Origin of the sequence: Pseudomonas asgharzadehiana, from assembly GCF_019139815.1 — a bacterium.
GTDB classification, from domain to species: domain Bacteria; phylum Pseudomonadota; class Gammaproteobacteria; order Pseudomonadales; family Pseudomonadaceae; genus Aquipseudomonas; species Aquipseudomonas asgharzadehiana.
Genome location: NZ_CP077079.1, coordinates 5271053 through 5501738, shown reverse-complemented (window position 1 = coordinate 5501738; position 230686 = coordinate 5271053). Strand labels below are relative to the sequence as shown.

Here is a 230686-nt window from a genome sequence, read left to right as displayed (position 1 = left end):
CTGCCTGGGGTGTCTTCTAGTCCCTTGTGGTTGCTCGTCAGAATCCCCTCCTCGAATACTTCCCGGTTTAGGTTCCAGCAGTGCCCCAGATAAAACGGTAGCTCGCAGATTCGACGGCCTGCTGCTTGCTGTACGTTCCTCGGCAGGAGTTGCTGTCCCGTGAAGCCCGCTTTCCCCGCTCGAGCTAGCCCACCCCTTACCTGGCTATCCAGTGCAGGAATCAGCCCGGTGATGAGAAGCAGGGCTTTCATGGGATAAGTGATGCTGGTGTTGTTGAAAAACAGCACATCCGCCAGCGTATTCAGGATCCCCAGAATTTCCTGGTCGAAGGCTCCAACATCATTGAGTGGTGCATCGCTGTTCAGGAGACGATGCTCCTGCAGATTGAGGCTGAATGCCGCAAGGCTTTGCTGGCTCAGTTTGAGTAGGCGCTCATGAAGCCGCTTGTCCTTCAGAGCACTTACGATTTGCGGGACGGGGCGAAGAATTGGGCTTCTCCGTCTGCAAGCGCCCCAGTTGCGTAACGCTATCGATAACGCCTGGGCGAGTAGTGCTGCATTTGCGCGGCCCGACGGCGCATTGAGATATCGATATGCAAACGATTGCACGTTTGAGAAGTCCTGGTGGTAGGACAGCCTGAAGTCGTTGATGGCTGATGTGATATCGAGGGAGCTGCCAACCAGTCGAAGCATGTTTTCCATCACAGCAGAAGGGGGAGCCACGAGTGTGTAATTTGCCCTGCAGCAGGTCAAGCTGGAACCCGAGATGCCAGTCCTACTGACGGGCACATGACAATGGCTTGACCGCCTTGGAATCCCATTACGGCGTCATCAAAATCGGGGTGAGGGTCAGCCTTGATGCTAACTGGATGGAAGGGCAGCTTCCGACGCTCCCGAAAGATGTGGGTGGCATTACGTTCACCTGCACCCCCTACAGCTAGGAATTGAACATCTTCGGGCACTGGGCTGTAGTCGTGTTGCATGCTCCAGGCGCCTGCGTGTGAGGTCTCGCAGTGTCACCAGCGCTGGTATTCAGCTCGATAGTCGTCAGCTTCCTGGTGGGTGGTTTTATTCTTAACTAATTGATCTATATGGATTTATTTTAGTCCCCCTATAGGCCTTTGTGGTTAGTCTTCAGAATCGCATCCAGACAGACGCCATCTCGCATGGCCTGTCCGGTGAAAGCTGTGGGGGCACATTTCACCGTCCAATTGCGCAGGGATGTGCAGCTGCGGTTCACCGCTTGGACGGTAGGGTTCTGAGCGACCCACACCGTTCGCCTTCCCCGTGGGTTTGGGGAAGCCCCGGAAGGAGTTCCGGCGTCGGCCTGGAGGCCACTGCGTTCGAAGTGTCGTCCTTGGATGACAGCGATCCTGTACATGGCAGCGACGGTTGTGCAGGGTGAACGCCGAGTAAACGGTGAGCAGAATGAAGAACTTCATTCGATCTGTTTGGCGTCTGGTGGTTGATGTATCTCGAGTGCTCCGAGCGGGCCTTGCGGTACTAGACTATTACGACCGTCACAATCCTTAACCAGCCACCCGCCTGAGGCAACTCAGGCGGGTTCTTTTCCTGCGTTTTACTGCTCGACACTGCCGAAGGTCGCTTCGAAAAGCGCAAGCTTTTTCTCAATGAGCTCCAGATCTTGGGTATCAAGAATTTTTATGAATGACTGATTGATCGTGTTGCTCAAATGTACGCGGCCCTTGAACACATCTCCTTGGCCAAGCATGGCGTAGGAGAAGTAATCAACTCGTCCTGTCCAATAGCGATGGGATCCCTCGGGAGTATCAAGGTTCCAATGCTCAAACCGAACAGCTTTCAGATATTCTTGCAGCCCCCCAGAAATATTGCCCCTCCCATACCAGTAGGGCTTGTAAGGGATGCTCTTCTGAAGTTCGGACAACACCAAAGCCATAGCTCCGAGGGCCAAGGCCATGCTGATGTCTTTCTTGAATTCAGCGAAGTTGAGAACTTTGCAAAGCTTACCAAATAGCGGTAGGGCTTTTTCGAATATGTCGTTATCGATCTCTCGGTCTAGAAGGTTGGAATAGAACCACTTGAACTTATCTGCGTTGTCTCTGAACTGAGATTCACAGGTTTCTGCATCGATCAACATATGCTGAGGTGTGGAGAGTGGAAGCTTTATGTAGTGTGCCAACTCAGCAATCAAGCACCGTGCTTCGCCAAAAGGAGGCTCGTGCTCTGTAATTTTATTGAGGAGCTGTAGATTGCCTTCTGTGTGATGGTCAAGCTCCATCCTGATCAAGTAGGTATATAGCTGTTCATCTATTGGCAGCCGAACGGGCTCTTGATCCTCGACATGCAGTACACCCTGTATACGGGTTGCCAAGTGGTTGATGACGTGCATGAACCGCTGCAAATTTCCTCCACACTCCAAACTGGCTTCCTGAGAAAGCTTCCAGTCTACGTTGTCCAGCAGGCCTCGCATCCTCCCATACGTGTCGTTAATGGAGGCAATTCGCTCACGCGGTATCTCGAAACTAGCATGGCTTTTGAGGTCGGATATTAGCAAAACTTCTTCCGTGGCACCTTCGATTCCATAGCAGTCACGTATTTCATAAGACGGCTTCTTACTGATTCTTGGAGGTGCTAGAAGAGTGAAGATCTTGTTATGCTCGGTCTGGAATCGGTACAGCGTCTTAAGCACTTTGAGTGTTTTTGTCTTGTCCTCCGAGAAGAACTCGGAAAAACTTCTGCCGAGGATAGGCAAGGCCATTGACTTTATTTTTTTTAGCCTGTCGTGGGCCTCGATCTTGCTTTCGCTACGGATTTCATCTTCAAGTGCCTTGTAAGTTTGGATACTCTCGGGAAGCTGCTTGAAATTCCCAAGGTCAAAAGCTCCGGGAAATATTATTTCTCTTTCTTTATCAGTTATCAGGTCGTTAACAATAACGTATAGCTGGCTTACGCTCTCAGGGCGGCCTCCCAGCATTCTCCCGTCCACCCGAAGCTCTCGAAATTTGCGGTGGTGAACGTATTCATACGAAGCAAATGAGGCGTCATCACCGAATTTGGCTTTAACTTCATCTTCAAACATGTGACGGAAAAGTTCCTTATCCACATCTCACTCCATTAAGTATCGACAGATTCACGAGATGGCATAATGCCATATTTTTTGAGTTTGAGCTGCAGCCCACCTGTCCGGCCCGATGGGCACATTGGGCACTATGACTAGGGGTAATTCGATAGTGAAGACGCTCTGCCTTTGGTATTGGTTGGCTTGCAGTAATCTCCAAGGAGGGTGCTAGACCTGAGGAGCAGTGTGATAAGGGAGAGCCGTCGTCGTCCGATCCTTTGCTCATGGAGGGCGGCTACAATGACATGCGTTGGTTTGGAGCGGCCTTGGCCAGGCTAAGGCGCTCTGTTAGGATGGCACTATGAAATCACTGACAAGGACGAGAGTATGGCTTCTTTCATCGTTTATAATATTCAGTTGCTGCCTGCTAACACCAAAAGCACTAAAGAGGTTGGTGTTGAAGGGTATAAGAAGCTTTTTGAAGCTTTGCATGAAAGAACCGTACAGGCATTTAAAAAGAAAAAGCTTACAGATATGTCCTATGTCTTAGCGTCGGATACGTACTTCGCGCCACGGAGCACTATATGTGATGATGTGATTGCGTATGGTGAATGGATCAAGTATCACAAAAGCGATTCGGTAGAGGATTTGTATTCCAATACGACCCTTTTCCAAGCCGCCAAAGGAACGTTCCCTGTCGCCAATCGGGTTTCATTCGACTATGTATTTGACTACGAAAGTCACAGGATGGCAATTTCAGAGTCGGGTGGACGCCTACCTAAGCCTTCAGTCTGCAACGAAGCGCTAGAGGAAATCTTTTCAAAATTTGCTCTTGAAGTTTTCCCTAGGCACGTCCTGAAAATAAACTTGGTGTCCGATCCGACAGAGCTTGAGAGCGTTCTGAGGAACGCGGAGGGCTTCAAGGCTGTTAGTACGACCCTAACCTTCCCTAATGGTCACCGTCTAGGTAAGCAACTTCAAGAGCTGAAAAATAAAAACGTACATCACCTAAGGGTCGAAGCATCAACTGAATCTAAAGACTCTGCAATGCCTTCGTTGCCAGACTTCTTGAAGGAAATGGTAGAGGCTTCGGTGCATTACGGTAAAACATCCTTGTCCTATATTTTGGAGGCTGGGGGGCGGCTGCATCGATATACATCATCCAAGTATCCTTTAAAGATTCAGGTGAGAGCGAAGAAGAATGAGCAGCCTGCCCAAATTAGATTGCGGATAATGCAGGCTTTGCGTCAGCTAGGCCGGGCTGCTGAAGGAGAAGGGGATGATATATAGATTCCTAGTCAAGATACCTGTAGTCGGCGTGGTCATTAAGATAATGAACGCGTACGCCTTTCATGGCGATTTTGACGCAGATAACCGGTTCGCAAGTGTTTGGGCTTGGCTCAAGGCATATTTTGCGGGTGTACTTGTCTCGGTTGTGTTGACCGCATTCCTAACGCCGAGTATTCCTAACATGTTCCTGTCACACTGTATACGACTTGACTATACGGTTACCGTGATGCCAGGTGATCTTGCGACGGGTATCCTTCCGAATCTTCTGGGTTTTGGTATCGGTGTGTATGCATTAGTTTTTGCACTAGACAGGTCGTTGGTTAAGGATCTGCAAGCAACATTTCAGGGCTCCGGGAAGCCTAGTATTCCAGGGTCGGTATTGCTGTTAAATGCTGAAATGGCGCTGCCACTGATTATGCTGATTGCTGCAATTGTCGTCGGCGTTATGCAGAAGGTATTCCCAAATGGTGTTTTGCTCATTGCCGGGTCTTGGTTTACTTTCTGGTTATCAATATATTTCATATTAGGATTGGTACACTCCCTATTTATGATGGTGGATGTCCATCTATCTCAACGCCTTAAAGATAATTAACAATCACGCCTAGGAGTGAGACCTGGATGGTAGAGCGGGAGTAACTGGTTGGCGCGAAATCTGCGGTTTTCAACCGCTCACCACAGGGACGAGCAGCTATCGGGCACGACCGCAAGCGTAGCGCGCCGGCCCACGGAGGGCGAGCGGCTTGAGGATGGAAGCCCGCAGGGCCAAAGACAGGCGCAGCTGGGGTTTGGTTCACGAGAGCCGTCCCCCCCCCCCGGAGGGAGCAAGCCAAGAATCGCATGGCCTAACGGCTCATCAATCCAAGTGGGGAGTACCAGGTAAATCGCTGGGTCAGGAGGACGGAGTGAGCTTGCGCGCAATCTCAAAGTCCTCATCTCTCAAGCGCTTCAGCTCCAGCAGCTCTGCCTCATATTCCTCAACGGTCAAATCAGTTTTTAACCGCTGTACAAGTTGCTCCTGTTTACGATCAAACAGCTCCATGGCACTTGTGAGATGCACCGAAGTAACCGTTGCGGAATAACCTGCAATCTCCTTGAAGGCAAGATGAATGTAGCGCTCTACTGACTCCGGCGATTTATGTCCTGTCCACATCATGACTTCCGCGATAAAGCCTTTGACATCGAGAAGCGCTCGCCGGAATTCATCGGAGTTTGACATCTCATGTTCTTTGATCATTCTCACGAATTTCTTAGTGATGAATGCGTGCCTGAACATATGCGGAGATATCTTCTCTTTAATTCCTGCTGCTATTTTGAGAGCTGTGACCTCAGAGGTGATTGTATCCGGCAGTAGCCCTTCACCTGTTGTTTCGCCTATAAACAAGAAGCCATCGTTTTTACCTTTCTTGAATTTTTTGGCAACCTTCCTGCGATGCAGATCGATGAAGGGAATGATATCGCTGAGGATCATCTTATGAATCGGAATCAACCGTTCGCTTGAAGCTCCTTGTTTCCAAGTCTCCAAGCGAAGCATTGGCTTGTCCGAATTAAGTGCATTCAGGATATCCTCGACCCGGATTCTGGAAATTTCCCCTCGCCGTGCCCCCGTGTGCTCTAAGAGCAGAAGCATAATCTTCCGCCTCATGTTAACGAATCGAGAACTGGGCAATATGTCAACAGCATCGGTCAGTTTCTTGATGTTGGCATCAGTAATGGGGAAGACGCTTCGGGTACGCCCCCCAAGGCTAAGGGAATGATGGTGGATATAGCTCTTCTTAATGCTTCGACCATTTCGGGATGTAATGGTGAAAGTCTCATGGGTTATTCGAATCGTACCACCCTTGGACACAAACTCCGGGTTGCCATTGAGTCGCCCTACAAACTCCAAGAAGTCCAAGCAAAGGCGGCCAATCGCTAGAATGGTAGGTTCAGACTTTTTCTTGGCGGTTGGGTAGATAGGGGACTTCTCGTCTCTCAATGAATCAATGAAAGTCGTGAAGGTCGAATCTGTTAGGTGAATGAGGTCTATGTTTTTGTAATAGCAATAGCGGATCAACTGTCCTATTTTAGAAGCGTATTCTCCAAGTGAACCTCCCTTAGAGCCTCGAGTAGATAGGCCACGGTTACCACCACGACCTGCACGCTCAAGAAGAGACAGTATGAAGAGATTCGCTGGGATACATGGCGATCCGTCTGGCCATGTTATAAATGGGATGCTGTTAAAAGTATTGGTTTCAATTCTACCCAGCGCCATATGGGAGAAAAGCGTTAACTCATCAACGAGCGAGTAAAGCTGATGAGAGGTGTCCTTCTTCATCATCGATACTCGTCAAGGTTGATGACGGCCTTCTCATCTGGATTTGTAAGCCTGTTAAATGGCGGGGCATTGAGCGACGTGATTGCTGACAGCGCCTTGATCGCCTCTGTCGCACGTAGCGCCCTAACGCCTGCGGAGGAGGCGTCTCGAACACTCTTTATGTCATCAAGGGAACGATTAAGGGCCTGCAACAACACCATGCTTGTCCTTTGCAGCGCAGAGAGCTTGTGCTCAAGCTCCTCAACGCGCAGGGTGAGTCCTACCTTAGTCCGCTTATTGGAACGCTCCGCCCTACGCTGGGCAGCTTCCACTGCCTCCAGAGCTGAAACACGAAGCCTGTTAAATCCATCGAACCCTGTCGGGATGTGCCGCTCGGCGTAAGTCTTGAGCGTATTTAAGCTCATGGGCGCTGTCGTCTTTGCTGCCTCTCCTGCCTGGAAGCTGATTTCCAGGCCCGCCGTCGCCACTTGGCTTTTGAGGGCCTGGATCAGTTCTTTATTGTCCTTGAAACTATCGGGTGACTTATGGACTTGATGAAGGAACTCCATAAGTGTATTAAATGCCAAGGTGTTTCGCTCTACGCGAGAATCAATCTTCTTCATGCGTCAACCCCAATTACTTTTGCGATTACTTTAAAGCGTTGGCCATCGCCGTCTTCGAAAAATTCGGGCTCGATGGTAATTGCACCTTCTTCCATCAGATCTGCGAGGTAGTCTTCCAGTTCGTTTGTATCAGCGAGCGTGAAATTCTCAGTGCCATAACGAGCGGTCACTAATGCAGCTAGGCTCTCGTAGCTTTCAATATCGCCACTGTGCAAGGCTTCAGCCACATACTGGGCTTTGGCGCCTGCAAGAGTCGCTCCGTCCATTGCTTCGGTAATGTAATGCCAAACATGTTGGACGTCAGTGTGCCCAAGCATCCACTGCAACGTTTCGAGGCCGCCGAAACTGCTGGAGTAGAAGAATAGCATCGCGAAGAAGCGCCTGAGTTGATGTTGGCGAATATAGTAGCGATTGCCATCTTCATTTGTTTCGGTTTCAAAGTAATCGCAGAAGAAGTTAAGATTCTGGTTGTAGTTGTGTGCGTTCGCTCTCGCGAGAGTTAATACGCCATTAATAGATGGGCTGCTGAAGATTTCCATTAGCTCATCAATGTAACCTAAGCGTTTAAGGATTTTTTGCATTCGAACTAGGTTTTTAATCATTTGAACCGCAATGGGCTCAATCGGCCTGACCTCGACCTGACGAATTCCGAAGAGATTCTGAGTGCTTTTCCGATTTCGGAATACAAGCCATTGCTCAGAAACATCTAGGCAATTGGATGCGTGAAGATCCTGAAGCTCTCCGACTCGACGAGCCATTAGGGCTCCGACAACGACCTGGGTGCTCCCAATATACACTCTGATAAGTTCAAGTAGACCTTTATTGGCTCGGAGGTCTAAGTAATACTCAGAGACTGACTTCTTGACACGGTAACCGTAGCCGCTGCCTACTGCACGCCGAGACAGCCCAAGGTGCTTAATCCCGAATTCGCGAAGATCCTCACCAATAATGCGACATACTGAGCGATCTTCAAGCTCGCTAGTTTGTATGCCATTTAGTTTGCAGTGAAGTGCGATTTTGCATAAGCCATTAATGAGCGTTTTGCCATGTTTTATATGAAATTCAATCGCATTCCTAACAGCGCTGAATACCACCCGTGAAGGTATAGTCCTAAACCGACCTGGCTTACCAGTCTCAACCATAAATCTCTTCACGGCGGCTAGGTCATCTACAGACGGTGCAAGTAATCCCACTTCATGAAGGTTGCCAAGGCTATAAAGAACCCTCCTGTACCCGTAGAAGTCGGAATCACATATTGTTTCTGCGTTGCCAGTCTTTACTGGTATTGGGAATAGTTCTCGGCTAAAGTATTCATGCTCTTTGATGTTAAGAATTTCGGTGGTCGGCTTTAATTCATGGCGGCCTTTCAAGGTGTCGCGGTAGATGATTTTAGAGATTTTTACAGAGTTGGCGTAGTAGCCTTTCTCAGAGTGTCCATACATTCCGTTCAAATACAAGGCTGCACGAACGCGCGGGATCATCTCCAGCGGAATCTCAAGCGTATTGTTCTCAGCTTGGTCTGGCGTGATGTTACTTAGCTGAGGGAGCTCTTTGAGCGCGTGGGTAATTTGGCTCGCGTCGGTCTGGAGGGTGAGATTTAAGCAGAAAAGCGATAGCCTCTTACTCCAGCCATATACTGCCTCCGCTGCGAATGTGCTTGAGCAAACTTCAGATAGAATAATCTTAAGTGCATCCCTGCCCAGGCCGGCAAGACCATGCTTCGCCAATTGGAAATTTTTAGCGTTGAGTAACAGAAAATCCATAATGTGTAAGGCATGATTGAACTCGCTAGCCCTTGTTGCAGCTGAACCGGTGCCGGAGCCAGACTGATCGAGAGAATAAGTAGAACCTGAAAGGAAGTATTTGAATCCGTCTAAGAGTTCTCTGTTTTTACGGGCAGTAAGGCGGCTGCCATCGTCAAGCAGGACGTTCCAATCAATACCTTTCGGCTTTACGAAGCCAAAGCTATACTCCCAAAAATTGTCATCAAACTCACTAAGTAACCAATCTGCTTGCCTTAGTGCAATCCTTGGCTCAACGAAAAAAGGTTCCAGGAAGTCGAGTTCAGGCGGCAGTTGCATAAATGACCTTTTTCATTCGGTTTGGATTATAATGAATTTTTGCGGTATTCAAGTGCTCTTTTAGTAAGCTGTCATGACCACGCTCGATCTCTTCGCTTACGGATTTTGAGACTTCGGCCCAATACCTAGCTCTACCGCAAACGTTTTGTGTTTGGTCGGCAGTTTCAACGGCGGCCTCTAACGAAAGAAGAGCCGTCATGATCCCTACATCAATCGATATGTAGACGCGGCTATTTTGTGATGCGGCCTTTTCAGCGCTTGGCTTGTTCTCTGGGTTTCTCAGGTGATGAGGTATATCCTTAAGTGCATGGTTTTTTAGGAAAGAATGCAACTCATCCATGCTTTCAAAACTTGTAGCGTCCAACAGGTATGGACTATCTTTCATGGCTTCACAAATGATGCTGCGTTGGAAAATTCTGATCCACCTGGTTTGGAAGAAGGATAGGATGGCTTCAGGAAGGTATCTTCTCAATAGGCTTGTTTTATAACTAGCATGGCCCAGCGCTTTTGCCATTTCCGTAACACTTTTCGTACGAAGGTACACCTCAACACCGCATGAGGATCTCAGAGATGAGAGGGAAACCTTTTCTAAGAAAAGTAGTGTCTCGCAGGGCATCATTTTTTCATATGAGGCGAATTGATCAATTAAGCTTTCACGTAAGTAGTTATTCGTCTTAAATCTAGCCCGACCCCATAGAGGCAGCTTGGAACTTGATGGAGAAGCAAATCCTTGGCCGCAGGTGATGAAAAGTTCCTTCCAGACAGGGTTTCCCTCTTCACGAAGAACGTTTCTGAGCGGTGCTGTGATTTCAATGATCTCCTCAATCCATCGCTGGGAGTTTTCAGTGAGATCAATGACCTGTTCACTCAGTTTCTTGCCTTTTCGATCTTTATAACCTACTAGCTTTGCGCCGTTGTCCGACTTGACGTAGCCTATGTAGTCTCCGTTGTCATGTTGAAGCTGAAGTTTTTTAAGAAATCCTGGTGTGATTTCCGGGTGCTCGCTCACTAGGAGGAACATGTAAGGATGAAGACTGTTAGCTGTTGGCAGTCCCAATAAGTCGGCAATTTTTCTGACGCCATCTTTTCCGAAACGCGTTTGCAGATAATCGTCGCCTCGTTGGAAACCATCTTTTTCAAATGTGGCGCAAATATTCTCTGGGCCGATTTCAGCTATGGTTCTTTCTGACATGCCGGAGTCAATTGGCGTGCCTGTTTCTGCGATCTTTCTTCGCATGCGAGCGCTGCTAATTAGTTTTGAGCTCTGTTCAAGAGCCCAGCTTTTTATAATTGAAATATCTGTCTGAATCCTGCTGAACAAAATTTCAATTGCTTCCTCATCTGTAAGGTATAGAGGGATAGGCGTGATTAGTTTTTCATGCACGATAACGCCGTCCTCCCCCATTTTTTTCCTGCTGTTATGGCCGAAGTCAGGCCTCGGCTTTGGTTTAGGCAAGCCACCTTGATAGGGAGTCGCCCACTTACCTGTCTCTATGAAAATTTCTTCACAGGTCGATATGAAAGTAGCCCAATACGAAATCTGAGGATTAATTTTCAGTCCACGACTATGTACATCCATAAAGAAATCTTTCATGAAAGCAAGGAAAAATGCTTTTATCATTTGAGGATGCTGGAATGTTACAGCAGGCCAGTCTTCACAGTTGGCTGAAAGGAACTCTGCCAGTTTGTTGACTAAGGTGCATGCAGGCCGTGCGAGTTTTTTAAAATGTTGTTGCCACTGAAGGAAATAATCCTCGGTGAAACTTTGACCATGGCTTGTCCAGATACCTGCAAGGGCGAGGTAATAAGATTGGCCTTTAGAGCTTTCTGCAATCCACCCATTCCAGTATTGCATGCGTACTGGGCACAGCTTGGAACGATGCTCCTGCCAGATGCCATCGCATAGCTCCATGCTCACACGGTCGTGTTCCACCCGCTCCATTGCAGGGATCTCTTCGCAAAGAGCCTGATGAACAACAGCCATGAGGCGAGCAGTGGGGCGGCGCGAGGAGGTGTGCATTTCAACAAAGTCATCACTCATCACGGCACCCATGAACCCCCTGACCAAATCCAGGTATTTTGGGCTGGAGAGATCAAGGTAGGTGACCTGGGCGTTATGCAGGTCACAATAGCACTCGAGTAGCTTAAGGGCGGTGCTGTGGCTAGCGGTGCTGCTAACCCTCTTAGCTGTCCTTTCCAGCAGTTCTACTACTTCCGGTGCTAGGGCCTTGAAAGGGTAGTTCACCAACGATGCGGTTCTTTTGATGATTGTCAATTTCTGGCTGCTCGTACAATATCGCTTATGACGCTCTATTTAGGGCGTTTTTGGTATTTTGACAGGATGGTGCAATCGGTCAACTTTGCCAACGCAGCCTCGACGCCGACCTGGCGCTGGCCCTGAGCCTGAACGGCCGCGAGCTGTTTCGCGATGAACAACCGCTGAAAATCCTGCTGATGTCCGCCACCCTCGAAGGCGAGCGCCTGGCCAGCCTGCTGGATGACGCACCGATCCTGCGCAGCGAAGGGCGTATGTTCCCGGTGCAGATGCGCTGGGGCCGGCCGTACCAGCCGGGCGAATTCATTGAGCCTCGGGTGGTGCAGACCCTCCTCGAAGCCTTGCAAGACCAGACCGGCAGCGTGCTGGTGTTTTTGCCGGGGCAGGCCGAGATCCGCCGCGTCCATCAGCAACTGGCCGACGCGCTGGGTGATCGCCAGGATGTGCTGCTGTGCCCGCTGCACGGTGAACTGGACCTCAACGCCCAACGCGCCGCCATCGACCCGGCGCCGGCCGGCAAGCGCAAAGTGGTGCTCGCCACCAACATCGCCGAGACCAGCCTGACCATCAACGGCGTGCGCGTGGTGATCGACGCCGGGCTGGCGCGGGTACCGCGTTTCGACCCCGGCAGCGGCATGACCCGCCTCGACACCCAACGCATCTCCCGCGCCAGCGCCACCCAGCGTGCCGGCCGGGCAGGGCGTTTGGAGCCGGGGGTGTGTTATCGCTTGTGGTCCGAGGACCAGCACGAAGGGCTCGCCGCCTATGGCAGTGCCGAAATCCTCGCCGCCGACCTCGCAGGCCTGGCCTTGCAACTGGCGCGCTGGGGCGTCACGCCCGCGCAACTGGTGTGGCTGGATGTGCCGCCGGCCGCCGCGTATGCCCAGGCCCAGGATCTGCTGGTGCGCCTTGGCGCGTTGAATGAGGAAAAACTCACCGCCCATGGGCACAAAATGGCCGAACTGCCGGCGCACCCGCGTATCGCGCATCTACTGCTGCGCGGGCAGGCTTTGGGGCTGGCGGCAACGGCCTGTGACGTCGCCGCGTTGTTGGGCGAGCGCGATATTTTGCGCGGTGGCGGTGCGGATTTGCACAGCCGTCTGGCGCTGTTGTCTGGCGAAGAACGCGCACGCGGCACTCAAGGTGGCGTGCAACGGGCCAAGCAACTGGCGCGGCAATATCGCGGTTATTTGCGGGGCCAGGCCGTGCAGCCCGTGGCCGATCCTGACCACCCACGCTGGCTGGGCGCCTTGCTGGCACTGGCCTACCCGGACCGCGTCGCCCAGCAACGTCGTCCCGGTGGCGCCGAATATCGCTTGGCCAACGGCCGCGCGGCGCTGTTCGCCGAAGCCGACAGCCTGATGAAACAATCCTGGCTGGTGATCGCCGACCTCGGCAGCCGCCAGGGCCAGCGCGAAGAACGCATCTACCTCGCGGCGGACTTTGACCCGGCGTTGTTTGATACGGTACTCGCCGAGCAAGTGCGCAACGTCGATCAGCTCGATTGGGATGAGCGTGAAGGCGTGCTGCGCGCCGAGCGCCAGCGCAAAGTCGGCGAACTGGTACTCAGCCGCGAACCCCTTACCGGCCTCGACGAAAACGCCCGCAGCCAGGCGCTGGTCAACCTGATGCGCCGCAAAGGCCTGGAACTGCTGCCCTGGACCCCCGAACTGCGCCAATGGCAGGCCCGGGTGATGCTGCTGCGCCAATTGGACGCGGGTAAAACCAGCGAATGGCCGGACGTCAGCGACAAGGCGTTGCTCGCCGGCCTGGAGCATTGGCTGATGCCCTACCTGGGCAAAGTCTCGCGCCTGAGCCATTTCGCCCACCTGGATATTTCCAGCTACTTGCACAACCTGCTGCCCTGGCCGCTGCCCCAGCGCCTGGACGAACTGGCGCCGCAGCATGTGAAAGTGCCGTCGGGGTCATCGGTGCGGGTGGATTACAGCGAACAGCCGCCGATCCTGGCGGTGCGCCTACAGGAACTGTTCGGGCTGGCGGATACCCCGCGCATTGCCGGTGGGCGCCAGGTGGTGAAGCTGCACCTGCTGTCGCCGGCGCGGCGGCCGGTGCAGGTTACCCAGGATCTGGCGAACTTCTGGCGCAGTACCTACGCCGAAGTGAAGAAGGATCTGAAGGGGCGGTACCCGAAACATTATTGGCCGGATGATCCGCTGATCGCAGAGCCGACTGCCAGGATCAAACCCCGAAAGCCGTAACGCCAAAGATCCAAAAATGGGAGGGGGCTTGCTCCCAATAGCGGTGTATCAGTCACTGCATTGTTGACTGAACCATTGCTATCGGGAGCAGGCCCCCTCACTTTTGGTTGTGTGTTGTTTGCTATTGCGCGGCGGGCAACAGGAACCGGGCAATCACCGGCAGATGGTTGGAGATACGCAAGGTATCCTCCTGCCGCACCTTGGTGTCCACCCGTTTGATCCGCGGGCTGTAGAACAGGTAATCCAAGGTGCGATCCGGGCCATCCAGGCTTGGGTCATTGGGGAAGTGCGTCAGCCATTTTTCGCGATCGATACCGCTGGACTGGCTGTTGCTCGGGATCATCGGGTATTTATCCCACAGCAGGTGCAGCTCGCTGTCCGGCGAATACTGCCCGCGTTTGCTGGCGTCCAACCGCAGGAATTGGCCCAGGGGCAGCAGGTTGAAATCGCCGCCGATCAGCCAGGGCGTACCGCGGCCTTCGAATTTATCCAGCAGCTTGACCGTGGTTTTCACCTGTTCCTGCACCGCGCTGCGCCCCGGCGCGCCAGCGTCCAAACGGGTGTTGAGCACCGCCAGTTGGCCGCCGTCGCTCAGCGGCAGGTAGGTCAGCAGCAAGGCCGGCTTGGGTTGGAATTGGCGGCTGATCAGGTTGGCCTCCGGTGCCGGCAATTGCAGGCGCTCGGCGTGTTCGATCTGGTAACGGCTCAGGGTCGCGAGTTTGCGTCCGACGCTGCCGAAGATATGCAGGTCGGGCACAAAATCGGCCTTCCAGTCGAACGCCTGGGCGCTGCAGGGGTAGAGGTCGACCAGGCGCTCTTGCAACAGGGCAAGCTGGTCCTGGTAGTGGGAGGGCTTGGCGTTTTCGTCGAGTTCCTGCAACAGCAGAATGTCGGGCTGTTCGTCGCGGATCACCCGTGCCACTTCGTCCAGGCTCACGGCCATGTCTTCCACGGTGGGGCGATCATCGGGGCCGCTGCCGTCGGCGGTGTCGTACCAAAACACATAGTTCTTGCCGGCCAGATATTGCACGTTCCACGTCATCACCTTGAGCGCCTGCCCCGGCAGCAGGGTCGGCGCACGCGGCGCGACGCAGCTTACCGGCAAGGTCTCCTTGGCGGCGGGGCGCCAGGTCAGGCTGTAGATAAGGGCGGTGAGCAGGCCTGCGATGATCAACAGGCCCAGCAAGGTGATGCGCAATAAACGGGTCATCGGCTCGGCTTATGGCGTTTCAGGAATGGCACGGAGCATATCACCGTGCGTCGGCATCGCCACCGATCAACATGAATAAACGGAACAACACCACACTGGTAAACAATTGCAGGAAGCTGTGGGCGCTATCCATCAACAGGCCCAGCCATGGCGCCGGGTTGGGATAGGCCGCGACGCTGGCGCCCTTGAGCAGCCACAGCGGGGTCATCACGCACAGCAGGCACACCAGGATTCGCCAGAAATGCCCGCGTGTCAGGCGAAAGCTTTCCTTCATCGCCTCCAGCGCCGACAGGCCGCGCAGCACCAGTAAATACTCGGCAAACGCCAGCACCACCATCAGCCACAGGCCCGGCAGCAAATACATCGACAAGCCCAGCAGGATCAGCAGGGTGCTCATGGCCGTCAACACCGCAAAACGCGGCCACAGCGTGAGCGCCATGGCCCATACGTCTTTGGTACGCGGCGACTCGCCACGGGTGCGCGCGTCGAGGAACAGGATCAAGGCGCCGGTGTACAGCGGGTACACCAATAACCCCACCACCACGCTGTAACCCGGGAAGGCATCCGGGCCGAGCGTGTGGTCGAGTACCTGTTGCAACAGGGCCTCGAGGATCACCAGCGGCAGGCACAACTGCACGATGGCGCCCAGGTTATGCCGGGTAAAACGGAAGGAGTCGCGCAATACATCTAACGGATTCATCGGGTTCATCGCTGGCTTAAAAGCAAGGGCGACACTTTAACCGATCAGGGTCTGTAGGGCGCAAACGTAAACCTTGCGTAAAGACCATTGAAACAACTCGTAACACCCCCATAACTAGAGCGCACCTGGCCTGATCACAGGCAGGACCACGATTTTTACCGGCAATCTAACGAGGTCGCCATGAACAGCGAAGAGCAAACCCTGATCGATGGACTGTTTTCACGGTTGCAGCAAGCCGAAACGGACTCAGCCCCCCGCGACGCCCAGGCCGAAGCGCGGATCAAGGAGCACATGACTCGCCAACCCGCCGCCGGGTACTACATGACCCAGTCGATCCTGGTGCAGGAACACGCACTCAAAAGCCTCGACGCGCAGAACAAGCAACAGGCGCAACAGATCGAGCAATTGCAGCAGGAGCTGCAGCGCGCCAGATCCCCGCAGGCGGCCGCGCCAAGCGGTGGCGGTTTTTTGTCGAGCATCTTTGGCGGTGGCTCGCGAGAGGCGCAACCTGCGCCGAGCAACGCGGGAGGTGGCTGGCGTGAACCGGCGCGGCCGGCATTCAGCCAACCCGCACCGCAGCAGAACTATCAGCAACCGCCGCAACAACCGGCCGCCGCCGCGCCCGTGGGCAGCGGTTTCCTCGGCGGTGCGATGAAAACCGCCGCCGGTGTGGCCGGCGGTGTGTTGCTGGCCGAAGGCATCAGCAGCCTGTTCCATCACAACCAGCAGCCGCAGGTGGTGGAAGAAATCATCGAACAACCGGCACCGGCCAGCGACCAGGGTGGCTGGGGCAATGACGACCAGAAGTTCGCCGGTAATGACAGCTGGGGCGCCAACAACTCGGACAGCTTCGCCGACAGCGACTATTCCGACGACTCATCCTCCTTTGGCGACGACGATTCCTTCGTCTGACCCTCCCCACGCCCGGTGCGCTTCGTCGCGCCGGGCTGATTTTTCCCGGAAACCTTCTCGCGGCTGGCATACTGGCACCCTTTCCGGGCGCTGGCGCCTGGCTGTCATGGGGAAGTGCGGTGAAAAAAATTGCAGTGTTCGCCGATGTGCAAAACCTCTATTACACCGTGCGCCAGGCCTATGGCTGCCACTTCAATTACGCGGCCCTGTGGGCTGACATCAGCGCACGCGGGCAAATCGTCGAGGCGTACGCCTATGCCATCGACCGAGGCGACAGCAAGCAGCAGCAATTCCAGCAGATCCTGCGCAACCTGGGCTTTACGGTAAAACTCAAACCGTATATCCAGCGTGCCGACGGCTCGGCCAAGGGCGACTGGGACGTGGGCATCACGCTTGACATCATGGACGCCGCCGACCATGTCGACGAAGTGGTGCTGGCCTCCGGCGACGGTGATTTCGACATGCTGCTCGAACGCATCATCCAAAAGCATGGCGTACACGCCGTGGCCTACGGCGTGCCGGGGCTCACGGCCAATTCATTGATACGCGCCGCCAGCCGCTACGTGCCGATCGAAGGCGCGCTGCTGCTCAAGTAAGCGCTGCGGCTCAATCAATCGTTAACGGAGTTGAAACAGGTTTGGAACGTATAGCGGTCATCGACTTTGAAACCACCGGCATCACCCCGAGCAGCCACTGCCGGGCCACGGAAATTGGCGTGGTCATCCTTGAGCGCGGGCAAATCGTTGATCGCTACCAGAGCCTCATGAATGCCGGCGTACGCGTGCCGGGCTTTATCGAACAACTCACCGGCATCAGCAACGCCATGCTGCGCAGCGCGCCGTCGGCCGAGCGGGTGATGAACGAGGTCAACGAATTCGTCGGCACCACGCCGCTGATGGCGCATAACGCCGCGTTCGACCAGAAGTTCTGGGACTTTGAGCTGGGCCTGATCCGCCGCACCCGCCTGCAAAAATTCGCCTGCTCGCTGCTGCTGGCCCGGCGCCTCATGCCGGCGGCACCGAACCACAAACTCGGCACTCTCAACACCTACGCCAAACTGCCCCACACCGGCCAGGCTCACCGGGCGCTGGCGGATGCGGAAATGGCCGCCAACCTCACCGCGCACCTGGCCCGGGAACTGCGCCAGACCCACGGCCTGCGCGAGCTGTCCCACGATTTGCTATGCACCTTGCAGAAAGTGCCGGCGGCGAAGATCAATGAGCATTTGAAGAAACATCGCGGGTTCTAAGCCAGCCACGACCTCAAGAACACTGGAGGTCCAAATGTGGGAGGGGGCTTGCTCCCGATAGCAGTGTGTCAGGCAATGTATTTGTCACTGACCCACCGCCATCGGGAGCAAGCCCCCTCCCACATTAAGTTATGCGGCGCCTATCGAGGCTGCGCACAGCCCAAGGCTTGGTCCACCACGCCTTTGGCCATCTCCACCAAATGCATCACCGCCCGCTGCGGCGCCTTCATCACTTCACCCGAGGCATGCGCCGCTTCCACCGCGCAATGCAGCAAATCCGCCGCATGGGCGAGGGCGTCTTCCAGGCTCAGGTTGTCATTCAGGATGAAGGTCGGCGCATCCGGGGCGCACGCTTTGCGGTAATAGTCGATGGCACGGCGATGGAGCAGGGCGTCTTCGCTGGGGAAGTTGGCGTTGGGCTTGGGTGGATCGGGGGTGATTTTGACCATGGTGAAACTTCTCCGTCAGTTAAGAAGCTGCAACCGTTCGCTTGCACACGAATTAGGGTGGCAGCAGTACGCGGGTGTGCAAGACCGAGACGGAGTCCGGTAGATCCGAAGACCTCCCGCGTACAGCTGCCATGACACTTAGCGCCTGAGATAAACCCAGGCGTAGAGAGTTAAGGCTATGCGTATTACCGTCGTCGGACTTGCACGTCCGATCACCGAAAACTCGATGACGGAGCGAGACTAGCTACCGAATCCGACGGAAACAAGGCCGTGGAATTCTCTCGGAAACGTCCCGCAAATGAAAGGGATTGGTCTTGCTGGCCATCGAAACACTGCGCGGTGGATGGCTTTTTTATGTGTCGTCAGAACAGTCAGTAGGTTAAGTCCTGCACTGCTATCGGAGCCTTCCGTTTTTTTAATCGAGGGCGATTTCAACAGACCTTTTGAAGGAGTTCACAAGTGTGGGAGGGGGCTTGCTCCCGATCGCGATCGCTCAGCCACCACTTTTCCCATTGCCCTCCAACTGCCCCAACGGCACGCGCCGTTCTATCGCGCTCGACAAAATAATCGAAGTTTTGCTGAAGCCGAACTTGGCTATCCGGTTGATCAAATTCTCAAGCTCAGGCATCGAGCCCACCGCGGCTTGCATGATCACGCACGGGTCGCCGGTTACCCGGTGGCATTCGGTCAGTTCGGGGATTTCGGCGAGGGCGTCGTAGACCTTTTGGCTGCCATGATTGGTCAGCCGCAGTTCAATCACGCATTGAATCGGCAACCCCACTTTGGATAAGTCCACCTTGGCCTGGTACCCGGTGATCACCCCACTGGCCTCCAGCTTGGCCACGCGCTCGGCCACGGCGGGGGCGGAGAGGTTTACCGTGCGGGCCAGTTGCGCATAGGAGGCGCGGCCGTCTTCGAGCAGGGCGCTGAGGAGCATACGATCGTATTTGTCCATAATAAGGCTCCAATTGCGCGTGGCTTTCGAAAGCACGGGTTATAGCCTTCATAACCATGCTTTGAAAAGTGTATGGGCGGTTTAAACAGGTTTTGTAACTTATGTTTATTCTCCTTCGTTTCTAGAATAAGCCTCCCACTCCTGCCATAGAGCCGCCCAATGCCTGGCCCACGTCGCTTTCCCTTACCGTTGATCGCCGCCTTTTTTGCGCTGTATGTGATCTGGGGTTCCACCTACCTGGTGATTCGCATCGGCGTGGAATACTGGCCGCCGCTGTTGCTAGCGGGTATCCGGTTCTGCACGGCGGGTGCGTTGATGTATGGCTATCTCAGATGGCGCGGCGTGCCGGCGCCGACCTGGGCGCAATGGAAGGCTGCCGCGATGATCGGCATCTTGCTGCTCACCTTCGGTAATGGCGCGGTCAGCGTGGCCGAACACACGGGCGTGTCATCCGGGGTGGCCGCGCTAGCGGTGGCGACGGTGCCGCTGTTCACCTTGCTGTGCGGGTACTTCTGGGGCGCGCGTAATACGCGCCTGGAATGGGCCGGGGTGATCCTGGGCATTGTCGGCATTGCCATGCTCAACATGGGCAGCACCTTGCAATCGAGCCCGATGGGCGCCGCGTTGCTGTTGTTCGCGGCGGCCTCCTGGGCGTTCGGCTCGGTATGGAGCCGGCATTTGCCGCTGCCCCAGGGCGCCATGGCCAGCGCGGCGGAGATGCTGGTGGCCGGTGTGGCACTGTTGATCGGCAGCGCGGTGTCCGGTGAACACCTGCAGGCCATGCCGCCGCTGGAAGGCTGGCTGGCGCTGGCCTACTTGACGGTGTTCGGTTCGATCATCGCCTTCAACGCCTATATGTACCTGCTCAAGCACGTGCGCCCGGCGGCGGCGACCAGCTATGCCTATGTGAACCCGGCGGTGGCAGTGTTGCTGGGGATCGTGTTCGTGGGCGAAACCATCGGCGTGGAAGAAGCCCTGGCGATGCTGGTGATCATCAGCGCGGTGCTGCTGATCAGCCTGCCGCAGTGGCGCAAGCCGAAGCCGGAAATAAGGTAAACTGCGGCGCAATTGCGACCTTGCGCTGAATTTTCCTACGGTAACTACATGACTTTCGCCACCCTTGGCCTGATCGAACCCTTGCTGCGCGCCCTTGAGACGCTTGGCTACCAGACCCCGACGCCGGTGCAGGCGCAAGCCATTCCGGCGGTGCTGGCCGGTCGCGACCTGATGGCCGCGGCCCAGACCGGCACCGGCAAGACCGCCGGTTTCGCCTTGCCGCTGCTGCAACTGCTGACCATGGAAGGGCCGAAAGTCGCCGCTAACTCGGCGCGCGCGTTAATCCTCTGCCCCACCCGGGAGCTGGCCGAGCAAGTACACGCCAGCGTCGCCGAATACGCGCAACACCTGCCGCTGACCACCTACGCGGTGTACGGCGGCGTGAGCATCAACCCGCAGATGATGAAGCTGCGCAAGGGCGTCGACATTTTGGTCGCCACGCCTGGCCGCCTGATCGACCTGTTCCGCCAGAACGCGCTGAAACTCAACCAGCTGCAAACCCTGGTGCTGGATGAAGCCGACCGCATGCTCGACCTGGGCTTTTCCGAAGAGCTGGCGAACATCTATCGCATGCTGCCGAAAAAGCGCCAGACCCTGCTGTTCTCCGCGACCTTCTCCGACGACATCCGCCTGTTGGCCGGGCAGATGCTCAACGACCCGCTGAGCATCGAAGTCAGCCCGCGCAACGTCGCCGCCAACACCGTGAAGCAATGGGTGGTGCCGGTGGACAAGAAGCGCAAGCCGGAGTTGTTCGTCCACCTGATGCGCAAAGGTCGCTGGAAGCAGGTGCTGGTGTTCGCCAAGACCCGCAACGGCGTGGATGCGCTGGTGGACAAGTTACAGGGCTTGGGCATCAACGCCGACGGCATCCATGGCGACAAACCCCAGGCGACCCGCCAGCGTGCCCTGGACCGTTTCAAGGCCAGCGAAGTGCAGATCCTGGTAGCCACCGACGTAGCCGCCCGTGGCCTGGATATCGAAGACCTGCCGCTGGTGGTCAATTTCGACCTGCCGATCGTCGCCGAAGACTACATCCACCGCATCGGCCGTACCGGTCGTGCGGGCAACACCGGTGAGGCGATTTCCCTGGTGTGCGCTGATGAAGTGAACATGCTGTCGGCCATCGAGATGCTCACTCGTCAGACCCTGACCCGCAAAATGGAAGCCGACTTCGAACCGGAACACCGCGTGCCGGACACCGATGCCAGCGGGCAAGTGGTGAAGAAGCCGAAAAAACCGAAGAAGCCTAAAACCTCCGGTGGCGGCGGTAAGCGCAACCTGGGCAAGTGGGTGGACAGTGGGGACGCCGCGCCGGTGGAGCCGTCGATCAAGCCGGTGCGCAAGGTGCCAGTGTTTAATACCGGGCCGCGTAAGAAGAAGTGATTTTGCGGTGTGGCTGATGGCTTCATCGGGGGCAAGTCGAACCGTCGCACCGCCCCCGATGTCGGACTTGAGTTCACCGAAGTCTCAAGGGTTCAACCACTCCAACATCCCCCGTCCAGCCGCCCGCCCGCTGGCAAAGCACCCCGTCAGCAAATACCCCCCAGTCGGCGCCTCCCAATCCAGCATCTCCCCCGCACAAAACACCCCCGGCAATTGCTTGAGCATCAACCGCTCATCCAGCGCCTCAAACGGCACGCCACCGGCGGTACTGATCGCCTCATCTATCGGCCGCGTCTTCACCAGCCTCAACGGCAACGCCTTGATATCCACCGCCAACTGCGCCGGATCGTTGAAGTGCTCAGCCGGCGTCAGTTCGCGCAACAACGCGGCCTTGACCCCATCCAACCCCAACTGGCTGTGCAAATGCTTGCTCATCGACCGCGAGCCACGCGGCTTGGCCAGGGCGGCCCGGACCTTGTCCAACGGTTTGCTCGGCAACAAATCGATATGCACCGTCGCCGAACCGTCGCGGTTGATCGTCTCGCGAATCGGCGCCGACAGCGCATAGATCAGGCTGCCTTCGATGCCCGTGGCGGTGATGACACACTCGCCCAGTCGAGGCGCGTCGTCCCTCAGGCCGATGGCGACGTTTTTCAACGGCGCGCCGGCGAATTTGCTGACCATCAGTTCGCTCCAGGCCGACACGTCGAAGCCGCAATTGCTCGGCTGCAGGCGAACATAGGGCACGCCTTTGCCCTCCAGCAGGTTAAGCCACGCCCCGTCGGAGCCCAGGCGCGACCAGCTGCCACCGCCCAACGCCAACAGCACGGCAGCGCTGTGGACAACTTTTTCGCCGTCCGGGCTGTGGATAAGTAAACCGCCCTCGGCATTCCAGCCCACCCAGCGATGCCGGGTGTGGATAACCACGCCCTGGTCGCGCAGGCGTTTGAGCCAGGCACGCAACAGCGGGGCGGCTTTCATATCGGTAGGAAATACGCGGCCGGAAGTGCCGACAAAGGTTTGGATGCCCAGACCATGGATCCATTCGCACAATGCCTGGGCACCAAACCCACGCAGCAACGGCGCCATCTGCGGTGCGCGTTCGGCGTAGCGCGACACAAAGGCCGGGTAGGCTTCGGAGTGGGTGATGTTCATGCCGCCCACGCCGGCCAGCAGGAACTTGCGCCCCACCGAAGGCATGCCGTCGTACAGGTCCACGCGCACCCCGGCCTGGCTCAAGACTTCGGCGGCCATCAGCCCGGCTGGGCCGCCGCCGATAATAGTGACGTGTGGAGGTGCGGTGTGAGGCATGGGCAAGGCTACACGGGCTGTGAATAAGCCGAGCATTCTACCGGACGGAGCGGCGGCTGCCTGATCAAAAAATGTACGCTTTCCTACAAGCCTTATGGCAGCTCGCTCTCAGCCGCTTACGCTCAAGTTATCCACAGGCCGTTCCACAGCCATTGTGGGTAACGCTCACAGCTCAATGACAACCTGATGACGTCCACACCCGTTGCGCGCTGTGGTGCAGGATGCCGTGGCGGCGCGCCAGGGCGGGGCGGTCCTTGCTGTAGCCGCCGCCGATCACGCCCATCACCGGAATGTCGCGGCCCAGGCAATGGCGCATCACGCTTTCATCGCGGGCGGCCACGCCGGCGTCTGTCAGTTTGAGGTAGCCCAGGGCGTCGTCTTTATGCACATCCACACCGGCGTCGTACAGCACCAGGTCGGGCTGGTAGAGCGGCAGCAGGTAGTTGAGGGCATCGTCGACCACCTTGAGGTAGTCGGCGTCGCCCATGCCCATGGGCAACGGGATGTCCCAGTCGCTGTGGGCCTTGCGTGCCGGGAAGTTCTTTTCGCAGTGCAGCGACACGGTAATCGCCTCCGGCGTGTCGTGCAGGATGCGTGCGGTGCCGTCCCCTTGATGCACGTCGCAGTCGAAGATCAGCACGCGGTTGACCCGGCCGCTGGCCAGCAGGTAGCGGCTGATCACCGCGAGGTCATTGAAGATGCAAAAGCCCGCCGGGTAATCGTAATGCGCGTGATGGGTACCGCCCGCCAGGTGACAGGCCAGGCCGTGTTCCAGCGCCTGCTCGGCGGCCAGTATCGAACCGCCCACCGCCCGTACGGTGCGCCGGGCCAGGGCTTCGCTCCAGGGCAGGCCGAGGCGGCGCTGGTCTTCGCGGGACAACTCGCCGCTCATGTAGCGCTCGATATACCCAGGTTCATGGGCCAGGGCCAGAATGTCCGCCGGGCATAGCGGCGGGCGCAGCAGTTGGCTGTCCTGGGTCAGGCCGCTGTCCACCAGGTGGTCGCGCAACAGGCGAAATTTGTCCATGGGGAACCGGTGGTCCGGCGGGAACTCGGGGCTGTAGTCGTCGTGGTAGATCAATGGCAAAGGCATGGGATTTTCTGACGGGAAACTGCGAAGGATCTTACCAGCGCTGTACACTCACGCACATGGCAAGGGGAGGGGACCCATGGAGCCGATACTCGAATTGGAAAGCGCGCGTCTGGTGCTGCGCCCATGGCGCGACACCGACTTGCCGGAGTTTGCGCGCATGTGCGCCGACCCGCAGGTGATGCGCTATTTCCCGGCCAAGCTCAGCCACCTGGAAAGCGCTGCGCTGATAGGGCGGATCCGCGGCCACTTCGCCGAATACGGCTTTGGCTTTTGGGCGTTGCAGCGTAAGGACACGGGTGAGTTCATCGGCCTGACCGGTTTGCAGAACGTCAACTTTGAAGCCGGCTTTACCCCGGCAGTGGAAATTGGCTGGCGCCTGGCTCGCGAGCATTGGGGCCTGGGTTACGCCAGTGAGGCGGCCTGGACCGCACTGCGCTGTGGTTTCGACCGTTTGCAGTTGGATGAAATTGTCGCCTTTACCACGGAGGCCAATCAGCCCTCACAAAAAGTCATGCAGGCCATCGGTATGCATTACGATCCGCAGGCAGATTTTGCACACCCCAAGGTCGCAGCCGATGACCCGCTGCGCCCGCATGTTTTGTACCGCATCACCCGCGCCCAATGGTTGGACACGCTGCACGGATAAGCAGCCCGGAATGCCCCATAGATTGTAGGAGTTGCTCTATGAGCCAAGTATTGGAAGATCTGGTGGACTTGCTGACCCTGGAGCCGATCGAGGAAAACCTCTTTCGCGGCCGCAGCCAGGACCTGGGTTTTCGTCAACTGTTCGGCGGCCAGGTGCTCGGCCAGTCGTTGTCGGCGGCCAGCCAGACCGTCGAAGAAGCACGCCACGTGCATTCGTTGCACGGTTATTTCCTGCGCCCCGGCGATGCGGCGTTGCCGGTGGTGTACTCGGTGGACCGCGTGCGCGATGGCGGCAGTTTCAGCACGCGCCGCGTCACGGCGATCCAGAAGGGCCACCCGATCTTCACCTGCAGCGCATCGTTCCAGTACGACGAAAAAGGCTTTGAGCATCAAACCACCATGCCCGTGGTGGTCGGCCCGGAAAACCTGCCGTCGGAGCTTGAGCTGACCCAGCAGCGCGCGCACCTGATCCCCGAGCACATGCGCGAAAAGCTGCTGTGCCCCAAGCCGATCGAAGTGCGCCCGGTCACCGAAAAAGACCCGTTCAACCCGCAGCCGTCCGACCCGGTCAAATACGTGTGGTTTCGCGCCGACGGTGCGCTGGCCGACACGCCGGCGCTGCATAAATACCTGTTGGCGTACGCCTCGGACTTCGGCCTGTTGACCACCTCGCTACTGCCGCATGGCAAGACCGTGTGGCAAAAAGACATGCAGGTCGCCAGCCTCGACCATGCGCTGTGGTTCCACGCCGACCTGCGCGCCGATGACTGGTTGCTGTATGCCATGGACAGCCCGTGGGCCGGCAATTCCCGCGGATTCTCGCGTGGCAGTGTGTACAACCGCGCCGGCCAACTGGTGGCATCGGTGACCCAGGAAGGGTTGATTCGCCATCGCAAGGATTGGGCATGAGCCTGAGCGACGTTAAGCACTGGGTATTTGATATGGACGGCACCCTCACGGTGGCCGTGCATGACTTTGCGGCCATCCGCGTGGCGCTGGAGATACCGCCCGAGGACGACATCCTCACCCATCTGGCCGCATTGCCCGCCGATGTTGCGGCGGCCAAGCATGCCTGGTTGCTGGAGCATGAGCGTGAGTTGGCGCTGGGCTCGGTGGCGGCCACTGGCGCGGTGGAGTTGGTGCGCGAATTGGCCAGTCGTGGGTATCGCCTGGGGATTCTGACGCGCAATGCGCAGGCATTGGCGCATGTGACGCTGGAAGCGATTGGCCTGGCAGAGTGTTTTGCCATCGACGACATACTCGGCAGAGAGGATGCGCCGCCCAAGCCCGACCCGGGTGGGTTGTTGAAACTGGCGGCCGCGTGGGACGTGGCGCCGAGTGAGTTGGTGATGGTCGGCGATTACCGTTTTGACCTGGATTGCGGTCGGGCGGCGGGCGCCCGCACGGTGCTGGTCAACCTGCCGGACAACCCCTGGCCGGAGTTGGCGGATTGGCATGCACCAGACTGCACGGTACTGCGCCGAATGATTTAGCCCAGTCAATAAAGATCAAATGTGGGAGGGGGCAAGCCCCCTCCCACATTTTGAGCCGGTTTCTTCAGGGGTTATTGGGGAACAGCGCCTTTTGCCCCTCCGGCGAGGTAAACATCCTATCCCCGTCATGCCCCACCCCCGGCACTTCCACCAGCTTCTGGCGCAGTTGCGGATGGCGCAGCGTGAGATAGTCAAAGTAGTGGTGTCCGCGAATCAATCGATACGCGCCCTGGGTCTCGGCTTCGCAGCCTTTGTCCAGCGCCGGGTGGTTGGGGTTGGTGTCTTGCTGGCCCAGCAGGTAGGTGATGTCCCGTGACACATAGACCTGTTCCAGATGTTGCGGGCTCTGGCCATGGGCGTAGGCGGGCAGGTGCTGCATGCCGTACTTCCAGTCGTTGAAATCCGGGCACAGGGTTGCGTCGAACTGGACCGGGCGTTGCGGGCTGAAGTAGGCGTAGGACGAAGGGTTGGCCACCACATAGCGCAGGCGGATGCCTTCGGCTTGCAGAGTCGGGTGGTCGTGACCGGTGAGGGCGAAGCGCTGGACGACTTGCCCGCCGCCGGAATGCCCGGCCACTACGATTTCCTTGAGCGCCGGGAACAGTGTGCGGTTGCCCAGGTGCTTGATGAGTTGGTCCAGCACGCCGTAAGAACTGAGTTGGCCAGGGCCGACCGACGGCTCGCCAGCCATCCAGCTGTTGCCGTTCCAGCGCAATACCTGTTGACCCAACGCGTGGCGCCTCACATCGGCGTTGTTGAGAAACTGCGGTGCAATCACCAGGGTCGCGGCGCCAACCCCCGCGTGTTCAGCGGCCTCCTTGCCGCTTTGCAGGTAGGTCTGCGCATTGCGCAAGCGGCCATGCACGATGATCAACGCGCGGGTCACGCGGGGCAGCGGCTGGCGCCAGTCCTGGCTCAGGCCCAGGCTGAGGTCGCCGGCCTGCAGGTGGAACCGCTCGGGGCTGACCACCGCGACGCCATGCTCGGCGGCCAGGGTTGAACACGAGACCAGAACCCCCAGCAGCACACCCCATGGTTTATTCATTTAAAGGCTCTTGGCGGCAAACGTATCGCATTGAGTGATCTGGCCCTGGGCGAAGCCGGTCTTGAACCAGCGCACCCGCTGCGCCGAAGTGCCGTGGGTAAACGAGTCCGGCACCACGCGGCCCTGACCCTGCTGTTGCAAATGGTCATCGCCAATGGCGTTGGCCGCGTTCAGGGCTTCTTCGATGTCGCCGGGCTCCAGCCAGTTCAAGCGTTTTTGCGCGCGGTTGGCCCACACGCCGGCAAAGCAGTCGGCTTGCAGTTCCTGGCGTACCAATAGGCCGCCGTCGCCTTGCATCTGTCGGCCTTGCTGGCGCGCGGCCTGGATCTTGGACGAGATGCCCAGCAGGGTCTGCACGTGGTGCCCCACTTCGTGAGCGATCACGTAAGCCTGGGCAAAGTCGCCGGCGGCCTGGAAGCGTTGCGACATTTCCCGGAAGAAGTCCAGGTCCAGGTACACCTGTTGATCCGCCGGGCAATAAAACGGGCCAGTGGCCGAGGTGGCGCCACCGCAGGCGGAATTGACCCGGCCACGGAACAGGATCAGTTTCGGGTTCTTGTAGGCCAGGCCGTTTTCCTGGAACACCTGGGCCCAGGTGTCTTCAGTGTCGCCCAGCACCGCACGCACGAAATCGGCCTGCTCATCGTTGGCCGGCGGCGCCTGGCGCGTCTGTGTGCTGACCGACGGCGCCTGTTCCATCTGGCCGGTCAATTGGCCGAGGATCTGCAGCGGGTCCTGGCCGGTCAGCCAGCCGATGCCGACGATCAGCACAATCGCCGTGAGGCTCAGGCCCTTGCCGCCACCAAAGCGCATGCCGCCACCACCGCCGCCACTGTCATCCCGCGCATCCACCACGTTGTCGCTGCGTCGGCCTTTTTTCCATAGCATGGGGCAATCCTCTTGATGAACGGTCCTACAAAGTTATGGGTGGAGTATGGCCGTTATTAGCGGCAATACCCTTCACCGGTGTTCACGATCAAACAGTCTTTTTTATCGGCCAGCCACTTCAGGCCGGTGGCTTCGCCGTCGCCGGCCCGCAGCAGTTGTGGGCCGTCCGGGCGTACGAAGGCGATGCCCTCTTCATTGGCTTCACCCTTGAAGGTGCCGCTGTCGGTGGCGTCGAGGCCGTATTGCATGGTGAGCCGATAATGGCCACGGCCGATGGCGTCGTCCTTGGCGATGGTCAGGTTCAGGCCTTCGACGCCAACCCATTGGCCGACCCACTTATCGGTGGGCGGGTGTTCCGGTACCAGGGTGGCTTGTACCGACGCCGGCGCGGGTTTTGGCGCGTCCTTGGCTTGCTCGTTACAGGCGGTAAGCAGGGCAAGGGCAGACACAACAAAGAAGATTTTTTTCATAGCAAAGCCTTGGTTGAAAAGTGTGCAGCGCGGGGGCGGGCGTGCAGGGTTGGACTCGAATCCGCTGATTTAGTGCGCTGTTCGCCCGGTGTTTGGTTATGCTCTTGGGGCAGACTCCGGCCCGGCTGCTAGATTACCGGGTTAGCGCTACCTCGTTCAGTGCTCAGTGTTCCGCTCGCCACGCAAGAGAATTCCATGACTGTCAGTACCCCACTTTCCGGCGTCAACCACCCCTTTAAAGGCATCCTGCTGATTGTGCTGGCGACGTTCCTGTTTTCCAGCCACGACGCCTTGTCCAAATACCTGGCCGGGTTCTACCCGATCGTGATGGTGGTGTGGGCGCGGTATGTGGTGCACACCTTGCTGATGGCCGGCATCTTCCTGCCGCAATCGGGCCTGCGCGTGCTGCGCAGCAAACGGCCCGGTATGCAGGTGGTGCGGGCGTTGTGCCTGTTGGGCACCAGTCTGTTTTTTACCAGCGCCTTGCATTACATCCCCCTGGCGGAAGCCACGGCGGTGAACTTCCTCGCACCGATCCTGGTGACGGCTCTCTCGGTGCCGCTGCTGGGCGAACACGTCACGCGCGGCCAATGGCTGGCGGTGATCTGCGGGTTTGTCGGCGTGCTGGTGATCATCCATCCCGGCGGCGAGCTGTTCACCCCGGCGGTGCTGCTGCCATTGTGTTCGGCGATGTTCTTCTGCTTTTACCAGTTGCTCACACGCATCCTCAGCCAATACGACACGCCCACTACCAGCAACTTCTTTGCCGGGCTGTGCAATACCCTGGTGATGAGTGCGATGGTGCCGTTCTTCTGGCAGGTGCCGACGCTGTGGCACGGCGTGTTGATGCTGGCGCTGGGCACGTGCGGGATGACCGCGCACTTGATGCTGACCCAGGCGTTCCGCTTTGCGGCGCCGGCCTTGCTGGCGCCGTTCGGCTATTGCCAGATCGTGTTTGCGGGGTTGTTGGGCTGGCTGGTATTCAGCCATACCCCCGACATGACCACGGTGGCCGGTATCGGGGTGATCTGCATGAGCGGGTTGGCCGCTGCCTGGCAGCAGCGGCGTCGTTGAATTACACGTCTACCGTAGGAATCTTGCGCGGCGCCATGAAGTACATCCACGTCAGCGCAATGAAGTACATCGCCGGAATCAGGGTGAACAACACGGTGTAGTTGTTGTTGGTCACGGTGAGGATATGGCCGACGATCTGGGTCATGAACATGCCGCCGATGGCCGCGCACATGCCGCCGAAGCCGAACACCGTGCTCATCATGTGCTTGGGCGTGTAGTCCATCACCAGGCTCCAGATGTTGGCCGTCCAGGCCTGATGCGCGCCGATGGCCAGGGAGATCGCAAATACCGCGACCCACAGTTGGCTGGAACCGGCCGCCATGATCACGCCCACGATGCAGCAGGCAAACAGCAGCATCGATAGCAGCCGCGCCTTGATTGGGTTCATCCCGCGGCCGATCAGGAATGACGACAGGATGCCACCGCCCACACTGCCGAAGTCGGCGGTCAGGTAGATGATGATCAGCGGGATGCCCATTTGGGTCACGTTGATGCCCAGGTTGTATTGCTGGTTCAGGAACGGCGGCAGCCAATACAGGTAGAACCAGAACACCGGCGCGGTCAGCGCATAGGCGATGGCGAACGCCCAGGTGCCGCGCATGCGCAGGATGCGGCTGAACGGGACGCCGGGTTGTTCCGGCTCGGCGTGCTGTTGCACGTAGTCCAGTTCCGATTGTTTGACGGTTGGGTGCTCTTCCGGGTTGTAGTATTTCAGCCCCCAGAACACCAGCCAGATCGCGCCGAGCGATGCCATGCACAAGAACGCCGCCTGCCAGCCCCACACATGCAGGATCAACGGCAGCAGCATCGGCGTCATCATCGCGCCGACGTTGGTGCCGGCGTTGAAGATACCGGTGGCCACCGCGCGCTCACCCGCCGGGAACCACAGGCGTGTGGTCTTGACGCAGGCCGGGTAGTTGGCGGCCTCGGTCAGCCCGAGGATAAAGCGGCACACCATAAAGCCGACGGCCGAGGTGGCCAGGCCGTGGGCGCCGGTGGCCAGGCTCCACAGCAGCACCGCGCAAAAGAACACGCGTTTCACGCCGACGCGGTCGATCAAGCGGCCTTGCAGCACAAAGCCGATCGCATAACCCACCTGGAACCAGAAGTTGATGTTGGCGTAGTCCATCGCCGTCCAGCTCATTTCTTTGGCGAGGATAGGTTGCATCACGCCCAACGCGGCGCGGTCGATGTAGTTGAGGGTGGTGGCGAAAAACACCAGGGCCAGCATGCCCCAGCGGGTTTTGCCTACGGCCATGGCGCCGCGGATCTTGTCGCCGATGCCGGCGTGCGGGGTGCCGGGGCGCGAGGCCAGGGCGGAGTTTTGCAGAGGCATGTGGTTGTACCCGTTTTTTGAAATTTTTATGGTGTGTTCTGGGTCTTTTTCTTACAGGTAGAAGCGAAGTCGATGGTGCGCAGTGGCTAAAAAATCGTCAATTCGCTATGGGGCATTGTGTTCGATAATCGCACTGAAAACTAACCGGTTCGTACATTTTAATTGCTGCGCGTAGGCTGGCGGCGAATAATTTGCCACAAACAACAATTGCCGGGAGTCGCCCATGCAACGTTCCATCGCCACTGTGTCCTTGAGCGGCACCCTGCCGGAAAAGCTCGAAGCCATTGCCGCCGCCGGGTTTGATGGGGTCGAGATCTTTGAAAACGACTTGTTGTATTACGACGGCAGCCCGCGCGAAGTTAAGCAAATGTGCGCCGACCTGGGTATCGCTATCACGCTGTTCCAGCCGTTCCGCGACTTTGAAGGCTGCCGACGCGACCGCCTGGCGCGCAACCTGGAGCGCGCCGAGCGCAAGTTCGACCTGATGCAGGAACTGGGCACCGACCTGGTGCTGGTGTGCAGCAACGCCGCGGCGGATTCGGTGGGCGATGAACGTATTCTGCTCGACGACCTCAGCCTGTTGGCCGAACATGCCGGCCGCCGAGGTTTGCGCATCGGCTATGAAGCGCTGGCCTGGGGCAGGCATGTGAACACCTGGCAGCAGGTGTGGAACCTGGTGCGTCAGGTCGATCACCCCAGCCTGGGCGTGTTGCTCGACAGTTTCCACACCTTGTCGCTCAAGGGCGACCCGAGTGCCATCGCCCAGATCCCCGGCGATAAGATCTTCTTCGTGCAAATGGCCGACGCGCCGATCCTAGCCATGGACGTGCTGGAGTGGAGCCGGCATTTTCGCTGCTTCCCTGGCCAGGGTGAATTTGACCTGGCGGGCTTCCTCGCGCCGATCATCAAGAGTGGCTACACCGGGCCGTTGTCCCTGGAAATTTTCAACGATGGCTTCCGCGCCGCGCCGACCCGCGCGAATGCCGCCGATGGCCTGCGATCGCTGCTGTACCTGGAAGAGAAAACCCGCGAACGGCTGGCCGAGGAGCAGCCCGCCGCGCCGCTGGATATCCTCTTCGAAACCCCGGCGGCCAGCGAGTACGACGGCATTGAGTTTCTTGAGTTCGCCGTGGATGAAAACCTTGGCGCCAAGCTGACCCATTGGCTGGAGCGTCTGGGTTTCGTCAAGGCCGGGCAGCACCGTTCCAAGAGCGTGAGCCTGTTGCGCCAGGGCGATATCAACTTGATCCTCAATTGCGAGCCCTATTCCTTCGCGCATAATTTTTTCGAAGCCCATGGGCCGTCGTTGTGCGCCACCGCCATCCGGGTCAAGGACAGTGCCAAGGCCCTGGAACGAGCGGTGGCCTACAAGGGCCAGCCCTATCGTGGCCTGGTCGGGCCCAACGAACTGGAACTTGCGGCCGTGCGCGCGCCGGATGGCAGCCTGATTTACCTGGTAGACCAAGGCGAAGGCGGGCTGTACGACACCGATTTCAACCTGCAACCGGCCGCGACCGATGGCGGTGGCCTGCTGCGCATCGACCATATGGCCATGGCCTTGCCGGCCGACAGCCTCGACAGTTGGGTGCTGTTCTACAAGAGCCTGCTGGATTTCGAAGCCGATGACGAAGTGGTGCTGCCCGACCCGTATGGCCTGGTTAAAAGCCGCGCATTGCGTAGCCGCTGCAGCTCGATTCGCCTGCCCCTGAACATCTCCGAGAACCGCAACACCGCCATTTCCCACGCGCTGTCGAGCTATCGCGGCTCTGGCGTGCACCATATTGCCTTCGACTGTGCGGATATTTTCGCCGAGGTGCGCCGCGCCAAAGAGGCCGGCGTACCGCTGCTGGACATCCCGCTCAACTACTACGACGACCTGGCGGCGCGTTTCGACTTTGACGATGAGTTCCTCAGCGAACTGGCGTACTACAACGTGTTGTACGACCGTGACGCCCAGGGCGGTGAGTTATTTCACGTGTACACCGAACCGTTCGAAGGGCGGTTTTTCTTCGAAATCATCCAGCGCAAGCACGGCTATGCCGGCTACGGAGCGGCCAACGTGGCCGTGCGTCTGGCGGCGATGGCCAAATCGCGCAGCGGTGCCTTGCGCCAGGCGCGTTTATAACGGCGAGTCGAGCGCTTCCTTCGGCAGGCGCCGCGGCCCATAATCAGCGCCTGCACAACAATGGCCGTGAGCGCACCATGACCTCGAGTCCCGAACTCCCTGCGGTGTCAGACGCACCGCGCAAGAGTCGTAAGAACAACCCGGAAAAGACCCGCGAAAACATACTCCAGGAGGCTATTGCGGAGTTTGTCCAGCAGGGCCTTTCCGGGGCTCGGGTGGACGCCATCGCCGAGCGCATTCACACCTCCAAGCGCATGATCTATTACTACTTCGGTAGCAAGGAGCAGCTGTACGTCGAGGTGCTGGAGAAGCTCTACGGCGATATCCGCAATACCGAAACGCGCATGAACCTCACCGCGCTTGAACCGCGTGAGGCGATCCGGCGGTTGGTGGAATTCACCTTTGATCACCATGACCAGAACGTGGATTTTGTGCGGATCGTCAGCATCGAAAATATCCACAATGCCGAGTACGTGAAGCGCACCGACACGATCAAGGCGATGAACAGCAAGATCCTGGAAGGGCTGGGGGAGACCTTGCGCCGCGGGGCTGAAATGGGCGTATTCCGGGAAGGGCTGGAGCCGTTGGATGTGCACTTGCTGATCAACTCATTCAGCTTTTACCGGGTGTCCAACCGCCACACGTTCAGTGAGATCTTTCAGATCGAGCTGTCGGATGAGGCGGTTAAACAACGGCATCGCGAGATGATCTGTGAGTCGGTGTTGCGGTACCTGCAGGCCTGAATTCACCGCAGAACCTCATGTGAAAACTGGCTCAAAATGTGGGAGGGAGCAAGCCCCCTCCCACATTTGGATTTGGTTTCTACAGTCAGGTATTCATGCTCTTGAAGTGCGCCAACATCCGTTGCGCATCCGCCACCTCGCCACTGAACAACTCAAACGCCTTCACCGCCTGGAACACCGCCATGTTGCCGCCATCCAGCGTGCGGCAACCCAGGGCGCGGGCGTTGCGCAGCAGTTCGGTTTCGAGTGGGAAATACACGATTTCCGCAACCCACAATTGCGCCCGCAAGAAGGCTGCCGGCACCGGCATACCGGGCAGTTTGGCCATGCCCATTGGCGTGGTGTTGACCAGGCCATCCGCCTCGGCCAGGGCGTTTTCCAAATCCTGACCCACTTGCGCGCGGCCGCTGCCGAAACGCTGGGCGAGGTTATCCACAAGCTCGCGGGCACGCTGGGCATCCACGTCAAAAATACTCAAGTGCTCCACGCCTTCGGCCAGCAGTGCATGGGCCACCGCCGCGCCCGCGCCACCGGCGCCCATCTGCACCACGCGCCGGCGCGGCGCATCACTCAGGTTGCGTCGAAACCCTTCAGCAAACCCCAGGCAATCGGTGTTGTGGCCGATGCGTTTGCCGTCTTTGAACACCACCGTATTCACCGCGCCAATGCCCCTGGCTTCGTCGGACAGTTCATCGAGCAACGGCAGGATCGCCTGTTTGCACGGGTAGGTAATGTTCAGCCCGGTAAAGTGCATCTGCTCGGCGGCGCGTAGGAGGTCGGGCAGGGCGTTGATGTCCAGGCCCAGGGGCTCAAGGTCGATGAGACGGTACAGGTAACGCAAGCCTTGGGCGTCGCCTTCCTGTTCATGCAGGGCTGGGGTGCGGGAGGCTTGGATACCGGCGCCGATCAGGCCGGCGAGGATGCGCGATTTCATTGAGCTGAACCCTTGAGCAACCGGCTGAAATGTTCCAGGGCCAGGTGGTAACCATGGCTGCCAAAGCCTGCGAGCACTGCCTTGGCGATGGGCGACACGAACGAGTGATGACGAAACGCCTCACGTGCATGCACGTTGGATAAATGCACTTCGATCACCGGCACTTCACTGGCCACCAGCGCATCGCGGATCGCTACCGAGGTGTGGGTCCAGGCCGCCGGGTTGATCACGATGCCGGCGCAACGTTCGCGGGCGCCGTGGATCCAGTCGAGCAATTCACCTTCGTGGTTGGTCTGGCGAAATTCGATCTTCAGCCCGAGTTTCTCGGCGCTGCGCCCGCACAGGGCGGCGACGTCGGCCAGGGTTTCGTGGCCATAGGTGGCGGGCTCGCGGGTGCCGAGCAGGTTGAGGTTGGGGCCGTTGAGCACCAGCACGATAGGCGGCATCAGATGTATCTCCACAGGTCTTGTTCGTTGTGGGGATAAAATGTACTGAATGGTTAATTTGGTCAATTAAAGGCGGCGGATGTGTTCGATTATCGAACCTTTAATCAGCCGCCGGAACAGCGCCGCTCTCACATGTCGGGCGGCGGTGTGCGTCGGGTTTATCGCCGGGTCAGCAACACCCCGGATTCCATATGGTGCGTCCATGGGAACTGGTCAAACAGCGCACAGCGGGTAATGCGGTGCGTGTCATGCAGTTGCGCGACGTTCGCCGCCAAGGTTTGCGGGTTGCAGGAGATGTACAGGATGTTGTCGAAGCGTCGGGTCAGTTCGCAGGTGTCCGGGTCCATGCCGGCGCGTGGCGGGTCGACGAATACGCTACCGAACTCGTAACTCTTCAGGTCGATGCCGTGCAAGCGCCGGAAGGGGCGCACGTCGTTGAGCGCTTCGGTGAGTTCTTCGGCGGAGAGGCGCACCAGGTTGACGTTACCCACCGCGTTTTCATCAAGGTTGCTCAAGGCTGCGTTGACCGAAGTCTTGCTGATTTCGGTGGCCAGCACTTTGCGTACGCGGGTCGCCAGCGGCAGGGTGAAGTTGCCGTTGCCGCAATACAGCTCCAGCAAGTCATCCGGGCGCTCGCCCAACGCTTCGTAGGCCCAGTTGAGCATCTTCTGGTTTACCGTGCCGTTGGGCTGGGTGAACGCGCCTTCAGGTTGGCGGTAGCTGAAGGTGCGCCCGCCAACCTCGAGTTTTTCCACCACGTAGTCGTGGCCGATCACATCGCGCTTGCCCTTGGAGCGGCCGATGATGCTCACGTTCAGGTCGGCCGCGAGTTTGTTCGCCGCCGTGTGCCAATGCTCATCCAGCGGGCGGTGATAGCACAGGGTGATCATTGCGTCGCCCGCCAGTGTGGTGAGGAACTCCACCTGGAACAGCTTGTGGCTCAGGGCGGCGCTGGCCTGCCAGGCGGCCTTGAGCTGCGGCATCAATTGGTTGATGCGCTGGCTGGCGATGGGGAACTCTTCGATCAGGATCGGCGTGCGCTTGTCGTCCTGGGAAAACATCGCGTAGTGGCGCTCGCCGGCTTCGCGCCACAGGCGGAACTCCGCCCGCAGGCGAAAGTGCTGCAGGGGCGAGTCGAATACCTGCGGTTCGGGCGCGTCGAACGGTGCCAGCAGGTCACGCAGGCGCGTGACCTTGTCTTGCAGTTGCGCGGTGTAGTGTGCGGCGTCAAAAGTCATGCGTTGAACCAGCCCAGCTTGATCACAAACAGAATCGACAGAATCACCAGCGCCGGGTTCAGCTCACGGTAGCGGCCCGAAAGCAGCTTGATGGCGGTCCAGGCGATGAAACCGAAGGCGATGCCGTTGGCGATGGAGTAAGTGAAGGGCATCGCCAGGGCGGTGATCACCACCGGCGCGGCCACAGTAATGTCATCCCAGTCGATTTCGGCCAGGCCCTGGGTCATCAGCACCGCCACGAACAGCAGCGCCGGCGCGGTGGCGAAGGCCGGTACGCTGGCGGCCAGCGGCGAGAAGAACAACGCCAGCAGGAACAGGATCGCGACCACGATGGCCGTCAGGCCGGTTCGGCCACCGGCACTCACGCCCGCGGCGGATTCGATGTAACTGGTGGTGGTCGAGGTGCCCAGCAGCGAGCCGGCCATGGCGGCGGTGCTGTCGGCGATCAGCGCACGGCCCATTTTCGGCATGTGGCCGTCCTTGCTCATCAGGCCGGCGCGCTTGGCGACGCCGATCAGGGTGCCGGAGTTGTCGAACAGATCGACGAACAGGAAGGCGAAGATCACGCTGACCAGGCCGATATCCAGCGCGCCCTTGATATCCAGCTGCAGGAAGGTCGGGGCCAGGGAGGGTGGCATCGAGGTCACGCCGCCGAACGGGGTCACGCCCAATACGATGGAGGCGATGGTGACCGCGAGAATACCGATCAACACCGCACCGCGCACGGCCAGGGCTTCCAGTGCGACGATCAGCACGAAACCGAGGGTGGCGAGGATGGGGGCGGCTTTTGTCAGGTCGCCCAGGCCAACCATGGTGGCCGGGTTGCTGACCACGATCTGCGCGTTGTGCAGTGCGATCAACGCGAGGAACAGGCCGATACCGGCGGCAATCGCCGAGCGCAGGGGCAGGGGGATGGCGTTGATGATCCACTCACGGATACGGAAGATCGACAGCAGGAAGAACAGCACCGCCGAAATAAAGACCGCCCCCAACGCCACCTGCCAGGTGTGGCCCATGTGCAGCACCACGGTGTAGGTAAAGAAGGCGTTGAGGCCCATGCCCGGCGCGAGCGCAATCGGGTAGTTGGCGATCAGGCCCATCACGGTGGAACCGATGGCGGCCGCCAGGCAAGTCGCGACGAACACCGCGCCCTTGTCCATGCCGGTTTCGCCGAGGATGCTCGGGTTCACGAACAGGATGTAGGCCATGGCCAGGAATGTCGTGATACCCGCGAGGATCTCGGTGCGCACGTTGGTGTTGTGTGCCTTGAGTTGAAACAGCTTTTCCAGCATGCCGGCTCCCTGTGACGCTATTTTGCGTCGTGATTTGTTGACCTCTAAGTCAAAGCACAAACTGCGCCAAGCGCCTGTGGTTTCAGAGAGGATCGGAAAAAGCGGCGCATCATACCAGCAGCCGAGGCTGTGTGGCGCATGGCCTTGAGGCATACTGCGCCGACGTTCAACAGCGGGTCATCGACAGCATGAAAAAAGCCAACGCGTGGAGTCTAGCCCTGATCCCTTGTCTCGGCCTGTGGCTGGGCGCGGCACCAGCGTGGAGCGCGACTGCACCGGCCTTGAGCGAGGTGCGCGTGTTCAAGGTCGAATCGGCGCGGTGCACGGAAACCATCCCGGAGCGCGCCGGCAGCACCCAGATGTGCACCCACCGTGGGCCTACCAAGGTGTCGGTGATGGAGGTGGGCCTGGGCAACAACCCGGTCGGCCTGTTCAACGGCGCGGTACTCAACGGCCAGCGCACGGCGGTGTGCCAGGTCGGTAACATCAGCCAGGCCTGCAATGGCGCGGGCACCTTGATGGGCTACATCTATGTGTTTGACCTGGACGTCGAGGCCCAGGGCTGGTTCGAATACAGCAACTCCTCGATCAACCCCCCGCGCAACACCCTGAAAACCCAGCTCAATATCCACTGATCAATCAGCTTGAACGCTCAAAACCCCGGGAAGTCGTACCCCTTGAGACGGCGGTTTCCCTGAACGCCGCGGACGTACACCAACCGTGAGGTGTTTATGAGCGCGACCCCCAATGGCGCGGCGGCCCAACCGTTCGTCGCCCACTCGATACGCTTGAGCTTGAATGGCCAGGATCGCCAATTGGACGTCCTGCCCTGGACCACCTTGCTCGACCTGCTGCGCGAACAACTCGACCTGGTCGGCAGTAAAAAGGGCTGCGATCACGGCCAATGTGGCGCCTGCACCGTGTTGCGCGACGGCAAGCGCATCAATGCCTGCCTGACCCTGGCGGTGATGTGCGATGGCGCCGAGCTGACCACCATCGAAGGCCTGGCCAACGGCGACCAACTGCACCCGATGCAGCAAGCCTTCATCAAGCATGACGCCTTCCAATGTGGCTACTGCACCCCCGGCCAGATCTGCTCCGCCGTCGGCCTGGCCAATGAAGGCCGTGCCCACGACACGGCGCAAATCCAGGAATTGATGAGTGGCAACCTGTGCCGCTGCGGCGCCTATTCCAATATCCGCGATGCCATTGAAGATGCCCTGGGAGGTGAGCGATGAATCCCTTCCATTACAGCAAGCCCGTTAATGTGCAGGAAGCTGTGCACCTGAGCAGCGGTGTGTCGCGCTTCATCGCCGGCGGCACCAACCTGCTGGACCTGATGAAAGAGAACATCAGCCACCCTGAGCACCTGATCGACATCACTGGCCTGCCGCTGCATGACATCCAGCAAACCGCCGACGGCGGCCTGCGCATCGGCGCGCTGGTGAGCAATGCCGACCTGGCCTGGCACCCCTTGATCGAACAGCGTTACCCCTTGCTGTCCCAGGCCATCCTGGCCGGGGCGTCGCCGCAACTGCGCAATATGGCCAGTACCGGTGGCAACCTGTTGCAACGCACCCGTTGCTATTACTTCTATGACGCCACGGTGCCCTGCAATAAGCGCGAGCCCGGCAGCGGCTGCCCGGCGCGCAGCGGTTTGAACCGCATCCATGCGATCCTCGGTGCCAGCGAGCAGTGTGTGGCCACTCACCCATCGGACATGTGCGTGGCCCTGGCGGCGCTGGAGGCGCGAGTGCATGTCGAAGGCCGCGCCGGCGCCAGGGTGATCGAGTTCGCCGACTTCCACCGCTTGCCCGGCGATGCACCGCAACGCGACAACCAATTGGCCGACGATGAACTGATCACCGCCATTGAACTGCCCGCCGATCAGTTGGCGCGGCACAGCCATTACCTCAAGGTCCGCGATCGCGCCTCCTATGCCTTCGCCTTGGTTTCCGTCGCCGCCGCGCTTGAACTGAACGGCGATGTGATCACCGATGCGCGCCTGGCCCTCGGCGGCGTGGCCCACAAACCCTGGCGTGACCGCGCAGTGGAAACCGCGTTGATCGGCCAGGCCGTCAGCCGCGAAACCTTCAGCAACGCCGCTGATGCCTTATTGCAAGACGCCGAGCCGCTGGAACACAACGGCTTCAAGATCAAGCTGGCGCGCCGCGCAATCATTCGCGCCTTGAGCGACGCCGCCGTCGCAGGAGAACAGCCATGAGTGCCATCGGCAAACCCCTGGACCGTGTCGACGGTGTGCTCAAGGTCACGGGCCAGGCGCGTTATGCAGCGGAATTTCCCGAAGACGGCCTGCTGCATGGCAGCGTGGTGTCCAGCAGCATTGCCAAAGGCCGGGTAACCCGTATCGATGCTTCAAAAGCCCTGGCACTGCCGGGTGTGGTGGACGTTATCCATCACCTCAACCGGCCGACAATCGCCAGCTACGACGACGCTTTTGCCGACGCCGATGCCGCCGATGGCTCGCCGTTTCGCCCGCTCTACAACGACCGCGTGCTCTACAGCGGGCAGCCGTTGGCCCTGGTGGTGGCAGACAACCTGGAACTGGCCCGGCATGCGGGCTCCCTGGTCGAAATCGAGTACGACCGCGACGCCTTCGAGACGGACCTGCTCACCCAGCAGGAGCGGGCCCACCCCTCACCGCAAACGCCGCCCGCGCCGCGCGGCAACTTCCAGGCCGAGTGGGCCGGCGCGGCCATCAGCCTCGATCTGCACTACAGCACGCCCATCGAACACCACAACCCCATGGAACCCCATGCCAGTACCGTGCTGTATCAGCCGGACGGCACGTTGCATATCCATGAAAAAACCCAGGGGCCGCAGAACTGCCAGGCCTATGTGCAAAAAGTCTTCGGCCTGGATAAAAGCCAGGTGCGCGTCTTCGCCGCGTTTGTCGGCGGTGCGTTCGGCTCGGGCCTGCGCCCGCAGTACCAACTGCCGCTGGCGGTGATGGCCGCGCTGGCGCTCAAGCGTTCGGTGCGTGTCACCCTCACGCGCCAGCAGATGTTCACCTTCGGCTACCGCCCACGCACCTTGCAGCGCCTGCAAATGGGCGCGGCGGCCAACGGTCGGTTGCTGGCGCTGGGGCACACGGCGATTGGCCAGACCTCGCGCTTCGAAGACTTCAGCGAGCACGTGGTGGAGTGGAGCGGCATGCTCTACCACTGCGACAACGTGCAACTGACCTACAAACTGGTGCCGCTGGACGTGTTCACGCCGCTGGACATGCGCGCACCCGGCGCCGCCCTGGGGTTGATCGGCCTGGAATGCGCCATGGATGAACTGGCCTGCGCCCTGGCCATCGACCCGGTGCAACTGCGGCTGATCAACTATGCAGAGCGCAACGGCAACGAAGACAAACCCTGGTCGAGCAAAGCCCTGCGCGAATGCTACCGCGAGGGCGCCGAGCGGTTCGGCTGGAAGCAGCGCAACCCGGAACCGCGCAGCATGCGCGATGGCCGCCAGTTGATCGGCTGGGGCATGGCCGGCGGCGTGTGGGAGGCCATGCAAATGAAGGCCAGCGCCAAGGCGCGTATCGACACTGAAGGCAAACTGACGGTCAGCAGCGCGACCACGGATATCGGCACCGGTACCTACACGGTGATGACCCAGATTGCGGCGCAAGCCAGCGGTGTGGCCATGGGTGATGTGAGCTTCCTGCTCGGCGATTCCTCACTGCCCACCGCGCCGCTGCAGGGCGGCTCGTTTACCGTGTCGTCGGTGGGCACCGCCGTGCAGCAAGCCTGCGAAGCGTTGACGGCCAAACTGCTGGGCATCGCTCGGCAGACGTACCCGGTATTTAAGGAGGCCGAATCTGTGCGCTTTGAAGACGGCCAACTGCATACCGGTGATGTGAGTGTGTCGCTGGCGCAACTGGTCAAGGACAGTGGTCAAGCGACGCTGGAGGCACAGGTGGACAGCCAGCCCGACAAAAAACGCGAGGGCTATGCCACCGCCACTCATTCGGCGGTTTTTGTGGAAGTTCGCGTCGACGAAGACCTGGGCACTATCAAGGTCAGCCGGGTGGTCAGCGCGATTGCCGCCGGGCGGGTGGTCAATCCGAAAATGGCGCGCAGCCAGATCCTCGGCGGCGTGGTGTGGGGCATCGGCATGGCGTTGCATGAAGAAACCCAGGTCGACCACCGTTTGGGGCGCTACATGAACCACAGCCTGGCCGAGTATCACATCCCGGTGAATGCCGATATCGGCGAGATTGACGTGGTGTTTGTTCAAGAGCACGACGAGATCGTCAACGCCCTGGGGTCCAAGGGCGTGGGGGAGATCGGCATTGTCGGCGTGGCGGCGGCGGTGGCGAATGCGATCTACCACGCCACCGGCAAGCGGGTGCGGGAGTTTCCGATCACGTTGGATAAGGTGCTCTGAAAACACCGCACAACCCTTGTGGGAGGGGGCTTATTACCCAATAAGGTCGCGTGGTGACGCTCAGACTTTGGCTTCTTCCACCGGCACATGCATCCGGTCCCGATTCGCCAGCGTCGGAAACAGTTTGATCCACACCCCGGTCACCACCAGCGTACCGATGCCGCCCATCACCACCGCCGGCACGGTGCCGAACCAGTGCGCGGTGATGCCGGATTCGAACTCGCCCAATTGATTGGAGGCGCCGATAAACAGGCCGTTGACCGCACTGACCCGCCCGCGCATTTCGTCCGGTGTTTCCAGTTGCACGAACGACGCACGGATAACCATGCTGATCATGTCCGCCGCGCCCAGCACCACCAGCACCGCGAGGGAAAACCAGAACGAGGTGGACAGGCCGAAGGCAATGGTCGCCACGCCGAACACGCCGACGGCGGTGAACATCACGCGGCCCACCTGGCGGTCGACCGAGAAGCGCGCCAGCCACAATGACATCAACAACGCGCCCACCGCCGGTGCCGAACGCAACAGGCCCAGGCCCCAGGCGCCGGTCAGCAGGATGTCTTTGGCGAACACCGGCAGCAGCGCGGTGGCGCCGCCCAGCAGCACGGCGAACAGGTCGAGGGAAATCGCCCCGAGGATGTCGGGGCGGCTGCGGATAAAACGGATGCCGGCCAGCAGCGAATCCAGGGTCGCCTTGCCTTTGTTCAGCGGGGTCTGGCGGGCGGGCAGGTTGAGGGTCAGCAGGCAGGCGATGAGGTACAGCGCCACCGTGGGGCCATACACCCAGACGCTGCCGAACGCATAAAGCAAACCGCCGAGGGCCGGGGCCACGATGGTTGCCAGTTGCTGGGCTGATTGCGACGAAGCCACGGCCCTGGGGAACAGCGCGCTGGGCACAATGCTCGGCAGCAGCGCCTGGGTGGTGGGCATTTCGAACGAGCGTGCGGCGCCGAGCACGAAGGCCAGGATAAAAATCATCTCGCGGGTCACATTGCCGGTCAGGCCGCCGATGGCCAGGGACAGCGCGATCAACGCCTGCACGGTCTGGCAGATGGCCGCGACTTTGCGTCGCTCATAGCGATCGGCCACATGCCCGGTGTGCAGCATGAACAACACGCGGGGCACAAATTCCACCAGGCCGACCAAGCCTAGGTCCAGCACGTTGCCGGTCAGTTGGTAAAGGTTCCAGCCGATGGCCACGGTTAGCATCTGGAAGCCGCTGGCGGTGAAGATCCGCGCCAGCCAGAACGCGATGAAAGGGCGGTGGTGACGCAACAGCAACGCGGGTTCACTAGGCATCGGGAGTTCAGGTCAAGGCGGGAGGGAATGGCCAGATTAGCATCAAGCTGTAACAAATAGTTGCAAAGACTGATTCGATGAAAGCCCCCATGAGGCAAGCTGTCACGCGGCAAAAGACCACATAACTGCACACACAAAATGGGACTACTCTTTGAGCAATGCTTGATCCAGATCAAAACCTTCAGAGGAACTGATCGGGCGGCCGCAAGGCCAGAATCCCTACGTGGCTGGTTTAAAAAAGAAACGAATTGAAATTCGCCACACTCCATATCCGTGGGGGCAGTGGGTGCAGGCTCCCGCCAGCAGCCGGTATTACCTGACAGAGGAAAACTTATGTTCGGTTTGGAGGCGCTAGATCTCGCCCGAATTCAATTTGCGTTCACCATCTCGTTTCACATCCTGTTCCCGGCGATCACTATCGGCCTGGCCAGTTACCTCGCGGTGCTGGAAGGGTTGTGGCTCAAGACCCGCAACGACACCTACCGTGACCTCTACCATTTCTGGTCGAAGATATTTGCCGTCAACTTTGGCATGGGCGTGGTCTCGGGCCTGGTCATGGCCTATCAGTTCGGCACCAACTGGAGTCGCTTCTCGGACTTTGCCGGCGCTGTCACGGGGCCACTACTTACCTATGAAGTGCTGACGGCCTTCTTCCTCGAGGCCGGTTTCCTTGGCGTGATGCTGTTCGGCTGGAACAAGGTGGGGCGCAAGCTGCACTTCTTCTCCACTGTGATGGTGGCTGTCGGTACGTTGATTTCCACGTTCTGGATCCTCGCGTCCAACAGCTGGATGCAGACGCCGCAAGGTTTCGAAATCATCGACGGCCGGGTGATTCCTACCGATTGGCTGGCGGTGATCTTCAACCCGTCGTTCCCCTACCGCCTGATGCACATGGCCACGGCCGCTTTTGTGGCCACCGCGTTCTTTGTCGGTTCCTCGGCGGCCTGGCACTTGCTGCGCGGCAAGGACAACCCGGCGATCCGCAAAATGCTCTCGATGGCGATGTGGATGGCCCTGATCGTGGCGCCTATCCAGGCCGTGATCGGTGACTTCCACGGCCTCAATACCCTTGAGCACCAGCCGGCGAAAATCGCGGCGATTGAAGGTCACTGGGAAAACAAAGGCAATGAGCCCACGCCGCTGATCCTGTTCGGCTGGCCGGACATGCAGGCCGAAAAAACCAAATACGCGGTGGAAATCCCGTACCTGGGCAGCCTGATCCTGACCCACTCGCTGGACAAACAGGTGCCGGCGCTCAAGGAGTTCCCGCCTGAGGATCGCCCGAATTCGACCGTTGTGTTCTGGTCGTTCCGGGTCATGGTCGGCCTGGGCTTGCTGATGATCTTCACCGGGCTGTTCAGCTTGTGGCTGCGTCGGGGCGACAAGATGTACACGTCCAAACCGTTCCTGTACCTGGCGTTGTGGATGGGGCCGTCCGGCCTGATCGCGATTCTTGCCGGTTGGTTCACCACCGAAATCGGCCGCCAGCCGTGGGTGGTCTACGGGCTGATGCGCACAGCGGATGCGTCCTCCGGGCATAGCCTGGCGCAGATGACCATCACCCTGGTGTTGTTCGTGGTGGTGTACTTCGCGCTGTTCGGCGCCGGCTTGGGCTACATGATGCGCCTGGTGCGCAAAGGCCCGGTGATTCACGAAGGCAGCGAGTCGACCCACGGTGGCCCTGGCCAGAAACGCACACCGGCGCGTCCGTTGTCGGCTGCCGACGATGGCACCGACCAAGACCACGACCACATCCAGCACAAGGGGCATTGAGATGGGTATTGATCTTCCGCTGATCTGGGCTGTGATCATCATCTTCGGGATCATGATGTACGTGGTCATGGACGGCTTCGACCTGGGCATCGGCATCCTGTTTCCATTCGTGAAGGGCAAGACCGACCGCGACGTGATGATGAACACCGTGGCGCCCGTATGGGACGGCAACGAAACCTGGCTGGTATTGGGCGGCGCGGGGTTGTTCGGCGCGTTCCCGCTGGCCTACTCGGTGGTGTTGTCGGCGCTGTACCTGCCGTTGATCCTGATGTTGATCGGGCTGATCTTCCGGGGTGTGGCGTTCGAGTTCCGCTTCAAGGCCAAGGACCACAAGCGGCACCTGTGGGACAAGGCGTTTATCGGCGGCTCGATTGCCGCCACCTTCTTCCAGGGCGTGGCGCTGGGGGCGTTCATTGACGGCTTCCCGGTGGTCAACCGGCAGTTCGCCGGCGGCTCGCTGGACTGGTTCACACCGTTCACGATGTTCTGCGGCGTGGCGCTGATCGTGGCGTATGCCTTGCTCGGCTGCACCTGGCTGATCATGAAGACCGAAGGCAAGTTGCAAGAGCAGATGCACAACCTGGCGCGGCCGTTGGCCTTCGTGGTGTTGGCGGTGATCGGCATCGTCAGTATCTGGACCCCGTTGTCGCACCCGGAAATCGCTTCGCGCTGGTTCACCCTGCCGAACCTGTTCTGGTTCCTGCCGGTGCCGCTCCTGGTGCTGGTGACCATGTACGGGCTGGTTCGCGCCGTGGCGCGCAATGCGCACTACACGCCGTTCCTGCTGACGCTGGTGCTGATCTTCCTCGGCTACAGCGGGCTGGGCATCAGCCTGTGGCCGAACATCATTCCGCCTTCAGTGTCGATCTGGGACGCCGCCGCGCCGCCGCAAAGCCAGGGCTTCATGCTGGTGGGCACCTTGTTCATCATCCCGTTCATCCTGGGCTACACCTTCTGGAGCTACTACGTGTTCCGCGGCAAGGTCACCCATGAAGACGGTTATCACTAGGAGGGTCGTCGCATGTCCGGCAAACCTACGTTGCACGATATCGAACAGGCCGAGAAACAGCCGTTGTGGCGGCGCCTTGGGTGGCTCGCGATGATCTGGACCGGCAGTGTGCTGGCCCTGTTTATGGTCGCCAGCCTGATGCGCATGTTTATGAATGCGGCCGGCCTGACCACGCATTGACATCCCGATCCGGGCCTCGCGGCCCGGTTTTCCAACCCTGCCGTTCGCGAGATCGGCAGGGTTTTTTTATTTGCGTGCCTTGAGGATGACGAATTTCGGCGTCGCGGCCACCTGCTCGACACCCCGGAACAGGCGCGCCAGCTTGCTGTGATAACCCAGGTGACGGTTGCCGACGATATACAGCGCGCCTCCGACCACCAGCGCTTCGCGGGCTTGCTGGAACATGCGCCAGGCAAGGAAGTCACCCACTACCTGCTGCTGGTGGAACGGTGGGTTGCACAGCACCACGTCCAGGGACTGCGGTTCCTGGCCGGCCAGGCCATCGCCGGCGCGGACCGTCACCGCGCGGTCGCCCAGCGCGGCCTGCCAGTTCTCGGCGGCGGACTGCACGGCCATATACGACTCGTCCAGCAAGGTGTACTGCGCGTCGGGGTTGTACAGCGCGCTGGCAATCGCCAACACGCCGTTGCCGCAGCCCAGGTCCGCCACGCGCGCGTTGCCCAGGCCCTTGGGCAGGTGCGGCAGGAATGCGCGGGTGCCGATGTCCAGGCCTTCGCGGCAGAACACGTTGGCGTGGTTGAGCAGTTCGATGGCGGGGGTTTCCAGGGTATAGCGCGTCGGGTAGGGCGAGACCGCCGCCGGCCGATCCGCAAGGGTCGCGATCAGCAGTCGTGCTTTCTTCACGGCCAATGAAGCATGCATCGGCCCGATATAGCGCTCCAGCAATTCACCGGCCGCCCGTGGCAGATGCTTGACCATTGCCCCGGCAATCACTTCGGCGCCCGGTGCCAGTTGGCCTTGCAGGCGGATCAGTTGCTCCTCCAACAACGCCAGGGTCTTGGGCACGCGGACCAGCACGCGGTCGAAAGGGCCGGTGGGGGTTTGGCTGGCAGGTACGAACGTCACGGCATCAAACGTCTTGCCGTTGCGTACCAGGTTTTTCTCCAGCCCTTGCGCGGCGAGGAATGAGTCGCCACTGGACGTCACCTGCACCCGGCCTGCCAGGCTGGCGGCCAGGGCGCCGAAGCTGTCGTTGAGCACCAGCACGCGGGTTGCCGCATCAGGCTGTTGTTCGGCCAAGTGGCTGAGCAAGTACTCATCGGCGGCATCGAAGGCTTGCAGCGGATCGTTATGCTGTTCGGGCTGGCGGATCAGATCGAGCTGGGCGAAGGGGCTTTCGAGCAGGGGCATGGCGGGGGAAACTCTGGGTAATCGAACCATCCGGGGGAACGGCGGCGCGAGATTGCTAACTGCGTCATCACCCGGAACTGGTCGAGAATGTTACGTTTTTTCCGCAAGGATTACATGAGGTCGTTAAAGAAACCGGCTTTGGCGGCCTTCATGATGGCTGCGATTTTATTATTGACCCCCAGTTTTCTCATTGAACTGCAGTTATGAAAGCCGACGGTACGTTCAGACAGGCACAGAATCTTGGCGATCTCACCTGCAGTCTTGCCCAGGGCTGACCAGCGCAGAACTTCCAGCTCGCGCGGCGTCAAGTTGTTACAGGGCACGGCATCCGGTTCGTTCGCGTACTTGTGCGACACAACGGTATGCATGGCGTGGCAGAGCCACAGGGCATTGCCGGCTTTTTCGTAAAGCTCCTCCGGGGTGATCTCACGTTTACTTCGGCCCAGCGTCAGCATACTGAACACGCCCCTTGGCCCGTGCAGCGGTTGGGTCCACCCCAAGTGCACACCATGGGTCTTGGCCAATGCCCACAGATTAGGAGCGCCGTTGAAAGAGGTTTCGTGCCAGACGAAAGGCAGTACGGAGCGCTGGCAGTGGGCTACAACCGGGTCGTCGTCAGAGAAGGCTGCTTGTTTATAAAGGTGGTTCCACTCATCTGGATAGTTGTTTTTTTCAAACAGATTTTTTGGGTGCGTAAGTTGATGGGTACTCATCTTAAAGGAACAGAATTGGAAGCCGAGCGCGAATGTCTCGTTGATAACCATTTCAAAAACATCGGTGATCTGGTCTTCCTCTTCCTGTCTTGGGAGCCGTGTGTTGCGCCAGTTGACCATCTATAACTCTCCATGAATGTCTGTGTGACTTGGGTACGTCCTGAATCCCAACGAAGCACGGAAATGATTGTAGGATAACGGCTACTTGTTGGTGGGAAAAAAGTTTATCTCCCCGCAGTATTTAAAAAATCTGATTTTGTACAAGGTGTTTTGTTTTGTATAAGAGGGTTTAGGCATCAGTAAAAATTTTATTTAATTTAAGGCGTTGTAAGTGATGCCAAATTGATAGCTAGTTAAAGCATTTACGTCATCTGGCGGTATAGGCCGGCCCATTAATAGCGAAATGATTAGTTGATTTTAAACAAGGTTTTTGCGGTGAATTCCCGCAAAAAAATAAAGGTTTTTACAACGTATCAGCGCGTAAAAGATGCGGGGCCGCAATACCGCACAAATCACCGGTGTTAGCCGGTGCGACTTTGAGGGACACTAGGGCTCTGTGCAAAACGGAGTTCCCCATGACGGCCAGTGCTGAAAAATTCACCCGCCAGACATTGCTCGATGTGCAATCGCTGACCCCCAGCCTGTTTACCCTGCGTACCACCCGCGATCCGGGTTTTCGGTTTACCGCCGGCCAGTTCGTGCGCCTGGGTGTGACCAAGGCCGACGGCACTACGGTGTGGCGCGCCTATTCCGTGGTGTCTTCACCCTTTGATGAACATTTGGATTTCTTCTCGATTGTGGTTCCAGGAGGCGAGTTCACCAGTGAGCTGAGTCGCCTGCGGGTAGGCGACACGCTGATGGTGGAACGCCAGGCCACGGGCTTCCTGACCCTGAACCGCTTCGTGGACGGCCGCGACTTGTGGCTGCTGGGCACCGGCACCGGGGTAGCGCCATTTCTTTCGATCCTGCAGGACTTCGAGGCCTGGGAAAAATTCGAGCGCATCATTCTGGTGTACAGCGCCCGGGAAGCCAAAGAACTGGCCTATCAATCGTTGATCAACGAGCTGGGGCAGCGTGAGTACCTGGCCGAGTACGCACATAAGTTGACCTACATACCGATTGTCACCCGTGAACAGCATCCGGGCGCGCTGAATGGGCGCATTACCGCGTTGATTGAAAATGGCGAACTGGAACGCGCAGCCGGCGTTGAACTGACCCCTGAGCATTCCCGCGTGCTGATTTGCGGTAACCCGCAAATGGTCGATGACACCCGCCAGTTGCTCAAACAACGTGACCTGCAACTGAGCCTGAGCCGCCGCCCAGGGCAAGTGGCGGTGGAAAACTACTGGTAATAAAAAAGGCGCCTGCAAACAGGCGCCTTTTTTGCTAGCTCAGGCGGATTAAAGCGGTTTGTCGTTCTGTGCCTTGAGCAGGTCGCGAATCTCGCCCAGCAGCACCTCTTCCTTGCTCGGCGTCGGCGGCAGGCTTGGCGCCACGGCTTCTTCGCGCTTGAGGCGGTTGATGGCCTTCACGCCCATAAAGATCGCAAACGCGACAATCACGAAGTCGATCACGCTCTGGATAAACTTGCCGTACGCCAGCACCACGGCGGGCGCATCGCCCTGGGCCGCTTTGAGCGTCACCGCCAGGTCACCGAAATCCACGCCGCCGATCAACAGGCCAATCGGGGGCATCACCACGTCGCCTACGAACGAGGAAACAATTTTGCCGAAGGCGGCGCCGATGATGATACCGACGGCCATGTCGACCACATTACCTTTGACCGCGAAGGCCTTGAACTCACTGATCACGCCCATAGGTTATTCCTTGTTACAGATGAGAAGGGTGGAGCCCAGTGTAAGTCAGACGTAGCAGGCTTGCCCGACACAACTGTTAACACTGTTAGTTTTTATCGACACATTAAATCGCAAATAGTTTGCAAAGTGCCATCAATCGCGCGCGGAATACCCGTCATTTCAGTGGGTTACTACACTATTTTCTCAATCGCCCTGGTGGGCTATTTCTATTTATCTTCTGACTCGCGGGTCACTAGCCTCTGGCAAGCACAACTGAATGTGCATTAAAAAAACCAGAGGAAACCTCGATGAACAAGTCAATGAGCCGCGGGCCGTTGCTGGCGCGTCACGTAGTGGCGCTGGCGACCGCCAGCCTGCTTTCCCTGTCGGTGCAGGCCGCCAACCTGACCCGCGATAACGGCGCCGCGGTAGGCGACAACCAGAACTCGCAAACCGCCGGCGCCAACGGCCCGGTGCTGCTGCAAGACGTGCAGTTGATCCAGAAACTGCAGCGCTTTGACCGCGAGCGTATCCCGGAGCGCGTGGTGCACGCACGTGGCACCGGTGCCCACGGTACCTTCACCGTCACCGATAACCTCAGCGACCTGACCAAGGCCAAAGTCTTTGCCGCCGGCGAAGCGACCCCGGTATTCGTGCGCTTCTCGGCCGTGGTGCATGGCAACCACTCGCCGGAAACACTGCGTGATCCACGCGGCTTCGCCACCAAGTTCTACACCGCCGAGGGTAATTGGGACTTAGTGGGTAATAACTTCCCGACGTTCTTTATCCGCGACGCCATCAAGTTCCCGGACATGGTCCACGCCTTTAAACCGGACCCCCGCACTAACCTGGATGACGACTCCCGCCGTTTTGACTTCTTCTCCCATGTTCCCGAGTCCACGCGTACGCTCACCGAGTTGTATTCCGATGCCGGCACGCCTGCCAGTTATCGGGAAATGGACGGCAACGGCGTACATGCCTACAAGTTGATTAACGCCAAGGGCGAAGTGCACTACGTCAAGTTCCATTGGAAGAGCCTGCAGGGCATCAAGAACCTTGACCCAAAACAAGTCACCGAGGTACAGGGCCGTGACTACAGCCATATGACTAACGACTTGGTCACGCACATCAACAAGGGCGACTTCCCCAAGTGGGATCTGTATGTGCAAGTGCTCAAACCTGAAGACTTGGCCAAGTTCGACTTCGACCCGCTGGACGCGACCAAGATCTGGCCGAATGTGCCCGAGCGCAAAGTCGGGCAAATGGTGCTGAACCGCAACCCGGCGAATGTGTTCCAGGAAACCGAGCAAGTAGCCATGGCCCCCGCCAACCTGGTGCCGGGTATCGAGCCGTCGGAAGACCGCCTGCTGCAAGGCCGGGTGTTCTCCTACGCCGACACGCAGATGTACCGCCTGGGTGCCAATGCGTTGCAATTGCCGATCAACGCCCCACGGGCCACCGTCAACAATGGTAACCAGGATGGCGCGATGAACGTCGGCAAAACCACCACGGGTGTGAATTACCAGCCAAGCCGCCTGATGCCGCGCGAAGAGCCGCAAGCCGCGCGATACAGCCAGTCGGCGCTGGTGGGCAGTACCCAGCAGGCGAAGATCCAGCGCGAGCAGAACTTCAAGCAGGCCGGTGACCTGTACCGCTCCTACAACCAGAAGGAGCGCCAGGACTTGATCGACAACTTCGGCGGCTCCCTGGCCACCACCGATGACGAGAGCAAGCACATCATCCTGTCGTTCCTCTACAAGGCAGACCCGGAGTACGGCACGGGCGTGACCAAGGTTGCCAAGGGTGACCTGGCGCGCGTGAAGGCGCTGGCTGAAAAACTGACGGACTGACCCGTTGGTTCCGGTCGACGCCCAAGGGGGCGTCGACCTCTGACAGGAGAACCCTATGCGTATTTCTATCGGTTTATTGATGGCCATGCTGGCCTTTGTCGCCCATGCCGAGCCGCCCGAACCTGCGGCACTCAAGGCACAGCTGCAGGATTATTACTTCGACGCCGCCCGCCGTGGCGACGTCGACATGCTCAATACCTTTATCGAGGCCGGCTACAGCCTCAACGCCCAGGACGACAAGGGTTATACCGCCCTGATCCTCGCCGCGTACCACGGTGAAGGCGCCTATGTGGACCGCCTGCTCGCCGCCGGCGCCGATGCCTGCGTGCAGGACAATCGCGGCAATACGGCGTTGATGGGCGCAATCTTCAAGGGCGAGCTGAAAATCGCCCAGCGCCTGCTGGCCACTGACTGCAACCCCGACCAACGCAACGGTGCCGGGCAGACGGCAGCCATGTACGCCGGCTTGTTCAAGCGCGTGGAGTTGCTCGACGCCTTGAAAGCCAAGGGCGCTGACCTGAATGCCGAAGACCCGGTCGGCAACAGTGCTTCACGATTGGCCGGCGGTGAAATCCGGACCCCGGCGTCGCGCTGAGCTATCATCGCGGTTTTTCGGTTGGAGGTTCTCAAATGGCAAAGGCCAAGCGCATGTACGGCTGCACCGAGTGCGGCGCGACCTTTCCCAAGTGGGCCGGCCAGTGCGGCGAGTGTGGGGCCTGGAACACGCTCACCGAAACCATGATCGAGAGCGGCGGCGCGGCAGCCCCTACCGGCCGTGCCGGCTGGACCGGGCAACAGGCGCAGATCAAGACCCTGGCCGAAGTCAGCGTCGAAGAGATCCCAAGGTTTTCCACCGCCTCCGGCGAGCTGGACCGGGTGTTGGGCGGTGGCCTGGTGGACGGTTCGGTGGTACTGATCGGCGGCGACCCCGGTATCGGCAAATCCACCATCCTGCTGCAAACCCTGTGCAGCATCGCCAGCCGCATGCCGGCGCTGTACGTCACCGGCGAAGAGTCCCAGCAGCAAGTGGCCATGCGCGCGCGCCGCCTGGGCTTGCCCCAGGATCAACTGCGGGTCATGACCGAAACCTGCATCGAAAGCATCATCGCCACGGCCCGCATCGAAAAACCCAAGGTCATGGTGATCGACTCGATCCAGACGATTTTCACCGAGCAACTGCAATCGGCGCCCGGCGGCGTGTCCCAGGTGCGCGAGAGTGCGGCGCTGCTGGTGCGTTATGCCAAGCAGAGCGGCACGGCGATCTTCCTCGTCGGCCATGTGACCAAGGAAGGCGCGTTGGCCGGGCCACGGGTGTTGGAGCATATGGTCGATACCGTGCTGTATTTCGAAGGCGAATCCGACGGCCGCTTGCGCTTGCTGCGGGCGGTGAAGAACCGCTTCGGCGCCGTGAACGAGTTGGGCGTATTCGCCATGACCGACCGGGGGCTGAAAGAAGTCTCCAACCCGTCGGCGATTTTTCTGACCCGTGCCCAGGAAGAAGTTCCGGGGAGCGTGGTGATGGCAACGTGGGAAGGTACCCGGCCGATGCTGGTGGAAGTGCAGGCGCTGGTGGATGACAGTCACCTGGCCAACCCTCGCCGGGTAACGCTTGGCCTGGATCAGAACCGACTGGCAATGTTGCTGGCGGTATTGCACCGGCACGGCGGCATTCCTACCCACGACCAGGATGTATTCCTCAACGTGGTGGGCGGGGTCAAAGTGCTGGAAACCGCTTCCGACCTGGCCTTGATGGCAGCGGTGATGTCCAGCCTGCGTAACCGGCCGTTGCCCCACGACTTGCTGGTGTTTGGCGAGGTTGGCCTGTCCGGCGAAGTACGCCCGGTACCCAGCGGCCAGGAACGCCTCAAGGAGGCCGCCAAGCACGGCTTCAAGCGCGCCATCGTGCCCAAGGGCAATGCGCCGAAGGAGGCGCCGGCGGGCTTGCAGATTATTGCGGTAACACGCCTGGAGCAGGCATTGGATGCACTTTTCGAATGAATCAGGAAGGCACGCTATGCAACGTTTGAACTACCGGGCAATCGCTGCCCTGTGTGTCGCCCTGGCCGTATCGCCGGCCATGGCGTGGGCGGCTGAACTGCCCGCGGGTTATCGCCTGGCGCAAAAACTGTCGATGGAAGATGGCAGCGCGTTGCAAGTGCTGGAAGACCAGCGCATCAGCGCGCAGATGCATAAAGACAGCTGGGGCAGCGGGCTGGATGCGGACTCGTTCGACGACACCGCCGATCTGCTGGAGAACCCGCTGCTTGAGGCGCAAGTACGCCTGGTATCGCCTGCCGGTGATGTGATCGCACACCAGAACCTGGGCTATCCGTTGGCCAAGGTCAAGAAAGCGCCGCTTAAAGGGCAGCCTGAACCTGTGTATTTTCTGACCATCGACCAGACCGCGCCGATGGGCAGTTACAGCGGGCCTGCCACCCAATTGCTGCTGCCGGCCAAACAGCAACTCAAACCGGTGAATTACACCGGCGCCGACGGCAAGGTCGAGCCCTTGACCCTGGCGCGTACCGGCAAGGCCGAGTGGAAGGTCGTGAGCGCCAGCGGCGGCGCGGATGAACTGTTGCAGGTGTCGTCCTTCATGGACGGCGAGGGCGAGGACGATTTTGCCACCCGATACGAGACCTATCGTTTTGTCGATGGGCAATGGCGGGGCGTGTCCAGCCAGAAAAAAGGCTATTGGGACACGGAAAGCGAGTTTCCCGCGCGTAAGGCGTTTCCCTGAGCCATCACACGTGCAGCAACGCGCCGAGTTCCCGCTCTAGTTCTTGCTGATCACCCAGGTTCAACTCGACCAGCCGCCGCAGGTGGCTGATCGAGTCCAGATCGATTTCCTTGCACTCAAAGCCTAATTGGCCGTGGTCGTCGTGGGTCAGTTTTACCCGCATCTTTATATGCGCCTTCGGGTCCAGGCGGATGTCGACTTCGAAGGGGAGTGCGTTATTGCCTTTCCAGGACTCGGGCCGTTTTATCGCCAAGCCTTTCAGCGACAGATCCAGCAATTTAACCGGCCATTCCTGGCCGTTTTGTCGAACTTCGGTCTTGGCGTCAATCGCAATCCGGCGGAAACAGCGGCGGTCGGACGGGTGATCGGTCATGGTGAAACCCTCGATGGATAGAAGCAGTGTAGCCCTGCGCCATCACTTAGCCTTTATTTCGGCTTTTTTTGCCGTTGCAAGGCTCTAGACCAACGTAGGGGGGTGGCCTTTAAAGCCAACAGCGCTAAACTCCGGATGCTGTCCTTTCTGTCCACCCTGGCTGGAATATAAAAATGAAAAATAATAATAGCCTGCTACGCCACCTACCCTGGCTGGTGCTGGCAATCGTAGGAGCGTGCGCCCTTGGCGTAGTGGCATTGCGCCGCGGCGAGGCGATCAACGCCTTGTGGATTGTGGTTGCCGCAGTGGCCATCTACCTGGTTGCTTATCGCTACTACAGCCTGTTCATCGCGAATAACGTGATGCAACTCGACCCACGGCGGGCCACCCCCGCAGTGATCAATAACGACGGTCTGGACTATGTGCCGACCAACAAACACATTCTGTTCGGTCACCACTTTGCGGCGATTGCCGGCGCAGGCCCGTTGGTCGGCCCGGTACTGGCGGCGCAAATGGGCTACCTGCCCGGCACGCTCTGGCTGATCGCCGGCGTGGTGCTGGCCGGTGCGGTGCAGGACTTCATGATCCTGTTCCTGTCCACCCGTCGCAACGGCCGTTCCCTGGGGGACATGGTTCGCGAAGAGATGGGCCGCATTCCGGGCACCATCGCGCTGTTTGGCTGCTTCCTGATCATGATCATCATCCTCGCGGTGCTGGCGCTGATCGTGGTCAAGGCCCTGGCCGAGAGCCCATGGGGCATTTTCACGGTGATGGCGACCATCCCGATCGCGATGTTCATGGGCATTTACATGCGCTACATCCGCCCGGGCCGCATCGGTGAAATTTCGGTCATCGGCGTGGCGTTGCTGCTGGGTTCGATCTGGCTGGGCGGGCAGATTGCCGCTGACCCGGTCTGGGCCAAGGCGTTCAGCTTCACCGGGATCCAGATCACCTGGATGCTGATCGGCTACGGTTTCGTCGCGGCAGTGCTGCCGGTCTGGCTGATTCTGGCACCGCGTGACTACCTCTCCACGTTCCTGAAAATCGGCACCATCATTGCCCTGGCAATCGGCATCCTGGTGACCATGCCCGACCTGAAAATGCCGGCGCTGACCCAGTTCATCGATGGCACTGGCCCGGTGTGGAAGGGCGGCCTGTTCCCATTCCTGTTCATCACCATCGCCTGCGGCGCGGTCTCGGGCTTCCACGCGCTGATCTCCTCGGGCACCACGCCCAAGTTGCTGGCCAGTGAAAGCCATGCCCGCTATATCGGTTATGGCGGCATGTTGATGGAGTCGTTCGTCGCCATCATGGCGATGGTTGCCGCGTCGGTGATCGAGCCTGGCGTGTACTTCGCCATGAACAGCCCTGCGGCGATTGTCGGGACCGACGTGGTGACCGTGGCGCAGACCGTCAGCAACTGGGGCTTTGCAATTACCCCTGAGGCGTTGTCGGCCGTGGCCCATGACATCGGTGAAACCACCATCCTGGCACGTGCCGGCGGTGCGCCGACATTGGCCGTGGGTATCGCGCAGATCCTGCACAGTGTGCTGCCGGGTGAAAACACCATGGCGTTCTGGTACCACTTTGCGATCCTGTTCGAAGCGCTGTTCATCCTGACCGCCGTTGACGCCGGCACCCGTGCCGGTCGCTTCATGTTGCAGGACCTGCTGGGTTCCTTCGTGCCGGCGCTCAAGCGCACCGAATCCTGGACCGCCAACCTGATCGCAACGGCCGGTTGCGTGGCGATGTGGGGCTACCTGCTGTACCAAGGCGTGATCGACCCACTGGGCGGCATCAACACCTTGTGGCCGCTGTTCGGTATCTCCAACCAGATGCTGGCGGGTATCGCGCTGATGCTGGCGACCGTTGTGCTGATCAAAATGAAGCGCCAACGCTACATCTGGGTGACCATGCTGCCGGCGGTCTGGCTGCTGATCTGCACCACCACGGCGGGCTTCATCAAGCTGTTCGACGCTAACCCGGCGATCGGCTTCCTGTCGCTGGCCAAGAAGTACAGCGATGCCCTGGCAGGCGGCCAGATCCTGGCTCCGGCCAAGAGCATCGACCAGATGCAGCACGTGATCTGGAACGCCTACACCAACGCAACGCTGACGGCGCTGTTCCTGTTCGTGGTATTCAGCATCCTGTTCTATGCGCTCAAGGTCGGTGTCGCCGCCTGGGGCAACAAAGAACGCACGGATAAAGAAGCCCCGTTCCAGGCCGTACCGGACGCTTGATCGAGGATTGCAGCCATGTTCAATGACATCAGTCGCCTCGGTAAATACCTCGGTCAGGCCGCGCGCCTGATGGTCGGCATGCCCGACTACGACACTTACGTCGAGCATATGCAAACCAAACACCCGGACAAACCGGTGATGGACTACAAGGCGTTCTTCCGGGAACGCCAGGAAGCCCGTTACGGTGGCAAGGGTGGGCCCAAGTGCTGCTGACCCGATAGTTCGGGCCAGTGGTGATCTATTGTGGGAGGGGGCTTGCTCCCGATAGCGGTGTGTCAGTGACAGATAACTGCCTGACACACTGCTATCGGGAGCAGGCCCTCTCCCACATTTGTTTTGTGTTTCTTCAGTCATAAGGAGAACTGTCTTTGTCCTCTCCCATCCCCGTCACCGTCCTCAGTGGCTTCCTCGGCGCCGGCAAGACCACCTTGCTGCGCCACCTGCTCAAAGCCGAGCACGGCCTTAAAATCGCCGTGATCGAAAACGAATTCAGCGACGCCGGCATCGACACCCAACTGTTGGGCGCAGAACCGGTGCAAGTCATGACCCTGTCCAACGGTTGCGTGTGCTGCACCATCCACACCGACCTGACCAAAGCCCTTTACCTGCTGCTGGAGCGCCTGGACAGCGGTGAAATTGCCTTCGACCGCCTGGTCATCGAATGCACCGGCCTGGCTGACCCCGCTCCCGTGGCCCAGACCTTTTTCATCGATGAAGACCTGCGCGAGCGTTACATCCTCGACGGCATCATCACCCTGGTCGATGCGGCCCACGCCGAGCATCACCTGACCCAAACCATCGCCCAGGCGCAGATCGGTTTCGCCGACCGCCTGCTGGTCAGCAAACGTGATCTGGTAGACGACGCGACCTTCGACGCCCTCAGCGAACGCCTGACGCGTATCAACCGTCGCGCGCCGATCCGTGTGGTAAACCACGGCAACATCGACCTCGCCGAGTTGCTCGATGTGCGCGGCTTCAACCTCAACGCCGGCATGAGCCTGCGCCCGGTGAGCAAGGCGCCGTCCATCGACCGTATCTCCAGCCTGGTGCTGCGCACCAACCAACCGCTGGATATCGACCGCCTCAGTGAATTCATGAACGAGTTGTTGGAAGGCCACGGCAAGCAACTGCTGCGCTACAAGGGCGTGCTGAACATTGCCGGGGAGGATCGGCGCATGGTGTTCCAGGGGGTGTTGAAGCTCTATGGCTTCGACTGGGATACCGAATGGGCCGAAGGCGAGACGCGGGAAAGTGTGATTGTGTTTATTGCCGATGAATTACCGGAAGACAAGATTCGCCAAGGCTTTGCCAAGGTCTACCAGTCCTGATTTGGGGATTGCATTTCAAACGGGCATAAATAAAAAAGCCCGGCTCAAGAGCCGGGCTTCTTATTCAGGCAGCTACTATCAAGCGCCGTACACCGGCAGCTTTTTGCAAATGGCCTTGACCTTCTCACGGACCGCGTCGATCACGGCTTCGTTGTTCAGGTCTGCCAGGATGTCGCAGATCCAGCCGGCCAGTTCCTTGCACTCTGCTTCCTTGAAGCCACGAGTGGTCACGGCCGGGGTGCCGAAGCGCAGGCCCGAGGTGACGAACGGCGAGCGTGGGTCGTTTGGCACGGAGTTCTTGTTCACGGTGATGAAGGCTTTGCCCAGGGCAGCGTCCGCATCTTTACCGGAAATGTCCTGCTTGATCAGCGACAGCAGGAACAGGTGGTTCTCGGTACCGCCGGACACGACATCAAAGCCGCGCTCGATAAACACGCCGGCCATGGCCTTGGCGTTCTTCACCACTTGTTGCTGGTAGGTCTTGAACTCAGGCTGCAGGGCTTCCTTGAAGCAGATCGCTTTAGCGGCGATCACGTGCTCCAGCGGGCCACCCTGGGCGCCAGGGAATACGGCGGAGTTCAGCTTCTTCTCGATCTCGGCGTTGGCGCGCGCCAGGATCAGGCCGCCACGTGGACCGCGCAGGGTCTTGTGCGTGGTGGTGGTGACCACGTCAGCGAAAGGCACCGGGTTCGGGTAGACGCCAGCGGCGACCAGACCGGCCACGTGGGCCATGTCGACGAACAGGTAGGCGCCGACTTTGTCGGCGATTGCGCGAAAGCGCGGGAAATCCAGGATCTGCGAGTAGGCCGAGAAACCGGCCACGATCATTTTTGGCTTGTGCTCGACCGCCAGGCGCTCGACTTCGTCGTAGTCGATCAGGCCGTTGGCATCGATACCGTATTGAACGGCGTTGTACAGCTTGCCGGAGGATGAAACGCTGGCGCCGTGGGTCAGGTGACCGCCGTGGGCCAGGCTCATGCCCAGGATGGTGTCGCCGCCTTGCAGCAGGGCCAGGTACACCGCGCTGTTGGCTTGGGAGCCGGCGTGCGGCTGGACGTTGGCATAATCGGCGCCGAACAGCTCTTTTGCACGGTCGATGGCCAACTGCTCAACCACGTCGACGTACTCGCAACCGCCGTAGTAGCGCTTGCCTGGGTAGCCTTCGGCGTACTTGTTGGTCAGAACCGAACCTTGAGCCTCCATGACCGCAGGGCTGGTGTAGTTTTCCGAAGCGATCAGCTCGATGTGCTCTTCCTGGCGCACGGCTTCTTGCTCCATGGCGGCGAAGAGATCGGCGTCGTACTTGGCAATGGTCAAATCACGGCTGAACATGGCGGTCCTCAAGGATCGGGGGCAGAAAAGGAGGGCATTCTAACCCAATGGGTTTTAGATGGCATATGAAAGGACATCATGTCGCGGACAAGTGGGGCTCATCTGGGGGTGGGCGGTGTCTGTGCCGGCCTCATCGGGAGCAAGCCCCACCACAGCAGCATGTCAGTCGAACATGAACAGCGCGTCATTGCTGAACTGCGCCTCGAACCGATTCGCCGGCATCGGTCGCCCAAACAGGTAGCCCTGTACTTCATCGCAGCCATGCTCGCGCAGGAAGTCCAGTTGTTCATGGGTTTCCACACCCTCGGCGATCACCGCCAGGTTCAGGCTGTGGGCCATGGCGATAATCGCGCGGGCGATCTGCGCGTCCTGCTCGCCGGACGGCAGGCCGTCGACGAAGGTACGGTCGATCTTCAAGACGTCGATAGGGAACTGCTTGAGGTAGTTGAGCGAGGAATAACCGGTGCCGAAGTCGTCCACCGCGATGCTCAGGCCCAGGTTTTTCAGGCTGTCGAGGATGTGCATGGCTTCGTTGACTTCGCGCATCAGGATGCTTTCGGTCAGCTCCAGTTCCAGGCACGCCGGCGGCAGGCCGGTGTCTTTGAGGATAGTGGCGATGCGCGTGCCCAGTTGCCCGTCGGAGAACTGCCGCGCCGAGATGTTCACCGACACTTTCGGCACGCGGACCTTGTTCTGATGCCAGGTCTTGAGCTGGCGACAGGCTTCGCTGATCACCCAGTCGCCGACATCCACGACCAGGCCCAATTCTTCCAGCACCGGGATAAAGTCCCCCGGCGGCACCAGCCCGCGCCGTGGATGGCGCCAGCGCAGCAAAGCCTCGGCGCCGGTGAGGCGTTTGCCGTCGCCGCTGAACTGCGGTTGGTAATAAAGCACGAATTCGTTCTGGTCCAGGGCGTGGCGCAGGTCGCTTTCCAGCTCCAGGCGTTCCAGGGCGCTGGCGTTCATGTCGGCCTGGTAGAACTGGAAGTTGTTCTTGCCGCGCTCCTTGGCGTGATACATCGCGGTGTCGGCGTTTTTCATCAGTTGGCTCAGCTCGTTGCCGTCCTGGGGGCTGAGGGCGATGCCGATACTGGCGGTCACGAAGAATTCGCGGCCTTCGAGCACGAAGGGTTTTACCAGGCTGGCGAGGATCTGCTCGGCCACGTGAATCGCACGGTTCAGCGCCATCTCGCGGCTCAGGCGCGGTTGCAGCAGCAAGGTAAACTCGTCACCCCCCATGCGCGCCACCGTATCGTCTTCGGCCACGCAGCCGAGCAGGCGGGTGGCCATTTCCTTGAGCATGCGGTCGCCGGCGGCGTGGCCCAGGGAGTCGTTGATCGGCTTGAAACGGTCGAGGTCGAGGAACATCAGCACCACCCACGACTTCTGCCGCTCCGCCGACTGCAACGCGGTGTGCAGGCGGTCCTGGAACAGTGTGCGGTTGGGCAGGTGGGTCAGGGCGTCGTAATACGCCAGGCGGTGGATGCGTTGTTCGCTGGCCTTGCGCTCGCTGATATCACTGAAAAAGCACACGTAGCTGGCCAAATCGCCTTCATCGTCGAACACGGCGGTAATGCCGACCCAGGCAGGGTAGTGCTCGCCATTGCGGCGCTTGAGCCACACTTCGCCTTCCCAGGTGCTGTGCTGGTGCAGTTGTTTGAGCACGTAGCGCAAGTGCGCTTCCTGTTGCTCGTCAACGGTGAGCATGTTCGGCAATTGGTCGAGTACGTCACTCACCTCATAGCCGCTGACCCGGCTGAACGCCTCGTTGGCCTGCACGATATAGCCCGCCGGGTCGGTGATCAGGATCGCCGACGTGGAGTGCTCGAATACCGTGGCCGCCATGCGCAGGTCTTTTTCGGCCCGGCGTTGCTGGCTGATGTCGCGGCCTACCCCCAGGATGCCCTCGAAGGCGCCGTGTTCATCCCACACCAGCACCAGGCGCAACTCGATCGGTACTTTACGACCGTCGGCGCGCAAGCAATCGAACAGGAACAGTTGGGTCTGCACGTCATCGCGCAGCTTGTTCAGCGCCTCGATATCGCCCAGCGCACGGCTGACTTGCTCCACCAGGCTATAAATGCCGGCCAGTTGCTTTGGGTTGGCGATGATCGACTGCCAGCCGTTCTTGAACACCCAGTCCACGTCATACCCCAGCACGGCATTCACCGACGGGCTGATGTAGTTGAGCGCCAACTGGCTGTCGGTGGAGCAGATCACGTCGCTGATGCTTTCGGCCAGCATGCGGTAACGCTGTTCACTGTCGCGCAGGGATTCGCTGGCTTCGATCTGGTCGGTGATGTCCTTGGCCACGCCGATGATGCGCGTGACTTGGGTGGTCGTGTCCCGCGCCAGGGCCTGTTCGCGAATATCGAAGCGTCGCCATTGATTGTTGCGATGGCGAAAGCGCAACTGGCATTGCAGTTGGGCGCTATAGCCGGCCTGGCGCTGTTGCAGGCGCAAATCGTGGTAGTGCTCGGCATCTTCGGGGTGCAGCAGGATTTCCCAGAAGTACTCGCCCATTTGCTGCAGTTCGGCCTTTGTGTAGCCGAGGGTGTGCCCGAGGTGGTGGTTGCTGAAAATCATGCGCTGGCTGATCACATCCTGTACGTACAGGTGGTCGGGCACTGTGCGTACGACGTCCGACCAGAAACCTTCACGCTCGACCAGCGACAGTTCGATCAGCTTGCGGCTGGTGATATCGCTGATGCTGAGGATCACCGCATTGAAGTCGTCTTGCTGCTCCGGCAGGCGCATGACCAGCCACAGGTATTGCTCGTTGCCGGCGATGTCCTTGCACTGGATTTCCAGCTCCAGCTGGTTCTGGTGAGTGCGCACCGCTTCGAGTATCTGATGGCCGATGGACGTGGCATTGTCCGGGCAATCATTGATAAGCCGTTCCCAGGCGTCTTCGCAGGACGACACGTTCAGCAGGCGCACCGCCACCTGGTTGACCTCGGTGATGCGCAATTCCTTGAGCAATTGCTTATGCCCATCGGGATGGTCCTGCAACCACAGACGCAGTTGCTCACGGGTCTGCATGTACGGCTTGTCAAAAAAGCTGTTCAGGCCCGAGAGGTCAAGTACACAGAGGGCGACGCCGGTGCCTTCGAAAATATCCTGGTAGCGCCGGCGGCCTTCGTGCACTTGGCGTTGGCGGCGGCGCATGTTCAGCAGCACGATCACCGGGATCAGCGAAAAAGCCAGGCCTAGCAGGCACTTGCCGATAAACGCCGGCAACAGTTGCTCCAGCACGGCCGTACGGTCGAACATCCCGCGCAGTTGCCAGTCGCTTTTGCTTAACGGGGTGACCAGCACGCTTTTATTCAGGTCGTCCGGGGTCAGGGCCCCGTCCCATTGCATCGGCATGCCGCTGTCACGGCTGACTACGCGGTGGTTCAGGCGGTTCTCGATGGCCCACATCGGCCGCTGGCCCTGACTGTCCTGGCGGGTCAGGTTGGCCAGGTAGGCGGGTGCCAGGCGCAGCGCCCAGTACACCCGCGAGCCGCCGCTGGGCTGGTGCAGGAGCAGATAAATGAGGGTGCCGTCGTCGTTGTTGCTCAGGTAATAGGACTGGCCGTGGCTGCGTTGAACCAAGTTTTCGAGCCAGGCGCCGTCCTGGCTGTCGGTGGCGCTGTCGCTGATGATCGCGCCGCTGGGGGCGAGCAGGGCGATACTGCGCAGCTCCGGCAGCGAGCGCTGCAAGGTGTGCATCAAGGCTTGTTGCTGTTCGTTGTCGCGCGGCGGTTCGAGCATCGGGAGCAGGTTGAGGGCGATTTTTGCGCTCAGGGCCATATTCAGGCTGATCTGCTCCGCCAGGTCGGCGCTGTAGTCGATGGTGTATTGCTGCTGGTTTTTCTGGTTTTGCTGCAGTTGATCCAGCAGTTGCCAGAACAATAACGCGAGCAGCATGAGGACGAGCGTCGCCAACGCGCCTTTGAGGGTGCCGTGCAGGGGCGCTCCCGGCGCTATATGAGCGGCGCGCAGAGGAGTGGGCGGCGTGACTTTGGACAAGCTGTGATCCTGCGGTTTGGCTGGATTGGCGCGCGACGTGCACTATAAGCCGGACGCCCAAAGGGCGGCTAGCATGCCTTGAGTTGTGGCAAAGTGCCAGTCCCGCTCGGCTGGACTGACCAAGCGCATTCAGGTAGCTTTGCCGGTTACGCGGGGCGTTCCAGCCCCAAACATTCAGGCCTTTTCCGCTCGCTGGCATTGATGATAGTCAAAGGCCCGCGCGGCGCATGGTCTGGCACGGGCTTCGCCCGCTCAATTCATCAGTCACTGACGCTAGGTTCACCATGGCTCAATACGTCTTCACCATGCATCGGCTGGGCAAAGTTGTCCCACCGAAGCGGGAAATCCTGAAAAACATTTCATTGTCCTTCTTCCCCGGCGCCAAGATCGGTGTGCTCGGCCTCAACGGTTCGGGTAAGTCCACGCTGCTGAAAATCATGGCCGGCGTCGACACCGAGTTCGAAGGCGAAGCCCGTCCGATGCCCGAACTGAACATCGGCTACCTGCCCCAGGAGCCGCAGCTGGATCCGGCCAAGACCGTGCGTGAAGTGGTCGAAGAGGCCGTCAGCGTGATCAAGGACGCCCAGGCTCGCCTGGATGAGGTCTACGCCGCCTACGCCGAGCCGGATGCCGATTTCGACAAGCTGGCCGCCGAACAAGCCAAGCTCGAAGCCATCCTGCAGGCCGGCGACGGTCATAACCTGGAGCGCCAGCTGGAAGTTGCCGCCGACGCGCTGCGCCTGCCGGCGTGGGACGCCAAGGTCGAACACCTGTCCGGTGGTGAAAAACGTCGCGTGGCCCTGTGCCGCCTGCTGCTGTCGGCTCCCGATATGTTGCTGCTCGACGAACCGACCAACCACTTGGACGCCGATTCCGTCGCGTGGCTGGAACATTTCCTTCACGACTTCCCAGGCACCGTGGTTGCGATCACGCACGACCGCTACTTCCTGGACAACGTTGCCGGCTGGATCCTCGAACTCGACCGCGGCGCCGGTATCCCTTACGAGGGCAACTACTCCGGTTGGCTGGAAGCCAAGTCCGACCGTCTGGCCGCCGAATCCAAGCAGCAATCGGCCCACGAAAAAGCCATGAAGGAAGAACTGGAATGGGTGCGCAAAGGCGCCAAGGCCCGCCAGTCCAAATCCAAGGCCCGTCTGCAGCGCTTTGAAGAAATGCAGTCGCAGGAATTCCAGAAACGCAGCGAAACCAACGAGATCTACATCCCGGCCGGCCCGCGCCTGGGTGACAAGGTCATCGAATTCAAAAACGTGTGCAAAGGCTATGGCGACCGCGTGTTGATCGACAACCTGTCGTTCTCCATGCCAAAAGGCGCGATCGTCGGCGTTATCGGCGGTAACGGTGCGGGTAAGTCCACGCTGTTCCGCATGCTGATGGGCAAGGAAACGCCGGACTCCGGCAGCATCGAGATCGGCGAAACCGTGCAACTGGCCTGTGTGGACCAGAGCCGCGACGACCTCGACGGCAGCAAGACCGTGTTCCAGCAGATCTCCGATGGCTCCGACCAGATCCGCATCGGCAACTATGAAATCCCGTCGCGCACCTATGTCGGCCGTTTCAACTTCAAGGGCGGCGACCAGCAGAAGTTCGTCAAGGACCTGTCCGGCGGTGAGCGCGGCCGCTTGCACCTGGCGCTGACGCTGAAAGAGGGCGGCAACGTGTTGCTGCTCGACGAACCGTCCAACGACCTCGACGTGGAAACCCTGCGTTCCCTGGAAGAAGCCCTGCTGGACTTCCCGGGCGCCGCCATTGTGATCTCTCACGATCGGTGGTTCCTTGACCGCGTCGCGACCCACATCCTGGCGTACGAAGACGACTCCCAAGCGGTGTTCTTCGAAGGCAACTACACCGAGTACGAAGCCGACCGTAAGAAGCGCCTGGGCGAAGCGGCTGCCCAGCCGCACCGCGTACGCCACAAAAAACTGGCCTGATCCGGCTGGTTTGAAACAAGCGGAGCCTTCGGGCTCCGTTTTTTTTGGGTGTTTTCAGGAATACCGCGTTCAATTCATTCGCGAGCAAGCCCCACATTTGATCGCGTTCCAACCTTGAAATGCAGTCGAATGCGGGAGGGGGCTTGCCCCCGATAGCGATCTACCTGTTGGTGCATCCCTCAGATTTTAAATCCTCTTTTAAGTGCATAAACCGCCAAAAAACTGGATACAGTTATATCCAATGCACCATTTAAATTCACAAAAGCGACATTTTGCCCTGTCGCGGTGCGACATGAATTGATAAAGTCCGGCCCAATCTCACTTAAAAACAATCAATTTGCCGAGACTGTTCATGACCGAATCCGTCGAATCCTTCCTCGCCCGCCTCAAGAAACGCGACCCAGACCAGCCGGAATTCCACCAGGCTGTTGAAGAAGTCCTACGCAGCCTGTGGCCGTTTCTCGAAGCCAATCCGCATTACCTGACCTCGGGCATTCTGGAACGCATCTGCGAGCCGGAACGCGCAATCACCTTCCGAGTGTCATGGGTGGATGACCACGGCAAGGTCCAGGTCAATCGCGGTTTCCGGATCCAGATGAACAGCGCCATTGGCCCGTACAAGGGCGGCCTGCGTTTCCACCCGTCGGTAAACCTGGGGGTGCTGAAATTCCTCGCGTTCGAGCAGACCTTCAAAAATTCCCTGACCTCGCTGCCCATGGGCGGCGGCAAAGGCGGCTCGGACTTTGATCCAAAAAGTAAAAGCGATGCCGAAGTCATGCGCTTCTGCCAGGCGTTCATGAGCGAGTTGTACCGCCATATCGGCGCAGACGTGGACGTACCCGCCGGTGATATCGGCGTTGGCGCTCGCGAAATCGGCTTTCTGTTCGGCCAGTACAAGCGCTTGAGCAACCAGTTCACGTCTGTGCTCACCGGCAAAGGCATGACCTACGGCGGCAGCCTGATCCGTCCGGAGGCCACCGGGTTTGGCTGCGTGTACTTCGCCGAAGAGATGCTCAAGCGCAACGGCCAGCGCGTTGAAGGCAAGCGCGTGGCGGTGTCCGGCTCCGGCAACGTGGCGCAGTATGCCGCACGCAAGGTCATGGACCTGGGCGGCAAAGTGGTTTCACTGTCTGACTCCGAAGGGACGCTGTACGCCGAAAGTGGTTTGACCGAAGAGCAATGGTCGGCCCTGCTGGCACTGAAAAACGTACAGCGCGGCCGCATCAGCGAACTGGCCGAGCGTTTCGGCCTGGAATTTCGCAAAGGCCAAACGCCTTGGGAGTTGGCGTGCGATATCGCACTGCCGTGCGCTACCCAGAACGAGCTGGACGCCGACGCCGCCCGCACGCTGTTGCGCAACGGCTGCATCTGCGTGGCCGAAGGCGCCAACATGCCGACCACGCTTGAGGCTGTGGATATCTTTATCGAGGCGGGCATTCTGTTCGCACCGGGCAAGGCGTCCAATGCCGGTGGTGTGGCCGTCAGTGGCCTGGAAATGTCGCAGAACGCCATGCGTTTGCTGTGGACCGCCGGGGAGGTGGACAGCAAGCTGCATAACATCATGCAATCTATCCACCACGCCTGCGTGCACTACGGCGAAGAAAACGGCCGGATCAATTATGTGAAGGGCGCCAACATCGCAGGCTTCGTGAAAGTGGCCGATGCAATGCTGGCCCAAGGCATCGTCTAGGCTTCGGCGTCGATGCGCAGCACTTCGATCAACTGATCGCCGACGGGGCGCTTCCACAGCACCTCGTCACCGACCTGGGCGCCCAGCAAGGCGCGACCCAGGGGCGAACCCCAATTGATCAGGCCGGCGCTGGCGTCCGCCTGGTCTTCACCGACCAACTGGATGCGCTGCTGCTCATCCTGCTCGTTGGCAAAGGTCACCCAACTGCCAATCCGGACCTTGTCGGTGGCGGTGGCCGGCGCGACTACCTGGGCGCTCTGCACCCGCTGGTTGAAATAGCGCAGGTCCCGCTCAAGGTCGGCCTGGCGCTGTTTATCGGCCTGCTCGCCCTTGGCGGATTCGGCGCCGTATTCAGACTGCAGTTGCGCAACCTTGGCCTGCAACTGCGCCAAACCCTGCGCGGTCAGGCGATTGGGTTGCTCACTGACCTGGCGCTCCACCGGCTGATCGGCCTGAGCGGCGGCGTTATCTTCATTCACAAAAGCTCGGCTCATGGTGTTCTCCCTCTCTGGAGCTTGGGCCATGGTCGCCGTGCTTTAGTTTCGATGGATGTCTGAAAGCGACCTATTGCGAGCGATAGGCCCGCGCCGCATCGCGATCCTTCTCTTGCTGCCAGGCGCGTTCGCGGTCATCCCAGTGGTTGTTCTTGTAGTCGCGCAGTTCCTCGTTTTCGCGCATGGCCTTGCACTGGCGGAAACCGTCCTCCCAGCCTTCGGCGTATAGCCGGTCCTTCAGGTAACGCGGCACGTTCTTGCGAAACGTCCCGCTAATCACCCCGGCAGCCTGGCGACCGCTGCTGCAACCGTCGTCAAAGCCATCGGCAAAAGCGGGTGGATAACCGCGGGCGAGTAATTCCTGATGGGTGGACTGGCAACCCGACAATCCCACCACCGCACACAGCAATACCGCATACCGCCACATGACATACTCCCTGGCCGTTTCACGGCTGATAAGGGAAGTTTAGAAGGGGATTTGTCGGGAGGGTGTGAAGGCGAGGTGATAACGGTGTCGGGGTAACGCTCAATTCAACGTCAACGGGCTACCTAGGGGGTGTCAGTGCCGCATGCTCAGCCAACTCCTGCTGGATAAACGCTGCAATCATCGCGCGATACACCTGTTCGGTAACGTCCGGATTGGCGCCCAGCGTGTGCGACAAGTCCCGCACCTTGGCGATCACCTGTTCGACCCGCTGCGGCGCCTTGACACCATCGGTGTCCTTTTTGAAGCGGGCGGCTTGGGATACGTAGTGGCCACGCTCAGCCAGCAGGCTGACGATTTGCTGGTCGAGTCGGTCGATATTGTCGCGGACTTCTTCGAGACTGCTGCAGTTAACGGCCATGTTGGTTGAACTCCTTGAGATAAAGCTGAATAAATGCAGGCCAAATGTGGGAGGGGCCTGGTCTGGCTGTGGTCAGTAGTGATACCACTTCACTTCAAGCATCACCTCATTGACTGGCGTCGATAAGTGGCTGTACTCGCGCTGTGCGCTCAGGCGCAGGCCCAGGTTGCGGGACAATTCCCATTGTTGGTTCAGGCTGATGCTGCGGCGCACTTCGCCATTGGTGAAGAAGTCGCCCTTGGCTTCCAGGCTCAGGTTGCCCAGCGGGTTTTTCCACAGCACGCCAGTGTTGAAGCCAGCAGCGGGGGAGATGGCTTCGCTGAAGTCATTGTTGTGCTCCACCCGCACGGTGCCGAGGGCGAAGCCGAGCATGTCGTCGCTCAGTTGCCAGGTGCCGCCGGCGCCGCCATTGACGTGCGCCACCAGGGTTTCGTCGTCGTGTTTGCCCGGTACGCGTTCCAGGCCGCCGGTGACTTGCCATGACCAGGGTTGCAACAGGGCGTTGCGTGGCGTCAGGGAGCGGATGGTGGCCAGGTCCAGTTGTTGCAGTTGCCAGTGGTTGCCTTCGTACTGGCGCAACTTCATTTGCAGGATTTCGATCTGCGCACCGAGGGGGAAGCCTTCGGCGTTGTCGTTGAGGTCGTGATAGGCCATGCGCAGGCCGTATTCGCCAAAGGTTTTGTCGCCCCGGGTGCCGATGCCGGCTTGCCAGGTACGGGATTCATGGCCGTTTTCCGGCAGGCCGGGGGGCGTGATCTCAAGGTCCGGCGCGGGGTTTTGGTTGATCGCGCGTAAGAGTTCGAAGCTGCGCTGGGAGCGTGCGGTGTCGCGTTCCAGGCCATTGGCGCGGTAGCGGCCCAGGCGATAGGCGGCGTCGATGATCAGCGCCTGGCGGTCGCGAGGCAGGGCTTTGAATGCGGGCTCTTGCAATTGGTTCTGGTCGTCGCTGACCTTCAATACCCATTGTTGCTCGTCGCTGTCCAGCGGTTTGGCGCGCTCCAGCAGTTCGCGCTCGCGGGAAGGCCGGTAGTCGATTTTCTCGACCAGCCCCGCATCTTTAACGGCTTTGACCGTGTCGGTAGGAATGGCGGTCAGCGGGAACTGTTCGGTCAGGCGCAGGCCTGGGCGGGCCACTTGCAGCAGCTCCAGCAGGCGGTAGGAGCAGTTTTCGTCGAAGAAGAAGTAGTCGAACTGGATTTGCTTGAGCTCCCACACGTGCTCGACCATGCGCTCGGTTTCGACTTGGGTGAGGTTGAGGCGGTATTCCCACAGGTCGCGGTTTTCGAGGCTACGGTATTCGGAGAGTTTTTCCTGGTAGGGCACCAGCGCGAACAGGCCGGGATAGCCGCCCATCAGGCCTTTCCAGGCGTAGAGGATGCTGTTGTCCGAGCCTTCAATGTACGCGCCGAAGTTGATCGCGTAGCTGAGCAGCGCCGTATTGTTGCTTTGCACGTCGGCCTGGTCGATACGCAGCAGGGTGTGGCCGAACATCGATGACGGGCTGTTGAGGTAGGCCGCCGGGAAGATCATCACCGCGCTGTGGGGGGCGACGTCCTTGAACCATTGCTTGAATTCCTTGCAGTTCACGGCCGGCAGGTCGGCCAGGTGCAACTGGTCCTTGAGCCAGCGGGTACGTGCGGGGTAGACGCATTGGGCATGTTTTTCACCCAGGCTGGCCGGCGCATAGAGGGCGTCAACGGTGGCCTTGAGCTCCGCATCCGGGTGGTGGGCACCATCGGCTGCGAGGAAGAATTTCTGCTCGCTGACATAACTGCGCCAGCCTTTTAGCTTGCCGGCTTCGTAATGGCCCAGCGACAGCCAGAACGGATCATTGGCCAGTTGCTGCAAACGTTGATCATCAAGATGCGGTGCCGCGTACAGCGGGGCGCAGGCGAAGAGTGCCATCCAGGCAAAGCGTTTGAGCATAGGGGCAACTTAAGTCGGATATTTAGACAGACCCAAAGGGGAGGCGGGCCCAAAAATAAAACCCGCGCCTCGGGAGGCGCGGGCAGGTCGAGCTTAAGCCTGGGTAGCGTATTTCGCCAGGCGGGCATCGCCTTTGAGTACAGCCAGTGTGTTGTTGTGCACGTCTTCAGCGGTCACGTCGGCCTTGCTGAAGATTTGCTGGAAGTGTTCGTGCGCCACGGCCGCGAAGTGCGCGCGATCTTCCGGTGCAACGCCCAGTACCACGGCGTAGGTGGTCAGTGCTTCGCCATTACCCTTGGCCATGTCTTCGGACAGCTCGTTCATCATGCCATTCATGGCAATCCAGGACTTGCCGCCGTAGGTCAGCGCGCTGTTGGTGCTGCAACCGTTGGTGCCCGAGGTCATGCCGAAGGTGGCGTTACCCGAAGTGCCGTTGGTGGTGGAAGCCAGGAAGTGAGCCGGAGTACCGCGCTGGCCTTCGAACAACATGTTGCCCCAACCGCAGTTCGGGCCACCTGGTGATTCTGCCATTGCATTGAGGGAGACAACGGTGAAGAGAGTACCGAGAAGGATCCGTTTCATAGCTTTGTTCTCTTTGTGTGCAAACCAATGGACAAGGGTTCAGGCACTTCATAGCGCCCTAGGGATCGGTTATTAGTCCAACCCGCGCAGTTTGGAGTTTAGGCAGGTTCCAAGGGTTCCGTGGGTTTTTATAAAACAATCAGCATTGTCGCGATTTTTTGTAGGACGCGTCCCGTACCTGTGCTTTCCCTACGGCGCGCCTTGCCAGAGCGCGCAAGGGGGAGCCAGAATGCCGTCATCTGCCCCGCCTGATGTAAGGAAGCCCGATGCCTGATCCTGTTGCTGCCAGCTTGCGCCTAGCGCCCGAAGCGCTGACTCGCCCTTTCTCCGCTGAACAGTTCAGCTTCTCGACCACCAATGAATTGGAGCCCTTTCGCGGTGTGCTTGGCCAGGAACGCGCGGTTGAAGCGTTGCAGTTCGGTGTGGCGATGCCACGCCCCGGTTACAACGTGTTTGTCATGGGCGAGCCGGGCACTGGCCGCTTTTCGTTCGTCAAACGTTACCTGAAGGCCGAAGGCAAGCGCCTGCAGACCCCGGCGGACTGGGTCTACGTGAATAATTTCGATGAGCCTCGCGAACCCCGCGCCCTGGAATTGCCTGGCGGCGCGGCGGCGGCGTTCATCGCAGATATCAATGGCCTGGTCGACAACCTGGTGGCGACGTTCCCGGCCGCCTTCGAGCACCCGACCTATCAACAGCGCAAAAGCGCCATCGACCGTGCCTTCAACCAGCGTTACGACAAGGCCCTGGACGTGATCGAACGGCTGGCCCTGGAAAAAGACGTGGCGCTGTACCGTGACAGTTCCAACATCGCGTTCACGCCGATGCTCGACGGCAAGGCGCTGGACGAGGCTGAGTTCTCGCAGCTGCCGGAAGTGGATCGCGAACGTTTCCACACGGACATCTCCGAGCTGGAAGAGCGCCTCAACGAAGAGTTGGCCAGCCTGCCGCAGTGGAAGCGCGAGTCCAACAACCAACTGCGCCAGTTCAACGAAGAAACCATCACCCTGGCCCTGCAACCTTTGCTGGCGCCGCTGTCGGAAAAATACGCGGAAAACGCCGCAGTCTGCGGTTATCTGCAAGCCATGCAGGTGTACCTGCTCAAAACCGTGGTCGAGCAATTGGTGGACGACGCCAAGACCGACGCCCAGGCGCGCAAGCTGCTTGAAGAGCAATACTGCCCGAGCCTGGTGGTGGGCCATGCGGTCAACGGCGGCGCACCGGTGGTGTTCGAACCGCACCCGACCTACGACAACCTGTTCGGCCGTATCGAGTACAGCACCGACCAGGGCGCGCTCTACACCACTTACCGTCAGTTGCGCCCGGGCGCCTTGCACCGTGCCAATGGCGGTTTTCTGATTCTTGAAGCCGAAAAAATGCTCAGCGAACCGTTTGTATGGGACGCGCTCAAGCGCTCCCTGCAATCGCGCAAGCTGAAGATGGAATCGCCACTGGGCGAGCTGGGCCGCCTGGCCACCGTCACCCTCAACCCGCAAATGATTCCGTTGCAGGTCAAGGTGATCATCATCGGTTCGCGCCAGTTGTATTACGCATTGCAGGACGCCGATCCGGACTTCCAGGAGATGTTCCGGGTGCTGGTGGACTTCGACGAAGACATCCCGATGGTGGACGAGAGCCTGGAACAGTTCGCCCAGTTGCTTAAAACCCGTACCTCGGAAGAAGGCATGGCGCCGCTGACTTCGGACGCAGTGGCGCGGTTGGCCACGTACAGCGCCCGGCTGGCCGAGCACCAGGGGCGCTTGTCGGCACGCATTGGCGACCTGTTCCAACTGGTCAGCGAGGCGGACTTTATCCGCCACCTGGCGGGCGATGACATGACCGACGCCGGCCACATCGAGCGCGCGCTCAAGGCCAAGGCCACGCGGACCGGGCGCGTGTCGGCACGGATTCTCGATGACATGCTCGCCGGGGTGATCCTGATCGATACCGCGGGTGCGGCCGTCGGCAAATGCAACGGGCTGACGGTACTGGAGGTGGGCGATTCGGCGTTCGGCGTGCCGGCACGCATTTCCGCCACGGTGTACCCCGGCGGCAGCGGTATTGTCGACATCGAGCGCGAGGTTAACCTCGGCCAGCCGATTCACTCCAAGGGCGTGATGATCCTCACCGGTTACCTGGGCAGCCGTTATGCCCAGGAATTCCCGTTGGCGATTTCGGCGAGTATCGCGCTGGAGCAGTCCTACGGGTATGTGGATGGTGACAGTGCGTCCTTGGGCGAAGCCTGCACGCTGATCTCGGCGCTGTCGAAAACGCCGCTCAAGCAGTGTTTTGCCATCACCGGCTCGATCAACCAGTTTGGTGAAGTGCAGGCGGTGGGTGGCGTCAACGAGAAAATCGAAGGCTTCTTCCGCCTCTGCGAAGCGCGCGGCTTGACCGGCGAGCAAGGGGCGATCATCCCCCAGGCCAACGTCGCCACGCTGATGCTCGATGAGAAGGTGTTGCAGGCCGTACGCGCCGGGCAATTCCACATCTACGCGGTACGCCAGGCGGACGAGGCCTTGAGCCTGCTGGTGGGTGAACCTGCCGGCGAGCCGGATGCCGAGGGGCAATTCCCCGAAGGCAGCGTCAACGCGCGGGTGGTTGAGCGTTTGCGTGCGATTGCCGAGATGATCAGCGAGGAAGACTTGAAGGAGGCGGAGAAGGAGTTGGCGCAGCAGGCGTTGGCTGAGGCCAAGCCGAGCTGACGCGTGGTAAGTAGGATCTGTAGAACGAAGCAGATCCCAATGTGGGAGGGGGCTTGCTCCCGATGGCGGTGGGTCAGCCAGCTTATGGGTAGCTGGTACACCGCTATCGGGAGCAAGCCCCCTCCCACAATGGATGTCAGTGCCTTCAGACCTGTGGCCGCCATAAAATTGACTCGATTCCGGTGGCCGCCACCGTTGGTCTCTAGCGCCTTGGTTTGTTGTGTTTTTCTTCTATTCTCTGTTTTAGGGATATCCACAGGAGTCGCTGGATAGAAACAGCCTCGCCATTGGCCGGGGTTGAACACCGATCTACCGAGGGGCGCCGCCATGTCGCGCAACCTTTGCCTTACCCGCCAGTGCTTTGGCCTGGTCACCCGTATCGAATGTTCCATTCGCCCGCTCGCGGGGGATACCGGCATGTGGACCTTATTGTTTGCCGCCGGCATGTCCGGTGAACAGCCGTCCACCATCAAGTCCCAAGGCCCGTTTCATGGGCCGATTGCGGCGCAGACCATTCTGGAATCAATCGTCGACAGCCTGACCCTGCATGGCTACGAGCTGGCGGGCGATCCGCAGATCTGGTGCCTGCACATGCAGGCCCACCTGCGACAGCTCAACGGCAACCATGAGCAGCTTGCGCTGTAGGCCGGGTCATTTGCCCTCGGGCTTGTCCAGCTTGACCTCGAAGCCGTATTGCACGGTCGTCAGGTCGGTGCGCTGGTAGCTTTCCAGCGCCGTCGGCGTGCCATAGAAATAATGCACGTCAAACATCGCCGTGCCGTACTCCTGCGCACGGTGGCTGACGCCGAGGATTTCCTTGAGGTAATGGCCGCTGGCGTCCTTGGCGTAGAAGCGCCAGCTGTCGGCGGGGAATGCCTTCTGGTCGACGATCAGCGCGTTGTCCTTGAGCGACAGGCCCTTGGGCAGCTTGGCCACGTCAATCTCGCCTTTCTCGATGGTCGCCAGGAACAGCGGGATCGAGCCCACCACGAACGCCGGGTTTTCCGGGAACAGGTTGAGGTCGTAGGTGAGCGTGCCGCGCGCCGGGTTCAGCTCGTAGGCTTCGCTGGGCAATTCGATGGGCTCGCCGCGTTCGCCCTTGTCGTCGGCGGTAAAGAACGTCACTGGCGATTCGCTGCTGTTGCGCTCGGCGCCCACCAATTCGTCGTTGAAGGTGAAGGGGTGATCGAAGGTGATATGCGCGGCACTGGCGTCTTCGACGGACTGGGTGATCGTCACGCTGTTTTTCAGTTGTTCCTCGCTGAGCGTGGCGCCCTTGAGCCAGTTGGCGGCGCCGTCGTCGTACACGGTGACTGGCATCGGCAAGGCTTGTACGGTTTTTTGCAGGCTGTTCTTGTCGAAACGCAGTATCGGCAGGTCGAGGTCCTTGCGGGTGACGGAGGCTGTGGAAAAGTCCAGCACGTTGACCTGCACGCTATCGATCAGGCCATTGAAATATACCTTGGCGTAATGGCTGCCCTGTTTGTGCTCGAAGGCTTTTTGTTCGTCGATAAGCTGTTTTTCGAAGGCTTCGGACCAAGTGTTCTGTTTTTGCATCTCGGCCAATTGTTTCTGGTAAAACGCCACCTGCGCGGCGCTTTCATTGATCGAGCCCGAACGTGTGAGGAATTGCCCGGTGCTATCGCGTGCCTGTACCAGCAACGGGTTCGGCGAATCGTCGCCCACTTGCGGAGCGAGCGGCTGGCTGTTGGTCAGTTCGATTTCGGCGTAGTTTTTTTCCAGGAGCAGCAGGTTGACGGTGATATTGCCCTCGGTGCGCTTATGGCCCACGTCTTTTTTCGACAGGTCGAACGTCAACACCCTGCCCGGCGCGATCACTTCCACGCGGCCCTTGAGGCTCACAGGCTGAGGCTGGCTCTTGTTTTCGGTTTCGAGGCCATCGATGAACGGATAGGTCACCGTCAGGTCATCGGGGTTGGTCAGGTTGGAGCTGCTGGGGCTCAGTTGGATACCTGGGTCGGTTTCCGACCATTCCGGCTGGAAGGGGATGACTTTGTTGTTGCTCAACGTGACCGATTGCCACTCCAGGCCATGGGGGAAGGGGAATTGGTCGGGCATGTTGAAGCTGAACGGGAAGACCGGCTGCAAATCCGTCAGGTAGTCGGAGTGAGAGGTCTTGCGCAGCACGAACAGGCCATTGATGTAGGTGTCCACCAGCGCTTGCGGCGTGGGGTAGTGCTTGAGCAGGGCCAGGGTGTCGTCGCCGTACTCGGCCTCAATGGGCTTGGTGGCGAGCTTGGCCTGGGCCCGCTCCAGCAATAACAGCGAGCCGCCGAGGTCGGCGATGGCGTCGCGCAGCTTGGGGTCCTGGATGCTGTCGAGGGATTGTTCGAACTTGGCGGTTTTCTCTTCGAGGGTCGTCTGTTTCTGCTCATCACTGGGGGAGCAACCGCTGCCCATCAGCAACGCCGCACACAGGCCAACACCGGCCAAGGGGGAGCGCACATCCATCATCTGAGTTTTTCCTGTCCGACGTCATCGAGCCGAGTTGATGGGCTCGACACTAGCAGAAAAATTCTCTTACAGAAGCCGCCTGGGTCAGTTTTCTCGCGGTTACAGGTGACTTGTGGCGGCTGGTATACTCGCCGCCATTTCTAGCCAAGCTGTGTGAGACCCCCATGGAACGCTTTATCGAAAATACTATGTACGCTTCACGCTGGCTGTTGGCGCCGATCTACCTCGGCTTGTCCCTGGGCCTGCTGATCCTGGCATTGAAATTCTTTCAGGAAATCATCCACGTTCTGCCGAATGTGTTCAGCATGCTGGAGGCGGACGTCATCTTGCTGCTGCTGTCGTTGATCGACATGGCGCTGGTCGGTGGCTTGCTGGTGATGGTGATGATTTCCGGCTACGAGAACTTCGTCTCGCAGCTGGATATCGATGACAACAAAGAGAAACTCAACTGGCTGGGCACCATGGACTCTTCGTCGCTGAAGATGAAAGTGGCGGCCTCCATCGTGGCGATTTCCTCGATCCACTTGCTGCGCATCTTCATGGATGCCAAGAACGTCGATCCGCAGCACCTGATGTGGTACGTGATCATCCACATGACCTTCGTGATCTCCGCGTTCGCGATGGGCTACCTGGACAAACTCACCAAGCACTGATGCCTTGCGCCGGCCCTACTGCTCGACGAAGTAGTAGGGCTGGCGGTTGATCGCCATGTGCTTGATCACCTTCACCTGGGGATTCAAGCCGTTGGTGTGGTCCAGCAGCGCAACGTTGCCGGGCTTGGCCGCCAGGTAACGGTGCAGCTCGGGTTCTGTCTGCAGCATCTTCAAATAGCCCTGCATGTAGAACACGCCGGCGCCGGCGATGCGTTCATTGGGCTGGAACAATACGACTTCTTTGCCTTCGGCTTGCAGTGCCTGGATCTGGCGGATGACCGGCACGAATGACTGGCGCACATCAGCCTTGGGCGCAAACCAGAAGGCAGCGATCAGGTAGCTGGTAATGGCCAGGGTGAACACGCCGCCCACCAGAGGTCGGTGGTGTTTATACAGGGCGGGTTTGTGCTCTTTGAGCCATTGCAGCAGTACCCGTGCATATTCGGCGGCCAACACGGCGGCGGCCGGGGCCAGCGTCATCAGGTACACCGTGCGCTTGCTGGATGCCAGGGTCAGCAAGGTGAATTGCGCCACCAGCCATACGCTGAAAAACAGGTGATAGCGATTGCGCGCCAGGCTTTTACGCAAATGCCACAGCCCCAGGTATACCAGGATGTTCCAGGGCAGGAACGCCTCCGGCAGTTTGGCGATGTAGTAGTAGAACGGCTCGTAATGCCCGGCTTCGACAAACGAGCCGCTGAACCGGCCGACGCTGTTGGTCCACAGTACTTCGCCTACAGCCTGCATGCCGCCACGTTGGTACAGGAAGCACAGCCATATCAGCAGCGGCACCAATGCCAATAGGGTGCACAGCGCGGGTTTGAGCCAGTTGCCGATGCGCAGGCGTTTGTCCATCACGCTGGTAGCGGCCAGGTACACAAAAATCACAATGCCCGGCATGGCCAGCCCCAGCACACCTTTGCTTAGCGTGGCGATCGCCATCCCGACGGTAAACAGCGCCCAATGGCCCATGTTGGGGCCTTCGCGGTCCGGCCGCACCGCCTGATAGAACGCCAGCAGCGCAGTGGTCACGCCCAGGCTGAGCAACGAGTCCTCACCCACGCCGCGCACGTTGCTCCAGTAACTGGCCATGGTCGCCAGGATCAAGGCTGCGCTGAACGCCAATGTCTGCGGCCGGCCGAACCTGCGCAGCATTGCGTAGAGCAGCATTACGCTGAACAACCCGGCAAACGCCGACGCCAGGCGCACAGCCCAGGTGGTGCCGCCAAACAGGCGAATCGCCCCGGCATCCAGCCACAGGCTCAAGGGCGGCTTTTCCAAAAAAGGCTCGCGAAATAACTGTGGCACCACCCAGTTATTGTCCAGATGCATGGCCATGGCGATCCCGGCGACGCGGGCTTCGGTGGAGCCTTGCAGGTCGTGGCTACCTAGGGCGAAAAAAAATAAAAGACCGGCGAGCAGAAACAATAAAGAGGCGGGGCGTGTCATGGGTTGTGGCTACCGAGGCAGTGGGCCGCTCGGGGGAGCGGCCGTGGCATTCGGCTAGTATCTGTCGGCGTTTCTGAATGTTTCGTGAACGAGTGTAGGGTTTTTGTATTCAGGTATTCACGGCGCCTTCAAGCTGGGCAGCGCGGCTTTACCCTCGGCTGTCAACACGGCTGCCAATTGCTCCCAGGTAAAGCTCAGTTCGTTGTCGCACCCGTCACCGTTGGCGGGTGTCGACAGCTGCAATCCTTGGGTGTTGAAGCTCAGGTCGAACGTGGAATAGCTGTTGATCGCCGGGCATCCCTCGTCGGTGGTGGTTTGTCTGGCCAGCCATGTCTTGAACGGGGTCGACAGCTTCACTTCGCCGGAATAGGCGTCATACCACTGCTGGTGCCCGCCCAGCCACGTCCAGGGGTCAACCGCTTCGCCGGTCTGCAGGTTCCAGGAATGCTGCCCCCAACTGATGCCCCGGGCGCCCATGCCCGCGGTCCAGCGGTAGAACTTCACGGTGATCCACTGCGACGACCAATACGTCGGCTCAACCGTGATTTCACTGGTGAGGGCCGAGCCGTTTCGTCCCAGATACTCGCGACGCTCGCGCAAATAGTCGGCCTGATCGTCGTCGTTGACCGCCAGCGCCGCGAGTTGCCGATTGATTTTCTGCACCGCCGGGCCATCACCCTCAAGCTTGAGCGTGACTCGGGCGCCTTGGGTCTTGAGCACGTAGCGGTGACCGCCGAAGGATTTTTCCTGCGTCTTGACCGGCAGCGGCGCCGCTTCCAGGGCGGCGTTATAAGCATCGCTGCCGCAGCCGTCGTTTGGCGTACCGACACGTTTCAGGGTAATCGGCAGCGGTTTGCCGCCTTGCGTTTTACGCCAAGCGCCCGCCAGCGTATCGCCGGAGCGATTATCCAGCGTCCAGAACCCGGTATCGCCTTCCTCCACCCACGGCGCGCTGTCGCTGGCTTGGGTCAGTTGAATGGGGGTGAGGATGCGTTGGTAGTAATAACTGCCGTGCTCCCCGTCAGCTCCGTTGAAACAGGCGGTAATGGCGGATTTGCCCAGCGTGCCGGTCCAGACGCCGGCGAGGTCGGCGGCGTTGGCGAGCAAAGGTGTGCAGGCAAGAGCGATAGCAGCGACGGGCTTGAACACGGGTATCTGACTTCCGGTTGTCTGATGGGGCGCTCAGGGTAATGGGAAGTCGGGTGGAGTCCAAGTGGTTGCGCCTGCGTGGCGGTCAGTGCGCGCCGGTTAACACCTTAGGCTTTGACTTTAAAACGCCCCAACCCCTGCTGCATTGCATTGGCCCGCTCTGACAGGTTCCTGGCCGCGATCGCGCATTGCTGGGAGTTGGCCTGGTTTTGCTGGGTGACCTCGTCGATCTGCTCCAGCCCAATACTCGCCTGTTGCAAGCCGGACGCCTGTTCGCTGGACGCCTGATAGATCAGTGACACCAGACTTGAGACGGTGCCGGTGCCGGTGACAATGTTGCGCAGCGAGTCGGCGGTGCGGCCGGCGATGATCATGCCGCGTTGCGTCTTGGTCGACGAGTCGGCAATCAGCGCTGCGGTCTGTTGTGCCGCCTCGGCACTGCGTGCCGCGAGGCTGCGCACTTCATCGGCCACCACGGCAAAGCCGCGGCCCAGCTCCCCGGCACGTGCGGCTTCGATCGCGGCGTTCAACGCCAGCAGGTTGGTCTGCGCGGCAATGTTGTCGATGGTGGTGATGATGGCGGTAATGTCTTTGCCCGAATTATCGATCTCGGCCATGGCCGCGATCAGTTCGCTCATCAGCTTGTCACTTTCCCCCGCGTCGGCGCGCGCCGCCTGGGATTGTTCGTCGGCCTTTTTGGCATTGGCGGCGTTGTCGGTGGTCTGCGCCGCCATTTGGGTCATGACGGCACTGATTTCAGTGATCGACGACGCCGAATTGGATGCGCCGTCGGACAGCGACTGGCTCAACTGCGTGACCTGTGCAGAGCTGCCGGTGATTTGCGTGGCGCTGGCCTGCACTTGGGAAATCAAGGTGTTCAGGTTGCCGACCATTTTTTCCAAGGATTTGCCCAGCGTGTCATTGGGCGAGGACAGACGTACCTCCAGGTCCAGATCACCCTCGGAAATGCGTTCGGCCACGCGCACCTGGCGTTGCAGGCTTTCCGACATATCGTTCAGGGCAAAGGACAATTGGCCGACCTCATCTTCAGACGTTTGCACCAGCCGACGCGAAAAGTCGCCCAGGCTGATGTTAGCGGCCAGGTGGGCGGCTTCACGAATCGGGCCGACGATTTTGGCGGTAGCCAACCACAGGGTAAGCAAAGCCAGCATGGAGATGGCGATGCCCACCGCGACCTGCCAGATGCTGCTGTTGACGCCGCGCGATTGAAGTTCTTGTTCCAGGGCCAGGGCCTGGCTCATGACAACCGCCTTCGGCAGGTGAATCACGATGGCCCAAGGCTTGCCGGTGCGGCCCAGGTTGATGGGCATCTGCACCTCGATTTCCTGGGTGTCCTGGTTGATCCGGCTGTCGCCCTGGCCTTTTTGAACATTGGCCAACACCTTCTCCCAAGCGTCGGGCAGCAAGGCTTTGAGCGGCTGGCCGATCAGTTCCGGCCGTTTGCTGTCGGCCACCACCAGCCCTTGATGGCTGAGGATCGATACGGAGCCGTTGCCGCCATAAAGGTCGGCGGACATCTGCTCGCTGAGTTTCTGGATAAACGAGATATCGAAGTCAGCACCGACCACGCCGTAGAACTTGCCATTGGCGGTGATCGGCACCGACAGGGTGGTCAGCCATACATTCTTGCCTTGCACCACGTAGGGGAGGGGGTCGAGTACGCTTTCCTTCAAGGTGTCCCGGGGGCCTGAGTACCAGCCGCCCTTCAACACACCGTTGGGGTGGCGGGCATCGGAGTCATATTCGACCAGTGGTTGCACGGCGATATGACCGTCTGAACTGCGTGTCCAATAAGGGGTGAAGCGGCCAGTCAAGGGGTTGTTACCGCCCTCGTTATTACGAAAGGCTTGATCCTGGCCGTCCAGTGCGTCGGGCTCCCAGCAGGAGTACGTGCCGTTGAAGTCGGGGTTGTCCTTGAGCACGCTGAGCAACATTGTATTGATTGAGTCCCGACCCAATACCAGCGGGCTTTGGGCGCTTTTGCCCGCGCCCAGCGTATTGGCCAGTGTGCGTGCCGAGTCCAGCGCGTTTTGCAGCTTCGCCTGGATGGCGGTGGCACGAGACTCTGCCAGATTCTGCACTTCGCGGATGGTGGCGGTTTCAATCAATGCCGATACTTGCGTGCCCACATAGGCTTCGTTGGCCTTTGAGGAATACAGCCCATATAACACCAGACTTGCGCAGGAAATAAACAGGCAGAGTCCGGCCGTAAAACAGATTCGAGTCTGCAATGATTTGAATTTCATGATGTTTTCGCCCACGCTCATAACGACCAAAATAATCGGATGTCGACATTCCAGTGTCTTTGTATTCGCACGGCTTATTGGATCATCGGCTGCTTTGGCATTGGCATGCTGTACAGCGCTGTAAGTTGCTTAACGCGTTTTGGGTGCGGCGTCGTCGAGCCATAAACGCTCGGTATTTTTGAAACCATAACGTTGCGGCGCTACCCGCGCAATAATACGATCGTGTTGGTTGGGGGTGCCCAGGTCTATTATTTGGTAGGGGATATAGACATTTAAAGCCGGCAGGAAAAACACTTTGATTTTTGGCGTCAATAATGAGTCGGCATGTTGTTCTATCACTACACCGATACCGCCGCTTTGCAATTGAACGATAGAACCGACGGGGTAAATACCCACGGACTTTAAAAACGCGCGGAATACGTCATCGTCAAAATGCCCTTCCCATGTCGACATTTGTTGAATAGCCACGGCAGGGTCCCAGCCCTGGTTGTACGAACGGTCCGAGGTAATTGCGTCGTAGACATCGCAGACCGCGGCCATCCGAGCCACAAGGCTGATCTGGTCGCCAGCCAACTGATGGGGGTAGCCGGTGCCGTCGATTTTCTCGTGGTGATGCAGGCATACATCCACGACCATCTCGCATACTTGCGCGGTGGCCAGCAATGTTTTTTCCCCTTCAAGCGGATGCGTTCGCACCACCTGTAATTCGTCATCGCTCAAGCGGCCGGGCTTGTTGAGAATGGCACCGGGAATCGCCATTTTGCCGATGTCGTGCAGCAGTCCGGCCAGCCCGACCTTGCGAATCAGGGCGGTGGGCAGGCCTAACTGATTGCCCAGGGCGATCATCAACGCACACACCGCGACCGAATGCATGTAGGTGTAGTCATCGATGCTTTTCAGACGTGCCAGGCTGATAAAAGCATTGGGATGGCGTGCAATGGAGCTTGAAATATCGTCGACCAATGCGCCGATATGCTCCAACTCCAACGCCCGGCCCATGCGGGCATGGCCGAACATTTCGACCACCGCGGACTTGGCGCGACCACAAATCGCCTGCGCGGCGATCAGTTCGTCTTTCATGGACGTTAGAGGAGCCAAGGTGGCCGGTTCTGCCGGGTCAGAGGCGGGTTGAACATCACACTCCTGGGTACACGGTGCCTCCACGCGATCTCGCCAAAATGGCTTCGCCTCGCCGGCAGCCCGATCATTGGGTCCATTGCACTTCAACATGGTATGCCCTCTGCTGATGGTCTTCTTATTACGCGTCTAGAAGAGGATGCGCGCGCCTCGGATATTGGTGACTCCACAAATATCGTTATTAGACTTTGGTAGTAGAGAGAATGTGGGGCAACGAATAACCTCCCAGGCCTGCTTAAACAGCACTGATATCGTAATGACATTAGCATGGGTGTGGGTATTTGAAATGCATTTGAAAACAAAATAACGAGGGGGTTTATCGTTAAAGCGATGGGTGGTTTGTGTTTGTCTATCCAGTTGATGGGGTGGAATAGATAGTTCGCTAACTTGCTAGTTGGATGTTGAGAATGATTAAGGTTGAAAGGGGGTTGTAATAAGTTTGCGAGGGGGGCGTTTTTTGTGGTTCGCAATGCGCCATGTTTTGGACTTTATGGCGCTAAGGAGCTTGCTGAGCGTAGGCACTGTGATATCCGCGAGTGGTGTGGTTTTCAAGCGGGGAAAACATGCAGAGTGAGTGAGACACCAAATGTCTTCGGTGCAGGCTGGGGTGACGGCGTTTTTTCAACTTGAACCCGGTCGTGGCGACATTCTCGAATCTGTCTTCGGCCTCCGACAGACTGGCTTGCCTCGGCGCCTCGCGGTGAGCTTTGGGGGCAGTGCCTTGCACCAGCGGTCCACATGCCCAAAATGGGACGCCAAAATGCCTAGAGTTTAAAAAACCTAGAAAGCTCCCATAAGCGCTGAAGCCCCTGTATTTATTGGATTTCAGGCACCAAAAAAGACGTCCGTGGACGTCTTTAGAGCCGGGGTAATTTGAATTGCTCTGGTAAGAAATTGATTTATATAGTAAATATCTGTTTTTATTTTTAGGCGGAATACCAATTGGAATACCGCGACAAGTATTCTTTGCCTCTCGACGAGCAGTTGTGGAGCCGAGCCTGAGCATCGAGGTCAGCTAGAGGTGACGGCAGGCAAAGAGGGCCAAGAGATGAATTGTTGATTACAATTAGGCACAGCTTCCAGAAGCCATTTGAGTTCTGCTTCCGGTTTGCGGATTCCGCACTCCCATAGCTCGAAGACGCGCCAACCCTGTTGTAGCAACGCGCTTCTGTTTATCGTATCTCTCTTCACGTTCTGCTCGAATTTCAAGCGCCAGAAATCTTCGCGAGAACTGGGGTTGGTCGCATATCTGCACCCGGGGTGCCTATGCCAGAAGCAGCCATGAATGAATATGCAGACGCGGTAGCGAGGCAACACCACGTCGGGGCGACCTGGTAGCTCCCGTGGATGCAGACGATACCTGAAGCCATTCCTATGCAGCAGCTTCCGAACCTTCATCTCCGGAGCTGTATTGCTGCTGCGGATGCTGGCCATCATGCGAGACCTGACTTCTTTACTGACGATATCCATCAATCTTTCCCTCAGATGCGCCTACTCTCGCGTAGGGTTACGACTTGGCGCTCGCTAAGTCCATATAAATCACTGTTCTATTTACGGCCTCTAGGGGATTTGGGAATGTTTTTAGTGTGCCAAGGGATGGACCGTGATCTGGAATTGTGTTTCCGCCGCTGCAGGTTGACTTGATGGCCACTTCAAAATGGGCACCGAGTAGATGCAATCGTCGCCAGAGCGGCTGTAGCTGCACTACCGCCCTAATCCTAGTAAAGTAGCGCGGCTCTGCTGCATACGCTGTTGCATTCCTGATATCTAAACCATTGATGCCCATGATTGACTACCAGAACTCCCTTTTCCCGCCAAGCACGACCGCCAAGCCAGCTATTGCGGTTGAGGATGCTATCCAGATCGTCGACCTTTTCGCTGGACCTGGCGGGTTGGGTGAGGGTTTTTCATCCTCAGGAGAAGGCAAGCACTTCGATATCATCGTTTCTGCTGAAATGGATCCTGTTGCCAGGAGGACGCTAAGACTTCGTGCTTACTACCGATTGCTCAAGCGCGAATACCCTGCCGGGCTGCAGGACTATTACCGTTACTGTAATGGAGAGGCAGAAAAGCCTAGTAGCACCCCTGAAACCGCGGCATTCTGGAACCGTGCCGAGCAGGAAGCACGGCAGATAACCTTGGGTTCGGAGGAGGGCGACAAAGAGTTAAATGGACTCATCAAAGCCAGGTTGAATAAGATAGGGCGTCCATGGGTACTCATCGGCGGGCCTCCATGCCAAGCATATTCGATCGTGGGTCGAGCCAGAAACAAAGCCAAGAAGGATTACGTCGCGGAGAATGATAATAGGCATTTTCTGTACAAGGATTATCTACGCATCATCAAAGACTACCGACCTACCGTCTTTGTCATGGAAAACGTCAAAGGTATCTTGTCGTCCAAAGTCGGAGGCAAAGGGATTTTCTCGCAGATTCTGCAAGATCTGGTTGATCCTAGCAAAGCACTAGATAACAAAGAGGGCGGGCAGAAATACAAGATATGTTCACTGGTTTCCGAGGAGGCGTTTAGCTTTTTAGATTGTATCGACAGTGTGAAACCAAAGTCATATATCATCGAAGCTGAAAAGTACGGAATTCCGCAAGCCCGCCATCGCGTTATCCTTCTTGGGATAGCTCTAGATGAGAACGGTAACGTTCCTGAGCATGAGCTTTTGACAAAAACTGACCCAGTGTCGGTTCAGCAAGCCATAGGCAAACTTCCTAGGCTGAGAAGCAAGCTATCGCGGCGCTCGGATTGTCAGGAAGAATGGTATCGAACTGTTGCCGATGAAGTAGATGAGTTGTTGCATTATGCCGAGCTTGATAGTGGCGAAATGATCTCCCCACTTCAAGCTACCCGGCGAGCACTCTTCGATGCGCCGCGGAGTTCAGGCGCTGAAAGGGTGCCAAAGGAGAAAGGTCAGGGTAATACAGGGATACCATCGCTGGATGCTTGGTATCACGATGCCAATATCAAATATTGGATGAGTCACGACGCCCGCAGCCATATGCGCTCGGACCTGCGACGATACGTCTTTGCTAGCACCTTCGCTGCGCACAATAAGTATTCGCCCAAGGGCCATCAGCAATTCTCACTTCCTGGCCTTGCGCCCGCTCATAAGAATTGGGAAAGCGGTAAGTTCAGTGACCGCTTCCGGGTGCAGCTTGCAGAATTTCCGGCCACGACTATCACTAGCCATATCTCGAAGGATGGGCACTATTTTATCCATTACGACCCAGCGCAATGCCGTAGTCTGACCGTTCGCGAGGCTGCGCGGCTCCAGACATTCCCGGATAACTACTATTTTGAAGGGAATCGAACTCAGCAGTACCATCAAGTGGGTAATGCGGTACCGCCTCTACTGGCGAACAGAATCGCAAAAATAGTCTATGACGTTGTTTGTCGGCGTATTTCCGAAACTAAAGATGTTATGGGTGAATGACAGGTGAAAACCGCAACTATCTCTCCAGTTATCGAGAGTTGAGCTGCAAGATGTCGCGAAAATTTAAAAGTTGGGCGAGCTCCGGACAACGGTCGGTAGCGTATTGGTGGTTACTAGATCGTTGGCGATCTTGGCCCACGAAAAGGTGCTACTGAACCAGCACAAAGGCGCCTCGCAGGCGATAGTGGTTGGTCATTTTGCTCCTTAGCTAATGTACTAACTAGCATTAGGAAACCACGATGTAGTGCAATGGAGCTGTCGCCAGTGATACCTCACTCCACTCGCTCATGCCTAACGGCGAGCTTGTGACAGGCTGCGTTGGCAGCATTGCTGGAGGTGAATTGTGACCACTGCTCAACGAGCGCACAAGATCGGCTTTCTGCTCGGCAGAATACGTTAGTTAGGCCGTCCTACATATCTTCGACGGGCATCCCTTCCTCCGCCATTCTCTTCACAAGCAGCTTGATTGCATTCTTATCTGGCCTTGCTAGGTTGAGATTTCCCGATCCTATCTTCTGAAGGGCCCTGTCAGCCTTTGGCGACAGGAATCTATGCTGCTCGGCAGTCCGACGAATAATTTCGGCCTTGGGTCCGAGCATGTGAAGGAGCACGTCGAAGTCGATTTCACTATCGATCCTTGCAGACGACTTCGCTTCTTTTTTCTCTTGCGTCATCTCATTTTCGTCGAGCACCAAATGATCAGGTACTGCCTGAACGTTGAATTCTGCAGCTCTGATATTTTGCCAGCAAATTTCCAGTTTGCAGTACTCGCCGACGTTCCGAACATTTGCAGAAGTATTTCTGAGAGCGGCAGCAACCTGTGGGGCAAGAGAGGCGATAAGCTCTTGAAGCTCTTCCGGGACGGATTGAGTATTCCAGATTTGTCCCCAGTTTAGGCTTGCCTTGCCTTGGCGATCGATCTCCTCGGCAATCCAAGAAAGCGTATAGGCAACTGTCTGGGATTTATAGCCGCGGTCATCTTTGTACCAGTCGGAGCCAGCAACATGCTTGTCGGTCCAGCGGAATATCAGCCCCATCGCGCAAGCATTTCTATACCAAAGTTCGTTAAATTGGGTAGGAGCGGACTTCCAAGCTTTCGCGGTTTGATCGGCGAACCCCATGAAGGCTTTCTGCGCGCCTCTAGATACAATGTAAGGCTTTCTTTCGAAACTCAGGAGATACTTCGCAAGGTCGGTCTTTTCGATAATCTTTTCCCTAGGATACTCCAACTGATATTTTTTCTTTCCTGCCACGGACGCGTACGCCATGCCGTCGCGGTACTGCCCGCGTGCGCGCTCATAGAACCATTTGTCGCCCGTCATCGCACCGTTCTGAGGTGGTGCTGTCATTATCCGGGAGTAACGCTCCATTTGCAGATGGAACGGATGGCTCGAGAAGAAGTCTGCCTCTGAGATACGATTCTGAGTGTTGGCGTATCGCGAAATTTTTGGTACGACCTGCTCGATATGGGCAGGTGGAACTACTGAGAGTTTCATTTGCACATAGACACGCTCGAGCGGTGAGTTTGCGACATCCTTTGCGTATAGGATAGACGCCGTCGTCTGGCCGCCATTCACGATCTGAAGGTTATGAATAGCTGCAATTCCTAGCTGCCCGTCTTCCAGTATCTCGAGCTTAACCGCCGATGCGGTCGCGGTTAGGCCGTTGTTGTAAGCAAAGAACATCTCTGGCGTCTTCTTGATTGTTTCCAGAATACCCTTGTTCACCTTCGTCTTAGCCTGGAGATAGGTCCGGACGTTCTGTTCGAGCAGTCGTGCTCCGTATAGACCGTAGACTTCAGCAAGCACTGGGCCCGGAATGGCGAGGAGGTAGGATTGATGTTCTTCGGTGTTTGTCGAGGCCTTGAGGCAGGCAATAGGCTCTCCGGCAATTTCTGCGATATTGACTTCGATAGACTCAGGAATTTGAAAACTTTTTTGGATTTCGAAATAACGAGTCGCGTCAAGTACGCTATAAACAGTCGGCAATCCGCCTACTTGCTCGCCCAGCTGAGGCGGTCGTTTGGTCGCCAGGCGGGCGTTGGAAAAAAGGATGATGCGAACTCTCTTGATGAGATCACGTGTTGAATAGATGGGATAGGCCGCTGCAAACGCTGGACTTGTTTCTTCAATTGAATTGATGAACACCGATGAACAGGCATTTTCGAAAAAGGCGATTGCTTGCTTGAACACTGAGGTTAGGCGGTCATTATGTATAGACTCCAGTTCCTTTCCGTCCCGGTAATCGCAGACGGCGAGATAGAGCGTTCCGCGATCGGTATCAAACCCATAGCCGTCGATTCGGTATGGCCTCCGTCCACCTTCCTTGTGACTGTGGGTGTACTCCAAGTCGATGGTGTCGCCGTTGTCTGACGCCGATGCGGCATAGAGCTCGAAAAAAGCCTCTTGCTGGAAGACGCCCCGTACCTCCGCTTCTAGAAGAATATCCTCTCGTAGCACTTCGAATGCTTGCTGCAAATCGCTCATGCTTCGACTCCCTCAAAGGCATCATCATGGCTGATGATGAAGGGAATGCAGTCGCTCACCCGAATGCTGTAGGTAACCCTCTCTACGCCGGGGCGGAGATCACTGCGCTCGATACGAGGAAAGGTAGTGCACACCTCATAGAAAATACGGTCAACGAGAACCCAGCTTTCTTCGTTATATTCCTGCCGCTCCTGATATCTCGCTTCCAGTAGAGCGATCTCAAAAAGTTCCAAGGCGTTTGCTCCAGCCTCGGCAAAAGCTTCTCGAATCTCTGACACAAGAGCATTGAGAGTCCGAGCTGATGGGGCAGTGGATGGCAGCGGTGCGATTCCCTGATTGCAGAGCAGGATGCGCCCTTGGACTGGATCGAGTTGATCTTCGGAGGAAATCCGAATTCGCCGGTCGGCAGTCACCACCTGAGTCTTGACCTCAAAGATGGTGCCGGCGACGACAAAATCCTGCTCATGACCGCTAGGGCCATTCCAGCATTTGATCGCAGCATTCCAACCGATGCGGTCACTAAGAACATCCCGTAGAAACAGCATTTCGCCGACCAGGCCAATCTGCTCGCCTTTTGACAGTATGCGGTCGGTCCTATGGCTCAGCATCTCCTGCCAACGGTGGACCTCCTTGATGGCTTGAATCAGCCCCTTTCCGGACTGTGTCGGTGCAAACTTGTCTGTTGCAAGCATGAGGCTCTTGCACATAAGGGCGAAATTTCTGAGATCGGCAGCATCACCCAGGCTCAGCACTAATCTTGAACGCCCAGCGGCCATCGGATGGACCTCGCAGGTCACTGCCGACATCTTCGGCAGGTCAGGAACTCCAGGCAAAGCGCACTCGCCATCGAGCTGGAAGATAAAACATCCGTGAAAGTCACGGCCGATCCTGAAATCGAGCGGATGGCTGCTGTCAGCAAGTCGAATGTTGTAGCAACCTGGGTCTGTTGGCGGCACGATCGCTTTCCATTCACTAAGCATCTTGAGCCTCCATCATCGCTTCAGAGTCATCGTCTTCCTCAGCGGCAAAGTGCTCAAGTTGCTGCCGATAGACAGCATTCACTTGGTAGGTTCTCTCCTTGGCGGGTTTACCTGTCTCGGGCATGCAGAAAGAAAGCGTGACGATGGGATCGTTAAGTTTGAGATCCTCGTCACGATCGTTTCGATCGTCGCGCAGCTTCGCATTGAAGACATGCACCAACATCATCGGCCGCTCTCGTACAGAACACGCGGCGCGTTCCTTCTTGTATGTTTCAGCACGGTAGGCAGCATCTGCCTTTGCCTTCTGTGGGTCTGACAGGCCGATCTGCGCGTCCCCAGGATCGGCAACGCGATTCTTGCTGCCATAAACTCGATAAGTGCCCTTCTGAACTGTTCCTTGGTCCCGAGACCTCAAATTGATCTTCTGACCAGCAAATGGAGTAGAGTCGCCCGACTGGCGCATGGGAAGTACCACATCCCATTTTTCGAGTTCATCCGTGACGCGGTCCTGAACATAGTCCCCGAGAAGGGATGTATCGGAAATCACTGAGAGATCGGGATGATCCACGAACTGGAATTCGCGCATGAGACTTAGTACGTCTCGCCCGCCCGCGGCCCAGTGAATATAGCCCTTGTGTATTTCAGTGGGGCTTCCGAGCGCGATGAGAAATTTTTCGACCGCATTGCGATGGGCTTTTCCGATGACAGGATCATTTGGAAGCGCGAAACCCTCGATGTGACGCGCGGAATAGTCCTGAGCGATTTTAAGCTTTTCCGCCGTCCGCATCTTGTTTGCCGCAGTTACCCGGATGGCGAGCGGGCTCTGCCGGACTTTGAGGCCGAAATCGCGCGGTGTGCGGCGTGCGGCCTGCATACGCTTGATCTCGCTTCTAAGTTCTTCTGTCGCTTCGTCTACAAATTCGTAATGGTCGAAGGACACCTGCGGCAGATAGAGGCGGCAATATTCCTCATAGCCCGGTCGGTAGCCGAACCAGCGAGCCATCTGCATAAGGGTGTCGCTTGCAGTAGCGTTCCGCAGGAGATAGGAGATTGTGAGGCCTTCGAGCGTGAGGCCGCGTGAAAGCGCCAGCCCGCCGATGGCGATTACATGAAGACCTTCTGATTTGCGCAGTGAATAATCGAGCTTGCCACCCCGCATATTGACGGTGCGGACTTCGATGGATTGGACACCTTCATTAAGAACTTCGAGAAGATCGCGCCAGTTGAGCCCAGAGTTACCGAACTCGACCGTGAAACTGTTTTCGAGATGAGCCATGATCTCATCGTTGATCTCATCAAGCGGCAGCGATGCATGGACCGAGACTGCGTCCTTGATCTCCGTAAGATATTCGTAAACGAGTCCGAGAATCTTGTCTTGGATGGCATTGAATCGGCTGACGTTGATCATCATCGAACAGTGGGCTTTGCCCTTATCTTGGAATACCCTTATTGCCCTCGTTATGCAAAATACACGGATCGCGTGGCGCAGACTTTCCGGGATGTCGGCCACATTGTCTCCGCTTTTGTGTCTCAGCGGCAGCAGCGCTCGATAGTCATCAATGACCTTGACCATGCTCGAGCGTAAGTCACCGCCCTCTCGGAAAACTCGATGTGAACCTGCATAATTGGTAGGCGGATCAAGCGCCTTGATAAAGTTTCCGGGGAAAAGGTCATCCGTCTCCATTTCCGCCGTCGTTTCCGGATCGATGAAGATGTTGGCGAACGGTGTAGCGGTATAACCGATATATGCCGAGCGCGGAAAACGCGACAAGATCTGTCGGATGATACCGTTGATGGCGGTAGTCCGCTTGGGGTCAGTGGCCGTGTTGATAGACGCATTGTCGGCTTCGTCGTCGATCAGCAGAAGTGGCAGGTCATAGCCGCCCGTCTCTCCCTGTTTCTCTATCCAGTGTGCGAGACGTTCAAGGATGGATTTGTTTTTTTTGGTTATGAAGATCATCGGCTCCTGATGACCTGATAGACCGAAATAGATTCCATCCGTGCCGCTCGAAAAATCGGCTACCCGAGTTGTGCCGTAAGAGGGGATTCGCCGCGTCGCTGCATAATTCTGGATCGGCAGCGACTGCTGTGCAGCCGCGCCAAACATCGAGACCTTGCCGATGAATGTCTCGTCAATTCGTTCCTGCGTCTGGGCGCGCAGCGAGTTGGTTATCCCTGCGAGTAGGATAATTACACGATAGCCCGCGTCGGCTGCCTTGCAGATCAGCGCAGAGTAGTTGGTGGTCTTGCCCGACTGGACATTTCCCATGACCATGCCGCGAACTGCGCCGTAGAGTTCGTCTTTCGGATTGCCGCATTGGTCGAGAATTTCATCCGTGTCGGAGTCGAGGGTGGCAAGCACGGGCGACGGGAGAGTCCCCGTCTCGAGATAGTATTTGCGTAGGCGATTCCAGTAATAGAAGTCCAGAGCTGGCCGCATTGTTGCCAGCCAGGGCCGGTGGCCTTTTGTGATAACAGCCCCCCGCTTCTGGGTAACCGTAAAACTAGCTTCCAATTCGCGGATAATCGCATTGATTGCTGGTTCACCAAGGTGCTGAAACGGCCCGTTGCGAACGATAGAAGTGATCGCACCTTCTGGTAAGCCTTGTCCTTGGGCAATGTCTTCGCCATGTTGCTTGTTGATTATCGAGCGGAAATACGCAAGTTCGCTATCAAACATTTACCACCACCCTTTGTCCTTGAGGTGTTTTACGACGAGGTCGGCTTGACTAGCCCACGGTTCAGTTGATGCAAGAAGTTCACGCAGCGCTTTCATGTCGCCGCCTGAGTGAAGCAGCAGTGAGGGGAGGGCTGTGTCGAATTTGTCGAGAAATCTATCCCTGTCTAGTACGCCCTGATTCATCATTTCCGGGCGAGACGAATAGTCCTCGCCGATGCTTATAATTGGGAAGCAGTCTTCGATGATTCCGAGCGCTGCCGAAAAGGCTTTGGCTCTGTCTCTATCCTCGTCCTCTAGCATACCGGTTATCAGCGGGTGCTCGCGGTTGATGTAATAGCGAACCTCACCGTTGCGCACGTATTTAGCCCAGACTGACGTTTTTCCAGTTCCTTCGCGAATTCGCCCGCCGCGGGACTGAAATACCTTTCCCGATCTGCTCTTGAGTCCGCCGACGATGTCCTTCAAACGGCTTTTGAGCCCCGAAGGCAGCTGTGCGTCTGCCTTGTCGAGCGTGATCTTCCATATCGCATCGAGGGCGTTGGGGATGTTGACGGCGATCCGGACAAGTTGTGACAACTCGCCGTGCCTCACCAGTCGAAACCAGGTCCCGTGTATGATGAGCCGGTGCTGTCGGTAAACATAGAAACCTTGATTGCGAACGAAACCTTCTTCACCGCCGAGCTGATCGTGCTCGCCCGCAGTTAACTTCGAATAGTGCGGTAGGATGAAGGCCTGCACCCCAATAGGCTGGCCATCGAAGTTAAGAACTTCCTTCGGCTGGGCCTGCGTTGCATTATGGTTGCGGAGAAAAGGATCCGTCGGCTTCAGCACGCTACCATTGAAACTGATTCTGAGTTTCCGAAGGCCTTCCTCGCCTCCCAGATAGCGATGGAAAATGAGCGACAGCTTCTTTTGGGCGTGCGCGACTAGATCATTGAAGCCCCTGCCGCCAACTTGACCATATTCGGACAGGCGATCGCACATGCTCCAGATGATCTCTGTCCCGTCGCGCTCAAGCAGGCGTTGATCGACTTGAGCTTCAATCTCATCGGGATCAAGAACTCCCATCTTCCAGTTGGCGATATCATCCAGATTCCAAGACGCGCCGGACAGAGCGCCATTCTGTCTCGTGACAACGGTCAAGTGCCGGCATTGTGAAAGTGATGCCGACTTCATGCCCCACCCGAAACGGCCGAGGTCATCAGGAGCCCGTTCCTCATTGGGGTTAGTGCTGGCGGGTCTCATCGCCCGATGAAGTTCAACCGCTGTCATTCCGGATCCATCATCCAAAATTCTGACCTCGGGCCCATCATCCTTCCTGATGCATTTGATATCGATGCTGTGGGCTCTTGCCTTGATGCTGTTGTCTATTAGATCTGCAAGAGCACTCGACAGGTCGTAATTCCCAAAGCTACGCGCCGAGGCCATCAGCGCGGACGCGTCAGGAGGATTATTTACATGCCTCATATGTCCCCATTCAATTCGCCACATGACGCTGGGGAAGAGCCCCTGCTGAACGTTTTTTGTCTTCCATCAGGCGAGCGTATCTGAAATGCGCTTGTTGTCGATAGCTCTCGAACGCGCCATCTGCCACATATAGTCCGACCATGGTGGCAAATTGACTTTTTCGCTGCTCGAAGACATATCTATGGCCTTTGAAGTCCAGCCGCGGCCCGACTTCTAGGTTTTGCATAAGGGCCACCTCATAGCAAACGGTCCCAACAGTCTCAGAACCGAAAACGTCATCGTCCAGGGGGCTATTAGGAAGCTTTTGAAGCAGGTTTTCTGCTGCGTTTGCAGCAGGCGCTGATCATGCGGCGTGAAGCCCCACTTCCAAATTAACCAGCTTTGATGCCTGAGTTTGTAATTGACGTTTGAAACTTTGCCTTTCCCGCCAAACCCTCCGATCCAGCGATCTTTGATCGCGCCGATCGGAGGGTTCACTTGCTTTTCTCGAAGCCACCTCGTTCCACCATTCCATTTCAAATTTGAATAGCGCCACGTCTCCTCTTATCTGAGTAATTGTTCTCGAGCGGAACGCAGTCTCAGCGTCAGAGCCGAGCTTGTCGTCGGGCTATGACTAGAGAGGTGGCGACACCGGCGACACCGGCGACATCCCATGCAGAACGGGGCCAGGAGGGTGGCGACAAAAGTGGCGACAGTCGCCACTTTCTGAGCGCATTAGCCGTGACGCTTGACCGCCTTTTCGAGTGGGTATAAAAATTGGCGCACGGATCGCTGTCGTTGACAGCACCTGCCCAGGTAGCCAGAACCTTTAAGGCTACGCCACTTGCGTGGTGGTTCTCCCACAGTGCGATTAGCGTCCGGCGGCTCGCACGATCACTTCCCAAGAGTGATGGATGCCTACTCGACTGATCTGCCCACTGCGGCAGACGATGGACCTACCTCGCTGCGCTGCAGCAACCTCACCTCTCGGCTCAATTCGCTGCGCCAATCCGCGCCCGTCTCTTTCTCCTGGAAAGAGACGGGCGCTCGTACCACTGCTGCAAGCCATGTCTTACATGGCATTGCCGCGACTCTCCTCGTGACAATCGGCCTGACAAAGCCGATTCGTCGCCATCCGCAACGACACAGGCACCGGTGCCGCAGCCAATGGAAAGGCTGCACCTGACTGACAGTCAGGCATGCCCCAGGGTGTCTAGATCTTTGCCTTCTCCCACCCATGATCTCTAGGTGCCGAACTCGTCAGTCGGCACAGCCTCCACCCGCCCGCATATTCGGATGCGTCTAAGGAGGCCAGATTCATGGGGTCATGCCCTTGCTCCCGGTCGTAAGGAGCCGTTCGTTCCACGTCAGTGAACACCTCACAGGCCGCAGGGGCCTTGATCCCTGATAACACTCAACAGCCGTGGCGGGACTACGTGAGGACAACCAGCAATGAACAAGGAGAGGGCCCATGCAGCAGTTAGATCCGAAGCTTGAACTACCACGACTACCTCGACCGCTGATTGAGTCGAATCCCGTGGCCCAGCCTTATCCGGTGCAGGCACTGGGTGGGATTCTTGGGCCAGCAGTCGAACGCATGGCTGAGGTCATCGGGGTGCCCCAGGCATTGGCTGCACAATCGGTGCTGGCTGCTTCGGCGCTGGCCACTCAAGGTCATGCGGGCTTACAGCTCGATGGGAGAAATTATCCGCTGTCGCTGTACCTGATCACCGTGGCCGCATCCGGCGATCGCAAAACGGCGGCAGATCGATTTGCATTGCTGCCCGCACGGCAATGGGAGCGTGAGCAGTGGCAGCGCTATCGCGAACAACTAGCCCGGTACCGTGTCGCGCAGCGACAGGCGCAGCGTATCAACCCTGGTGATCCCAACCCCACAAACGGCGTACCGCTTGAAGCGGAGCCCTCAGCACCTAGGCTGATCACCACGGATCCGACTATCGAGGCCCTGATCAAGGGACTCTGCCATGACTTGCCGAGCATGGGCCTGTTCTGTGACGAGGGGGGACAATTCCTCGGTAGCAGTACCATGAGTCGGGATAACCGTTTGAAAGCCGTTACGACCCTGTCGTCACTCTGGGACGGCAGTCCGATAGATCGCGCGCGGTCAATGGTGGGTGAAAGCTTGCGAGCTTACGATCGACGCTTAAGCCTGCACCTGATGCTGCAACCGTATCTAGCCATGCAGTTACTCAGTGACCCGTTGCTGCAGGGGCAAGGCATTCTCGGTCGCTGCCTCATGACCTGGCCCACCAGCCTGGCCGGACAACGCAGTTACCAGGCGGTCAACTTGTCCAAAGATCCCGCCCTAAAGCGATATCACCACCGTCTTTCGGCTCTGTTTCATCAGCCTTGGTCACTTTCCGCTGACGGGGCCTTGCGGCTATCACCGCTGACACTCAGTCCGTTGGCCCGTCGTCGCTGGATTGATTTGCATGATGCTATCGAAGCTCAGCTGGGTGAGTTTGGCGAGCTGGCCAGCGTGCGGCCCAGCGGTTCGAAGGCCGCCGACAACCTTTTGCGCGTCGCCGGCATTTTGGCCGTTGTGGAGGAGAGCAGTGTCGTGGAGGTCGACCATATCCAGCGGGCCTCGGCCTTAGTTGGCTACTACCTCACCGAGATCCAGCGCCTGACCGAGCAGGAGCCGGTGTGCAGGGTAAAAGAAGAGGCGGACCGGCTGTTGCGCTGGCTGCAGGTCAAGGAGTGGACGCGCTTCAGTATTCGAGATCTGAATCGCAACGGTCCCCGCTTTGCCCGCAAGAGCAGTCGTCATGCCGCAAAGCTGCTGGTCGAGTTGATTGATCATCAGTGGTTGATCTCCGACGGCCACACCTTCGAGGTGCGCCATGTTCAATCTTGATGAAGCGCTGCGCAACCATCTGGCTCAACGCCAAAAGGAGCCGAAAGTGCGATTTGTCGCCGGTACTGTCGCCACTTTGTCGCCACGCTCAAAGGCAGGCAAGGCAAGGGTTGTCGCCGGTGTCGCCGGTGTCGCCACCCTCCATAGAACTATCACCTCGACGACCTCCATTATCCAATGGTTGGAAGAGCAGGGCGCGCATCTCTACGTCACCGACAACACGCTGTGTTTTCGCCCGACTGATTGGTCCCAGTTCGCCATCGTGAGTGCGAACTGGCGAGCACTTTTGCATGATCTCGCGGCAGTCGATCAGGAACAGAAAAATGGCTCGGGTCGGTAAGCGAGCAGGGCGCAATTTCGGCTTCGGTCGCCAGCTCAGCTATGCCGGACCGCAAGCACTGAAAGACCTGTTTGGCGACGGCCATTTTGCTACCGTCAAAGCCCATAGTGATCGCTGGCAGGCCTTCGTGCGTTGGTGTTTATCCGAGGAAGGGCCGAGGCTCAATGATGCGCGACAGATCGACCGCGAAGTCCTAATGCGGTACACCGTCCACGTGCGGGAGCAGGTTGATCAGGGCAACGTCGGCATCGCTACCGCGCAGAACCGACTGTCCAGCGTGAACCGAACGATGGCTGCGCTGCGCGGTGATCAATACGTCAAAATCCCGAGTCCAAGTAAGGCGCTTGGCTTGCAGCGCTCAAGCGTGCGTAGTGAGGCGCCACAAGGCCAAGACCGTGTGCAGGTCAGGCTGATTGCGCAAGCGCTGTCAGAGCGACAGCAACTGAGGGTGAGTGCCATCGTGCTCCTCGCTCGGGAGACCGGCATGCGCCTGCGTGAAGCGATCTTGGCGGACTTGCCCCGGCTGCAACGTGAGGCTCGGCAACTGGGCAAGATCAATATCCAGGACGGCACCAAAGGCGGTCGATCAGGAGCATCGGCACCGCGTTGGATTGCGGTCACGGATCAAGTTCGTGGCGCCCTCGACAGGGCCAGCGAGGCCTCACCCAAGGGCAGTCGGAATTTGTTAACACCTGATGAAAGCTACAAAGATTTCTTACAGACAATCGTACGACCGGCGCGGGACATCATGCATGAGCATGGATTGAAAGGCTTTCATGAATTGCGGGCGGCTTACGCCTGTGAGCGCTATGAACAACTGACCGGCTTCTCCGCGCCCATCAATGGCGGTCGTGGTCAACGAGAGGATCGAGCACTCGATCAGCGTGCACGTCAGCAGATCAGCCACGAGTTGGGGCATAACCGCATCGACGTGGTGAGTGCCTACATCGGAGGTCGTCGATGAAGTCCGAGTTCGATATGGCGTTGTTTCTGAGCCCCGTGCTCAAAGGTGCGCATGCCACGCGGCAGCGGCATATCAGGCAGGCAGAAAGGATGCACGAGGCGATTCGTGAGCGCTGGAGTTGTGCGACCCCTTGGTCCTGGAAGGAAAAGCACACCAGATGGTTTTTAGAGCACTACCTGCGTTGCTCAGCACCAGCGACCATCTATTACTATGAGTTAACAGCAGGGCTGATCTGCCGCAGAAAGGCGCAACTCGTGGTTGTCTGATAGATCTTTAAGCGTGAGCCCCTAAGTATGGGAATGCGGAGCCTTCCCATACTTAGGGGCTTGGCCGAAGAAGCGCAGGAATGCGGCTGATTTAGCGACAGTCGCCACTTCAGTCGCCCTGCTGCACGGCACGAATTGTCGCCTGCTCAGCGTATCGGCACGACGTTACGGTCCCTGGTTTGATTGATGGCGGATGCCGACAGGCTGCCGGTGGCTGCCTTCTGGATATGTTCACTCCACCAGGCCATCATCGGACGCCGGCGTTCGATGTAATCCGCCCGGTTGTAGGCGCTTCGAACTTCGTCTTTATCGACATGCGCCAGCGCGACTTCGATTAGCTCCGGATCCCATCCATGCTCATTCAGAATTGTGCTGGCCATGGAGCGCATGCCGTGGCTGACTAAGCGGTCCTGAAAGCCCATTCGTTTCAATGCCATGTTGGCTGTCTGGCTATTCGCGTGGGTGCGCGGATTTCTATCTGACGGGAACACATATTCCCTGTGGCCGCTATGGAGCTTAAGCGTCTCCAATAACGAGAGTGCATGTTCGGTCAGCGGGATTGTGTGCGGACGACGCTTTTTCATTCGCTCCGGAGGGATGGTCCAGATGCGTTTTTCGAAGTCGATGTCTTCCCATCGGGTAGTCGCCGCTTCGGCAGGGCGGGTCATAGTGTGTAGCTGCCATTCGATCAGGCAGCGGGTCGTCCGCTTGATGCTGGCGTTCGCGATTTCCATCATGAGCTCCGGAAGCTCATCTGGTGGTAGCGCTGCCATGTTCTCTTTCTTAGGTTTCTTGAACACCGCTCGAATGCCACTGAGAGGGTTGGCAAAGATCATTCCGGAATTGACCCCGTAGGTCATGATCTCGTTAAGGCGCTGGCTCACTCGCTTAACTGTCTCGAGGCTGCCTTTGGCCTCAATCGGACGAAGGAGCTTGATGACCATTGGGGCGCTGACTTCGGAGAGAGGCGTTGATTTCATGCTCGGAAAAACATGCAGTGTGAGGGAGCGCCAAATGTCTTCGGCATACGCCGGCGTGACGGAATCCTTCTTCAGCTCGAACCAGGCGGTGGCCACATTCTCGAAGGTGTGTTCCGTTTCCGCTCGTTTGGCTTCCTGTAGCTCATTGCGCTGAGCTTTTGGATCGATGCCCTGTGCAAGCAGCTCTCTGGCCTCAACGGTTTTCTTCCTCGCTTGCGCAAGAGAAACCTCGGGATAAGAGCCGAGTGCCATGTTGATTCGGTTCTTGGTTACTGGATGCCGGTAGTTGAAATTCCACTGCATCGAGCGATTGACCCTGACTCGCAGTTGGAGCCCGTCGCCATCCGTGAGGACGTAATCCTTGTCTTTCGGTTTGACCGCCTTGAGCTGGCGGTCGGAGAGGCGGGTGGTTTGAGCGCACATGAGAAGTACTCCATGACACCTTTTGGTATTCCCAAGATTAGCGCCGGGGAGCCGGGAATACCATTGGGAATACCAAACTGCCTGGAACTCAAAAAGCCTGGAAAGCCTCCCGTGGCCCTGAAACCCCCGTATTTACTGGATTTCAGGCACAAAAAAAGACGTCCGTGGACGTCTTTAGATGATCAAGTGGTGGAGCCGGGGGGATTTGAACCCCCGTCCGCCAGTACTCCGCTGTCGGTACTACATGCTTAGCCGTGTCTATTAAGTTAACCCTCAGCGACCCGACTGGCAGGGTGCTTTGGGCGAGTTGTGTAAGTTTTAGCCGCTTCGTCCACAACGTACTGCACGGCGATTCTGTTCTATATGACAATCACTTTGGGTTTACAGACATCCCCTGGTGATTGCTGGACCCGAAGGTACCAGAAGCTCAGGTCTAAGGCTGCTTACGCAGCGATAGCGAATTCCTGGCCGTAGTTTTCGTCATTGGCAACTATAAGTAGTTGCAACAGTGGATTTACGAGTTCTGTTACCAACTCGGCATGCACCTAAAGTTTCGCGACCGGCGTCGAATCCTAAACGGCCCCGTGCTTGTAACTCGTTGTTTCCAGTGAGTGACAAGCCTGTGCAGTGTACGCCAAATGCTCACGGAAGGCCAACCCGTAGGTTGGCCCATCGTTTACTGACCGCCTTTCTCGTTGTTCTGCAAATCTTGCAGGGCTTTGGACGTGATCTCGATGCACTTCTTGTCGTCACCGGCGGCGTGGGCGGCTTTGGCCTGGGAGACGGCGGTGTCGATTTCGCCGCTTTTGCCCGTGGTGTCGGTCGCGAGCAGCGCCTTGCCGTTGTTGATTTTATCCAGGTTGATCTTGCACAGATCGGGCTCGCCCGCCGCGAAAACAGGGGAGGCCAGCATTGCCGCGGTAATGAACAAGCCAGCAAGAGCGGAACGCTTCATAGGGTATCTCCTTGCGCAAAAGGGCTCGACGCTGCTGGCGTTCAAGTGCTGCCAGCGACATCACTGATGGGCCTCGTTCGCCGAGGCCTATGCAGATGACTGCGCCGGAGCGCAGGGGTTCTGTTTTTTTGCAGGATTAGTGGAGGGCGCGGGCCTGGGTAACGCGGTCCACGAGGTATACCAACCCGTGGTAGTCGATGCCGCCATGTTGGCTCAGGCCGATTTCGCAGGTGCGGCTGGTGGAGATACCTTCGCTGCAATGTTGCACCGCGTCTTTGAGGGAGCGCAGCGAGTGGGCGTTGAGTTCCGGCGTGGTGAAGCCTTTGTCACCGGCAAAGCCACAGCAGTGGATGCCTTCCGGGATCACTACGGTTTTAGCGCAGCGCCGGGCCAGGTCGATCAATGCCTGGCTCTCGCCAAGGTGCTGGGTGCTGCAGGTGACGTGCACGGCGATTGGCGCATCCTGAGGTGTGAAATCAAGGCGGTCGATCAGGTGCGTGCGGATAAAACGCACGGGGTCGTAGAGGTCCAGCCGCGTTTCGCCGAGGTCTTGCACCAGGCGCAGGGTGCAGGGGCTGGTGTCGCAATAGATGGGGTCAAGGCCACCACGGCTGGCGTGGAGCAGGGCGCCGATCAGTTCCTGGCGTTTGTGTTCGGCCTGTTCGGTGTAGCCTTTGGAGGCGAACGGCTGGCCGCAGCACAGGCTGTCCTGGTTGTCGGGAAGTACCACCTGGTAACCGGCTTTTTCCAGCAGGCCACGGGTTTTGTCGTACAGCGACATTTGCTCTTTATCATCGGCAGCCGGGCCCATCGCACGTGACACGCAAGCCGCGAGGTAGACAACGCGAGGGCGTTCGTCCATCACCGGCGGGCTGAAGCGAATGGCTTTTTCCGGCTGAGGCATGGCGTTGGTCCACTGCGGGATTTGCCCGTTGGACAGTTTGGTCACCTTAGCCGATAGCTTCGCCAGGCGAGGTGCGCCCAGCAGCATGCGTGCGCCATTAGCCACGTGCAGGGTAAAGCGTGCTCCCTGCAATGCGGTGGCGAAATGGGTGGCAAGCCATTCGGCCGTTTTCGTACGGTCGGCGTTACGGCTGCGCAACTTTTTCACCAGATCGCCTGTGTTTATTCCCACAGGACAGCGTTGGGCACACAGCCCGGTAGCCGCGCAGGTGTCGATGCCTTGATAGTGGTAGGCCTCTTCCAGTTTTGCGGTATCGATGCCGGCGCGTTTCTTCGCCTGGATATCACGCCAGATCACGATGCGCTGGCGCGGGCTCAAGGTCAGCCCCTTGGATGGGCAGACCGGCTCGCAGAACCCGCACTCGATGCACTTGTCCACCAGTTCATCGGCGGCAGGCAGCGGTTTGAGGTGCTTGAGGTGAATCTGCGGGTCTTCGCTGAGCACCACATCCGGGTTGAGGATGCCGCTGGGGTCGAGCAGGCGCTTGAGCTGCCACATCAACTGGTAAGCCTCGCTGCCCCATTCCAACTCCACGAAAGGCGCCATATTGCGGCCGGTGCCGTGCTCGGCTTTCAATGAGCCGCCGAACTCCACGGCTACCAACTGTGCGACGTCGTCCATGAACGCTTGATAGCGTGCGACTTCTTGCGCGCTGTTGAAGCCTTGGGTGAACACGAAGTGCAGATTGCCTTCCAGGGCGTGTCCGAAAAGGATGGCTTCGTCGTAGTGATGTTTGTCGAACAGCTCGATCAAACGGTTCACGCCGATGGCCAGTTGTTCGACCGGGAAGGTCACGTCTTCGATAATTACCGTGGTGCCGGTTTTGCGCACCGCGCCGACGGCGGGGAAGGTGTCTTTGCGGATTGCCCACAGCCGCGCGTTTTCTGTGGGGTCTTCGGTGAAATCGACCTGTTTCTCAACCGGAAAAACGGCCAGGGACGCCATGATCAGCGCCAGTTGTTCGTGCAGCAGGGAGGGCGACGCAGCGCGGGATTCGATGAGCAGGGCGCAGGCATTTTCCGAAAGGTGCTGTACGAAAGCCGGCATGCCCGGTTTGTCCTGCACCGAGCGCATGCTGCGTCGATCCAATAATTCTACGGCTGAGACTGGTTGGGTTTTCAGAACGGTCACTGCGTTGCAGCAGGTTTCAACGTCCGGAAACACGATTAATGCCGACGCCTTGTTCGGGTGATCGACCACAGTGTCGTAGGTGATGGCGCTGATAAACCCCAAGGTCCCTTCGGAACCTATCAGCAGATGGCTGAGAATATCCAGCGGCTCGTCAAAATCGACCAGGGCGTTGAGTGACAGGCCGGTGGTATTTTTCAGGCGATATTTGTGGCGGATTTTCGCAGCCAGTTCGGCATTTGCCCGCGTCTCGCGCCCCAATGTCGCCAGGCGCTCAAGCAGAGCGCCGTGCTGTTCGCGAAAGGCACTGACGCTGGCCGCGTCTTCGGTGTCCAGGCGACTGCCGTCGGCCAGCACCAGGCGGATGCCGGCGAGGGTGTGATAGGTGTTTTGAGCGGTACCACAACACATGCCGCTGGCATTGTTGGCGGCGATTCCGCCGATCTTGCAGGCATTGATCGACGCCGGGTCCGGCCCGATCTTGCGCCCGAACGGTGCCAGCCACGCATTGGCCTGGGCGCCGATCACGCCGGGCTGCAAGCGGATCTGCGTGCCTTGCCCGCGAATTTCGCGGCCGTTCCAGTTATCCCCCAGCACGATCAGCACCGAGTCGCTTATCGCTTGCCCGGACAGGCTGGTGCCGGCTGCGCGAAAAGTCACCGGCACGCGGTCGCGCTGGGCCAGTTGCAGCAGAGCGACCACTTCGTCTTCCGACTCCACGCGGATAACCAGTTGTGGGATCAGTCGGTAAAAGCTGGCGTCTGTGCCGAATGCGAGGGTGGAAAGCGGGTCGTCAAAGCACCGCTGTTTCGGAATCAGCTGTGCGACGTCAGCAAGGAAAGCGGCAGGCAGGCTCATGGGTCCTCCAAAAGTAGCTGACGCCGGTATAAGGGGCCGGCGTCGGTTCTTACCCTATTACGTGCAGGTCTCAGTGCACCAGCATGCCGGTAAACCAGTAGGCCTGGGCCAGCGTGATCAGCCCGACGATCGTGGCGAAAAACAGGCTGTGCTTGAGGGTGAAGCGGAACAGGTCGGATTCTTTGCCGACCAGCCCGGTGGCGGCGCAGGCCACGGCGATTGATTGTGGTGAGATCATTTTGCCGGTCACGCCGCCGCTGGTGTTCGCGGCCACCAGCAGCGTGTCGTTGACGCCGATCTGGTGCGCGGTGGTGGCTTGCAGCGAGCTGAACAAGGCGTTGGAGGATGTGTCGGAGCCTGTCAGGAAAACCCCCAGCCAGCCAAGGAACGGCGAGAAGAACGGGAAGGCTGCGCCGGTGCCGGCCAATACCAAGGCCATGGTCGAGGACATGCCGGAGTAGTTGGTGACAAAGGCGAATGCCAACACCATGCCGATAGACAAGATTGGCCAGCGCAGTTCGTAAAAGGTCTCTTTAAAAGTGGTAAGACCAGTTTTTATGTCGATCTTCAGGACCAGCATTGAGATCAGGGCAGAGAAGAAGATCGCGGTGCCGGTCGCTGAAATCGGGTCTAGCTTGAAGACGGCCGCAACGGCGGTCGGGGCGGTGACGATCGGCGCGACTTTGACCACCAATTGGTCCAGATGTGGGATCGCGAAGTTGAACACCCAGCTGTACATCGACCCGCCGGCGGCGAACATCGCCTTGAACGGTTTGAGGGTCCAGATGGTGACGAGTACGGTGAGGATCAGGAACGGCGACCAGGCTTTGAAGATCTGGCCCAAGCTGTAAGGCGAGGCGACGGTGCTGCGGGGTAAGCCGAAGCCGCCGGCGCTGGCGGTGATCGCTACGCCGGAGGTGGCGCCGGCAATCTGCGCGCCTGCGGTGCGCTTGGGTTGCCAGACTTTCAGGAATAGGGTGAGGGAAATCAGGCTGGCCAGGGCCGAGGTGATGTCCGGCAGTTCGGGGCCGATGAAGTTGGAGGTGAAGTATTGGGTGATAGCAAAGCTCAAGCCTGCCACCAGTGCTGCCGGCCAGGTTTCGCGCACGCCGCGCAGGCCGTCCATCATGAACACTAGCCAGAACGGCACGAACAGTGACAGCAGGGGCAGTTGCCGGCCTGTCATGGCGCCAATCTTGAACGCATCGATGCCGGTCACTTGGCCGGCAACGATGATCGGGATGCCCAGGGCGCCGAAGGCAACGGGCGCGGTGTTGGCAATCAGGCACAGCCCGGCTGCGTACAGCGGGTTGAAACCCAGGCCTACCAGCAATGCGGCGGTGATCGCCACGGGAGCGCCGAAGCCGGCGGCACCTTCGAGGAAGGCCCCGAAGCAGAAGCCGATCAGCAGGACTTGCAGGCGCTGGTCGTCAGTGATCGACAGGACTGAGCTGCGAATGATCTCGAACTGGCCGCTCTTGACGGTGAGTTTGTAGAGGAACACGGCCGCGACGATGATCCACGCGATAGGCCAGAGGCCATAGGCGAAGCCATAACCGGCGGCTGCGAACGCCATGTCCACCGGCATCTGGAAGGCAAAGATTGCGACCAGGATCGACAGCGCGAGCGTGATGCTGCCAGCTACATGGCCTTTGAGGCGGAACACGGCCAGGGCCAGGAAGAAGAATACGATCGGAATGACGGCGGCCAATGCGGACAGGCCGAGGCTGCCGAGTGGGCTGTAGAGCTGTTGCCAGGTTTGCATATGGGGTGGCCCCTGATTGTTGTTGTTTGGTCAGCTTGGATAATTGGTAATACCAATTTACAATCGCTGCCGGCTAGGTTAAAAGCCTTCGGAGGATGTGTCAATTTGCCGCCTGCGAAACTTTGGTCGTAGGTCGCTGCTGGAGGCCTCTGATCGGGTAAAACGAAGGTGTTCTGATAGGTGCTGGAAGTTTGGCGATAGGCCAGAATAGAGGGCCCGGCGAGTGGTCGGGATGGTGGAGAGCGAGTTATGGGGTTTGATCAGGTGCGTCAGCGCCGTTTGTCTGACGATATTGTCGAGCAACTTGAGGGCATGATTCTCGAGGGCACGTTGAAGTCGGGCGAGCGCTTGCCGGCCGAGCGCGCCTTGGCTGAGCGGTTTGGCGTATCGCGCCCATCGTTGCGGGAGGCTATCCAGAAGCTGGCTGCCAAAGGGCTGTTGGTGAGTCGTCAGGGCGGCGGCAATTATGTCGCAGAGTCCCTGGGGTCGACCTTCAGCGATCCGCTGCTGCACTTGCTGGAAAACAACCCTGAAGCGCAGCGCGACCTGCTGGAGTTTCGTCAGACGCTTGAAGCGTCCTGTGCCTATTACGCCGCGTTGCGTGCGACCGAAGTCGATCGCGAGCGGCTGACCGCTGCGTTTGATGCCCTTCAGGATTGCTACACCCGTGTCGACGAAGTGAGCCGGGCCGAGGAGGGGGTGGCGGATGCGAGGTTCCACTTGGCAATTGCCGAGGCCAGCCATAATGCGGTGTTGCTGCACACCATTCGCGGTTTGTTCGACCTGCTCAAGCGTAACGTGGTGACCAACATTGGTGGCATGTACCAGCAGCGTACGGAAACCCGCGACATGCTGATCAGTCAGCACCGGGATTTGTACCTGGCGATTATCGAAGGGCGGGCCGAGCAGGCGCGAGAAGTCTCAACGCGTCATTTGGAGTATGTGCAGGAGGTGTTGGAGGAAGTGCGTCAGGAGGTTCAGCGGGTAGCGCGTGCGGAGCGGCGTAAAGGAATGTAGCCCAGGGGTTACCCAGGGCTACATCGTGGCAACGGCTATTCTTCCTTGCCTTTGTTGCGTACCGCGCGGTGCAGCTCGCGGTTGGAATCGCGCTCGCGCTCGGTATCACGCTTGTCGTATTCCTTCTTGCCCTTGCCCAGGGCGATCTCGCACTTGACCAGATGCTTGCTCCAATACCAGGACAGGCAGATGCAGGCATAGCCCTTCTGCTGTACGGCGGCAGCGAGTTTTTCCAGTTCGCGGGCATTGAGCAATAGCTTGCGCGTGCGCACCGGGTCGGCAATCACGTGGGTGCTCGCGGTGGTCAGCGGGGTGATATGACTGCCGAGCAGCCATGCCTCGCCATCTTTGAGCAGTACGTAGCTGTCGACCAGTTGCAGCTTGCTGGCGCGCAGACTTTTTACTTCCCAGCCGGCCAGGACCAGACCAGCCTCGAAACGATGTTCGATGAAGTAATCGTGTCGCGCCTTTTTATTTTGCGCGATGGTCCCTGTGGGGTGTTTCTTTTGTTTAGCCATAGGGGCGGCATTATAGGGAGTTGCGAGCGTATCGGCTACGGTCAACCTGCGTGCTTGAGCGTGTTGGACGAATCCCGGACAATGCGGGCAGTTCTTTGGTTTTTTTCTCTCGCGAATCGGCCTGTTCTTTCGCGATGTTTGCTGCTCAGCTGTGGAAATAACGCACACATGACGACGCATATTCAACGCTCGGCCCTGCTGCCTTACCCGGCGCAGGCGCTATATGACCTGGTCAACGACGTGGCGCGTTACCCGGAATTCTTGCCGTGGTGCTCCACCGCCGAAGTGTTGGAAGGCAGTGAGGAGCACATGGTCGCCAGTGTCGGGGTGGCCAAGGGTGGCCTTAGCCAGCATTTTGTGACGCGCAATGTGCTGGTGCCGGGCAAGTCCATTGAAATGAATCTGCAGGAAGGGCCATTTACCCAACTGCACGGCGTGTGGGTGTTCAAGGCGCTGACCGACAAGGCTTGCAAGATCAGTCTGGACCTCTCGTTCGATTACGCGGGGCCGATTGTGCGCGCGACGTTGGGGCCTTTGTTCAATCAGGCGGCCAACACCTTGGTCGATGCATTCTGCCAGCGAGCCAAGCAACTGCATGGTTGAGATTGAGGTGGTGTACGCCGCTGTTGAACGTCAGGTTCTGTTGGCGGTTGCGGTGGCGCCGGGAACCAGTCTGCGAGCCGCGGTGCTGGCGTCGGGGATGGCGGCGCAATTTCCTGGAGTGGACCTGGCGGGCTGCCCTTTGGGGGTCTTCGGCAAGGTAGTCGCAGACGCTGATGCGCGCGCTGTGCAAGCGGGGGATCGTATTGAAATCTACCGCCCCTTGCTGGTAGACCCTAAGGAAGTCCGCAGGCTACGTGCGGCCAAGGCGGCGCTGGCCAAGCAGCAGTCTTTATAAAGTCGCCAAACCACAGGCAACAAAAAGCCCGGCATGCCGGGCTTTTTGTTGAGCGCCACGAAGTTACTGCGGGCTGGTGTCCAGAGGCTGAGGCGTCGGGACTGGAACGGTTTCGACCCCGTCGACGTCCTTCTGGATCTTGTCGAGCAAGGACCCAGGCTTGGCCGGTACTTCGGACTTCGGCTTCTCGCTTTCCTGCGTTGGCGCAGTCACGTTAGTGCCGTTATCTTTGCCGAGCAGGGCTTCATCGCGGCTCACGCCAGGCATGAAGTCGCCGGACAGGCTGACGAGCTGGTCATTGCCATTGAAAATGACGCTGACGCGCTCCTGTTGGCGTTCACCGCCACCAGGCTGGAGGCTATAGAGATAATCCCAGCGATCGGCATGGAAAGTGTCGGTCAGCAGGGGATTGCCCATGATAAACCTTACTTGCCGTCGGGTCATTCCCGGGCGTAACTGGTCTATCATGTCCTGCGTGACGACATTGCCCTGCTGGATGTCGATTTTGTAAACCCCGGGGAATGAACAACCGGCGAGTGCGAGCAGTCCCACAAAGGTGAAACTGGTTAGCAAGAGCTTGGTGTTTTGCATCGGTGGGCGACTTCCACTATCTTGGCTGGGACAACGTAAACGCCGATCATACCCGTATTAAGAGAAGCTGCGAAGCAGCATCCGCGAGAAAGCTAACCATGGTTGAAAATAGCGAACTACGCAAAGCCGGTCTTAAAGTGACTCTGCCACGAGTCAAGATTCTACAAATGCTCGATTCTGCTGAGCAGCGTCACATGAGTGCCGAGGATGTTTACAAGGCGCTGATGGAGTCTAACGAGGATGTCGGCCTGGCCACGGTTTACCGTGTACTGACCCAGTTTGAAGCCGCAGGGCTGGTGGTTCGTCATAATTTCGACGGCGGTCATGCGGTGTTCGAATTGGCTGACGGTGGTCATCACGATCACATGGTTGACCTGGATACCAACGAGGTTATCGAGTTCACCAGCCCCGAAATCGAAGCGCTGCAGCATAAGATTGCTGAAGAGCATGGCTTCGATCTGGTCGACCACAATCTGGTGTTGTACATCCGTAAGAAAAAGTAAAAACGACGCAGAATTGCTCTGCGAAACGATCGAAGGCGACCTTAGGGTCGCCTTCGTGCTTTCTATAGGAGAGGTATTCAGGCCTTGGCGGCTACAACCATTTTTTTGGCGTGAGCCAAAGACTCTTTGGTCAAGTCTATCCCGCCGAGCATTCGCGCCACTTCTTCCACTCGCTCCGACTTGTTCAGCTTGGATACCGCAGTATGTGTCGCATCGCTGCCTCTTACCTTGTGCACAAACAAGTGCTGGTGCCCTTGGGCTGCCACTTGTGGCAGGTGCGTGACCGTAAGCACCTGGCCCCGGTCCCCCAGGCGGCGCAACAGCTGGCCAACAATTTCCGCAGTCGGCCCGCCGATACCGACGTCAACTTCGTCGAATACCAATGTCGGTACCCGTGAGGTTTGCGCGGTAATCACCTGGATCGCCAGGCTGATTCGCGACAGCTCGCCACCAGACGCCACTTTTGCCAGTGCCTTGAGCGGTTGGCCTGGGTTGGCGCTGACCAGTAGTTCTACCTGTTCCAGTCCGTGGGGCTGCAGCTCATGGCCGGCGTTGGCGCGCAGCTCAATGGTGAAGCGCCCACCCGGCATGCCCAGGCGCTGAATTTCCTGCTCTACGGCGCTGGCCAGGCTTGTGGCGGCCTGTTGGCGCAGGTCGCTCAGTTCCCGGGCTTTCTCTTGATAGTGGCGGGCAAAAGAGGTGAGCTCTTCGCCCAGTCGCTCAATGGATTCGTCATTGGCATTCAACGTCTCGATTTCATCGAGCAGTTTTTGCTGCATCGTTGCCACTTCAGTGGGCTGGATTCGATGTTTGCGCGCCAGGGTATAGATGGTGTCCAGGCGCTCTTCTATTTCTTGCAGGCGCGCCGGGTCGGCATCGAAGTGGTCCAGAAAACGATTCAGTTCGCCCACAGCCTCCTCGACTTGTATTTGCGCACTGGTCAGCAGCGTGGTCGCCTCGCTTAGCGAGCCTGAGGCGCTATTTACGCTGGATAGCCGATTGAGGCTGGCGGTAAGTGCGTTGAGCACATTGCCAGAATCGCTTTCGCTGCATTGCTCCACCACCTGGCGGCAGATACCCAGCAGGGTTTCGGCATTGGTCAGGTTTTTGTGTTCCTGCTCCAGTTGCTCCAGCTCCGTCTCGCCAAGACCCAGGCTTTCCAATTCTTCAAGCTGGTAGCTGAGAAGTTGATGCCGAGCACGTTGTTCATCGCCCGAGTTGGAGAGGCGTTCCAGCTCTTGGCGCGTTTGGCGCCAGCGTTGGGCAGCCAACTGGACTTGGCGCGCAAGGTCAGTGGCGCCTGCGTATTCATCGAGCAGCCGGCGATGGGTATCGGTTTTGAGCAGTGACTGGTGTTCGTGCTGGCTGTGGATGTCGATCAACAACTCGCCCAGGGCTTTCAAATCGCCAAGAGGGCAGGGGGTGCCGTTGATATAGCCGCGGGAGCGCCCTTCGGCGGTGATGACCCGGCGCAGAATGCAGGGGCCTTCATTATTGAGGTCGCGCTCGGTCAGCCAGGTTTCGGCTTCGGGAATGTCTGATAGATCGAAGGTGGCGAGGATGTCGGCCTTTTCTGCACCGGGGCGCACTACGCCACTGTCGGCGCGGTCGCCCAGGGTCAGGCCCAGGGCGTCGAGCATGATCGACTTGCCGGCGCCGGTTTCGCCTGTGATTACGCTCATCCCGCGATCCAGTTCGAGATCCAGATGTTCAACGATGGCGTAGTTATGTACAGACAGGTGCACGAGCATGAAGGCCGCTCCCAGGTGTTAGGTCTGGTTATTTATACAGTGTTTTGTCTGGGGCTGACAATCCTCGCGCTTAGCTCGATTCGTTTGATGTGAACGTTTTTTTAGCGCGACGGGGAATGTAAGGAGCAGGAATTGATCCTGGGCACCGGAAAGACTTTTGCTGACGTTCGCGCTCTTGAACCTGGAAATTGTGACCCCATATACCGGAACAGAAGCGCGAGTTGAGCTCGTGCATGATTTTGAAAGGAGAAAACTATGGCTGACGAACAGACGCAGGATACGCAAGCTCCAGACGCCAATTCGGCCGTCGGTGATGAACTGGCAACTCGCGTGCAAGTGCTCGAAGAGCAGTTGGTCGCTGCGCAGGATCAGTCTTTGCGTGTTGCCGCCGATCTGCAGAACGTCCGCCGCCGTGCCGAGCAGGATGTAGAAAAAGCGCACAAGTTCGCGCTGGAGAAATTTGCCAGTGATTTGCTGCCGATCATCGACAGCCTGGAGCGTGGTCTTGAGCTGTCCAACCCGGACGACGAAAACATCCGTCCGATGCGCGAAGGGATCGAGCTGACGCTGAAAATGTTCCAGGACACCCTGAAGCGTTATCAGTTGGAAGCCATCGATCCGCAAGGCGGCGAGCCATTCAATGCTGAGCATCACCAGGCAATGGCCATGCAGGAAAGCCATGACCTTGAGCCAAACAGCGTGTTGAAAGTGTTCCAGAAGGGTTATCTGCTCAACGGCCGCTTGCTGCGCCCGGCGATGGTAGTGGTGAGCAAGGCTCCTGCACCCGTTTCGCCTTCTATTGATGAGCAGGCTTGAAATCTGCCGCAAGGCCCCCATTTATAAGTCAAGCGTTTAAGTGCTACCGCAGTTAGCCACCACTGCTGCGGCAACCAAATTCAAGTTTCGGGAGAGTAAATCATGGGCAAAATCATCGGTATCGACCTGGGGACCACCAACTCCTGCGTCTCCGTCATGGAAAACGGCAAAGCCAAAGTTATCGAAAACGCCGAAGGTGCGCGTACTACGCCGTCGATCATTGCTTACGCCAACGATGGCGAGATCCTCGTTGGTCAGTCGGCCAAGCGTCAGGCTGTCACCAACCCGCACAACACCCTGTACGCGGTAAAGCGTCTGATCGGTCGTAAGTTCGACGAAGAAGTCGTACAAAAAGACATCAAGATGGTGCCGTACAAAATCGCCAAGGCTGACAATGGTGACGCCTGGGTTGAAGTAAACGGCAACAAAATGTCTGCACCGCAGATCTCGGCTGAAGTCTTGAAAAAGATGAAGAAGACAGCCGAAGACTATCTGGGCGAAGCCGTCACCGAGGCGGTGATCACCGTTCCGGCCTATTTTAACGACAGTCAGCGCCAGGCGACCAAAGACGCCGGCCGCATCGCGGGCCTGGACGTAAAACGTATCATCAACGAACCTACCGCGGCTGCTCTGGCCTACGGCATGGACAAGGCCAAGGGCGATCACACCGTGATCGTTTATGACCTGGGTGGCGGTACCTTCGACGTTTCCGTGATCGAGATCGCTGAAGTGGACGGCGAGCACCAGTTCGAAGTGTTGGCCACCAACGGTGACACCTTCCTGGGTGGCGAGGACTTTGACATTCGTCTGATCGACTACCTCGTTGACGAATTCAAGAAAGAAAGCGGCATGAACCTCAAGGGCGACCCGCTGGCGATGCAGCGCCTGAAAGAAGCTGCCGAGAAAGCCAAGATCGAACTGTCTTCCGCTCAGTCGACCGACGTGAACCTGCCGTACATCACTGCAGACGCCACGGGTCCTAAGCACTTGAACGTGAAAATTTCCCGCGCCAAGCTGGAAGCGCTCGTTGAAGACTTGGTGCAGCGCACCATCGAGCCTTGCCGTATCGCACTGAAAGACGCCGGTATCGACGTTGGCTCCATCAATGACGTCATCCTCGTTGGTGGCCAGACTCGTATGCCGCTGGTGCAGCAGAAAGTCACCGAGTTCTTCGGTAAAGAAGCGCGTAAGGATGTGAACCCGGACGAAGCAGTCGCCATGGGTGCTGCCATCCAGGGCGCGGTATTGGCCGGTGACGTGAAAGACGTGCTGCTGCTGGACGTCAGCCCGCTGACCCTGGGTATCGAAACCATGGGCGGCGTGATGACTGCGCTGATCGAGAAAAACACCACGATTCCTACCAAGAAATCCCAGGTGTTCTCGACGGCTGATGACAACCAGGGCGCTGTGACCATCCACGTGCTGCAAGGTGAGCGTAAGCAGGCTGCGCAGAACAAGTCCCTGGGCAAGTTCGACTTGGCCGAGATTCCACCGGCTCCACGTGGCGTGCCGCAAATCGAAGTGACCTTCGACATCGATGCCAACGGCATCCTGCACGTCGGCGCGAAAGACAAGGCGACCGGCAAAGAGCAGAAGATCACCATCAAGGCCAACTCCGGTCTGTCTGATGAAGAAATTCAACAGATGATTCGTGATGCTGAAGCCAACGCCGAAGCGGATGCCAAGTTCGCAGAGCTGGCCGGTGCGCGTAACCAGGGTGATGCGCTTGTTCACTCGACGCGCAAAATGGTTGCGGATGCTGGCGACAAAGTGACCGCTGAAGAGAAGACCGCGATTGAAGCTGCCGTGGTTGCCCTGGAAGCTGCCATCAAGGGCGACGACAAGGCCGCGATCGAGGCCAAGGTCGAGGAGCTGTCGAAAGTCTCCGCGCCGGTTGCCCAAAAGATGTACGCCGAGCAAGGCCAGCCGGCTGAAGGTGCTGCGCAGCAAGCAGAGTCTGAAGCCAAGCATGATGACGTTGTCGATGCTGAGTTTGAAGAAGTCAAAGACCACAAGTAAGTTGGTCGCCCGGTTGACCGCTGTCCAGCGGTGACTGGTAGGATGTCGCCGCGCGGGAGCTTGCTCCCGCGTTGGTGTGTCTGGGGTATGCGAATTTTTACAGCATGCGACAACGTTCGGATGCTGGCGGTGTGATCGGGAATGCTCCTGCTTTCCGAGCAATAAATACCGCTTTTTTGGCCGGGTCCCTGGCTAAAAGCAGTAATGTCCAGGATCGTTGAATTGACGTGAGTTGGGTCCGGGCCTGTATTGGGGCTCAACGAGTTTGGCGAGGCTCAGGAGGGTCTGGCTGAACGTCCTTAAGAGTGCAAAGACTTATGGCAAAGCGTGACTATTACGAAGTATTGGGTGTGGAGCGTGGCTCCAGCGAGGCGGACCTGAAAAAGGCTTACCGTCGCCTGGCGATGAAGCATCACCCAGACCGTAATCCGGATAGCAAAGAATCCGAAGAAATGTTCAAGGAGGCCAACGAGGCCTACGAATGCCTGTCTGATCCCAACAAACGTGCGGCCTACGACCAGTATGGCCATGCTGGTGTCGATCCAAGCATGGGCGGCGGCGGTGCCGGTTTTGGTGGTCAGAATTTCTCCGATATTTTTGGCGATGTATTCAGCGACTTCTTCGGTGGTGGTCGGGGTGGCCAGCGTGGTGGCGCCCAGCGTGGCAGCGACTTGCGCTACACCCTTGAGCTGAACCTGGAAGAAGCCGTGCGCGGTACCAGCGTCAATATCCGTGTGCCGACGCTGGTGAACTGCAAGCCGTGCGACGGTTCGGGTGCCAAAAAAGGCTCCGCGCCGATTACGTGTCCGACCTGTGGCGGTATTGGCCAGGTGCGGATGCAGCAGGGCTTCTTCTCGGTGCAGCAGACCTGCCCGCGCTGCCATGGCCAGGGCAAGATCATTTCCGATCCGTGCGACTCCTGCCACGGCGAAGGTCGTGTCGAAGAGTACAAGACGTTGTCGGTGAAAGTGCCGGCCGGCGTGGATACCGGGGATCGTATTCGTCTGTCGGGTGAAGGCGAGGCGGGTGCTCAGGGTGGCCCAACGGGCGACCTGTACGTGGTGATCAATGTGCGCGAGCATTCGATCTTCCAGCGCGACGGCAAGCACCTGTTCTGTGAAGTGCCAATCAGCTTTGTCGATGCGGCCTTGGGTGGCGAGCTGGAGATCCCGACTCTTGATGGTCGCGTGAAGCTCAAGATCCCTGAGGGGACGCAGACCGGCAAGCAGTTCCGTATTCGCGGCAAGGGCGTTGCCCCGGTGCGTGGCGGCGGTGCTGGCGACCTGATGTGTCGGGTGGCGGTGGAGACACCGGTCAATCTGAATCGCCGTCAACGCGAGCTGCTTGAGGAGTTTCGCAGTTCGCTGGAAGGCGACGACACCCATTCGCCGAAAACCACTGGCTTCTTCGAAGGCGTGAAGCGCTTCTTCGGCGACCTGTAAGGAAGTGAGTATGCGACGTATAGCCGTAATGGGTGCCGCCGGGCGCATGGGCAAAACATTGGTCGAGGCGGTGCAGCAGCGCTCGCCGGCCTCGGGGCTGACAGCGGCCATTGTTCGCCCTGGCAGCACGTTGATCGGTGCGGACGCCGGTGAGTTGGCCTCGTTGGGTCGTATCGGGGTGTCGATGTCCGGCAGTCTTGAGCAGGTGGTTGAGGAGTTCGACGTACTGATCGATTTCACCTTGCCCGACGTCATGCTCAAAAATCTTGCATTCTGCCGCAAGGCAGGCAAGGCCATGGTCATTGGTACCACCGGCTTGACGGCTGAGCAAAAGCAATTGCTGGTGGAGGCGGGCAAGGATATCCCTGTCGTCTTCGCCGCCAACTTCAGTATCGGCGTGAACCTGTCGCTCAAGTTGCTGGATATGGCGGCTCGTGTGCTTGGGGATGAAGCGGATATCGAGATCATCGAAACTCATCACCGTCACAAGATCGATGCCCCGTCCGGGACTGCGCTGCGTATGGGAGAAGCGATTGCCGATGCGCTGGGTCGCGACCTGTCGAAGGTGGCGGTGTACGGTCGTGAAGGTCATACCGGCGCACGTGCGCGTGACACCATTGGTTTTGCAACCGTTCGCGGTGGTGATGTGGTGGGTGACCATACCGTGCTGTTCGCCACAGAAGGCGAGCGGCTGGAAATCACTCATAAGGCCTCCAGTCGCATGACATTTGCCAAGGGCGCGGTGCGTGCGGCGCTCTGGTTGGAAGGTCGCGAACCTGGCCTGTACGACATGCGCGATGTGCTGGATTTGCACTAATCAGTAGCTAAAACAGGGCCTCGGGATTATCCTGAGGCCCCGTTTTTACCCGCTAAGCGACGCCCTGTCGCATTCTCCTGCCTTTTAGGCTCTTTAGCGGTGGACCAAAAAACCCTTTTTCTGTAAGCTACAGCTTTAGTGTGTCCACTAAAAGCGCGCAGAATAATTCAGTGAAGAAGCGGGGTGACGTGTCCATACGTCACTCCGCTTTTTTACAACCTGCGATCGCCCTTTCAGGCTTTATTTACGGGAGGTCTTCTTGACTAAGCCAGCCATACTCGCCCTTGCTGATGGCAGCATTTTTCGCGGCGAAGCCATTGGAGCCGACGGTCAGACCGTTGGAGAGGTGGTGTTTAACACCGCCATGACCGGCTATCAGGAAATCCTTACCGATCCTTCCTACGCCCAACAGATTGTTACCCTGACCTATCCGCACATCGGCAACACCGGTACTACGCCGGAAGACGTCGAGTCTGATCGTGTCTGGTCGGCCGGCCTGGTGATCCGTGACTTGCCGCTGGTTGCAAGCAACTGGCGTAACACGATGTCGCTGTCGGACTACCTGAAAGCCAACAACGTTGTGGCGATTGCCGGTATCGATACGCGCCGCCTCACGCGCATCCTGCGTGAAAAAGGCTCGCAGAACGGCTGCATCATGGTCGGCGACGATATTTCCGAAGAGGCGGCGATTGCCGCGGCGCAAGGCTTCCCTGGCCTGAAAGGCATGGACCTGGCGAAAGTCGTCAGCACTAAGGAACAGTACGAGTGGCGCTCCACCGTCTGGGATCTGAAGACTGACAGCCACGCGACCATCGAGTCCGCGGACCTGCCTTACCACGTTGTCGCTTATGACTACGGTGTGAAGTACAACATCCTGCGCATGCTGGTCGAGCGTGGCTGTCGCGTTACCGTGGTGCCGGCGCAAACGCCTGCCAGCGACGTACTGGCCCTGCAGCCGGACGGTGTGTTCCTGTCCAACGGGCCGGGTGACCCGGAACCTTGCGACTATGCCATCCAGGCAATCAAGGAAGTGCTGGAGACCGAGATTCCGGTATTCGGTATCTGCCTCGGCCACCAGTTGCTGGCCCTGGCCTCCGGCGCCAAAACCCTGAAAATGGGTCACGGCCATCATGGTGCCAACCATCCCGTGCAAGACCTGGACACCGGCGTTGTAATGATCACCAGCCAGAACCACGGTTTTGCGGTGGATGAGGCGACTTTGCCGGGCAACGTCCGCGCCATTCACAAGTCGCTGTTCGACGGCTCCCTGCAAGGCATCGAGCGCACCGACAAGAGCGCGTTCAGCTTCCAGGGCCACCCTGAAGCCAGCCCGGGCCCGAACGACGTCGCGCCGCTGTTCGACCGTTTCATCAATGAGATGGCCAAGCGACGCTGAGTGAGCGGCCTGCGGGCGGCCCCGAACCTCGGTGGCCCCCGCTGGCTCTTCAAAGATTGTTCAAGACGGCTTGCCGACTGACCTGCGGATTTGAGTGACAAACCCATGCCAAAACGTACAGACATAAAAAGCATCCTGATTCTCGGCGCTGGCCCGATTGTGATCGGCCAGGCCTGCGAATTCGACTACTCCGGCGCCCAGGCCTGTAAAGCCCTGCGCGAAGAGGGCTACCGCGTCATCCTGGTGAACTCCAACCCGGCCACCATCATGACCGACCCGGACATGGCCGACGCCACCTACATCGAACCGATCAAATGGCAGACCGTTGCCAAGATCATCGAAAAAGAGCGCCCGGACGCGTTGTTGCCAACCATGGGTGGCCAGACTGCCCTGAACTGCGCCCTGGACCTGGAGCGCGAAGGCGTCCTGGAGAAGTTTGGCGTAGAGATGATCGGCGCCAACGCCGATACCATCGACAAAGCTGAAGACCGTTCGCGTTTCGACAAAGCCATGAAGTCCATCGGCCTTGACTGCCCGCGTTCCGGCATCGCCCACAGCATGGAAGAGGCCAACGCGGTTCTCGAAAAACTGGGCTTCCCGTGCATTATCCGTCCGTCCTTCACCATGGGCGGCACCGGCGGTGGCATTGCTTACAACCGTGAAGAGTTCGAAGAAATCTGCGCCCGTGGTCTGGATCTGTCGCCGACCAAAGAGCTGCTGATCGACGAGTCCCTGATCGGCTGGAAAGAGTATGAGATGGAGGTTGTCCGCGACAAAAAGGACAACTGCATCATCGTCTGCTCCATCGAAAACTTCGACCCGATGGGTGTGCACACCGGCGATTCGATCACCGTTGCTCCGGCGCAGACCCTGACGGACAAGGAATACCAGATCATGCGTAACGCCTCGCTGGCGGTATTGCGTGAGATCGGCGTTGAAACCGGTGGTTCCAACGTTCAGTTTGGCATCTGCCCGGATACCGGCCGCATGGTCGTGATCGAGATGAACCCGCGTGTATCGCGTTCTTCGGCGCTTGCCTCGAAAGCTACTGGCTTCCCGATTGCGCGTATCGCTGCCAAGCTGGCTATCGGCTATACCCTGGACGAGCTGCAAAACGAAATCACGGGCGGCGCTACGCCGGCCTCTTTCGAGCCGTCCATCGACTACGTTGTGACCAAGCTGCCGCGCTTTGCCTTCGAGAAATTCGCCAAGGCTGACGCGCGCCTGACCACCCAGATGAAGTCTGTGGGTGAAGTCATGGCCATCGGCCGCACTTTCCAGGAATCCCTGCAGAAAGCCCTGCGTGGCCTGGAAGTGGGCGTTTGCGGTCTGGACGAGAAGCTTGACCTGAGCAACCCGGAGAGCATGAGCGTGCTCAAGCGCGAGCTGACCGTGCCGGGTGCCGAGCGTATCTGGTACGTGGCTGACGCCTTCCGTGCGGGCATGACCGTCGAAGATATCTTTGGCATGAACATGATTGACCCTTGGTTCCTGGTGCAGATCGAAGATCTGATCAAGGAAGAAGAGAAGGTCAAGACCCTAGGTCTGTCGTCTATCGACCGCGACCTGATGTTCCGCCTCAAGCGCAAAGGCTTCTCCGACCAGCGCCTGGCCAAATTGCTGGGTGTGACCGAGAAAAACCTGCGCACGCATCGCCATAAGCTGGATATCTTTCCGGTCTACAAGCGCGTTGACACCTGCGCCGCCGAATTTGCCACCGACACTGCGTACCTTTACTCCACCTACGAGGAAGAGTGCGAAGCCGCACCGTCGGGCCGCGACAAGATCATTATCCTGGGCGGCGGTCCGAACCGTATCGGCCAGGGCATCGAGTTCGACTATTGCTGCGTACACGCGGCGCTTGCGCTGCGCGAAGACGGGTACGAGACCATCATGGTCAACTGCAACCCGGAAACTGTTTCAACTGACTACGACACGTCCGACCGTTTGTATTTCGAGCCGGTCACGCTGGAAGACGTGCTGGAAATCTGTCGCGTCGAGAAGCCTAAAGGCGTGATCGTCCAGTATGGCGGCCAGACACCGCTGAAACTGGCGCGTGCCCTTGAGGCCGCCGGCGTGCCGATCATCGGTACCAGCCCGGATGCAATCGACCGTGCCGAAGACCGTGAGCGCTTCCAGCAGATGGTTGAGCGCCTGAACCTGCGTCAGCCGCCGAACGCCACCGTGCGCAGCGAAGACGAAGCCATCCGTGCAGCCAGCAAGATCGGCTACCCGTTGGTGGTGCGCCCGTCCTACGTACTGGGCGGTCGTGCGATGGAAATCGTCTACGAGGAAGAAGAGCTCAAGCGTTACCTGCGTGATGCGGTGAAAGTATCCAACGACAGCCCGGTGCTGCTGGATCACTTCCTCAACTGTGCTATCGAAATGGACGTAGATGCGGTCTGCGACGGTACCGACGTGGTGATCGGCGCGATCATGCAGCACATCGAGCAGGCCGGTGTTCACTCCGGTGACTCCGCGTGCTCGCTGCCACCTTACTCGCTGCCGCTGCATATCCAGGACGAGATGCGTGAACAGGTCAAGAAGATGGCGCTGGAGTTGGGCGTGGTCGGCCTGATGAACGTACAGTTGGCGCTGCAAGGCGAAGACATCTACGTCATCGAAGTCAACCCGCGCGCTTCGCGTACCGTGCCGTTCGTTTCCAAGTGCATCGGTGTGTCCCTGGCCATGATCGCTGCCCGCGTGATGGCTGGTAAGACCTTGAAGGAAATCGGCTTCACCAAGGAAATCATCCCGAACTTCTACAGCGTGAAAGAGGCGGTGTTCCCATTCGCCAAATTCCCTGGCGTGGACCCGATCCTGGGCCCAGAGATGAAGTCCACCGGTGAAGTGATGGGCGTGGGCGATACCTTTGGCGAGGCGTTCGCCAAGGCTCAGATGGGCGCAAGCGAAGTGCTGCCGACCGGCGGTACCGCGTTCATCAGCGTGCGTGATGACGACAAGCCACTGGTTGCAGGTGTGGCGCGTGATCTGATCAACTTGGGCTTCGAAGTCGTCGCCACTGCCGGGACCGCCAAGCTGATCGAAGCTGCCGGTCTGAAAGTGCGTCGCGTGAACAAGGTAACGGAAGGCCGTCCGCATGTGGTCGACATGATCAAGAATGACGAAGTCACCCTGATCATCAACACCACCGAAGGTCGCCAGTCGATCGCGGACTCCTACTCCATTCGTCGTAACGCCCTGCAGCACAAGATTTACTGCACCACCACCATTGCTGCTGGCGAAGCTATCTGCGAAGCGCTCAAGTTCGGTCCGGAAAAGACCGTGCGTCGCTTGCAGGATCTACACGCAGGATTGAAGGCATGACCAAATACCCAATGACAGTCCAGGGCTTCAAGGCGCTGGAAGAGGAGCACGCCCATCTGGCCAAGGTCGTACGTCCAAAGCTGAGCCAGGACATCGGTACGGCCCGCGAGCTGGGTGACTTAAAGGAAAACGCCGAATACCACGCTGCTCGCGAGCAGCAAGGTATGGTCGAGGCGCGGATCCGTGACATCGAAGGCCGCCTGCAAAATTCGGTGGTGATTGATGTGACGACCATTCCTCGCACCGGCAAGGTGATTTTCGGTACTACCGTGGAAATCGCCAACGTTGAGACTGACGAAAGCGTTGTCTACCACATCGTTGGAGAGGATGAAGCTGACTTCAAGCTCGGCAAGATCTCTGTGGGTTCACCGCTGGCCCGCGCCTTGATTGCCAAGGAAGAGGGTGATGTGGTGGCCGTCAAGACGCCTGGCGGCGTGATCGAGTACGAGATCGTTGAAGTTCGTCACATCTGAAAGGCGGCGCCCGCTTCGTGCGGGCGCCATGCTTTGGCAGCTTGTCCAGATGTTGTGGGTGGGCGGCCTTTGGCTGCTGCACATCGGTGTATTGCCGGCGCTGGGTCTGATAGGCCTGGCTCCGCTGCTCATCGATGAAATCGATGGATTGCTGAGCGGGTTGCTGGTGGGTTTTTCGGCGGCGTGCGTGACGATCCAGGCATTGGTGCTGGTCAAGGCTGAAGGCTTGGGGAGTTTGTGGCGGGATATTCGCGGCCAACTGCTGTTGATGGCGCTGTATGCATGCGCATTGTTTTGCGTATTGCATGTGTGGGTGCCGGAAGCGTTGCGCTGGCAGTTATTCAGCTATCTTGTGCTAGGGTTCTCTGGCTTGGTGCTGATTATGCAGCCTGCACCGGGGTGGAGTGGCGGGGCGCGCGAAGCACGCCCTTGACCCTTTTCATCACTTGAAGCGATGGACGTTCGACAATTGCTTATTGGCGCTGAAATTCTTGCGATACAGCAGCGCCATCTTGCCGATGACTTGAACCAAGTCTGCCTTGCCCACCTTGCACAGTTCTGCAACGGCGGCCAGGCGCGCTTCGCGATCAAGGATATTGACCTTGATCTTGATCAGTTCATGATCATTGAGTGCGCGTTCAAATTCGGCTAACACACCTTCAGTCAAACCGTTGTCTGCCACAATCAGAACTGGTTTCAGATGGTGGCCAATGGATTTGTACTGTTTCTTCTGCTCTTGAGTGAGCGGCATAATCTGACCCCTGCGTCTGATCTTGTAAAAAGCGGCGGCCAGTTTACCCGAGCGAGTCCGGGACCGCCCAGTTAATCACGACCCGTTTTATTTTCGAGGTGGCCCGTGGCCCGTTCCAAAACCAGCCTTAAGTGGCTACAAGAGCATTTCAACGATCCTTACGTCAAAAAGGCGCAAAAGGATGGTTACCGTTCCCGGGCCAGCTACAAGCTGCTGGAGCTGCAGGACAAGGACAAATTGTTTCGCCCCGGCATGAGCGTGATAGACCTGGGCGCTGCGCCGGGTGGCTGGTCCCAGGTGGCCAGTCGTCTGATTGGTGGGCAAGGTCGGTTGATCGCTTCCGATATCCTGGAGATGGACAGCATCCCCGATGTGACCTTCGTGCACGGCGATTTTACCCAGGATGCCGTTCTGGCCGAGATCCTGGAGGCTGTGGGAAATTCACAGGTTGACCTTGTGATTTCCGACATGGCCCCCAATATGAGTGGATTACCGGCTGTTGATATGCCGCGAGCCATGTTCCTTTGCGAGCTGGCGCTGGACCTGGCCGGGCGGGTATTGCGTCCGGGTGGGGATTTCCTGGTCAAGGTCTTCCAAGGGGAAGGCTTCGACGAATATCACAAGAACATCCGCAAGCTGTTCGACAAGGTTCAGATGCGTAAACCGGACTCTTCCCGAGACCGCTCGCGCGAGCAATACCTGTTGGCGCGGGGGTACCGCGGCATCGAAGGTGCCGCCAGTGATGAGCGTCTTTGAAGGTTTGAAGGGAGTCGATAGGTTTTTTTATATCGCTTTCGTCACGAAGCTTTACGAATATTGTGTAGTCAAAGTTTCACAAAGGGTTACAGACGGCGCCTGCCAGAGTTGTAGGTAATGTAGTAAGTTAGGCCGGTGAATATCATGCGAAGCACGCGCCAGTAGCGGAGCTTGCTTCAGAGGGTAGTTAATTGAACGATATGGCAAAGAATCTGATCCTGTGGTTGATCATCGCGGCTGTCCTTGTGACGGTGATGAACAACTTCTCCAGCCCTAACGAGCCACAGACCCTCAACTATTCCGACTTCATCCAGCAAGTCAAGGATGGCAAGGTAGAGCGCGTGACGGTCGATGGCGCGGTTATCACCGGCAAGCGCAACGATGGCGATGGCTTCAAGACCATTCGCCCGAATATCCCGGACAATGGCTTGATCGGCGACCTGGTGGATAACCACGTGGTTGTCGAGGGCAAGCAGCCTGAGCAGCAGAGCATCTGGACTCAACTGCTTGTAGCCAGCTTTCCTATCCTGGTGATTATTGCTGTGTTCATGTTCTTCATGCGCCAGATGCAAGGCGGTGCTGGAGGCAAGGGCGGGCCGATGAGCTTTGGCAAGAGTAAGGCGCGCCTGCTCTCCGAAGATCAGGTAAAGACTACCCTGGCGGACGTTGCCGGTTGCGACGAAGCCAAGGAGGAAGTCGGCGAACTGGTGGAGTTCCTGCGCGATCCAGGCAAGTTCCAGCGTCTGGGCGGTCGTATTCCCCGTGGCGTACTGATGGTTGGACCTCCGGGTACCGGTAAAACCTTGCTGGCCAAGGCGATTGCCGGCGAGGCCAAGGTGCCGTTCTTCACTATTTCCGGTTCTGACTTCGTAGAAATGTTTGTCGGTGTGGGCGCCAGCCGTGTTCGCGATATGTTCGAGCAGGCCAAGAAGCATGCTCCCTGCATCATTTTTATCGACGAAATCGATGCCGTAGGTCGCCATCGTGGCGCCGGCATGGGTGGCGGTCATGATGAGCGTGAGCAGACTCTCAACCAGTTGCTGGTCGAGATGGATGGCTTCGAAATGAATGACGGCATCATCGTTATTGCCGCAACCAACCGACCAGACGTACTGGACCCGGCGTTGCTGCGTCCAGGCCGTTTCGACCGGCAGGTCGTGGTGGGCTTGCCAGATATTCGTGGGCGTGAGCAGATTTTGAAAGTGCACATGCGCAAAGTGCCAATGGGTGATGACGTAGCCCCGGCGGTGATTGCGCGGGGTACGCCAGGCTTCTCTGGTGCTGACCTGGCCAACCTGGTGAACGAAGCGTCGCTGTTTGCTGCCCGTACCGGCAAGCGCATCGTTGAGATGAAGGAGTTCGAGCTGGCTAAAGACAAGATCATGATGGGCGCTGAGCGTAAATCCATGGTCATGTCTGAAAAAGAGAAGCAGAACACTGCTTATCATGAGGCGGGTCATGCCATTGTCGGTCGCGTAGTGCCTGAGCACGATCCGGTCTACAAAGTGTCGATCATTCCTCGTGGTCGGGCGCTGGGTGTCACCATGTTTCTGCCGGAAGAAGATCGTTACAGCCTCTCCAAGCGTGCGCTGATCAGCCAAATCTGTTCTTTGTATGGCGGTCGTATCGCTGAAGAGATGACCTTGGGTTTCGACGGCGTAACCACCGGCGCTTCCAACGACATCATGCGGGCCAGTCAGATTGCACGAAATATGGTGACGAAATGGGGCTTGTCGGAAAAGCTGGGCCCTCTGATGTATGCCGAGGAAGAAGGTGAAGTGTTCTTGGGGCGTGGCGGTGGCGGTCAGAGTGCCAGCTTCTCCGGTGAAACAGCCAAGCTGATCGACTCCGAAGTGCGCAGCATCATTGACCAGTGCTATGGCACGGCCAAGCAGATCCTGACCGATAACCGCGACAAGCTGGACGCAATGGCTGATGCGCTGATGAAGTACGAAACCATAGATGCCGATCAGATCGATGACATCATGGCGGGTCGCGAGCCTCGTGAGCCTCGCGATTGGGAAGGCGGTTCGGGCACTTCTGGCACCCCGCCAGTCGTTCAGAATGAGCGGCCTGAAACCCCTATCGGCGGCCCAGCGGCTGATCACTAAGGTTTGAAATGACTTCTGTGTTGTCCTCCACCCGGTTGCCTTGCGGCAACCGGGTTCTTGATTTGGCCCATACGCATGTCATGGGCATTCTCAATGTAACCCCCGATTCCTTTTCCGATGGTGGCCGCTTCAGCCAGTTGGATGCCGCGTTACGCCATGCCGAGGCGATGATGAACGCTGGCGCGACCTTGATTGATGTCGGTGGTGAGTCCACCCGGCCGGGCGCTCGCGTAGTTTCTCCTGTGGAGGAGCTTGAGCGAGTGGCTCCAATAGTAGAGCTTATCGCCCGTGAGCTGGATGTGATCATCTCGGTTGATACATCGACGCCTGCCGTGATGCACGAAACGGCGCGTCTGGGGGCGGGGCTGATCAATGATGTGCGTTCCCTTCGGCGTGACGGCGCCTTGGATGCGGCTGCGGCTACCGGCTTGCCCGTGTGCCTTATGCATATGCTGGGAGAGCCCGGCAATATGCAGGACAGTCCGCACTATGATGATCTCGTTGGTGAAGTAAGTGGGTTTCTTGCTGAAAGGATGACTCAATGTGCCAGCGTAGGAATTGCGCCGGAGAAAATCATCCTTGATCCCGGATTTGGTTTCGCCAAGACCCTGCAACATAACTTAAGCCTGTTCAAGCATATGGAATCCCTGCATGCCCTTGGTCGGCCTTTGTTGGTCGGTGTTTCGCGCAAGAGCATGATAGGGCTCGCGTTGAATCGCCCGGTGGGTGAGCGGCTGTACGGTGGTCTTGCACTGGCAGCGCTTGCGATGACCAAGGGCGCGCGTATTTTGCGTGTACATGACGTCGCCGAAACCGTGGATGTGGTGCGCATGCTTGCCGCAGTAGAATCAGCCGAATAAGAATGATGGAGCACTTATGACTAAAAAATACTTTGGCACCGACGGTATCCGTGGTCGGGTCGGCGAATTTCCGATTACTCCTGATTTTATGCTCAAGCTGGGTTGGGCGGCAGGCATGGCGTTCCGCAGCATGGGCGCTTGCCGCATCCTGGTGGGCAAGGACACCCGAATTTCGGGATACATGTTTGAGTCCGCGCTGGAGGCTGGTCTGTCTGCCGCAGGTGCTGATGTGATGTTGCTGGGGCCAATGCCGACACCGGCGATCGCTTACCTGACGCGTACCTTTCACGCTGAAGCCGGTATCGTGATCAGCGCCTCGCACAACCCTCATGATGACAATGGCATCAAGTTCTTCTCGGGGCAGGGCACCAAGCTGCCGGACGAAATCGAGCTGATGATCGAAGAGCTGCTGGATGCGCCGATGACGGTGGTTGAGTCCAGTAAATTGGGCAAGGTGTCGCGTATTAATGACGCGTCCGGCCGCTATATCGAATTCTGCAAGAGCAGTGTGCCAACCAGCACCAACTTCGCAGGCCTGAAAGTCGTGGTGGACTGTGCTCATGGCGCCACCTACAAAGTGGCGCCAAGCGTATTCAGAGAATTGGGTGCGGATGTGACGGTGCTGTCGGCCCAGCCAAACGGGTTGAACATCAACGAAAACTGCGGTTCCACCCATATGGAGCAGTTGCAGGCAGCCGTGCTTGCTGAGCATGCCGATCTGGGTATCGCCTTCGATGGTGACGGTGATCGTGTCTTGATGGTCGATCATACGGGTGCAGTGGTCGATGGGGACGACCTGTTGTTTATCATTGCTCGCGATTTGCATGAGCGTAACAAGCTGCAAGGTGGTGTCGTCGGGACGCTGATGAGCAATCTCGGTCTCGAGTTGGCGCTGGCAGACCTGGGTATTCCCTTTGTGCGCGCCAATGTCGGTGACCGTTATGTCATTGCCGAACTGTTGGAGCGTAACTGGCAAGTAGGTGGTGAGAACTCCGGGCATGTCGTGTGCTTCCAGCACACCACCACGGGCGATGCGATTATTGCGGCATTGCAGGTGTTGCTGGCCTTGCGTCGTCGAGACGAGAGCCTGGCCCAGGCGCGTCAGGCGCTGCGTAAATGCCCTCAAGTCTTGCTTAATGTGCGTTTTGCGGGCGGTGAAAACCCGATTGAGCACCCAGCTGTCAAAGAAGCGTGCGAGCGTGTGACCCTGGCAATGGCGGGGCGTGGCCGGGTGCTGTTGCGCAAGTCCGGCACAGAGCCTTTGGTGCGCGTTATGGTCGAGGGTGACGATGAAATACAGGTTCGTGGCCATGCCGAAGACTTGGCAAAACTAGTAACTGAAGTTTGCGTCTGAATTCGGCTTGCCAGTGATGATGTGGTTGGGTAACATCTGCGCCCACTTTGACCGACGAGGTACAGCATGCGTCGCACTATGGTAGCTGGTAACTGGAAGATGCACGGTACCCGCGCCAGTGTCGCTGAGCTGATCAACGGCCTTCGTCACTTGGCCTTGCCTAGCGGTGTTGATATCGCGGTTTTCCCGCCTTGCTTGCATATCACCCAAGTGGTTGATGGCTTGAAAGGTAAGTCGATCCAGGTCGGCGCGCAGAATTCTGCGGTGGAAGCCATGCAAGGTGCCTTGACCGGTGAGATTGCACCGAGTCAGCTGGTTGATGCGGGTTGTTCCTATGTGCTTGTCGGGCACTCCGAGCGCCGTCAGATGATGGGCGAGGGTGATGGGACACTCAATCGCAAGTTCGCAGCGGCACAGGCTTGTGGCTTGATTCCGGTGTTGTGCATAGGGGAAACCCTTGAGCAGCGCGAATCGGGCAAAACTCTTGAGGTTGTCTCGCGTCAGCTTGGCAGCATTATCGAGGAGCTGGGTGTTGGTGCGTTTGCAAAGGCAGTAATTGCTTACGAGCCGGTCTGGGCCATTGGTACCGGGCTGACTGCTACACCACAACAAGCGCAGGATGTGCATGCAGCCATTCGCGCTCAGTTGGCGGCAGAGAATTCTGAAGTCGCACAAGGTGTGCGTCTTCTATACGGCGGCAGCGTGAAGGCGGCCAATGCGGTCGAACTGTTCGGCATGCCGGATATCGATGGGGGGCTCATTGGTGGAGCCTCCCTGAATGCAGATGAGTTCGGTGCGATCTGTCGCGCCGCGGGAAACTGAAAAAATGCTGGAAACAGTCGTAGTCGTTTTTCATCTGTTGGCTGCCCTGGGCGTAGTTGCCCTGGTTTTGTTGCAACAGGGTAAAGGTGCGGATGCTGGTGCGTCTTTCGGTGCAGGTGCTTCAAATACTGTGTTCGGAAGCCAAGGTTCCTCTACCTTTCTTAGTAAGTTTACTGCTATACTTGCCGCCGGTTTCTTCATAACCAGCTTAGGGTTAGGTTACTTTGCTAAAGAGAAAGCTCATGTGCTGACTCAGGCAGGTTTGCCAAACCCGGCAGTGTTGGAAGTACCAAAAGCAAAACCGGCTTCTGATGATGTCCCGGTGCTTCAAGAGCAAAAGTCGGCTACTCCAGCGACTGACGTGCCTCCAGCTCAAGAGCAGAAGTAAGAAGGGTTGTAAACGCTGTATTGCCGAGGTGGTGGAATTGGTAGACACGCAACCTTGAGGTGGTTGTGCCCATAGGGTGTAGGGGTTCGAGTCCCCTTCTCGGTACCAATTATCAGGAGAGCCCGCTGTTGCGGGCTTTCTTGTAGGTGGAAGGTTACATTGACCCTGTAAGGGATCGGTCGTATACTTCCGCCCCAGCTTTGTCGCGGGGTGGAGCAGTCTGGTAGCTCGTCGGGCTCATAACCCGAAGGTCGTCGGTTCAAATCCGGCCCCCGCAACCAGTTTTAGCGGAGCCCCTTTTAAGGGGCTTTTTGTTAGCTGGACACTTTCAACGCCGCTATTCGACGGCGTTTCAAGGATGGGCGTTTCGCCCATTTTTTTATTTTGCACAGCATGCACATACATGCACGAGGGGGTTCAGGTGTCGAGCAAGCTAGAAGAGTTGCAGGCCTTGTTGGCCCCGGTGGTCGTGGCCCTAGGCTATGAATGCTGGGGTATTGAGTTTTCGGCTCAAGGTCGCCACTCAATGTTGCGCGTTTATATCGATAAAGAGGGCGGCGTGCTGGTGGACGATTGTGCCATTGTCAGCCGTCAGATCAGCGGTGTCCTGGATGTTGAAGATCCGATCGCCGTTGAGTACACCCTCGAAGTTTCCTCGCCAGGCATGGAACGCCCACTGTTCACTATTGATCAGTTTGCAAAATTTGCCGGTGAACAAGTGAAGATCAAGCTGCGATCTCCCTTTGAGGGGCGACGCAACTTTCAGGGCCTTCTGCGTGGTGTAGAAGAGCAGGATGTCGTGGTGCAGGTAGAAGACCATGAGTTCCTGTTGCCGATCGATATGATCGACAAGGCCAACATTATTCCCAGTTTTGACTGAGACGCGGATCCCGCGGATCCAATGGCTTGCGAAAGGCGAGGCGTACGATGAGCAAAGAAGTACTGCTGGTTGTTGAGTCGGTATCCAATGAAAAGGGCGTACCGGCAAGCGTGATTTTTGAAGCGTTGGAGCTGGCCCTGGCCACTGCTACCAAGAAACGTTTTGAAGACGAAGTAGATCTGCGTGTGGAAATCAACCGTCACACGGGTGCCTATGAGACTTTCCGTCGTTGGACGGTGGTTGAAGAGGACGATCTTGATGATCCGGCGATCGAGACCTGGCCGAGCAAGGTTGCGCAAACGCACCCGGGCGCCAAGGTGGGTGACGTCGTCGAAGAAAAGATCGAGTCGATCGAATTCGGCCGTATTGCTGCACAGACTGCCAAGCAGGTGATCGTGCAAAAGGTTCGCGAAGCCGAGCGCGCTCAAGTCGTTGACGCCTATCGCGAACGCCTGGGTGAAATCATCTCCGGCACCGTGAAAAAAGTAACTCGCGACAACGTGATCGTTGACCTGGGCAACAACGCTGAGGCGTTGCTGGCTCGCGAAGACATCATCTCTCGCGAAACTTTCCGAGTTGGCGTGCGTCTGCGTGCGCTGCTCAAGGAAATCCGCACCGAGAACCGTGGCCCTCAGTTGATCCTGTCGCGCACTGCGCCGGAAATGCTGATCGAGCTGTTCCGTATCGAAGTGCCGGAAATCGCCGAAGGCCTGATCGAAGTCATGGCTGCGTCCCGCGACCCGGGTTCGCGCGCCAAGATCGCGGTTCGCTCCAAGGACAAACGCATCGACCCGCAAGGCGCGTGCATTGGTATGCGCGGTTCGCGCGTCCAGGCCGTGTCGGGCGAGTTGGGTGGTGAGCGTGTGGACATCGTCCTGTGGGACGATAACCCGGCGCAGTTCGTGATCAACGCCATGTCGCCAGCTGAAGTGGCGGCAATTATCGTTGACGAAGATGCCCATGCAATGGACATCGCCGTTGGCGCAGACAATCTGGCTCAGGCCATTGGTCGTGGTGGTCAGAACGTGCGTCTGGCCAGCCAACTGACCGGTTGGACCCTGAACGTGATGACCGAATCGGACATCCAGGCTAAGCAGCAAGCTGAAACCGGCGACATCCTGCGCAACTTTATCGAAGAGCTTGAAGTCGATGAAGAACTGGCACAGGTGCTGGTGGACGAAGGCTTTACCAGCCTGGAAGAGATTGCCTACGTACCGGTGGAGGAAATGCTCAACATCGACGGCTTTGACGAGGATATCGTCAACGAGCTTCGCGCTCGGGCCAAGGATCGTTTGTTGACCAAAGCCATCGCTACTGAGGAAAAGCTGGCAGACGCCCATCCGGCCGAAGACCTGCTCTCGCTTGAGGGTATGGACAAGGATTTGGCGATGGAACTGGCGGTGCGCGGCGTAATTACCCGCGAAGACCTGGCCGAGCAGTCTATTGACGATCTGCTCGACATCGACGGCATTGACGATGATCGTGCCGGCAAGTTGATCATGGCCGCCCGAGCCCATTGGTTCGAGTAATTAGGCGCGGCCTGAGGAGAGAAGTGCATGACGCAAGTCACGGTGAAACAACTGGCCGATGAGGTCAAAACACCGGTAGAGCGCCTGTTGCAGCAGATGCGTGAGGCAGGTCTGCCGCACACCGCCGCCGATGAAGGTGTGAGCGATAGTGAGAAGCAGTCTTTGCTGACTCACTTGAAGAGCAGCCACAAGGCGAAAGTGGAAGAACCGCGCAAGATTACATTGCAGCGCAAAACCACCAGCACCCTGCGTGTTGCTGGTAGCAAAAGCATCAGCGTTGAAGTACGCAAGAAGAAAGTCTTCGTACAGCGCAGCCCGGAAGAAATCGAAGCCGAGCGCAAACGCGAACTGGAAGAACGTCGCGCAGTAGAAAATGCTGCTCGTCAGAAGGCTGAAGAAGAAGCCAAGCGTCGCGCCGAAGAAGAAGCGCGTCGCCAGCCTGCTGCTGCGCAACCTGCTTCCACTGAAGCGGTCGCCGCGCCCGGCGCTCCTGCAGAGGCTGTACGCGAGGCCGCTCCGGTTGCCGCTGCGCCGGCACCTGCTGCCGATGCGCGCAAGCGCGACGAACCTCGTCGCCCGGACAAACCACGTGCCGACGATAACAATCGTCGTGGCGGTGGTGGCGATGGCGAGCGCAAAAACGCTCCGCATCGTGCGTCGGTCAAAGAAAAAGCGCCCGCACCACGCGTTGCTCCACGTACTACCGACGAAGAAAGCGATGGCTTCCGTCGTGGTGGTCGCGGCAAGGCCAAACTGAAAAAGCGCAACGCCCACGGTTTCCAGAGCCCAACCGGCCCTGTCGTGCGTGATGTGCAGATCGGCGAGACCATCACGGTTGGCGACCTCGCCAACCAGATGTCGGTCAAGGCTGCTGAAATCATCAAGTTCATGTTCAAACTGGGTACTCCAGCGACCATCAACCAGGTGCTTGATCAGGAAACTGCTCAACTGGTAGCCGAAGAGCTGGGCCACAAAGTGACCCTGGTCAGCGACACGGCCCTGGAAGACTCCCTGGCCGAGTCCCTGAAGTTTGAAGGCGAGACGTTCTCTCGTGCGCCAGTTGTGACCGTAATGGGTCACGTTGACCATGGTAAGACATCGCTGCTCGACTATATCCGTCGTGCCAAGGTAGCTGCGGGCGAAGCCGGCGGCATCACCCAGCACATCGGTGCTTACCACGTTGAAACCGAGCGCGGCATGGTCACCTTCCTCGACACCCCAGGTCACGCCGCGTTTACCGCGATGCGTGCCCGTGGTGCCAAGGCGACTGACATTGTGATCCTGGTAGTTGCAGCGGACGACGGCGTGATGCCGCAGACCATTGAAGCTGTCCAGCATGCCAAGGCCGCAGGTGTTCCATTGGTTGTTGCCGTGAACAAGATCGACAAGCCGGGCGCCGATCTGGATCGCATCCGTAGCGAACTGTCGGTTCACGGTGTGACCTCTGAGGAGTGGGGCGGTGATACGCCGTTCGTTTCGGTCTCGGCCAAAGTCGGTACCGGCGTAGACGAGCTGCTCGAAGCGGTCCTGCTGCAAGCTGAAGTACTCGAACTCAAGGCAACCCCATCGGCCCCAGGCCGCGGTGTTGTGGTTGAATCGCGTCTCGACAAAGGTCGTGGCCCGGTTGCTACCGTACTGGTTCAAGACGGTACCCTGCGCCAAGGCGACATGGTTCTGGTCGGTTCGAACTACGGCCGTGTACGTGCCATGCTCGACGAAAACGGTAAGCCGATCAAAGAGGCCGGTCCTTCCATCCCTGTCGAGATCCTCGGCCTGGACGGTACCCCGGACGCTGGCGACGAGATGAGCGTGGTTGCGGACGAGAAGAAAGCCCGTGAAGTGGCTCTGTTCCGTCAAGGCAAGTTCCGCGAAGTCAAACTGGCTCGTGCTCACGCCGGCAAGCTGGAAAATATCTTCGAGAACATGGGTCAGGCAGAGAAGAAGACGCTCAATATCGTCCTCAAATCTGACGTCCGCGGTTCTCTCGAAGCGTTGAACGGCGCCTTGAATGGCCTGGGTAACGACGAAGTGCAAGTGCGTGTGGTGGGTGGCGGTGTCGGTGGTATCACCGAATCCGACGCCAACCTGGCACTGGCTTCGAACGCTGTACTGTTCGGCTTCAACGTGCGTGCCGATGCCGGCGCTCGCAAGATCGTCGAGCAGGAAGGCCTGGACATGCGTTACTACAACGTCATCTACGACATCATCGAAGACGTCAAGAAAGCCCTCACCGGTATGCTTGGCAGCGACGTTCGGGAAAATATCCTGGGTGTTGCCGAGGTGCGTGATGTGTTCCGTTCGCCGAAGTTCGGCGCGATCGCCGGTTGCATGGTTATCGAAGGTGTTGTGCACCGTAACCGTCCAATCCGTGTACTGCGTGAAGACATCGTTATTTTTGAAGGCGAGCTGGAATCCCTGCGCCGCTTCAAGGATGACGCTTCCGAAGTGCGTGCCGGTATGGAATGCGGTATTGGCGTCAAGAGCTACAACGACGTCAAAGCTGGCGACAAGATCGAAGTGTACGAGAAGGTCCAGGTTGCTCGCAGCCTCTAACTCGCGCACTTCAGGAGCCACGCAGCGTGTGGGCATGCACATGCCCCGCGCCGTGTCAGGACTCTAAACGCAACGCCCGGTCTGGCTTTTGTCAGGCCGGGCGTTTGCCGCTTTCAGACCCCATGGGTTTCACCATGTGGCAGTAACAGGTAACAAGACATGGCAAAAGAATACAGCCGCACCCAACGTATCGGCGATCAGATGCAGCGTGAGCTGGCCCAACTGATCCGTCGCGAAGTCAAAGACCCGCGCGTTGGCCTGGTCACCATCACCGCCGTTGAAGTGAGCCGTGACGTGGGTCACGCCAAAATCTTCATCACCGTGATGGGCCAGGACAACAGCGAAGAAATCGCGCAAAGCATCAAGGTGCTCAACTCGGCTGCAGGCTTCCTGCGCATGCAGTTGGCCCGTGAAATGAAGCTGCGCAGCGTGCCTCAGTTGCACTTCCACTACGACGAAAGCGTCGTGCGGGGGGCGCACCTGTCGGCACTGATCGAGCGTGCGGTGGCTGAAGACAGCCAACATCCGTCCACACCTGAAGACGCCAAGGAGTAAGCGGTGGCTCAGGTCAAACGTATCCGTCGCAACGTCAGCGGCATTATTCTGCTCGACAAGCCCATTGGCTTTACCTCCAATGCCGCTTTGCAGAAGGTTCGCTGGCTGCTCAATGCCGAGAAGGCCGGGCACACCGGCAGCCTCGACCCCCTGGCCACCGGTGTGTTGCCGTTGTGCTTTGGCGAAGCTACCAAGTTCTCGCAATACCTGCTCGATTCCGACAAGGGTTACGAAACCCTGATGCAACTGGGCAAGACCACCACCACGGCCGATGCTGAAGGTGACGTCTTGCAGGTTCGCGACGTGACCGTTGGTCGCGCTGATATCGAAGCGGCTTTACCCGCTTTTCGTGGGCAAATCAGCCAGATACCGCCGATGTACTCGGCTCTCAAGCGCGACGGGCAGCCTCTTTACAAGCTGGCACGTGCAGGCGAAGTGGTGGAGCGTGAACCGCGTTCTGTTACTATTGCCCGGCTGGAATTGCTCGCCTGTGAGGGTGACACTGCCCGATTGGCGGTGGACTGCAGCAAAGGCACCTATATCCGTACCCTGGTAGAGGATATTGGTGAGCAACTGGGCTGCGGCGCATACGTTGCCGAACTGCGACGTACACAAGCCGGTCCTTTCACCTTGGCCCAGACGGTCACGCTGGAAGAGTTGGAAGCGGTACACGCCGAAGGCGGCAACGAAGCGGTTGATCGCTTCCTGATGCCTTCGGACAGCGGTTTGCTCGATTGGCCATTGCTGCACTTCTCGGAGCACAGCGCGTTCTACTGGCTCAACGGCCAGCCGGTACGCGCCCCGGATGCCCCGAAGTTCGGCATGGTGCGAGTACAGGATCACAACGGTCGCTTTATCGGTATCGGTGAAGTGAGCGAAGACGGGCGTATCGCGCCGCGTCGACTGATTCGGTCAGAATGACCGAACGAGTGTGGCTGTTAACAGGCACGGTCACTACTCATTTTTAGATACAGGGATTTGTCCCTGGCCTGTTGAAACTGCCCTTTGGGTGGTTTCCTGAAAAAAGGATTGCCTCATGGCTCTCGACGTTCAAGAAAAAGCACAAATCGTAGCTGACTATCAGCAAGCTGTTGGTGACACTGGTTCGCCAGAAGTGCAAGTTGCACTGCTGACCCACAACATCAACAAACTGCAAGGTCACTTCAAGGCCAACGGTAAAGACCACCACTCCCGTCGTGGTCTGATCCGCATGGTAAACCAGCGCCGTAAGCTGCTGGACTACCTGAAAGGCAAGGATCTGGGTCGTTATCAGACTCTGATCGGTCGCCTGGGTCTGCGTCGCTAATCAGCGATTGCGCTAGAGGTTGGTTGTCTGCCGTGTGTCATCGGGATTCCCGTTGGCCCATGGTAGGCTCCCAGCCTCAAGTTTTATCTGGATGCATGTTTTACCCCTGGACAAGGGTTGGGCCGATTCCCGACATTGCCCAAGAATTTCGCAAGAAGACACGTTCCCCCAAGAGCCACAAAGAAGGTAGGACACCGTGAACCCGGTTATCAAAAAATTCCAGTTCGGTCAGTCGACCGTTACCCTCGAGACAGGCCGTATCGCCCGTCAAGCCTCCGGCGCAGTGCTGGTTACCGTTGACGATGACGTGACCGTATTGGTGACCGTTGTTGGCGCCAAGACCGCTGACCCGAGCAAGGGCTTCTTCCCTCTGTCCGTTCACTACCAGGAAAAGACTTACGCTGCCGGTAAGATCCCTGGCGGTTTCTTCAAGCGCGAAGGCCGTCCTTCCGAGAAAGAAACCCTGACTTCCCGACTGATCGACCGTCCGATCCGTCCGCTGTTCCCAGAAGGCTTCATGAACGAAGTGCAGGTTGTCTGCACCGTCGTTTCCACCAGCAAGAAGACTGATCCGGACATCGCTGCGATGATCGGTACTTCGGCGGCCCTGGCCATCTCCGGCATTCCTTTCGATGGCCCGATTGGCGCTGCCCGCGTTGCGTTCCACGAAAGCACTGGTTACCTGCTGAACCCGACTTACGAGCAACTGAAAGCATCGAGCCTGGACATGGTCGTTGCCGGTACCTCGGAAGCCGTCCTGATGGTTGAATCGGAAGCCAAAGAGCTGACCGAAGACCAGATGCTGGGCGCCGTACTGTTTGCCCATGACGAGTTCCAAGCGGTTATCAAGGCTGTCACCGAGCTGGCTGCCGAAGCTGCCAAGCCAACCTGGACCTGGGCTGCTGCCCCGGAAGCCACCGAACTGCTGGGCGCTATCCGCTCCGAGTTCGGCGCTGCCATCTCCGATGCCTACACCATCACCGTCAAGGCCGACCGTTATGCTCGCCTGGGCGAGTTGAAAGACCAGGTTGTAGCCAAACTGTCCGGTGAAGAAGGTCAGCCTTCGGCCAGCGACGTTAAAGCTGCATTCGGTGAAATCGAATACCGCACCGTTCGCGAGAACATCGTTAACGGCAAGCCACGTATCGACGGTCGCGACACCCGCACCGTACGTCCGCTGAACATCGAAGTCGGCGTTCTGCCGAAAACTCACGGTTCGGCACTGTTCACCCGTGGCGAAACTCAGGCTCTGGTAGTCGCGACCCTGGGTACTGCCCGTGACGCACAGCTGCTGGACACCCTGGAAGGCGAGAAAAAAGACCCGTTCATGCTGCACTACAACTTCCCTCCGTTCTCGGTGGGCGAGTGTGGTCGCATGGGCGGTGCTGGTCGTCGCGAAATCGGTCACGGCCGTTTGGCGCGTCGTTCGGTCCAGGCCATGCTGCCTGCCGCTGACGTGTTCCCGTACACCATCCGTGTTGTGTCGGAAATCACCGAGTCCAACGGTTCCAGCTCCATGGCTTCCGTTTGCGGTGCTTCCCTGGCCCTGATGGATGCCGGTGTGCCGATGAAGGCACCGGTTGCCGGTATCGCCATGGGCCTGGTTAAAGAAGGCGAGAAGTTCGCCATCCTGACCGACATCCTGGGTGACGAAGACCACCTGGGCGACATGGACTTCAAAGTAGCCGGTACCGCTAAAGGTGTTACCGCGCTGCAGATGGACATCAAGATCAAGGGCATCACCGAAGAAATCATGGAGATCGCCCTGGGCCAAGCCCTGGAAGCGCGCCTGAACATCCTCGGTCAGATGAACCAGATCATTGGTCAGTCGCGTACCGAGCTGTCGGAAAATGCTCCGACCATGATCGCGATGAAAATCGACACCGACAAAATCCGCGATGTTATCGGTAAAGGCGGCGCGACCATTCGTGCGATCTGTGAAGAGACCAAGGCTTCGATCGACATCGAAGACGACGGCTCGATCAAGATCTTCGGCGAAACCAAGGAAGCGGCTGAAGCAGCACGTCAGCGCGTTCTGGGCATCACCGCTGAAGCCGAAATCGGCAAGATCTACGTTGGTAAGGTTGAGCGCATCGTCGACTTCGGCGCATTCGTCAACATCCTGCCTGGCAAAGACGGTCTGGTTCACATCTCCATGCTGAGCGACGCTCGCGTTGAAAAAGTGACCGATATTCTGAAAGAAGGCCAGGAAGTGGAAGTGCTGGTACTGGACGTGGACAACCGCGGTCGTATCAAGCTGTCCATCAAGGACGTAGCAGCAGCCAAGGCTTCGGGCGTTTAATCACCCCACAGCTCAAGCTGAAAAAAAGGACTCTTCGGAGTCCTTTTTTTATGGGGACCGGAAAGTGCCTAAAAATCAGTCGCTTAATACACTGCAAAACCCGCAACTTGCATGCAGGCGCGATCCACTTCATGCAAGTTGCACGATTTCAAAAAGCACAGGTTTTTGTAAGCTGTTGATTTAAAAGGTTTTCATGGGTGATTGGGAGTTGGCACACTGCCTGCAATATCCCTGTTAACGCTGCAGCATCAAGGTTCACACACTGCAGACTTTTAATAAAACAGGAGTTACTCGTATGAAGAAGTTCGCTCTCGCTACCGCAACTGCTACTGCCCTGACCCTGGCCATGGCTAACGCCGCCTTTGCTCAGCCTACCCAAGCGCCAATGACCCTGGCCGCTGGCGAAATGACCAAAGCCAAAGAGTCCACTTCGGATACCTGGATCACCACCAAAGTCAAAGCCGACCTGCTGACTGAAAAAGGCATCCCAGGTTCGGACATCAAGGTTGAGACCAACAAAGGTGTGGTTTCCCTGTCGTCGGACGTAGCTATCTCGGACGTGCAGAAAGCGACTGCTGTAGCGATCACCAAAAAAATCAAAGGTGTGACTGCCGTATCCGCTGATGGCCTGCTGGCTGGCGGCGCTACCAAAGCAGACGGCATCGACAAAACCAAAGGCGCAGCCCATGACGCCAAAGAGACCACCAGCGACACCTGGATTACCACCAAAGTGAAAGCTGACTTGGTGACCGAGAAGGGTATTCCTGGCACCGACATCAAGGTCGAGACCAATAAAGGCGTGGTTTCCCTGTCGTCCGCCACTGCCGTGACGGAGTCGCAGAAAGCCACCGCTGTAGCGATCACCAAGAAAATCAAAGGCGTTAAAGCTGTATCGGCTGACGGTCTGAAAGCCGAGTAACGCTTGACACTGAGTTTGAACTAAACAGCGGCGGCGGCGCGTGAGTTAGATATCCACTCAATGCACCTCTGAGGTTCATGCGACCGACCACACGGATGTGGTCATTACAGGCCCCGGCACTTTGTGTCGGGGCCTGTTCTATTGCGGGGCGGTTATTCGGCGTCCAGGTGCAGCGGCGTGACCACCCGGCCGTCTTTCTCTGCCTGGCCCAGGTTGGCATCGATGAAGTACACCCGGTCATCTTCCAGTTGGCCCTTGTCGACCAGGTAGTCTTTGATGGTGCTGGCACGGTCCTGGCCGAGTTGGCGCAGCAGCACATCGCTGCCGCTCCAGAACTTGATCACACCTTCACGCAGCTTGGCGGTGCGGTCGTCACGGCTCAGGTCCTTCCACTCGGCCGGGGGCTGTTGTTTCACGCGGGTCCGGAAGATACCTTCGAGCAACGGTGCTTTTTCGCTTTCCGGAACTTCCAGCAACGAGGCCTGGGCCGGAACCTTGTCGCCGCGACGCTGGAGCATCTTGTAATAGTTGTATTGGTATTCACGTTCCAGTCGCTGGGCGGCCAGGAAGGGGCCATCGCTGCTGGCAGCGGCCGTGCCTTCGATTTCCAGGCGCAGGGCAGGACGTTCCTTGAGCGCCTTGGCCAGCGTGTTAAGAGCGCCTTCGGCATCTTTGTTCAATTCGCTGGACCCGGCGGCGAATGACACGTTGCCAAGGTCCTCCGCGCCGCCGCCGGTGACCAGCCCGCCGATAAACTTGAACGGCGCGGTGGCCGCGCGTGCCACCAGGTTGCGCAGGGTCTGCCACACAATCGGCATCACGCTGAATTGCGGGTTATTCAGGTCGCCGCTCACCGGCAGTTCGATGGAGATCTTGCCGTCAGTGTCCTTGAGCAGGGCGATTGCCAGGCGAATCGGCAAATCCACGGCATCGGCGCTGTCGACTTTCTCACCCAGTTGCAGCTGCTCGATCACCACTTTGTTTTCGGCCTTCAGCTGGCCCTTGGTGATCACGTAGTGCAGGTCGAGGTTGAGACGGCCCTTGCGGATACGGAAGCCGGCGAATTTGCCGGAGTAAGGTGTCAGTGTGGTCAGCTCTACGCGCTTGAAGCTGGTGGCGATATCCAGCGCGGCCATAGGATCAAACGGATTCACGCTGCCTTTGATGGTCACCGGGGCATAGCGATCCACCTTGCCCTTGATATCGACGCTGGCCGGTTTGTTCTGGCGACTGTCAATGGTGCCGATCTGGCCGTTGAGCTGTTGAATCGCCGTGGCAAAGTTGGGCGTGAGGCTGAAGTCGGCAAAGTTGGCCGAACCGTCGTTGATCGCAACCTGCCCGATATGAATGCCCAGGGGCTTCTCTTTGCTCGCGGGGGCTTTGCTCGACGACTTGGCGCCACTGTCGGCCGGCTGCGGAATCAGCAAGTCGTCAACGTTGGTGGTGCGGTCGTCGTTGATCATGAAGCGCGCATAAGGTTGCAACAGGTTGACCTTGTCGATCGACAGGCTGTCCCCGTGTTGATAGTTCAGGCCCTCGATGACCAACCGCTGCCATTTGAGAAAATCACGGGTCTTGAGCGTATCAAGGGTGTGCAGTTGGTCGACCTGCGCACGGCCGGTGATCTGCAAGGCCAGTGGCGCGGTGCTTTTCAGGTTCACGTCGAGGTCGCTGCCGAGCATACCGCTACGCAGTTCCAGGCGGATAAACGGGCTGATGTAGGACTGCGCAACCCGCAGGTCGATGTCTTTGGTATTGACCTTCAGTTTGGCGCTGACTGGGTTGAGGTTGACCACGCCGGCGGCCTGGAGCTTGCCTTGCTTGCCCACGCCGCTGTCGATCTTGAGTGTGAAGGGGTTCTGGTTGAGGCTATCGAAGTTCTGCACATCGACGTTCAATGGGCCCAACTCCAGTGCCACAGCGGGCTTAGCCTGGCGGTCAGCCAAGTGCACTTGATAGTTGCGCAGCTGTACGTCCTTGAGCAGTACTTGCCAGGGTTTGCTTGGCGCAGCGGGCTCGGGCTTTGGCGAGTCAGCGGTGGCGGGGGCCGTCGCCGGCTCCGGCGCCTTGGCGGGTTTGCTCGGTTGGCTGGCGAACAGTTTTTGCCAATCCAGTTGACCATCGGCTTCAAGGGCGGCCCAGGTTTCCAGCTTATTGCTGCGAATCTTGCCGACTAGCACCTGCTGCTTGGCCAGGTCTACGGAGGCTTCGCTGACGTCCAGACGCTCCAGGCGTACCAGCGGACGGCCATCCGGTGCCTTGATGGCGAATGGCGCGATGCTGGCGGCGGTGTTGGTCAGGTTCAGTTCGGTTTGTTTGGCCAGGCTGAATTTATACTCGGTGCTGAAATTGAGCACGCCGTCTTCCAGTACCAGAGGCAGTGCGTCGCGCACGTAGGGCCACCAGGCTTTCATCTTGCCGCCGGTGACTTTCAAGGTGCCTTCGGAGGTGATCGGCACCAGGCTGAAGTTGCCCTTCCAGTCGATCTGCCCGCCTTCAGGGCCTGCCGCCACGAGGGTCATGTCGGCATTGTCTTCGGGCAGGGTGCTGAGGTTCTTCAGTTCGAAGTCGAGTGTGTCGTAGAGGAACTCGATGGGCTCGCTGGGGCGCAGGTCTTCGAAATGCACGTAGCCGCCGGCCAGCTTGATGCTGTCGATGCGCAGCGGGAACGGCTTGGCATCGGGGTCAGTCGGCGTTGGTTCGCTTGGTGGCAGTTTGAACAGCTGCGCCAGGTTCAACTTCCCGCTCTTGTCGAACAACAGCTCGGTCTTGGGTTTGTCCAGTTGCACGTCAGCCAGGTGCAGGGCGCGGGTCCACAGGCTGTCGATCTGCAGGTTGGCATAGAGCCGTTCGAAACCCACCTGCTCCTTGCCGGGTTCGCCGATTTTCAGGCCCCAGAGCGTCAGTTCCAGGCTGAATGGGTTGAGTTCGATACGCTCGATGCGTGCAGGTGTCGTGGCGTAATTGGCCAACTGTTGGTTGGCAACGCGAAGGGCGATGCCGGGCAGAATCAAAAAGCCCAGCAAGCTGTACAGAGCAAGGGCAGTCAACAAGGCGCCAGTGGCGCGGATCAATCCTTTGGGCATGGGGCGGCGCCATCTATGTCGAACAAGAGTGCCTTGGAGTATGGCACGGGTTTTCGGTTCCGAAGAACCGAGCCTATGGGAAGAGTCCTACAGCTGAAGTATCAGAGTTTTCAGGGGAGGCTGCTGGTCCAGTGAAGGAAAATCCGCCCCCGGCGTCATGATTTTCCAGTCACGTACCGGTCGCCCGGCTTTTTCCGCGCAACGCAGGACCTGTTCGCGCCACTCGTGCATGCTGACTTTTGCCAGGTTGTTGCAGCAGATCAGCACGCCGTTGTCGGCAGTGGCGAGCAGGGCGGGCTTGAGCAGGCTCTGGTAGTCGCGCAACAGGTCGACGGTGCCGAATGCACTCTTGGCCCAGGCGGGTGGGTCGAGCAGCACCAGGTCGTATTGGCGTTGTTCCAGGCGCGGATAGCTCGGCAGTTTCTGCCCTCGACGCTGGGTGATCGGCAAGCCGGCCAACTGGCGAATCGCCGGGAAGTAGTCCGATTGCACGAACTCCATGGCCGGCAACTGCGGGTTGAGCAGGCCGTTCTCACGGCCGACCGCCAGGTTGCTTTCGGCGAAGTCCAGGTTGCACACCTCGCGTGCGCCCCCGGCGGCTGCGCTCAGGCCCACGCCGCAGGTGTAGGCGAACAGGTTCAGCACGCTTTTGCCGGCGCTGTGGGCTTTGACCCAGCCGCGGGTGTTGCGCAGGTCCAGAAACAGCAGCGGGTCTTGCCCGACATGGCGCCCACGTACGCGGTAATTCAGGCCCCATTCGTGACCGACCAGGTCTTGCAGCGCGGCGGGTTCTGCGCGGTACACCGAGTCTTCGCGATCGATCCGCGAGTTGCCGCGGGAGCGGTCGTTGTACACCAACAGTAATTCCAAACCCATGTACTGGTTGATCAGTTGGTGCAGGTCCAGCAGCTCTGCGGTTTCCAGCGACTGGTGAAAGCTTTGCACCAGCAACTGCGGGCCATAGCGGTCGATGGTCAGGCCGCCGGCGCCTTCCTGGCTGCCGTGGAACAGGCGATAACAATCGGTACCCTGGGCGTGCAGTTCGCTGATCAGGTCTTGGCGATGATCGAGGGCGGCGCGCAGCGCCTGATTCAAGGAAGACATGGAGCGCGCCTTGCTAAGTAAGGGGGGGCAGTGAGGGCGCGGAGTTTAACAGCTATGGGGCCTTGGCTACATCAACCCCATCCGTCGGTGTGCCCGTTGCACCGAACCATTGCGCATTGCCCAGCGCAACAATGGCGCGCTGCGCTTGACCCCGGCACGAATCAGATGGCGCTGCAGCGGGCTTTGGTGCTGGTCGAGCAGGGCGCTGGCCCAGTCCGGCAGCAGGTCGATACCGGCTTGCATCATTAATGCGCCAAACGGCTTGGCCAGCGGACTTGGCGCGGGCGCATTCAATAGTAGGCGCAGCACTTCGCGGCTGCGCTCGTCGCACAGCAATTGCGGGCGGATGCGTGCCAGGTAAGTGGAAACTTCCTGCCGTGAGTGCGGTACTTGCCGTGCGCCCAAGCGTTCCGCCACCAGGGCGATTTCACTGTAGTAACGGTCTTGGTCGCGCCCCGAAAGCCCGGGGTTGCGGTAGCGCAGGTGAGCGGCCAGAAAGTTGCTCACTTCGGCAACATGCACCCAGGTCAGCAGTTCCGGGTCGCTTGCCGCATATGGCCGCCCGTCCGGTGCATGGCCGACTACCTGCAAGTGAATGGTGCGCACCTTTTCGATCAGCCAGTCGGCGTCCTTGCGCGAACCGAAGGTGGTGCCGGAAATGAACTGTGATGTGCGCCGCAAGCGCCCAAGCATGTCCTGGCGAAAGTTCGAATGGTCCCACACGCCCGCCAGGGCCAGCGGGTGCAAGGCTTGCAGCATCAAGGCGCTGATGCCGCCGATGAGCATGCTGCTGAAGTCGCCATGCACTTGCCAACTGACCGAATCCGGTCCGAACAGGCCGGGGTCGCCCTTGGGGTTTTCCAGGTCCAGTTGGCCCAGTGACAAGCCGGTGAGGCTCATCAACTGGGTTTCGATACGGCTGCGGATAAATTCCATGGCGACTCGGGGTGTCTCCTAGCGGTTCAGGCGTTTGTCGATAAGACCGTCCACCACGCTGGGGTCGGCCAGGGTTGAGGTATCACCGAGGCTGTCCAGTTCGTTGCAGGCGATCTTGCGCAGAATCCTGCGCATGATCTTGCCGGAGCGGGTTTTCGGCAAGGCCGGTGCCCATTGAATCAGTTCCGGTTTGGCAAAGCTGCCGATTTCCTTGCTGACCAGTTCCAGCAGGTGTTTTTTCAGCGCTTCGCTGGGCTCCACGCCATTCATCGGGGTGACGAAGGCGTAGATGCCCTGGCCTTTGACATCGTGGGGGTAGCCGACCACGGCGGCCTCGGCGACCTGGTCGTGCAGCACCAGTGCGCTTTCCACCTCGGCCGTGCCGATACGGTGGCCGGACACGTTGATCACATCATCGATGCGTCCGGTGATCCAGTAGTCGCCGTCCTCGTCGCGGCGCGCGCCGTCGCCGGTGAAGTAATAGCCGGGGTAGGGTTTGAAATAAGTGTCGACCATGCGCTGCGGGTCACCATAGACGCTGCGGATCTGCCCCGGCCAGCTGGCTTTGATGACGAGTACGCCGCTGCCGGCGCCGCTGATTGCTTTGCCGTGCTCATCCAGCAGCACAGGCTGTACGCCAAACATCGGTTGGGTCGCGCAACCCGGTTTGATCCGTTGGGCGCTGACCAGTGGGCTGAGCATGATGCCGCCGGTTTCGGTCTGCCACCAGGTGTCCACAATCGGGCAGCGCTGTTCGCCTACCGCATTGAAATACCAGTCCCAGGCCTCCGGGTTGATCGGCTCACCCACACTGCCGAGCAGCCGCAGGCTGGCGCGGGAGGTGTTCTCCAGCGGGCCGTGGCCCTCACGCATCAAGGCGCGCAGGGCGGTGGGCGCGGTGTAGAAGATATTCACCTGATGTTTATCGATCACCTGCCAGAAGCGCGAACTGTCCGGGTAGCTCGGTACGCCTTCGAACATCAGCGAGGTCGCGCCATTGGCCAGCGGGCCGTAGACGATATAGCTGTGGCCGGTGACCCATCCCACATCCGCCGTACACCAGAACACTTCGCCATCACGGTAATCGAGTACGTACTTGAAGGTCATCGCGGCCTGCAGCAGATAGCCGCCGGTGGTATGCAGCACGCCCTTGGGTTTACCGGTGCTACCCGAGGTGTACAGGATGAACAGCGGGTCTTCGGCGCCCATCGGCTCGGGGGGGCAGTCATCGCTGGCGGCATCCAGGGCTTGCTGGTACTTGAGGTCGCGGCCTTCGCTCCAGTCCAAGGGCGCACCGGTACGCTCCACTATCAGCACGGTATTGACCCCCGGGCAGCTTGCCAGGGCCTTGTCGACGTTCTTTTTCAAGGCCACTGGCTTACCGCCGCGCACGCCTTCATCGGCGGTGATCACGGTGCGGCAGTCGGCATCGAGGATGCGGTCGCGCAGGGCATCCGGCGAGAAGCCCCCGAACACCACCGAGTGCACCGCGCCAATCCGCGTGCAGGCCAGCATGGCGTAGGCCGCTTCCGGGATCATCGGCATGTAGATGCACACGCGGTCGCCTTTCTTCACGCCACGGCTTTTCAGCACATTGGCCAGGCGGCAAACGTTGTGGTGCAGTTGGCGGTAGGTGATTTTGGCAGACTTTGTCGGATCGTCGCCCTCCCAGATGAAGGCCACTTGATCGGCGCGTTGCGCCAGGTGACGGTCGATGCAGTTGTAGCAGACGTTCAGTTGGCCGCCGGCAAACCATTGGGCTGCGCCGGTGTGGATATCCGAGTGTTGAACGGTGTGCCAGGGGGTTATCCAGTCGAGAAAGCCCTTGGCCTGTTCGCCCCAGAAGGTATCGGGTTGCTCGATGGATTGACGATAGAGGCGCTGGTAGTCCTCTTGACTGAGTTGCGCAGCCCGGCGGACGGCATCGGCGGTTGGAAACGTGCTGATATCGAACATGAGCGATCCTTATTCTTGTTTTTGCGACAAGTGATAAAGATGCACCCTGTGGGAGGAGGGTTCAAGGCCAACGTCCAAACGGATGTTGGCCTTGCGTTACCTGCATCAGCCGCGGTGACGACCGCGGAAGTAGTTGATCAGGCCCTGGGTCGAGGCATCCTCGGCTGAGGTTTCTTCAGCGCCGGTCAGGCGGTTGTACACGCCCTTGCCCAGCTCTTTGCCCAGCTCAACGCCCCATTGGTCGAAGGCATTGATGCCCCAGATCACGCTCTGCACGAACACCTTGTGCTCATACATTGCCACCAGCGCGCCCAGGCGACGTGGGCTGATGCGCTCTACCACCAGGGTGTTGCTTGGACGGTTGCCCGGGATCACCTTGTGCGGGGCGAGCTTCTGCACGTCGTCTTCGGCGATGCCCTTGTCGCGCAGCTCGGCTTCGGCTTCGCTGCGGGTCTTGCCGAGCATCAGCGCCTGGCTTTGCGACAGGCAGTTGGCGTACAGCCACTGATGGTGGTCGGACACCGGGTTGAAGCTGACGATCGGCACGATGAAGTCGGCCGGGATCAGTTGGGTGCCTTGGTGCAGCAGTTGGTGGTACGCGTGCTGACCGTTGCAGCCCACGCCCCCCCAGATCACCGGGCCGGTGTCGGTGGACACCGGTTTACCGTCCTGGCGCACGCTCTTGCCGTTGGATTCCATGTCCAACTGTTGCAAGTGTTTGGTGATGTTACGCAGGTAGTGGTCGTACGGCAGGATCGCATGGCTCTGCGCGCCCCAGAAGTTGCCGTACCAGACACCCAGCAGGCCCAGCAACACGGGCATGTTTTGCTCGAACGGCGCGTTCTGGAAATGCTGGTCCATGGTGTAGGCACCGGACAGCAGTTCCTTGAAGTTGGACATGCCAATGGCCAGGGCGATTGGCAAGCCGATGGCCGACCACAGCGAGTAGCGGCCGCCGACCCAGTCCCACATCGGGAAGATGTTTTCTTCACGGATGCCGAACGCCACGGCTGCCGCGTTGTTGCTCGATACGGCGATAAAGTGGCGGTACAACTCGGCTTCCGAGCCACCCTGGGCCAGATACCAGGCGCGGGCGGCCTGGGCGTTTTTCAGGGTTTCCAGGGTGTTGAAGGATTTCGACGAGACGATAAACAGCGTGGTCTCGGCGCGCAGCTTCATGGTCAGCTCGTGGAACTCGCTGCCGTCGATGTTCGCCAGGTAGTGGCAGCGCACGCCTTTATGGGCGTAGGACAACAGCGCTTCAGAGACCAGCTCCGGGCCGAGGAACGAACCACCAATGCCGATGTTCACCACGTCGGTAATCGGCTTTTCGGTGTAGCCACGCCACAGACCATCGTGGATGCGGCCGACCAGATCGGTGATCTGGTTCAGCACCTTATGCACGTCCGGCATGATGTTCACGCCGTTTACCGACAGCTTGTCGCCCACCGGGCGGCGCAGGGCGGTGTGCAGGGCAGGGCGGCCTTCGGACGAGTTGACCGGCTCGCCGGCGTACAGCGAATCGATCGCGTCTTTCAGACCGACTTCCTTGGCCAAACCCACCAGCAGGTCGCGGGTTTCGCTGGTAATCAGGTTTTTTGAGTAATCGAGGAAAAGTCCGCAGCTGCTCAAGGTGAACTGGGAGAAGCGCTGGGGATCGGCATTGAACGCTTCGCGCATGCTGAAATCCTGCATGGCTTGGCGGTGTTGGTTAAGCGCTTGCCAGGCGGGCAGAGCGGTAACGTCATGAGGGGTGCGGTAGTACGCCATCGCTGCGGGTTTCCTTTTATTACGGGGACTGCCTTTAGGACACTTCAAAGTCCGGAACATCCAGTCTTTCTATCAAGGATTGGGTTCCAGACAGCGCTAACCTTAGCGCCGGGCGATTACATTAAACCTAGCGTGTCGATATGTCTTGGCTTTGTCTGCGCTGTGGCCGGTACTTTTTTATACCGGCGCAGCATTCAGGGCAACAGGCGAGCTGTTCGGAGGGGGTCAGTTGAGGTTCAGGTGCAAGTTGTCGATGAGGCGGGTCGTACCCAGAAAGGCCGCGACCAGAATCACAATGTCCCGATCTTCAGGCGTGGCGGGGCGCAGGTGCAGGCCTTGGCGAACTTCCAGGTAGTCCAGGCGCAGTCCGGCGGCTTGGATCTGTTGTACCTGTTGCGCGCGCAATTTGGCGAAATCGAGGTCACCGTCCTTGATGGCGGCGGCAATCTGGCTGAGGCTGCGAAACAGCACCGGCGCAATCGCACGTTGCTCTTCGCTGAGAAAGCCATTGCGTGAAGACAGCGCGAGGCCGTCGTCGGCGCGCACGGTAGGTTCGCCGATGATCTGGATCGGCATGTTCAGGTCGTGGACCATGGCGCGGATCACCGCCAGTTGCTGGTAGTCCTTTTGGCCAAACACCGCGATGTCCGGCTGCACCATGTTGAACAGCTTGCTGACCACCGTGGCCACGCCTTCGAAGTGCCCGGGACGGCTGGCGCCGCACAAGCCTTCGGACAATTGTGGAACGCTGACGCGGGTCTGGCCGGTCATGCCGCCGGGGTACATTTCTTCGACGGTGGGCGCGAACAGCAGGTTGCACCCGGCTTGCAGGAGTTTTTCCTGGTCGGCGGCGAGGGTGCGGGGGTATTTGTCCAAGTCTTCGCCGGCGCCAAATTGCAGCGGGTTGACGAAGATGCTCGCGACGACAAAGTCGGCCTGCTGCACCGCCTTGTTCACCAGGGTCGCATGGCCGCTGTGCAGGTTGCCCATGGTGGGCACGAAGCCGATGCGTTTGCCGGCTTTGCGGGCGTGGGCGACGGCAGCGCGTAGTTCGCGTACGGTTTTTACGGTGTTCATGCAGAGAATCCGTGTTCGGCGCCTGGGAAGGTCACGCCTTTGACTTCAGCGACGTAAGCACTCAACGCAGCATGGATGCTGTCCTGGCCGGTCATGAAGTTCTTTACGAACTTCGGCACGCGGCCGGTGATCGACAGGCCGAGCATGTCGTGCAATACCAGCACCTGGCCATCCGTTGCCGAGCCTGCGCCAATACCGATCACCGGCACCTTAACGGCCTGGGTGATTTCTGCGGCCAATTCGCTGGGCACACATTCAAGCAGGATCATCGCCACGCCCGCTTGCTCCAGGGCGATGGCATCGGCACGCATCTGGCGCGCCTGGGCTTCATTGCGACCTTGCACTTTATAGCCGCCGAGGATGTTCACCGACTGCGGCGTAAGGCCCATGTGCGCACACACCGGCACGCCGCGTTCAGCCAGCAGGCGGATCGATTCGGCAAGCCATACGGCACCTTCCACCTTGATCATGTGTGCGCCGGCCTGCATGAGTTTGCCGGCGTTCAGGAAGGTCTGTTCAAGCGTGGCATAGCCCATGAACGGCAGGTCGGCGATGATGAACGCGCCCTCATTGCCGCGTTTGACGCTGGCGGTGTGGTAGGCGAGTTCATCGGTGGTCACGGGCAGGGTGCTGTCATTCCCTTGAAGAACCATGCCCAGGGAGTCGCCTACCAATAACACTTCAACCCCAGCCTGGCAGCAGGCGTTGGCGAAGGTGGCGTCATAGCAGGTCAGCATGGTGATTTTTTCACCTTTGAGCTTGAGGCTCTGCAAGGTGGTCAGGGTAATGTCTGGCATGAAAAGGGTCCTCGTTCAGGCGCTTGGAAACAGCGAGTAACGCGCGTGAGTCTTCGTTTATACAGGCGCACCGTCTTGAGAGCAGTGCTTATAAGGCCTGGATTGCGCCCTTTAGCGCCGGGTTGGCGGCAGCGGGACGCCTATAGTCGTGAGGAGGACACGGGAAGTCAATTGGATGTGTTACCGCATTGTTACGACGGGGGTGTTACCGCTGTTACTGATGCGATTCAGCAGCGCGAAGGCGTTCCAGGCCGACAAACGGGCAGGCTTCAAGCAGGGCACCGAGGCATGTGCCATCCGGCAGTTGCAATGCCGCGGGCGCCAGTTCGGCCAGCGGATACAACACAAACGCACGCAGGTGCATCTGGTAGTGGGGCACCTTCAGGCGCGGTTCATCGATCAGGCGATCGCCAAACAGCAGAATGTCCAGGTCAAGCGTGCGTGGGCCCCAACGCTCCAGGCGCTCGCGGCCTTGGTCGTTTTCGATGGCTTGCAGCGCATCCAGCAAGTCGAGAGGCGCAAGGCTGCTGTCCAGGGCGGCAACCGCGTTGGTGTAGCGCGGTTGGCCAGGGAGCAGGGAGTCACTTTGGTAAAAGGCGGACACACCCGCGACGCAAGTGCCTGGCAACTGAGCCAGCGCTTGGATAGCGCTGCGCAATTGCTGGTCCGGGGCGGCCAGGTTGCTGCCCATGCCGATGTAGATGCGTTCCACGTTTATTCGCCTGCGGCGCCCGAGGCATCGGCTGCGCTGCGCTTGCGCTTGGTACCGCTGCGCCGGCGCTTCTTCGGCCCTTCGCCGGTTGCTTCACCTTTGCTGCCCAGCTCACGAATCATCTCGCGACGCTCGCTGTCATTGGCGTCCTGGTAATCGGTCCACCATTCGCCCAGGCCGTCGGTCTGTTCGCCGGCGCTTTCGCGCAGCAGCAGGAAATCGTAGCCGGCGCGGAAGCGTGGGTTGTCCAACAGCAGGTCGGCGCGTTTTCCGCTGCGGCGCGGCAGGCGCTCCTGCATGTCCCAAATCTCTCGGATCGGCATGGTGAAGCGCTTTGGAATGGCGATGCGCTGGCACTGTTCGGCAATCAGTTCGTGAGCGGCTTCCTGCATGGCCGGAATCGGCGGCATGCCACGGTCCTGCAAACGCAGTACACGTTTTGGCAGGGCTGGCCACAACAGGGCGGCAAACAGGAACGCCGGGGTGACCGGTTTGTTCTGCTTGATGCGCAGGTCGGTGTTGATCAGCGCTTCGCTGATCAGCGTGTGGGTATAGGTTGGGTTGTATTCCAATGCTTCGGCGCTGGCCGGGAACAGAGGGTCGAACAACTGCAGGTCGACGAGCATCTCGAACGTGTCGGCGGCGTAGCCCGAGAGGAACAGCTTGAGCACTTCTTCGAACAGGCGTGCCGAGGGAATTTCCCGCAGCATGGGCGCCAGTTCGCGAATCGGCGCAGCGGTATGCTTCTCGATGCCGAAGTTGAGCTTGGCGGCAAAGCGCACGGCCCGCAGCATACGTACCGGGTCTTCCTGGTAGCGTTGCGTCGGGTCGCCGATGAGGCGGATCAGGTTGTTGCGGATGTCGTGTACGCCGTTGGCGTAATCGAGGATGCGTTCGCTGACCGGGTCGTAGTACAGGGCATTGATGGTGAAGTCGCGGCGTTGCGCGTCTTCTTCCAGGGTGCCATAAACGTTGTCACGCAGGATGCGACCGCTCTCGTTGCGGGAGGACTGATTGGTGTCTTCCTCTTCATCGTTTTGCGGATGGCCGGCGCGGAACGTTGCGACTTCGATGATTTCGCGCCCGAAATGGATGTGCACCAGCTTAAAGCGGCGGCCGATGATGCGCGCATTGCGAAACTCGGCGCGCACCTGTTCAGGTGTGGCACTGGTGGCGACGTCGAAATCCTTGGGCGTGATATTAAGTAGCATGTCGCGTACGCAACCGCCGACCAGATAGGCCTGGTAACCGGCGTTCTGCAAACGTTCGACGATATTCACCGCATAACGGCTGAACTGAGCGCGTTGCAGCGAATGTTGGCTGCTATTGAGCACTTCAGGCGTGCTGCGTTTGTGTTGCGTACGACGCAAGGGAGAACGGAATGACTGGAACAACTTCTTCAGCATGGGATGCACTGTTTGAAGGAATGTTCGGCCATAACGAAGAATGACCGCATGATGGGCGGGGATTCTAGCATTTAGTCGGGGGATGGTGTAGGAACAAGCTGCAGGCTTTGCGCCAGAAGCCTTTGAGCGTCGAATTCGTAGCTATTTACCAGAAACTACAAGGGGAGCCGAAGCTCCCCCAGAAGTAGTTGCGTGCTCTATTTTTATTATTGGTTTCGGGCTTCTTGTTTTTGTTGATCGCCCTCGCCATGAAGCTTCACCTTCATGACACTCCCAATCGGGAGTCAAGAGCAAACGGATTGCTTTGGTCGCTGTGTTGCTGATCTATGATCCAACCAGTTCAGGCTCTGCCTTAGGGCAGTTTTTGTTGTTCTCGGCCTGGTTGCGGGGCAAGCCCCAAATGCAACGCCTCTCCAAAAGAATCAGTTAGCTGCGCCTCCGCCGTGTTGTTTTTGTTATGCGTGAGTCGATTCGTCTTATTTTTATTGTCTTGTACAAAGCTTGTTATTGTTTTTGTACTAAGCATATAGCAGGGTGCGTGCCAACTTTTGCGCCGCCTAACAAAACCGGGGGTTTGAGGGGTTTTTGGGTTTTTGACGGGCCAAAAAAAGCCGGGGCTTCGTTACCGTAAGCCCCGGCTTTTGTTACGCAAAAAATCAGCGGTAACAGTTTTTTCACATCTGTGGGTGTTACCTAAGGGCGCGCGCCCTCAACTTTCGCTGGCCACACCGGTCTTGCGCCGTGGGATGCCCAGGCGCTGGCGCCGCTCCCACAGGCATTTACGGCTCACGCCCAGTTTGCGCGCCAGTTCGGTTTCGGTCATATGGTCCTGATGTTCCAGAACAAAATGCTGGAAGTAATCTTCTAGTGACAAATCCTCGGTTGGCTCATGGCTGGTATTGCTACCGCCCTGTTGCGGGGCCAGGCCGATGAAATCGTCATCCTCCAGGTCGCTGAGTTCGATATCGATGCCCAGCAGCTCGGCGGAAATTTCCGGGCTCTCGGACAGGATCACCGCGCGCTCGACCGCATTCTCCAGTTCCCGCACGTTACCCGGCCACGAGTAGTGCCTGATCGCCTGCTCGGCATCCGGCGCAAACCTCAGGTCGGTACGGTTGATGCGCGCACTCTGGCGCAGCAGGAACGCGTTGGCGATCTCGTTGACGTCGGCACCACGCTCGCGCAAGGCCGGCAGCTTGAGCGCGATCACATGCAGGCGGTAGTACAAGTCTTCACGGAACTGGCCGATCTTGGCCAGGCTCTTGAGGTCACGGTGGGTGGCCGCGATCAGGCGAACATCGACCTTCTGCGACTGCACCGAACCCACGCGGCGGATCTCGCCTTCCTGCAGCACGCGCAGCAATCGCGCCTGTGCTTCCAATGGCAACTCGCCAATTTCGTCGAGGAACAATGTACCGCCGTCCGCCGCTTCCACCAGGCCCGCACGCCCGGCGCTGGCACCGGTAAACGCGCCTTTTTCGTGGCCGAACAATTCGGACTCGATCAGGGATTCGGGGATTGCCGCGCAGTTCACCGAGATCATCGGTGCCTTGGCGCGCTTGGACAGGTTGTGCAGGGCGCGAGCCACCAGTTCCTTACCGGTGCCCGACTCGCCCTGGATCAGCACATTGGAGTCGGTAGGCGCCACTTTGCGGATCTTGCCGTACAGGTCCTGCATCGGTGGGCAGGAGCCGATGATGCCGATCTCGCCATTACTGTTGTCGACGCCCGGTTTGTCGGCGCCGCCGGCGGCTTTGCCGGTGGGGCGTTGTTCGGCCGGTGCGCTGCTGGCCGACTGACGGTCGCGCAGGATGCGCGCCACGGCCTGGAGCATTTCATCGTGATCGAAAGGCTTGGCAATGTAGTCCACCGCGCCCATCTTCATCGAGTCTACCGCCGAGCGCAGGCTCGCGTAGCTGGTCATGATCAGCACCGGGGTGCCTTGGCCAAGCTTGATCAACTCGGTGCCAGGTGCGCCAGGCAGGCGCAGGTCGCTGACAATCAGGTCGAACGTGGGGATGCTGAAACGCTCTTGTGCTTCCTGCACCGAGCCGGCTTCGCTGACCTGGTACTGATTGCGTTCAAGCAGGCGACGCAAGGCAGAGCGGATAATGGTTTCGTCTTCGACGATCAAAATGTGCGGCATTGATTCAATTCTCTCGACGGTCTCAGTTCACAGCGGACGTCGCTTCGACATGACGCGGCAAGGTCACCCGAATACGGGTGCCGCGTTGGCTTTCGGTGTCAGCCGGGCTGTCGATGGTGATTTGTCCATAATGCTCTTCAACGATGGAATAGACCAGTGCAAGGCCCAGACCGGTGCCTTCACCCGGATCCTTGGTGGTGAAGAAGGGTTCGAACAATCGGTCCATGATGTTCTGTGGAATGCCGCTGCCTTCGTCCTCCACGATCAGGTCGACCGTGTGCTCGAAAGCCTCACTCTTGACCCGTACTGCGCCACCGGCGGGCGTCGCATCGCGGGCGTTTGACAGCAGGTTGATCAACACTTGGGCCAAGCGTTGTGAGTCGCCGTCGACCCAATGGTCCGGGTCGCACAGGTTGAAAAACTGTACTTCGAAATTGCGCCGGTTCAAGGCCAGCAGCCCGATGGCGTCCTGTGCCACTTCGGCCAGGCACACGGCCTCATCAAGGTTCTGATGGGCGCCGGCGTGGGCAAAACTCATCAGCGACTGCACGATGCGTGACACGCGTTTGGTCTGTTCGAGGATCTGCCCGCTGATTTCGATGATTTCGCCATCTTCCTCGCGTTCTTCGCGCAGGTTTTGCGCCAGGCAGGCAATCCCGGTAATCGGGTTGCCGATCTCGTGGGCCACGCCCGCCGCCAGCCGCCCGATGCTGGCCAAACGTTCGGAGTGTACCAGTTTGTCTTCGAGCATCTGGGTTTCGGTCAGGTCTTCGACCAGCAGCACCAAGCCGCTGTTACCGGGGGCCAGGGGCTCGTCGATGGCCGCTTTGTGCAGGTTGAGCCAGCGGGTCTGGCCATCGAGGGCCAGGTGCTGCTTGTGCAAATGCTCATCGGGCACGTCGATAAAGCCTTGCAGCAGTTCTTTCCACGGCTCGCCCAGGGTGTTCAGGCGCGACCCCACGACCCGTTGCGCGGCGATACCGGTGAGTTCTTCCATGGCTTTGTTCCACATCAGGATCTCTTGATCCTTGGCCAGTGAGCACACGCCCATCGGCAGTTCCTGCAGGGTCTGGCGGTGGTAGCGGCGCAAGGCGTCGAGTTCGGCGGCAAGGCCGGTAAGGCGTGAGTGGTAATCCTCCAGCCGGCTCTCGATGAAGTGGATGTCTTCGGTGACATAGTTTTCGCCGCCAGCCTTGTAGGGCAGGAAGGTTTCCACCATGTCCTGGGACACGCTGGGGCCCATCAGGCCGGACAAGTTGGCCTCGATCCTGTCGCGCAAGCGGCGCAGCGCATAGGGGCGCCGCTCGTCGAACGGCAGGTACAGATCGCGCAGCGCCTGCTCGACTTCCTTTTGTGCGGCCTTGGCGCCCAGTGGCTTGGCCAACTGCGTGGCGAACTCCTGGGGCGAGGCGGCGTGCAATTCGCGACGTTGCGGGCGACGCACGTTATCCACGGCGCAGGCTTCGGCGGCGCTGGTTTCCTCGGGGCTGGCATTGGTGAACAGCGAGATCAGGGTGAACATCAGTACGTTGGCGGCCAACGAAGCAATCGCGGCCATGTGCCAACTGGTGTCGTCCAGCACATAGATCATATTCAGCAGCGGGATGTAGAAGCCCTGCAGGTTCCCGACCAGCGGTAGCAGCATGGTCACGACCCAGACCAGAATCCCGGCGAGCAGACCGGCGATAAACCCACGGCGATTGGCGGTCGGCCAGTACAGCACCGACAACACGCCCGGCAAGAACTGCAGGGTGGCGACAAACGCAACGATGCCAAGGTTGGCGAGGTCTTGCCCGGCGCCCAGCAACAGGTAGAAGCCGTAGCCGGCCATGATGATCGCGACAATCAGCGCGCGACGCGTCCACTTCAGCCAACGGTAGATATTGCCTTCGGCGGGGGGCTGGTACAGCGGCAGCACCAGGTGGTTAAGCGCCATGCCCGACAGCGCCAGGGTGGTGACGATGATCAAGCCGCTGGCGGCCGACAAACCACCTACATACGCGAGCAGGGCCAGCGCGGGACTATTGGCGGCAATGCCGATGCCGAGCGTGAAATATTCGGGGTTGGTGGTGGCGCCCAGCTTGAGGCCCGCCCACAGAATCAACGGCACCGCCAGGCTCATCAGCAGCAGGAACAGCGGCAAGCCCCAACTGGCGCTGACCAGCGAGCGTGGGTTGAGGTTCTCGGTAAATGTCATGTGGTACATGTGCGGCATCACGATTGCCGAGGCGAAGAACACCAGCAGCAGCGTACGCCAAGGGCCCTCCTGCAATGGCGTGTGCAGGGCGGCGAGGGCGGTCTGGTTTTGCAGCAGCCACAGTTCCAGCTGTTGGGGACCATCGAATACGCCGTAAAGCGCATAGAGGCCCACGCCGCCGATGGCGATCAGCTTGATCACCGACTCGAAGGCAATCGCAAATACCAGGCCTTCGTGCTTCTCGCGGGTGGCGATATGGCGCGAGCCGAAGAAAATCGTAAACAGGCTGATCAGTGCACAGAAGGCCAGGGCAACCACATGTTGCACCGGTGCGCGGGTGAGGATGCTGATGGAGTCCGCCACGGCCTGGATTTGCAAGGCCAGCAAGGGCAATACGCCAATCAGCATGAACACGGTTGTCAATGCGCCGGCCCAGGTGCTGCGAAAGCGGAAGGCAAACAGGTCGGCCAGGGACGACAGTTGGTAGGTGCGGGTGATCTTCAGGATCGGGTACAGCAGCACCGGCGCCAGCAAAAAGGCGCCGGATACACCGAGGTAGCTGGACAGGAAACCGTAGCCGTACTGATAGGCCAGACCGACCGTGCCATAAAACGCCCAGGCGCTGGCGTACACGCCAAGGGACAAGGTGTAGGTCAACGGATGGCGAATGATCGCCCGCGGGATCATTCCGCGCTCACTGATCCAGGCGACGCCGAACAGCGCGGCCAGGTAGGCGGCGCTGATCAGCAACATCTGGGTGAGGCTAAAGCTCATCGGCATCTTTTTGGCTCTGCAGGATGAAAGTCACGACGATCAGGATCAGCCACAGCAGATAGGGGCGATACCAGGCGCCCGTGGCGTCGATCCACCAATCCATGATGGCGGGGGAAAACAGGTAGATCCCGACGACCAGCAGCAGGACCAATCGATAGATGTACATGTTGGCCTCTGATTAAAAAACTGCGGCGATGGTAACGGATGCCGGGCAAGCTGCAAGCGCCTTCAGCTCAATTGCGCCTCGGCCAGCGTCAGTGTGCGTGGGATCAGTGTGGCATCCCAGTGCTCGATGCCCCAGTCGAGCAGCTCCCGCGGGCTGGCATGAAGCAGTTCGGCCGCCGGTTGCTGGCCGAGCGCGCGCAAGGCCCTGACCAGCAAGGGGGTGGCCTGGCCTGGCGTCAACGGCGGTGAACGGTAGGACTTGCCCAGCTTGTTACCGTCCGGCTGGACGATCAATGGCACGTGCAAATAGCGTGGTTGGCGCAGGCCCAGCAGCTCTTGCAGGTACAGCTGGCGCGGGGTGGAATCGAGCAGGTCGGCGCCGCGCACGATATCGGTAACGCCTTGCCAGGCATCATCCAGCACCACGGCCAGTTGGTAGGCGTAGAGACCGTCACGGCGACGGATAACGAAGTCTCCTGCATCGCGGCCCAAGTGTTGTCGGAATTCGCCTTGCACGCGGTCGGTAAAGTGGTATTCCAGCTCAGGAACACGCAAGCGGATGGCCGCATTCTGCTGCTCATGGCCGGCATTGCGGCACAGGCCGGGATAGATCCCGTTATAGGGTTCCAGCTGTTTGCGCGAGCAGGTGCAGGCGTAGGCCAAGCCATGGTTGAACAGGTCGTTCAATACCTTGGCGTAGGCATCATGCCGCTCGCTTTGTCGGACCAGTTCACCGTCCCATTCGAAACCATAGCTTTCCAATGCATGAAGAATCGCAGCCTGTGCGCCGGGCTCTTCGCGGGGAGGGTCAAGGTCTTCCATGCGCATCAGCCAACGGCCTTTGTGGGCGCGGGCGTCAAGGTAAGAAGCGAGGGCGGCGACCAGTGAGCCGAAATGCAAATGGCCGCTGGGCGTGGGGGCAAAACGCCCGATATAGGTAGAGGCTGTCATGGGCCGGATACTACTGGAAAATCGGTAAACGCCAGAAACAGAAATGGGGCGTTCGCACGCCCCATTCGTTCAGCCCGGCAGGATTACTTGCCGACCTGTTTTTCCTTGATTTCGGCCAAGGTCTTGCAGTCTACGCACAGGTCCGCAGTCGGGCGGGCTTCCAGGCGGCGAATGCCGATCTCGACGCCGCAGGATTCGCACCAGCCGTATTCTTCGTCCTTGATCAGTTGCAGGGTCTTGTCGATCTTCTTGATCAGCTTGCGCTCGCGGTCACGGGCGCGCAGTTCGAGGGCAAATTCTTCCTCCTGGCTGGCACGGTCGGCCGGGTCAGGAAAATTGGCTGCTTCGTCCTTCATGTGGTCAACGGTGCGGTCAACTTCCTGCATCAAGTCCTGTTTCCACTTGTTCAGGATCTTGGTGAAATGCGCGCGCATGGGCTCGCCCATGTACTCCTCACCTTTCTTTTCTACGTAAGGTTCGAAGCCGCTGATGTTTTGCTTGTCTTGGGTGGACATGAATAGACCGCCTCTCACTCTTCTAATCCATTGCGCAGGATTGCAACGTCACCGACACCTGCCGGCCCTGCGGCTGCAAGCGGGCGAACTTACCAGATAGATTCGGGGTGCGCCACTCCCGGTTGTCGAGGCCCGTCGCGCAGAGGTTGCAAACTGCAATCGCCTGTCGTGGCTGGGTATGTCTCGGCTCGGATGTTGATTTTAGTCGTTTTGTACGCGCTTGCCCGGACCACACAGGCGGCCGAACAGGCAATAGAGCATGTTTTAGCGCCAGGGTTCGGTAGAATCCGGATTTTGTCCTCACCGTTAAGGAAGGCTAATGGCTCAGCCCTACAGTGCGCGCAGTCGCGCCATCGAACCTTTTCATGTCATGGCATTGCTGGCGCGGGCCAATGAGCTGCAGGCTGCTGGCCATGATGTGATCCACCTGGAAATCGGCGAGCCGGATTTCACTACCGCCGAGCCGATTATCCAGGCCGGCCAGGCGGCGCTGGCCAATGGCAAGACCCGTTACACGGCCGCTCGTGGCTTGCCGGAGTTGCGCGAAGCCATCAGCGGGTTTTACCAGCAGCGTTACGGATTGTGCGTAGACCCCGAGCGCATTCTGATCACGCCTGGCGGTTCCGGCGCGTTGTTGTTGGCCAGCAGCCTGCTGGTCGATCCGGGTAAGCACTGGCTGCTGGCAGATCCCGGTTACCCCTGTAACCGGCACTTTCTGCGGCTGGTTGAAGGTGCCGCCCAACTGGTGCCCGTGGGCCCTGAAGTGCGCTACCAGTTGACTGCCGACCTGGTCGCCAAGCACTGGGACCAGGACAGCGTAGGCGCGCTGGTCGCCTCTCCGGCCAACCCTACCGGGACGATGCTCACGCGGGACGAGTTGGCTGGGCTTTCGAGCGCGATCAAGGCACGTGACGGCCATCTGGTGGTGGACGAGATCTATCACGGTCTGACTTACGGCACAGACGCCGCGAGTGTGCTGGAAGTCGACGACGATGCCTTCGTGCTCAATAGTTTTTCCAAGTATTTCGGTATGACCGGCTGGCGCCTGGGGTGGCTGGTAGCCCCGCCGGCGGCGGTAAGTGAACTGGAAAAACTGGCGCAGAACCTCTATATCAGCGCACCCAGCATGGCTCAGCATGCGGCGCTGGCCTGCTTTACCCCGCAAACCCTGAGCATTCTGGAAGAGCGCCGCACCGAATTTGGCCGCCGTCGCGACTTTCTATTGCCGGCCCTGCGCGAACTGGGTTTCGGCATCGCGATAGAGCCGCAAGGTGCATTCTATTTGTACGCCGATATCCGCGCGTTCGGCGGTGATGCCTTCGCGTTTTGTCGTCACTTCCTGGAAACCGAACACGTCGCCTTTACCCCCGGATTGGATTTTGGTCGCTATCAAGCCGGCCACCACGTGCGTTTTGCCTACACCCAAAACCTTGAGCGCCTACAGGAAGCCGTAGAGCGAATTGCCCGTGGTCTGCGGAGTTGGCAAGGCTGATGCGTTTTCATCCTCCCCTCGAAGAGGGTCGGCTGATCCGGCGCTACAAGCGCTTTCTCACCGATATCGAAACCGTTACCGGCGAGTTGCTCACCATTCACTGTCCAAACACCGGTTCCATGCTCAATTGCATGGTCGAAGGCGGGCAGGTCTGGTTCAGCCGTTCCAGTGACCCCAAGCGTAAATTGCCTGGTACCTGGGAAATTGCCGAAACACCGCAAGGGCGCCTGGCATGTGTGAACACGGCGCGCGCCAATCAGTTGGTGGAGGAAGCGTTGCGCGCGGGCGTGATCACGGAACTCAACGGCTTCACCGCATTGAAGCGTGAAGTGCCCTACGGTCAGGAGAAAAGTCGGATCGACTTCCGGCTGGAATACCCGGACGGCGCGGCCTACGTGGAAGTTAAAAGCGTCACCCTGGGCTTTGACGACAGCAGGGTTGCCGCTTTCCCCGATGCGGTGACCCAGCGTGGCGCCAAGCATCTGCGCGAGCTGGCGCACCTGGCGCGGCAGGGTGTGCGGGCGGTGCAGTTGTATTGCGTCAACCTGTCGGGCATTGATGCGGTGCGCCCGGCGGTGGAAATCGACGCCATCTACGCTGCGGCCCTGCGCGAAGCCAAGGCGGCCGGCGTGGAAGTGCTGGCCTATGGCGTACGGGTGACCTCCGAGGAAATTGGCGTGGACCGCCGATTGGACGTGCTGCTCGACTAGACGTCTACCCACAGGCCTTGTTCGTCTTCACGGCCGGGCAGCGCAATGAGACTCTTGCCGGCGCACGGGCCTGCGATGCATTCGCCGCTCTCGATCAGGAACAGTGCACCGTGGGTGGCGCACTGGATCAGGCTGGCGCTGTCGTCGAGGAAGCGATCAGGGTGCCATTCCAGGGGGATGCCTCGATGGGGGCAGCGGTTGATATAGAAGTAGGCAATGCCCTCCCGGCGCACCGCCAATAGCTTGCAGCCGTCGATATCAAACCCGCGGCTGCTGTCTGGCGCTAGCTCATCAGAGGGGCAGAGAAACTTCATTACAATCCTTAAGTGCCTTGACGTTCAAATGCAAACAATTATCAAATGCCGGCTTCGCCCGTTTGCTGACTGGGTACTCGGTTCGATGCCTGGCAGGGATTATCTGTCACATTCGTGAGCGCTCAAGAGGCCCTGCTTCTGGAAGGAAACCCTGTTATGCGCCTGAGTGCCAGCGCTATTGCGCTTGTTGTCGGACTGCTGGTCAACCCCGGGGCGCAAGCCTCTGAGCCGCCACAACGCTGGGTGAGTGCCGGTGGGGCGCTGTCTGAATGGGTGACGGCGTTGGGCGGCGAGTCGAAACTGGTGGGGGTGGATACCACCAGTCAGCATCCTGAATCGCTCAAGGCCCTACCCAGCATTGGTTATCAGCGGCAGTTGTCGGCCGAAGGTATTCTCAGCCTGCGCCCCCAGGTGTTGGTGGGTACCGAAGAGATGGGGCCGCCGCCGGTGCTGGCGCAGATTCGCAACGCAGGTGTCCAGGTCGAAATGTTCTCCGCGCAGCCAGATCTGCCGAGCTTGAACGGCAATCTTCAACACCTGGGCAAATTACTCGGGGACGAAACCAAGGCCCGCGAATTGTTTGCCGGATATGAACAGGCGCTGGTTCAGCAAAAAAACTGGGTTGCCAACGCCCGGTCCACGCAAAAGGCGCCGGGTGTGTTGTTGCTGATCGGCCATGCCGGGGGCAAGCCGTTGATCGCCGGTAAAGACACGGCGGGCGATTGGGTGCTGCGGCAGGCGGGTGGGCATAACTTGGCCACCCATAGTGGTTACAAACCGTTTTCCGTGGAGTCGCTGGCAGGGTTGAGCCCGGATGTACTGGTATTTGCTGACCGTGCCCTTACGGGGGATGCGGCACGCGCGGCGTTGTTCAAGGAAAATCCGATCCTGGCTTCAACGCCTGCCGCAAAGAATGGGCGAGTATTTGAATTGGATCCGACGCTGTTGGTGGGCGGGCTTGGGCCGCGCCTGCCGCAAAGCCTGGTGCATTTATCCAGCGGCTTTTATCCGCCTCAGGCCAAGCCTTCCCCATGACCTCTCTGGTTAAACCGAAAACACTGTTTGTCGGGCTGTCGCTGTTGTGTGTGTTAGCGACCTGGCTCTCGTTGGCACTGGGGCCGGTGAGTTTGCCGTTGCTGGATACGCTCAAGGCGGCGTTGCGGTTGGTCGGCGTGCCGATCGAAGCGCAAGGTTTGGAGCAGGCTGAACTGATCCTGGGGCAGATTCGTCTGCCGCGAACCTTGCTGGGCCTGGCGGTGGGTGGCGTATTGGCCTTGTCGGGCGTGGCGATGCAGGGGCTGTTTCGCAACCCGCTGGCAGATCCGGGTTTGGTGGGCGTTTCCAGTGGCGCGGCGCTGGGGGCGGCTATCGCGATTGTCGGCGGTTCGCTGTTGGGTGGGCTGCCGGATGCACTCGGGCCCTACTTGCTGTCGTTGTGCGCTTTTTTGGGCGGGTTGGGCGTTACCGCGCTGGTCTATCGCCTGGGGCGGCATAACGGCCAGACCAATGTCGCGACGATGCTGCTCGCGGGTATCGCCCTTACGGCGTTGGCCGGTTCGGCGGTAGGCCTGTTCACCTACCTGGCGGATGACGCCACTCTGCGCACTCTGGCGTTCTGGAATCTGGGCAGCCTCAACGGTGCCAGTTATTCGCGGTTGTGGCCGTTGCTGCTGGTCAGCGCTGGGGTGGCGCTGTGGTTGCCGCGCCGGGCGAAAGCACTGAATGCATTGTTGCTGGGTGAATCCGAGGCCAATCATCTTGGAATTGACGTTGAAAGGCTCAAGCGTGAATTGGTGTTCTGCACTGCCTTGGGGGTAGGGGCTGCGGTGGCGGCGGCGGGCATGATTGGTTTTGTCGGGCTGGTAGTGCCGCATTTGGTGCGGTTGCTGGCGGGGCCTGATCACCGGGTGTTGTTGCCGGCTTCGGTATTGGCGGGCGCGAGTTTGCTGTTGTTTGCCGATCTGGTCGCGCGGCTGGCCTTGGCACCGGCTGAACTGCCCATCGGTATCGTGACCGCGTTCATTGGCGCGCCGTTTTTTCTTTACCTGTTGTTGCGGGGGCGTGCCTGATGTTGAGTGTGCAAGACCTGCAGATTCGTCGCGGCGGCAAGACTGTGCTGGCGGATATCACCCTGGACCTGCTGCCGCGCGAAGTGCTCGGCGTGCTGGGCCCCAACGGCGCCGGGAAAAGTACGCTGCTCGGTGCGTTATGCGGTGAGTTACGCCCCAATCAGGGCAAGGTGTGGCTGGATCAGCAAGCGCTGGAAAACTGGAGCGGATCGCAGCGTGCACAGCGACTGGCGGTGTTGCCGCAAACCTCGACCCTGGATTTTGCGTTCCGTGTCGAAGAGGTGGTCGGCATGGGCCGTTTACCTCATCAAACCGGCCGCGTACGCGATGACGAAATCATCCAGGCGGCCTTGCAGGCGGCGGATGTCGCGCACTTGAAGGGCCGCAGTTACCTGGCGTTATCCGGCGGGGAGCGTCAACGCGTGCACCTGGCGCGCGTGCTGGCGCAGCTATGGCCTGGAGAGGCGGGGCAGACCTTGTTGCTGGATGAGCCCACATCAATGCTTGATCCTCTACACCAACACACGACCTTGCAGGCTATTCGGGCGTTTGCCGATCGCGGGGCGGCGGTGCTGGTAATCCTTCACGACTTGAACCTGGCCGCGCGTTACTGTGACCGCATTTTGCTGCTGGAGAAGGGGCGCCCGCATGCTCTGGATATGCCGGCACAGGTGATGCGGCCCGAGCCGCTTAAAGCGGTGTTTGGGCTGGATGTGTTGGTGCAGCCGCATCCGGAACGTGGGCATCCGTTGATTATCACGCGGTGATGCCAGCTTTCGCGCAGGCAAAAAAAGACCCGGCAAGAGCCGGGTCAAATAACCGTGATTAGCCTGATGAGGAGATAATCTGAGAGTCCGAACCAATGGTCTTTCAGTTATCGGCTGATCTCGCGACCAGTTGTGATAATCATAACGATTCTCATTTGTGAGTCAACAGTTGTTTTTGCCTGCTTTTGGTTTTTTCTCAAACATCTGTTCGAAACCCGCGTAGACCTTGGGTTTGCCGGCCATTTTAAATTTTCTGGCGCGCTGCAATCGCCTCCAGTTGCCGGTTCAATGCTTCCTTGCGCTCCGCAGGAATGTCGTTCCAGTGCACATCCATCAAGGCGCCTTCAATGGCGTACAACAAAACCTTGGAGGCCCGGAAGCCACGGGTCCTTACGGCTCGATATGCATCGACCGCCCCCAGGCGACGCAAGTCCGATGCACTGTGGATGCCCACCGCATGCAGCCATTGTGCTGATGTCTTGCCGAGGTTCTTCAGGTGTTGCAGCTCATCGTTCATCAAGCCTCCTTGCAACGGCCGAATGGTGCGGTGGGTATCGTGACCAGGCAAGCCTGAAAGGGAGTGTAGCGCTCAGTAGGAAAAGCGTGGTTCTTTGGTCCGAAACGGCCCAAAAGCTTATAAGAATGGCGCGGGGATTTTGACGGCGGGCAGGGTAAAGCGCCCGCTACGCATTGCGCGTAGTCGGGCCTTGGGCGGATGTATTACTTGGTGCGATAGCGCAGGCGGGTGCCGAAGTTGACCGACATAAGGATTTCGTCGGCGGTCAACTCAGGCGGGAAGTAGGTGCCCGAAATCTGTGCATGGGCCAGGCTGGCGCCCTCCAGCGAGCAGTGACGCAAATCCAGGCCGCGCAGATCGGCGGAGCGGAAGTACGCATCAGTGAAATCCACGTCATCCGCGTGCAGGTCGCGTAAGTCCAGCCCACGGAAGTCGCCACCGCGCATGTCGATGACGCCTTCTTTCGGGCGTTGATGATTGAAACCTCGAATATCGTCTTTATGCAGGAGCGCGTAGAGCGGGGTATCAAGAAGCTTAGGCTGACTCATGAGGGCACCTCCTGTTGGATTTATGACGCCATTATAGTGCCACTATTGCTGGGGCGTGCGCCCAAGAAGACGACACGCCCAAGAAATTTTTCTTACAGACCAGGCAGGCGTTGACGAATTTGTGCGACCAACGCATCGAGGGTTCCGCTTTGGTTGGTCTCGACACATTTGCTCAGCAGCAGCTCTTCAGCGGTCAGCGGGTCACGGTTGGCCTGCTGTTCTTCAATAACGGCCAGCGTAGCGTCAGACGGATCATTTTTATCTGTCTGACGTTGTGCCAGCCAACTGGCGATAACAGCTGATGGCGCGTTGCAATCCAGGATCAGGAAGGGAGCGCCAGTGGCTTCGGCAACCTTGGCGGCTGCGTCGCGCTGCTCGCGCTTGAGGAAAGTGGCATCCAGCACCACCGGGAAACCGGCGCGTAGCACGGTGTCGGCGATTTCATTCAGGCGAGCGTAGGTCTTGGCGCTGGCATCTGTGGTGTAAATACCCGCCTGCGGGGTGTTTTCTACCTGCTGCTCGCCGAACAGGCGCTTGCGCTCCACGTCCGACCGCAAGCGTATGGCCCCCAGTGCTTCTACCAGGCGCATGGCGACGTGGCTTTTGCCCACTGCGGACACGCCGTGGGTAATCGCCAGGAAACGCGAAGGAATGGTGCTGTAGCTTTCCGCCAGGTTGGCGTAGTTGCGGTATTGACGCAGGGTGGTGGCGCGCTGCACCGGGCTTGCCTCGCTCGGCATACTGAACAGCGACACCTTGGCGCGTACCAGTGCGCGGTAGGCTTTGTAGAAATTCAGCAGTTCAAGGCCCTGATAATCGCCGGTCAGCTCCAGGTATTGGCTGATGAAGCGGCGAGCGAGGGACTTGAGGCCGCGGTCTTCCAGGTCCATGGCCAGGAACGCGGTGTCGGCGTACACGTCGGTGAAACGGAACGGTTCGTTGAACTCGATGCAGTCGAAGATCACTACGTGGCCATCGATCAAGGTGGCGTTACCCAGGTGAATGTCACCGTGGCACTCGCGAGTGAAACCGTCGATTTTGCGCTGTGCCAGCAGGGGTTTAAGGCGTGCGAAGCTGCTTTCGGCCCAGGCTTGGAGCGCTTCCAGTTGGGCCAGGTCGGCTTTATCGCTGAGAAACGGGCGAATCTGATCGAAGTTCTGCCGAACCGGTGCCATCACTTCGTTCGCGGTACCGGCGGGGTGTTCCTGCGGGACCTTTGGTGCGGTGAGATGAAAGTGCGCAATTTGTTTGGCCATCTCATCGATGTGTACGCTGGTCAGCTCGCCGTTGGCCTGCAAAGTGCTGAGCAATTGGCTTTGCGGGAACTGACGCATCTTCAGTGCGTACTCGATCACCGGCCCTTCACCGCCCAATCGAGGTGTGTCGGCCGTACCGGTAATCGGCAGCACGTCCAGATACAAATCCTGGGTCAAGCGTTGGTTGAGGCGCAGTTCTTCGTTGCAAAAGTGGCCGCGTTTTTCCAGATCGGTGAAATCCAGAAAGCCGAAGTTCATCGGCTTCTTCAATTTATAAGCGTAAGGCCCCGTGAGCACTACCCACGAAATATGGGTTTCGATGACGTGGAACGCTTCAACCGGATGAGGGTATAAAGCCGGGTTTTGCAGGGCAGCGATCAGTGTTTGGCTCACGGGCGATCCTTCAGAGTCTGGGGGAAATCATGGCGGGCATTATGGCCGCTACGGGCGGTCGTGCAAACCGCTGTCGGGCTCATGTTGAACATCAATAAAGTGCGTATAATCCGCCGCCATGACTCGAACCCGATCTCCCCGTTCCCGTAAAAAACCTCCTTCCAGTGGCCTGCGTCCGTGGCTCGGCTGGGCGCTCAAGCTCGGCCTTGTGGGCCTTGTGGTGCTCGCAGGCGTCGCGGTGTACCTCGACGCCGTGGTCCAGGAGAAGTTCTCCGGCAAGCGCTGGACCATTCCGGCCAAGGTGTACGCACGCCCGCTGGAGCTGTTCACTGGCCAGAAGCTGAGCAAGGATGACTTCCTCACTGAGCTCGATGCCCTGGGCTACCGTCGTGAACCCGTGAGCAACGGGCCGGGCGCGGCGGCTGTCAGCGGTAATACGGTCGACCTGAACACCCGCGGCTTTCAATTCTATGAAGGCCTGGAAAAAGCCCAGCCGGTACGCGTGCGTTTTTCCGGTGACTATGTGGCGGAGCTGTCATCGCTCAACGGCTCTAAGCTACCGGTGGTGCGCCTCGAACCACTGATGATCGGTGGGATTTACCCGAAGAACCTTGAAGATCGCATCTTGATCAAGCTTGATCAGGTGCCGCCGTATCTGCTTGAAACCCTGGTTGCCGTCGAGGACCGCGACTTTTATAGCCACTGGGGCGTCTCGCCGAAGTCGATTGCCCGCGCGATCTGGATCAACACCTCCGGCGGCAAGATGACTCAGGGCGGCAGTACGCTGACCCAGCAGTTGGTCAAGAACTTCTACCTGACCAGCGAGCGCAGCCTGACCCGCAAACTCACCGAAGCCATGATGGCGATGCTGCTTGAGCTGCACTACAGCAAGCAGGAAATCCTCGAGGCGTACCTCAACGAGGTCTTCGTCGGCCAGGATGGCCAGCGTGCGGTACACGGTTTCGGTCTGGCCAGCCAGTTCTTCTTCGGTCAGCCGCTGTCCGAGCTGAAGTTGCATCAGGTCGCCTTGTTGGTGGGCATGGTCAAGGGCCCGTCCTACTACAACCCGCGCCGCAACCCTGAGCGTGCGTTGGAGCGTCGCAACCTGGTGCTTGATGTGTTGGAGCAGCAGGGTGTGGCCACCGCTGAGCAAGTTGCAGCAGCGAAGAAAATGCCATTGGGTGTGACCACTCGTGGCAAATTGGCGGACAGCTCTTTCCCCGGCTTCATCGATTTGGTTAAACGCCAGTTACGTGAAGATTACCGCGACGAAGACTTGACCGAAGAAGGCCTGCGGATCTTTACCAGTTTTGACCCGATCCTGCAGATGAAAGCGGAAGCGTCGGTCAACGACACCTTCAAGCGTCTGACGGGCCGTAAAGGTTCCGATGAAGTAGAAGCGGCGATGGTGGTGACCAACCCGGAAACGGGTGAAGTCCAGGCCATGATCGGCAGTCGCCAGGCCAGCTTTGCCGGCTTCAACCGTGCTCTGGATGCGGTGCGGCCGATCGGCTCGCTGGTCAAGCCGGCGGTCTACCTGACGGCGTTGGAAAAACCGAGCAAATACACCCTGACCAGTTGGCTGTCGGATGACCCATTGTCGGTCAAAGGCGGGGATGGCCAGGTGTGGACGCCGCAGAACTTCGATCGCCGCTCCCATGGCACCGTATTCCTGTACCAGGGGCTGGCGCATTCCTACAACATTTCCACTTCGCGCCTGGGCCTTGAAGTGGGCGTGCCGAATGTTCTCAAGACCCTGGCGCGACTGGGTATTACCCGTGAGTTCCCGGCCTTTCCGTCGATCCTGCTGGGTGCTGGCGCAATGACGCCGATGGAAGTCGCGACCATGTATCAGACCCTCGCCAACGGCGGTTTCAATACCCCTATGCGCGGGATTCGCAGTGTGCTGACCGCTGAAGGTGAGCCGCTCAAGCGCTACCCGTTCCAGATCCAGCAGCGTTTCGATGCGGGTTCGATCTACCTGATCCAGAACGCGATGCAGCGCGTGATGCGTGAAGGTACCGGCAGTTCTGTCTATAAAGTGCTGCCGTCCAACCTCACGTTGGCGGGCAAGACCGGTACCAGTAACGACTCACGTGACAGTTGGTTCGCCGGTTTTGGTCAGGACGTGCTGGCGGTGGTGTGGCTGGGTCGTGACGATAATGGCAAGACGCCGTTTACCGGTGCGACCGGTGCGCTGCAGGTCTGGACCAGTTTCATGCGCAAGGCCGACCCGCTGCCGTTAAACATGCCGCAGCCGGATAACATCGTGCAGGCCTGGATTGATCCGCACACAGGTCAAGGCTCCGATGCCAACTGCCCGGGCGCGGTGCAGATGCCGTATATTCGCGGCAGCGAACCACCTCCTGGAGCTGCGTGCGGTGGCGGTGCCCCCGCTGACGCGGAATCGGTGATGGACTGGGTCAAGGGCTGGATGAATTAAGCAAAGAGGGTTTCAAGTGAACAAGTGGTGTATTCCAGCGATTACAGTTCTGGCTTTGCTCGGCGGCTGTTCCAGCGTGCAGCGCGGCTCCATTCCCGTGGTGGACTCGAGCACGGCCGTTTCCAATAACGACCGCATCTCGGCCAATGGCGGTTTCCGCCAGACCGTGACCAACCGTCCGGCGCAAGCCAAGCCGCAGGCCATGCCTCAGGATTCGGGCGTTGTAGTGATGGTGCCGGGCGGCGGTGCTGCCACGTCGGCGCCGATCAGTGCGGAGCCGTGGACGCCAGGGCCAAGCACTTCCGGGCCGATCGACGCTGCGCCGATTCAGGCGGCGCCGGTCAACCAAGGCACCTACACGATGCCGTCGACGCCGAGTGGCATTCCTTCGTCTTCCAATGCGGGCGGCCTGTCGGCTGATGAGCAGTTGGATGGCCCGGTGCTGGCGCTGCTGACCACTGCGCAGCAACAACAGGCGGGGGGCGATTTGAACGGTGCGTCGTCCAGCCTTGAGCGCGCGCAACGCGTTGCGCCTCGCGAGCCGCAAGTGCTGTACCGCCTGGCACAGGTCCGCATGGCCCAGGGGGATGCGCCGCAAGCCGAGCAGTTCGCTCGTCGTGGGCTCTCGCTGGCCAATGGTCGTCCCGACCTGCAAGCCAGCCTGTGGGCTCTGATTGGTGATGCACGTGCTGCGCAAGGCGATGCCGCCGGCGCTGCGCAGGCCCGTCAAAAAGCCAAGGTCAACCTCTGATGGATGCACGGTTTCCCGCGATAGCCGAACAGTTATTGCTGATCGAGCGCGAGTTGCGCGTGCAGGGCTGGTGGGACGAAGTGTCCCCCAGTGCGCAGGCGCTCAGCAGCGTCGAGCCGTTTTCGGTGGACACACTGGATTTCCATCAGTGGCTGCAGTGGATCTTCCTGGCACGTATGAAGCAGATCCTCGAACAGGACCTGCCGTTGCCCAATGCCTCGGGCATCCTCGAAATGGCAGAGATGGTTTACGCCGATCGGCCACGCGAGAGCCTTGGATTGCGCAATGCGCTGAAAAAGTTCGATCAATTGATCGTCGACGCTCGTTAATTGCCTGACTGCCGGGTTTTTCGGCAGTCTTGCGCATATTTCTACCGCTTGACGACATTCAGGCGAGTTTTATCCCTCCTCAAAGGCCTTTCTTCTACGTTCTCATGCGCTTAGTTGGAAAAAAGCGCAATTATTGCTTGACTTGAAGGGCCTGAAACACAAGAATCCAAAGTCCGCTGTATCGGGACTGCCAGAAGCAGGCCCGCTCGGCAGATCATGAGGCGCACATCCGCGCCGACCTGTTACACCCGCAACGCGTTACCTCGCGCTGGGTGGGAAAAGCCCGCAACACTTGGGACGATCCCAATACTTGCTCAGTCAGTGCTGACGTAGTCGGCGACCACCGTCGCTCATGCTCTGTTGAGAAGTAAACCTATTAAGACCCGTCGGTTTTCAACGGACGGTATTCTGGCGTTTTAGAGGTGAACAACGTGGAGCTTTTATCTGGCGGTGAGATGCTCGTCCGCTTTTTGCGTGACGAAGGCGTCGACTATATCTACGGGTACCCAGGTGGTGCTCTGCTGCATGTTTACGACGCACTGTTCAAGGAGCCGGCTGTTACCCACATCCTGGTTCGCCACGAACAGGCCGCGACCCATATGGCTGACGGTTATGCCCGTGCCACCGGTAAAGCCGGTGTGGTACTGGTGACCTCTGGCCCAGGCGCAACCAATGCCATTACCGGCATCGCGACTGCGTATATGGACTCTATCCCGATGGTGATCATCTCTGGCCAGGTGCCTAGCACCATGGTCGGTACCGATGCATTCCAGGAAACCGACATGATCGGTATCTCCCGGCCGATCGTGAAACACAGCTTCATGATCAAGCATGCGTCGGAAATCCCGGAAGTCATGAAAAAGGCCTTCTACCTCGCTCAGTCCGGTCGTCCGGGTCCTGTAGTGGTCGATATCCCGAAAGACATGACCAACCCGGCTGAAAAATTCGAATACGTTTTCCCGAAGAAAGCCAAGCTGCGCTCCTACAGCCCGGCCGTGCGTGGGCACTCTGGGCAAATCCGCAAGGCAGCAGAAATGCTTCTGGCGGCCAAGCGCCCAGTGCTGTACTCGGGCGGTGGCGTGATTCTGGGCGGCGGTTCCGCACCGTTGACCGAACTGGCCAAGATGCTCAACCTGCCGGTCACGAATACCCTGATGGGCCTCGGCGCATTTCCAGGCACGGATCGTCAGTTTGTCGGCATGCTCGGCATGCACGGCAGCTACACCGCCAACCTGACCATGCACCACGCCGACGTGATCCTGGCGGTGGGCGCACGGTTTGATGACCGTGTGATCAACGGCGCGAGCAAGTTCTGCCCGAATGCCAAGATCATTCACATCGACATCGACCCGGCGTCCATTTCCAAGACCATCAAGGCCGACGTGCCGATCGTTGGGCCGGTGGAAAGCGTGTTGACAGAAATGGTCGCCGCGCTCAAGGACATCGGCGAGACGCCGAACAAGGAATCCGTTGCCAGTTGGTGGAAGCAGATCGATGAATGGCGCGGCGATCGCGGCTTGTTCCCTTACGACAAGGGCGACGGCAGCATCATCAAGCCACAAACCGTGATTGAGACCCTGTGCGAAGTGACCAAGGGCGATGCCTTTGTGACCTCCGACGTAGGCCAGCACCAAATGTTCGCCGCGCAGTATTACAAGTTCGACAAGCCCAACCGCTGGATCAACTCCGGTGGCCTGGGCACGATGGGCTTCGGTTTTCCCGCGGCCATGGGGGTGAAACTGAGCTTCCCGGATGCCGACGTTGCCTGCGTCACCGGCGAAGGCAGCATCCAGATGAACATCCAGGAGTTGTCGACGTGCCTGCAGTACGGCCTTCCGGTGAAGATCGTCTGCTTGAACAATGGCGTACTGGGCATGGTTCGTCAGTGGCAGGACATGAGCTACGGTAGCCGTCACTCCCATTCCTACATGGAATCGTTGCCGGATTTCATCAAGTTGGTTGAAGCCTATGGCCATGTCGGCATTCGCATCACTGATTTGAAAGATCTAAAGCCGAAGATGGAAGAAGCGTTCGCCATGAAAGACCGCCTGGTGTTCATCGATATTCAGGTGGATACCAGCGAGCACGTCTATCCGATGCAGATCAAAGACGGCTCTATGCGCGACATGTGGCTGAACAAGACGGAGCGTACTTAATCATGCGGCATATTATCTCCCTGCTTCTGGAGAACGAACCCGGCGCTCTGTCTCGTGTTGTCGGCCTGTTTTCGCAACGCAACTACAACATCGAAAGCCTCACCGTGGCCCCGACCGAAGACCCGACCCTGTCGCGCCTGACGTTGACCACCGTGGGTCATGATGAAGTGATCGAACAGATCACCAAGAACCTCAACAAGCTGATCGAAGTGGTCAAGCTGGTCGACCTGTCGGAAAGTGCCCACATCGAGCGCGAGCTGATGCTGGTTAAAGTCAAGGCCACGGGTGCTCAACGTGCCGAGATCAAGCGCACTACCGACATCTATCGCGGGCAGATCGTCGATGTGAGTGCCAGCGTTTATACCGTTCAACTGACCGGTACAAGCGACAAGCTGGACAGCTTCATCCAGTCGATCGGGACGGCCTCGATTCTGGAAACGGTACGCAGTGGTGTCACCGGGATTGCCCGTGGCGACAAAGTACTCAGCATCTAACCCAAATTAGTGAATGGCCTTACGGCCTGGATATATAGAGGAACCTCATGAAAGTTTATTACGATAAAGATTGTGACCTGTCGATCATCCAGGGCAAGAAAGTCGCCATCATCGGCTACGGCTCCCAAGGTCACGCGCAAGCCTGCAACCTGAAAGATTCCGGCGTTGACGTGACTGTTGGCCTGCGTAAAGGCTCGGCCACTGTTGCCAAGGCTGAAGCTCACGGCCTGAAAGTGACTGACGTTGCTTCCGCTGTTGCGGCTGCCGACCTGGTCATGATCCTGACTCCGGACGAGTTCCAGTCCTCGCTGTACAAAAACGAAATCGAGCCGAACATCAAGAAAGGCGCCACCCTGGCCTTTTCCCACGGCTTCGCGATTCACTACAACCAGGTTGTGCCGCGCGCTGACCTGGACGTGATCATGATCGCGCCAAAAGCGCCAGGTCACACCGTACGTTCCGAGTTCGTGAAAGGCGGCGGTATTCCAGACCTGATCGCTATCTACCAGGACGCCTCCGGCAACGCCAAGAACGTTGCGTTGTCCTACGCTGCCGGCGTGGGTGGCGGTCGTACCGGCATCATCGAAACTACCTTCAAGGACGAGACCGAAACCGACCTGTTCGGCGAGCAAGCCGTTCTGTGTGGCGGTACCGTTGAGCTGGTCAAAGCAGGTTTCGAAACCCTGGTTGAAGCTGGCTATGCGCCGGAAATGGCCTACTTCGAATGCCTGCACGAACTGAAGCTGATCGTTGACCTCATGTACGAAGGCGGTATCGCCAACATGAACTACTCGATCTCCAACAACGCCGAATACGGCGAGTACGTGACTGGCCCGGAAGTGATCAACGCCGAGTCCCGTCAGGCCATGCGCAACGCCCTGAAACGTATTCAGGACGGCGAGTACGCCAAAATGTTCATCAGCGAAGGCGCTACCGGCTACCCTTCTATGACCGCCAAGCGTCGTAACAACGCTGCTCACGGTATCGAAGTGATCGGCGAGCAACTGCGCTCGATGATGCCGTGGATCGGTGCCAACAAGATCGTCGACAAAGCCAAAAACTAAGTCGAGCGCATCAAGAGAAAACGCGGCCTAGGCCGCGTTTTTTCGTTTGAGAGGCCGGTTCTGGTATAAAGCTGCATCGTTTGCGTGCGAACACTCGCCGCGAGTATTTGTCGAATTTTTCACACCGTTGCAAGGTAAAGTCCATGAGCGAACGTCCCGAAGAGCCAAGCCAGGCTTCTGACGCCGAAAGCCTGCTGCCGATCGATGAGCATGTCGAAGAAGGGCATGACGCGGAAGGCCGCAAGGTCCGGCATCGTGGCATCTATCTTTTGCCCAACCTGTTCACCACGGCGAACCTGTTCGCCGGGTTCTATTCCATTATCAACTCCATGAGTGCTCAGAGCGCGCTGGCGGCGGGTGATGCTGCGAGTGCCAGCAAGTATTTCGGCTTTGCTGCCATTGCGATCTTTGTCGCCATGGTGCTCGACGGCCTGGATGGTCGCGTGGCGCGTATGACCAATACTCAAAGTGCCTTCGGTGCCGAGTACGACTCGCTCTCGGACATGGTTGCCTTTGGTGTTGCTCCGGCGCTTTTGGCATTCGCCTGGGCGCTGGGTGATATGGGCAAGGTGGGGTGGATGGTTGCCTTTATTTATGTCGCGGGCGCGGCGTTGCGTCTGGCACGCTTCAATACCCAGGTAGGAACTGCCGACAAGCGTTACTTCATCGGCCTGGCCAGTCCGGCGGCGGCGGGTGTAGTGGCGGGGATCGTCTGGGCGTTTAGTGACTATGGCATCCAGGGATCGAAAATGTCGTTCCTGGTGGCCTTGATGGTCGCTGCGGCCGGGATGTTGATGGTCAGTAACATCAAGTACAACAGCTTCAAGGAGCTGGACCTTAAGGGGCGCGTTCCCTTCGTGGCTATCCTGGTGGTCGTGCTGGCGTTCGCCGTGGTCTTCAGTGATCCGCCGCGTATCCTGCTGTTGGCATTTCTGGTTTATGCCGTCTCGGGGCCGATTCAGTACCTGCTGCATCTGCGTCGGGACAAAACGTTGCCTTAATGTAATTTCCCCCATACTCCGCAGTCTATTGGTGCATCAGTCCTCCAATGCTGCGGAGTTGCCATGTTAATCAAATTGTCTAAAGCGTCCGATTGTCATGAATCGGATGTCACGCCTGAATCTTTTTATCTCTCTCGCCGCAGCTTACTCGGTGGTGCGTTGGCGGGTATTGCCGCCAGCAGCTTGCCGCGTTGGGCCAGTGCCGAGGATGCTGCGCGTTATGCCGACGTTGAACCGGGCAAAGCGCCTGATTGGTTTGCCGAGAAACTGCCGGCTACCAAATGGCAGGCAGTGACGGCTAAAGACGAAGCCATTACGCCATTCAAGGATGCCACCCACTACAACAACTTCTATGAGTTCGGCATAGATAAGGGCGACCCTGCGAACAATGCAGGCTCACTCAAGACCGAGCCCTGGAGCGTGGTGATTGATGGTGAGGTTGCAAAACCGGGGCGTTATGCCTTGGAAGACTTCATGAAGCCCTATCAATTGGAAGAGCGGATCTATCGTTTGCGCTGTGTGGAAGCTTGGTCGATGGTCATTCCATGGATAGGCTTTCCAATCTCTGCCTTGCTCAAGCAGGTTGAGCCAACTTCCAAGGCCAAATACATTCGTTTCGAAACCCTTCAGGATCCCAAGAGCATGCCTGGGCAGCGTTCGAGTTTCGGCTTGATCGACTGGCCGTATGTAGAAGGGTTGCGTCTGGATGAAGCAATGAATCCCTTGGCGATTCTTGCTGTTGGTATGTATGGGCGGGAGCTGCCGAATCAGAACGGCGCACCGTTGCGTCTGGTTGTGCCGTGGAAGTACGGTTTCAAGAGCGTGAAGTCAATCGTGCGGATCAGCCTGGTAAGCGAGCAGCCGAAAACCACCTGGCAGAGCATTGCGGCGGATGAGTATGGGTTTTATGCAAATGTGAACCCGACAGTCGATCATCCTCGTTGGACCCAAGCGCGCGAGCGTCGCTTGCCGAGTGGCCTGTTCAGTCCCAATGTGCGTGAAACGCAGATGTTCAATGGCTACTCAGAGGAGGTTGCTTCTCTTTATAGCGGTCTCGATCTGCGGAAGAACTACTGATGCGTTACCCCATCTGGCGCATTGGCATCTTTATCGCTGCGGCGGTGTGGCCGTTGTTATGGCTATATCAAGCGTGGAGCTTTGCGCTGGGGCCGGACCCGGGCAAGGTATTGGTTGATCGACTCGGCTTGGGTACGTTGATCCTGTTGTTGGTTACCCTGGGTATGACGCCACTGCAGAAGCTCAGTGGTTGGGCTGGGTGGATTGCTGTACGCCGCCAGCTTGGTTTGTGGTGCTTCGCTTATGTCGTGCTGCACCTGGCTGCCTATTGTGTGTTTGTCCTGGGCCTTGATTGGTCACAGTTGGGCGTGGAGTTACGTAAGCGGCCTTACATTATTGTCGGGGCGTTGGGCTTCTTGGCGTTGTTGGTGTTGGCGGTAACGTCCAATCGCTATAGCCAGCGTCGGCTGGGTAGCCGCTGGAAGAAATTGCATCGCCTTGTTTATGTGATTCTGGGGCTTGGCCTACTGCATATGTTGTGGATTGTGCGGGCTGATCTGAAGGAGTGGGCTATCTATGCTTCTATAGGTACGCTGCTCCTCGTATTACGGATTCCGCCCTTGATGCGTCGAATCCCTCGCCTTATTGCAAAAAAAGCACCTTCTGCAACGAAAGTGTAATTAACGCTTGACCGCAGACTCTGGAAGCCTATAATTCGCCCCACTTCCGGCGCAGTCGAAACGTAAAACTCCTTGGTAAACAATGAGTTACGCAGTTTTCGGCAGCAAGTTGCTTCAGTTCATCGAAGCCAAAAGGAAGTTGAAAAAGAGGTGTTGACAGCAGCGTGTAACGCTGTAGAATTCGCCTCCCGCTGACGAGAGATCGGAAGCGCAAGTGGTTGAAGTTGTTGAAGAAATCTTCGAAAGCTTCTGAAAATAACCGCTTGACAGCAAATGAGGCTGCTGTAGAATGCGCGCCTCGGTTGAGACGAAAGCTCTTAACCAACCGCTCTTTAACAACTGAATCAAGCAATTCGTGTGGGTGCTTGTGGAGTCAGACTGATAGTCAACAAGATTATCAGCATCACAAGTTACTCCGCGAGAAATCAAAGATGTAACCAACGATTGCTGAGCCAAGTTTAGGGTTTCTTAAAAACCCAAAGATGTTTGAACTGAAGAGTTTGATCATGGCTCAGATTGAACGCTGGCGGCAGGCCTAACACATGCAAGTCGAGCGGTAGAGAGAAGCTTGCTTCTCTTGAGAGCGGCGGACGGGTGAGTAATGCCTAGGAATCTGCCTGGTAGTGGGGGATAACGTTCGGAAACGGACGCTAATACCGCATACGTCCTACGGGAGAAAGCAGGGGACCTTCGGGCCTTGCGCTATCAGATGAGCCTAGGTCGGATTAGCTAGTTGGTGAGGTAATGGCTCACCAAGGCGACGATCCGTAACTGGTCTGAGAGGATGATCAGTCACACTGGAACTGAGACACGGTCCAGACTCCTACGGGAGGCAGCAGTGGGGAATATTGGACAATGGGCGAAAGCCTGATCCAGCCATGCCGCGTGTGTGAAGAAGGTCTTCGGATTGTAAAGCACTTTAAGTTGGGAGGAAGGGCAGTTACCTAATACGTGATTGTTTTGACGTTACCGACAGAATAAGCACCGGCTAACTCTGTGCCAGCAGCCGCGGTAATACAGAGGGTGCAAGCGTTAATCGGAATTACTGGGCGTAAAGCGCGCGTAGGTGGTTTGTTAAGTTGGATGTGAAATCCCCGGGCTCAACCTGGGAACTGCATTCAAAACTGACTGACTAGAGTATGGTAGAGGGTGGTGGAATTTCCTGTGTAGCGGTGAAATGCGTAGATATAGGAAGGAACACCAGTGGCGAAGGCGACCACCTGGACTGATACTGACACTGAGGTGCGAAAGCGTGGGGAGCAAACAGGATTAGATACCCTGGTAGTCCACGCCGTAAACGATGTCAACTAGCCGTTGGGAGCCTTGAGCTCTTAGTGGCGCAGCTAACGCATTAAGTTGACCGCCTGGGGAGTACGGCCGCAAGGTTAAAACTCAAATGAATTGACGGGGGCCCGCACAAGCGGTGGAGCATGTGGTTTAATTCGAAGCAACGCGAAGAACCTTACCAGGCCTTGACATCCAATGAACTTTCTAGAGATAGATTGGTGCCTTCGGGAACATTGAGACAGGTGCTGCATGGCTGTCGTCAGCTCGTGTCGTGAGATGTTGGGTTAAGTCCCGTAACGAGCGCAACCCTTGTCCTTAGTTACCAGCACGTCATGGTGGGCACTCTAAGGAGACTGCCGGTGACAAACCGGAGGAAGGTGGGGATGACGTCAAGTCATCATGGCCCTTACGGCCTGGGCTACACACGTGCTACAATGGTCGGTACAGAGGGTTGCCAAGCCGCGAGGTGGAGCTAATCCCATAAAACCGATCGTAGTCCGGATCGCAGTCTGCAACTCGACTGCGTGAAGTCGGAATCGCTAGTAATCGCGAATCAGAATGTCGCGGTGAATACGTTCCCGGGCCTTGTACACACCGCCCGTCACACCATGGGAGTGGGTTGCACCAGAAGTAGCTAGTCTAACCTTCGGGAGGACGGTTACCACGGTGTGATTCATGACTGGGGTGAAGTCGTAACAAGGTAGCCGTAGGGGAACCTGCGGCTGGATCACCTCCTTAATCGACGACATCAGCTGCTCCATAAGTTCCCACACGAATTGCTTGATTCATTGAAGAAGACGATAAGAAGCAGCCCGAAATTGGGTCTGTAGCTCAGTTGGTTAGAGCGCACCCCTGATAAGGGTGAGGTCGGCAGTTCGAATCTGCCCAGACCCACCAATTTTGTGTGGGAAACGCCTGTAGAAATATGGGGCCATAGCTCAGCTGGGAGAGCGCCTGCCTTGCACGCAGGAGGTCAACGGTTCGATCCCGTTTGGCTCCACCACTACTGCTTCTGACGTATGAAAGCTTAGAAATGAGCATTCCATCCTAGCGATGGTGAATGTTGATTTCTAGTCTTTGATTAGATCGTTCTTTAAAAATTTGGGTATGTGATAGAAAGATAGACTGAACGTTACTTTCACTGGTAACGGATCAGGCTAAGGTAAAATTTGTGAGTGATTACAGATTTTCGGCGAATGTCGTCTTCACAGTATAACCAGATTGCTTGGGGTTATATGGTCAAGTGAAGAAGCGCATACGGTGGATGCCTTGGCAGTCAGAGGCGATGAAAGACGTGGTAGCCTGCGAAAAGCTTCGGGGAGTCGGCAAACAGACTTTGATCCGGAGATGTCTGAATGGGGGAACCCAGCCATCATAAGATGGTTATCTTGTACTGAATACATAGGTGCAAGAGGCGAACCAGGGGAACTGAAACATCTAAGTACCCTGAGGAAAAGAAATCAACCGAGATTCCCTTAGTAGTGGCGAGCGAACGGGGACTAGCCCTTAAGTGGCTTTGAGATTAGCGGAACGCTCTGGAAAGTGCGGCCATAGTGGGTGATAGCCCTGTACGCGAAAATCTCTTAGTCATGAAATCGAGTAGGACGGAGCACGAGAAACTTTGTCTGAATATGGGGGGACCATCCTCCAAGGCTAAATACTACTGACTGACCGATAGTGAACTAGTACCGTGAGGGAAAGGCGAAAAGAACCCCGGAGAGGGGAGTGAAATAGATCCTGAAACCGTATGCGTACAAGCAGTGGGAGCCCACTTTGTTGGGTGACTGCGTACCTTTTGTATAATGGGTCAGCGACTTATTTTCAGTGGCGAGCTTAACCGAATAGGGGAGGCGTAGCGAAAGCGAGTCTTAATAGGGCGTCTAGTCGCTGGGAATAGACCCGAAACCGGGCGATCTATCCATGGGCAGGTTGAAGGTTGGGTAACACTAACTGGAGGACCGAACCGACTACCGTTGAAAAGTTAGCGGATGACCTGTGGATCGGAGTGAAAGGCTAATCAAGCTCGGAGATAGCTGGTTCTCCTCGAAAGCTATTTAGGTAGCGCCTCATGTATCACTGTAGGGGGTAGAGCACTGTTTCGGCTAGGGGGTCATCCCGACTTACCAAACCGATGCAAACTCCGAATACCTACAAGTGCCGAGCATGGGAGACACACGGCGGGTGCTAACGTCCGTCGTGAAAAGGGAAACAACCCAGACCGTCAGCTAAGGTCCCAAAGTTATGGTTAAGTGGGAAACGATGTGGGAAGGCTTAGACAGCTAGGAGGTTGGCTTAGAAGCAGCCACCCTTTAAAGAAAGCGTAATAGCTCACTAGTCGAGTCGGCCTGCGCGGAAGATGTAACGGGGCTCAAACCATACACCGAAGCTACGGGTATCACGTAAGTGATGCGGTAGAGGAGCGTTCTGTAAGCCTGTGAAGGTGAGTTGAGAAGCTTGCTGGAGGTATCAGAAGTGCGAATGCTGACATGAGTAACGACAATGGGTGTGAAAAACACCCACGCCGAAAGACCAAGGTTTCCTGCGCAACGTTAATCGACGCAGGGTTAGTCGGTCCCTAAGGCGAGGCTGAAAAGCGTAGTCGATGGAAAACAGGTTAATATTCCTGTACTTCTGGTTATTGCGATGGAGGGACGGAGAAGGCTAGGCCAGCTTGGCGTTGGTTGTCCAAGTTTAAGGTGGTAGGCTGGAATCTTAGGTAAATCCGGGATTCTAAGGCCGAGAGCTGATGACGAGCTAACTTTTAGTTAGCGAAGTGGTTGATGCCATGCTTCCAAGAAAAGCTTCTAAGCTTCAGGTAACCAGGAACCGTACCCCAAACCGACACAGGTGGTTGGGTAGAGAATACCAAGGCGCTTGAGAGAACTCGGGTGAAGGAACTAGGCAAAATGGCACCGTAACTTCGGGAGAAGGTGCGCCGGTGAGGGTGAAGGACTTGCTCCGTAAGCCCATGCCGGTCGAAGATACCAGGCCGCTGCGACTGTTTATTAAAAACACAGCACTCTGCAAACACGAAAGTGGACGTATAGGGTGTGACGCCTGCCCGGTGCCGGAAGGTTAATTGATGGGGTTAGCTAACGCGAAGCTCTTGATCGAAGCCCCGGTAAACGGCGGCCGTAACTATAACGGTCCTAAGGTAGCGAAATTCCTTGTCGGGTAAGTTCCGACCTGCACGAATGGCGTAACGATGGCGGCGCTGTCTCCACCCGAGACTCAGTGAAATTGAAATCGCTGTGAAGATGCAGTGTATCCGCGGCTAGACGGAAAGACCCCGTGAACCTTTACTATAGCTTTGCACTGGACTTTGAATTTGCTTGTGTAGGATAGGTGGGAGGCTTTGAAGCGTGGACGCCAGTCTGCGTGGAGCCAACCTTGAAATACCACCCTGGCAACTTTGAGGTTCTAACTCAGGTCCGTTATCCGGATCGAGGACAGTGTATGGTGGGTAGTTTGACTGGGGCGGTCTCCTCCTAAAGAGTAACGGAGGAGTACGAAGGTGCGCTCAGACCGGTCGGAAATCGGTCGTAGAGTATAAAGGCAAAAGCGCGCTTGACTGCGAGACAGACACGTCGAGCAGGTACGAAAGTAGGTCTTAGTGATCCGGTGGTTCTGTATGGAAGGGCCATCGCTCAACGGATAAAAGGTACTCCGGGGATAACAGGCTGATACCGCCCAAGAGTTCATATCGACGGCGGTGTTTGGCACCTCGATGTCGGCTCATCACATCCTGGGGCTGAAGCCGGTCCCAAGGGTATGGCTGTTCGCCATTTAAAGTGGTACGCGAGCTGGGTTTAGAACGTCGTGAGACAGTTCGGTCCCTATCTGCCGTGGACGTTTGAGATTTGAGAGGGGCTGCTCCTAGTACGAGAGGACCGGAGTGGACGAACCTCTGGTGTTCCGGTTGTCACGCCAGTGGCATTGCCGGGTAGCTATGTTCGGAATAGATAACCGCTGAAAGCATCTAAGCGGGAAACTAGCCTCAAGATGAGATCTCACTGGAACCTTGAGTTCCCTGAAGGGCCGTCGAAGACTACGACGTTGATAGGTTGGGTGTGTAAGCGCTGTGAGGCGTTGAGCTAACCAATACTAATTGCCCGTGAGGCTTGACCATATAACACCCAAGCAATTTGACTACTCGAAAGAGCATCAGATTGCGGTGTGTGAAGACGAAACGAACCGAAAGTTTGTAACTCACAAAACACCGACTGCTGTCACATACCCAATTTGCTGAAGCGAGGCCATTTGGTCACGAGTCAGTACCCGAATTTCTTGACGACCATAGAGCATTGGAACCACCTGATCCCATCCCGAACTCAGCAGTGAAACGATGCATCGCCGATGGTAGTGTGGGGTTTCCCCATGTGAGAGTAGGTCATCGTCAAGATTAAATTCCAAAACCCCATTTGCGAAAGCAGATGGGGTTTTGTTTTGGGCGCTCGGAAAGTGCAAGAAGCTCATCAGAGCGACCTTCAATGCTAAAGTCCTTTCCTCGATTTAGCTTTTCCCAAGGAAGCCGTTATGCCGGATGCGACGTCACTCAGCGCTGGATTCATGGTGGTTCACGGCAATCGCCTGGACGAACTGCGCAGCTTGGTGGTGAGTTGGATGCGCCGTTACCCTCTGGCGCCCCTGGAAAACGAAATCGCGTTGGTACAAAGCAACGGCATTGCTCAATGGCTCAAGTTGGCCCTGGCGGAAGACCCGCAAGAGGACGATATGGGCGGCTGCGGCATCGCCGCCGCCATCGACGTGCAACTTCCCGGCAGCTTCATGTGGCAGCTCTATCGCATGGTCTTGGGACGTGACGAAATCCCCCCCAAGTCTCTGCTCGATAAAGCTCCACTCACATGGCGCTTGATGCGCTTGCTTCCGGAACTCATCGATCGACCGCATTTCGAGCCATTACAACGCTTTTTGACCCACGACACGGATCTACGTAAACGCTACCAACTGGCGGAGCGCCTGGCCGACTTGTTCGACCAATATCAGGTCTACCGCGCCGACTGGCTGGAAGACTGGGCTGCCGGTCGCCACCAATTGCGCAACGGTCGAGGCGAACCCAAGCCACTCAACCCCTCCAACTGCTGGCAAGCTGAGTTATGGCGCGCATTGCTACTGGATGTAGGGGCAGAGGGCATGGCCCAAAGCCGGGCCGGTGTTCATCAGCGCTTCATCGAACGCATCAATGCCCTTGCGCAAGCACCTAATGGGCTGCCTTCGCGGGTGATCGTTTTCGGGATTTCTTCCCTGCCTGCCCAAGCGCTCGAAGCCCTTGCCGGACTCGCCCGTTTCAGCCAAGTCCTGCTGTGCGTGCACAACCCTTGTCGCCATCATTGGTCCGACATCGTTGCCGACAAAGACCTACTGCGTAACGAATACAAACGCCAAGCGCGCAAAGCTGGCATGCCGCTCACGCTCGATTCACAGACCCTGCACCAGCACGCCCACCCGTTACTCGCTGCCTGGGGCAAGCAAGGCCGCGACTACATCAGCCTGCTGGACAGTTATGACGACCCCAACAGTTACCGCGCAGCCTTCCACGACGGTCGCATCGACCTGTTCAGCGACAGCGTCCCCACCACACTGCTCAACCAACTCCAGGACGATATCCTCGAGCTACGCCCACTCAATGAGACGCGTGAGCGATGGGCTGCTGTCGATCTGCAACGTGATACGTCAATCCGCTTCCACATTGCCCACAGCGCTCAACGCGAAGTGGAAATTCTCCACGACCAATTGCTTCAACGCTTCAGCGACGATCCGGCACTGCGCCCCCGCGACATCATCGTCATGGTCCCCGATGTCGACAGCTACGCGCCGCATATTCGCGCCGTGTTCGGCCAGTTGGAAAGAAGCGACTCCCGCTTCATCCCCTTCACCCTTACCGATCAAGGCCAGCGTGGCCGCGACCCGCTGCTGATCGCCGTTGAACACCTGCTCAAACTCCCTGACAGCCGCTTCCCCGTCAGCGAAATTCTTGACCTGCTCGACGTTCCCGCGCTGCGCGAACGTTTCGCCATCAAGGAGCGCGACCTGCCCACGCTGCACCGCTGGATCGAAGGCGCCGGCATTCGTTGGGGCCTCAACGCCGAACAACGTGCCGGCCTCGGTCTGCCGGTAGACCTGGAGCAGAACAGCTGGCGATTTGGCCTGCGTCGTATGCTGTTGGGGTACGCCGTCGGCACCGGTGCCGCTTGCAACGGCATTGAACCCTACGATGAAATCGGTGGCCTCGACGCGGCGTTGATTGGCCCCTTGGTCGCTCTGCTCGACGCATTGCATGACGCGCATCAAACGCTCTCCCAACCGGCCGCGCCCCAAGAGTGGGGCGAACGTCTACGACGATTGATGCAACTTTTCTTCCTGCCCAGCAGCGAGCACGACGACTACCTGCTCGGCCAACTCGAACAACTCCGGGAAACGTGGCTGGAAACCTGCGAGTCCGTTGGCCTGCAGGACCAATTACCTCTCACTGTAGTGCGCGAAGCCTGGCTGGCCGGTCTCGATCAAGGCCGCTTGTCCCAGCGTTTCCTCGCCGGTGCTGTCAATTTTTGTACCCTGATGCCTATGCGAGCGATCCCGTTCAAGCTCGTTTGCCTGCTCGGCATGAACGACGGCGACTACCCTCGCGCGCAACCGCCGCTGGATTTCGACCTGATGGGCAGCGACTACCGCCCCGGTGATCGTTCACGCCGCGAAGACGACCGCTACCTGCTACTCGAAGGCTTGCTGTCCGCCCGCGATCAGCTCTATATCAGTTGGGTGGGCCGCAGCATCCGCGACAATAGCGAGCGCCCCGCATCAGTACTGATCGGCCAACTGCGCGATCATATCGCCAGCGGCTGGCATAACGCACAAGCAACCCCCCTAGTGGAGGCGATGACCCAGGAACACCCTCTTCAACCTTTCAGCGCCCGCTATTTCCACGAAGACGACCCGCTGTTCAGTTATGCCCGCGAGTGGCAATTGCTCCACCAAACGGCCGAAGCCGTGGTTAATGCAGATGAGCTGGCGCAGCACCACCAGGAGGAACCGCTGAGCCTTGGCCAGCTACAAGACTTCCTGCGCAACCCGGTCAAACACTTCTTCAGCCAGCGCCTCAAGGTATTTTTCGAAGCTGCCGAAGTGCCTTTGGCTGATGAAGAACCCTTCGTCCTCGATGCATTGCAACGCTACAGCTTGAGTGACAGCCTGTTGAACGCCGCGCTGTCACAGCCGGCTCAGCTCGACCAAGCCCTCAACGCCCAGGCCTTGCGTTTGCAAGGCAGCGGTCTGTTGCCCATGGTCGGTTTCGGCGAGTGCCTGCGCAACGAACTGATCGAGCCTTTGCCCGACCTGCTACAGCGCTACCACCAATTACTGGCCCTCTGGCCAACCCCGCATCCCGGTGCCGAACCGATCAGTTTCGAGCATCAAGGCATTGCGCTGGAGGGCTGGATCAGTGGGCTGCATCGACGCAGTGATGGCGGGTTGCTAAGCATCACCACCATCCCCAACAGCATTGGCTCGGTCAAAACGCGCAAGTGGCATCGCCTGATCCGTCCGTGGGTCAATCACCTGGTGGCGTGTGCCTGCGGTCTGCCGCTGAGCACCGGTCTGGTGGCCAGCGACGACACCTTGCTGCTGGCCCCGCTGGATAAAGCCGCCGCCCGGGAAACCCTCGGCGAACTGCTGCTGGCCTGGCGCTACGGCATGCAAAAACCACTTGCGGTAGCCGTTAAAACTGCCTTCGCCTGGCTCAGCCAAACCGACCCGGACAAGGCCCACGCCGCAGCGCGCAAAGCCTTCGAAGGCGACGGCTTGACCTCCGACGGCGAGCGCCGCGAAACCCCCGCGCTCACCCGACAATTCCCCGATTACAGCGCCTTGATCGCGAATGAAGAATTCGAAGGTTGGTGCGAAACCCTCTATCGCCCACTGCTCAATGCTCCCTGGCGATCACTTACAGGCGAGGAGGTCGGCACATGAACAACAAACCCTTGGCCCTGGCCTTCCCGCTAAAAGGCAGCCAACTGATTGAAGCCAGCGCCGGTACCGGCAAAACCTTCACCATCTCCGCGTTGTACCTGCGCCTGGTGCTTGGCCACGGCGGTCAAGAGTCCGGCTTTGGCCGCGAACTGCTGCCGCCGCAAATCCTGGTGGTGACCTTCACGGATGCGGCAACGAAAGAGTTGCGTGAACGTATCCGCATTCGCCTGGCTGAAGCCGCGCGGTTTTTTCGCGACGAAATCGATCAGCCCGATGCCCTGATCGCAGAGCTGCGCGAAGAATACCCACCCGAGCAATGGCCCGGCTGCGCCAACCGCTTGGACATTGCCGCGCAGTGGATGGACGAGGCCGCCGTTTCGACCATTCATAGTTGGTGCCAGCGCATGCTGCGCGAACATGCGTTCGACAGCGGCAGCCTGTTTACCCAGACCCTGGAGACCGACCACAGCGACCTGCTGGGCCAAGTGCTGCGCGATTACTGGCGGTTGTTCTGCTACCCCATGCACGACGACGCCCTCAACTGGGTGCGCAGTAACTGGGGTGGCCCCGCTGCGTTGATGCCACGCGTGCGCGCACTGTTCGGCAGCGAACGGCCGACAGATGAAAACCGCGAACCCGCCGAGTTGATCAGCGCTTGCCTACAAGAACGCCGCGAAGCGTTGATCAACATCAAAGCTCCCTGGCAACAATGGGCCGCTGAGCTACGCGATATCTGCCTGCAAGCGGTGGCCGCCAAAGCGGTCGACGGCCGCAAGATGCAAGCTCGCTACTTTGAGCCCTGGTTCGAGAAGATCAGCGCCTGGGCCGCAGACGACATCCTGGAACAACTGGACATCGGCACCGGTTTTACCCGGCTCACCCCCGACGGTATAGCCGAAGCCTGGAAGGGCGACCCACCGCAGCATCCCGGCATTGACGCCATGGCCAGCCTTAAAGCCAGCCTTGACGCCCTGCCTACCCCCGATGCCGCCGTGTTGCAACACGCCGCCGGCTGGGTGAGCAAGTGCTTCGAAGAAGAAAAACGCCGCCGCGCCGAAATGGGCTTCGACGACATGCTGATCCGCCTCAACGCGGCCTTGCAAGCCGACGGCGGCGAGCGCCTGGCTAACGTGATTCGTGAGCAGTTCCCGGTAGCCCTGATCGATGAATTCCAAGACACCGACCCCGTGCAATACAACATCTTCGACAGCATTTACCGCATCGAAGAAAACCACCCCGACAGCGGCTTGTTCCTGATCGGCGACCCCAAGCAGGCGATCTACGCCTTCCGTGGTGCCGATATCTATACCTACTTGCGTGCGCGGCAGTCCACCACCGGACGGCACCACACCTTGGGCACCAACTTCCGCTCCAGCCATGCGATGGTCGAGGCGGTAAACCATGTATTCCAGCGCGCGGAAACAGGTCGCGGTGCGTTCTTGTTCCGTGAACCCAATGGTGATAACCCGGTGCCGTTCCAGCCGGTGCTGTCCCAAGGACGCAAGGAAAAACTCCAGGTCGATGGCCAAACGCTGCCGGCGATGAACCTCTGGCACCTGCCTACCGACCAACCCGTATCCAACGCGGTGTACCGCCAGCAATTGGCCGGCGCCTGCGCCACGCAGATTGTCGCGTTGCTCAACGGCGGCCAGCAGGGCACGGCCGGCTTCCTACACTCAGATGACAGCTTCAAAGGCGTACTACCGTCAGACATCGCCATCCTCGTGCGCGACGGTAAAGAAGCCCAGGCCGTGCGCGCCGAGTTGGCTGCTCGTGGTGTGCGTAGCGTGTACCTGTCCGATAAGGACTCGGTGTTCGCCGCCCAAGAAGCCCACGACCTGCTGGCCTGGCTCAAGGCCTGCGCAGAGCCCGACGTCGAGCGCCCGCTGCGCGCCGCGCTGGCCTGCGTCACGCTCAACCTTTCCCTGCCGGAACTGGAGCGTCTGAACCAGGACGAACTGGCGTGGGAAACCCGTGTGATGCAATTTCGTGGCTATCGCGCGATCTGGCGTACCCAAGGCGTGCTGCCGATGCTGCGTCGCCTGCTCCACGATTTCAAACTGCCACAAACCCTGATCGCCCGCAGCGACGGCGAGCGCGTGTTGACCAACCTGCTGCACCTGAGTGAACTGCTGCAACAGGCCGCTTCGGAGCTGGATGGCGAACAGGCGCTGATCCGCCATCTGGCCGAACACCTGGCGTCGTCCGGCCAGGCCGGCGAAGAGCAGATCCTGCGGCTGGAAAGCGATGAGCAGCTGGTCAAGGTAGTGACCATCCACAAATCCAAGGGCCTGGAGTACGACTTGGTGTTCCTGCCGTTCATTTGTTCGGCCAAACCGGTAGACGGCAGCCGATTGCCGCTGCACTACCACGACGAACACGGTAAATCCCAGGTCAGCCTGCGCCCAACCGCCGAGTTGATTGCCCAGGCCGATGACGAGCGTCTGGCCGAAGACCTGCGTCTGTTCTACGTAGCCCTGACGCGCGCCAAACATGCCTGCTGGCTTGGCGTTGCCGACCTCAAGCGCGGCAACAGCGCCAGTTCGGTATTGCACCTGTCGGCGCTGGGCTATTTGCTCGGCGGCGGGGCCTCGTTGGCGGAATCGGCAGGCCTGGCGCGTTGGCTGCTGGACCTGCAGCAAGGCTGCCCGGCCATCCACTACGCCCACGTACCCGAAGCGCAAGAAAGCCTGTTTCACCCACCGCGCAACCAGGCCACCTTGCTCGCGCCGTTATTGCCCAAGCGCAAGGCCGCCGAAAACTGGTGGATCGCGTCCTACAGCGCCTTGCGCATTGGCGACAGCATGAGCGTCGCCAATCTCGAGGCACCAGAAAGCCCGCAAGCGCAAAAGCTGTTCGATGACGAACGCCTCGACCCCGACGCACCGCGTGAAGTGGCGGTGTCCGGCGGCGACATACACCGTTTCCCACGCGGCCCCAACCCCGGCACCTTCCTCCACGGCTTGCTGGAGTGGGCCGGCGAAGAAGGCTTCAACGTGTCACCGCAGGCCATCGAAAACGCCGTAGGCGCCCGTTGCAATCGCCGCAACTGGGAAGGCTGGATCATCACCCTCAGCGGTTGGCTGGGCCATTTGCTGCAAACGCCGCTGCCGGTGGATAACGCTCACGTTACCCTCAGCAGCCTGCAGCAATACCAGATCGAAATGGAGTTCTGGTTTGCCAGCCATAAAGTCGACGTGCTCGCCCTCGATAAGCTGGTGTGCCAGTACACCCACAACGGTGTCGCGCGGGTAGCCGCCGAGCCGGTGCTGCTCAACGGTATGTTCAAGGGCTTTATCGACCTGACTTTCGAACATGACGGCCGCTATTACGTGGCCGACTACAAATCCAACTGGCTCGGCCCAGACGATTCGGCCTACACCCTCGATGCCATGGAACGTTCGATCCTTGAGCATCGGTATGACTTGCAATACGTGCTTTACCTGCTGGCCCTGCACCGCCAACTGAAGGCTCGTCTGCCGGACTATGACTACGACCGTCACGTCGGTGGTGCGCTGTATGTGTTTCTGCGCGGCACCCAGTCCGCGAGCCGGGGCGCGTATTTCACCCGGCCGCCACGAGAACTGATCGAAGGCCTGGACCTGTTGTTCCAGGGCAAGCCCATCCCGCCCAAGGTTGAGCCCGCCTGGGAACAAGGAGTGTTGTTATGAGCCTGTCGCCGTTACCGCTTGAAGCGCTGGAGCCCCTGGGCCGCGCCGCCGACCTGGTGCAGTTGCTTGAGCGATGGGTTGACCGTGGTTGGCTGCGGGCGTTGGACAAGGCCTTTGTCGGTTTCCTGCATGAACTCGACCCGCAGGCCGACCCCTTGGTGCTGCTGGCGGCGGCCTTGACCAGCCATCAATTGGGCCACGGTCACGTGTGCCTCGACCTGTTTGAAACCCTCAAGGCGCCGGATTTCGCCTTGTCCTTGCCGCCCGAAGGCGACCTGCAAACCGGTGCCATGCTACTGCCGTCGCAATTGCTTGATGGTCTCGACGGTGCCCATTGGTGCCATGCCCTGGCCGCGAGCCCGCTGGTCGCCCTGGCGTTGGACGCCAGCGAAGCCGCGCAAAGCCGTCCGCTGGTGCTGTCCGGCAAACGCTTGTACCTGCGCCGCTACTGGGCCTACGAGCGCCGCATCGACAGCGCTCTACGCCAGCGGCTGGCGAGCGAAGAAGCGGTCGCCGCCGATTTGCCCGAACGCCTCAACGGTCTGTTTGACCAGCCGGCGCCCGATGGCGTGATCGACTGGCAAAAGCTCGCCTGCGCCCTGGCTACCCGAGGTGCCTTCAGCATCGTCACCGGCGGCCCCGGTACCGGCAAGACCACCACCGTGGTGCGCTTGCTCGCCTTGTTGCAGGCGCCTGCCGTCGAGGCCGGCAGCCCGTTGCGCATCCGTCTTGCCGCGCCCACCGGTAAAGCCGCCGCGCGCCTTACCGAGTCCATCAGCCAGCAAGTGCTGTCGCTGAAAGTGCCGCAAAGCGTGAAGGAAAAGATCCCGACCCAAGTCACCACTGTTCACCGTTTACTGGGCAGTCGCCCCGGCACCCGGCACTTCCGTCATCACCTGGGCAACCCATTGCCATTGGATGTGCTGGTGGTGGACGAAGCCTCGATGATCGACCTGGAGATGATGGCCAACCTGTTGGACGCGTTGCCGCCCCATGCGCGCCTGGTGCTGTTGGGCGACAAGGACCAACTCGCCTCGGTGGAGGCCGGCGCCGTACTCGGCGACTTGTGCCGCGACGCCGAAGCCGGCTGGTACAACCCCCAGACCCGCCAATGGCTGCAAACCGTCAGCGGCGAAGACCTCAGCGCCGGCGGCCTGCGCGAAGACCTCGACGGTAGCCATCCCCTGGCCCAGCAAGTGGTGATGCTGCGTTACTCGCGACGTTTCGGCGAAGGCAGCGGCATCGGCCAACTGGCACGCTGGGTTAACCAGCAGAACGCCGAAGAGGCGCGCAAACTGCTGGCCGCGCGCAGCCACCGCGACCTGTTCTGCGTAGGCCTTAAGGGTGAGCACGACCACGCCTTGGAACATCTGGTTTTGGACGGGCAGGGTGAGGGTGCCGAGGGCTATCGCTATTACCTCAACCTGCTGCACAGCGCCCGTCCGTCCCTCGACACCCCGCGTGAAGACGCCGCCTGGACCCACTGGGCACAGCAATTGTTGCAAGCCTTCGATGCGTTTCAGCTGCTCTGCGCGGTGCGCAAGGGCCCGTGGGGCGTGGAAGGGCTGAACCTGCGCATCACCGCGGCCTTGCGCAAAGTTCGGCTGATCGAGGGCGAAGAGCAATGGTATGAAGGCCGCCCGGTACTCATGACCCGTAATGACTATGGCCTGGGCCTGATGAACGGCGACATCGGCATCGCCCTCAAACTCCCCGAAAGCAACGGCGGCCCCCACGTGTTGCGCGTGGCGTTCCCACGTAACGACGGCCAGGGCGGCGTGCGATTTGTGCTGCCCAGCCGGCTTAACGATGTGGAAACCGTGTACGCCATGACCGTGCACAAATCCCAGGGCTCGGAGTTCACTCACACGGCATTGATCCTGCCAGACGCCTTGAACCCGGTATTGACCAAGGAGCTGATCTACACCGGCATTACCCGCGCCAAGCGCTGGTTCAGCCTGATCGAACCGCGTGGCGGGGTGTTTGAGGAGGCCGTACGGCGCAAGGTCAAGCGCTTGAGTGGGTTGATGCTGGAGCTGGGCCAGGAAGCAGACAAAACTGACTGAACGGTTATTTAATCTTTCTGGTTGAGTTGTAGGTGTTTTCTGAAAAAATAGCAGGACCCTTCGAGGTGGCACCCTCACGGGGTTTTCCTGCCGTGTGCTATCGTTGCGGCATCATCCCAACAAGACCAAAGAGAATCGCTGCATGAACGTGGCTGTCTCGCCCATAGGCCGTAGCTTGAGCTGGAGACGCGTGTGGTTGGTGGCGATTCTCTGCCTGCTGGCACCGTGCGCGTTTGCCGAGGCGCCCAGCGCAGCGGACCAGCGCGCCCAGGCGGTCACCCAGGTGGTACTCGGTATTCTCAGCTATGCCCGCTGGCCGGTAGAACCCACCCAACTGCACCTGTGCATTGTCGGCCCGACCCAATACACCGATGACCTGATCAAAGGCACCACCCAAGCCACCGGGCGCCCGGTGGAGGTGCGGCGCTTGTTGGCCGACCATCCCGATATCGTCAATGCCTGTGACGCGGTGTACATCGGCAAGCTCAGCAATGACGAACGCAGCCGCCTGTTTACCTCCTTGATCGGCCACCCGGTGCTCAGCATCAGCGAAGGCGGCGACCAATGCACCGTGGGCAGTTTGTTCTGCCTGCGAGTGGGCGATGAGCAGGTGTCGTTTGAGGTCAACCTCGACTCGGTGGCGCGCAGCGGCGTGCGCATTCATCCCAGTGTGCTGCAACTGTCACGTCGTCGGGCACCCGGTTCATGACAGCCGTGAAAGCGCGACCGACCCTGCGTTCCGTCATCGGTCGAGGGCACTTGATCCTGGCTCTGGTGGCAGTGACCCTGGCCAGTGTGTCGCTGACCCTGCTCGGCGTATTGGCGCTTAGGGTCTACGCCGAACACAACCTGCACCTGATCGCTCGCTCCATCAACTACACCGTGGAAGCCGCCGTGGTGTTTAACGACCGCGCCGCTGCCACCGAGGCGCTCAGCCTGATTGCGTCTACCGAGGAAGTGGCCGAGGCCCAAGTGTTGGATGCCAACGGCAAGTCACTGGCGAACTGGGAACGCCCGGAAACCGGCATGCTCTCGCGGCTGGAACTGGCGCTGGCGCACACCCTGCTCGAACAGCCCATCAGCCAGCCGATACTGCACCAGGGGCGTACCATCGGCAGCATCCACCTGAGCGGCCACGGCGGCAGCCTGTTGCGCTTTTTGCTCAGCGGCCTGGCCGGCATTCTGGTGTGTACCGCCCTCAGCGCCTGGGTGGCCCTGCACTTGGCGCGGCGCCTGCTGCGGGGCATCACCGAGCCGCTGCAAAGCCTTGCCGCCGTGGCCCACGCCGCACGCAGCGAGCGCGATTTTAACCGCCGCGTGCCGCCGGCGCGCATCGCCGAACTCGACAGCCTGGGCAGCGACTTCAATGCCTTGCTGGGCGAAATGCAAGCCTGGCAAAACCACCTGCAAAGCGAAAACGAAACCCTGGCGCACCAGGCCAATCACGACAGCCTCACCGGCCTGCCCAACCGCGCGTTCTTCGAAGGCCGGCTGATCCGCGCCCTGCGCAGCGCCGCGAAGCTCGACGAAAAAGTGGCGGTGCTGTTCCTCGACAGCGACCGTTTCAAAGAAATCAACGACAGCTTTGGCCACGCCGCCGGCGATGCCGTCCTCGTCGCCGTGGCCAACCGCGTGCGTGCGCAGCTGCGTGAAGACGACCTGGTGGCGCGTCTGGGCGGTGATGAGTTCGCCATCCTGCTGGCACCCTTGCACACGGTCGAGGATGCCCAAGGCATCGCCGACAAGATCATCGCCAGCATGGATTTACCCATCGTTGTACCTGGCGACGCCCAGGTGCTGACCTCACTGAGCATCGGTATCGCGATCTATCCCGACCATGGCGCGACACCCGGCGCCTTACTCAATGCCGCCGACACGGCGATGTACCAGGCCAAACGGTTTTTCCAGGGCGGCCATCAAACGGCAGAGTCGGAGCACTCCGCCGTCAATGTTCAACACAGGAGTTGATCCCTTGTTTTCGACTGCACGCGTTATGTTCTTCATGTTATGGGTGGCGCTGCTGGCCCTCGGCGGCTGTCAGACACCACCCCCCAAAGGCCTGACCCCGGCGCAGGTGGCGGTCCTCAAACAACAAGGTTTCGAACTCACCGACGAAGGCTGGGCATTCGGCTTGTCGGGCAAAGTGCTGTTTGGCAGCGACGTCGAAACCCTCAACCCACCCAGCACCGAGATCGTCCAACGCATCGGCAAGGCCCTGCTGGGCGTCGGCATCGAACGTGTGCGCATCGACGGCCATACCGACACCTCGGGCAAGGAAATCTACAACCAACAACTCTCCTTGCGCCGCGCCAAAAGCGTGGCCACGGTGTTGACGGGCGTAGGCATGAAAGAAGAAAACGTCCAACTGCGCGGGTTGGGCAGCAGCGAGCCGGTGGCATCCAACGACACCGCAGCAGGGCGTACCGAGAATCGGCGGGTGTCGATCGTGGTGATTGCCGACTGAGCGCACTCGCCAGTTCTTATCTGAAATGCAATCAACTGTGGGAGGGGGCTTGCTCCCGATAGCAATGCATCAGTCACTACCTCCAGTGACTGACACACTGCTATCGGCGGCAAGCCCCTCCCACATTTCAACCGCCGAATGCTGGCCTTCAATCTGCAAACCTCATCTCCCGCGTCTCCCCCATCAACAACCCCTGGTTCTGCTCCGTCACTTCCCTGATGTAGTCCCACAGCAACGTAATGCGCTTCAACTTCCTCAGATCCTCGCGGCAATACATCCAAAACTGTCTGGTAATCGCAATCTGCTCCCCCAGCACCGGCAATAACCGCGGGTCCTGCGCCGCCAGAAAGCACGGCAGTATCGCCATCGACCGGCCCTGCTGCGCCGCCACGTATTGCGCGATTACGCTGGTACTGCGCAGGCTGGCGCTGGCGCCGGGCACCACGTTCGCCAGGTACAGCAACTCCGAGCTGAACGCCAAGTCGTCTACGTAGCTGATAAACGGATGCTCGGCCAAATCCGCCGGGCGTTGGATGGGGGGATGTTGGTCGAGGTAGCCCTGGGTGGCGTACAACTGCAATTTGTAGTCGCACAGTTTGCAGCACACATAGGGCCCGTGTTCCGGGCGTTCCAGGGCGATGACGATGTCGGCTTCGCGCTTGGACAGGCTGATGAAGTGGGGCAGGGGCAGGATGTCTACCGAAATCGCCGGGTAGGTGTCGACGAAGTGGCTCAACTGCGGGGTAACAAAGAAACTGCCGAAGCCCTCGGTGCACCCCATGCGCACATGCCCGGACAGCGCCACGCCAGAGCCGGAGACTTGCTCGCAGGCCATGTGCAGGGTGCTTTCGATGGACTCGGCGTAGCCCAGCAAACGCTGGCCTTCGGCGGTGAGCACGAAGCCGTTGGTCCGGGATTTTTCGAACAGCAGCGTGCCGAGCGACACTTCCAGTGAACTGATGCGCCGCGACACGGTGGTGTAGTCCACCGCCAGGCGCTTGGCGGCGACGCTGGCCTTGCGGGTGCGCGCCACTTCGAGGAAAAACTTCAGGTCATCCCAGTTCAGGGAACCCAGTGATGTGATGTTTTTTTGCATATTGGACCGGCTTTTATGTGCGTTCTTATTAGAGATTTGCACATCTATACTCCAAAAACAGTCCGAACGCCTCATTCTTCAAGGCGATTCAAGCGCCTTGTCTCTAGATAAATATAAGAGTTGGAGACCCCATGAACGCATCTGCCGATATTTCCGTACAACAGGTCAAATTGCTGATCAATGGCGAGTGGGTCGAATCCAAGACCACCCACTGGCAAGACATCGTCAACCCGGCCACCCAGCAGGTACTGGCCAAAGTCCCGTTTGCCACGGCCGAGGAAGTCAACGCCGCCATCGACGCCGCCCATCGCGCCTTCCAGACCTGGAAGCTCACGCCGATCGGCGCACGCATGCGCATCATGCTCAAGCTGCAAGCCTTGATCCGTGAACATTCCAAACGTATCGCCGTCGTCCTCAGCGCCGAGCAGGGCAAGACTATTGCCGACGCCGAGGGCGATATTTTCCGTGGCCTGGAAGTGGTGGAACACGCCTGTTCCATTGGCACCCTGCAAATGGGCGAGTTCGCCGAGAACGTCGCGGGCGGGGTCGACACCTATACCCTGCGCCAGCCCATCGGCGTGTGCGCCGGCATCACCCCGTTCAACTTCCCGGCGATGATCCCGCTGTGGATGTTCCCGATGGCCATCGCCTGCGGTAACACCTTCGTCCTCAAGCCATCCGAGCAGGACCCGCTGTCGACCCTGCTGCTGGTGGAGCTGGCGCTGGAAGCCGGTGTACCGGCCGGCGTGCTCAACGTGGTGCATGGCGGCAAGGACGTGGTGGATGCGCTCTGTACCCACAAAGACATCAAGGCCGTCTCCTTCGTCGGTTCGACGGCGGTCGGCACTCACGTCTATGACCTGGCCGGCAAACACGGCAAGCGCGTGCAGTCGATGATGGGCGCGAAGAACCACGCGGTGGTGCTGCCGGATGCCAATCGCGAACACACGCTCAACGCCTTGGTGGGAGCCGGTTTCGGCGCGGCGGGCCAGCGCTGCATGGCCACCTCGGTGGTGGTGCTGGTGGGCGCCGCCAAGCAATGGCTGCCGGACCTCAAGGCGCTGGCGCAGAAACTCAAGGTCAACGCGGGCAGCGAAGCCGGCACCGATGTGGGCCCGGTGATCTCCAAGCGCGCCAAGGCGCGCATCCTGGAGCTGATCGAAAGCGGCGTCAAAGAAGGCGCCAAGCTGGAGCTGGACGGCCGTGACATTCAAGTGCCGGGCTTCGAGCAAGGCAACTTCGTCGGCCCGACCCTGTTCTCGGGCGTGACCACGGACATGCAGATCTACACCCAGGAAATCTTCGGCCCGGTGCTGGTGGTGCTGGAAGTCGACACCCTCGACCAGGCCATTGCGCTGGTCAACGCCAACCCGTTCGGCAACGGCACCGGTCTGTTCACCCAGAGTGGGGCGGCGGCGCGCAAGTTCCAGAGCGAGATCGACGTAGGCCAGGTCGGCATCAACATTCCGATCCCGGTGCCGGTGCCGTTCTTCAGCTTTACCGGCTCGCGTGGCTCCAAGCTCGGCGACCTCGGCCCTTACGGCAAGCAAGTGGTGCAGTTCTATACCCAGACCAAAACCGTCACCAGCCGCTGGTTCGATGACGACACGGTCAACGATGGCGTCAACACCACCATCAACCTGCGCTGATTTTGGAGACGACCATGAAAATTGCATTTATCGGCCTGGGCAACATGGGCGCGCCCATGGCCCGCAACCTGATCAAGGCCGGCCATGCGCTGAACCTGTTCGACCTGAACCAGGCCGTGCTCAAGGAACTCGCCGAACTGGGCGGCCGCATCAGCGACTCACCGCGTGATGCGGCCAGTGGCGCCGAGCTGGTCATTACCATGCTGCCGGCCGCCGCCCATGTGCGCAGCGTCTGGTTGAACGAAGATGGCGTACTCGCCGGTATCGGCAAGGGCGTGCCGGCGGTGGATTGCAGCACCATCGACCCGCAAACCGCGCGCGAGGTGGCGGCGGCTGCCGCCAAACACGGTGTAGTGATGGCCGACGCGCCGGTCTCCGGCGGTACCGGCGGGGCACAAGCCGGCACCCTGACCTTCATGGTCGGCGCCACCCCGGAACTGTTCGCCACCCTGCAACCGGTGCTGGCGCAGATGGGTCGTAACATCGTGCATTGCGGTGATGTGGGCACCGGGCAGATCGCCAAGATCTGCAACAACCTGCTGCTGGGCATCAGCATGGTCGGCGTCAGCGAAGCCATGGCGCTGGGCGACGCGCTGGGTATCGACACCCAGGTGCTGGCCGGCATCATCAACAGCTCCACCGGGCGTTGCTGGAGCTCCGACACCTACAACCCATGGCCGGGCGTGATTGAAACCGCGCCGTCATCGCGCGGCTATACCGGCGGGTTCGGCGCGGACTTGATGCTCAAGGACCTGGGGCTGGCCACCGAAGCGGCGCGCCAAGCCAGGCAACCGGTGATTCTCGGCGCGGTGGCCCAGCAGTTGTATCAATCGATGAGCCAGCGCGGGGAGGGGGGCAAGGACTTCTCGGCGATCATCAACAGCTATCGCAAGCCCAAATAACCCGTTGTGGTGAGCGGGCTTGCGGTGGCAAGCCCGCTCACCACAAAACAGCTTCAGGCAAACACAAAATACTTACGCACCGTTTCGACCACTTCCCACGTTCCCTTCATCCCCGGCTCCACCACAAAGATATCCCCAGCCCGCAGGTGGATCGGCGCCATCCCTTCAGGGGTGATGATGCAGTAGCCTTCCTGGAAGTGGCAGTATTCCCACTTCACGTAGTCCACATACCACTTGCCCGGGGTGCAGATCCACGTGCCCATGATCTTGCTGCCGTCTTCGCTGGTGTAGGCATTGAGGTTGACGGTGTGCGGGTCGCCTTCGAGCTTTTCCCATTTGCAGGCGTCCAGGACCGGCAGGGGATGGGTGTCGCGCAATACAGTGATGGGCTTGGGCATGATGACTCCGAGGCAGGGAATTAAAAGAAGCACCCTAAAGCCTTGGGCGCGGGGCCGGTGGTCTGAACTCGACACTGGGATACCCAGAAGCGCAGGCGCATACGGTTCTACTGGCACAGCGAGGACAATGTGGGGGCTTTGGTGGCAGCTCCCCTGTGGTTGGGCGGCACTTTCGAGCGTAAACCAGGCATTTCCTCGCAGTAACTGCGAAAGATTTCCCGCTCTGCGCCAGAATTCGCAAGAAAATTCACGACAGGCCCTCGTATCATTCACTTCAGTAACCGCCGAGAGCCTGCAAATGAACCCAATAAAAACGTGGTGGGATATCAGCCCGCCCTTGAGTACGGCGACCCCGACGTGGCCGGGTGATACGCCGTTCCAGGAAGAGCGCGTGTGGCAGTTCGGCCCCGAGTGCCCGGTGAATGTAGGGCGCATTACCCTGTCGCCGCACACCGGCGCCCATGTGGATGCGCCGCTGCATTACAGCGCCGACGGTGCGCCGATCGGCGAAGTGTCGCTGGATGTGTACATGGGGCCTTGTCGCGTGTTGCATTGCCTGGACAGCGGCGCGCTGGTGCAGCCGCATCAGTTGCAAGGGCGTGTGGATAACTTGCCGGAACGTGTGCTGTTGCGCACTTATCCACAAGCGCCGCTGACCGAGTGGGATTCAAACTTCACCGCCATCGCGCCGCAAACCATCGAGCTGCTCGCCAGCCTGGGCGTGCGCTTGATCGGCATCGATACTCCGTCCCTGGACCCGCAGCAGTCCAAGACCATGGATTCCCACAACGCCGTGGCCCGTCATGGCATGGCGATTCTTGAAGGCATCGTGCTTGATGACGTGCCGGAGGGCGACTACGAGTTGATCGCCCTGCCGCTGCGCTTTGCCAACCTCGACGCCAGCCCCGTCCGCGCAATCCTGCGCCCGCTTCTGGAGCCCACGCGATGAGCCAATGTCCCTTCTCTGCCGATTACCAACCCCCGGAAGAATGGCATAACGCCGAACTGAATTTTTCCGAGTCCATGAGCTATGGCGACTATCTGGACCTGGGCAAAGTGCTCAGTGCCCAGCACCCGCTGTCGCCGGACCACAACGAAATGCTCTTCATCATCCAGCACCAGACCTCCGAGCTGTGGATGAAACTGATGCTCCACGAACTCAAGGCCGCCCGCGAACATGTGCGCCTGGGCGAGTTGCCGCCGGCGTTCAAGATGCTGGCGCGGGTCTCGCGCATCTTTGATCAATTGGTACATGCCTGGGCGGTGCTGGCGACCATGACGCCGTCCGAGTACAAGGCGATCCGCCCGTTCCTGGGGCAGTCGTCGGGGTTCCAGTCGTTCCAGTACCGCGAGATCGAATTTATCCTCGGTAACAAAAGCCCTGCGCTGCTGCGTCCGCACGCCCATCGCCTGGAGCTGCTGCAACAGCTGCAAGTGGCGATTGCCACGCCGTCGCTGTATGACGAGGCGATCAACCTGATGATCAAGGCGGGCCTGGCGATTGATCCGAAGCGTGCCGAGCGCGACCCGACGGCGGCCACGGTGCATGATGAGTCGGTGGAGGCGGCGTGGCGCGAGGTGTATCGCGATCCGAACCGGTATTGGGATTTGTATCAGTTGGCCGAGAAGTTTATCGACCTGGAAGATTCGTTCCGCCAGTGGCGTTTTCGGCATGTGACCACGGTGGAGCGGATTATTGGCTTCCAGCCGGGCACCGGTGGTACCGAAGGCGTGGGGTATCTGCGCAAGATGCTCGACACGGTGTTGTTCCCCGAACTGTGGCGAGTACGCTCTACTCTGTAAACGCAATCAAATGTGGGAGGGAGCAAGCCCCCTCCCACATGGGTATTACTGCGCTGCGGCTACCGCTTTCGCCTTATTCGTGCGCAACCGGTAGGCCATATAGATAACCCCCACCCAAATCGGCATCGCATACACCGACTCGCGGATGCCCGGGATCGCCAGCATCACGCTGATGATCATCAGCATGAACGCCAGGCACAGGTAGTTGCTGAACGGGAACCAGAAGGTCTTGAACGACGGCGTCACGCCTTGCTCGCCCATGGCCTTGCGGAACTTGATGTGGGTGATGCTGATCAGCGCCCAGTTGATCATCAGTGAGGCAACCACCAGCGCAAACAGCAATTCCAGGGCGCTTTGCGGCGCGACGTAGTTGACCACCACGCACAGCATCGTCACCAATGCCGAAATCGCCAGCGCCCGCAGCGGTACGCCCTGCTTGTTGAGCTTCATCAGTGCCTTGGGCGCATCGCCCTGTTCGGCCAGGCCGAACAGCATGCGGCTATTGCAGTACACGCCGCTGTTGTACACCGACAGCGCCGCGGTCAGCACCACGAAGTTGAGGATGTGCGCGGCGGTGTCGTTGCCGATCAGCGAGAAGATCTGCACAAACGGGCTGCCGCTGTAGGCGTCGCCCGAGGCGCCGAGGGTTTGCAGCAGTTGGTCCCATGGGTACAGCGACAGCAGCACGGTCAGGGCACCGACGTAGAAAATCAGGATCCGGTACACCACCTGGTTGATCGCCTTGGGGATCACCTTGCGCGGTTCGCTGGCTTCGGCGGCGGTGATGCCCACCAGCTCCAGGCCACCGAACGAGAACATGATGAACGCCATCGACATCAACAGCCCCATGCCGCCATTGGGGAAGAACCCGCCGTGGCTCCACAGGTTGCTGATGGACGCCTGCGGGCCGCCGGTACCGCTGAACAGCAGGTAGCAGCCGAGCACGATCATGCCGACGATCGCCACGACCTTGATGATCGCGAACCAGAACTCGGTCTCGCCGAAGAACTTCACATTCAGCGTGTTGATCAGGTTCACCGCGACAAAGAACACCAGTGCGCTGACCCAGGTCGGGATTTCAGGCCACCAGAACTGGATGTATTTGCCCACGGCCGTCAATTCGGCCATGCCCACCAGCACGTACAGCACCCAGTAGTTCCAGCCCGCCAGAAAGCCCGCGTAGCCGCCCCAATATTTATGCGCGAAATGGCTGAAGGACCCGGCCACCGGCTCTTCGACGATCATCTCACCGAGCTGGCGCATGATCAGGAACGCAATGAAACCGGCAATCGCGTAACCGAGGATCATCGACGGCCCCGCCGACTTGAGTACCCCGGCCGAGCCGAGGAACAACCCCGTACCAATCGCCCCTCCCAAGGCGATCAACTGAATATGCCGGTTCTTCAGGCCACGCTTGAGGCCCACCGGGTTAACCATGTCATCCGCCATTAAGGTTCCCTTTTACTTTGTTTTTCTTGGGGTTGATTGCACGCCACACCAGCCCCTCAGTGCTGAGGGGTCAGATATTACTCTGCGTAAACTTTTCGTAATACAGCTGAACGCTATCAAGTGCCTGATCCGCCAACCATTGTTGGATGGATTCAACCATCGGCGGGGGGCCGCACACGTACATATCCGCCGAACTGTCGCGCAAGGGAGCCAGGTCAACATGTTCGGTGAGGTAACCGCGCTTGCCGGCCCACTCGGGTGAGGCGTCGCTGAGCACCTCGGTGTAGCGAAAACCCGCCAGTGTCGAGGCGTAGGCGGCGATGCGCGCGGCCTCGCATAAGTCCTCGGCGCCGCGTACGCCGTAATAGAGGTGCACAGGTTGCTCGCAGCCTGAGGCGACCAGTTCGTCGAGCATGCCCAGCATTGCCGACAAGCCGGTGCCGCCGGCCACCAGCACCAACGGCTGAGTGACGTGGCGCAGGTAGAACGCACCCAAAGGCGCCTCCATCAGCAGCTCGTCGCCGACCTGGCAACGTTCACGCAGATAGTTGCTCATGACCCCGTCCGGCAGCAGGCGGATCAGGAATTGCACTTGATTACCCGGCCGATTGGCGAAGGAGTACGAGCGCCAACTGGATGTGCCCGGCACCGCCAGCCGCGCATATTGGCCCGGCAGAAAATCCAGCGGTGCGTCCAATTGCACCTGCAGGATCGCGGTACTGGCCGATACCAACTGCATTGCGCTCACCGTGCCGCGCACCTGCGCCGGCCCAGGCGCGTTGCACAGGCTCGAATCAAAGTCGAAGTAGAACGTGGCGTCGGACTTCACCCGGGTCTGGCAACTGAGCATTTTGCGCTGTTGCAGGTCGAGGCTGGAAAGCGCTTCGTCGTCCACGTAATCCTGGGTGTATTCGCCGGATTCGCAACGGCCCTGACAGGTGCCGCATACGCCCTCGCGGCAGTCCAGCGGGATCTTGATGCCGTTGCGCAGTGCGGCATCCAGCAGGATCTCATTGGCGCCCACCGGGAAAAACAGGGTCTTGCCGTCGGCAAAACTGAAGGCAACTTTGTGATTCATGGATTGAACTCCGTACAAACGTGCAACAGCCGCGGTCAGAGGTGATAGAAATCCAGCACCGAATTGATGGTGTCGTTGAGCAGCAAGGCATGCTTGCGCGTGATCAACCAGCTGTCGCCATCGGGCTTTAATGTGTAAGTGGCCTGCCCGTAAAACTGCCCCGAGGTCGCCAGCCGATAGAACAACGTGTGCCAGTTCAGCTTCACTTCCAGCGTGCCGCCGGCTTGCTCGGCGATGCGCACGTTGTTGATCAGGTGCACCGTGCGTGGCATCGGCGTGGCCGACGCGGCCTTGCCGGTGCGCAAGCGAAACACGCGGTCTTCCAGGCCGGAACGGTTGGCGTAATAGATCAATGACATCTCGCGCTTGGGGTCACGGGTGTACACGTGTTCCGAGTCCCACTGCGGCAGGTGGAACTCGCTCAGCGGGTCGAACAGCTGCACATAGGCGTCCCAGTCCTGGGCGTCGCACAGCTCGGATTTACGATAAAAAAACTGCTCGATCCGGTATTGCAACTCGGCGTTCATCATTCCACCTCCCGCAGTGTCAGCGCTTGTTTGTCCAGGCCCTTGAGCAGGAACTGTTGCCAGTTGCGGTGCTGGTTGACGTACAGCCCTTCGTGGGTGAATTCGGTGCCGGTCATGGCCGGTTGAATACCGATGGCTTCGCTGTTGGGCGTCGGCCCGGTGGCCCAACGGTGGCTGCCGCGCGAGATGTCGCTCCAGCGCTCCAGGCGGCCCTGGAAACCGCGCTGGGCTTCACGAAATTCCACCAGGTCATCCGGCGTGCCCATGCCCGAGACGTTGAAGAAATCTTCGAACTGGCGAATCCGGTTTTCGCGGTCGGCGTCCGACTCGTTCTTCACCCCCAGGCACTGGCTGATGATCTCGGTCTTGTTCCACGCCACCGGGCGGATGATGCGCAGCTGCGAGCTGATCTGGTCGAGAAAAAACAAGCTGGGGTAGATGTTCAGGTTGCGCAGGCGGTGCATCATCCATTCGGCTTTTTGCTGGCCGTGTTCTTCCACCAGGCGCGGCATGATGGTGGCGTAGCCGGAGCGCACGCTGGGGTTGGGCATGTCGCTGAACAGCACACTGTGGCCATTGTTGAAGGCGAACCAGCCGTCGTCGGTATTCGCATCGCCCGCGCCGAGTTTGCTGTAGTCCAACGTGGTGCCCGAGGCCGTGCCGTTCTCGGTATTCACCTGTTGGCGATGCTGCACCGTGGCCACGTAGTTGTAGTGCACGGTACTGACGTGATAACCGTCCAGGCCGTTTTCGTTCTGCAGCTTCCAGTTGCCGTCGTAGGTGTAGGCGGATTTACCCGGCAGCACTTCCAGCTCGCCAGTGGCGGACTGCGCGACCATCATGTCGAAGAACACTTTGGCGTCGCCGAGGAAGTCTTCCAGGCTGTCGGTGCCGTTCACGTCCAGGCTGATGAACACAAAGCCCTTGTAGCTCTCGATGCGCGCCTTTTTCAGGCCGCGCGTGGCCTTGTCGAAGCCTTCCGGGTATTCCCCCGGCGCCTTGACCTTCACCAGCCGGCCATCGCTCTTGTAGCACCAGGCATGGAAGGGGCAGGTGAAGGTGGACTGGTTGCCCTTGCCGACGCGGGTGAGGGTGGTGCCGCGATGCTGGCAGGCGTTGATCAACGCATTCAGGCGGCCCTCGCCGTCGCGGGTGATGATCATCGGCTGGCGCCCGGCGCGCATTGTCACAAAGTCATGGTTATTGGCCAGTTCGCTTTCGTGGCAGGCGTAGATCCAGTTCTTCTCGAAGATCAATTCCATCTCCAGGTCAAACAGCGCAGGCTCGGTGAACATGTCGCGGGCGATGCGGAACACCTCATCGGCTGGACGAAAATCCAGGCAGCTTTCGATAAAGCTCTTCCACTGCTCGACGCTTCTTGCACCACTCATGGGAGGCACCTTTATTTGATAGGGGCTGATCGGGTGGGGTATTAGAGGCAGCCGGGCAGGGCGCGGGCTATCCGCTTAATGGGGGAAGATGGGCCGCAAAGTTGGGCAGCAAATACTCATAACGGTGCGGCGCGGTGACGCAATGCGCTACCGTCCCGCTGGGCGATTGTGGGAAACGTCTGTGTTTTATCCACATAGTCGGCCGTTGCTATCCACCTGGTTGCCCCCGCGCCGCGTGGCGTGGAACTTGCTGTCCAACAACCGTGACGCGCCGCCAGAGCGCGCAAACGCCTAACCGCCGTGGGTGCCCCCTGATGAGTAGCCAGACACGCGATATCAGTATTCAACGCTTCGACCTTGAAGGCGCTTGCCGCTGGATGTCCGGCATCTGCGGGCCGCACCGCCTGGCGACAAGTACGCCGGAACGCCTGCGTTTTCATCACAGCGCCAACGTATTCAAGTCCCGCGCGACCACCCTGGGCGTGATCGAATACGGCACCGACGTGACCATCGACATCGAAGACGCCGAGCACTTCAGCAGCTACAGCCTGAGCCTGCCGCTGGTGGGCGAGCAGGAACTCTGCAAGAACGGCGAGCGCGTCAGTTCCAACCGCGATCAAGGGGTCATCATCGCGCCCAACGAGCACCAAGTGCTGGCGATTTCCGGTGACTGTCGCAAGCTGCAAGTGGTGATCACCCGGGCGGCGATGAGTGAATCCCTGGAAGGTCTGCTGCAACGGCCCATCGATGCGCCGCTGCGCTTTGAACCGGTGATGGATGCGGTGGACGGCGCGCCGGCCTCGTGGTGGCGCATGGCGCGCTACTTCATCGCCGAGCTGGAACGCAGCAGCGAGTTATACGAACAGGCCGCGTTTACCCGCGACCTGGAAAGCTCGCTGATCAAGGGCCTGATCCTGGCCCAGCCGAACAACTATTCCGAAGAACTGCGCGCTGTCCTCGGCGTGAAACTGCCGCACTACTTGATTCGGGCGCGCCAGTACATTCACGACAACGCCCGCGAACCGGTGCATCTGGAAGACCTGGAAGCGGCTGCCGGCGTGTCGCGGTTCAAGTTGTTCGATGCGTTCCGCAAGTACTTCGCGCTGTCGCCCATGGCCTACGTGAAGAAATACCGACTGGTGGGGGTGCGCCAGGACATTCTTGAACAGGGCTGCACGAGCACCATCTCCGAGATCGCCCTGGGCTGGGGGTTTACCCACCTGGGGCGGTTTTCGGCAGAGTACAGAAAGCTGTTCGATGAATCCCCCAGCCAGACGTTGCAGCGCAAGCGCCTGCGCAGTCTTTGAAAGCAATGAAGATCAAAATGTGGGAGGGGGCTTGGTGTTTGAATGAACTCAGATCAGCTCTTCAACCAACTGCAAACAATGCCTCACCCCCGGCGACTGATCATTCACCCTTCGGCTCAGAATAATCGGCGACGTCGCCGTGGCCTCCACCACTGGCGTGTAGCCGATATCCGCCCGATGCAGCACCTGCACCGACGCAGGCACCAGCGTTACGCCCATGCCCGCGCCGACCAGGCCGATGGCGGTTTGCAGTTCGTTGGTCCACTGCGCCACCTTGAGGCTCAAGCCATGGGCGTCGAACAGTGCGATCACGTGGTCGGCATAGCTGGGGCGCGGATTGCCGGGGTACAGCACGAACGGCTCGGCGGCCAATTGGGCGAGGGTGGCGGGCGCGGCGAGCAACGGGTGACCGGCGGGCAACACGGCCACCAACCGGTCCTCCACCAGCACGCGTTGCACGATGGCCGGGTCGTCGATGCGGATCCGCCCAAAACCCACATCGATGCGCCCGGCCTTGAGTGCGTCGACCTGCTGCAACGTGGTCATTTCCGACAGGCCCAACTCCAACTCCAGCGCCTCGTGGGTACGCAGCCGTCGGATCAGCTCGGGCAGCACGCCATACAGCGTCGACGGCGCAAAACCGATGCCCAGCCAGGTTTTTTCGCACTGGCCGATACGCCGCGTGCTGTCGCAGATTTTGTTCAACTGTTCGAGCAACACATTGGCATGCTCATAGAAGAATCGCCCGGCCTCGGTCAGCCGCAAGGGCCGGCCACGTTCCAGCAGGACCACGCCCAGTTCCTCTTCCAATTGCTGGATCTGCCGGCTCAACGGCGGCTGGGCGATATGCAGGCGTTCGGCGGCGCGGGTGAAGTTGAGGGTTTCGCCCAACACCTGGAAGTAGCGCAGGTGACGCAGTTCCATGACGGCTCCTTTGATACCTTAAAAGTATTGTTCGAGACTAATTCTATATTGGCTGCTTGGAAAGCACGGGCACAGAATCAGCGCAGACCTATAAAGAACCCAACGGGTATTGCCATGCCGATTTGCGCCATCGAGTCGATCGAGACGATTATCGTCGACCTCCCCACCATCCGCCCGCACAAGCTGGCGATGCACACCCTGCAAAACCAGACGCTGGTGATCATCCGCATTCGCTGCGCCGATGGCATCGAAGGCATCGGCGAGTCCACCACCATTGGTGGCCTGAGCTACGGCAACGAAAGCCCCGACAGCATCAAGATCAACATCGACCGGCACTTTGCACCGCTGTTGGTCGGCCAGGACGCCAGCAATATCAACGCCGCCATGTTGCGCCTGGAGCGCAGTATCCGCGGCAATACCTTTGCCAAGTCCGGCGTGGAAAGCGCCTTGCTCGACGCATTGGGCAAACGCCTGAATCTTCCCGTGAGCGAACTGCTCGGCGGCCGTGTGCGAGACGCCTTGCCGGTGGCCTGGACCCTGGCCAGCGGCAATACCGAACAAGACATCGCCGAAGCCGAGAAGATGCTCGACCTGCGCCGCCACCGTATCTTCAAACTGAAGATCGGTGCCGGTGAAGTCAGCCGCGACCTGGCCCACGTCATCGCGATCAAGAAGGCCCTGGGTGAGCGCGCCAGTGTGCGCGTCGACGTCAACCAGGCCTGGGACGAAGCCGTGGCGCTGCGGGCGTGCAAGGTGTTGGGCGATAACGGCATCGACCTGATCGAGCAGCCGATCTCGCGCAACAACCGTGGCGGCATGGCGCGGCTGAACCTGTCGAGCCCGGCGCCGATCATGGCCGATGAGTCCATCGAGTGTGTCGAAGATGCCTTCAACCTGGCCCGTGACGGTGCGGCCTCGGTGTTTGCGCTCAAGATCGCCAAGAATGGCGGCCCGCGTGCCGTATTGCGCACGGCGGCCATTGCCGAAGCGGCGGGTATCGGCCTGTACGGCGGCACCATGCTGGAGGGCGGTATCGGCACCCTGGCCTCGGCCCACGCCTTCCTGACCCTGAACAAACTGGCTTGGGATACCGAGCTGTTCGGCCCGCTTTTGCTCACCGAAGACATCCTCACCGAGCCGCTGGTGTACCGCGATTTCCATCTGCATGTCTCCACCGCGCCGGGCCTGGGCCTGGCCATCGACGAAGAGCGCCTGGCGTTCTTCCGCCGTGATAAACACTAAGAGGCGCCCGCCATGCTGTTCCACGTAAAAATGACTGTGAACCTGCCCGTCGACATGAACCCCGAGCGCGCCGCCCACCTCAAGGCCGACGAAAAAGCGCTTGCCCAGCGGTTGCAACAGGAGGGCAAATGGCGCCACCTGTGGCGCATTGCCGGGCTTTACGCCAACTACAGCGTGTTCGATGTCGATAGCGTGCAGGAACTGCATGACCTGCTGATGCAACTGCCGCTTTACCCTTACATGGCCATCGAAGTGAACGCCCTGTGCCGCCACCCTTCGTCGATCCATGAGGACGACCGTTAAGCCGGTCCTACACCTGATAACTACAAGATGAGGAGTGCACCATGTCCATTCGACTGTCCCAGACTGCCCATGCCCAACAGTTTCTCGAAGAAGCCAGCGGCAACCTTAATGACGGCGGTAACCCGCGCACCAAGGCGCTGATCTACCGCATATTGCGCGACACCGTGAACATCATCGAAGACCTGGAGGTGACGCCCGAAGAGTTCTGGAAGGCAGTCAACTACCTCAACGAACTGGGCAAGAACCAAGAGGCCGGGCTACTCGTCGCCGGGCTGGGCCTGGAGCATTACCTGGACATGTTGATGGATGCCGCCGATGAAGAGGCCGGCAAGACCGGCGGCACTCCGCGCACCATCGAAGGCCCGCTGTACGTAGCCGGCGCGCCACTCTCCCAGTACGAAGCGCGCTTGGATGATGGGACCGACGCCGCAGTGCCGCTGTTCATGCGCGGCCAGGTGCGCGATACCAATGGCAAACCGTTGGCCGGCGCGATTGTCGATGTGTGGCAGGCCAATACCGGCGGCACTTATTCCTGGTTCGATGGCACTCAATCGGAGTTCAACCTGCGCCGCCGTATCCAGACCGATGCCCAGGGCAACTACCGTTTTCGCAGCATCGTGCCGTCGGGCTACGGCTGCCCGCCGACCGGTCCGACCCAGCAGTTGCTCGACCAACTGGGGCGCCATGGGCAGCGGCCGGCGCATATCCACTTCTTCATCTCGGCGCCGGGCTATCGGCACCTGACCACGCAGATCAACCTGTCGGACGACCCCTACCTGCACGACGACTTTGCGTATGCGACACGCGATGAATTGATCGCCGAGATCCGCTTCAGTGACGACCAGCAACTGGCGCGGGAGTTTGGGGTGCAAGGGCGCCTCGCGCAGATTGATTTTGATTTTGAGCTGCAGGTGGCTGATGCACCGCTGGAACAGAAACGCATGCAGCGAGTGCGAGCCCTCGAAGACTGATAAGCGCGGTCAAAATATGGGAGGGGCGGTGCGACGATTCGACTTGCTCCCGATAGCAGTGTGTCAGTCACTTAAATGTTTACTGATCCGCCGTTATCGGGAGCAAGCCCCCTCCCACATTTGATCTTTGTTGCTGTCGCTATTTGCGTACGACCAGATCCAGCACCTCATCGCGATCCTTGATCTTCTGCAACACGATCTCCGACCGTATATCCATCACCCCCGCCGTGCGGTTCAGGTGGTTCACGATAAAGTCCGAAAAATGCTTGAGGTTCCTCGCCTGCACCCGCAGCACGTAGTTGCTCGCGCCGGTGATCACATAGGCGCTGGCCACCTCCGGCCAGCCTTGCACTTTCTTGATGAACGTTTCGTGCCAGTCCTCGACATCCTGGCGTAACGACAGGTGCACGATGGCTTCCAGCTCGATGCCCAGTTGCTCGGCATTCAACACCGCGCGGTAACCGCTGATGACTCCCTCGCTCTCCAGAAGGCGCAAACGGCGCAGGCAGGCGGAGGGAGACAGCGCGACTTTTTCCGCCAGTTCCTGGTTGCTGATACGGCCATCCTGTTGCAGGAAATGCAGGAGGCGCAGGTCGGTGGCGTCGAGAATCATGGTTAGAATAAATCCGCGTGTTTAGGTGTTAAATTCGAATTTCCTACAGCTTAATTAGCTTGTTGCCCACCACTTTGCACGAAAATTCTGCAAATCTTCGTTCATTATTTGCTTCGTCTTCACTGATAAGAACCAGGACCTGTCATGACCTCCCGAAGCCATTGCCAAACCCTCGACGCCCAGGACCCGCTGGCGCCTCTGCGCGATCAGTTCGCGCTGCCGGCGGGGGTGATCTACCTCGACGGTAACTCCCTCGGCGCGCGCCCGGTGGCCTCGCTGGCGCGGGCGCAACAGGTGATCGCCGAGGAGTGGGGCAATGGCTTGATCCGCAGTTGGAACAGCGCCGGCTGGGCCGACCTGTCGCTGCGCCTGGGCAATCGCCTGGCCCCCCTGATCGGCGCGGGTGCGGGCGAAGTGGCGATCACCGATACCACGTCGATCAACCTGTTCAAAGTACTCAGCGCCGCCTTGACCGTGCAGCGCCAACGCGAACCCGCGCGCAAGGTGATCGTCAGCGAAGCGAGCAACTTTCCCACCGACCTGTACATCGCCGAAGGCCTGGCCGAGCTGCTGCAACAGGGCTATTGCCTGCGTCTGGTGAACAGCCCGGACGAACTGCCCCAGGCGATCGACGCCGACGTGGCGGTGGTGATGCTTACCCACGTCAACTACAAAACCGGCTACATGTACGACATGCAGGCGCTCACTGCCCTGAGCCATGAGTGCGGCGCCCTGAGCATCTGGGACCTGGCGCATTCGGCTGGCGCGGTGCCTATCGACCTGCGCGCCGCCGGGGCGGATTACGCCATTGGCTGTACCTACAAATACCTCAACGGCGGGCCCGGTTCCCAGGCGTTCGTATGGGTCAACCCGGCGTTGGTCGACCAGGTGCGTCAGCCGCTGTCGGGCTGGTTCGGGCATACCCGGCAGTTCGCCATGGAGTCCAACTACGCGCCGAGTGCCGGCATCGCCCGCTACCTGTGCGGTACCCAGCCGATCACTTCGCTGGCCATGGTCGAGTGCGGGCTGCAGATTTTTGAACAGACCGACATGGCCTGCCTGCGCCGTAAATCCCTGGCGTTGACGGACCTGTTTATCGCGTTGGTCGAAGCGCGTTGCGCCGCCCATGGTCTTGTGCTGATCACCCCGCGTGAACACGCCCGGCGCGGCAGCCATGTGAGCTTCGAACATCCTGAAGGTTATGCGGTGATCCAGGCGCTGGTCGCGCGCGGGGTGATCGGCGATTACCGCGAGCCGCGCATCATGCGCTTTGGGTTTACGCCGCTCTACACCCGTTTCAGTGAGGTGTGGGACGCGGTGGAAATCCTCGGTGAAATCCTCGATGAAAGCACCTGGGACCAACCGCAGTTCAAAGTGCGCCACAGCGTCACCTGAATTAGACACAGGGGATCGGCGCCAATATCCAAACAGTGCAATCACAATAATAAAGAGGCACACCAACGTGACCACGCCAGACCAAGGCTTTGCAGAAATCACCCACCGCGAACTGGGCCTGAGGCGCCAGCTCACTTCTGGCCAGATGAGCATGATCGCCATCGGTGGCGCCATCGGCACCGGGCTGTTCATGGGCAGTGCCTATGCCATCGGCTATGCCGGGCCCAGCGTGCTGGTGAGCTACGCCATCGGCGCATTGATCACCTTGCTATTGATGGGCTGCCTGGCGGAGATGACGGTGGCGCATTCCACCTCGGGGTCGTTTGGCGCGTACGCCGAGTTCTACATCAGCCCACTCGCCGGGTTCCTGGTGCGTTATGCGTACTGGGCGGCGATTGTGCTGGCGGTGGGCGCCGAGGTCACGGCGGTGGCGATGTACATGAAGTACTGGTTCGCCAACGTGCCGGAGTGGGTGTGGATCGTGGCGTTTTCCAGTGTGCTGATTGTGCTCAACGCCATCAGCGTGAAGACCTTCGGCAATTTTGAATACTGGTTCTCCACCATCAAGATCAGCGCGATTGTCGGCTTCATCATCCTGGCGGTGTACGTGGTGTTCGGTTCCGGCAACCCGGAATACGGCGTGCATCACTACACGGCTCACGGCGGTTTTTTCCCGCATGGGTTGAGCGGCATGTGGATCGCGGTGATCGTATCGATCTTCAGCTACCTCAGCGTCGAAATGATTGCCGTGGCCGCCGGTGAAGCCGCCGACCCGGAGCAGGCCGTGAAGAAGGCCTTTCGCGCCACCATCGTGCGCCTGGTGGTGTTTTACCTGCTGACCCTGGCGCTGATGCTGGCCATCGTGCCGTGGAACCAGGCCGGTCAGGCCCAGAGCCCGTTCGTCACGGTGATGCAGACCATCGGCATTCCCGGCGCTACCGGGGTGATGAACTTCGTGATCCTGATTGCCGCGTTGTCGGCGATGAACAGCCAGCTCTACATCACCACGCGCATGATGTTCAGCTTGTCCCGCGCCGGCTTTGCGCCCAAGTCCATGGGCGCCCTGACCAAGAGCGGCATCCCGTTGAACGCGTTGCTGCTGTCCAGCTCGGGCATTGCGCTGGCGACCTTGCTCAACGTGCTGTACCCGCAAAGCTCGTTCACCCTGATGATGGCGATCTCGATGTTTGGCGCGATCTTCACCTGGTTCATGATCTTTCTCACGCACCTGTTCTTCCGCCGCTATCGCAAGCGCCATGGCGGGGCGAAGTTGTCCTTCGAGCTGCGCCTGTTTCCCTACAGTACGCTGCTGGGCCTGGTGCTGATGGGCGCGGTGATGATCACCACGTATTTCACCGACGCGTTCAGGATGACCTTGGTCTTTGGCGTGCCGTTCCTGTTGATTCTGAGCGCGGTGTATTACGGGTTTTTCCGCAAGGGCAGGGCCAAGGCCTCGAACAAGGCTTTGGCGTAACCCGGCAACTGCTCGAACGAACGCGCGCAGAGCAACAACTGGCGGCAGGCCCAGCCTTCTTGCAGAGGCTGGGCCGTGAAGGCGCGTTGCAACGGCCAGCGGTCCAGTGCCGCCTGGGGCACGATGCCCAGGCCCGCGCCCCGGGCGACCATGCGAATCACCCCCTCAAACCCCTCGGCACGGACGCGCGTCTGCAAGCGAAAGCCGGCGTGCAGCGCTTGTTCCTCCAGGTACGACGCGAGTGCACTGTGGGCGGCCAGGCCGACGTAATCGTGTGACAGGCTGTCGATAAAACTCACCGTTTTATTCGCCAGGGGATGCTCCAGGGGCAGGATCAGCACCAGCGGGTCATCGCGAAAGGGCAATGTCTGCAAGCCATGGGTGTCGACGGCGTCGGAAATAATCCCCAGGTCCGCCGTGCCCTGGCGCAGGGCCTGGGTGATACGCAGGCTGGGCAACTCCTGCAGGTCGATCTCAAGGTTGGGGTGTTCGCACAGAAAGTCCGCCAGCAGTTCCGGCAGGTATTCCGTCAGCGCCGTGGTGTTGCACAGCAGGCGCACCTGGCCTTTGATGCCCTTGGCGTACTCGGCCAGGTCCTGTTGCAAATGGTCGGCCTGTTGCAGCAGCAGACGCGCGTGGCGGGCCAGCGCCTTGCCCGCGGCGGTTGGCGTGACGCCACGGCGACCGCGCGCCAGCAACTCGATGCCCAGCGACGCTTCCATGGCGCGAATGCGGGCGCTGGCGGCGGCCAGGGATAAATGGCTGCGGCCGGCGCCGGCGGTGATATTGCCGGTGTCGAGGGTGTGCAGGTATAGGCGCAGGTCGATCAGGTCAAAGTGCATGGCTGGGGTTCTCGAATGGCGTTACTGGCCTCATCGGGGGCAAGTCCCTTCCCACATGTTGATTTGCGAATACATTCAAATGTGGGAGGGAGGCTTGCCCCCGATGAGGCCCTCAGCCTCACATAAAACAAGAGGCTGCCTCAGTATATGGCGAATATCCAGCCCAGCTCCAAACCCGCACAATCGCCCCATGAATACCTTCCTCGCGCTCTACCAAAACCTCGGCCCCGCCCTGACTTTGCTGGTGATCGGCACCTTCCTGCTGGCCGGCACCGTCAAGGGTGTGATCGGCCTGGGCTTGCCGACTGTCGCGATGGGCCTGCTCGGCCTGGCTATGCTGCCGGCGCAGGCTGCGGCGTTGCTGATCATTCCGTCAACGGTGACCAACCTGTGGCAACTGGCATTCGGCGGCCACCTGAGTGGCTTGCTCAAGCGGCTGTGGCCAATGCTCGTGCTGATTTTCCTCGGCACGGGGCTTGGCACGGTGTGGCTGGGCATGGATGGCGGGCGTTGGGTGGTGCGGGCGCTGGGCGGGGCACTGCTGTTGTACGCGCTGAGCGGGTTGTTCCTGCCCGCCTTCAGGGTCAAGCCTGAAACCGAGCGCTGGCTGGCCCCGCTGTGTGGGCTGGTCACTGGCGTGATCACCTCAACGACCGGGGTGTTTGTGATTCCTGCGGTGCCGTACCTGCAAGCGCTGGGCTTGAATCGCGATCAACTGGTGCAGGCGTTGGGGCTGTCGTTCAGCGTGTCGACGCTGGCGCTGGCGGCGGGGTTGGCCTGGCGCGGCATGCTGGGCACGGGTGAAATCAGCGCCTCGCTGCTGGCGCTGGTGCCGGCGCTGTTGGGCATGTGGCTGGGCCAGGCACTGCGCCAGCGCATCAGTGCGGTGCTGTTCAAGCGCCTGTTTTTTATCGGCATGGCACTGTTGGGCGGGCATCTGCTGATCAGCGGTTAACAATGCGCTGGGTATTCGTGCTTTTTGGTCAAAGGTATTTTGCCGCGTGGCGGCTTATTCCCAGGGGCTGAGGTCGATAGTCTGCGTCCAGACATTTCAACCTTCTGGATGCCCTCCCATGAAAAAAGTACTCCTGCTCAACGGCGGCAAAAAGTTCGCCCACTCCGATGGCCGCTACAACAACACCCTGCATGATGCCGCGTTGGCCGTGCTGGACCGTGGCGGCGTCGACGTCAAGGTCACGCACATCGACCAGGGCTACGACGTGGCTGAAGAGGTCGCCAAGTTTCTCTGGGCCGACGTGATCATCTACCAGATGCCCGGCTGGTGGATGGGCGCACCGTGGATCGTCAAGAAATACATCGACGAAGTCTTCACCGAAGGCCACGGCAGCCTGTATGCCAGCGACGGTCGTACGCGTTCCGATGCCTCGCAGAAGTACGGCAGTGGCGGTCTTATTCAGGGCAAGCAGTACATGCTCTCGCTGACCTGGAATGCACCGCAGCAAGCCTTCGACGATCCGAGCGATTTCTTCGAGGCCAAGGGCGTGGATGCGGTGTACTTCCCGTTCCACAAGGCCAATGAGTTCCTCGGCATGCGCCGCCTGCCGACCTTCCTCTGCGTGGACGTGATGAAACGCCCGGCGATCGAGGCCGACGTGGCACGCTACGAGCAGCATCTGGCGCAGGTGTTCAGCCTCTCGGTGTAAGCTGCGCGCAACCGACACTGAGGACCGCCCATGAAAGCCCGATCCGATGAGCTACAGACCTTCGTCAGCGTGATCGAGTGCGGCTCGATTTCCGCTGCGGCGGAGCAGGTCGGGCAGACGCCCTCGGCGGTCAGCCGCACGTTGTCGCGTCTGGAAGCCAAGCTCGACACCACGCTGATCAACCGCACCACACGGCGCATGGACCTGACCGAGGAGGGCAAGTACTTTTTCGAGCAGGCCAAGCTGATCCTGGCGCAGATGGATGAGCTGCAAGAGCGCATGTCATCGCGCCGCCAGAACCCCGCCGGGCGCTTGCGCATCAACGCTGCCGTGCCATTCATGCTGCATGGGATCGTGCCGTACATCGCCGAGTTTCGCAGCCTCTACCCGGATATCCAGCTGGAGCTGAACAGCGATGACCTGATCATCGACCTGCTTGAGCAAAGCACCGACATCGCCATTCGCATCGGTGCCCTGGCGGATTCCACCCTGCACGCACGCTCACTTGGCTGCACCCCGTTGCACATCCTCGCCAGCCCCGGTTACCTCAAGCAGTACGGCGCACCGCAGGCCGTTGCCGAACTGGCGGAACACACGTTGCTTGGCTTCACCCACACCGAAACCCTCAACCACTGGCCGTTGCGCCATGGGGAGGGCGACCGCTGGCTGATCGAACCGGGTATTGCTGCGTCCAGCGGTGAAACCCTGCGTCAGTTGGCGCTGGAAGGGCAGGGCATTTGTTGCCTGTCGAACTTCATGACCAGCGCCGACATCGACGCCGGGCGCCTGGTGCCGGTGCTGGAGGCGTTCAACAGTGGCTATCGCCAGCCGATCCATGCGGTGTTCTATCGCAACTCGCAGTTGGCGTTGCGGATCCAGTGCTTCCTGGACTTTATCCAGGCCAAGTTGGCGCGGTATGCCTGCTGAATGGGCGGCTACCGGGTTCATCTGTTGTTACACATTACTGGCCCCACCCGCTGCAATTTCGTACCATTCCCCGCCTAATCCCCCGCAATTCCCTGGTATCTCATGAACCTCACCCGTCTGCGCGCCGATGCCCTGGCCGGCCTCACCACGTCTTTCGCGCTGCTGCCCGAGTGCATCGCCTTTGCGTTGGTCGCTCACCTCAACCCGCTGATGGGGCTGTATGGCGCCTTTATCATCTGCACCCTCACCGCGTTGTTCGGTGGGCGCCCGGGCATGGTCTCGGGCGCGGCGGGGTCGATGGCGGTGGTGATCGTCGCGCTGGTGGTGCAGCACGGCGTGGGCTACCTGCTCGCCACGGTGCTGCTGGGCGGGTTGATCATGCTCACGTTCGGCCTGTTGCGCCTGGGCAAACTGGTGCGCATGGTGCCGCATCCGGTGATGCTGGGTTTCGTCAACGGCTTGGCGATCATCATCGCGCTGGCGCAGTTGGAGCATTTCAAGAGCGGCGAGCACTGGCTCAGCGGGACGCCGTTGTATGTGATGAGCGGGCTGGTCGTGGCGACCATGGCCATCGTCTACGTGCTGCCACGCATCACCCGCGCGGTGCCACCGGCGCTGGTGGCGATCCTCGGCGTAGGCCTGGCGGTGTATCTGCTGGGGTTGCCGACCCGCACCCTCGGCGACATGGCGCACATCGCCGGCGGCCTGCCGGGCTTCGCGCTGCCGCAGGTGCCCTGGACCCTGGAAACCCTGGGCATCATTGCGCCTTATGCGTTCCTGATGGCCATGGTCGGCCTGCTGGAAACCCTGCTGACCCTCAACCTCACCGACGAAATCACCGAGACCCGTGGCTACCCGGACCGCGAAAGCGTGGCCCTGGGCGCGGCGAATATGGTGTCGGGCCTGTTCGGCGGCATGGGCGGTTGCGCGATGATCGGGCAAACCGTGATCAACCTCAGTTCCGGCGGGCGCGGGCGTTTCTCCGGGGTGTTTGCCGGGGTGATGATCCTGCTGTTCATTCTGTTTCTGTCGCCGCTGATCGAGCGCATCCCGCTGGCGGCGCTGGTGGGGGTGATGTTCGTGGTATCCCAGCAGACGTTCGCCTGGGCGTCGCTGCGGGTGATCAACAAAGTACCGGCCAATGACGTGCTGGTGATTATTGCGGTAACGGTGATCACGGTATTCACCGACCTGGCAACCGCCGTGCTGTGCGGGATCGTCATCGCAGCGTTGAACTTTGCCTGGCAACAGGCCCGTGAGCTGTACGCCGATGAACATCTGGAGGCTGATGGCAGCAAGCTCTATCGCCTGCACGGCACGTTGTTCTTTGCCTCTACCACCGGGTTTTTGAACCAGTTCGATCCGGCCAACGACCCGGCGCAGGTCACACTGGATTGCCGCCACCTGAGCTTTGTCGACTACTCGGCAATTGCCGCGCTGATGACCCTGCGCGAGCGGTACACCAAGGCCGGCAAGCATTTACGCGTGCTGCACTTGTCGGAGCGCTGCAAGAAGCTGCTCAAGCGCGCTCGCGTTCATCCTGAATAAGTGATCACGGCCCGACCAGGTCTTCCAGTTCCTGGGCGCGTGCCTGGGTCATGTCCAGCACGCAGCCGGTGCCATTGACCTGATCGATGGTGCCGCCGGTGGCCGAGCCGATAAATTGGCAATTGGCATCGCGGTACTTTATCCACAGGCGCTGCACGTCTTGCAGTTGCTGCCGGCGGTTGCCTTCCTGCGCCGCGAGTGCGGTTGTGTAGGCGGTGTTCAGGCGCGTGTCCTGCACTTTGGTTTCCTTGATATTGCACGTGACCATGTCGGCGGTGGTGTTGGCGCCGTCCATGCATTTTTTCAGGGCCGGGTTCTCGGCGGCGGTGGCAGTAGTACCGCACAGGGCGAGCAGCAAGATACTGGCGGCGAATGGCGTACGAATCATCTGCGTTTTTCCTGGGCATCAAGGGATGTGAGTTTTATGACTCAAGCGCGTCCGTTGAGTTTCCAGCCGTGTGATCTTCATGTAAGAACGCCCCGCGAATTTTCATCCGCGGGTGTCGCGCATATCCCGACGCGACAGCACTTATCCGTGGGCGAAACTTACTTTCATAAAAATTGAAAACCCTCCTCGGTAATGATTTATGAGTTTCACAACCTATTCGACGTGACCCTTTTACGAGGAGTACCGCATGGCTGCATCACCGGGCTTCGGGCTACTGGCATATGCTGCCATCGCCATCATTGCTTTGATCGTGCTGATCGCACGCTACCGGCTCAACCCATTTATCGTCATCACCCTGGTGTCCATCGGCCTGGCGCTGATGGCCGGGATGCCGGCGGACACCATCATGGGCTCCTATGAAGCGGGCGTGGGCAAGACCCTGGGGCACATTGCCCTGGTGGTGGCGCTGGGCACCATGCTCGGCAAGATGATGGCCGAGTCCGGTGGCGCCGAGCAGGTGGCACGCACCTTGATCAACCGTTTCGGTGAGCGCAATGCCCATTGGGCGATGGTCTGCATCGCGTTCCTGGTGGGGCTGCCGCTGTTTTTCGAAGTGGGTTTTGTGTTGCTGGTGCCGATCGCCTTTACCGTGGCGCGGCGCGTCGGTGTGTCGATCCTGATGGTCGGCTTGCCGATGGTCGCCGGCCTGTCGGTGGTGCATGCGCTGGTGCCGCCGCACCCGGCCGCGATGATGGCGGTGCTGGCGTATAACGCGTCGGTGGGGCAGACCGTGTTGTACGCGATCTTGATCGGCATCCCTACGGCGATCATCGCCGGCCCGGTGTATGCCAAGTTCATCGTGCCGCGCATTCAACTGCCGGCGGAAAACCCGCTGGAGCGCCAGTTTATCGAGCGTGAACCGCGCACCCGTCTACCGAGTTTTGCCCTGACCATGGGCACTATCCTGTTGCCGGTGGTGCTGATGATGATCGGCGGTTGGGCCAACGTGATCTCAGCGCCGGGCACGGGCTTTAACCAGTTCCTGGCCTTTATCGGCAACTCGGTGATCGCGCTGTTGCTGGCGACCCTGGTGAGTTTCTGGACCCTGGGCCTGGCCCAGGGCTTGAACCGCGAATCGATCCTCAAATTCACCAATGAATGCCTGGCACCGACCGCCAGCATTACCTTGCTGGTGGGCGCGGGCGGCGGGTTGAACCGCATTCTGGTGGATGCCGGCGTGACCCACGAAATTCTTGGCCTGGCCCATGCCTTCCAGCTGTCGCCGCTGGTGATGGGCTGGCTGTTCGCGGCCTTGATGCGCATCGCCACCGGCTCGGCCACCGTGGCGATGACGACGGCGTCCGGCGTGGTCGCGCCGGTCGCCCTGGGCCTGGGTTATCCACACCCGGAATTGCTGGTGTTGGCCACGGGCGCAGGCTCGGTGATTTTTTCCCACGTCAATGACGGCGGCTTCTGGCTGATCAAGGAATACTTCAATATGACGGTGATCCAAACCTTCAAGACCTGGACCGTATTGGAGACGCTGATTTCGGTGGTTGCCTTCGCTCTGACCTACGGTCTGTCCTGCCTTCTGTAACCCGGAGCCTCGATGGACATCCTCTACCAGATCCGCGCCCGCCAAGCCTCGTTCAGCGCTGGCGAAGGGCGTATTGCCCAACTGATGCTGGAGGACGTGGGCTTTGCCGCGTCCGCCAGCCTGGAAGAACTGTCCCAGCGGGCCGAGGTGAGCACGGCGACGTTGTCGCGCTTTGCCCGCAGCGTGGGATGTCGGGATTTACGCGATCTGCGCCTGCAACTGGCCCAGGCCAGCGGCGTCGGCAGCCGCTTCCTGGACCCGGCGGGGTTGCCCGAGCAGTCGGCGTTCCATCGGCAGATTCTCGGCGATATCGAGGCGACGTTGCGTCAGCACCTGTCTGGGTTCAGTCAGGCGAGCTTTGCCGATGCGGTGAGCCTGTTGGGCAAGGCGCGGATGATCCATGCGTTCGGCATGGGCGGCCCATCGAGCCTGTGCAGCGATGAATTGCAAGTGCGCCTGGTGCGCCTGGGCTATCCGATTGCAGCCTGTCATGACCCGGTGATGATGCGCGTCACCGCCGCCACCTTGGGCGCGGAGCACGCGCTGATCGTGTGTTCCCTCACCGGCCTCACCCCCGAGTTACTGGCGGTGACGGAGCTGGCGCGCAACTACGATGTGCGCATCCTCGCCATCACCCTGGCCGACTCGCCCCTGGCACGCTTGGCAGACGTTGTGCTGGCGCTGCAACCGGCCGAAACCAGCTTTATCTACAAACCCACGGCGGCGCGCTACGGCATGCTGCTGGCCATTGACCTGCTCGCCACCGAGCTGGCGCTGGCCCTGCCCGACGCCAACCAGGAACGCCTGCGCCGAATCAAGCTGGCCCTGGACGATTACCGTGGCGGCCCCGATAGCCTGCCGCTTGGAGACTGATATGAAGTACGACACGCTGATTCGCCAGGCGATGGTCATTGATGGCAGCAACACGCCTGGCTACGTCGCCGATGTGGGGCTGCGCGAGGGGCGTATCGAGGCGATCGGTGACTTGTCCACCGCCGTGGCCGCGCATGATATCGACGCCCGTGACCGCGTATTGGCGCCAGGTTTTATCGACGTGCATACCCACGACGACACCGTGGTGATCCGCCAGCCGCAGATGTTGCCCAAGCTCAGCCAGGGAGTGACCACGGTGATCGTCGGCAACTGCGGCATCAGTGCCTCGCCGGTCAGTTTGCGCCGTGATCCGCCAGACCCGATGAACCTGCTGGGCACGCGTAAGGCGTTCACCTATCCGCGTTTCGCCGACTACCGCGCCGCGGTGCAACGCGCCCACCCAGCCGTCAACGTTGCGGCGCTGGTCGGCCACACGGCGCTGCGCAGCAACCATATGGACGACCTGCACCGTACCGCCACGGCGGAGGAAATTACCGCCATGCGCGTGCAGTTGCGACAGAGCCTTGAAGCTGGCGCGCTGGGTTTATCCACAGGGCTTGCCTACGCCAGCGCGTTTAATGCCAAGACCGATGAGGTACTGCAACTCAGTGAAGAGCTGACCGCCAGCGGCGCGGTGTACACCACCCATTTGCGCAGCGAATTCGAACCGGTGCTGGAGGCCATGGACGAGGCGTTCTTGATTGGCCGGCATGCCAGGGCGCCGGTGATTATTTCCCACCTCAAATGTGCCGGCGCGGGGAACTGGGGGCGTAGCCCGCAGCTGTTGGCGGCGTTGGAACATGCCGCGAAAAGCCATCCGGTGGGCTGCGATTGTTATCCCTATGCGGCCAGCTCTTCGACCCTGGACCTCAAGCAAGTGACCGATGCGTTTCGCATCACCATCACCTGGTCCACGCCGCACCCTGACATGGGCGGGCGTGATCTGCAGGCTATCGCGGCAGAGTGGGGCGTTTCGCTGATGAACGCCGCGCGTCGCCTGCAACCGGCGGGCGCGGTGTATTACGGCATGGACGAGGCGGATGTACGACGCATCCTGGCGCATCCATTGTCGATGGTGGGCTCTGATGGCTTGCCGGAAGATCCGTTTCCGCACCCGCGATTGTGGGGCGCGTTTCCACGCGTGTTGGGGCATTTCAGCCGGGATGTGGGGTTGTTCCCGTTGCACACGGCGGTGCACAAAATGACCGGCTTGTCGGCCGCGCGTTTCGGGTTGTCGGAGCGCGGCGAAATTCGTGTAGGGCACCGGGCGGATCTGGTGTTGTTTGATCCCTTGCGGGTGCGCGATGTAGCGGATTTCAAAACGCCGCAGCGTGCGGCGCAGGGCATTGATGAGGTGTGGGTCAACGGCGTTCTGAGCTACCACGAAGGTCAGGCAAACGGGCAGCGGGGCGGGGTTTTCCTGGCGCGTTCCGGCAATTTGAACGCGGGTTTCCAGTAGGTTTCACGGCCGTTGTCGGCGCGGTTGAAACGCACGTGCAGAGCTGGATATCGGGCTAATGAGCGCTTACAAAAGGCCCGTTGCCCCTGAAAGGGCACTGCTTATGATGCAGGCCCTTTCATGGAGAACCTGTATGCGAGCACCCCTGGCTGAAATGCGTTGCTTCAACAAAGATTATGCGAGCCACCTTCCCCGTCGCGCCGCTGCGCCCACCAAGTCGGCTCCAACGCCCCTCGCTGAAGGCATGGGGGCATTTCCTTTTCCTCGCGACACGATCAAGGCCTGGATCCAGGACAAAGTCTTCGCTGCCACCGGCCAGCGAATTGATCCGGACAAAACCTACCTGCATCAGTTTTCCAGCACTCATACCGTAGCGTCCGGCGGCACGTCTACGGGTTGGCAGCACAACGGCCGCCCCGAAAAAACCATGACGCTGACCGACGCTGTCGCCAGTGATTTCTTTTCGGCGGAGCGTTATGGCGCAATCGGCGAAGCCCAGGCGGTGACGCATTTTCTGTCGTCCAATGTCAGTCCGTTCTCCATCTTCCACAGCGAAAGCGTGTCGGATTTCTTCAGTCGCCTGGGGCGAACGATCTTTGATAGAACCGGGCCTGGTTATATCTATTCGAAAATCCATGACGATGTGCCGCAACTGACGGAAAGCTGGCGTGATCTGGATGCCGCCTATGGCCTCTATCTGGATGGCCCGGAAAAGGGCCGTTATGACGCCGACAACGAATTGCGCCTCAAGCCCAGCGAACTGTTGAACATCGTGCGCGAGGGCGACCTGCAAAAGAAGGTGCTGGCCAAGCTCGATGCGTTTTGGTCAGGGCACATGCCGCAATGGCGAGCCATGGCCAAGGGGCAATTCGTCAAGGAGGCCAAGGCGGCCTTGGCGCTTCACCAGGCAAACCCTGCTGAAGGCCTGAGCCCGCAGGATTATCAAAGCGTGATGAGGGCGGCGGCTGCGAATGTGCCACTGGAGGGGCCGGCGACCCCGGCACAGTGTCTGGCGCTGGCGGCCCCTGATCCGGATAGCAAAGTGTTGGGTTTTGACATCAATGGGTACGTCGCCAGCGATATTCTGCGGTTTGTCTCCAGGGACGGCTCCGAGGTGTTGTATGTACCCGGCGCGACGCCTGCGCTCCTCAAATTCAATGACCGCGTGGCGTTGAACCGCTGGGTGGCGGAGCAAGGCAAGGACCCGGCCAAGGCCATGGCGCTGGCCCAGCACTTCTCCCTCAAGGATCGCCAGCAAGGTATTTTCGGGGCTCTGAGTGTCAACGGCGTCGACAGCGCGCTACAGAAAATAGGCGCCGGGACCATGGCGGCGAACGGTAACCACATCAACAGCCGCAACTACCCGATTGCCGAGGACGTGTTTTCGGTGATGGCCAGGCAAACGCGAGAGCGGATTGCCAGCGACACCGACACTGAAATGAAATCCAACGCAGAGGTCTACAAGGACAACGCGCTGGGCATGCTACAGGCGGGGAATGCGCTGCTTTCCATTCCCTTGGCGTTACTGGGGCCTATCGGCCTCGCCATCGGCGGCGCGGCACTCGGCGCCCAGGTGGGAATGGAAGTCGACAAAGCCGTAGAGGGTGATACCCAGGCCGAGCGGCAGGCAGGGTTGCAGGGGGCGGTCATGGATGTTGCCACGCTTGCGTTCTTTCATGCGGCGGGCAAAGCCGGCGCTTCGTTGGGTGCCGCCCGGGCGCCTGCTGAACGTACGGCTTCCGCCGGCGTGAATAGCGGGGGTGCCAAGCCGTTCTTCAATTACAGGCGGGTCAACGGGCAGGTCGGCGTATTGATGAGCCCGACCCGGCCGCATGCGCTGGCGCTGCCCGAGCCCGAGTTGAACCCGGCCTGGGATCCGACCATGGAGGTTTACCTTGAGCCTGGCCGCAGGCGCGCCGCTTCCGGCCCTCGTGTTGATGAAGAGCAGGCAGGCTCCGGAAAAAGGCTGAAACTGCACGAGCCGCAGGCGCAGTCGCCGGCCTCGCCGGCCTCGCCGGCCTCGCCGGCCTCGCCGGCCTCGCCGGCCTCGCCTGACTCGCCTGACTCGCCGGATTCTGTGGCATCCGACGCCACATCATCGGCGGACTACAGGCCCTACGATGACAGCGATGTCATACGGGAAAACCCGTTCCAGGCCAATGTCCAGTTGCCGGCCGGTGGGTATTTCAACAGTCGGGGCATGATCGAACGCACCGACTTGCCCAAGGTTTATCGCGTAGAGAAGGCCGAGCGTGTAGAGCGCCGTGGCGACCCCGAGCATTACGGTTTCATGAACTCCAACTATTTTGCCGGAGCGGAAAAAATGCGCGACGGCAATGTGCTGGTCACGTCGCGTTCCATGGAGGGCGCCATGCAATTCGGGGACAGCGAATTCGGTGGCAACTACAACCTCTATGAAATCGACAGCCAGGGCATTCCGGCCGTTTCCTTGAATGAAAATATCGACCTCAACCCGCAATTTTATGAGCTTCGCGAGCACATGGATCCGGGTGAGATCGCACACGCGCGTGCGAATGGAGGGCTCAAAGGGTTCTCCGAAGGGGCCTTTGATTTTGATGAGGTCCATCTGGATAACGACTTGGTGGGCAGCAGCAGGATCCGCCGCATTCGCCAGCGGTAGGCGCGCCTGGCCTGACGTTCACACACGCCTGTTTCTCGGTTAGTGTGGCGGTCCATCAATAGGGAGTACTGACGTCATGGAGCAGCCTGTGCAGTGCGGGAAAGTCGTTCCGATTTTGCGCATATTCGACGAAGCCAAGGCGCTGGAGTTCTACGTGGACTTCCTCGGGTTCAAGGTTGATTGGCAGCATCGTTTCGAGGCGAACTTCCCGTTGTATCTGCAGGTGTCGTTGGGGGAGTGCGTGCTGCATCTGTCCGAGCACCATGGCGATGCCTCACCGGGTGCGGCGGTGCGGATTCAGGCGCAAGGCGTGGATGTGTACCAGCAGCAATTGCAGGGCAAGAGCTACCGTTACGCCAAGCCTGGGGTTGAGCAAACGCCCTGGGGCTCGCGGGAGATGAGCATCAAGGACCCATTTGGCAATCGGGTGGTGTTTGTCGAGGAAGGCGAGGGCTGAGCGGCAGGTAATGCCGGTCAGTTAACGGCGGTGGCGAGGGAACAAGCTCCCTCGCCACGGTGATTGGCCGGGTTTAAACGCGGAAGTGGCTGACCATCTGCTGCAACTGGCTACCCAAGCGTGCCAGTTCCACACTCGACTTGGCGGTCTCATCACTCGCCGTGGCCGTCTGCTCCGACACATCGCGCACATTCACGATGCTGCGGCTGATCTCTTCGGCCACGGCACTTTGCTGTTCGGCCGCGGCGGCGATCTGCTGGTTCATTGACTGGATGTTCGAGACGGTACGGGTGATGTTCTCCAGCGATACACCGGCCTTGCGCGTCAGCTCAACGCTACTGTCGGTGAGGCTGCGGCTGTTGTTCATCACGTTGGCCACTTGCTGGGTGCCGTTCTGCAAGCCGGCGACCAGGCCTTCGATTTCTTCGGTGGACTTCTGCGTGCGCTGCGCCAGGCCCCGCACTTCGTCGGCCACTACCGCAAACCCACGGCCGGCTTCACCGGCACGCGCCGCTTCGATCGCCGCATTGAGCGCCAGCAGGTTGGTCTGTTCGGCCACGGCCTTGATCACATCCATCACGCTGCCGATCTTATTGCTCTCTTGTTGCAGATGGCTCATGGCGTCTGTGGAGCGCGCCACTTCGGCGGCCAGGCGCTCGATCTGGGCGATCGCTTCGGCCACCACCTTGTCGCCTGCACGCGCTTGGCCGTCGGCATCCGCCGCCGCCAGCGAAGCCTGTTCGGCGTTGCGCGCTACTTCCTGCACCGTGGCGGTCATTTCATGCATCGCGGTGGCGACTTGATCGGTCTCGATCTTCTGGCTGTTGACGCCGGCGCTGGTTTGCTCGGTCACGGCCGATAACTCTTCGGCGGCGCTGGCGATTTGCGTCACGCCGTCGCGAATCCCGCTGATCAGTTCACGCAAGGTGCTGCCCATGCGCTGGATGCCTTGTTGCAACACACCCAGTTCATCGCGGCGGGTGACTTGGATGTTGTGGCTCAGATCGCCCGAGGCAATCCGCTCGACCACGGCCAGGGTGTCTTGCAATGGGCGGGTGATTTGGCGGGTGATAACCAGGGCAGCGATGATGCCAACCAGCAGGGCCAGCAAGGTGCTGGTCAATTGCAGGCTGCGGGCCTGGGCGCTTTCGGCGTCGCGGCGGTTGAGCTGGATCTCGTAGAGCTTGTCGCTGATGGTGACGATGTCTGCGCCTTGAGTAGTCATTTCGGCACGGGCGGCGACGATGTTGGCGTTGGCCGCCTTGTAGTTCTGCACGGCGGTGCGGTACGCGCCCAGGGCGGTTTCCAACGCGCTCAGTGCGCTTTGCTGGCTGGCGCCGAAGGCGCTGCCGAGGTCTTTCAGGCCAGCGATGGTTTTTTCGATCTGCGCGGCAGCGCGGGCTTCGGTGTCGGGGTTGACGTTAGCGGTATAGCCACGCACTTCGTAGCGGGCCGACAGGAATTCGAATTTGGCATTGGTCACGGCCTGGAACTGAGCGAAGCGTTCCGGGCTGTCTGGCATCTGCTGCACCGTGGCATCCAGTGCGTTGATCTGGGCGTTGGCGATGTCGGCCTTGTCGCCCATCACCTGGCGAGAGGCGTTGCCGTTACGGTAAGCCTCGCGCATTTTGTTCAGGGACTGCTGGTAGGCGGTGATGATCGCTTTCTGTTCGTTGAGCAGCTTGACGTTTTCCGGGCTCTTGAAACTGTCGAGCAGTTTCTGTTGCTGGGCGGCAAAGGCGTCGAGGCTGGTCTGTACGTTTTGGGCCACGGCTTCGTCGCCGTTGGCCAGCATGTATTGCAAGCGCACGATACGCAGTTTGGTCAGCGACGCATTGAGCTGGGTGATGTCGCTCATCCAGTTGCTGCGGTCGATCAGGCCGCCCAGGCTGGTCCAGCCGGTAAGGGCCAGGATCGAGGTGAGGACGAGCACCAGGCCAAAACCCAGGCCCAGTTTGAGGTTGACGCTGATGTTACCGAACCAGCTGTTCATTACTATGCCTCCAGGCACGCAGTCGATTTGTTTTCTGGAGCTGGAAGTTTTTGTTCTTGATGCCAGCACACAAAGGTGTACGCCCGTATCGGCCGCAAAATCTTGAGCTGTAGTAATTTTTTAGCCGCGCAGGGGTGGCCCCCGACGAATGGGTAAGATTGCCTCCGGGTGGAGGCAATCAATGAGGGGCGGTTACGGTGCGGGTGTCAGTTGTATGACGAACCTCAGTGCATGAATCAGGCTGTCCTGCGACAGGAAGCGCTGATCTTTGAGCGCCTCCCAGCGGTCAATGAAAAAGTGCCCGGTGTCATCCATCTGGATGGGCGTGGAGACCACCTGACCGCTGTTGGATTTGTGCAGAAGGTTGGTTTGCTCAGGCGTGGGGCGCTCAATCAGGAAATGGCCGGTGTCCCTCAACCGCGAGCGGTCCAACGGCACGAACGGCTCAGGGGCTTTTATACGCTCAAAGCCCATATTCAGTACGAAGTCACTGCGCAAGGCACGCCATTTGGTTTCGCTGAATACCTGCCAACTACCCGGCTCAATACCTTTTGCGAGGTGGGTGGCGCTGTCGCGTATGTGCAAACTCAATACGCCGTGTATCGGCGCCAGGCCCGGGATGCCGAGGTAAGTATCGGTATGCGCGGAGCCCACGAACGCCACCCACTTGTGCGCACCGCGCGCGGCCTGGTCGGCCGCTATCACGCGCGATGCGAAGTAGCTGAACATCACGTTGCGTAGGGCATCCGGGTCGCCGAGTGGCGCCGAGCTGCGTTTGAGCCCTTTGAGGTTATAGCTCGCCGCGCAGTCAATGGCCTGCACGCGAATCCCGTACTTGTTGGCCGCCTGCAACACGTTGGTGTAGGTGTACGGGCCGGTGTAGTTGACGGTCTTGCCATCGTAAAAACGCATCTGCCCCAGGTCTTGGCTTTGCACAAATGCTTTGAGGCTGTCGGCCAGTGTTGCTGTCTGGTTGAAGGCGCTGAGCTCGAGCTGGTGCAAATCGGTTTGCAAGTGCTCGAAGTAGAGGGTTTGAACGCCCTGTTTTTTCAGGTCGGCCATGTGCTCTATGAAGAATTTCTTGGCCGATTCCGAAGCATGGGCTTCGCCGATCACCAAGCCCGAGGAATAAGCGTACGCCTGCTCGATAAAGTCTTTTTCCGTGCGCAGCAACGTTGGGTCGGGTAGCGAGGGCCTGGCAGGCGCCGTGTAATCACTGAAGAACTCATCGGCGGTGGTGAGAAGGCGCCGCCGGGTTTCGATAAAGGCGGTGTAAGCCGCTTGCGCTTCAGGAAGCGCCAGCGTGTAGTTTGAGTCCAGGCCTCTGCGCATCATCTGCAGTTTGCGCAGTTGTTCCCTGAGGGCTGGGGCAACATCGAATGTGTTGAAGTGGGCCGGCTCGGGTAACGCAGCCACGGTCGGCACAAGGGGCGGCGGCAGCGTCGGCGAAGGGGGGCGGGCGGCTGGTTGGTAAGTGGTTTTCAGCCTCAGCCTGAAATCCACCGGGTCGCTCCAGATGCCCACCGCCGAGTCCGTGGCGACGTCGTCGATACGCAGGCCAATGGCGTTGTTCAAATCGGCCAGCCCGGGGATTTGCTCCGAGGTGCGTACACGGCTGTGTTCCACCAGCGCCACCCAGCGTGTTCCCGGCTGGTCGGCCAGATCGGCGCTGATCGCTTTATGTGAATAGAAATTGCGCAGGGCGTTGGCGCGTGGCGGGGCCTTGGCGTTTTCGATGATATGGAAGGCGTGGGTCAAGTCATAAGAGGTCGCGGCGTCGAGGGCCTTGAGTTCAATGCCGTGCTTGCGGGCCGTTTTCATCAGGTTCAGGTAGGACGGCGCAGACCCGCCGGCGAGGTTGAAGGTACGGTCCACGCTGCCCAGGTGTTTTTCGATATGCCGGGATGAACCCTTGGTGTTGAGTTTATGCAGCTTCTCGCGGAACACGTCGTTAGGCAGGTGTTCGATGTACAGGCGCTTGACGCCCTGACGGGCCAGCACGCCCATGTTATCGATCAGGAACTGCTTGCTGGCGATCGACTCGCTCACCTCGCCGAGCACCAACCCGTCGCTGTGTTTGAACAGCGCATCAAGGATCTGCGGGTGCGCGGCGTCGCTGGCCAGTGGCGGCAATGAAGGGCGCGCAACGCTGGGCCTGGAGGCGGAGAAAAACGCTTCGGCGTCTCGGCTCAACGTGTCGACCTGCTTGAGGTACGCCTGATGAATGGGTGCCATGTGTTCACGATGTTTGTCGACGAAATACAGGCGTGGAAGCACCGGGTCATCGCTGATCAGTGAGCGCCTGAAGTCCGGCTTGAGCAGGCGCTCGACATCCCGCCAATGGTGCGCATCGATTTCATAAGGCTTGAGTGCGTTGTATGTGTCGGGCAGTTTTTCATATTTGGGCGCGCCCCCCACGACGCCTGAACGTCGCCAACCGTCTGTGGTTTTTTCCACCAGTCGTGCGGTTGAACGCAACTGGCCGCTGGCGGGGTCAAGGCGAAACAACAGGAAGCGCCCCAACGGATCGGGCGTGGCGGGCGCCCAGTACCAATCGCCACGGAACAGCACCGGCTGCATGTGTTCGCGTGATGGGAGTGGGGTTTGCAGAGAACGCGTCTGCGCGATGGCCTGGCTGGCAGGCGTACCTTGCAAGCTTGGGCGTATGCGCTTGCTGAACGCCTTGATCGAGCCGAGGGCGGGGCGCAGGTCGGTGAACAAGGCGCCGCCTGCGTTGAGCAAGTAACCGATCAGGTGTTGCAGGGCGGCATCGTTATCGCCTTGAACGTAAGCCTCCAGTGCCAACATGGCGTCCTTGAAGGCCAGCAGCAGGCCCGTGCCCAGGCTCAGGACTGGAAAGGGCGCGGTCGCGACCGCCACGACCCATTCAACGCAGGTCCACACAATCCCCATGATCATCTGTGTGCGGTTATGGGTGGTGGCGAACACATCATCAATGCGGCGTTGCAGCTTCATGTTGTACAGCTCGTGGCGCAAGTCCATGAGCGGGGCGACGCGTTCGAGGCTGTCGTAGCGCGGCGCGCTGGGGGTGGTTCTATTGATGTGCTCGGGCAGCTGCTCGCGGGCGTTTTTAAGAAATTGCCCGACGCGAGCCTGGGACTGGATGGGCGCGCGCTTGGTCAGGTAGCCCACCATCCCACTGATCGTTTTCAGTGTGTGGTTGAACAGGCGTGCTTCGCGAAACACGATGTGATCGGGGGCTTTTGGGGTGTAGAGCAGCACCGGGTTATCCGCGTGGCTGAACAGCAAAGTGTCGATGATCCAGTCACCGTCTATCACCAGGCGATGGATCTTGTACTGCTGGCGAACGGCTGCGGATTTATCGCCCATGCTTTGAATGGCGGCTTCAAGCCAAGCCAGATCCATGCTGCTGATATGGCCATTGAGCTGGCATTCCAGGGCGGCATTGCGCATTTGCAGTTGCGTGATTGCCAGGGTCGCCTCGCGGCGTTTGTCGTAGCCGGGGCTGTTGGCGTTTTGCAGCTTGGCACGCACTTGGTTGATATAGCGTTCGCCGATCCAGGTACCGCGCACCGACGCCGCGACCTTCTGCGCAGTCAGTGGGCTCAGGTCGATACCTTCCGGGCCTTTGAAGGATGCGGATTCAGCGAATGCCTCGTTCAGAAAACCGATGCTGTCGTCATACCCATCGCGGTACAGCGTGGTGTAGTTGACCGGCGCCGGTGTCGAGGTCACAAAGTGCTTGGGGTAATAGGCCCACACCTTGTCCGGGTCGACATCGTTTTGTCGACGCCCAAGCAATCGGTTAAGGGCGGTTTTCGCCTGTTGATGCACATAGGCCTTGAAGCCGGCAAAGGCGTTGTCCGATTGCGGGTCGGCGTTGTAGGTGCGCAGCGCGCCTTCGGCGTCGTCGGCCAGTGTCAGCAACTTGCTGCGGTTGGCCGCGGTCGTCGATCGGTACCACGGCGCAGTGCTGGAGTCGTGGTCGTCCAACTGGGTGGCGATGAAATGTGCGGCCATGCTGGCAAGGCAATCGGCATGGCTGCAGGGGGTGTCGAATGTGACTTCTTTGTATTCCTGTTCGTGGGG

Annotated in this window: 183 protein-coding genes, 4 tRNA genes, 3 rRNA genes, 1 other RNA gene and 4 pseudogenes (2 of these 195 cut by a window edge); 111 read left to right on the top strand and 84 right to left on the bottom strand. The window is 59.1% G+C overall.

Features of this window, described 5'->3' with window-relative positions; genetic code table 11:
- Both KSS96_RS24915 and KSS96_RS24910 read right to left on the bottom strand, forming a co-directional pair.
- Positions 1 to 692, bottom strand: partial view of a hypothetical protein gene (locus KSS96_RS24915; protein ID WP_054044287.1) — the 5' portion only. The gene continues 64 nt to the left of window position 1, outside the view; the window shows 692 of its 756 coding nt (coding positions 1-692); its start codon is at positions 690 to 692; the stop codon falls past the left edge of the window.
- An 886-nt stretch (positions 693 to 1578) separates the two neighbouring features.
- Entirely contained in the window at positions 1579 to 3084 is a 1506-nt protein-coding gene (locus KSS96_RS24910) for a translin family protein (protein WP_217855422.1), read from the bottom strand.
- Between the two features lie 342 nt (positions 3085 to 3426).
- On the opposite strand from KSS96_RS24910, the gene KSS96_RS24905 reads away from it, so the two are divergent.
- Positions 3427 to 4329, top strand: a complete 903-nt coding sequence (locus tag KSS96_RS24905; protein ID WP_146477824.1) for a DUF4747 family protein — start codon at positions 3427 to 3429, stop codon at positions 4327 to 4329.
- Between the two features lie 43 nt (positions 4330 to 4372).
- Positions 4373 to 4921, top strand: a complete 549-nt coding sequence (locus KSS96_RS24900) for a hypothetical protein (RefSeq protein WP_217855421.1) — start codon at positions 4373 to 4375, stop codon at positions 4919 to 4921.
- Positions 4922 to 5218: 297 nt separating this feature from the next.
- Here the strand turns inward: KSS96_RS24900 and KSS96_RS24895 are convergent, their stop codons facing one another.
- Genes KSS96_RS24895 through KSS96_RS24880 form a run of 4 tightly spaced genes read right to left on the bottom strand, consistent with a single transcriptional unit; the run spans position 5219 to position 11571 of the window.
- Positions 5219 to 6643, bottom strand: coding sequence for a tyrosine-type recombinase/integrase (locus tag KSS96_RS24895; protein ID WP_225913300.1), 1425 nt, complete (start codon positions 6641 to 6643; stop codon positions 5219 to 5221).
- Positions 6643 to 7245: a hypothetical protein gene (locus KSS96_RS24890; RefSeq protein ID WP_217855419.1), complete on the bottom strand. Its 603-nt coding sequence runs from the start codon at positions 7243 to 7245 to the stop codon at positions 6643 to 6645. Before KSS96_RS24890 ends, KSS96_RS24895 begins: the two co-directional genes overlap by 1 nt.
- A complete protein-coding gene (locus tag KSS96_RS24885; protein ID WP_217855417.1) occupies positions 7242 to 9326 on the bottom strand; it encodes an integrase in 2085 nt (694 codons plus the stop codon). The genes KSS96_RS24890 and KSS96_RS24885 overlap by 4 nt, the downstream gene beginning before the upstream one ends.
- On the bottom strand, positions 9310 to 11571 hold the full coding sequence (locus tag KSS96_RS24880; RefSeq protein ID WP_217855415.1) for a hypothetical protein: 2262 nt from the start codon (positions 11569 to 11571) through the stop codon (positions 9310 to 9312). The genes KSS96_RS24885 and KSS96_RS24880 overlap by 17 nt, the downstream gene beginning before the upstream one ends.
- A 119-nt stretch (positions 11572 to 11690) precedes the next feature.
- Here KSS96_RS24880 and hrpB point away from each other — a divergent pair.
- Positions 11691 to 13820: pseudogene (gene hrpB, locus KSS96_RS24875) on the top strand (ATP-dependent helicase HrpB); the annotation flags it as partial.
- Between the two features lie 121 nt (positions 13821 to 13941).
- On the opposite strand, the gene KSS96_RS24870 reads toward hrpB, so the two are convergent.
- Together KSS96_RS24870 and KSS96_RS24865 are read right to left on the bottom strand one after the other, a co-directional pair.
- Positions 13942 to 15030 carry an endonuclease/exonuclease/phosphatase family protein gene (locus KSS96_RS24870; protein WP_017528908.1) on the bottom strand — a complete coding sequence of 363 codons (1089 nt, stop codon included), beginning with the start codon at positions 15028 to 15030 and terminating at the stop codon, positions 13942 to 13944.
- 40 nt (positions 15031 to 15070) lie between these two features.
- Positions 15071 to 15730: a DUF7847 domain-containing protein gene (locus KSS96_RS24865; RefSeq protein ID WP_017528907.1), complete on the bottom strand. Its 660-nt coding sequence runs from the start codon at positions 15728 to 15730 to the stop codon at positions 15071 to 15073.
- Positions 15731 to 15910: 180 nt separating this feature from the next.
- On the opposite strand from KSS96_RS24865, the gene KSS96_RS24860 reads away from it, so the two are divergent.
- The 3 genes from KSS96_RS24860 to KSS96_RS24850 all read left to right on the top strand — a co-directional run bounded on the left by KSS96_RS24860 (position 15911) and on the right by KSS96_RS24850 (position 17891).
- A complete protein-coding gene (locus tag KSS96_RS24860) occupies positions 15911 to 16642 on the top strand; it encodes a DUF2076 domain-containing protein (protein WP_065876747.1) in 732 nt (243 codons plus the stop codon).
- Between the two features lie 119 nt (positions 16643 to 16761).
- The gene (locus KSS96_RS24855) at positions 16762 to 17238 is read left to right on the top strand and encodes a LabA-like NYN domain-containing protein (RefSeq protein ID WP_017528905.1); all 477 of its coding nucleotides are present in this window, start codon (positions 16762 to 16764) and stop codon (positions 17236 to 17238) included.
- 41 nt (positions 17239 to 17279) lie between these two features.
- The gene (locus KSS96_RS24850; protein WP_017528904.1) at positions 17280 to 17891 is read left to right on the top strand and encodes a 3'-5' exonuclease; all 612 of its coding nucleotides are present in this window, start codon (positions 17280 to 17282) and stop codon (positions 17889 to 17891) included.
- Between the two features lie 140 nt (positions 17892 to 18031).
- Here the strand turns inward: KSS96_RS24850 and KSS96_RS24845 are convergent, their stop codons facing one another.
- Both KSS96_RS24845 and KSS96_RS24840 read right to left on the bottom strand, forming a co-directional pair.
- On the bottom strand, positions 18032 to 18340 hold the full coding sequence (locus KSS96_RS24845) for a DUF3077 domain-containing protein (protein WP_217855413.1): 309 nt from the start codon (positions 18338 to 18340) through the stop codon (positions 18032 to 18034).
- A gap of 493 nt (positions 18341 to 18833) precedes the next feature.
- Positions 18834 to 19295: an Lrp/AsnC family transcriptional regulator gene (locus KSS96_RS24840; RefSeq protein ID WP_017528902.1), complete on the bottom strand. Its 462-nt coding sequence runs from the start codon at positions 19293 to 19295 to the stop codon at positions 18834 to 18836.
- A gap of 159 nt (positions 19296 to 19454) precedes the next feature.
- On the opposite strand from KSS96_RS24840, the gene yedA reads away from it, so the two are divergent.
- Both yedA and rhlE1 read left to right on the top strand, forming a co-directional pair.
- Positions 19455 to 20351 (top strand): drug/metabolite exporter YedA, encoded by an 897-nt coding sequence (gene yedA / locus KSS96_RS24835; RefSeq protein WP_068935236.1) that lies wholly within the window; start codon positions 19455 to 19457, stop codon positions 20349 to 20351.
- Positions 20352 to 20399: 48 nt separating this feature from the next.
- The gene (gene rhlE1, locus KSS96_RS24830; protein WP_017528900.1) at positions 20400 to 21734 is read left to right on the top strand and encodes an RNA helicase RhlE1; all 1335 of its coding nucleotides are present in this window, start codon (positions 20400 to 20402) and stop codon (positions 21732 to 21734) included.
- 84 nt (positions 21735 to 21818) lie between these two features.
- On the opposite strand, the gene KSS96_RS24825 is transcribed toward rhlE1, so the two are convergent.
- Together KSS96_RS24825 and KSS96_RS24820 are read right to left on the bottom strand one after the other, a co-directional pair.
- Positions 21819 to 23045, bottom strand: coding sequence for a TIGR03862 family flavoprotein (locus KSS96_RS24825; protein WP_217855410.1), 1227 nt, complete (start codon positions 23043 to 23045; stop codon positions 21819 to 21821).
- A 172-nt stretch (positions 23046 to 23217) separates the two neighbouring features.
- The gene (locus tag KSS96_RS24820; protein WP_017528898.1) at positions 23218 to 24138 is read right to left on the bottom strand and encodes a histone deacetylase family protein; all 921 of its coding nucleotides are present in this window, start codon (positions 24136 to 24138) and stop codon (positions 23218 to 23220) included.
- A 76-nt stretch (positions 24139 to 24214) separates the two neighbouring features.
- On the opposite strand from KSS96_RS24820, the gene KSS96_RS24815 reads away from it, so the two are divergent.
- The 3 genes from KSS96_RS24815 to KSS96_RS24805 are packed head-to-tail and all read left to right on the top strand — an operon-like array spanning position 24215 to position 26276.
- A complete protein-coding gene (locus KSS96_RS24815; protein WP_017528897.1) occupies positions 24215 to 24784 on the top strand; it encodes a GNAT family N-acetyltransferase in 570 nt (189 codons plus the stop codon).
- A gap of 38 nt (positions 24785 to 24822) precedes the next feature.
- Positions 24823 to 25692 carry an acyl-CoA thioesterase II gene (gene tesB, locus KSS96_RS24810; protein WP_017528896.1) on the top strand — a complete coding sequence of 290 codons (870 nt, stop codon included), beginning with the start codon at positions 24823 to 24825 and terminating at the stop codon, positions 25690 to 25692.
- Positions 25689 to 26276, top strand: coding sequence for an HAD family hydrolase (locus KSS96_RS24805; protein WP_065876751.1), 588 nt, complete (start codon positions 25689 to 25691; stop codon positions 26274 to 26276). Before tesB ends, KSS96_RS24805 begins: the two co-directional genes overlap by 4 nt.
- 64 nt (positions 26277 to 26340) lie before the next feature.
- Here the strand turns inward: KSS96_RS24805 and KSS96_RS24800 are convergent, their stop codons facing one another.
- The 3 genes from KSS96_RS24800 to KSS96_RS24790 are packed head-to-tail and all read right to left on the bottom strand — an operon-like array spanning position 26341 to position 28679.
- Entirely contained in the window at positions 26341 to 27321 is a 981-nt protein-coding gene (locus KSS96_RS24800) for an alpha/beta hydrolase (protein ID WP_217855408.1), read from the bottom strand.
- Positions 27322 to 28209, bottom strand: a complete 888-nt coding sequence (gene ypfJ, locus KSS96_RS24795) for a KPN_02809 family neutral zinc metallopeptidase (RefSeq protein ID WP_017528893.1) — start codon at positions 28207 to 28209, stop codon at positions 27322 to 27324.
- 56 nt (positions 28210 to 28265) lie between these two features.
- Positions 28266 to 28679: a membrane lipoprotein lipid attachment site-containing protein gene (locus tag KSS96_RS24790; protein ID WP_017528892.1), complete on the bottom strand. Its 414-nt coding sequence runs from the start codon at positions 28677 to 28679 to the stop codon at positions 28266 to 28268.
- A gap of 195 nt (positions 28680 to 28874) precedes the next feature.
- On the opposite strand from KSS96_RS24790, the gene KSS96_RS24785 reads away from it, so the two are divergent.
- Positions 28875 to 29753 carry a DMT family transporter gene (locus tag KSS96_RS24785; protein WP_017528891.1) on the top strand — a complete coding sequence of 293 codons (879 nt, stop codon included), beginning with the start codon at positions 28875 to 28877 and terminating at the stop codon, positions 29751 to 29753.
- A 1-nt stretch (position 29754) separates the two neighbouring features.
- Here the strand turns inward: KSS96_RS24785 and KSS96_RS24780 are convergent, their stop codons facing one another.
- Complete coding sequence (locus KSS96_RS24780; protein WP_065876753.1) at positions 29755 to 31089, bottom strand: MFS transporter; 1335 nt, start codon at positions 31087 to 31089, stop codon at positions 29755 to 29757.
- Between the two features lie 223 nt (positions 31090 to 31312).
- On the opposite strand from KSS96_RS24780, the gene quiC reads away from it, so the two are divergent.
- Both quiC and KSS96_RS24770 read left to right on the top strand, forming a co-directional pair.
- On the top strand, positions 31313 to 33214 hold the full coding sequence (gene quiC, locus KSS96_RS24775; RefSeq protein ID WP_068935225.1) for a 3-dehydroshikimate dehydratase QuiC: 1902 nt from the start codon (positions 31313 to 31315) through the stop codon (positions 33212 to 33214).
- Between the two features lie 77 nt (positions 33215 to 33291).
- Positions 33292 to 33957 carry a TetR/AcrR family transcriptional regulator gene (locus tag KSS96_RS24770; RefSeq protein ID WP_017528888.1) on the top strand — a complete coding sequence of 222 codons (666 nt, stop codon included), beginning with the start codon at positions 33292 to 33294 and terminating at the stop codon, positions 33955 to 33957.
- A gap of 85 nt (positions 33958 to 34042) precedes the next feature.
- On the opposite strand, the gene KSS96_RS24765 is transcribed toward KSS96_RS24770, so the two are convergent.
- The 4 genes from KSS96_RS24765 to KSS96_RS24750 all read right to left on the bottom strand — a co-directional run bounded on the left by KSS96_RS24765 (position 34043) and on the right by KSS96_RS24750 (position 37867).
- Entirely contained in the window at positions 34043 to 34891 is an 849-nt protein-coding gene (locus KSS96_RS24765; RefSeq protein WP_065876755.1) for a shikimate dehydrogenase, read from the bottom strand.
- A complete protein-coding gene (gene aroQ, locus KSS96_RS24760) occupies positions 34888 to 35337 on the bottom strand; it encodes a type II 3-dehydroquinate dehydratase (protein ID WP_065876756.1) in 450 nt (149 codons plus the stop codon). The genes KSS96_RS24765 and aroQ overlap by 4 nt, the downstream gene beginning before the upstream one ends.
- Before the next feature lie 158 nt (positions 35338 to 35495).
- The gene (gene trmA, locus KSS96_RS24755; protein ID WP_065876757.1) at positions 35496 to 36575 is read right to left on the bottom strand and encodes a tRNA (uridine(54)-C5)-methyltransferase TrmA; all 1080 of its coding nucleotides are present in this window, start codon (positions 36573 to 36575) and stop codon (positions 35496 to 35498) included.
- Positions 36572 to 37867 carry an NCS2 family permease gene (locus tag KSS96_RS24750; protein WP_017528884.1) on the bottom strand — a complete coding sequence of 432 codons (1296 nt, stop codon included), beginning with the start codon at positions 37865 to 37867 and terminating at the stop codon, positions 36572 to 36574. Before KSS96_RS24750 ends, trmA begins: the two co-directional genes overlap by 4 nt.
- Positions 37868 to 38055: 188 nt before the next feature.
- Here KSS96_RS24750 and KSS96_RS24745 point away from each other — a divergent pair, with 188 nt between their 5' ends.
- From KSS96_RS24745 to KSS96_RS24730, 4 genes are all read left to right on the top strand, one after another.
- Positions 38056 to 38502 carry a DUF4879 domain-containing protein gene (locus KSS96_RS24745; protein WP_116079184.1) on the top strand — a complete coding sequence of 149 codons (447 nt, stop codon included), beginning with the start codon at positions 38056 to 38058 and terminating at the stop codon, positions 38500 to 38502.
- 96 nt (positions 38503 to 38598) lie between these two features.
- Positions 38599 to 39105, top strand: a complete 507-nt coding sequence (locus tag KSS96_RS24740; RefSeq protein WP_017528882.1) for a (2Fe-2S)-binding protein — start codon at positions 38599 to 38601, stop codon at positions 39103 to 39105.
- Positions 39102 to 40091 (top strand): FAD binding domain-containing protein, encoded by a 990-nt coding sequence (locus KSS96_RS24735; protein ID WP_068935223.1) that lies wholly within the window; start codon positions 39102 to 39104, stop codon positions 40089 to 40091. Before KSS96_RS24740 ends, KSS96_RS24735 begins: the two co-directional genes overlap by 4 nt.
- Positions 40088 to 42271, top strand: a complete 2184-nt coding sequence (locus KSS96_RS24730; protein WP_065876758.1) for a xanthine dehydrogenase family protein molybdopterin-binding subunit — start codon at positions 40088 to 40090, stop codon at positions 42269 to 42271. The genes KSS96_RS24735 and KSS96_RS24730 overlap by 4 nt, the downstream gene beginning before the upstream one ends.
- A gap of 60 nt (positions 42272 to 42331) precedes the next feature.
- On the opposite strand, the gene KSS96_RS24725 is transcribed toward KSS96_RS24730, so the two are convergent.
- Entirely contained in the window at positions 42332 to 43570 is a 1239-nt protein-coding gene (locus tag KSS96_RS24725; RefSeq protein ID WP_017528879.1) for an MFS transporter, read from the bottom strand.
- Positions 43571 to 43903: 333 nt separating this feature from the next.
- On the opposite strand from KSS96_RS24725, the gene KSS96_RS24720 reads away from it, so the two are divergent.
- Genes KSS96_RS24720 through KSS96_RS24710 form a run of 3 tightly spaced genes read left to right on the top strand, consistent with a single transcriptional unit; the run spans position 43904 to position 46532 of the window.
- Positions 43904 to 45343, top strand: coding sequence for a cytochrome ubiquinol oxidase subunit I (locus KSS96_RS24720; RefSeq protein WP_065876759.1), 1440 nt, complete (start codon positions 43904 to 43906; stop codon positions 45341 to 45343).
- Between the two features lies 1 nt (position 45344).
- A complete protein-coding gene (cydB, locus tag KSS96_RS24715) occupies positions 45345 to 46352 on the top strand; it encodes a cytochrome d ubiquinol oxidase subunit II (RefSeq protein WP_017528877.1) in 1008 nt (335 codons plus the stop codon).
- 12 nt (positions 46353 to 46364) lie between these two features.
- The gene (locus KSS96_RS24710; RefSeq protein WP_017528876.1) at positions 46365 to 46532 is read left to right on the top strand and encodes a DUF2474 domain-containing protein; all 168 of its coding nucleotides are present in this window, start codon (positions 46365 to 46367) and stop codon (positions 46530 to 46532) included.
- Positions 46533 to 46598: 66 nt separating this feature from the next.
- Here the strand turns inward: KSS96_RS24710 and KSS96_RS24705 are convergent, their stop codons facing one another.
- Complete coding sequence (locus tag KSS96_RS24705) at positions 46599 to 47723, bottom strand: methyltransferase (protein WP_017528875.1); 1125 nt, start codon at positions 47721 to 47723, stop codon at positions 46599 to 46601.
- A 110-nt stretch (positions 47724 to 47833) separates the two neighbouring features.
- On the bottom strand, positions 47834 to 48556 hold the full coding sequence (locus KSS96_RS24700) for a LuxR family transcriptional regulator (protein ID WP_068935219.1): 723 nt from the start codon (positions 48554 to 48556) through the stop codon (positions 47834 to 47836).
- A gap of 455 nt (positions 48557 to 49011) precedes the next feature.
- On the opposite strand from KSS96_RS24700, the gene KSS96_RS24695 reads away from it, so the two are divergent.
- On the top strand, positions 49012 to 49788 hold the full coding sequence (locus tag KSS96_RS24695) for a ferredoxin--NADP reductase (RefSeq protein ID WP_017528873.1): 777 nt from the start codon (positions 49012 to 49014) through the stop codon (positions 49786 to 49788).
- Positions 49789 to 49836: 48 nt separating this feature from the next.
- Here the strand turns inward: KSS96_RS24695 and mscL are convergent, their stop codons facing one another.
- On the bottom strand, positions 49837 to 50253 hold the full coding sequence (gene mscL, locus KSS96_RS24690) for a large-conductance mechanosensitive channel protein MscL (RefSeq protein WP_017528872.1): 417 nt from the start codon (positions 50251 to 50253) through the stop codon (positions 49837 to 49839).
- Positions 50254 to 50540: 287 nt separating this feature from the next.
- On the opposite strand from mscL, the gene katB reads away from it, so the two are divergent.
- The 4 genes from katB to KSS96_RS24670 are packed head-to-tail and all read left to right on the top strand — an operon-like array spanning position 50541 to position 54822.
- Positions 50541 to 52082, top strand: a complete 1542-nt coding sequence (gene katB, locus KSS96_RS24685; protein ID WP_065876763.1) for a catalase KatB — start codon at positions 50541 to 50543, stop codon at positions 52080 to 52082.
- 55 nt (positions 52083 to 52137) lie between these two features.
- Positions 52138 to 52677, top strand: coding sequence for an ankyrin repeat domain-containing protein (locus KSS96_RS24680; RefSeq protein ID WP_068935217.1), 540 nt, complete (start codon positions 52138 to 52140; stop codon positions 52675 to 52677).
- A 35-nt stretch (positions 52678 to 52712) separates the two neighbouring features.
- Positions 52713 to 54080: a DNA repair protein RadA gene (gene radA / locus KSS96_RS24675; RefSeq protein WP_017528869.1), complete on the top strand. Its 1368-nt coding sequence runs from the start codon at positions 52713 to 52715 to the stop codon at positions 54078 to 54080.
- A gap of 16 nt (positions 54081 to 54096) precedes the next feature.
- Complete coding sequence (locus tag KSS96_RS24670) at positions 54097 to 54822, top strand: hypothetical protein (protein ID WP_083221644.1); 726 nt, start codon at positions 54097 to 54099, stop codon at positions 54820 to 54822.
- Positions 54823 to 54826: 4 nt separating this feature from the next.
- On the opposite strand, the gene KSS96_RS24665 is transcribed toward KSS96_RS24670, so the two are convergent.
- Positions 54827 to 55195 (bottom strand): PilZ domain-containing protein, encoded by a 369-nt coding sequence (locus KSS96_RS24665; protein ID WP_017528867.1) that lies wholly within the window; start codon positions 55193 to 55195, stop codon positions 54827 to 54829.
- 173 nt (positions 55196 to 55368) lie between these two features.
- On the opposite strand from KSS96_RS24665, the gene KSS96_RS24660 reads away from it, so the two are divergent.
- The 3 genes from KSS96_RS24660 to yjiA all read left to right on the top strand — a co-directional run bounded on the left by KSS96_RS24660 (position 55369) and on the right by yjiA (position 58763).
- Positions 55369 to 57435, top strand: coding sequence for a carbon starvation CstA family protein (locus KSS96_RS24660; protein WP_017528866.1), 2067 nt, complete (start codon positions 55369 to 55371; stop codon positions 57433 to 57435).
- Between the two features lie 15 nt (positions 57436 to 57450).
- A complete protein-coding gene (locus KSS96_RS24655; RefSeq protein WP_003194308.1) occupies positions 57451 to 57648 on the top strand; it encodes a YbdD/YjiX family protein in 198 nt (65 codons plus the stop codon).
- Between the two features lie 155 nt (positions 57649 to 57803).
- The gene (gene yjiA, locus KSS96_RS24650) at positions 57804 to 58763 is read left to right on the top strand and encodes a GTPase (RefSeq protein WP_065876766.1); all 960 of its coding nucleotides are present in this window, start codon (positions 57804 to 57806) and stop codon (positions 58761 to 58763) included.
- Positions 58764 to 58841: 78 nt separating this feature from the next.
- Here yjiA and glyA read toward each other — a convergent pair whose 3' ends face one another.
- Together glyA and KSS96_RS24640 are read right to left on the bottom strand one after the other, a co-directional pair.
- A complete protein-coding gene (gene glyA, locus KSS96_RS24645) occupies positions 58842 to 60095 on the bottom strand; it encodes a serine hydroxymethyltransferase (RefSeq protein ID WP_017528864.1) in 1254 nt (417 codons plus the stop codon).
- A gap of 162 nt (positions 60096 to 60257) precedes the next feature.
- The gene (locus KSS96_RS24640) at positions 60258 to 64109 is read right to left on the bottom strand and encodes a bifunctional diguanylate cyclase/phosphodiesterase (protein WP_217855405.1); all 3852 of its coding nucleotides are present in this window, start codon (positions 64107 to 64109) and stop codon (positions 60258 to 60260) included.
- A gap of 284 nt (positions 64110 to 64393) precedes the next feature.
- Between KSS96_RS24640 and ettA the strand changes: the two genes are divergently transcribed.
- Complete coding sequence (gene ettA, locus KSS96_RS24635) at positions 64394 to 66058, top strand: energy-dependent translational throttle protein EttA (RefSeq protein ID WP_017528862.1); 1665 nt, start codon at positions 64394 to 64396, stop codon at positions 66056 to 66058.
- A 352-nt stretch (positions 66059 to 66410) separates the two neighbouring features.
- Positions 66411 to 67748 (top strand): NADP-specific glutamate dehydrogenase, encoded by a 1338-nt coding sequence (gene gdhA / locus KSS96_RS24630; RefSeq protein WP_017528861.1) that lies wholly within the window; start codon positions 66411 to 66413, stop codon positions 67746 to 67748.
- Here the strand turns inward: gdhA and KSS96_RS24625 are convergent.
- The 5 genes from KSS96_RS24625 to KSS96_RS24605 all read right to left on the bottom strand — a co-directional run bounded on the left by KSS96_RS24625 (position 67745) and on the right by KSS96_RS24605 (position 71595).
- On the bottom strand, positions 67745 to 68242 hold the full coding sequence (locus tag KSS96_RS24625; protein ID WP_137220306.1) for a GreA/GreB family elongation factor: 498 nt from the start codon (positions 68240 to 68242) through the stop codon (positions 67745 to 67747). The genes gdhA and KSS96_RS24625 overlap by 4 nt on opposite strands.
- Before the next feature lie 70 nt (positions 68243 to 68312).
- On the bottom strand, positions 68313 to 68669 hold the full coding sequence (locus KSS96_RS24620; RefSeq protein WP_017528859.1) for a hypothetical protein: 357 nt from the start codon (positions 68667 to 68669) through the stop codon (positions 68313 to 68315).
- Positions 68670 to 68787: 118 nt separating this feature from the next.
- Positions 68788 to 69087, bottom strand: a complete 300-nt coding sequence (locus KSS96_RS24615; protein WP_017528858.1) for a chorismate mutase — start codon at positions 69085 to 69087, stop codon at positions 68788 to 68790.
- Positions 69088 to 69159: 72 nt separating this feature from the next.
- A complete protein-coding gene (locus KSS96_RS24610) occupies positions 69160 to 71013 on the bottom strand; it encodes an Lnb N-terminal periplasmic domain-containing protein (RefSeq protein WP_068935207.1) in 1854 nt (617 codons plus the stop codon).
- A gap of 93 nt (positions 71014 to 71106) precedes the next feature.
- A complete protein-coding gene (locus tag KSS96_RS24605) occupies positions 71107 to 71595 on the bottom strand; it encodes a DUF3015 domain-containing protein (protein WP_017528856.1) in 489 nt (162 codons plus the stop codon).
- Positions 71596 to 71861: 266 nt separating this feature from the next.
- Here KSS96_RS24605 and KSS96_RS24600 point away from each other — a divergent pair, with 266 nt between their 5' ends.
- Complete coding sequence (locus KSS96_RS24600; protein WP_017528855.1) at positions 71862 to 74300, top strand: Lon protease family protein; 2439 nt, start codon at positions 71862 to 71864, stop codon at positions 74298 to 74300.
- Between the two features lie 327 nt (positions 74301 to 74627).
- A complete protein-coding gene (locus tag KSS96_RS24595) occupies positions 74628 to 74945 on the top strand; it encodes a PA4575 family protein (protein ID WP_017528854.1) in 318 nt (105 codons plus the stop codon).
- A 6-nt stretch (positions 74946 to 74951) separates the two neighbouring features.
- Here KSS96_RS24595 and KSS96_RS24590 read toward each other — a convergent pair whose 3' ends face one another.
- Positions 74952 to 76775: a hypothetical protein gene (locus tag KSS96_RS24590; protein WP_217855402.1), complete on the bottom strand. Its 1824-nt coding sequence runs from the start codon at positions 76773 to 76775 to the stop codon at positions 74952 to 74954.
- Between the two features lie 164 nt (positions 76776 to 76939).
- Between KSS96_RS24590 and KSS96_RS24585 the strand changes: the two genes are divergently transcribed.
- Positions 76940 to 77428 carry a TIGR00645 family protein gene (locus KSS96_RS24585; RefSeq protein ID WP_003176188.1) on the top strand — a complete coding sequence of 163 codons (489 nt, stop codon included), beginning with the start codon at positions 76940 to 76942 and terminating at the stop codon, positions 77426 to 77428.
- 15 nt (positions 77429 to 77443) lie between these two features.
- On the opposite strand, the gene KSS96_RS24580 is transcribed toward KSS96_RS24585, so the two are convergent.
- The 6 genes and pseudogenes from KSS96_RS24580 to KSS96_RS24560 all read right to left on the bottom strand — a co-directional run bounded on the left by KSS96_RS24580 (position 77444) and on the right by KSS96_RS24560 (position 84900).
- Positions 77444 to 78877: an ArnT family glycosyltransferase gene (locus KSS96_RS24580; RefSeq protein WP_065876770.1), complete on the bottom strand. Its 1434-nt coding sequence runs from the start codon at positions 78875 to 78877 to the stop codon at positions 77444 to 77446.
- A 117-nt stretch (positions 78878 to 78994) separates the two neighbouring features.
- Positions 78995 to 80026: a hypothetical protein gene (locus tag KSS96_RS24575; RefSeq protein ID WP_068935204.1), complete on the bottom strand. Its 1032-nt coding sequence runs from the start codon at positions 80024 to 80026 to the stop codon at positions 78995 to 78997.
- A 107-nt stretch (positions 80027 to 80133) separates the two neighbouring features.
- Positions 80134 to 80919: a methyl-accepting chemotaxis protein gene (locus tag KSS96_RS28425; RefSeq protein ID WP_439653358.1), complete on the bottom strand. Its 786-nt coding sequence runs from the start codon at positions 80917 to 80919 to the stop codon at positions 80134 to 80136.
- Positions 80920 to 81030: 111 nt separating this feature from the next.
- Positions 81031 to 82293, bottom strand: a pseudogene (locus KSS96_RS28420) (cache domain-containing protein); the annotation flags it as partial.
- A 129-nt stretch (positions 82294 to 82422) separates the two neighbouring features.
- Complete coding sequence (locus KSS96_RS24565; protein ID WP_017528849.1) at positions 82423 to 83373, bottom strand: HD-GYP domain-containing protein; 951 nt, start codon at positions 83371 to 83373, stop codon at positions 82423 to 82425.
- Between the two features lie 1068 nt (positions 83374 to 84441).
- Positions 84442 to 84900: a very short patch repair endonuclease gene (locus KSS96_RS24560; RefSeq protein ID WP_109511449.1), complete on the bottom strand. Its 459-nt coding sequence runs from the start codon at positions 84898 to 84900 to the stop codon at positions 84442 to 84444.
- 314 nt (positions 84901 to 85214) lie between these two features.
- Between KSS96_RS24560 and KSS96_RS24555 the strand changes: the two genes are divergently transcribed.
- A complete protein-coding gene (locus KSS96_RS24555; RefSeq protein WP_217855399.1) occupies positions 85215 to 86870 on the top strand; it encodes a DNA cytosine methyltransferase in 1656 nt (551 codons plus the stop codon).
- Positions 86871 to 87280: 410 nt separating this feature from the next.
- Here the strand turns inward: KSS96_RS24555 and KSS96_RS24550 are convergent, their stop codons facing one another.
- Genes KSS96_RS24550 through KSS96_RS24530 form a run of 5 tightly spaced genes read right to left on the bottom strand, consistent with a single transcriptional unit; the run spans position 87281 to position 94709 of the window.
- On the bottom strand, positions 87281 to 89356 hold the full coding sequence (locus KSS96_RS24550; RefSeq protein WP_217855397.1) for an AIPR family protein: 2076 nt from the start codon (positions 89354 to 89356) through the stop codon (positions 87281 to 87283).
- Positions 89353 to 90336, bottom strand: a complete 984-nt coding sequence (locus KSS96_RS24545) for a PD-(D/E)XK motif protein (protein ID WP_109511446.1) — start codon at positions 90334 to 90336, stop codon at positions 89353 to 89355. The genes KSS96_RS24550 and KSS96_RS24545 overlap by 4 nt, the downstream gene beginning before the upstream one ends.
- Positions 90329 to 93016, bottom strand: a complete 2688-nt coding sequence (locus tag KSS96_RS24540; RefSeq protein ID WP_217855395.1) for a Z1 domain-containing protein — start codon at positions 93014 to 93016, stop codon at positions 90329 to 90331. The genes KSS96_RS24545 and KSS96_RS24540 overlap by 8 nt, the downstream gene beginning before the upstream one ends.
- A complete protein-coding gene (locus KSS96_RS24535; protein ID WP_217855393.1) occupies positions 93017 to 94444 on the bottom strand; it encodes an ATP-binding protein in 1428 nt (475 codons plus the stop codon).
- Between the two features lie 49 nt (positions 94445 to 94493).
- Positions 94494 to 94709: a hypothetical protein gene (locus KSS96_RS24530; protein ID WP_152034984.1), complete on the bottom strand. Its 216-nt coding sequence runs from the start codon at positions 94707 to 94709 to the stop codon at positions 94494 to 94496.
- Between the two features lie 1224 nt (positions 94710 to 95933).
- Between KSS96_RS24530 and KSS96_RS24525 the strand changes: the two genes are divergently transcribed.
- The 4 genes from KSS96_RS24525 to KSS96_RS24510 are packed head-to-tail and all read left to right on the top strand — an operon-like array spanning position 95934 to position 98910.
- The gene (locus tag KSS96_RS24525; protein WP_217855391.1) at positions 95934 to 97340 is read left to right on the top strand and encodes a YfjI family protein; all 1407 of its coding nucleotides are present in this window, start codon (positions 95934 to 95936) and stop codon (positions 97338 to 97340) included.
- Positions 97327 to 97680 carry a hypothetical protein gene (locus tag KSS96_RS24520; RefSeq protein ID WP_217855389.1) on the top strand — a complete coding sequence of 118 codons (354 nt, stop codon included), beginning with the start codon at positions 97327 to 97329 and terminating at the stop codon, positions 97678 to 97680. Before KSS96_RS24525 ends, KSS96_RS24520 begins: the two co-directional genes overlap by 14 nt.
- Positions 97664 to 98644: an integrase domain-containing protein gene (locus KSS96_RS24515; RefSeq protein WP_217855387.1), complete on the top strand. Its 981-nt coding sequence runs from the start codon at positions 97664 to 97666 to the stop codon at positions 98642 to 98644. Before KSS96_RS24520 ends, KSS96_RS24515 begins: the two co-directional genes overlap by 17 nt.
- Positions 98641 to 98910, top strand: a complete 270-nt coding sequence (locus KSS96_RS24510; protein ID WP_217855385.1) for a hypothetical protein — start codon at positions 98641 to 98643, stop codon at positions 98908 to 98910. The genes KSS96_RS24515 and KSS96_RS24510 overlap by 4 nt, the downstream gene beginning before the upstream one ends.
- 146 nt (positions 98911 to 99056) lie before the next feature.
- Here the strand turns inward: KSS96_RS24510 and KSS96_RS24505 are convergent, their stop codons facing one another.
- From KSS96_RS24505 to KSS96_RS24485, 5 genes are all read right to left on the bottom strand, one after another.
- Positions 99057 to 100313 (bottom strand): integrase domain-containing protein, encoded by a 1257-nt coding sequence (locus KSS96_RS24505; RefSeq protein WP_217855383.1) that lies wholly within the window; start codon positions 100311 to 100313, stop codon positions 99057 to 99059.
- A 187-nt stretch (positions 100314 to 100500) separates the two neighbouring features.
- Positions 100501 to 100897: a transfer-messenger RNA gene (gene ssrA / locus KSS96_RS24500) on the bottom strand.
- 92 nt (positions 100898 to 100989) lie between these two features.
- A complete protein-coding gene (locus KSS96_RS24495; protein WP_017528811.1) occupies positions 100990 to 101268 on the bottom strand; it encodes a PA2433 domain-containing protein in 279 nt (92 codons plus the stop codon).
- A gap of 136 nt (positions 101269 to 101404) precedes the next feature.
- Positions 101405 to 104218 carry an FAD-binding and (Fe-S)-binding domain-containing protein gene (locus KSS96_RS24490; protein WP_017528810.1) on the bottom strand — a complete coding sequence of 938 codons (2814 nt, stop codon included), beginning with the start codon at positions 104216 to 104218 and terminating at the stop codon, positions 101405 to 101407.
- A 70-nt stretch (positions 104219 to 104288) separates the two neighbouring features.
- The gene (locus tag KSS96_RS24485) at positions 104289 to 105983 is read right to left on the bottom strand and encodes a lactate permease LctP family transporter (RefSeq protein WP_017528809.1); all 1695 of its coding nucleotides are present in this window, start codon (positions 105981 to 105983) and stop codon (positions 104289 to 104291) included.
- A 249-nt stretch (positions 105984 to 106232) separates the two neighbouring features.
- Here KSS96_RS24485 and KSS96_RS24480 point away from each other — a divergent pair, with 249 nt between their 5' ends.
- The gene (locus tag KSS96_RS24480) at positions 106233 to 107000 is read left to right on the top strand and encodes an FCD domain-containing protein (RefSeq protein WP_017528808.1); all 768 of its coding nucleotides are present in this window, start codon (positions 106233 to 106235) and stop codon (positions 106998 to 107000) included.
- A gap of 35 nt (positions 107001 to 107035) precedes the next feature.
- Here KSS96_RS24480 and smpB read toward each other — a convergent pair whose 3' ends face one another.
- Positions 107036 to 107518 carry an SsrA-binding protein SmpB gene (gene smpB, locus KSS96_RS24475; protein WP_003176160.1) on the bottom strand — a complete coding sequence of 161 codons (483 nt, stop codon included), beginning with the start codon at positions 107516 to 107518 and terminating at the stop codon, positions 107036 to 107038.
- Between the two features lie 168 nt (positions 107519 to 107686).
- On the opposite strand from smpB, the gene KSS96_RS24470 reads away from it, so the two are divergent.
- Together KSS96_RS24470 and KSS96_RS24465 are read left to right on the top strand one after the other, a co-directional pair.
- Positions 107687 to 108121, top strand: a complete 435-nt coding sequence (locus tag KSS96_RS24470; RefSeq protein ID WP_017528807.1) for a type II toxin-antitoxin system RatA family toxin — start codon at positions 107687 to 107689, stop codon at positions 108119 to 108121.
- Positions 108114 to 108416 carry an RnfH family protein gene (locus tag KSS96_RS24465; RefSeq protein WP_017528806.1) on the top strand — a complete coding sequence of 101 codons (303 nt, stop codon included), beginning with the start codon at positions 108114 to 108116 and terminating at the stop codon, positions 108414 to 108416. The genes KSS96_RS24470 and KSS96_RS24465 overlap by 8 nt, the downstream gene beginning before the upstream one ends.
- A gap of 63 nt (positions 108417 to 108479) precedes the next feature.
- Here KSS96_RS24465 and KSS96_RS24460 read toward each other — a convergent pair whose 3' ends face one another.
- Complete coding sequence (locus tag KSS96_RS24460) at positions 108480 to 109007, bottom strand: outer membrane protein assembly factor BamE (RefSeq protein WP_065876783.1); 528 nt, start codon at positions 109005 to 109007, stop codon at positions 108480 to 108482.
- 98 nt (positions 109008 to 109105) lie between these two features.
- On the opposite strand from KSS96_RS24460, the gene fur reads away from it, so the two are divergent.
- Positions 109106 to 109510 carry a ferric iron uptake transcriptional regulator gene (gene fur / locus KSS96_RS24455; protein WP_003194220.1) on the top strand — a complete coding sequence of 135 codons (405 nt, stop codon included), beginning with the start codon at positions 109106 to 109108 and terminating at the stop codon, positions 109508 to 109510.
- A 77-nt stretch (positions 109511 to 109587) separates the two neighbouring features.
- Here fur and recN read toward each other — a convergent pair whose 3' ends face one another.
- Positions 109588 to 111261, bottom strand: a complete 1674-nt coding sequence (gene recN / locus KSS96_RS24450) for a DNA repair protein RecN (RefSeq protein ID WP_017528804.1) — start codon at positions 111259 to 111261, stop codon at positions 109588 to 109590.
- 255 nt (positions 111262 to 111516) lie between these two features.
- On the opposite strand from recN, the gene grpE reads away from it, so the two are divergent.
- From grpE to KSS96_RS24410, 8 genes are all read left to right on the top strand, one after another.
- A complete protein-coding gene (grpE, locus tag KSS96_RS24445; protein WP_065876784.1) occupies positions 111517 to 112077 on the top strand; it encodes a nucleotide exchange factor GrpE in 561 nt (186 codons plus the stop codon).
- 102 nt (positions 112078 to 112179) lie between these two features.
- Complete coding sequence (gene dnaK / locus KSS96_RS24440; RefSeq protein WP_217855381.1) at positions 112180 to 114096, top strand: molecular chaperone DnaK; 1917 nt, start codon at positions 112180 to 112182, stop codon at positions 114094 to 114096.
- Between the two features lie 317 nt (positions 114097 to 114413).
- Positions 114414 to 115538, top strand: a complete 1125-nt coding sequence (gene dnaJ / locus KSS96_RS24435; protein WP_017528801.1) for a molecular chaperone DnaJ — start codon at positions 114414 to 114416, stop codon at positions 115536 to 115538.
- Between the two features lie 10 nt (positions 115539 to 115548).
- Complete coding sequence (gene dapB / locus KSS96_RS24430; protein WP_065876785.1) at positions 115549 to 116355, top strand: 4-hydroxy-tetrahydrodipicolinate reductase; 807 nt, start codon at positions 115549 to 115551, stop codon at positions 116353 to 116355.
- 259 nt (positions 116356 to 116614) lie between these two features.
- Positions 116615 to 117751: a glutamine-hydrolyzing carbamoyl-phosphate synthase small subunit gene (gene carA / locus KSS96_RS24425; protein ID WP_065876786.1), complete on the top strand. Its 1137-nt coding sequence runs from the start codon at positions 116615 to 116617 to the stop codon at positions 117749 to 117751.
- A 105-nt stretch (positions 117752 to 117856) separates the two neighbouring features.
- Positions 117857 to 121078: a carbamoyl-phosphate synthase large subunit gene (gene carB / locus KSS96_RS24420; RefSeq protein WP_017528798.1), complete on the top strand. Its 3222-nt coding sequence runs from the start codon at positions 117857 to 117859 to the stop codon at positions 121076 to 121078.
- Positions 121075 to 121551, top strand: a complete 477-nt coding sequence (gene greA, locus KSS96_RS24415) for a transcription elongation factor GreA (RefSeq protein ID WP_217855379.1) — start codon at positions 121075 to 121077, stop codon at positions 121549 to 121551. Before carB ends, greA begins: the two co-directional genes overlap by 4 nt.
- A 28-nt stretch (positions 121552 to 121579) precedes the next feature.
- Positions 121580 to 121984, top strand: a complete 405-nt coding sequence (locus tag KSS96_RS24410; protein WP_068935257.1) for an MFS transporter — start codon at positions 121580 to 121582, stop codon at positions 121982 to 121984.
- A 9-nt stretch (positions 121985 to 121993) separates the two neighbouring features.
- Here KSS96_RS24410 and yhbY read toward each other — a convergent pair whose 3' ends face one another.
- Positions 121994 to 122302: a ribosome assembly RNA-binding protein YhbY gene (yhbY, locus tag KSS96_RS24405; RefSeq protein ID WP_017528795.1), complete on the bottom strand. Its 309-nt coding sequence runs from the start codon at positions 122300 to 122302 to the stop codon at positions 121994 to 121996.
- 105 nt (positions 122303 to 122407) lie between these two features.
- On the opposite strand from yhbY, the gene rlmE reads away from it, so the two are divergent.
- From rlmE to KSS96_RS24325, 16 genes are all read left to right on the top strand, one after another.
- Positions 122408 to 123058 (top strand): 23S rRNA (uridine(2552)-2'-O)-methyltransferase RlmE, encoded by a 651-nt coding sequence (gene rlmE, locus KSS96_RS24400; RefSeq protein WP_017528794.1) that lies wholly within the window; start codon positions 122408 to 122410, stop codon positions 123056 to 123058.
- 200 nt (positions 123059 to 123258) lie between these two features.
- The gene (gene ftsH / locus KSS96_RS24395; protein ID WP_032883474.1) at positions 123259 to 125169 is read left to right on the top strand and encodes an ATP-dependent zinc metalloprotease FtsH; all 1911 of its coding nucleotides are present in this window, start codon (positions 123259 to 123261) and stop codon (positions 125167 to 125169) included.
- 8 nt (positions 125170 to 125177) lie between these two features.
- Positions 125178 to 126029 carry a dihydropteroate synthase gene (gene folP / locus KSS96_RS24390; protein WP_065876788.1) on the top strand — a complete coding sequence of 284 codons (852 nt, stop codon included), beginning with the start codon at positions 125178 to 125180 and terminating at the stop codon, positions 126027 to 126029.
- A gap of 16 nt (positions 126030 to 126045) precedes the next feature.
- Entirely contained in the window at positions 126046 to 127383 is a 1338-nt protein-coding gene (glmM, locus tag KSS96_RS24385) for a phosphoglucosamine mutase (protein ID WP_017528791.1), read from the top strand.
- A 66-nt stretch (positions 127384 to 127449) separates the two neighbouring features.
- Entirely contained in the window at positions 127450 to 128205 is a 756-nt protein-coding gene (tpiA, locus tag KSS96_RS24380) for a triose-phosphate isomerase (protein ID WP_065876789.1), read from the top strand.
- 4 nt (positions 128206 to 128209) lie between these two features.
- Complete coding sequence (secG, locus tag KSS96_RS24375; protein ID WP_003235031.1) at positions 128210 to 128593, top strand: preprotein translocase subunit SecG; 384 nt, start codon at positions 128210 to 128212, stop codon at positions 128591 to 128593.
- A gap of 22 nt (positions 128594 to 128615) precedes the next feature.
- Positions 128616 to 128701: transfer RNA gene (locus KSS96_RS24370), tRNA-Leu, on the top strand.
- A 96-nt stretch (positions 128702 to 128797) separates the two neighbouring features.
- A tRNA-Met gene (locus tag KSS96_RS24365) sits at positions 128798 to 128874 on the top strand.
- Between the two features lie 140 nt (positions 128875 to 129014).
- Complete coding sequence (rimP, locus tag KSS96_RS24360) at positions 129015 to 129473, top strand: ribosome maturation factor RimP (protein ID WP_032865935.1); 459 nt, start codon at positions 129015 to 129017, stop codon at positions 129471 to 129473.
- A gap of 47 nt (positions 129474 to 129520) precedes the next feature.
- A complete protein-coding gene (gene nusA / locus KSS96_RS24355) occupies positions 129521 to 131002 on the top strand; it encodes a transcription termination factor NusA (protein WP_017528790.1) in 1482 nt (493 codons plus the stop codon).
- Between the two features lie 27 nt (positions 131003 to 131029).
- Positions 131030 to 133555 (top strand): translation initiation factor IF-2, encoded by a 2526-nt coding sequence (infB, locus tag KSS96_RS24350; protein ID WP_017528789.1) that lies wholly within the window; start codon positions 131030 to 131032, stop codon positions 133553 to 133555.
- Between the two features lie 159 nt (positions 133556 to 133714).
- Entirely contained in the window at positions 133715 to 134110 is a 396-nt protein-coding gene (rbfA, locus tag KSS96_RS24345) for a 30S ribosome-binding factor RbfA (protein ID WP_003176137.1), read from the top strand.
- Between the two features lie 3 nt (positions 134111 to 134113).
- Positions 134114 to 135031, top strand: a complete 918-nt coding sequence (gene truB / locus KSS96_RS24340) for a tRNA pseudouridine(55) synthase TruB (RefSeq protein WP_003176136.1) — start codon at positions 134114 to 134116, stop codon at positions 135029 to 135031.
- A 115-nt stretch (positions 135032 to 135146) separates the two neighbouring features.
- Positions 135147 to 135416 carry a 30S ribosomal protein S15 gene (gene rpsO, locus KSS96_RS24335; protein ID WP_003177875.1) on the top strand — a complete coding sequence of 90 codons (270 nt, stop codon included), beginning with the start codon at positions 135147 to 135149 and terminating at the stop codon, positions 135414 to 135416.
- A 196-nt stretch (positions 135417 to 135612) separates the two neighbouring features.
- The gene (gene pnp / locus KSS96_RS24330) at positions 135613 to 137718 is read left to right on the top strand and encodes a polyribonucleotide nucleotidyltransferase (protein ID WP_017528788.1); all 2106 of its coding nucleotides are present in this window, start codon (positions 135613 to 135615) and stop codon (positions 137716 to 137718) included.
- Positions 137719 to 138013: 295 nt separating this feature from the next.
- The gene (locus KSS96_RS24325) at positions 138014 to 138637 is read left to right on the top strand and encodes a BON domain-containing protein (RefSeq protein WP_137220330.1); all 624 of its coding nucleotides are present in this window, start codon (positions 138014 to 138016) and stop codon (positions 138635 to 138637) included.
- A 152-nt stretch (positions 138638 to 138789) separates the two neighbouring features.
- Here KSS96_RS24325 and KSS96_RS24320 read toward each other — a convergent pair whose 3' ends face one another.
- The 14 genes from KSS96_RS24320 to dksA all read right to left on the bottom strand — a co-directional run bounded on the left by KSS96_RS24320 (position 138790) and on the right by dksA (position 158229).
- Positions 138790 to 141723: a DUF748 domain-containing protein gene (locus KSS96_RS24320; RefSeq protein WP_137220331.1), complete on the bottom strand. Its 2934-nt coding sequence runs from the start codon at positions 141721 to 141723 to the stop codon at positions 138790 to 138792.
- An 87-nt stretch (positions 141724 to 141810) separates the two neighbouring features.
- Positions 141811 to 142827: a class I SAM-dependent rRNA methyltransferase gene (locus KSS96_RS24315; protein ID WP_065876791.1), complete on the bottom strand. Its 1017-nt coding sequence runs from the start codon at positions 142825 to 142827 to the stop codon at positions 141811 to 141813.
- Between the two features lie 66 nt (positions 142828 to 142893).
- A complete protein-coding gene (locus KSS96_RS24310) occupies positions 142894 to 143763 on the bottom strand; it encodes an oxygenase MpaB family protein (RefSeq protein WP_017528784.1) in 870 nt (289 codons plus the stop codon).
- 18 nt (positions 143764 to 143781) lie between these two features.
- Positions 143782 to 145719 carry an acetate--CoA ligase gene (gene acs / locus KSS96_RS24305; RefSeq protein WP_217855377.1) on the bottom strand — a complete coding sequence of 646 codons (1938 nt, stop codon included), beginning with the start codon at positions 145717 to 145719 and terminating at the stop codon, positions 143782 to 143784.
- 105 nt (positions 145720 to 145824) lie between these two features.
- Positions 145825 to 147489, bottom strand: a complete 1665-nt coding sequence (pgi, locus tag KSS96_RS24300) for a glucose-6-phosphate isomerase (RefSeq protein ID WP_017528783.1) — start codon at positions 147487 to 147489, stop codon at positions 145825 to 145827.
- 225 nt (positions 147490 to 147714) lie between these two features.
- Complete coding sequence (panC, locus tag KSS96_RS24295) at positions 147715 to 148566, bottom strand: pantoate--beta-alanine ligase (RefSeq protein WP_017528782.1); 852 nt, start codon at positions 148564 to 148566, stop codon at positions 147715 to 147717.
- Positions 148563 to 149363 carry a 3-methyl-2-oxobutanoate hydroxymethyltransferase gene (gene panB / locus KSS96_RS24290; RefSeq protein WP_017528781.1) on the bottom strand — a complete coding sequence of 267 codons (801 nt, stop codon included), beginning with the start codon at positions 149361 to 149363 and terminating at the stop codon, positions 148563 to 148565. The genes panC and panB overlap by 4 nt, the downstream gene beginning before the upstream one ends.
- 214 nt (positions 149364 to 149577) lie before the next feature.
- Positions 149578 to 150075, bottom strand: coding sequence for a 2-amino-4-hydroxy-6-hydroxymethyldihydropteridine diphosphokinase (folK, locus tag KSS96_RS24285; protein ID WP_017528780.1), 498 nt, complete (start codon positions 150073 to 150075; stop codon positions 149578 to 149580).
- A gap of 2 nt (positions 150076 to 150077) precedes the next feature.
- Positions 150078 to 151481 (bottom strand): polynucleotide adenylyltransferase PcnB, encoded by a 1404-nt coding sequence (locus KSS96_RS24280; RefSeq protein ID WP_017528779.1) that lies wholly within the window; start codon positions 151479 to 151481, stop codon positions 150078 to 150080.
- Positions 151482 to 152190: 709 nt separating this feature from the next.
- Positions 152191 to 153627: a sigma-54-dependent transcriptional regulator gene (locus KSS96_RS24275; RefSeq protein WP_017528778.1), complete on the bottom strand. Its 1437-nt coding sequence runs from the start codon at positions 153625 to 153627 to the stop codon at positions 152191 to 152193.
- A gap of 22 nt (positions 153628 to 153649) precedes the next feature.
- Entirely contained in the window at positions 153650 to 156604 is a 2955-nt protein-coding gene (locus KSS96_RS24270; protein ID WP_017528777.1) for a sensor histidine kinase, read from the bottom strand.
- Positions 156588 to 156764 (bottom strand): hypothetical protein, encoded by a 177-nt coding sequence (locus KSS96_RS24265; RefSeq protein WP_003176118.1) that lies wholly within the window; start codon positions 156762 to 156764, stop codon positions 156588 to 156590. The genes KSS96_RS24270 and KSS96_RS24265 overlap by 17 nt, the downstream gene beginning before the upstream one ends.
- Before the next feature lie 62 nt (positions 156765 to 156826).
- Positions 156827 to 157714 carry a tRNA glutamyl-Q(34) synthetase GluQRS gene (gluQRS, locus tag KSS96_RS24260; RefSeq protein WP_017528776.1) on the bottom strand — a complete coding sequence of 296 codons (888 nt, stop codon included), beginning with the start codon at positions 157712 to 157714 and terminating at the stop codon, positions 156827 to 156829.
- 83 nt (positions 157715 to 157797) lie between these two features.
- The gene (dksA, locus tag KSS96_RS24255) at positions 157798 to 158229 is read right to left on the bottom strand and encodes an RNA polymerase-binding protein DksA (protein WP_065876794.1); all 432 of its coding nucleotides are present in this window, start codon (positions 158227 to 158229) and stop codon (positions 157798 to 157800) included.
- A 319-nt stretch (positions 158230 to 158548) separates the two neighbouring features.
- On the opposite strand from dksA, the gene KSS96_RS24250 reads away from it, so the two are divergent.
- Positions 158549 to 159721 (top strand): pyridoxal phosphate-dependent aminotransferase, encoded by a 1173-nt coding sequence (locus KSS96_RS24250; RefSeq protein ID WP_065876795.1) that lies wholly within the window; start codon positions 158549 to 158551, stop codon positions 159719 to 159721.
- Entirely contained in the window at positions 159721 to 160431 is a 711-nt protein-coding gene (sfsA, locus tag KSS96_RS24245) for a DNA/RNA nuclease SfsA (RefSeq protein ID WP_217855375.1), read from the top strand. The genes KSS96_RS24250 and sfsA overlap by 1 nt, the downstream gene beginning before the upstream one ends.
- Here sfsA and KSS96_RS24240 read toward each other — a convergent pair.
- Positions 160428 to 160745 carry a Rieske (2Fe-2S) protein gene (locus KSS96_RS24240; protein ID WP_017528772.1) on the bottom strand — a complete coding sequence of 106 codons (318 nt, stop codon included), beginning with the start codon at positions 160743 to 160745 and terminating at the stop codon, positions 160428 to 160430. The genes sfsA and KSS96_RS24240 overlap by 4 nt on opposite strands.
- A 156-nt stretch (positions 160746 to 160901) precedes the next feature.
- On the opposite strand from KSS96_RS24240, the gene KSS96_RS24235 reads away from it, so the two are divergent.
- The 3 genes from KSS96_RS24235 to KSS96_RS24225 are packed head-to-tail and all read left to right on the top strand — an operon-like array spanning position 160902 to position 163581.
- Positions 160902 to 161780 carry a heme/hemin ABC transporter substrate-binding protein gene (locus KSS96_RS24235; protein ID WP_068937240.1) on the top strand — a complete coding sequence of 293 codons (879 nt, stop codon included), beginning with the start codon at positions 160902 to 160904 and terminating at the stop codon, positions 161778 to 161780.
- 50 nt (positions 161781 to 161830) lie between these two features.
- On the top strand, positions 161831 to 162814 hold the full coding sequence (locus KSS96_RS24230) for a FecCD family ABC transporter permease (RefSeq protein ID WP_175404173.1): 984 nt from the start codon (positions 161831 to 161833) through the stop codon (positions 162812 to 162814).
- Positions 162814 to 163581 (top strand): heme ABC transporter ATP-binding protein, encoded by a 768-nt coding sequence (locus KSS96_RS24225; RefSeq protein WP_065876797.1) that lies wholly within the window; start codon positions 162814 to 162816, stop codon positions 163579 to 163581. The genes KSS96_RS24230 and KSS96_RS24225 overlap by 1 nt, the downstream gene beginning before the upstream one ends.
- Before the next feature lie 244 nt (positions 163582 to 163825).
- Here KSS96_RS24225 and KSS96_RS24220 read toward each other — a convergent pair whose 3' ends face one another.
- The 3 genes from KSS96_RS24220 to KSS96_RS24210 all read right to left on the bottom strand — a co-directional run bounded on the left by KSS96_RS24220 (position 163826) and on the right by KSS96_RS24210 (position 166295).
- The gene (locus KSS96_RS24220; RefSeq protein ID WP_017528768.1) at positions 163826 to 164098 is read right to left on the bottom strand and encodes a TfoX/Sxy family protein; all 273 of its coding nucleotides are present in this window, start codon (positions 164096 to 164098) and stop codon (positions 163826 to 163828) included.
- Between the two features lie 203 nt (positions 164099 to 164301).
- Positions 164302 to 164646, bottom strand: coding sequence for a pentapeptide repeat-containing protein (locus KSS96_RS24215; RefSeq protein WP_017528767.1), 345 nt, complete (start codon positions 164644 to 164646; stop codon positions 164302 to 164304).
- Between the two features lie 92 nt (positions 164647 to 164738).
- Positions 164739 to 166295, bottom strand: coding sequence for a bifunctional aminoglycoside phosphotransferase/ATP-binding protein (locus KSS96_RS24210; protein ID WP_065876798.1), 1557 nt, complete (start codon positions 166293 to 166295; stop codon positions 164739 to 164741).
- Positions 166296 to 166413: 118 nt separating this feature from the next.
- On the opposite strand from KSS96_RS24210, the gene mrcB reads away from it, so the two are divergent.
- From mrcB to yfiB, 20 genes are all read left to right on the top strand, one after another.
- Entirely contained in the window at positions 166414 to 168738 is a 2325-nt protein-coding gene (gene mrcB / locus KSS96_RS24205) for a penicillin-binding protein 1B (RefSeq protein WP_017528765.1), read from the top strand.
- A 16-nt stretch (positions 168739 to 168754) separates the two neighbouring features.
- A complete protein-coding gene (locus KSS96_RS24200) occupies positions 168755 to 169489 on the top strand; it encodes a tetratricopeptide repeat protein (RefSeq protein ID WP_017528764.1) in 735 nt (244 codons plus the stop codon).
- Positions 169489 to 169818 (top strand): YqcC family protein, encoded by a 330-nt coding sequence (locus tag KSS96_RS24195; protein ID WP_017528763.1) that lies wholly within the window; start codon positions 169489 to 169491, stop codon positions 169816 to 169818. Before KSS96_RS24200 ends, KSS96_RS24195 begins: the two co-directional genes overlap by 1 nt.
- Before the next feature lie 431 nt (positions 169819 to 170249).
- The gene (locus KSS96_RS24190) at positions 170250 to 171974 is read left to right on the top strand and encodes an acetolactate synthase 3 large subunit (protein WP_026067331.1); all 1725 of its coding nucleotides are present in this window, start codon (positions 170250 to 170252) and stop codon (positions 171972 to 171974) included.
- A 2-nt stretch (positions 171975 to 171976) separates the two neighbouring features.
- Positions 171977 to 172468 (top strand): acetolactate synthase small subunit, encoded by a 492-nt coding sequence (ilvN, locus tag KSS96_RS24185; RefSeq protein ID WP_003176102.1) that lies wholly within the window; start codon positions 171977 to 171979, stop codon positions 172466 to 172468.
- A 47-nt stretch (positions 172469 to 172515) separates the two neighbouring features.
- Complete coding sequence (ilvC, locus tag KSS96_RS24180; protein ID WP_003194132.1) at positions 172516 to 173532, top strand: ketol-acid reductoisomerase; 1017 nt, start codon at positions 172516 to 172518, stop codon at positions 173530 to 173532.
- 143 nt (positions 173533 to 173675) lie between these two features.
- Positions 173676 to 174533, top strand: coding sequence for a CDP-diacylglycerol--serine O-phosphatidyltransferase (gene pssA / locus KSS96_RS24175; RefSeq protein ID WP_065876800.1), 858 nt, complete (start codon positions 173676 to 173678; stop codon positions 174531 to 174533).
- 63 nt (positions 174534 to 174596) lie between these two features.
- Positions 174597 to 175610 (top strand): protein-methionine-sulfoxide reductase catalytic subunit MsrP, encoded by a 1014-nt coding sequence (gene msrP, locus KSS96_RS24170; protein WP_068937239.1) that lies wholly within the window; start codon positions 174597 to 174599, stop codon positions 175608 to 175610.
- Positions 175610 to 176230 carry a protein-methionine-sulfoxide reductase heme-binding subunit MsrQ gene (gene msrQ, locus KSS96_RS24165; protein ID WP_017528759.1) on the top strand — a complete coding sequence of 207 codons (621 nt, stop codon included), beginning with the start codon at positions 175610 to 175612 and terminating at the stop codon, positions 176228 to 176230. Before msrP ends, msrQ begins: the two co-directional genes overlap by 1 nt.
- Positions 176231 to 176718: 488 nt before the next feature.
- Positions 176719 to 178255 (top strand): 16S ribosomal RNA (locus KSS96_RS24160).
- 82 nt (positions 178256 to 178337) lie between these two features.
- Positions 178338 to 178414 (top strand) — tRNA-Ile (locus KSS96_RS24155).
- A 30-nt stretch (positions 178415 to 178444) separates the two neighbouring features.
- Positions 178445 to 178520 (top strand) — tRNA-Ala (locus KSS96_RS24150).
- Positions 178521 to 178754: 234 nt separating this feature from the next.
- Positions 178755 to 181646: ribosomal RNA gene (locus tag KSS96_RS24145) — 23S ribosomal RNA — on the top strand.
- A 157-nt stretch (positions 181647 to 181803) separates the two neighbouring features.
- Positions 181804 to 181919, top strand: a 5S ribosomal RNA gene (gene rrf / locus KSS96_RS24140).
- The 16S, 23S and 5S rRNA genes sit together here with 2 tRNA genes alongside, the layout of an rRNA operon.
- A gap of 134 nt (positions 181920 to 182053) precedes the next feature.
- Positions 182054 to 185503 carry an exodeoxyribonuclease V subunit gamma gene (gene recC / locus KSS96_RS24135; protein ID WP_217855374.1) on the top strand — a complete coding sequence of 1150 codons (3450 nt, stop codon included), beginning with the start codon at positions 182054 to 182056 and terminating at the stop codon, positions 185501 to 185503.
- Entirely contained in the window at positions 185500 to 189174 is a 3675-nt protein-coding gene (gene recB / locus KSS96_RS24130; protein ID WP_068932433.1) for an exodeoxyribonuclease V subunit beta, read from the top strand. Before recC ends, recB begins: the two co-directional genes overlap by 4 nt.
- Entirely contained in the window at positions 189171 to 191240 is a 2070-nt protein-coding gene (gene recD, locus KSS96_RS24125; RefSeq protein WP_068932435.1) for an exodeoxyribonuclease V subunit alpha, read from the top strand. The genes recB and recD overlap by 4 nt, the downstream gene beginning before the upstream one ends.
- A 142-nt stretch (positions 191241 to 191382) precedes the next feature.
- Complete coding sequence (gene yfiR, locus KSS96_RS24120; protein ID WP_017530723.1) at positions 191383 to 191949, top strand: regulatory sequestration protein YfiR; 567 nt, start codon at positions 191383 to 191385, stop codon at positions 191947 to 191949.
- The gene (gene dgcN, locus KSS96_RS24115; RefSeq protein ID WP_017530722.1) at positions 191946 to 193208 is read left to right on the top strand and encodes a diguanylate cyclase DgcN/YfiN; all 1263 of its coding nucleotides are present in this window, start codon (positions 191946 to 191948) and stop codon (positions 193206 to 193208) included. Before yfiR ends, dgcN begins: the two co-directional genes overlap by 4 nt.
- A gap of 4 nt (positions 193209 to 193212) precedes the next feature.
- On the top strand, positions 193213 to 193704 hold the full coding sequence (gene yfiB, locus KSS96_RS24110; protein WP_065876582.1) for an outer membrane lipoprotein YfiB: 492 nt from the start codon (positions 193213 to 193215) through the stop codon (positions 193702 to 193704).
- Between the two features lie 148 nt (positions 193705 to 193852).
- On the opposite strand, the gene KSS96_RS24105 is transcribed toward yfiB, so the two are convergent.
- The gene (locus KSS96_RS24105) at positions 193853 to 194800 is read right to left on the bottom strand and encodes a LysR family transcriptional regulator (RefSeq protein WP_017531082.1); all 948 of its coding nucleotides are present in this window, start codon (positions 194798 to 194800) and stop codon (positions 193853 to 193855) included.
- Between the two features lie 131 nt (positions 194801 to 194931).
- On the opposite strand from KSS96_RS24105, the gene KSS96_RS24100 reads away from it, so the two are divergent.
- Together KSS96_RS24100 and mmsB are read left to right on the top strand one after the other, a co-directional pair.
- Positions 194932 to 196449, top strand: coding sequence for a CoA-acylating methylmalonate-semialdehyde dehydrogenase (locus KSS96_RS24100; protein WP_017531081.1), 1518 nt, complete (start codon positions 194932 to 194934; stop codon positions 196447 to 196449).
- Between the two features lie 14 nt (positions 196450 to 196463).
- Complete coding sequence (gene mmsB, locus KSS96_RS24095; protein WP_017531080.1) at positions 196464 to 197351, top strand: 3-hydroxyisobutyrate dehydrogenase; 888 nt, start codon at positions 196464 to 196466, stop codon at positions 197349 to 197351.
- A gap of 53 nt (positions 197352 to 197404) precedes the next feature.
- Here mmsB and KSS96_RS24090 read toward each other — a convergent pair whose 3' ends face one another.
- The gene (locus KSS96_RS24090) at positions 197405 to 197749 is read right to left on the bottom strand and encodes a cupin domain-containing protein (protein WP_017531079.1); all 345 of its coding nucleotides are present in this window, start codon (positions 197747 to 197749) and stop codon (positions 197405 to 197407) included.
- A gap of 298 nt (positions 197750 to 198047) precedes the next feature.
- Between KSS96_RS24090 and kynB the strand changes: the two genes are divergently transcribed.
- Positions 198048 to 198698, top strand: coding sequence for an arylformamidase (gene kynB / locus KSS96_RS24085; protein ID WP_065876581.1), 651 nt, complete (start codon positions 198048 to 198050; stop codon positions 198696 to 198698).
- Positions 198695 to 199552 carry a tryptophan 2,3-dioxygenase gene (gene kynA, locus KSS96_RS24080; RefSeq protein ID WP_065876580.1) on the top strand — a complete coding sequence of 286 codons (858 nt, stop codon included), beginning with the start codon at positions 198695 to 198697 and terminating at the stop codon, positions 199550 to 199552. Before kynB ends, kynA begins: the two co-directional genes overlap by 4 nt.
- Positions 199553 to 199597: 45 nt before the next feature.
- On the opposite strand, the gene KSS96_RS24075 is transcribed toward kynA, so the two are convergent.
- The 4 genes from KSS96_RS24075 to antA form a co-directional block, all read right to left on the bottom strand.
- Positions 199598 to 201001, bottom strand: coding sequence for an amino acid permease (locus tag KSS96_RS24075; protein WP_065876579.1), 1404 nt, complete (start codon positions 200999 to 201001; stop codon positions 199598 to 199600).
- A gap of 70 nt (positions 201002 to 201071) precedes the next feature.
- Entirely contained in the window at positions 201072 to 202079 is a 1008-nt protein-coding gene (antC, locus tag KSS96_RS24070) for an anthranilate 1,2-dioxygenase electron transfer component AntC (protein ID WP_017531075.1), read from the bottom strand.
- Positions 202080 to 202114: 35 nt separating this feature from the next.
- Entirely contained in the window at positions 202115 to 202606 is a 492-nt protein-coding gene (gene antB, locus KSS96_RS24065; protein WP_217855373.1) for an anthranilate 1,2-dioxygenase small subunit, read from the bottom strand.
- Positions 202606 to 203997: an anthranilate 1,2-dioxygenase large subunit gene (gene antA, locus KSS96_RS24060; RefSeq protein ID WP_017531073.1), complete on the bottom strand. Its 1392-nt coding sequence runs from the start codon at positions 203995 to 203997 to the stop codon at positions 202606 to 202608. The genes antB and antA overlap by 1 nt, the downstream gene beginning before the upstream one ends.
- A 314-nt stretch (positions 203998 to 204311) precedes the next feature.
- Here antA and KSS96_RS24055 point away from each other — a divergent pair, with 314 nt between their 5' ends.
- Positions 204312 to 205304 (top strand): AraC family transcriptional regulator, encoded by a 993-nt coding sequence (locus KSS96_RS24055; RefSeq protein ID WP_017531072.1) that lies wholly within the window; start codon positions 204312 to 204314, stop codon positions 205302 to 205304.
- A gap of 48 nt (positions 205305 to 205352) precedes the next feature.
- Here KSS96_RS24055 and KSS96_RS24050 read toward each other — a convergent pair whose 3' ends face one another.
- Entirely contained in the window at positions 205353 to 206228 is an 876-nt protein-coding gene (locus tag KSS96_RS24050; protein WP_217855372.1) for a LysR family transcriptional regulator, read from the bottom strand.
- 114 nt (positions 206229 to 206342) lie between these two features.
- Between KSS96_RS24050 and KSS96_RS24045 the strand changes: the two genes are divergently transcribed.
- The 3 genes from KSS96_RS24045 to catA are packed head-to-tail and all read left to right on the top strand — an operon-like array spanning position 206343 to position 208744.
- Positions 206343 to 207470, top strand: a complete 1128-nt coding sequence (locus tag KSS96_RS24045; protein WP_017531070.1) for a muconate cycloisomerase family protein — start codon at positions 206343 to 206345, stop codon at positions 207468 to 207470.
- A 12-nt stretch (positions 207471 to 207482) separates the two neighbouring features.
- Positions 207483 to 207773, top strand: a complete 291-nt coding sequence (gene catC, locus KSS96_RS24040) for a muconolactone Delta-isomerase (RefSeq protein WP_017531069.1) — start codon at positions 207483 to 207485, stop codon at positions 207771 to 207773.
- Positions 207774 to 207814: 41 nt separating this feature from the next.
- Positions 207815 to 208744 carry a catechol 1,2-dioxygenase gene (catA, locus tag KSS96_RS24035; RefSeq protein ID WP_017531068.1) on the top strand — a complete coding sequence of 310 codons (930 nt, stop codon included), beginning with the start codon at positions 207815 to 207817 and terminating at the stop codon, positions 208742 to 208744.
- Between the two features lie 139 nt (positions 208745 to 208883).
- Here catA and KSS96_RS24030 read toward each other — a convergent pair whose 3' ends face one another.
- On the bottom strand, positions 208884 to 209357 hold the full coding sequence (locus KSS96_RS24030; RefSeq protein ID WP_017531067.1) for an Lrp/AsnC family transcriptional regulator: 474 nt from the start codon (positions 209355 to 209357) through the stop codon (positions 208884 to 208886).
- 144 nt (positions 209358 to 209501) lie between these two features.
- Between KSS96_RS24030 and kynU the strand changes: the two genes are divergently transcribed.
- Positions 209502 to 210752, top strand: coding sequence for a kynureninase (kynU, locus tag KSS96_RS24025; protein WP_065876577.1), 1251 nt, complete (start codon positions 209502 to 209504; stop codon positions 210750 to 210752).
- 67 nt (positions 210753 to 210819) lie between these two features.
- Positions 210820 to 212226 carry an amino acid permease gene (locus tag KSS96_RS24020; protein ID WP_065876576.1) on the top strand — a complete coding sequence of 469 codons (1407 nt, stop codon included), beginning with the start codon at positions 210820 to 210822 and terminating at the stop codon, positions 212224 to 212226.
- On the opposite strand, the gene KSS96_RS24015 is transcribed toward KSS96_RS24020, so the two are convergent.
- Entirely contained in the window at positions 212172 to 213068 is an 897-nt protein-coding gene (locus KSS96_RS24015; protein ID WP_017531064.1) for a LysR family transcriptional regulator, read from the bottom strand. The genes KSS96_RS24020 and KSS96_RS24015 overlap by 55 nt on opposite strands.
- Positions 213069 to 213258: 190 nt before the next feature.
- Between KSS96_RS24015 and KSS96_RS24010 the strand changes: the two genes are divergently transcribed.
- The 4 genes from KSS96_RS24010 to KSS96_RS23995 all read left to right on the top strand — a co-directional run bounded on the left by KSS96_RS24010 (position 213259) and on the right by KSS96_RS23995 (position 217207).
- Positions 213259 to 214023, top strand: coding sequence for a sulfite exporter TauE/SafE family protein (locus KSS96_RS24010; RefSeq protein WP_068933582.1), 765 nt, complete (start codon positions 213259 to 213261; stop codon positions 214021 to 214023).
- Between the two features lie 118 nt (positions 214024 to 214141).
- Complete coding sequence (gene mdaB, locus KSS96_RS24005; protein ID WP_017531142.1) at positions 214142 to 214732, top strand: NADPH:quinone oxidoreductase MdaB; 591 nt, start codon at positions 214142 to 214144, stop codon at positions 214730 to 214732.
- Positions 214733 to 214762: 30 nt separating this feature from the next.
- A complete protein-coding gene (locus KSS96_RS24000; RefSeq protein WP_017531141.1) occupies positions 214763 to 215659 on the top strand; it encodes a LysR family transcriptional regulator in 897 nt (298 codons plus the stop codon).
- Positions 215660 to 215761: 102 nt separating this feature from the next.
- Positions 215762 to 217207: a SulP family inorganic anion transporter gene (locus KSS96_RS23995; protein WP_065876575.1), complete on the top strand. Its 1446-nt coding sequence runs from the start codon at positions 215762 to 215764 to the stop codon at positions 217205 to 217207.
- Positions 217208 to 217211: 4 nt separating this feature from the next.
- Here KSS96_RS23995 and KSS96_RS23990 read toward each other — a convergent pair whose 3' ends face one another.
- Positions 217212 to 217595, bottom strand: a complete 384-nt coding sequence (locus KSS96_RS23990) for a lysozyme inhibitor LprI family protein (RefSeq protein WP_065876574.1) — start codon at positions 217593 to 217595, stop codon at positions 217212 to 217214.
- A gap of 247 nt (positions 217596 to 217842) precedes the next feature.
- On the opposite strand from KSS96_RS23990, the gene KSS96_RS23985 reads away from it, so the two are divergent.
- The 5 genes from KSS96_RS23985 to KSS96_RS23965 all read left to right on the top strand — a co-directional run bounded on the left by KSS96_RS23985 (position 217843) and on the right by KSS96_RS23965 (position 224622).
- Positions 217843 to 219192 carry a GntT/GntP/DsdX family permease gene (locus KSS96_RS23985; protein ID WP_017531138.1) on the top strand — a complete coding sequence of 450 codons (1350 nt, stop codon included), beginning with the start codon at positions 217843 to 217845 and terminating at the stop codon, positions 219190 to 219192.
- 12 nt (positions 219193 to 219204) lie between these two features.
- Positions 219205 to 220065, top strand: a complete 861-nt coding sequence (locus KSS96_RS23980) for a MurR/RpiR family transcriptional regulator (protein WP_017531137.1) — start codon at positions 219205 to 219207, stop codon at positions 220063 to 220065.
- Between the two features lies 1 nt (position 220066).
- Positions 220067 to 221524 (top strand): N-acyl-D-amino-acid deacylase family protein, encoded by a 1458-nt coding sequence (locus tag KSS96_RS23975; RefSeq protein ID WP_065876573.1) that lies wholly within the window; start codon positions 220067 to 220069, stop codon positions 221522 to 221524.
- 133 nt (positions 221525 to 221657) lie between these two features.
- Positions 221658 to 224165, top strand: coding sequence for a dermonecrotic toxin domain-containing protein (locus KSS96_RS23970; RefSeq protein WP_217855371.1), 2508 nt, complete (start codon positions 221658 to 221660; stop codon positions 224163 to 224165).
- 88 nt (positions 224166 to 224253) lie between these two features.
- Positions 224254 to 224622, top strand: coding sequence for a glyoxalase superfamily protein (locus KSS96_RS23965; RefSeq protein WP_116079762.1), 369 nt, complete (start codon positions 224254 to 224256; stop codon positions 224620 to 224622).
- A 73-nt stretch (positions 224623 to 224695) separates the two neighbouring features.
- On the opposite strand, the pseudogene KSS96_RS28415 reads toward KSS96_RS23965, so the two are convergent.
- The 3 genes and pseudogenes from KSS96_RS28415 to KSS96_RS23955 form a co-directional block, all read right to left on the bottom strand.
- Positions 224696 to 225289, bottom strand: a pseudogene (locus KSS96_RS28415) (methyl-accepting chemotaxis protein); the annotation flags it as partial.
- Between the two features lie 261 nt (positions 225290 to 225550).
- Positions 225551 to 226615 (bottom strand): annotated as a pseudogene (locus KSS96_RS28410) (methyl-accepting chemotaxis protein); the annotation flags it as partial.
- A gap of 192 nt (positions 226616 to 226807) precedes the next feature.
- On the bottom strand, positions 226808 to 230686 hold the 3' portion of the coding sequence (locus KSS96_RS23955; RefSeq protein ID WP_217855369.1) for a membrane-targeted effector domain-containing toxin. The gene runs 1869 nt beyond the window's last position; the window shows 3879 of its 5748 coding nt (coding positions 1870-5748); its start codon lies beyond the right edge, outside the window; its stop codon occupies positions 226808 to 226810.

Coding starts and splice junctions, on each gene's coding strand:
- KSS96_RS24845 (WP_217855413.1), bottom strand. CDS start 18,340: ATGGTCAAAATCACCCCCGATCCACCCAAGCCCAACGCCAACTTCCCC.
- panC (WP_017528782.1), bottom strand. CDS start 148,566: ATGAACACCGTAAAAACCGTACGCGAACTACGCGCTGCCGTCGCCCAC.
- KSS96_RS24820 (WP_017528898.1), bottom strand. CDS start 24,138: ATGCCTTTGCCATTGATCTACCACGACGACTACAGCCCCGAGTTCCCG.
- mrcB (WP_017528765.1), top strand. CDS start 166,414: ATGACTCGAACCCGATCTCCCCGTTCCCGTAAAAAACCTCCTTCCAGT.
- KSS96_RS28425 (WP_439653358.1), bottom strand. CDS start 80,919: ATGGTCGGCAACCTGAACACCTTGATTTCCCAAGTGCAGGCCAGCGCC.
- KSS96_RS24505 (WP_217855383.1), bottom strand. CDS start 100,313: ATGTGCGCTCAAACCACCCGCCTCTCCGACCGCCAGCTCAAGGCGGTC.
- catA (WP_017531068.1), top strand. CDS start 207,815: ATGTCCATTCGACTGTCCCAGACTGCCCATGCCCAACAGTTTCTCGAA.
- KSS96_RS24075 (WP_065876579.1), bottom strand. CDS start 201,001: ATGGCGGATGACATGGTTAACCCGGTGGGCCTCAAGCGTGGCCTGAAG.
- cydB (WP_017528877.1), top strand. CDS start 45,345: ATGGGTATTGATCTTCCGCTGATCTGGGCTGTGATCATCATCTTCGGG.
- dksA (WP_065876794.1), bottom strand. CDS start 158,229: ATGTCCACCCAAGACAAGCAAAACATCAGCGGCTTCGAACCTTACGTA.
- KSS96_RS24610 (WP_068935207.1), bottom strand. CDS start 71,013: ATGCTCAAACGCTTTGCCTGGATGGCACTCTTCGCCTGCGCCCCGCTG.
- greA (WP_217855379.1), top strand. CDS start 121,075: ATGACCAAATACCCAATGACAGTCCAGGGCTTCAAGGCGCTGGAAGAG.
- smpB (WP_003176160.1), bottom strand. CDS start 107,518: ATGGCTAAACAAAAGAAACACCCCACAGGGACCATCGCGCAAAATAAA.
- KSS96_RS24055 (WP_017531072.1), top strand. CDS start 204,312: ATGAGTAGCCAGACACGCGATATCAGTATTCAACGCTTCGACCTTGAA.
- KSS96_RS24765 (WP_065876755.1), bottom strand. CDS start 34,891: ATGAAATCGCGCATCCTCGCCGGCCTGATCGGCGCCGGTATCCAAGCC.
- ilvN (WP_003176102.1), top strand. CDS start 171,977: ATGCGGCATATTATCTCCCTGCTTCTGGAGAACGAACCCGGCGCTCTG.
- KSS96_RS24885 (WP_217855417.1), bottom strand. CDS start 9,326: ATGCAACTGCCGCCTGAACTCGACTTCCTGGAACCTTTTTTCGTTGAG.
- KSS96_RS24550 (WP_217855397.1), bottom strand. CDS start 89,356: ATGAGCGATTTGCAGCAAGCATTCGAAGTGCTACGAGAGGATATTCTT.
- KSS96_RS24270 (WP_017528777.1), bottom strand. CDS start 156,604: ATGCCGATGAGCTTTAGCCTCACCCAGATGTTGCTGATCAGCGCCGCC.
- dnaJ (WP_017528801.1), top strand. CDS start 114,414: ATGGCAAAGCGTGACTATTACGAAGTATTGGGTGTGGAGCGTGGCTCC.
- infB (WP_017528789.1), top strand. CDS start 131,030: ATGACGCAAGTCACGGTGAAACAACTGGCCGATGAGGTCAAAACACCG.
- carB (WP_017528798.1), top strand. CDS start 117,857: ATGCCAAAACGTACAGACATAAAAAGCATCCTGATTCTCGGCGCTGGC.
- KSS96_RS24320 (WP_137220331.1), bottom strand. CDS start 141,723: ATGCCCAAAGGATTGATCCGCGCCACTGGCGCCTTGTTGACTGCCCTT.
- fur (WP_003194220.1), top strand. CDS start 109,106: ATGGTTGAAAATAGCGAACTACGCAAAGCCGGTCTTAAAGTGACTCTG.
- KSS96_RS23975 (WP_065876573.1), top strand. CDS start 220,067: ATGAAGTACGACACGCTGATTCGCCAGGCGATGGTCATTGATGGCAGC.
- KSS96_RS24590 (WP_217855402.1), bottom strand. CDS start 76,775: ATGATGGATGTGCGCTCCCCCTTGGCCGGTGTTGGCCTGTGTGCGGCG.
- KSS96_RS24700 (WP_068935219.1), bottom strand. CDS start 48,556: ATGGTCAACTGGCGCAACACACGGCTCCCAAGACAGGAAGAGGAAGAC.
- KSS96_RS24265 (WP_003176118.1), bottom strand. CDS start 156,764: ATGTACATCTATCGATTGGTCCTGCTGCTGGTCGTCGGGATCTACCTG.
- gdhA (WP_017528861.1), top strand. CDS start 66,411: ATGACCGAATCCGTCGAATCCTTCCTCGCCCGCCTCAAGAAACGCGAC.
- catC (WP_017531069.1), top strand. CDS start 207,483: ATGCTGTTCCACGTAAAAATGACTGTGAACCTGCCCGTCGACATGAAC.
- KSS96_RS24900 (WP_217855421.1), top strand. CDS start 4,373: ATGAACGCGTACGCCTTTCATGGCGATTTTGACGCAGATAACCGGTTC.
- KSS96_RS24615 (WP_017528858.1), bottom strand. CDS start 69,087: ATGGCCGTTAACTGCAGCAGTCTCGAAGAAGTCCGCGACAATATCGAC.
- KSS96_RS24510 (WP_217855385.1), top strand. CDS start 98,641: ATGAAGTCCGAGTTCGATATGGCGTTGTTTCTGAGCCCCGTGCTCAAA.
- KSS96_RS24595 (WP_017528854.1), top strand. CDS start 74,628: ATGTCGCGCAACCTTTGCCTTACCCGCCAGTGCTTTGGCCTGGTCACC.
- KSS96_RS24010 (WP_068933582.1), top strand. CDS start 213,259: ATGAATACCTTCCTCGCGCTCTACCAAAACCTCGGCCCCGCCCTGACT.
- KSS96_RS24600 (WP_017528855.1), top strand. CDS start 71,862: ATGCCTGATCCTGTTGCTGCCAGCTTGCGCCTAGCGCCCGAAGCGCTG.
- KSS96_RS24605 (WP_017528856.1), bottom strand. CDS start 71,595: ATGAAACGGATCCTTCTCGGTACTCTCTTCACCGTTGTCTCCCTCAAT.
- nusA (WP_017528790.1), top strand. CDS start 129,521: ATGAGCAAAGAAGTACTGCTGGTTGTTGAGTCGGTATCCAATGAAAAG.
- dnaK (WP_217855381.1), top strand. CDS start 112,180: ATGGGCAAAATCATCGGTATCGACCTGGGGACCACCAACTCCTGCGTC.
- KSS96_RS23970 (WP_217855371.1), top strand. CDS start 221,658: ATGCGAGCACCCCTGGCTGAAATGCGTTGCTTCAACAAAGATTATGCG.
- KSS96_RS24790 (WP_017528892.1), bottom strand. CDS start 28,679: ATGAAAAAAATCTTCTTTGTTGTGTCTGCCCTTGCCCTGCTTACCGCC.
- KSS96_RS24890 (WP_217855419.1), bottom strand. CDS start 7,245: ATGAAGAAGATTGATTCTCGCGTAGAGCGAAACACCTTGGCATTTAAT.
- KSS96_RS24480 (WP_017528808.1), top strand. CDS start 106,233: ATGGGGTTTGATCAGGTGCGTCAGCGCCGTTTGTCTGACGATATTGTC.
- KSS96_RS24000 (WP_017531141.1), top strand. CDS start 214,763: ATGAAAGCCCGATCCGATGAGCTACAGACCTTCGTCAGCGTGATCGAG.
- KSS96_RS24695 (WP_017528873.1), top strand. CDS start 49,012: ATGACGGCCAGTGCTGAAAAATTCACCCGCCAGACATTGCTCGATGTG.
- KSS96_RS24460 (WP_065876783.1), bottom strand. CDS start 109,007: ATGCAAAACACCAAGCTCTTGCTAACCAGTTTCACCTTTGTGGGACTG.
- KSS96_RS24725 (WP_017528879.1), bottom strand. CDS start 43,570: ATGCCTAGTGAACCCGCGTTGCTGTTGCGTCACCACCGCCCTTTCATC.
- secG (WP_003235031.1), top strand. CDS start 128,210: ATGCTGGAAACAGTCGTAGTCGTTTTTCATCTGTTGGCTGCCCTGGGC.
- KSS96_RS24235 (WP_068937240.1), top strand. CDS start 160,902: ATGCGCCTGAGTGCCAGCGCTATTGCGCTTGTTGTCGGACTGCTGGTC.
- yedA (WP_068935236.1), top strand. CDS start 19,455: ATGCCTGGCCCACGTCGCTTTCCCTTACCGTTGATCGCCGCCTTTTTT.
- KSS96_RS23995 (WP_065876575.1), top strand. CDS start 215,762: ATGAACCTCACCCGTCTGCGCGCCGATGCCCTGGCCGGCCTCACCACG.
- KSS96_RS24860 (WP_065876747.1), top strand. CDS start 15,911: ATGAACAGCGAAGAGCAAACCCTGATCGATGGACTGTTTTCACGGTTG.
- KSS96_RS24520 (WP_217855389.1), top strand. CDS start 97,327: ATGTTCAATCTTGATGAAGCGCTGCGCAACCATCTGGCTCAACGCCAA.
- sfsA (WP_217855375.1), top strand. CDS start 159,721: ATGCGTTTTCATCCTCCCCTCGAAGAGGGTCGGCTGATCCGGCGCTAC.
- KSS96_RS24735 (WP_068935223.1), top strand. CDS start 39,102: ATGAATCCCTTCCATTACAGCAAGCCCGTTAATGTGCAGGAAGCTGTG.
- rhlE1 (WP_017528900.1), top strand. CDS start 20,400: ATGACTTTCGCCACCCTTGGCCTGATCGAACCCTTGCTGCGCGCCCTT.
- gluQRS (WP_017528776.1), bottom strand. CDS start 157,714: ATGACAGCCTCTACCTATATCGGGCGTTTTGCCCCCACGCCCAGCGGC.
- KSS96_RS24785 (WP_017528891.1), top strand. CDS start 28,875: ATGACTGTCAGTACCCCACTTTCCGGCGTCAACCACCCCTTTAAAGGC.
- KSS96_RS24825 (WP_217855410.1), bottom strand. CDS start 23,045: ATGCCTCACACCGCACCTCCACACGTCACTATTATCGGCGGCGGCCCA.
- KSS96_RS24720 (WP_065876759.1), top strand. CDS start 43,904: ATGTTCGGTTTGGAGGCGCTAGATCTCGCCCGAATTCAATTTGCGTTC.
- KSS96_RS24865 (WP_017528907.1), bottom strand. CDS start 15,730: ATGAATCCGTTAGATGTATTGCGCGACTCCTTCCGTTTTACCCGGCAT.
- KSS96_RS24045 (WP_017531070.1), top strand. CDS start 206,343: ATGCCGATTTGCGCCATCGAGTCGATCGAGACGATTATCGTCGACCTC.
- KSS96_RS24410 (WP_068935257.1), top strand. CDS start 121,580: ATGCTTTGGCAGCTTGTCCAGATGTTGTGGGTGGGCGGCCTTTGGCTG.
- aroQ (WP_065876756.1), bottom strand. CDS start 35,337: ATGCCGCCTATCGTGCTGGTGCTCAACGGCCCCAACCTCAACCTGCTC.
- KSS96_RS24840 (WP_017528902.1), bottom strand. CDS start 19,295: ATGGACAAATACGATCGTATGCTCCTCAGCGCCCTGCTCGAAGACGGC.
- KSS96_RS24580 (WP_065876770.1), bottom strand. CDS start 78,877: ATGACACGCCCCGCCTCTTTATTGTTTCTGCTCGCCGGTCTTTTATTT.
- mscL (WP_017528872.1), bottom strand. CDS start 50,253: ATGGGCGTGATCAGTGAGTTCAAGGCCTTCGCGGTCAAAGGTAATGTG.
- KSS96_RS24015 (WP_017531064.1), bottom strand. CDS start 213,068: ATGCACTTTGACCTGATCGACCTGCGCCTATACCTGCACACCCTCGAC.
- quiC (WP_068935225.1), top strand. CDS start 31,313: ATGCAACGTTCCATCGCCACTGTGTCCTTGAGCGGCACCCTGCCGGAA.
- KSS96_RS24620 (WP_017528859.1), bottom strand. CDS start 68,669: ATGTGGCGGTATGCGGTATTGCTGTGTGCGGTGGTGGGATTGTCGGGT.
- KSS96_RS24740 (WP_017528882.1), top strand. CDS start 38,599: ATGAGCGCGACCCCCAATGGCGCGGCGGCCCAACCGTTCGTCGCCCAC.
- KSS96_RS24490 (WP_017528810.1), bottom strand. CDS start 104,218: ATGAGCCTGCCTGCCGCTTTCCTTGCTGACGTCGCACAGCTGATTCCG.
- KSS96_RS24905 (WP_146477824.1), top strand. CDS start 3,427: ATGGCTTCTTTCATCGTTTATAATATTCAGTTGCTGCCTGCTAACACC.
- antA (WP_017531073.1), bottom strand. CDS start 203,997: ATGAGTGGTGCAAGAAGCGTCGAGCAGTGGAAGAGCTTTATCGAAAGC.
- KSS96_RS24895 (WP_225913300.1), bottom strand. CDS start 6,643: ATGAAGAAGGACACCTCTCATCAGCTTTACTCGCTCGTTGATGAGTTA.
- KSS96_RS24745 (WP_116079184.1), top strand. CDS start 38,056: ATGAAAAAAGCCAACGCGTGGAGTCTAGCCCTGATCCCTTGTCTCGGC.
- pssA (WP_065876800.1), top strand. CDS start 173,676: ATGAGCGAACGTCCCGAAGAGCCAAGCCAGGCTTCTGACGCCGAAAGC.
- KSS96_RS24195 (WP_017528763.1), top strand. CDS start 169,489: ATGGATGCACGGTTTCCCGCGATAGCCGAACAGTTATTGCTGATCGAG.
- mdaB (WP_017531142.1), top strand. CDS start 214,142: ATGAAAAAAGTACTCCTGCTCAACGGCGGCAAAAAGTTCGCCCACTCC.
- KSS96_RS24090 (WP_017531079.1), bottom strand. CDS start 197,749: ATGCCCAAGCCCATCACTGTATTGCGCGACACCCATCCCCTGCCGGTC.
- KSS96_RS24315 (WP_065876791.1), bottom strand. CDS start 142,827: ATGTCTTCCTTGAATCAGGCGCTGCGCGCCGCCCTCGATCATCGCCAA.
- KSS96_RS24705 (WP_017528875.1), bottom strand. CDS start 47,723: ATGCCCCTGCTCGAAAGCCCCTTCGCCCAGCTCGATCTGATCCGCCAG.
- recC (WP_217855374.1), top strand. CDS start 182,054: ATGCCGGATGCGACGTCACTCAGCGCTGGATTCATGGTGGTTCACGGC.
- msrP (WP_068937239.1), top strand. CDS start 174,597: ATGTTAATCAAATTGTCTAAAGCGTCCGATTGTCATGAATCGGATGTC.
- ypfJ (WP_017528893.1), bottom strand. CDS start 28,209: ATGCTATGGAAAAAAGGCCGACGCAGCGACAACGTGGTGGATGCGCGG.
- tpiA (WP_065876789.1), top strand. CDS start 127,450: ATGCGTCGCACTATGGTAGCTGGTAACTGGAAGATGCACGGTACCCGC.
- glmM (WP_017528791.1), top strand. CDS start 126,046: ATGACTAAAAAATACTTTGGCACCGACGGTATCCGTGGTCGGGTCGGC.
- ettA (WP_017528862.1), top strand. CDS start 64,394: ATGGCTCAATACGTCTTCACCATGCATCGGCTGGGCAAAGTTGTCCCA.
- KSS96_RS24665 (WP_017528867.1), bottom strand. CDS start 55,195: ATGACCGATCACCCGTCCGACCGCCGCTGTTTCCGCCGGATTGCGATT.
- dgcN (WP_017530722.1), top strand. CDS start 191,946: ATGACAGCCGTGAAAGCGCGACCGACCCTGCGTTCCGTCATCGGTCGA.
- KSS96_RS24770 (WP_017528888.1), top strand. CDS start 33,292: ATGACCTCGAGTCCCGAACTCCCTGCGGTGTCAGACGCACCGCGCAAG.
- rpsO (WP_003177875.1), top strand. CDS start 135,147: ATGGCTCTCGACGTTCAAGAAAAAGCACAAATCGTAGCTGACTATCAG.
- yfiR (WP_017530723.1), top strand. CDS start 191,383: ATGAACGTGGCTGTCTCGCCCATAGGCCGTAGCTTGAGCTGGAGACGC.
- recD (WP_068932435.1), top strand. CDS start 189,171: ATGAGCCTGTCGCCGTTACCGCTTGAAGCGCTGGAGCCCCTGGGCCGC.
- KSS96_RS24730 (WP_065876758.1), top strand. CDS start 40,088: ATGAGTGCCATCGGCAAACCCCTGGACCGTGTCGACGGTGTGCTCAAG.
- kynB (WP_065876581.1), top strand. CDS start 198,048: ATGAACCCAATAAAAACGTGGTGGGATATCAGCCCGCCCTTGAGTACG.
- KSS96_RS24100 (WP_017531081.1), top strand. CDS start 194,932: ATGAACGCATCTGCCGATATTTCCGTACAACAGGTCAAATTGCTGATC.
- KSS96_RS24680 (WP_068935217.1), top strand. CDS start 52,138: ATGCGTATTTCTATCGGTTTATTGATGGCCATGCTGGCCTTTGTCGCC.
- folP (WP_065876788.1), top strand. CDS start 125,178: ATGACTTCTGTGTTGTCCTCCACCCGGTTGCCTTGCGGCAACCGGGTT.
- KSS96_RS24540 (WP_217855395.1), bottom strand. CDS start 93,016: ATGTTTGATAGCGAACTTGCGTATTTCCGCTCGATAATCAACAAGCAA.
- KSS96_RS24805 (WP_065876751.1), top strand. CDS start 25,689: ATGAGCCTGAGCGACGTTAAGCACTGGGTATTTGATATGGACGGCACC.
- dapB (WP_065876785.1), top strand. CDS start 115,549: ATGCGACGTATAGCCGTAATGGGTGCCGCCGGGCGCATGGGCAAAACA.
- KSS96_RS24225 (WP_065876797.1), top strand. CDS start 162,814: ATGTTGAGTGTGCAAGACCTGCAGATTCGTCGCGGCGGCAAGACTGTG.
- rbfA (WP_003176137.1), top strand. CDS start 133,715: ATGGCAAAAGAATACAGCCGCACCCAACGTATCGGCGATCAGATGCAG.
- antB (WP_217855373.1), bottom strand. CDS start 202,606: ATGAACGCCGAGTTGCAATACCGGATCGAGCAGTTTTTTTATCGTAAA.
- KSS96_RS24030 (WP_017531067.1), bottom strand. CDS start 209,357: ATGATTCTCGACGCCACCGACCTGCGCCTCCTGCATTTCCTGCAACAG.
- KSS96_RS24555 (WP_217855399.1), top strand. CDS start 85,215: ATGATTGACTACCAGAACTCCCTTTTCCCGCCAAGCACGACCGCCAAG.
- ilvC (WP_003194132.1), top strand. CDS start 172,516: ATGAAAGTTTATTACGATAAAGATTGTGACCTGTCGATCATCCAGGGC.
- KSS96_RS24870 (WP_017528908.1), bottom strand. CDS start 15,030: ATGACCCGTTTATTGCGCATCACCTTGCTGGGCCTGTTGATCATCGCA.
- KSS96_RS24515 (WP_217855387.1), top strand. CDS start 97,664: ATGGCTCGGGTCGGTAAGCGAGCAGGGCGCAATTTCGGCTTCGGTCGC.
- antC (WP_017531075.1), bottom strand. CDS start 202,079: ATGAATCACAAAGTTGCCTTCAGTTTTGCCGACGGCAAGACCCTGTTT.
- msrQ (WP_017528759.1), top strand. CDS start 175,610: ATGCGTTACCCCATCTGGCGCATTGGCATCTTTATCGCTGCGGCGGTG.
- KSS96_RS24105 (WP_017531082.1), bottom strand. CDS start 194,800: ATGCAAAAAAACATCACATCACTGGGTTCCCTGAACTGGGATGACCTG.
- acs (WP_217855377.1), bottom strand. CDS start 145,719: ATGTTCGATATCAGCACGTTTCCAACCGCCGATGCCGTCCGCCGGGCT.
- KSS96_RS24545 (WP_109511446.1), bottom strand. CDS start 90,336: ATGCTTAGTGAATGGAAAGCGATCGTGCCGCCAACAGACCCAGGTTGC.
- KSS96_RS24215 (WP_017528767.1), bottom strand. CDS start 164,646: ATGAGTCAGCCTAAGCTTCTTGATACCCCGCTCTACGCGCTCCTGCAT.
- radA (WP_017528869.1), top strand. CDS start 52,713: ATGGCAAAGGCCAAGCGCATGTACGGCTGCACCGAGTGCGGCGCGACC.
- recB (WP_068932433.1), top strand. CDS start 185,500: ATGAACAACAAACCCTTGGCCCTGGCCTTCCCGCTAAAAGGCAGCCAA.
- mmsB (WP_017531080.1), top strand. CDS start 196,464: ATGAAAATTGCATTTATCGGCCTGGGCAACATGGGCGCGCCCATGGCC.
- KSS96_RS24750 (WP_017528884.1), bottom strand. CDS start 37,867: ATGCTGGAAAAGCTGTTTCAACTCAAGGCACACAACACCAACGTGCGC.
- KSS96_RS24560 (WP_109511449.1), bottom strand. CDS start 84,900: ATGGATATCGTCAGTAAAGAAGTCAGGTCTCGCATGATGGCCAGCATC.
- KSS96_RS24280 (WP_017528779.1), bottom strand. CDS start 151,481: ATGCTGAAGAAGTTGTTCCAGTCATTCCGTTCTCCCTTGCGTCGTACG.
- kynA (WP_065876580.1), top strand. CDS start 198,695: ATGAGCCAATGTCCCTTCTCTGCCGATTACCAACCCCCGGAAGAATGG.
- trmA (WP_065876757.1), bottom strand. CDS start 36,575: ATGACTTTTGACGCCGCACACTACACCGCGCAACTGCAAGACAAGGTC.
- KSS96_RS23990 (WP_065876574.1), bottom strand. CDS start 217,595: ATGATTCGTACGCCATTCGCCGCCAGTATCTTGCTGCTCGCCCTGTGC.
- KSS96_RS24220 (WP_017528768.1), bottom strand. CDS start 164,098: ATGAACGATGAGCTGCAACACCTGAAGAACCTCGGCAAGACATCAGCA.
- ftsH (WP_032883474.1), top strand. CDS start 123,259: ATGGCAAAGAATCTGATCCTGTGGTTGATCATCGCGGCTGTCCTTGTG.
- glyA (WP_017528864.1), bottom strand. CDS start 60,095: ATGTTCAGCCGTGATTTGACCATTGCCAAGTACGACGCCGATCTCTTC.
- yhbY (WP_017528795.1), bottom strand. CDS start 122,302: ATGCCGCTCACTCAAGAGCAGAAGAAACAGTACAAATCCATTGGCCAC.
- KSS96_RS24535 (WP_217855393.1), bottom strand. CDS start 94,444: ATGGCCTCGGCGCGTAGCTTTGGGAATTACGACCTGTCGAGTGCTCTT.
- KSS96_RS24710 (WP_017528876.1), top strand. CDS start 46,365: ATGTCCGGCAAACCTACGTTGCACGATATCGAACAGGCCGAGAAACAG.
- KSS96_RS24325 (WP_137220330.1), top strand. CDS start 138,014: ATGAAGAAGTTCGCTCTCGCTACCGCAACTGCTACTGCCCTGACCCTG.
- KSS96_RS24660 (WP_017528866.1), top strand. CDS start 55,369: ATGAAAAATAATAATAGCCTGCTACGCCACCTACCCTGGCTGGTGCTG.
- pgi (WP_017528783.1), bottom strand. CDS start 147,489: ATGGCGTACTACCGCACCCCTCATGACGTTACCGCTCTGCCCGCCTGG.
- tesB (WP_017528896.1), top strand. CDS start 24,823: ATGAGCCAAGTATTGGAAGATCTGGTGGACTTGCTGACCCTGGAGCCG.
- KSS96_RS24800 (WP_217855408.1), bottom strand. CDS start 27,321: ATGAATAAACCATGGGGTGTGCTGCTGGGGGTTCTGGTCTCGTGTTCA.
- KSS96_RS24250 (WP_065876795.1), top strand. CDS start 158,549: ATGGCTCAGCCCTACAGTGCGCGCAGTCGCGCCATCGAACCTTTTCAT.
- KSS96_RS24485 (WP_017528809.1), bottom strand. CDS start 105,983: ATGCAAACCTGGCAACAGCTCTACAGCCCACTCGGCAGCCTCGGCCTG.
- katB (WP_065876763.1), top strand. CDS start 50,541: ATGAACAAGTCAATGAGCCGCGGGCCGTTGCTGGCGCGTCACGTAGTG.
- KSS96_RS24670 (WP_083221644.1), top strand. CDS start 54,097: ATGCAACGTTTGAACTACCGGGCAATCGCTGCCCTGTGTGTCGCCCTG.
- KSS96_RS24470 (WP_017528807.1), top strand. CDS start 107,687: ATGACGACGCATATTCAACGCTCGGCCCTGCTGCCTTACCCGGCGCAG.
- KSS96_RS24625 (WP_137220306.1), bottom strand. CDS start 68,242: ATGAGCCGAGCTTTTGTGAATGAAGATAACGCCGCCGCTCAGGCCGAT.
- KSS96_RS24585 (WP_003176188.1), top strand. CDS start 76,940: ATGGAACGCTTTATCGAAAATACTATGTACGCTTCACGCTGGCTGTTG.
- KSS96_RS24275 (WP_017528778.1), bottom strand. CDS start 153,627: ATGCCGCACATTTTGATCGTCGAAGACGAAACCATTATCCGCTCTGCC.
- KSS96_RS24310 (WP_017528784.1), bottom strand. CDS start 143,763: ATGGAATTTATCCGCAGCCGTATCGAAACCCAGTTGATGAGCCTCACC.
- KSS96_RS24530 (WP_152034984.1), bottom strand. CDS start 94,709: ATGCAAAACCTAGAAGTCGGGCCGCGGCTGGACTTCAAAGGCCATAGA.
- KSS96_RS24240 (WP_017528772.1), bottom strand. CDS start 160,745: ATGAAGTTTCTCTGCCCCTCTGATGAGCTAGCGCCAGACAGCAGCCGC.
- kynU (WP_065876577.1), top strand. CDS start 209,502: ATGACCTCCCGAAGCCATTGCCAAACCCTCGACGCCCAGGACCCGCTG.
- KSS96_RS24495 (WP_017528811.1), bottom strand. CDS start 101,268: ATGAAGCGTTCCGCTCTTGCTGGCTTGTTCATTACCGCGGCAATGCTG.
- KSS96_RS23985 (WP_017531138.1), top strand. CDS start 217,843: ATGGCTGCATCACCGGGCTTCGGGCTACTGGCATATGCTGCCATCGCC.
- KSS96_RS24050 (WP_217855372.1), bottom strand. CDS start 206,228: ATGGAACTGCGTCACCTGCGCTACTTCCAGGTGTTGGGCGAAACCCTC.
- grpE (WP_065876784.1), top strand. CDS start 111,517: ATGGCTGACGAACAGACGCAGGATACGCAAGCTCCAGACGCCAATTCG.
- recN (WP_017528804.1), bottom strand. CDS start 111,261: ATGCTCGTGCACCTGTCTGTACATAACTACGCCATCGTTGAACATCTG.
- KSS96_RS24780 (WP_065876753.1), bottom strand. CDS start 31,089: ATGCCTCTGCAAAACTCCGCCCTGGCCTCGCGCCCCGGCACCCCGCAC.
- KSS96_RS24525 (WP_217855391.1), top strand. CDS start 95,934: ATGCAGCAGTTAGATCCGAAGCTTGAACTACCACGACTACCTCGACCG.
- KSS96_RS24465 (WP_017528806.1), top strand. CDS start 108,114: ATGGTTGAGATTGAGGTGGTGTACGCCGCTGTTGAACGTCAGGTTCTG.
- KSS96_RS24815 (WP_017528897.1), top strand. CDS start 24,215: ATGGAGCCGATACTCGAATTGGAAAGCGCGCGTCTGGTGCTGCGCCCA.
- KSS96_RS24655 (WP_003194308.1), top strand. CDS start 57,451: ATGTTCAATGACATCAGTCGCCTCGGTAAATACCTCGGTCAGGCCGCG.
- panB (WP_017528781.1), bottom strand. CDS start 149,363: ATGCCAGACATTACCCTGACCACCTTGCAGAGCCTCAAGCTCAAAGGT.
- KSS96_RS23980 (WP_017531137.1), top strand. CDS start 219,205: ATGGACATCCTCTACCAGATCCGCGCCCGCCAAGCCTCGTTCAGCGCT.
- KSS96_RS24565 (WP_017528849.1), bottom strand. CDS start 83,373: ATGAAAGACGAACTGATCGCCGCGCAGGCGATTTGTGGTCGCGCCAAG.